At 57.9% G+C, this 227,914-nt stretch carries 223 protein-coding genes, 15 tRNA genes, 7 pseudogenes and 1 riboswitch (2 of these 246 only partly in view); of the genes and pseudogenes, 98 read left to right on the forward strand and 147 right to left on the reverse strand.

The window, feature by feature from the left end; translation table 11 throughout:
- From fdhF to NMD14_10200, 48 genes are all read right to left on the reverse strand, one after another.
- A protein-coding gene (gene fdhF, locus NMD14_09965) for a formate dehydrogenase subunit alpha (GenBank protein ID XEI34673.1) crosses the window boundary here: on the reverse strand, window positions 1-645 show its beginning. It extends 1,500 nt beyond the left edge of the window; 645 of the gene's 2,145 nt are visible here — the first part of the coding sequence; the start codon lies at window positions 643-645; its stop codon lies beyond the left edge, outside the window.
- 133 nt (window positions 646-778) lie between these two features.
- The gene (locus NMD14_09970; GenBank protein XEI34674.1) at window positions 779-1,393 is read right to left on the reverse strand and encodes a 4Fe-4S dicluster domain-containing protein; all 615 of its coding nucleotides are present in this window, start codon (window positions 1,391-1,393) and stop codon (window positions 779-781) included.
- A 583-nt stretch (window positions 1,394-1,976) separates the two neighbouring features.
- Window positions 1,977-3,254 carry a tyrosine-type recombinase/integrase gene (locus NMD14_09975; protein XEI34675.1) on the reverse strand — a complete coding sequence of 426 codons (1,278 nt, stop codon included), beginning with the start codon at window positions 3,252-3,254 and terminating at the stop codon, window positions 1,977-1,979.
- A gap of 173 nt (window positions 3,255-3,427) precedes the next feature.
- A complete protein-coding gene (gene rplT / locus NMD14_09980; GenBank protein XEI34676.1) occupies window positions 3,428-3,784 on the reverse strand; it encodes a 50S ribosomal protein L20 in 357 nt (118 codons plus the stop codon).
- Window positions 3,785-3,799: 15 nt separating this feature from the next.
- On the reverse strand, window positions 3,800-3,997 hold the full coding sequence (gene rpmI, locus NMD14_09985; GenBank protein ID XEI34677.1) for a 50S ribosomal protein L35: 198 nt from the start codon (window positions 3,995-3,997) through the stop codon (window positions 3,800-3,802).
- 86 nt (window positions 3,998-4,083) lie between these two features.
- The gene (gene infC, locus NMD14_09990; protein ID XEI34746.1) at window positions 4,084-4,581 is read right to left on the reverse strand and encodes a translation initiation factor IF-3; all 498 of its coding nucleotides are present in this window, start codon (window positions 4,579-4,581) and stop codon (window positions 4,084-4,086) included.
- Window positions 4,582-4,635: 54 nt separating this feature from the next.
- Entirely contained in the window at window positions 4,636-6,564 is a 1,929-nt protein-coding gene (gene thrS, locus NMD14_09995) for a threonine--tRNA ligase (protein ID XEI34678.1), read from the reverse strand.
- A 217-nt stretch (window positions 6,565-6,781) separates the two neighbouring features.
- Window positions 6,782-7,825 (reverse strand): contractile injection system protein, VgrG/Pvc8 family, encoded by a 1,044-nt coding sequence (locus tag NMD14_10000; GenBank protein XEI31152.1) that lies wholly within the window; start codon window positions 7,823-7,825, stop codon window positions 6,782-6,784.
- Window positions 7,816-8,028: a tail protein X gene (locus NMD14_10005; GenBank protein XEI31153.1), complete on the reverse strand. Its 213-nt coding sequence runs from the start codon at window positions 8,026-8,028 to the stop codon at window positions 7,816-7,818. The genes NMD14_10000 and NMD14_10005 overlap by 10 nt, the downstream gene beginning before the upstream one ends.
- Window positions 8,025-8,933 carry a phage tail protein gene (locus tag NMD14_10010; protein ID XEI31154.1) on the reverse strand — a complete coding sequence of 303 codons (909 nt, stop codon included), beginning with the start codon at window positions 8,931-8,933 and terminating at the stop codon, window positions 8,025-8,027. Before NMD14_10010 ends, NMD14_10005 begins: the two co-directional genes overlap by 4 nt.
- The gene (locus NMD14_10015; GenBank protein XEI31155.1) at window positions 8,930-10,828 is read right to left on the reverse strand and encodes a phage tail tape measure protein; all 1,899 of its coding nucleotides are present in this window, start codon (window positions 10,826-10,828) and stop codon (window positions 8,930-8,932) included. Before NMD14_10015 ends, NMD14_10010 begins: the two co-directional genes overlap by 4 nt.
- A 315-nt stretch (window positions 10,829-11,143) precedes the next feature.
- The gene (locus NMD14_10020) at window positions 11,144-11,428 is read right to left on the reverse strand and encodes a phage tail assembly protein (protein ID XEI31156.1); all 285 of its coding nucleotides are present in this window, start codon (window positions 11,426-11,428) and stop codon (window positions 11,144-11,146) included.
- 48 nt (window positions 11,429-11,476) lie between these two features.
- Complete coding sequence (locus NMD14_10025) at window positions 11,477-11,983, reverse strand: phage major tail tube protein (protein ID XEI31157.1); 507 nt, start codon at window positions 11,981-11,983, stop codon at window positions 11,477-11,479.
- The gene (locus NMD14_10030) at window positions 11,984-13,417 is read right to left on the reverse strand and encodes a phage tail sheath subtilisin-like domain-containing protein (GenBank protein XEI31158.1); all 1,434 of its coding nucleotides are present in this window, start codon (window positions 13,415-13,417) and stop codon (window positions 11,984-11,986) included.
- Window positions 13,418-13,553: 136 nt separating this feature from the next.
- Window positions 13,554-13,961 (reverse strand): tail fiber assembly protein, encoded by a 408-nt coding sequence (locus tag NMD14_10035; GenBank protein ID XEI31159.1) that lies wholly within the window; start codon window positions 13,959-13,961, stop codon window positions 13,554-13,556.
- A 9-nt stretch (window positions 13,962-13,970) separates the two neighbouring features.
- Window positions 13,971-15,041, reverse strand: coding sequence for a hypothetical protein (locus tag NMD14_10040; protein XEI31160.1), 1,071 nt, complete (start codon window positions 15,039-15,041; stop codon window positions 13,971-13,973).
- A complete protein-coding gene (locus NMD14_10045; GenBank protein ID XEI31161.1) occupies window positions 15,041-15,607 on the reverse strand; it encodes a phage tail protein I in 567 nt (188 codons plus the stop codon). Before NMD14_10045 ends, NMD14_10040 begins: the two co-directional genes overlap by 1 nt.
- Window positions 15,600-16,499 (reverse strand): baseplate J/gp47 family protein, encoded by a 900-nt coding sequence (locus NMD14_10050; GenBank protein ID XEI31162.1) that lies wholly within the window; start codon window positions 16,497-16,499, stop codon window positions 15,600-15,602. The genes NMD14_10045 and NMD14_10050 overlap by 8 nt, the downstream gene beginning before the upstream one ends.
- Window positions 16,496-16,834 carry a GPW/gp25 family protein gene (locus NMD14_10055; protein ID XEI31163.1) on the reverse strand — a complete coding sequence of 113 codons (339 nt, stop codon included), beginning with the start codon at window positions 16,832-16,834 and terminating at the stop codon, window positions 16,496-16,498. The genes NMD14_10050 and NMD14_10055 overlap by 4 nt, the downstream gene beginning before the upstream one ends.
- Window positions 16,835-16,884: 50 nt before the next feature.
- Window positions 16,885-17,448, reverse strand: coding sequence for a phage baseplate assembly protein V (locus NMD14_10060; GenBank protein XEI31164.1), 564 nt, complete (start codon window positions 17,446-17,448; stop codon window positions 16,885-16,887).
- Window positions 17,445-18,038, reverse strand: coding sequence for a hypothetical protein (locus NMD14_10065; protein ID XEI31165.1), 594 nt, complete (start codon window positions 18,036-18,038; stop codon window positions 17,445-17,447). The genes NMD14_10060 and NMD14_10065 overlap by 4 nt, the downstream gene beginning before the upstream one ends.
- Window positions 18,035-18,586 (reverse strand): hypothetical protein, encoded by a 552-nt coding sequence (locus NMD14_10070; GenBank protein ID XEI31166.1) that lies wholly within the window; start codon window positions 18,584-18,586, stop codon window positions 18,035-18,037. Before NMD14_10070 ends, NMD14_10065 begins: the two co-directional genes overlap by 4 nt.
- Entirely contained in the window at window positions 18,573-18,914 is a 342-nt protein-coding gene (locus NMD14_10075) for a hypothetical protein (GenBank protein ID XEI31167.1), read from the reverse strand. The genes NMD14_10070 and NMD14_10075 overlap by 14 nt, the downstream gene beginning before the upstream one ends.
- Window positions 18,914-19,270 (reverse strand): hypothetical protein, encoded by a 357-nt coding sequence (locus NMD14_10080; GenBank protein XEI31168.1) that lies wholly within the window; start codon window positions 19,268-19,270, stop codon window positions 18,914-18,916. The genes NMD14_10075 and NMD14_10080 overlap by 1 nt, the downstream gene beginning before the upstream one ends.
- On the reverse strand, window positions 19,271-19,600 hold the full coding sequence (locus tag NMD14_10085) for a bL9 family ribosomal protein (GenBank protein XEI31169.1): 330 nt from the start codon (window positions 19,598-19,600) through the stop codon (window positions 19,271-19,273).
- A gap of 61 nt (window positions 19,601-19,661) precedes the next feature.
- The gene (locus NMD14_10090) at window positions 19,662-21,740 is read right to left on the reverse strand and encodes a phage major capsid protein (GenBank protein XEI31170.1); all 2,079 of its coding nucleotides are present in this window, start codon (window positions 21,738-21,740) and stop codon (window positions 19,662-19,664) included.
- Window positions 21,727-23,295, reverse strand: coding sequence for a phage portal protein (locus NMD14_10095; protein ID XEI31171.1), 1,569 nt, complete (start codon window positions 23,293-23,295; stop codon window positions 21,727-21,729). The genes NMD14_10090 and NMD14_10095 overlap by 14 nt, the downstream gene beginning before the upstream one ends.
- Window positions 23,295-23,711 carry a hypothetical protein gene (locus NMD14_10100; protein ID XEI31172.1) on the reverse strand — a complete coding sequence of 139 codons (417 nt, stop codon included), beginning with the start codon at window positions 23,709-23,711 and terminating at the stop codon, window positions 23,295-23,297. The genes NMD14_10095 and NMD14_10100 overlap by 1 nt, the downstream gene beginning before the upstream one ends.
- Before the next feature lie 122 nt (window positions 23,712-23,833).
- Window positions 23,834-25,888 (reverse strand): phage terminase large subunit family protein, encoded by a 2,055-nt coding sequence (locus NMD14_10105; GenBank protein ID XEI31173.1) that lies wholly within the window; start codon window positions 25,886-25,888, stop codon window positions 23,834-23,836.
- Entirely contained in the window at window positions 25,881-26,402 is a 522-nt protein-coding gene (locus NMD14_10110; GenBank protein ID XEI31174.1) for a terminase small subunit, read from the reverse strand. The genes NMD14_10105 and NMD14_10110 overlap by 8 nt, the downstream gene beginning before the upstream one ends.
- Window positions 26,403-26,540: 138 nt before the next feature.
- The gene (locus tag NMD14_10115; protein XEI31175.1) at window positions 26,541-27,089 is read right to left on the reverse strand and encodes a DUF2514 domain-containing protein; all 549 of its coding nucleotides are present in this window, start codon (window positions 27,087-27,089) and stop codon (window positions 26,541-26,543) included.
- Entirely contained in the window at window positions 27,080-27,310 is a 231-nt protein-coding gene (locus NMD14_10120; GenBank protein ID XEI31176.1) for a hypothetical protein, read from the reverse strand. Before NMD14_10120 ends, NMD14_10115 begins: the two co-directional genes overlap by 10 nt.
- The gene (locus NMD14_10125) at window positions 27,310-27,771 is read right to left on the reverse strand and encodes an N-acetylmuramoyl-L-alanine amidase (GenBank protein XEI31177.1); all 462 of its coding nucleotides are present in this window, start codon (window positions 27,769-27,771) and stop codon (window positions 27,310-27,312) included. The genes NMD14_10120 and NMD14_10125 overlap by 1 nt, the downstream gene beginning before the upstream one ends.
- Window positions 27,772-27,839: 68 nt before the next feature.
- On the reverse strand, window positions 27,840-28,130 hold the full coding sequence (locus NMD14_10130) for a hypothetical protein (protein XEI31178.1): 291 nt from the start codon (window positions 28,128-28,130) through the stop codon (window positions 27,840-27,842).
- A complete protein-coding gene (locus NMD14_10135) occupies window positions 28,127-28,453 on the reverse strand; it encodes a hypothetical protein (protein XEI31179.1) in 327 nt (108 codons plus the stop codon). Before NMD14_10135 ends, NMD14_10130 begins: the two co-directional genes overlap by 4 nt.
- A complete protein-coding gene (locus NMD14_10140) occupies window positions 28,444-28,947 on the reverse strand; it encodes a hypothetical protein (GenBank protein XEI31180.1) in 504 nt (167 codons plus the stop codon). Before NMD14_10140 ends, NMD14_10135 begins: the two co-directional genes overlap by 10 nt.
- Window positions 28,944-29,330 (reverse strand): RusA family crossover junction endodeoxyribonuclease, encoded by a 387-nt coding sequence (locus NMD14_10145; protein ID XEI31181.1) that lies wholly within the window; start codon window positions 29,328-29,330, stop codon window positions 28,944-28,946. Before NMD14_10145 ends, NMD14_10140 begins: the two co-directional genes overlap by 4 nt.
- Complete coding sequence (locus NMD14_10150; GenBank protein XEI31182.1) at window positions 29,317-30,309, reverse strand: DUF968 domain-containing protein; 993 nt, start codon at window positions 30,307-30,309, stop codon at window positions 29,317-29,319. The genes NMD14_10145 and NMD14_10150 overlap by 14 nt, the downstream gene beginning before the upstream one ends.
- Window positions 30,306-30,506 carry a DUF3283 family protein gene (locus tag NMD14_10155; GenBank protein ID XEI31183.1) on the reverse strand — a complete coding sequence of 67 codons (201 nt, stop codon included), beginning with the start codon at window positions 30,504-30,506 and terminating at the stop codon, window positions 30,306-30,308. The genes NMD14_10150 and NMD14_10155 overlap by 4 nt, the downstream gene beginning before the upstream one ends.
- A 247-nt stretch (window positions 30,507-30,753) precedes the next feature.
- Window positions 30,754-31,458, reverse strand: a complete 705-nt coding sequence (locus tag NMD14_10160) for a phage regulatory protein/antirepressor Ant (GenBank protein ID XEI31184.1) — start codon at window positions 31,456-31,458, stop codon at window positions 30,754-30,756.
- Entirely contained in the window at window positions 31,455-31,832 is a 378-nt protein-coding gene (locus tag NMD14_10165) for a DUF2591 domain-containing protein (GenBank protein XEI31185.1), read from the reverse strand. Before NMD14_10165 ends, NMD14_10160 begins: the two co-directional genes overlap by 4 nt.
- Window positions 31,832-31,924, reverse strand: coding sequence for a twin-arginine translocation signal domain-containing protein (locus NMD14_10170; GenBank protein XEI31186.1), 93 nt, complete (start codon window positions 31,922-31,924; stop codon window positions 31,832-31,834). Before NMD14_10170 ends, NMD14_10165 begins: the two co-directional genes overlap by 1 nt.
- A complete protein-coding gene (locus NMD14_10175) occupies window positions 31,909-32,190 on the reverse strand; it encodes a hypothetical protein (GenBank protein XEI31187.1) in 282 nt (93 codons plus the stop codon). The genes NMD14_10170 and NMD14_10175 overlap by 16 nt, the downstream gene beginning before the upstream one ends.
- Window positions 32,171-32,848, reverse strand: coding sequence for a replication protein P (locus NMD14_10180; GenBank protein XEI31188.1), 678 nt, complete (start codon window positions 32,846-32,848; stop codon window positions 32,171-32,173). The genes NMD14_10175 and NMD14_10180 overlap by 20 nt, the downstream gene beginning before the upstream one ends.
- Window positions 32,848-33,837: a hypothetical protein gene (locus NMD14_10185; GenBank protein XEI31189.1), complete on the reverse strand. Its 990-nt coding sequence runs from the start codon at window positions 33,835-33,837 to the stop codon at window positions 32,848-32,850. The genes NMD14_10180 and NMD14_10185 overlap by 1 nt, the downstream gene beginning before the upstream one ends.
- Complete coding sequence (locus tag NMD14_10190) at window positions 33,830-34,120, reverse strand: hypothetical protein (protein ID XEI31190.1); 291 nt, start codon at window positions 34,118-34,120, stop codon at window positions 33,830-33,832. Before NMD14_10190 ends, NMD14_10185 begins: the two co-directional genes overlap by 8 nt.
- A complete protein-coding gene (locus NMD14_10195) occupies window positions 34,120-34,638 on the reverse strand; it encodes a phage regulatory CII family protein (protein XEI31191.1) in 519 nt (172 codons plus the stop codon). The genes NMD14_10190 and NMD14_10195 overlap by 1 nt, the downstream gene beginning before the upstream one ends.
- A gap of 8 nt (window positions 34,639-34,646) precedes the next feature.
- Window positions 34,647-34,856 carry a helix-turn-helix domain-containing protein gene (locus NMD14_10200; GenBank protein XEI31192.1) on the reverse strand — a complete coding sequence of 70 codons (210 nt, stop codon included), beginning with the start codon at window positions 34,854-34,856 and terminating at the stop codon, window positions 34,647-34,649.
- 113 nt (window positions 34,857-34,969) lie between these two features.
- Here NMD14_10200 and NMD14_10205 point away from each other — a divergent pair, with 113 nt between their 5' ends.
- Complete coding sequence (locus NMD14_10205) at window positions 34,970-35,632, forward strand: helix-turn-helix domain-containing protein (GenBank protein ID XEI31193.1); 663 nt, start codon at window positions 34,970-34,972, stop codon at window positions 35,630-35,632.
- 17 nt (window positions 35,633-35,649) lie between these two features.
- Here NMD14_10205 and NMD14_10210 read toward each other — a convergent pair whose 3' ends face one another.
- Complete coding sequence (locus tag NMD14_10210) at window positions 35,650-35,925, reverse strand: hypothetical protein (GenBank protein ID XEI31194.1); 276 nt, start codon at window positions 35,923-35,925, stop codon at window positions 35,650-35,652.
- On the opposite strand from NMD14_10210, the gene NMD14_10215 reads away from it, so the two are divergent.
- The 13 genes from NMD14_10215 to NMD14_10275 all read left to right on the forward strand — a co-directional run bounded on the left by NMD14_10215 (window position 35,924) and on the right by NMD14_10275 (window position 42,262).
- Window positions 35,924-36,346 (forward strand): hypothetical protein, encoded by a 423-nt coding sequence (locus NMD14_10215; protein ID XEI31195.1) that lies wholly within the window; start codon window positions 35,924-35,926, stop codon window positions 36,344-36,346. The genes NMD14_10210 and NMD14_10215 overlap by 2 nt on opposite strands.
- Before the next feature lie 72 nt (window positions 36,347-36,418).
- Complete coding sequence (locus tag NMD14_10220) at window positions 36,419-36,736, forward strand: hypothetical protein (protein XEI31196.1); 318 nt, start codon at window positions 36,419-36,421, stop codon at window positions 36,734-36,736.
- Window positions 36,737-36,812: 76 nt separating this feature from the next.
- Entirely contained in the window at window positions 36,813-37,139 is a 327-nt protein-coding gene (locus NMD14_10225; GenBank protein ID XEI31197.1) for a zinc ribbon domain-containing protein, read from the forward strand.
- A 141-nt stretch (window positions 37,140-37,280) separates the two neighbouring features.
- On the forward strand, window positions 37,281-37,622 hold the full coding sequence (locus NMD14_10230; protein ID XEI31198.1) for a DUF4406 domain-containing protein: 342 nt from the start codon (window positions 37,281-37,283) through the stop codon (window positions 37,620-37,622).
- Window positions 37,619-38,236 (forward strand): Nmad5 family putative nucleotide modification protein, encoded by a 618-nt coding sequence (locus NMD14_10235; GenBank protein ID XEI31199.1) that lies wholly within the window; start codon window positions 37,619-37,621, stop codon window positions 38,234-38,236. Before NMD14_10230 ends, NMD14_10235 begins: the two co-directional genes overlap by 4 nt.
- A complete protein-coding gene (locus NMD14_10240) occupies window positions 38,233-39,549 on the forward strand; it encodes a phage N-6-adenine-methyltransferase (GenBank protein XEI31200.1) in 1,317 nt (438 codons plus the stop codon). The genes NMD14_10235 and NMD14_10240 overlap by 4 nt, the downstream gene beginning before the upstream one ends.
- An 86-nt stretch (window positions 39,550-39,635) precedes the next feature.
- Entirely contained in the window at window positions 39,636-39,863 is a 228-nt protein-coding gene (locus NMD14_10245; GenBank protein XEI31201.1) for a hypothetical protein, read from the forward strand.
- Window positions 39,863-40,090, forward strand: coding sequence for a hypothetical protein (locus NMD14_10250; protein XEI31202.1), 228 nt, complete (start codon window positions 39,863-39,865; stop codon window positions 40,088-40,090). Before NMD14_10245 ends, NMD14_10250 begins: the two co-directional genes overlap by 1 nt.
- Entirely contained in the window at window positions 40,087-40,563 is a 477-nt protein-coding gene (locus NMD14_10255; protein XEI31203.1) for a hypothetical protein, read from the forward strand. Before NMD14_10250 ends, NMD14_10255 begins: the two co-directional genes overlap by 4 nt.
- On the forward strand, window positions 40,517-40,795 hold the full coding sequence (locus NMD14_10260; protein ID XEI31204.1) for a hypothetical protein: 279 nt from the start codon (window positions 40,517-40,519) through the stop codon (window positions 40,793-40,795). The genes NMD14_10255 and NMD14_10260 overlap by 47 nt, the downstream gene beginning before the upstream one ends.
- Before the next feature lie 482 nt (window positions 40,796-41,277).
- Window positions 41,278-41,532 carry a hypothetical protein gene (locus NMD14_10265; GenBank protein ID XEI31205.1) on the forward strand — a complete coding sequence of 85 codons (255 nt, stop codon included), beginning with the start codon at window positions 41,278-41,280 and terminating at the stop codon, window positions 41,530-41,532.
- Window positions 41,529-42,008, forward strand: a complete 480-nt coding sequence (ssb, locus tag NMD14_10270) for a single-stranded DNA-binding protein (GenBank protein XEI31206.1) — start codon at window positions 41,529-41,531, stop codon at window positions 42,006-42,008. Before NMD14_10265 ends, ssb begins: the two co-directional genes overlap by 4 nt.
- A gap of 8 nt (window positions 42,009-42,016) precedes the next feature.
- Window positions 42,017-42,262, forward strand: a complete 246-nt coding sequence (locus tag NMD14_10275) for a hypothetical protein (protein XEI31207.1) — start codon at window positions 42,017-42,019, stop codon at window positions 42,260-42,262.
- Here the strand turns inward: NMD14_10275 and NMD14_10280 are convergent.
- Window positions 42,190-43,428, reverse strand: a complete 1,239-nt coding sequence (locus tag NMD14_10280) for an integrase arm-type DNA-binding domain-containing protein (protein ID XEI31208.1) — start codon at window positions 43,426-43,428, stop codon at window positions 42,190-42,192. The two genes, NMD14_10275 and NMD14_10280, sit on opposite strands and share 73 nt — an antisense overlap.
- A 386-nt stretch (window positions 43,429-43,814) precedes the next feature.
- A complete protein-coding gene (locus tag NMD14_10285) occupies window positions 43,815-44,402 on the reverse strand; it encodes a sel1 repeat family protein (protein ID XEI31209.1) in 588 nt (195 codons plus the stop codon).
- A 173-nt stretch (window positions 44,403-44,575) separates the two neighbouring features.
- Between NMD14_10285 and NMD14_10290 the strand changes: the two genes are divergently transcribed.
- Window positions 44,576-45,631: a PA0069 family radical SAM protein gene (locus NMD14_10290; protein XEI31210.1), complete on the forward strand. Its 1,056-nt coding sequence runs from the start codon at window positions 44,576-44,578 to the stop codon at window positions 45,629-45,631.
- Between the two features lie 31 nt (window positions 45,632-45,662).
- Here the strand turns inward: NMD14_10290 and NMD14_10295 are convergent, their stop codons facing one another.
- Both NMD14_10295 and gyrA read right to left on the reverse strand, forming a co-directional pair.
- Entirely contained in the window at window positions 45,663-45,833 is a 171-nt protein-coding gene (locus NMD14_10295) for a hypothetical protein (protein ID XEI31211.1), read from the reverse strand.
- 288 nt (window positions 45,834-46,121) lie between these two features.
- The gene (gene gyrA / locus NMD14_10300; GenBank protein XEI31212.1) at window positions 46,122-48,890 is read right to left on the reverse strand and encodes a DNA topoisomerase (ATP-hydrolyzing) subunit A; all 2,769 of its coding nucleotides are present in this window, start codon (window positions 48,888-48,890) and stop codon (window positions 46,122-46,124) included.
- A gap of 198 nt (window positions 48,891-49,088) precedes the next feature.
- Between gyrA and ubiG the strand changes: the two genes are divergently transcribed.
- The 5 genes from ubiG to yfaE all read left to right on the forward strand — a co-directional run bounded on the left by ubiG (window position 49,089) and on the right by yfaE (window position 54,981).
- The gene (gene ubiG, locus NMD14_10305) at window positions 49,089-49,805 is read left to right on the forward strand and encodes a bifunctional 2-polyprenyl-6-hydroxyphenol methylase/3-demethylubiquinol 3-O-methyltransferase UbiG (protein XEI31213.1); all 717 of its coding nucleotides are present in this window, start codon (window positions 49,089-49,091) and stop codon (window positions 49,803-49,805) included.
- Window positions 49,805-50,500 carry an HAD-IA family hydrolase gene (locus NMD14_10310; protein XEI31214.1) on the forward strand — a complete coding sequence of 232 codons (696 nt, stop codon included), beginning with the start codon at window positions 49,805-49,807 and terminating at the stop codon, window positions 50,498-50,500. Before ubiG ends, NMD14_10310 begins: the two co-directional genes overlap by 1 nt.
- 605 nt (window positions 50,501-51,105) lie before the next feature.
- Complete coding sequence (gene nrdA, locus NMD14_10315; protein ID XEI31215.1) at window positions 51,106-53,373, forward strand: ribonucleoside-diphosphate reductase subunit alpha; 2,268 nt, start codon at window positions 51,106-51,108, stop codon at window positions 53,371-53,373.
- Window positions 53,374-53,453: 80 nt separating this feature from the next.
- A complete protein-coding gene (gene nrdB, locus NMD14_10320) occupies window positions 53,454-54,587 on the forward strand; it encodes a ribonucleotide-diphosphate reductase subunit beta (GenBank protein XEI31216.1) in 1,134 nt (377 codons plus the stop codon).
- Window positions 54,588-54,660: 73 nt separating this feature from the next.
- Window positions 54,661-54,981 (forward strand): class I ribonucleotide reductase maintenance protein YfaE, encoded by a 321-nt coding sequence (yfaE, locus tag NMD14_10325; protein XEI31217.1) that lies wholly within the window; start codon window positions 54,661-54,663, stop codon window positions 54,979-54,981.
- A 24-nt stretch (window positions 54,982-55,005) separates the two neighbouring features.
- On the opposite strand, the gene NMD14_10330 is transcribed toward yfaE, so the two are convergent.
- From NMD14_10330 to NMD14_10360, 7 genes are all read right to left on the reverse strand, one after another.
- Entirely contained in the window at window positions 55,006-55,464 is a 459-nt protein-coding gene (locus NMD14_10330; protein XEI31218.1) for a cupin domain-containing protein, read from the reverse strand.
- Window positions 55,465-55,594: 130 nt separating this feature from the next.
- Window positions 55,595-55,813 carry a hypothetical protein gene (locus NMD14_10335; protein ID XEI31219.1) on the reverse strand — a complete coding sequence of 73 codons (219 nt, stop codon included), beginning with the start codon at window positions 55,811-55,813 and terminating at the stop codon, window positions 55,595-55,597.
- Window positions 55,814-55,915: 102 nt separating this feature from the next.
- On the reverse strand, window positions 55,916-56,899 hold the full coding sequence (locus NMD14_10340) for an aldo/keto reductase (GenBank protein ID XEI31220.1): 984 nt from the start codon (window positions 56,897-56,899) through the stop codon (window positions 55,916-55,918).
- Between the two features lie 287 nt (window positions 56,900-57,186).
- Window positions 57,187-58,461 carry an MFS transporter gene (locus tag NMD14_10345; GenBank protein ID XEI31221.1) on the reverse strand — a complete coding sequence of 425 codons (1,275 nt, stop codon included), beginning with the start codon at window positions 58,459-58,461 and terminating at the stop codon, window positions 57,187-57,189.
- Window positions 58,458-59,042: an NAD(P)H-binding protein gene (locus NMD14_10350; protein XEI31222.1), complete on the reverse strand. Its 585-nt coding sequence runs from the start codon at window positions 59,040-59,042 to the stop codon at window positions 58,458-58,460. The genes NMD14_10345 and NMD14_10350 overlap by 4 nt, the downstream gene beginning before the upstream one ends.
- Window positions 59,043-59,412: 370 nt before the next feature.
- The gene (locus tag NMD14_10355; protein ID XEI31223.1) at window positions 59,413-59,778 is read right to left on the reverse strand and encodes an alpha/beta hydrolase domain-containing protein; all 366 of its coding nucleotides are present in this window, start codon (window positions 59,776-59,778) and stop codon (window positions 59,413-59,415) included.
- Between the two features lie 302 nt (window positions 59,779-60,080).
- Window positions 60,081-61,229, reverse strand: a complete 1,149-nt coding sequence (locus NMD14_10360) for an iron-containing alcohol dehydrogenase (protein XEI31224.1) — start codon at window positions 61,227-61,229, stop codon at window positions 60,081-60,083.
- Window positions 61,230-61,366: 137 nt separating this feature from the next.
- On the opposite strand from NMD14_10360, the gene NMD14_10365 reads away from it, so the two are divergent.
- On the forward strand, window positions 61,367-62,359 hold the full coding sequence (locus NMD14_10365; protein XEI31225.1) for a LysR family transcriptional regulator: 993 nt from the start codon (window positions 61,367-61,369) through the stop codon (window positions 62,357-62,359).
- A 158-nt stretch (window positions 62,360-62,517) separates the two neighbouring features.
- On the opposite strand, the pseudogene mukB (NMD14_10370) reads toward NMD14_10365, so the two are convergent.
- Window positions 62,518-63,465: pseudogene (mukB, locus tag NMD14_10370) on the reverse strand (chromosome partition protein MukB).
- Between the two features lie 67 nt (window positions 63,466-63,532).
- On the opposite strand from mukB (NMD14_10370), the gene NMD14_10375 reads away from it, so the two are divergent.
- From NMD14_10375 to NMD14_10385, 3 genes and pseudogenes are all read left to right on the forward strand, one after another.
- Window positions 63,533-64,219, forward strand: coding sequence for a hypothetical protein (locus tag NMD14_10375; protein ID XEI31226.1), 687 nt, complete (start codon window positions 63,533-63,535; stop codon window positions 64,217-64,219).
- A gap of 123 nt (window positions 64,220-64,342) precedes the next feature.
- Window positions 64,343-65,089: a hypothetical protein gene (locus NMD14_10380; protein XEI31227.1), complete on the forward strand. Its 747-nt coding sequence runs from the start codon at window positions 64,343-64,345 to the stop codon at window positions 65,087-65,089.
- Between the two features lie 120 nt (window positions 65,090-65,209).
- Window positions 65,210-65,888, forward strand: a pseudogene (locus NMD14_10385) (IS5 family transposase).
- A gap of 209 nt (window positions 65,889-66,097) precedes the next feature.
- Here NMD14_10385 and NMD14_10390 read toward each other — a convergent pair.
- The 6 genes from NMD14_10390 to cmoM all read right to left on the reverse strand — a co-directional run bounded on the left by NMD14_10390 (window position 66,098) and on the right by cmoM (window position 74,672).
- On the reverse strand, window positions 66,098-66,595 hold the full coding sequence (locus tag NMD14_10390; protein XEI31228.1) for a GNAT family N-acetyltransferase: 498 nt from the start codon (window positions 66,593-66,595) through the stop codon (window positions 66,098-66,100).
- A 103-nt stretch (window positions 66,596-66,698) separates the two neighbouring features.
- Complete coding sequence (locus NMD14_10395; protein ID XEI31229.1) at window positions 66,699-67,085, reverse strand: septal ring lytic transglycosylase RlpA family protein; 387 nt, start codon at window positions 67,083-67,085, stop codon at window positions 66,699-66,701.
- Between the two features lie 256 nt (window positions 67,086-67,341).
- The gene (gene mukB / locus NMD14_10400; GenBank protein ID XEI31230.1) at window positions 67,342-71,769 is read right to left on the reverse strand and encodes a chromosome partition protein MukB; all 4,428 of its coding nucleotides are present in this window, start codon (window positions 71,767-71,769) and stop codon (window positions 67,342-67,344) included.
- 3 nt (window positions 71,770-71,772) lie between these two features.
- On the reverse strand, window positions 71,773-72,492 hold the full coding sequence (mukE, locus tag NMD14_10405) for a chromosome partition protein MukE (GenBank protein XEI31231.1): 720 nt from the start codon (window positions 72,490-72,492) through the stop codon (window positions 71,773-71,775).
- Entirely contained in the window at window positions 72,473-73,807 is a 1,335-nt protein-coding gene (gene mukF / locus NMD14_10410; GenBank protein ID XEI31232.1) for a chromosome partition protein MukF, read from the reverse strand. Before mukF ends, mukE begins: the two co-directional genes overlap by 20 nt.
- A gap of 88 nt (window positions 73,808-73,895) precedes the next feature.
- A complete protein-coding gene (cmoM, locus tag NMD14_10415) occupies window positions 73,896-74,672 on the reverse strand; it encodes a tRNA uridine 5-oxyacetic acid(34) methyltransferase CmoM (GenBank protein ID XEI31233.1) in 777 nt (258 codons plus the stop codon).
- Window positions 74,673-74,773: 101 nt separating this feature from the next.
- Between cmoM and elyC the strand changes: the two genes are divergently transcribed.
- The 3 genes from elyC to pfkA all read left to right on the forward strand — a co-directional run bounded on the left by elyC (window position 74,774) and on the right by pfkA (window position 77,552).
- Window positions 74,774-75,544 carry an envelope biogenesis factor ElyC gene (gene elyC / locus NMD14_10420; GenBank protein XEI31234.1) on the forward strand — a complete coding sequence of 257 codons (771 nt, stop codon included), beginning with the start codon at window positions 74,774-74,776 and terminating at the stop codon, window positions 75,542-75,544.
- Window positions 75,545-75,679: 135 nt separating this feature from the next.
- A complete protein-coding gene (gene tpiA / locus NMD14_10425) occupies window positions 75,680-76,435 on the forward strand; it encodes a triose-phosphate isomerase (GenBank protein ID XEI31235.1) in 756 nt (251 codons plus the stop codon).
- 145 nt (window positions 76,436-76,580) lie between these two features.
- Window positions 76,581-77,552, forward strand: coding sequence for a 6-phosphofructokinase (pfkA, locus tag NMD14_10430; GenBank protein ID XEI31236.1), 972 nt, complete (start codon window positions 76,581-76,583; stop codon window positions 77,550-77,552).
- A 1,371-nt stretch (window positions 77,553-78,923) separates the two neighbouring features.
- Here the strand turns inward: pfkA and NMD14_10435 are convergent.
- Window positions 78,924-80,165: a dicarboxylate/amino acid:cation symporter gene (locus tag NMD14_10435; GenBank protein ID XEI31237.1), complete on the reverse strand. Its 1,242-nt coding sequence runs from the start codon at window positions 80,163-80,165 to the stop codon at window positions 78,924-78,926.
- A gap of 269 nt (window positions 80,166-80,434) precedes the next feature.
- Here NMD14_10435 and NMD14_10440 point away from each other — a divergent pair, with 269 nt between their 5' ends.
- From NMD14_10440 to NMD14_10455, 4 genes and pseudogenes are all read left to right on the forward strand, one after another.
- A complete protein-coding gene (locus tag NMD14_10440) occupies window positions 80,435-80,719 on the forward strand; it encodes a pyrimidine/purine nucleoside phosphorylase (protein XEI31238.1) in 285 nt (94 codons plus the stop codon).
- Between the two features lie 154 nt (window positions 80,720-80,873).
- Window positions 80,874-82,259: an L-serine ammonia-lyase gene (locus NMD14_10445; GenBank protein XEI31239.1), complete on the forward strand. Its 1,386-nt coding sequence runs from the start codon at window positions 80,874-80,876 to the stop codon at window positions 82,257-82,259.
- Window positions 82,260-82,534: 275 nt separating this feature from the next.
- Entirely contained in the window at window positions 82,535-83,905 is a 1,371-nt protein-coding gene (locus tag NMD14_10450; GenBank protein XEI31240.1) for an L-serine ammonia-lyase, read from the forward strand.
- A 488-nt stretch (window positions 83,906-84,393) separates the two neighbouring features.
- Window positions 84,394-85,814, forward strand: a pseudogene (locus NMD14_10455) (IS66 family transposase).
- 260 nt (window positions 85,815-86,074) lie between these two features.
- On the opposite strand, the gene NMD14_10460 reads toward NMD14_10455, so the two are convergent.
- Window positions 86,075-86,353 carry a YcgL domain-containing protein gene (locus NMD14_10460; protein XEI31241.1) on the reverse strand — a complete coding sequence of 93 codons (279 nt, stop codon included), beginning with the start codon at window positions 86,351-86,353 and terminating at the stop codon, window positions 86,075-86,077.
- Window positions 86,354-86,459: 106 nt separating this feature from the next.
- Here NMD14_10460 and minC point away from each other — a divergent pair, with 106 nt between their 5' ends.
- The 6 genes from minC (at window position 86,460) to NMD14_10490 (ending at window position 90,145) form a co-directional block, all read left to right on the forward strand.
- Window positions 86,460-87,167, forward strand: coding sequence for a septum site-determining protein MinC (minC, locus tag NMD14_10465; protein XEI31242.1), 708 nt, complete (start codon window positions 86,460-86,462; stop codon window positions 87,165-87,167).
- A gap of 18 nt (window positions 87,168-87,185) precedes the next feature.
- Window positions 87,186-87,998, forward strand: coding sequence for a septum site-determining protein MinD (gene minD, locus NMD14_10470; GenBank protein ID XEI31243.1), 813 nt, complete (start codon window positions 87,186-87,188; stop codon window positions 87,996-87,998).
- A gap of 2 nt (window positions 87,999-88,000) precedes the next feature.
- Entirely contained in the window at window positions 88,001-88,267 is a 267-nt protein-coding gene (gene minE, locus NMD14_10475; protein XEI31244.1) for a cell division topological specificity factor MinE, read from the forward strand.
- Window positions 88,268-88,439: 172 nt separating this feature from the next.
- On the forward strand, window positions 88,440-88,766 hold the full coding sequence (locus NMD14_10480; GenBank protein XEI31245.1) for an HI1450 family dsDNA-mimic protein: 327 nt from the start codon (window positions 88,440-88,442) through the stop codon (window positions 88,764-88,766).
- On the forward strand, window positions 88,751-89,542 hold the full coding sequence (mtgA, locus tag NMD14_10485) for a monofunctional biosynthetic peptidoglycan transglycosylase (protein ID XEI31246.1): 792 nt from the start codon (window positions 88,751-88,753) through the stop codon (window positions 89,540-89,542). The genes NMD14_10480 and mtgA overlap by 16 nt, the downstream gene beginning before the upstream one ends.
- A 279-nt stretch (window positions 89,543-89,821) precedes the next feature.
- Complete coding sequence (locus tag NMD14_10490) at window positions 89,822-90,145, forward strand: HI1450 family dsDNA-mimic protein (protein ID XEI31247.1); 324 nt, start codon at window positions 89,822-89,824, stop codon at window positions 90,143-90,145.
- Between the two features lie 55 nt (window positions 90,146-90,200).
- On the opposite strand, the gene NMD14_10495 is transcribed toward NMD14_10490, so the two are convergent.
- Window positions 90,201-90,512: a DUF1289 domain-containing protein gene (locus tag NMD14_10495; protein XEI31248.1), complete on the reverse strand. Its 312-nt coding sequence runs from the start codon at window positions 90,510-90,512 to the stop codon at window positions 90,201-90,203.
- Between the two features lies 1 nt (window position 90,513).
- On the reverse strand, window positions 90,514-91,374 hold the full coding sequence (locus NMD14_10500; GenBank protein XEI31249.1) for a S1-like domain-containing RNA-binding protein: 861 nt from the start codon (window positions 91,372-91,374) through the stop codon (window positions 90,514-90,516).
- Between the two features lie 531 nt (window positions 91,375-91,905).
- Here NMD14_10500 and NMD14_10505 point away from each other — a divergent pair.
- From NMD14_10505 to NMD14_10515, 3 genes are all read left to right on the forward strand, one after another.
- Entirely contained in the window at window positions 91,906-92,370 is a 465-nt protein-coding gene (locus NMD14_10505; GenBank protein XEI31250.1) for a MarR family transcriptional regulator, read from the forward strand.
- Window positions 92,371-92,372: 2 nt separating this feature from the next.
- Window positions 92,373-92,561 carry a DUF4250 domain-containing protein gene (locus NMD14_10510; GenBank protein ID XEI31251.1) on the forward strand — a complete coding sequence of 63 codons (189 nt, stop codon included), beginning with the start codon at window positions 92,373-92,375 and terminating at the stop codon, window positions 92,559-92,561.
- Between the two features lie 162 nt (window positions 92,562-92,723).
- Window positions 92,724-92,903: a hypothetical protein gene (locus tag NMD14_10515; protein XEI31252.1), complete on the forward strand. Its 180-nt coding sequence runs from the start codon at window positions 92,724-92,726 to the stop codon at window positions 92,901-92,903.
- Between the two features lie 168 nt (window positions 92,904-93,071).
- On the opposite strand, the gene NMD14_10520 is transcribed toward NMD14_10515, so the two are convergent.
- Entirely contained in the window at window positions 93,072-93,659 is a 588-nt protein-coding gene (locus NMD14_10520; protein ID XEI31253.1) for an FMN-dependent NADH-azoreductase, read from the reverse strand.
- A gap of 225 nt (window positions 93,660-93,884) precedes the next feature.
- Here NMD14_10520 and NMD14_10525 point away from each other — a divergent pair, with 225 nt between their 5' ends.
- The 4 genes from NMD14_10525 to NMD14_10540 all read left to right on the forward strand — a co-directional run bounded on the left by NMD14_10525 (window position 93,885) and on the right by NMD14_10540 (window position 97,155).
- On the forward strand, window positions 93,885-94,775 hold the full coding sequence (locus tag NMD14_10525; GenBank protein XEI34747.1) for a DMT family transporter: 891 nt from the start codon (window positions 93,885-93,887) through the stop codon (window positions 94,773-94,775).
- An 85-nt stretch (window positions 94,776-94,860) separates the two neighbouring features.
- Entirely contained in the window at window positions 94,861-96,039 is a 1,179-nt protein-coding gene (gene purT, locus NMD14_10530; GenBank protein XEI31254.1) for a formate-dependent phosphoribosylglycinamide formyltransferase, read from the forward strand.
- Between the two features lie 125 nt (window positions 96,040-96,164).
- Window positions 96,165-96,839, forward strand: coding sequence for a hexitol phosphatase HxpB (hxpB, locus tag NMD14_10535; protein ID XEI31255.1), 675 nt, complete (start codon window positions 96,165-96,167; stop codon window positions 96,837-96,839).
- Window positions 96,840-96,951: 112 nt separating this feature from the next.
- A complete protein-coding gene (locus NMD14_10540; GenBank protein ID XEI31256.1) occupies window positions 96,952-97,155 on the forward strand; it encodes a CPXCG motif-containing cysteine-rich protein in 204 nt (67 codons plus the stop codon).
- 95 nt (window positions 97,156-97,250) lie between these two features.
- Here the strand turns inward: NMD14_10540 and NMD14_10545 are convergent, their stop codons facing one another.
- Complete coding sequence (locus NMD14_10545; protein XEI31257.1) at window positions 97,251-97,868, reverse strand: riboflavin synthase subunit alpha; 618 nt, start codon at window positions 97,866-97,868, stop codon at window positions 97,251-97,253.
- Window positions 97,869-98,001: 133 nt separating this feature from the next.
- Between NMD14_10545 and NMD14_10550 the strand changes: the two genes are divergently transcribed.
- The 8 genes and pseudogenes from NMD14_10550 (at window position 98,002) to NMD14_10585 (ending at window position 100,866) form a co-directional block, all read left to right on the forward strand.
- Window positions 98,002-98,208, forward strand: coding sequence for a YaeP family protein (locus tag NMD14_10550; protein XEI31258.1), 207 nt, complete (start codon window positions 98,002-98,004; stop codon window positions 98,206-98,208).
- A 153-nt stretch (window positions 98,209-98,361) separates the two neighbouring features.
- The gene (locus tag NMD14_10555) at window positions 98,362-99,741 is read left to right on the forward strand and encodes an MATE family efflux transporter (GenBank protein ID XEI31259.1); all 1,380 of its coding nucleotides are present in this window, start codon (window positions 98,362-98,364) and stop codon (window positions 99,739-99,741) included.
- A 160-nt stretch (window positions 99,742-99,901) separates the two neighbouring features.
- A tRNA-Val gene (locus NMD14_10560) sits at window positions 99,902-99,978 on the forward strand.
- A 12-nt stretch (window positions 99,979-99,990) separates the two neighbouring features.
- Window positions 99,991-100,067: transfer RNA gene (locus tag NMD14_10565), tRNA-Val, on the forward strand.
- A 17-nt stretch (window positions 100,068-100,084) separates the two neighbouring features.
- A tRNA-Val gene (locus NMD14_10570) sits at window positions 100,085-100,161 on the forward strand.
- Between the two features lie 110 nt (window positions 100,162-100,271).
- Window positions 100,272-100,348: transfer RNA gene (locus tag NMD14_10575), tRNA-Val, on the forward strand.
- 37 nt (window positions 100,349-100,385) lie between these two features.
- Window positions 100,386-100,462: transfer RNA gene (locus NMD14_10580), tRNA-Val, on the forward strand.
- Between the two features lie 281 nt (window positions 100,463-100,743).
- A pseudogene (locus NMD14_10585) lies at window positions 100,744-100,866 on the forward strand (transposase).
- Between the two features lie 209 nt (window positions 100,867-101,075).
- Here the strand turns inward: NMD14_10585 and NMD14_10590 are convergent.
- The 11 genes from NMD14_10590 to NMD14_10640 all read right to left on the reverse strand — a co-directional run bounded on the left by NMD14_10590 (window position 101,076) and on the right by NMD14_10640 (window position 114,840).
- Window positions 101,076-102,287 (reverse strand): DUF4236 domain-containing protein, encoded by a 1,212-nt coding sequence (locus NMD14_10590; GenBank protein ID XEI31260.1) that lies wholly within the window; start codon window positions 102,285-102,287, stop codon window positions 101,076-101,078.
- Window positions 102,288-102,472: 185 nt separating this feature from the next.
- On the reverse strand, window positions 102,473-102,901 hold the full coding sequence (locus tag NMD14_10595) for a DUF413 domain-containing protein (protein ID XEI31261.1): 429 nt from the start codon (window positions 102,899-102,901) through the stop codon (window positions 102,473-102,475).
- A 6-nt stretch (window positions 102,902-102,907) separates the two neighbouring features.
- Window positions 102,908-103,615: an OmpA family protein gene (locus tag NMD14_10600; GenBank protein XEI31262.1), complete on the reverse strand. Its 708-nt coding sequence runs from the start codon at window positions 103,613-103,615 to the stop codon at window positions 102,908-102,910.
- A complete protein-coding gene (locus NMD14_10605) occupies window positions 103,612-105,165 on the reverse strand; it encodes a MotA/TolQ/ExbB proton channel family protein (protein ID XEI31263.1) in 1,554 nt (517 codons plus the stop codon). The genes NMD14_10600 and NMD14_10605 overlap by 4 nt, the downstream gene beginning before the upstream one ends.
- A 54-nt stretch (window positions 105,166-105,219) precedes the next feature.
- Window positions 105,220-106,287, reverse strand: a complete 1,068-nt coding sequence (locus NMD14_10610; protein ID XEI31264.1) for a sel1 repeat family protein — start codon at window positions 106,285-106,287, stop codon at window positions 105,220-105,222.
- 47 nt (window positions 106,288-106,334) lie between these two features.
- Window positions 106,335-107,852 carry a kinase gene (locus tag NMD14_10615; protein ID XEI31265.1) on the reverse strand — a complete coding sequence of 506 codons (1,518 nt, stop codon included), beginning with the start codon at window positions 107,850-107,852 and terminating at the stop codon, window positions 106,335-106,337.
- 2 nt (window positions 107,853-107,854) lie between these two features.
- Window positions 107,855-109,633: a protein phosphatase 2C domain-containing protein gene (locus NMD14_10620; GenBank protein XEI31266.1), complete on the reverse strand. Its 1,779-nt coding sequence runs from the start codon at window positions 109,631-109,633 to the stop codon at window positions 107,855-107,857.
- 107 nt (window positions 109,634-109,740) lie between these two features.
- Window positions 109,741-110,376 carry a VWA domain-containing protein gene (locus tag NMD14_10625; protein ID XEI31267.1) on the reverse strand — a complete coding sequence of 212 codons (636 nt, stop codon included), beginning with the start codon at window positions 110,374-110,376 and terminating at the stop codon, window positions 109,741-109,743.
- Window positions 110,377-110,939: 563 nt separating this feature from the next.
- Window positions 110,940-111,260, reverse strand: a complete 321-nt coding sequence (locus tag NMD14_10630; protein ID XEI31268.1) for a hypothetical protein — start codon at window positions 111,258-111,260, stop codon at window positions 110,940-110,942.
- Window positions 111,261-111,266: 6 nt separating this feature from the next.
- The gene (locus NMD14_10635; protein ID XEI31269.1) at window positions 111,267-111,545 is read right to left on the reverse strand and encodes a hypothetical protein; all 279 of its coding nucleotides are present in this window, start codon (window positions 111,543-111,545) and stop codon (window positions 111,267-111,269) included.
- A 166-nt stretch (window positions 111,546-111,711) separates the two neighbouring features.
- Window positions 111,712-114,840 (reverse strand): hypothetical protein, encoded by a 3,129-nt coding sequence (locus NMD14_10640; GenBank protein ID XEI31270.1) that lies wholly within the window; start codon window positions 114,838-114,840, stop codon window positions 111,712-111,714.
- Between the two features lie 445 nt (window positions 114,841-115,285).
- On the opposite strand from NMD14_10640, the gene NMD14_10645 reads away from it, so the two are divergent.
- Both NMD14_10645 and NMD14_10650 read left to right on the forward strand, forming a co-directional pair.
- Window positions 115,286-115,362: transfer RNA gene (locus tag NMD14_10645), tRNA-Val, on the forward strand.
- 109 nt (window positions 115,363-115,471) lie between these two features.
- Complete coding sequence (locus tag NMD14_10650) at window positions 115,472-116,809, forward strand: IS4 family transposase (protein ID XEI31271.1); 1,338 nt, start codon at window positions 115,472-115,474, stop codon at window positions 116,807-116,809.
- 135 nt (window positions 116,810-116,944) lie between these two features.
- Here NMD14_10650 and NMD14_10655 read toward each other — a convergent pair whose 3' ends face one another.
- From NMD14_10655 to fadR, 4 genes are all read right to left on the reverse strand, one after another.
- Window positions 116,945-117,829, reverse strand: coding sequence for an AEC family transporter (locus NMD14_10655; GenBank protein ID XEI31272.1), 885 nt, complete (start codon window positions 117,827-117,829; stop codon window positions 116,945-116,947).
- A 12-nt stretch (window positions 117,830-117,841) separates the two neighbouring features.
- On the reverse strand, window positions 117,842-118,399 hold the full coding sequence (locus NMD14_10660; GenBank protein ID XEI31273.1) for a YaeQ family protein: 558 nt from the start codon (window positions 118,397-118,399) through the stop codon (window positions 117,842-117,844).
- A 189-nt stretch (window positions 118,400-118,588) separates the two neighbouring features.
- A complete protein-coding gene (locus tag NMD14_10665) occupies window positions 118,589-118,729 on the reverse strand; it encodes a TIGR02808 family protein (GenBank protein ID XEI31274.1) in 141 nt (46 codons plus the stop codon).
- 265 nt (window positions 118,730-118,994) lie between these two features.
- A complete protein-coding gene (gene fadR, locus NMD14_10670; protein XEI31275.1) occupies window positions 118,995-119,708 on the reverse strand; it encodes a fatty acid metabolism transcriptional regulator FadR in 714 nt (237 codons plus the stop codon).
- Between the two features lie 333 nt (window positions 119,709-120,041).
- Between fadR and nhaB the strand changes: the two genes are divergently transcribed.
- The 3 genes from nhaB (at window position 120,042) to dsbB (ending at window position 123,750) form a co-directional block, all read left to right on the forward strand.
- Window positions 120,042-121,622: a Na(+)/H(+) antiporter NhaB gene (gene nhaB, locus NMD14_10675; GenBank protein ID XEI31276.1), complete on the forward strand. Its 1,581-nt coding sequence runs from the start codon at window positions 120,042-120,044 to the stop codon at window positions 121,620-121,622.
- 136 nt (window positions 121,623-121,758) lie between these two features.
- Window positions 121,759-123,138 (forward strand): IS4 family transposase, encoded by a 1,380-nt coding sequence (locus tag NMD14_10680; GenBank protein ID XEI31277.1) that lies wholly within the window; start codon window positions 121,759-121,761, stop codon window positions 123,136-123,138.
- 90 nt (window positions 123,139-123,228) lie between these two features.
- Entirely contained in the window at window positions 123,229-123,750 is a 522-nt protein-coding gene (gene dsbB / locus NMD14_10685; protein ID XEI31278.1) for a disulfide bond formation protein DsbB, read from the forward strand.
- A gap of 78 nt (window positions 123,751-123,828) precedes the next feature.
- Here dsbB and NMD14_10690 read toward each other — a convergent pair whose 3' ends face one another.
- The 3 genes from NMD14_10690 to uvrB all read right to left on the reverse strand — a co-directional run bounded on the left by NMD14_10690 (window position 123,829) and on the right by uvrB (window position 126,925).
- Window positions 123,829-124,476, reverse strand: a complete 648-nt coding sequence (locus NMD14_10690) for a DedA family protein (GenBank protein XEI31279.1) — start codon at window positions 124,474-124,476, stop codon at window positions 123,829-123,831.
- 182 nt (window positions 124,477-124,658) lie between these two features.
- Complete coding sequence (locus tag NMD14_10695; protein XEI31280.1) at window positions 124,659-124,916, reverse strand: DUF1232 domain-containing protein; 258 nt, start codon at window positions 124,914-124,916, stop codon at window positions 124,659-124,661.
- Window positions 124,913-126,925: an excinuclease ABC subunit UvrB gene (gene uvrB / locus NMD14_10700; protein ID XEI31281.1), complete on the reverse strand. Its 2,013-nt coding sequence runs from the start codon at window positions 126,923-126,925 to the stop codon at window positions 124,913-124,915. The genes NMD14_10695 and uvrB overlap by 4 nt, the downstream gene beginning before the upstream one ends.
- Before the next feature lie 133 nt (window positions 126,926-127,058).
- Here uvrB and NMD14_10705 point away from each other — a divergent pair.
- Window positions 127,059-127,134 (forward strand) — tRNA-Asn (locus NMD14_10705).
- A gap of 138 nt (window positions 127,135-127,272) precedes the next feature.
- Here the strand turns inward: NMD14_10705 and NMD14_10710 are convergent.
- Window positions 127,273-127,548 carry a hypothetical protein gene (locus tag NMD14_10710; GenBank protein XEI31282.1) on the reverse strand — a complete coding sequence of 92 codons (276 nt, stop codon included), beginning with the start codon at window positions 127,546-127,548 and terminating at the stop codon, window positions 127,273-127,275.
- A 349-nt stretch (window positions 127,549-127,897) separates the two neighbouring features.
- Between NMD14_10710 and NMD14_10715 the strand changes: the two genes are divergently transcribed.
- The gene (locus tag NMD14_10715; GenBank protein XEI31283.1) at window positions 127,898-129,583 is read left to right on the forward strand and encodes an aspartate:alanine antiporter; all 1,686 of its coding nucleotides are present in this window, start codon (window positions 127,898-127,900) and stop codon (window positions 129,581-129,583) included.
- 278 nt (window positions 129,584-129,861) lie between these two features.
- Here NMD14_10715 and fabB read toward each other — a convergent pair whose 3' ends face one another.
- Window positions 129,862-131,073: a beta-ketoacyl-ACP synthase I gene (gene fabB, locus NMD14_10720; GenBank protein ID XEI31284.1), complete on the reverse strand. Its 1,212-nt coding sequence runs from the start codon at window positions 131,071-131,073 to the stop codon at window positions 129,862-129,864.
- 90 nt (window positions 131,074-131,163) lie between these two features.
- Between fabB and mnmC the strand changes: the two genes are divergently transcribed.
- The gene (gene mnmC / locus NMD14_10725; protein XEI31285.1) at window positions 131,164-133,182 is read left to right on the forward strand and encodes a bifunctional tRNA (5-methylaminomethyl-2-thiouridine)(34)-methyltransferase MnmD/FAD-dependent 5-carboxymethylaminomethyl-2-thiouridine(34) oxidoreductase MnmC; all 2,019 of its coding nucleotides are present in this window, start codon (window positions 131,164-131,166) and stop codon (window positions 133,180-133,182) included.
- 211 nt (window positions 133,183-133,393) lie between these two features.
- On the opposite strand, the gene NMD14_10730 is transcribed toward mnmC, so the two are convergent.
- Window positions 133,394-134,920: a fumarate hydratase gene (locus tag NMD14_10730; GenBank protein XEI31286.1), complete on the reverse strand. Its 1,527-nt coding sequence runs from the start codon at window positions 134,918-134,920 to the stop codon at window positions 133,394-133,396.
- Between the two features lie 294 nt (window positions 134,921-135,214).
- On the opposite strand from NMD14_10730, the gene pabB reads away from it, so the two are divergent.
- The 19 genes from pabB (at window position 135,215) to hypA (ending at window position 155,852) form a co-directional block, all read left to right on the forward strand.
- A complete protein-coding gene (gene pabB, locus NMD14_10735) occupies window positions 135,215-136,498 on the forward strand; it encodes an aminodeoxychorismate synthase component I (protein ID XEI34748.1) in 1,284 nt (427 codons plus the stop codon).
- A 41-nt stretch (window positions 136,499-136,539) separates the two neighbouring features.
- Window positions 136,540-137,106, forward strand: coding sequence for a CoA pyrophosphatase (locus tag NMD14_10740; GenBank protein ID XEI31287.1), 567 nt, complete (start codon window positions 136,540-136,542; stop codon window positions 137,104-137,106).
- Between the two features lie 216 nt (window positions 137,107-137,322).
- Window positions 137,323-138,621 carry a serine/threonine transporter gene (locus NMD14_10745; GenBank protein ID XEI31288.1) on the forward strand — a complete coding sequence of 433 codons (1,299 nt, stop codon included), beginning with the start codon at window positions 137,323-137,325 and terminating at the stop codon, window positions 138,619-138,621.
- Between the two features lie 464 nt (window positions 138,622-139,085).
- On the forward strand, window positions 139,086-139,751 hold the full coding sequence (locus tag NMD14_10750) for a 4Fe-4S dicluster domain-containing protein (GenBank protein XEI31289.1): 666 nt from the start codon (window positions 139,086-139,088) through the stop codon (window positions 139,749-139,751).
- On the forward strand, window positions 139,751-141,622 hold the full coding sequence (gene hyfB, locus NMD14_10755) for a hydrogenase 4 subunit B (GenBank protein XEI31290.1): 1,872 nt from the start codon (window positions 139,751-139,753) through the stop codon (window positions 141,620-141,622). The genes NMD14_10750 and hyfB overlap by 1 nt, the downstream gene beginning before the upstream one ends.
- Before the next feature lies 1 nt (window position 141,623).
- Window positions 141,624-142,577: an NADH-quinone oxidoreductase subunit H gene (locus NMD14_10760; GenBank protein ID XEI31291.1), complete on the forward strand. Its 954-nt coding sequence runs from the start codon at window positions 141,624-141,626 to the stop codon at window positions 142,575-142,577.
- A gap of 80 nt (window positions 142,578-142,657) precedes the next feature.
- A complete protein-coding gene (locus NMD14_10765) occupies window positions 142,658-144,376 on the forward strand; it encodes a hydrogenase large subunit (GenBank protein ID XEI31292.1) in 1,719 nt (572 codons plus the stop codon).
- A 9-nt stretch (window positions 144,377-144,385) separates the two neighbouring features.
- A complete protein-coding gene (locus tag NMD14_10770) occupies window positions 144,386-144,943 on the forward strand; it encodes a formate hydrogenlyase complex iron-sulfur subunit (GenBank protein ID XEI31293.1) in 558 nt (185 codons plus the stop codon).
- Window positions 144,943-145,758, forward strand: a complete 816-nt coding sequence (locus tag NMD14_10775) for an NADH-quinone oxidoreductase subunit B family protein (GenBank protein ID XEI31294.1) — start codon at window positions 144,943-144,945, stop codon at window positions 145,756-145,758. Before NMD14_10770 ends, NMD14_10775 begins: the two co-directional genes overlap by 1 nt.
- Entirely contained in the window at window positions 145,751-146,164 is a 414-nt protein-coding gene (locus tag NMD14_10780; protein XEI31295.1) for a formate hydrogenlyase maturation HycH family protein, read from the forward strand. The genes NMD14_10775 and NMD14_10780 overlap by 8 nt, the downstream gene beginning before the upstream one ends.
- Before the next feature lie 136 nt (window positions 146,165-146,300).
- Window positions 146,301-146,654: a hydrogenase maturation protease gene (locus NMD14_10785; GenBank protein ID XEI31296.1), complete on the forward strand. Its 354-nt coding sequence runs from the start codon at window positions 146,301-146,303 to the stop codon at window positions 146,652-146,654.
- A gap of 212 nt (window positions 146,655-146,866) precedes the next feature.
- Window positions 146,867-146,958, forward strand: a tRNA-Sec gene (locus tag NMD14_10790).
- 317 nt (window positions 146,959-147,275) lie between these two features.
- Entirely contained in the window at window positions 147,276-148,745 is a 1,470-nt protein-coding gene (gene selA / locus NMD14_10795; GenBank protein ID XEI31297.1) for an L-seryl-tRNA(Sec) selenium transferase, read from the forward strand.
- Window positions 148,746-148,749: 4 nt separating this feature from the next.
- On the forward strand, window positions 148,750-150,633 hold the full coding sequence (locus NMD14_10800) for a SelB C-terminal domain-containing protein (protein XEI31298.1): 1,884 nt from the start codon (window positions 148,750-148,752) through the stop codon (window positions 150,631-150,633).
- Window positions 150,630-153,056: a carbamoyltransferase HypF gene (gene hypF / locus NMD14_10805; GenBank protein XEI31299.1), complete on the forward strand. Its 2,427-nt coding sequence runs from the start codon at window positions 150,630-150,632 to the stop codon at window positions 153,054-153,056. Before NMD14_10800 ends, hypF begins: the two co-directional genes overlap by 4 nt.
- Before the next feature lie 5 nt (window positions 153,057-153,061).
- On the forward strand, window positions 153,062-153,313 hold the full coding sequence (locus NMD14_10810) for a HypC/HybG/HupF family hydrogenase formation chaperone (GenBank protein ID XEI31300.1): 252 nt from the start codon (window positions 153,062-153,064) through the stop codon (window positions 153,311-153,313).
- On the forward strand, window positions 153,307-154,425 hold the full coding sequence (gene hypD, locus NMD14_10815; GenBank protein ID XEI31301.1) for a hydrogenase formation protein HypD: 1,119 nt from the start codon (window positions 153,307-153,309) through the stop codon (window positions 154,423-154,425). The genes NMD14_10810 and hypD overlap by 7 nt, the downstream gene beginning before the upstream one ends.
- Entirely contained in the window at window positions 154,422-155,426 is a 1,005-nt protein-coding gene (gene hypE, locus NMD14_10820) for a hydrogenase expression/formation protein HypE (protein ID XEI31302.1), read from the forward strand. Before hypD ends, hypE begins: the two co-directional genes overlap by 4 nt.
- 84 nt (window positions 155,427-155,510) lie before the next feature.
- The gene (gene hypA / locus NMD14_10825; GenBank protein ID XEI31303.1) at window positions 155,511-155,852 is read left to right on the forward strand and encodes a hydrogenase maturation nickel metallochaperone HypA; all 342 of its coding nucleotides are present in this window, start codon (window positions 155,511-155,513) and stop codon (window positions 155,850-155,852) included.
- On the opposite strand, the gene NMD14_10830 is transcribed toward hypA, so the two are convergent.
- Complete coding sequence (locus tag NMD14_10830; protein XEI31304.1) at window positions 155,830-156,216, reverse strand: hypothetical protein; 387 nt, start codon at window positions 156,214-156,216, stop codon at window positions 155,830-155,832. The two genes, hypA and NMD14_10830, sit on opposite strands and share 23 nt — an antisense overlap.
- Here NMD14_10830 and hypB point away from each other — a divergent pair.
- Window positions 156,103-156,963 (forward strand): hydrogenase nickel incorporation protein HypB, encoded by an 861-nt coding sequence (hypB, locus tag NMD14_10835; GenBank protein XEI31305.1) that lies wholly within the window; start codon window positions 156,103-156,105, stop codon window positions 156,961-156,963. The genes NMD14_10830 and hypB overlap by 114 nt on opposite strands.
- A gap of 223 nt (window positions 156,964-157,186) precedes the next feature.
- On the opposite strand, the gene NMD14_10840 is transcribed toward hypB, so the two are convergent.
- From NMD14_10840 to hybO, 11 genes are all read right to left on the reverse strand, one after another.
- Window positions 157,187-157,828, reverse strand: a complete 642-nt coding sequence (locus NMD14_10840; GenBank protein XEI31306.1) for an ATP-binding cassette domain-containing protein — start codon at window positions 157,826-157,828, stop codon at window positions 157,187-157,189.
- Window positions 157,829-157,928: 100 nt separating this feature from the next.
- Window positions 157,929-158,720: an ATP-binding cassette domain-containing protein gene (locus tag NMD14_10845; protein XEI31307.1), complete on the reverse strand. Its 792-nt coding sequence runs from the start codon at window positions 158,718-158,720 to the stop codon at window positions 157,929-157,931.
- Window positions 158,714-159,529 carry an ABC transporter permease gene (locus NMD14_10850; protein XEI31308.1) on the reverse strand — a complete coding sequence of 272 codons (816 nt, stop codon included), beginning with the start codon at window positions 159,527-159,529 and terminating at the stop codon, window positions 158,714-158,716. Before NMD14_10850 ends, NMD14_10845 begins: the two co-directional genes overlap by 7 nt.
- Window positions 159,519-160,529, reverse strand: coding sequence for an ABC transporter permease (locus NMD14_10855; GenBank protein XEI31309.1), 1,011 nt, complete (start codon window positions 160,527-160,529; stop codon window positions 159,519-159,521). Before NMD14_10855 ends, NMD14_10850 begins: the two co-directional genes overlap by 11 nt.
- Window positions 160,514-162,124, reverse strand: coding sequence for an ABC transporter substrate-binding protein (locus NMD14_10860; protein ID XEI31310.1), 1,611 nt, complete (start codon window positions 162,122-162,124; stop codon window positions 160,514-160,516). Before NMD14_10860 ends, NMD14_10855 begins: the two co-directional genes overlap by 16 nt.
- Before the next feature lie 132 nt (window positions 162,125-162,256).
- Window positions 162,257-162,772, reverse strand: coding sequence for a hydrogenase-2 assembly chaperone (hybE, locus tag NMD14_10865; protein XEI31311.1), 516 nt, complete (start codon window positions 162,770-162,772; stop codon window positions 162,257-162,259).
- Window positions 162,754-163,284: a HyaD/HybD family hydrogenase maturation endopeptidase gene (locus NMD14_10870; GenBank protein XEI31312.1), complete on the reverse strand. Its 531-nt coding sequence runs from the start codon at window positions 163,282-163,284 to the stop codon at window positions 162,754-162,756. Before NMD14_10870 ends, hybE begins: the two co-directional genes overlap by 19 nt.
- Complete coding sequence (gene hybC, locus NMD14_10875) at window positions 163,284-164,987, reverse strand: hydrogenase 2 large subunit (GenBank protein XEI31313.1); 1,704 nt, start codon at window positions 164,985-164,987, stop codon at window positions 163,284-163,286. The genes NMD14_10870 and hybC overlap by 1 nt, the downstream gene beginning before the upstream one ends.
- Complete coding sequence (gene hybB / locus NMD14_10880; GenBank protein XEI31314.1) at window positions 164,984-166,171, reverse strand: Ni/Fe-hydrogenase cytochrome b subunit; 1,188 nt, start codon at window positions 166,169-166,171, stop codon at window positions 164,984-164,986. Before hybB ends, hybC begins: the two co-directional genes overlap by 4 nt.
- Window positions 166,164-167,210 carry a hydrogenase 2 operon protein HybA gene (gene hybA / locus NMD14_10885; protein ID XEI31315.1) on the reverse strand — a complete coding sequence of 349 codons (1,047 nt, stop codon included), beginning with the start codon at window positions 167,208-167,210 and terminating at the stop codon, window positions 166,164-166,166. Before hybA ends, hybB begins: the two co-directional genes overlap by 8 nt.
- Window positions 167,211-167,212: 2 nt before the next feature.
- A complete protein-coding gene (gene hybO, locus NMD14_10890) occupies window positions 167,213-168,346 on the reverse strand; it encodes a hydrogenase 2 small subunit (GenBank protein ID XEI31316.1) in 1,134 nt (377 codons plus the stop codon).
- A 1,170-nt stretch (window positions 168,347-169,516) separates the two neighbouring features.
- Between hybO and NMD14_10895 the strand changes: the two genes are divergently transcribed.
- On the forward strand, window positions 169,517-169,840 hold the full coding sequence (locus NMD14_10895) for a GGDEF domain-containing protein (GenBank protein XEI31317.1): 324 nt from the start codon (window positions 169,517-169,519) through the stop codon (window positions 169,838-169,840).
- Between the two features lie 194 nt (window positions 169,841-170,034).
- Here NMD14_10895 and NMD14_10900 read toward each other — a convergent pair whose 3' ends face one another.
- The gene (locus NMD14_10900) at window positions 170,035-171,405 is read right to left on the reverse strand and encodes a leucine-rich repeat-containing serine/threonine-protein kinase (protein XEI31318.1); all 1,371 of its coding nucleotides are present in this window, start codon (window positions 171,403-171,405) and stop codon (window positions 170,035-170,037) included.
- A 229-nt stretch (window positions 171,406-171,634) separates the two neighbouring features.
- Complete coding sequence (locus tag NMD14_10905; protein ID XEI31319.1) at window positions 171,635-172,654, reverse strand: hypothetical protein; 1,020 nt, start codon at window positions 172,652-172,654, stop codon at window positions 171,635-171,637.
- A gap of 71 nt (window positions 172,655-172,725) precedes the next feature.
- On the opposite strand from NMD14_10905, the pseudogene NMD14_10910 reads away from it, so the two are divergent.
- Window positions 172,726-173,675, forward strand: a pseudogene (locus tag NMD14_10910) (IS1595 family transposase).
- Here the strand turns inward: NMD14_10910 and NMD14_10915 are convergent.
- The 4 genes from NMD14_10915 to NMD14_10930 form a co-directional block, all read right to left on the reverse strand.
- Window positions 173,584-175,620, reverse strand: coding sequence for a KAP family NTPase (locus NMD14_10915; GenBank protein ID XEI31320.1), 2,037 nt, complete (start codon window positions 175,618-175,620; stop codon window positions 173,584-173,586). The pseudogene NMD14_10910 and the gene NMD14_10915 sit on opposite strands and share 92 nt — an antisense overlap.
- Window positions 175,621-176,415: 795 nt before the next feature.
- Window positions 176,416-178,005, reverse strand: a complete 1,590-nt coding sequence (guaA, locus tag NMD14_10920; protein XEI31321.1) for a glutamine-hydrolyzing GMP synthase — start codon at window positions 178,003-178,005, stop codon at window positions 176,416-176,418.
- A gap of 84 nt (window positions 178,006-178,089) precedes the next feature.
- Entirely contained in the window at window positions 178,090-179,553 is a 1,464-nt protein-coding gene (gene guaB, locus NMD14_10925; protein ID XEI31322.1) for an IMP dehydrogenase, read from the reverse strand.
- A gap of 257 nt (window positions 179,554-179,810) precedes the next feature.
- Complete coding sequence (locus tag NMD14_10930; GenBank protein XEI31323.1) at window positions 179,811-180,602, reverse strand: alpha/beta hydrolase; 792 nt, start codon at window positions 180,600-180,602, stop codon at window positions 179,811-179,813.
- A 118-nt stretch (window positions 180,603-180,720) separates the two neighbouring features.
- Here NMD14_10930 and NMD14_10935 point away from each other — a divergent pair, with 118 nt between their 5' ends.
- The 3 genes from NMD14_10935 to NMD14_10945 are packed head-to-tail and all read left to right on the forward strand — an operon-like array spanning window position 180,721 to window position 181,973.
- Window positions 180,721-181,104, forward strand: coding sequence for an MmcQ/YjbR family DNA-binding protein (locus tag NMD14_10935; protein ID XEI31324.1), 384 nt, complete (start codon window positions 180,721-180,723; stop codon window positions 181,102-181,104).
- Entirely contained in the window at window positions 181,101-181,577 is a 477-nt protein-coding gene (locus NMD14_10940) for a GNAT family N-acetyltransferase (GenBank protein XEI31325.1), read from the forward strand. Before NMD14_10935 ends, NMD14_10940 begins: the two co-directional genes overlap by 4 nt.
- 60 nt (window positions 181,578-181,637) lie before the next feature.
- A complete protein-coding gene (locus NMD14_10945) occupies window positions 181,638-181,973 on the forward strand; it encodes a DUF3802 family protein (GenBank protein ID XEI31326.1) in 336 nt (111 codons plus the stop codon).
- A gap of 260 nt (window positions 181,974-182,233) precedes the next feature.
- On the opposite strand, the gene msrA is transcribed toward NMD14_10945, so the two are convergent.
- Window positions 182,234-182,866 (reverse strand): peptide-methionine (S)-S-oxide reductase MsrA, encoded by a 633-nt coding sequence (gene msrA, locus NMD14_10950; protein ID XEI31327.1) that lies wholly within the window; start codon window positions 182,864-182,866, stop codon window positions 182,234-182,236.
- Window positions 182,867-183,134: 268 nt separating this feature from the next.
- On the opposite strand from msrA, the gene argA reads away from it, so the two are divergent.
- Complete coding sequence (gene argA, locus NMD14_10955) at window positions 183,135-184,463, forward strand: amino-acid N-acetyltransferase (protein ID XEI31328.1); 1,329 nt, start codon at window positions 183,135-183,137, stop codon at window positions 184,461-184,463.
- Between the two features lie 36 nt (window positions 184,464-184,499).
- Here argA and NMD14_10960 read toward each other — a convergent pair whose 3' ends face one another.
- Complete coding sequence (locus tag NMD14_10960; GenBank protein ID XEI31329.1) at window positions 184,500-185,666, reverse strand: transposase; 1,167 nt, start codon at window positions 185,664-185,666, stop codon at window positions 184,500-184,502.
- Between the two features lie 293 nt (window positions 185,667-185,959).
- A riboswitch (Lysine riboswitch) is annotated at window positions 185,960-186,183 on the forward strand.
- A 90-nt stretch (window positions 186,184-186,273) separates the two neighbouring features.
- Here NMD14_10960 and lysC point away from each other — a divergent pair.
- On the forward strand, window positions 186,274-187,626 hold the full coding sequence (gene lysC / locus NMD14_10965) for a lysine-sensitive aspartokinase 3 (GenBank protein ID XEI31330.1): 1,353 nt from the start codon (window positions 186,274-186,276) through the stop codon (window positions 187,624-187,626).
- A gap of 82 nt (window positions 187,627-187,708) precedes the next feature.
- Here lysC and NMD14_10970 read toward each other — a convergent pair whose 3' ends face one another.
- Window positions 187,709-188,794 (reverse strand): hypothetical protein, encoded by a 1,086-nt coding sequence (locus tag NMD14_10970; GenBank protein ID XEI31331.1) that lies wholly within the window; start codon window positions 188,792-188,794, stop codon window positions 187,709-187,711.
- Between the two features lie 255 nt (window positions 188,795-189,049).
- On the opposite strand from NMD14_10970, the gene NMD14_10975 reads away from it, so the two are divergent.
- Window positions 189,050-191,305: a sulfatase-like hydrolase/transferase gene (locus tag NMD14_10975; protein ID XEI31332.1), complete on the forward strand. Its 2,256-nt coding sequence runs from the start codon at window positions 189,050-189,052 to the stop codon at window positions 191,303-191,305.
- Window positions 191,306-191,368: 63 nt separating this feature from the next.
- On the opposite strand, the pseudogene NMD14_10980 reads toward NMD14_10975, so the two are convergent.
- Window positions 191,369-192,384, reverse strand: a pseudogene (locus NMD14_10980) (LD-carboxypeptidase).
- Window positions 192,385-192,655: 271 nt separating this feature from the next.
- On the opposite strand from NMD14_10980, the gene NMD14_10985 reads away from it, so the two are divergent.
- From NMD14_10985 to cysG, 5 genes are all read left to right on the forward strand, one after another.
- Window positions 192,656-193,498 carry a patatin family protein gene (locus NMD14_10985; GenBank protein XEI31333.1) on the forward strand — a complete coding sequence of 281 codons (843 nt, stop codon included), beginning with the start codon at window positions 192,656-192,658 and terminating at the stop codon, window positions 193,496-193,498.
- 194 nt (window positions 193,499-193,692) lie between these two features.
- Window positions 193,693-194,751 (forward strand): anaerobic sulfite reductase subunit AsrA, encoded by a 1,059-nt coding sequence (asrA, locus tag NMD14_10990; protein XEI31334.1) that lies wholly within the window; start codon window positions 193,693-193,695, stop codon window positions 194,749-194,751.
- A gap of 46 nt (window positions 194,752-194,797) precedes the next feature.
- Complete coding sequence (gene asrB / locus NMD14_10995; GenBank protein ID XEI31335.1) at window positions 194,798-195,592, forward strand: anaerobic sulfite reductase subunit AsrB; 795 nt, start codon at window positions 194,798-194,800, stop codon at window positions 195,590-195,592.
- Between the two features lie 11 nt (window positions 195,593-195,603).
- On the forward strand, window positions 195,604-196,614 hold the full coding sequence (gene asrC, locus NMD14_11000) for a sulfite reductase subunit C (GenBank protein ID XEI31336.1): 1,011 nt from the start codon (window positions 195,604-195,606) through the stop codon (window positions 196,612-196,614).
- 197 nt (window positions 196,615-196,811) lie between these two features.
- Window positions 196,812-198,203, forward strand: a complete 1,392-nt coding sequence (gene cysG / locus NMD14_11005; GenBank protein ID XEI31337.1) for a siroheme synthase CysG — start codon at window positions 196,812-196,814, stop codon at window positions 198,201-198,203.
- Window positions 198,204-198,291: 88 nt separating this feature from the next.
- On the opposite strand, the gene NMD14_11010 is transcribed toward cysG, so the two are convergent.
- The 6 genes and pseudogenes from NMD14_11010 to NMD14_11035 all read right to left on the reverse strand — a co-directional run bounded on the left by NMD14_11010 (window position 198,292) and on the right by NMD14_11035 (window position 203,555).
- A complete protein-coding gene (locus NMD14_11010; GenBank protein ID XEI31338.1) occupies window positions 198,292-198,873 on the reverse strand; it encodes a hypothetical protein in 582 nt (193 codons plus the stop codon).
- A 154-nt stretch (window positions 198,874-199,027) separates the two neighbouring features.
- Window positions 199,028-199,120 (reverse strand): annotated as a pseudogene (locus NMD14_11015) (IS5/IS1182 family transposase).
- A 20-nt stretch (window positions 199,121-199,140) separates the two neighbouring features.
- Window positions 199,141-200,001, reverse strand: coding sequence for a serine protein kinase RIO (locus tag NMD14_11020; protein XEI31339.1), 861 nt, complete (start codon window positions 199,999-200,001; stop codon window positions 199,141-199,143).
- 195 nt (window positions 200,002-200,196) lie between these two features.
- Window positions 200,197-201,192, reverse strand: coding sequence for a lauroyl-Kdo(2)-lipid IV(A) myristoyltransferase (locus NMD14_11025; GenBank protein ID XEI31340.1), 996 nt, complete (start codon window positions 201,190-201,192; stop codon window positions 200,197-200,199).
- A gap of 150 nt (window positions 201,193-201,342) precedes the next feature.
- Window positions 201,343-202,332, reverse strand: coding sequence for a lauroyl-Kdo(2)-lipid IV(A) myristoyltransferase (gene lpxM, locus NMD14_11030; protein XEI31341.1), 990 nt, complete (start codon window positions 202,330-202,332; stop codon window positions 201,343-201,345).
- Between the two features lie 269 nt (window positions 202,333-202,601).
- The gene (locus NMD14_11035) at window positions 202,602-203,555 is read right to left on the reverse strand and encodes a TDT family transporter (protein ID XEI31342.1); all 954 of its coding nucleotides are present in this window, start codon (window positions 203,553-203,555) and stop codon (window positions 202,602-202,604) included.
- 101 nt (window positions 203,556-203,656) lie between these two features.
- Between NMD14_11035 and NMD14_11040 the strand changes: the two genes are divergently transcribed.
- Entirely contained in the window at window positions 203,657-204,562 is a 906-nt protein-coding gene (locus tag NMD14_11040) for a LysR substrate-binding domain-containing protein (protein ID XEI31343.1), read from the forward strand.
- 96 nt (window positions 204,563-204,658) lie between these two features.
- Here NMD14_11040 and nfo read toward each other — a convergent pair whose 3' ends face one another.
- From nfo to NMD14_11070, 6 genes are all read right to left on the reverse strand, one after another.
- A complete protein-coding gene (gene nfo / locus NMD14_11045) occupies window positions 204,659-205,501 on the reverse strand; it encodes a deoxyribonuclease IV (protein XEI31344.1) in 843 nt (280 codons plus the stop codon).
- Between the two features lie 123 nt (window positions 205,502-205,624).
- The gene (locus NMD14_11050) at window positions 205,625-205,852 is read right to left on the reverse strand and encodes a DUF3955 domain-containing protein (GenBank protein ID XEI31345.1); all 228 of its coding nucleotides are present in this window, start codon (window positions 205,850-205,852) and stop codon (window positions 205,625-205,627) included.
- Between the two features lie 265 nt (window positions 205,853-206,117).
- Window positions 206,118-206,447, reverse strand: coding sequence for a YbaB/EbfC family nucleoid-associated protein (locus NMD14_11055; GenBank protein XEI31346.1), 330 nt, complete (start codon window positions 206,445-206,447; stop codon window positions 206,118-206,120).
- Between the two features lie 114 nt (window positions 206,448-206,561).
- Window positions 206,562-209,102 (reverse strand): DNA polymerase III subunit gamma/tau, encoded by a 2,541-nt coding sequence (gene dnaX, locus NMD14_11060; protein XEI31347.1) that lies wholly within the window; start codon window positions 209,100-209,102, stop codon window positions 206,562-206,564.
- A 172-nt stretch (window positions 209,103-209,274) separates the two neighbouring features.
- On the reverse strand, window positions 209,275-209,820 hold the full coding sequence (apt, locus tag NMD14_11065; GenBank protein ID XEI31348.1) for an adenine phosphoribosyltransferase: 546 nt from the start codon (window positions 209,818-209,820) through the stop codon (window positions 209,275-209,277).
- Window positions 209,821-209,954: 134 nt separating this feature from the next.
- Window positions 209,955-210,332 (reverse strand): YbaN family protein, encoded by a 378-nt coding sequence (locus tag NMD14_11070; protein ID XEI31349.1) that lies wholly within the window; start codon window positions 210,330-210,332, stop codon window positions 209,955-209,957.
- Window positions 210,333-210,455: 123 nt separating this feature from the next.
- On the opposite strand from NMD14_11070, the gene dusC reads away from it, so the two are divergent.
- Window positions 210,456-211,400: a tRNA dihydrouridine(16) synthase DusC gene (gene dusC, locus NMD14_11075; protein XEI31350.1), complete on the forward strand. Its 945-nt coding sequence runs from the start codon at window positions 210,456-210,458 to the stop codon at window positions 211,398-211,400.
- A 94-nt stretch (window positions 211,401-211,494) separates the two neighbouring features.
- Window positions 211,495-211,863 (forward strand): conjugal transfer protein TraR, encoded by a 369-nt coding sequence (locus tag NMD14_11080; GenBank protein ID XEI31351.1) that lies wholly within the window; start codon window positions 211,495-211,497, stop codon window positions 211,861-211,863.
- Between the two features lie 126 nt (window positions 211,864-211,989).
- Here NMD14_11080 and maiA read toward each other — a convergent pair whose 3' ends face one another.
- The 10 genes from maiA to NMD14_11130 form a co-directional block, all read right to left on the reverse strand.
- Window positions 211,990-212,625, reverse strand: a complete 636-nt coding sequence (gene maiA / locus NMD14_11085; protein ID XEI31352.1) for a maleylacetoacetate isomerase — start codon at window positions 212,623-212,625, stop codon at window positions 211,990-211,992.
- A 139-nt stretch (window positions 212,626-212,764) separates the two neighbouring features.
- Window positions 212,765-213,760 carry a fumarylacetoacetate hydrolase family protein gene (locus NMD14_11090; protein XEI31353.1) on the reverse strand — a complete coding sequence of 332 codons (996 nt, stop codon included), beginning with the start codon at window positions 213,758-213,760 and terminating at the stop codon, window positions 212,765-212,767.
- Between the two features lie 10 nt (window positions 213,761-213,770).
- A complete protein-coding gene (locus tag NMD14_11095; protein XEI31354.1) occupies window positions 213,771-214,922 on the reverse strand; it encodes a homogentisate 1,2-dioxygenase in 1,152 nt (383 codons plus the stop codon).
- Window positions 214,915-216,066 (reverse strand): 4-hydroxyphenylpyruvate dioxygenase, encoded by a 1,152-nt coding sequence (gene hppD / locus NMD14_11100; GenBank protein ID XEI31355.1) that lies wholly within the window; start codon window positions 216,064-216,066, stop codon window positions 214,915-214,917. Before hppD ends, NMD14_11095 begins: the two co-directional genes overlap by 8 nt.
- A 225-nt stretch (window positions 216,067-216,291) precedes the next feature.
- Window positions 216,292-216,987, reverse strand: coding sequence for a haloacid dehalogenase-like hydrolase (locus NMD14_11105; protein XEI31356.1), 696 nt, complete (start codon window positions 216,985-216,987; stop codon window positions 216,292-216,294).
- Window positions 216,987-217,646 (reverse strand): TIGR01621 family pseudouridine synthase, encoded by a 660-nt coding sequence (locus NMD14_11110; protein ID XEI31357.1) that lies wholly within the window; start codon window positions 217,644-217,646, stop codon window positions 216,987-216,989. The genes NMD14_11105 and NMD14_11110 overlap by 1 nt, the downstream gene beginning before the upstream one ends.
- Before the next feature lie 176 nt (window positions 217,647-217,822).
- Window positions 217,823-218,515: an ABC transporter permease gene (locus NMD14_11115; GenBank protein XEI31358.1), complete on the reverse strand. Its 693-nt coding sequence runs from the start codon at window positions 218,513-218,515 to the stop codon at window positions 217,823-217,825.
- Between the two features lie 3 nt (window positions 218,516-218,518).
- On the reverse strand, window positions 218,519-219,259 hold the full coding sequence (locus NMD14_11120; protein ID XEI31359.1) for an ABC transporter permease: 741 nt from the start codon (window positions 219,257-219,259) through the stop codon (window positions 218,519-218,521).
- Window positions 219,260-219,419: 160 nt separating this feature from the next.
- Entirely contained in the window at window positions 219,420-220,193 is a 774-nt protein-coding gene (locus tag NMD14_11125; GenBank protein ID XEI31360.1) for an ABC transporter substrate-binding protein, read from the reverse strand.
- Window positions 220,194-220,242: 49 nt separating this feature from the next.
- The gene (locus NMD14_11130; GenBank protein ID XEI31361.1) at window positions 220,243-221,013 is read right to left on the reverse strand and encodes an ABC transporter ATP-binding protein; all 771 of its coding nucleotides are present in this window, start codon (window positions 221,011-221,013) and stop codon (window positions 220,243-220,245) included.
- Between the two features lie 534 nt (window positions 221,014-221,547).
- Between NMD14_11130 and NMD14_11135 the strand changes: the two genes are divergently transcribed.
- Entirely contained in the window at window positions 221,548-222,450 is a 903-nt protein-coding gene (locus NMD14_11135) for a lysine exporter LysO family protein (protein ID XEI31362.1), read from the forward strand.
- Between the two features lie 158 nt (window positions 222,451-222,608).
- On the opposite strand, the gene yjjG is transcribed toward NMD14_11135, so the two are convergent.
- The 9 genes from yjjG to NMD14_11180 form a co-directional block, all read right to left on the reverse strand.
- Window positions 222,609-223,289, reverse strand: a complete 681-nt coding sequence (gene yjjG / locus NMD14_11140; GenBank protein XEI31363.1) for a pyrimidine 5'-nucleotidase — start codon at window positions 223,287-223,289, stop codon at window positions 222,609-222,611.
- A gap of 23 nt (window positions 223,290-223,312) precedes the next feature.
- The gene (locus tag NMD14_11145) at window positions 223,313-224,803 is read right to left on the reverse strand and encodes a leucyl aminopeptidase family protein (GenBank protein XEI31364.1); all 1,491 of its coding nucleotides are present in this window, start codon (window positions 224,801-224,803) and stop codon (window positions 223,313-223,315) included.
- Between the two features lie 179 nt (window positions 224,804-224,982).
- Window positions 224,983-225,059, reverse strand: a tRNA-Met gene (locus NMD14_11150).
- Between the two features lie 88 nt (window positions 225,060-225,147).
- Window positions 225,148-225,224: transfer RNA gene (locus tag NMD14_11155), tRNA-Met, on the reverse strand.
- 88 nt (window positions 225,225-225,312) lie between these two features.
- A tRNA-Met gene (locus NMD14_11160) sits at window positions 225,313-225,389 on the reverse strand.
- An 88-nt stretch (window positions 225,390-225,477) separates the two neighbouring features.
- Window positions 225,478-225,554, reverse strand: a tRNA-Met gene (locus NMD14_11165).
- Window positions 225,555-225,642: 88 nt separating this feature from the next.
- Window positions 225,643-225,719 (reverse strand) — tRNA-Met (locus NMD14_11170).
- An 88-nt stretch (window positions 225,720-225,807) separates the two neighbouring features.
- Window positions 225,808-225,884 (reverse strand) — tRNA-Met (locus NMD14_11175).
- 94 nt (window positions 225,885-225,978) lie between these two features.
- A tRNA-Met gene (locus tag NMD14_11180) sits at window positions 225,979-226,055 on the reverse strand.
- 196 nt (window positions 226,056-226,251) lie between these two features.
- Here NMD14_11180 and glgX point away from each other — a divergent pair.
- Window positions 226,252-227,914, forward strand: partial view of a glycogen debranching protein GlgX gene (glgX, locus tag NMD14_11185; GenBank protein XEI31365.1) — the 5' portion only. The gene runs 401 nt beyond the window's last position; the window shows 1,663 of its 2,064 coding nt (coding positions 1-1,663); it begins with the start codon at window positions 226,252-226,254; its stop codon lies off the right edge, out of view.

The raw sequence follows: 227,914 nt of genomic DNA on the forward strand, positions 1-227,914 counted from the left end.
CCACTGATCGGCGATACGGGCGGTCTCCACCATTCGGGGATCACACACAATCACCTTGGCCCCGTTTGCCTTCGCCTTGAGGATATGGCGGGCGACGATGGGGTGAGAGTCAGCAGCGTTGTAACCAAACACCAGCAGGCACTTGGTCTCTTGAATTTCGGGAATGGCGTTGCTCATGGCGCCGTTGCCTACCGTTGTCTCCAGACCGGAGACTGAGGGTGCGTGTCACACCCTCGCGCAGTGGTCGACGTTGTTCGTCCCCAGCACTGCGCGGGCAAATTTCTGCATCACATAGTTGGCTTCGTTACCCGGGCCACGGGCAGAGCCGGTGGTCATGATGGCGTCCGGGCCATATTTCGCCTTGATGGCAGAGAGGCGGCTGCTGGTGAACTCGATGGCTTCGTCCCAGGAGACGGCTTCGAGCTTGCCACCGCGCTCACGGCGGATCATCGGGCTCTTGAGACGGGGGGTCAGCAGGTTGGTGTCATTCAAAAAATCCCAACCGTAATAGCCCTTGAGGCAGAGCTGCCCCTCATTGGTCCGGCCGTTGGCGCCTTCGGCTCCCACCACCTTGTCGTTTTCAACCAGCAGGTTGATTTTGCAACCGGTGCCACAATAGGGGCAGACGGTAATGACTTTTTTCATGACTCACACTCTTGTTTGTTAACGGTAAAAGGCAGTTAACGATAAAAAGACCTTTAACGAAGATGGCTTTCAGGGTGACAGCACCAGGGCACAAGCGGCGGCCAGCAAGGGCCTGCACCTGCCATCCGATGCGTTACCCTTGCGCCAACACCGGCTGGCGCTGGCAAGCCGCCATCGCCTCGGCACTGGCCAGCTGCTTCTGGCGGTTCAGATCGCTGAGGGACGCAGGGGTCACCAAGCGCAACGCCTGGGTCGGGCATACCTCGACACAGGCCGGGCCCGCCTCACGGTGACGACAGAGATCGCACTTCAAGGCTTGCGCCTTGAGCTGCGGGCGCTTAAACAGCGCATCGGCAGCGGGCGCCACCTCTTTCACCACCACCGCCATAGCACCGTAAGGACAGGCCACCACACAGGATTTGCAGCCGATACAGCGCTCCTGCAACACCTTGACGCAACCATCCTCACTGACGATGGCATTATTGGGACACGCCACGCCGCACGGCTTGTCTTCACACTGGCGGCAGAGCACCGGTGTGGTTACCTTGCTGCCGACAATCACCTTCAGGCGCGGCTGGAAATAGCTGTCCTTGGAGACCAGATGTCCATCCTCGATGGCAAGACGCAGGCCGCCCTCCCGCTCAACGGTACCCGTGCAGGACGTTGACTGGTGTGAAACGGCGCAGGCCACCTCACAGGTACGACACCCAATACAAAGACTGGGATCTGCAATCACGAAGCTGTTCATAGAGAGGGATCCTAAATGTTTCATTACTGCCGCACTGGCATCGCCCAACGTGCCCAAGTGTCATCCCCGAGGGGCCCACACTCACACCTCGACGACGCAGCCGACTAACCCACAAAGCATTTATCAGACCAAAAACGAAATTGAGTGAAATAAAATTTGCAAGCAACTGAAAATGAAAGGGTAATAAGAATGAGGAAGCGGGGTTTTCAGGTCAATGACGATAACCACCACGTCCAGTAAAAATGTGATCGACACGACAAAAGTGACGAGCTCGACACCGGCTGACAGCCCTACCTGATGCCGCCTCATCAGAGATGGATTACGGGGCCGCTGATTGTTTGGTTGGTGATGCCATCGATCGGTTGATACGGCTTAACGACCTCCCTTGAATCCCTCATGCTTCTGGTATGCATCACTGTTCGCACTCCTCGTTGCAACGCCAACAGCATATATTGCCGCGGCAAGACTTCTGCCGGTCATGTCGCTATCGTTGTCCAACCTGCCCCATCCCACTTATATGAGACCTTAATGAAGCACCCTTTATGTTGATCATAGCCAACAGAGATCAGGATTATGTCGGTCGCTATTTTTTAGCTGAGTTATCTCTCACTTGTTGGTTCAGTCGGTCCAGCGGCTTTTGCTGGGCGCTCTCATGTCGTTCGCTGTTGCTGGTGTGCAGGTATTTCGAAGTGGTGTCGATGCTGTCATGTCCTGCATCCGCCTGTACGTGGGAAAGCGGCCGACCATTTAGGTTGATGTCATGGGTGATCCCGCTATGGCGAATGGCATGGGGAGAGAGTTGCCGCATTTCAGCCCCATCCTGGGTAAATCCATCCTGCTCGGCCAACTCGGCCCCCTTGCCGATGATCACCATGATCAAATCCCGTAACTGGCGAATACCGAGATTGGCGTTTAGCTCGCCCTGCTCGCGGCCGTGGGCTGCCGCTTTATGGCGAACGAACAGCGGTGTCTGTTCATCCGGTGTTGGCAAGGGAGAGAGACCGAGGAAACGGCGGTAGCGTTCGAGTGCCGCCAACAGCGCTTGGGATACCGCTACGGTACGCCGTTTGCCCCCTTTGCTTTGCGGAATAAAGTAGCCCCAGACGCCGGTTTTGCGATCCCGTCTGAACTGCCCCATCACAGGGGTAAAGCCCGGCCGGGCCGCCACCTCAGAGATCCGCAGATAGCAGGCATACATCAGAATGATGAGAAAACGGCTGCGCTCGTGCTGCTCCGGATGGTCGTTGGCAAAGGTATCGGCGGCCTGCATCACGTATGACCACTGCAGCTCGCTGAAGGCCTGCACCTGATCATCGGCCTCCAGCTGTTGCGGCCGTTTGACCCGCTGCAGTAGCAGAGCGGGATTCCTGTCCATGTACTCCTCCTGGATCAGGAACTGGAAGAAGGCGGACAAGATGGCGAGCTTGGTCTTCATCGCCGGCTCGCTCAGGCGATAGGGCAAGGTGCGGCCCAGCTCCCGCTTGCCGAGAAACGGTCGCCATTGCGGGTTGGGCAACCGCTCTCCCCACTCCTTGTCGAGGACAAACTGCGCCACGTTGCGATAGGCGATCAACTCTTCAGGGGGCGACTGACAGTAGTCGAGATAGCGGATCATGATGCGGCGAGTGAGGTCTTTCGGGCTGATGGCCGCCTCGCGAAAGCACCAGTGCAAAAAAGTGGTCAGTTCGCTGCGATAGGTTTTGTAGTTGTTTTCGCTGTTGCGCTGCTCCAGCAGCCAATCGACCACCAGTTCGTAAACCAGCCCGGCATCGGGCACATCGTTGAGGCTGAGGTTGGCAAGGTACTGATTGACCTGCGGGTTGCCGGCTTCCAGATAGATCAGGCTGTCAAACAGTGGCATAGCCGGCGGCAAGGATAATAGGTGTTGAGTCATAAGATGGACTGGATGTAGACAAGATAGAGGACAACCAAAAGGACGGGGCTTCCCGCAAGGATCTGGTGATGTAAAACTGTAAATTACAGATACAAAAAAGGAGGCCTGAGCCTCCTTTTAGCGTTTATAACAGGACTGGATTAAACCAGAGCTGCTTTAGCTTTTTCAACCAGGGCGGTGAAAGCCAGCTTGTCGTGAACGGCGATATCGGACAGGATCTTGCGATCGATCTCGATAGAAGCCTTCTTCAGACCGTTGATCAGACGGCTGTAGGACAGACCGTTCTGACGGGCTGCAGCGTTGATACGCGCAATCCACAGCTGACGGAACTGACGCTTTTTCTGGCGACGGTCACGGTAGGCATACTGACCAGCTTTGGTTACCGCTTGTACCGCTACGCGGTAAACACGGGAACGGGCGCCGTAGTAACCTTTGGCGGCTTTCATTACTTTCTTGTGACGAGCGCGAGCAGTCACACCACGTTTAACTCTTGGCATTTTTCACATCCCCCCTTATGCGTACGGCAGACAAGCGACAACACGTTTGTGGTCGGCAGCAGAAACCATGAATTTCGGTCCCAGCTGACGCTTACGCTTGCTGCTCTTCTTGGTCAGGATGTGACGCAGGTGGTTGTGCTTGCACTTGAAGCGACCCGAGCCAGTCTTTTTGAAGCGCTTTGCAGCACCCCGGTTGGTTTTCATCTTCGGCATTTCATACTCCGCATTGTGAGTGACAACAAAATCGCAAGGCGAACCAACTCATGGGGCAAGCCCCATGAGTCAATTTCTTGTGGGCCTTAAGATTTCTTCTTAGGTGCGAGAACCATCACAGCTTGACGGCCTTCGACTTTCGGGAACGATTCGACTACGGCCAACTCTTCCAGATCGTTCTTGACGCGCTCCAGAACCTTGATACCAAGATCCTGGTGGGCCATTTCACGACCACGGAAGCGCAGGGTGACCTTAGCCTTGTCCCCGTCTTCCAGAAAGCGAACCAGGTTGCGTAGTTTTACCTGATAGTCGCCTTCGTCAGTACCAGGACGGAATTTGATTTCCTTGACCTGGACGACTTTCTGCTTTTTCTTCTGTTCTTTGGTTGTTTTGCTCTTTTCGTAGAGGAATTTGCCGTAATCCATGATCCGGCAAACGGGCGGCTCAGCATTTGGACTGATCTCGACCAGATCAACTCCGGCCTCTGCGGCCAAGTTCAGCGCATCCTGAATGGAGGTGATACCAATGGCTTCACCATCCAGACCAGTCAGACGAACTTCTTTCAGACGGATCTCTTCATTGATCCGGTGAGCGCGGGCTTGCGGTTGCTTGCCCAGTTTTTTTCCGCCTTTTATAGCTTATTCCTCCACTTTCTTTTGTCCGCGGGTCTGAACTTCCTGGGTCAACAGAGCGATGAACTCTTCAACAGGATAAGTGCCCAGGTCAGCCCCTTTACGAGTCCGTACTGCAATCTTACCGGCTTCAACTTCTTTATCACCGCAGACCAGCATGAAAGGTACTCGCTTCAAAGTATGCTCGCGGATTTTAAAGCCAATCTTCTCATTTCTCAAGTCTGCTTTTGCGCGAAGGCCCGCATCATTCAATGCTTTGGCTACTTTCACCGCATAATCGGCCTGATTATCCGTGATATTCATGACCACAGCCTGAGTCGGTGCCAACCAGGTCGGGAACAGACCGGCGTACTCTTCAGTCAGAATACCGATGAAACGCTCGATAGAACCCAGAATGGCCCGGTGGATCATCACAGGTACGTGGCGATCGTTGTTTTCACCCACGTAAGTGGCACCCAGACGACCAGGCAGGGCAAAGTCGAGCTGCACGGTACCACATTGCCACGCACGATCAAGGCAATCGTGCAGGGTAAATTCAATCTTGGGACCGTAGAATGCCCCTTCACCCGGCTGCAGATCGTACTTCAGACCGTTGAGCTCCAGCGCTTCGGCCAGTGCTTGCTCGGCGCGATCCCACATCTCGTCGGAGCCGATACGCTGCTCGGGACGAGTGGAGAGCTTGACCACGATGTTCTCGAAGCCAAAGGTACCGTAGACGTCATAGACCATACGAATACAGCCAGAGACCTCTTCCATGATCTGCTCTTCGGTACAGAAGATATGCGCGTCATCCTGGGTAAAACCACGCACCCGCATCAGGCCGTGCAGGGAACCTGACGGCTCGTTGCGGTGGCAGGAGCCAAACTCGGCCATACGCAAAGGCAGATCGCGGTAGGACTTCAGGCCCTGGTTGAAGATCTGGACGTGACCCGGGCAGTTCATCGGCTTGATGGCGTACTCGCGGTTCTCGGACTGGGTGGTGAACATGGCCTGGGCATATTTTTCCCAGTGACCTGAACGCTCCCACAGGACGCGGTCCATCATGAACGGACCTTTCACTTCCTGATAGTCGTACTCTTTGAGCTTGCCGCGGATAAAGGTTTCCAGCTCACGGAAGATGGTCCAGCCATCGTTGTGCCAGAACACCATACCGGGCGCTTCTTCCTGCATGTGATACAGGTCGAGCTGCTTGCCGATCTTGCGGTGGTCGCGCTTTGCGGCCTCTTCCAGGCGCTGCAGATAGGCCTTGAGCTGCTTCTTGTCAGCCCAGGCGGTACCGTAGATACGCTGCAGCATCTTGTTGTTGGAGTCGCCACGCCAGTAGGCGCCGGACATCTTCAGCAACTTGAAGTGGTGGCAGTGACGCATGTTGGGCACGTGCGGGCCGCGACACATGTCGATGTACTCTTCGTGATGATAGAGACCTGGCTGGTCATCACGGGCAATGTTCTGATCCAGGATTTCGACTTTGTAAGACTCGCCGCGCGCCTCGAATACATCGCGCGCTTCTTGCCAGGAGACTTTCTTCTTGATGACGTCGTAATCCTTGGCTACCAGCGCCAGCATGCGCTCTTCCAGGGCAGCCAGATCTTCATCGGTCAGGGTGCGGTCAAGATCAACGTCATAGTAGAAGCCGTTGTCGATGACAGGACCGATGGCCATCTTGGTCTGGGGCCAGAGTTGCTTGATAGCATGACCCAGCAAGTGGGCGCAGGAGTGGCGCAGGATGTCCAGACCTTCTTCGTCTTTGGCGGTGATAATGGCCAGCGCAGCATCGGATTCGATCAGCTCGCACGCATCCACCAGTTCACCGTTTACCCGACCGGCAATGCACGCCTTGGCGAGACCGGGACCGATGTCCGCAGCCACATCCATGACGGAAACAGAGTGGGCAAATTGACGTTGGCTGCCGTCAGGCAGAGTAATGATTGGCATTATGTGTTTCCTTATACAGTGGTGACCCGTACCAAAGGCCACATGTAAGAGCGATAATTCCTTTAATATCAAGCTATTCACTCTAGTGTTTCACCATAAACCAAACGGTTAGTACACTGCGTGATACACACTTTGTTTTGTGTGCCGCGCTGTCAATCTCAGGATCCGGCGGGGATTGTATCAAATGTCACCTATCGGGCAAGCGGCATAGTTCGCATTATCCCACCTCTACCTCCGGCGACTCACTGCTGTTCGGCTTCTCTGCCTCGATGTCACAGGTGTAGCCGCCGGTGCAGTCGATCGAGTGGGTGACGCGGGAGATCAGCCATTGGCTGTCGATGTCTGGCCGAAATCCTGTGGTGGTCAGCGGTGCTTCTGCCAGATAGCCTGGGTCGCCGACTGCTGACAGTGCCAGTGTCTCCTGTGCCCGTTCCCTGCGCGACAGCTCGGCGCGGGCGGCGGCCAATGCCATCTCTTCGGTCGGGTAGTATTGGCGCAGGCGGCGCACTGGTTCCCCCTGCCCCATCTTGACCTCGTTGCGCTTGGAGTTCTTCACCGCATGCCAGTAGGCGACCACCATCCCGGCGGTTTCCCGCTTCGACTTCACCAAGCGGTAACTCGAGCAGTCTCCGGCGGAGATGGTCACAGGTGGCAGCGGCTTACCACTGACAGAACGGGACTCCCCGCGCTTGGAGAGGATCAGCTTGCCAGCGGCAGGCTTGATGATGGCGTCATAGCGCTTGGCCATGCGCACCAGCAGGTTGATATCTGACTCGTCTGATTGATCGGTGTGGGGTAGCGCGATGGCGGCCAGTGACGGCGCCACGGCAGCCTCCATACCGTGCTCGGTGGCGATGGTCTTGACCATATCACCCAGAGTGGTGCCCTTCTTCCAGCTGCGGTTTTTCTGGGTCTGCAGGTTAGTCTTGCCGCCCTTGCTCTTGTCGTAGGTGGCGGCGCGGGCCCTGATGATCAGCTGAGACGGCCAGCCGGCCAGCTCGGCCTCATCGAACACGAACAGCCCCATGTACTGGTTCACCCCGTCATAGCCGAGGTAGAGCTCAAGCTCAGCCCCTTCCGGCGGGATCAGCAACGGCTTGTCAGGATCGGAGTCGTCCAGGGTGATATCCAGCATGTCCGATTCCAGCCCGACCGCATCGGTCAGGGTCAGGCTTACGAAGTGCTCGCTGATCTGGCTGGTGATGTCGGCCTTGTTGGCGATGATCTGCCATGTCGGCGCGATGCGGTCTGTCAGCTCCACAACCTGACCCCCTGCTCCTGCTGCTGCGGGGCGATATCAGGCATCTTTACCAGCACCCCGGCTGGCAGCACTGGGCCGAGATCGGCAATGCCTGGGTTGGCATCGAGCAGCTGCTCAACCAAGCGCCCCTCGAGCGTCTGGTAATACTTCCACGCGATGTAGTCCAGGGTGTCGCCGTCACTGGTGCGATAGGTCTGCATCATGCCCCCAGCGTCTGGTTGAAGTTGGATGTTTCGGCATGCACTCGGGTGGATTCAACGGCAGATCGGCTGCAAGAGCTGGTACAGCTGCGAACGGCGGTGATCGCCTCCGGATCTGTGGTGGTCATGGTGCTGGATAGCAAGGTGGCCGCTCCTGATGCCACCGCCCCGGCATTGGATGCCGCAGAGGCCGCCGACATCACGCCATAGATGGCTGATTGCACGTTCTCCAGCGAGTTCAGGTTTTTGCTGGCCTCCTTGAGGTTGCTCACCTGACTTTGCAGATCCCGGGCGGTGCGGATGCTGTTTTGCACCGTGGCAATCACCGGCCCCACCGCATTGCCGATCTCGGCAGCTTTGCTCTGCACCGCATCGAGGGCGCTGGTCATCGAGCTGATCGCAGATCCGACTGTGGCAATGGCCCCATCAGCGAAGCTGCCAAGGCCTGAGCTGGCGGTGGCACCGCTTGCCAGCTTGCCGATCGCGTCGATCTGGTTGGTTGCGGAGTCGGGGAACCGCTTGAGCGCAATGGTGAACTCCTGCTTGCGCGGGGCCCCTGCGGCGGCAAAGGTACCCTGCTTCTCTTCAAGGCTCTCGATCACCCAGCGCCCCATCATCTGCCCTGCCCCACCCACCAGATTGAGCGGCTGGCCGCCTCCGGCGAGCTGGCGCATCTTGTCGAGCTGGCCGCCGCCGCCCTTGTAATCCGGATAGATGACGCCCACCAGCGAGATCGCCTCACTGGCAGGGCCGGTGTATTGCAGGTTTGGCTGCTTTCCGAAGCGATCCTGTGATGCCCAGCGGTATTCGCTGCGGCGGGTCAACTCCTGATAGGCGGCGGTGCTGATGCTGAACGGGAATGCCCCGAGCTGCATCATCACGCTGGGGCCAAGGGAAAGGCCGATCATTGGGCGATCACTCCGTCTGTCATCATGCTGCGCTGGCGAACGCCGCGCATACGCTCCTGCTCAGCCACAATGCGTTTGGCCAGCGCCTGCTGACTTTCGCCTGGTAACTGGGTTACCTGCACTGTGGTATGGCTGTTGTCCTGATAGGTATTGCCACGGCTGCGACTTGAGGCAATGGCGGGCAGCGGAAGGTTGCTCGGCAGGCTGGCAGGTTTGCCCTGAGATTTATCATCACCAAATCCGAAGAATGACTTGGTAGATGCCCATGCGCTGCCCACGCCACCGGTGACCGCGTCCTTGGTGTCGTTCCACTTCTGCTTCACGCTGTCGATCATGCCGCCGATTTTGACCACGGCGGTCTCGAACTTGGCAACAATGTCATCCCACAGCGCCGTGAACCATGGCTTCAGCTTGTCCCAGTTGTCGTAAATCAGGTATGCCGCCCCGGCGATAGCGGTGATCGCCAGACCGATCGGGTTCATCAGCAGGGCGCGGCCCATCCAGATGATCCCGCGACCGGCAAACATGAATGCTTTGCCAAGCAGGGTTGGACCAGAGGCTGCAGCAGTCGTTGATGCGCCAGCAACGGCGGCACCAGCAGAGACGCGATAGAACAGGCCTACCGTTGACAGGGCCGCCCCTTTGACAAAGGTGAAGGCATAGCCAAGCGCAAGACCGCCAACTTTCACGCTGGTAAGCGCGACCGCTGTGCCAACGATCGCCTTGGTCACCTTGGGGTTCTCTCTGGCGAAGTCAGCCACCACATTCACCAGTGGTGAGAGCACTTTGAAGGTGTCGTTGATGGCAGGCAGCAGCACTGATCCGAGATTGACAGCAACCTCTGAGGTGCGGTTCTTCATCAGCGTCCACTGGGCGTTTGTGGTTTGCAGGCGGGCGGCGAATTCGCGCGACATACTGCCTTTGGATGCTTCGCTATTGGCCAGTGCAAGCTGGCGGCGCCACTCTTCGGTGTTGTTGGCGAGCTTAGCCAGGGTATCGGAGTGCTCAAGGCCCACCAGCTCGACCATGACGCCAAGCTGTTTCTCTTTCGGCAGCTTACCGATCGCGGAAAGCACCTTCATCATGGTGCCGGTAGCGTCTTTCTGCATGCCCTTCTGAACGGCAGAGGACGAGATCCCCAGCTCTTTCAGGGCTGACTTGAAATTCTTGGTTCCCTTATCGGCGGCAGCAAACTTCTGGAACATCGCATTGGTTGCTGTGCCAGCTGTTTCAGTGCGCTCGCCAAGGGTAAGCAGAGTCGAGCCAAGGGCGGCCATCTCCTGCCCTGTCACCTTGACGGCCGATGCCACGCCACCGGTTCTGGTCAGGAACTCGATGATATCGCCGCCTTTACTGATGGCGTTATCGTCCAGGTAGTTGATGGAGTCGGCCAACTCTCCGATTGCCGGGATCGGGATCTTGAACAGTCCGGCAATCTTGCCCATGTTGTCGGCCAGCTCACCGGCTGGCAGCTCGAAGGCGTCAGCCATCATGGCCGAGGTGCGGGTAAAGTCGATCAGCTGGTCACGCGCAACCCCCATACGGGAACCAGCGGTGACCATATCGGCAATATCATTGGTGGCAAGCGGGATCTCGCGACCGAGTTGCTGGATCTGCTTGCCCATCTCGTAATAGACAGCGGTGAGCTTGCCGCTCGAGTCGCGGGCGCCATCAACCTGCTTGGCAACCCCCAGCATGGCCGTTTCAAAGCTGGCAGCCATAACGACCGGGGATGCCACTGTGGCGCCAAGTGCGACGGTATCAAGGATTTGGCCGCGGTAGTCTGCCCGCTTGTCGAGGTTGGCTTTCTGGGCTTGCTGCACCTGATTCAGGCGCTGCTGGGCTGCCCGCATCTTGTCGATCTGCTGGGTAAGCTGAGCATAACGCTCACGCATGCCATCAACATTGCGGCCTTGCTTGCCGAATGTCTGGATTGACTGAGACAGGAGCTTTTGCTGACGCTCGGCATTGCGAATAGCGGAGCCAACCTCGGCGACTCCACCTTTTACCGAACCAAATGCAGATTTGAGACTGGATGCAACCGCCCCGCCGATGGTGATGGTTGCCGAGAGTTTTTTATTGGCCATCGTCTTTGGGCAGCCCCTTTATCCACCAGATAAACCGTGACGTGCGCAGGGCGCTGATCTCCGCCAGTGACCAGCCAGTGTGCGAGGCCAGTGCTAACACCCCTTGGCGGATGTAGTAAGGTGCTAGTCGAGAAAAGCGGTATACGCACTCTGCAGGCGGCCATAGTCGCGGATCGGCAGTTTGCGAATGTCATCCGGGGCCAGACCGCACAGGTTGGCAAAGGCGGTGATCTCGCGGGTGGCATCGCTGCCGGTCATCTGGGTGGTGATCTCTTGATCGCCAACGGTCGGCTCGCGCATGCGCAGCACGGCCACTTTGACACCGCCAATATCTGCAGGACGTGACAGGGTGATATCGGCGCTGCCGTCATCGTTGAATTTCAGGTATTCAGGGAGTTCTTTTTCCATGGTGTCACCAGTAAGAAATGAGCCGGCAGGGCTGGCCTGCCAGCGGGATTAGATGCCCAGTGCGTTGCGGGCAGCGGCCAGAATGTCTACGCCATTGATGATGCGCACCATGTTCTCGGCGTCGATCTCGTGGATTACGCGATCGCCGTGCTGCATCTTGTAATAGGTCAGGCTCATGGCAACCTTGATCGGCGGCAGGCTGCCAGGCTTGCTGGTGCCGGGGTCGAGTTCGGTGATCTTGCCGCGCATGGTGTGTACCACCGCAGTGGTGGTGCCATCGAACGACTCGAGCTGCTCACGCAGCACCAGCGGAACCCGGGCGCCTTCGGTCACGCCGAACAGAGCCAGCACGTTGCGGTCATAGGCCATCAGGCTGAAATCGGTCACCATCTTTTCCATACCCATGGTCACATCAATGGGCACATCCATCCCACCAGCCCGAAACTCTTCGGTCTGCAGGGTCAGCTTGGGGGCGTTAAACTCATCGACCTGCCCGGCAAAGCCGCGGCCATCGACGAAGGCGTTAAAATTCTTGCGAATGTCGCGGGCTGCCATTTAGAAGATCTCCGTGATGTAGTCGTTCACCAGATGGCTTCGGAACGTGATGTGCTCAGCCGGGTACACCGGAGTAAACTCAAAGTCGAAATAGATTTTACCCTGTGCAATCTGATCTGCAGTGTTCAGGTCTGGGTCAATCCAGCACTCACCACCAAGAATCGCGCCTTTGTTGACCAGACTGCGCAGGTAGGCGTTAACCCCCTCGGTCACGTCAGTGACGTAGTTCTTGGTGATGCCGCGATCCACGGCCCACAGGTGATTCACCAGAATGGACTCGTTGATCATGTCTGCGGTACGCACCACGCAGAGGAAGGCCCACTTCTGATCGCTCGACAGAGTACGGTTACCCCACAGACGATACCCATCCTCGCGGATGATGGTGGCGACCTTCTTCTCGTTGAGCAGGTTGGCCCGGCTACTGGTGTCGCCCAGGGTGAAATCAATGGGACGCGCCGTGCCGATGATGCCGTTGATGTTCTGGTTCGACGGTGACCACCAGAATCCTCGCTCGTTATCGCTCTTTGCGATAAGCCCCGCAACGCAGGGGGATGCCCATTCGGTGACGTTGTTGCCGTCTTCGTCGGTCTTGATGACCTTGGGATCAACGAGGAACACCCGCTTGCTACCAAAGTCGCCTGCGTAGGCGATGGCATCGGCGTCTGTGGTGTTGGGGCCATCAGCAATGATGACCGCGCGCATCTTCTCGGCGATACCGATCAGCTCGGCCACTACGGCGTTGCCAACGGTACCATAAGAAGCAGTTGCTGCTGCGCCGGTGCCACCGCCGCCAGTGAAAGCAACGGTCGGTGCCGCGGTGTAGCCGCTGCCGGCATCTTCCACGATGACAGAGACTACCTTGCCAGCATCGGTACCGGTACCGAGCACTGCCTTGGCTTTGGCACCAGTGCCGCCACCGCCGCCAGATAGCTCAACGGTCGGGGCGCTGGTGTAGTTGGTGCCTTGGGTGGTCATAGTGATGGCTGTCACGCCGCCGCTAACCCGTTTGTCAGTGAAGCCAGGGGCGATCAGTACCTTGGGTGAGAAGCCCAGTGCAGACTTGGCGCCCAGGAAGGCGTGAACTCCTTCATAGTTGCCGGTCGTCGCGTTGACGCCACCAAGGATATTGGCCAGATTCAGGGTATCGGTGGTGCCCTTCTCGACCCGCACCACCACAATTACGGCGCCGCACTGGTCAAAGATGGAGTCGATCGCCGCAGGCAGTGTGCCTTCGCCAGTGCCCAGCGTATCCAGACCCGCCGCCTCGCGACGACTGCCCGCGATTAACACCGGGGTATTAAGCGGGAACTTGGTGGCATCAGCATTGGGGGCGGTACCGATCAGGCCGATGACGCTGGAGCGAACGGTGGTGATAGGACGGGGACCGGAGTCAATATCGATGACCTCGATACCATGAAGGAACAGTTCAGACATGTGCTTGGCCTCGATGGACACGGTTTAAGATCGTGCAGTCATCATGGCGTTGCGGTGTGCTCCCATCCTCTTGGGGGATTTCCAGTGGACGGAGCAATAGAAAACCCCGCCGGAGCGGGGTTTGCATGTTGTTCCATTAGATGACTTTGTCAGGTTCGGTAGGCCACTGAGGAGACTCAGGCCATCCAGGCTTGCTGCGAACATCCGGCAGCTCGTAGCGATAGCGCTGCCATTGCGCCAACAGCTCGACATCGGCCTCCTTGGCATATCCGCCATCCACGGCAGGGCGTAGGCGTTCAATCTCGCCTGCGGCGGCGTGATCGAGCTGGGTCAGCATCAGCTCTGCCATCTGTTGCGCTGACGGTTCCGGGCGGCCCTGCAAAACAGGATATCCATCGACTATGGCGATCTCTTGCTGGTCACTCTGGCCGTTGACCAGCCGTTCATAGTCCCCCGGCCTGAGCTCGACCGCGGTGTGTGGAATATTGTCGCCATGAATCGCCGTCAGGTAGAACCCTTTGGACTCAGGATCGTATTTGTACATGATGGTCTCCTAATATCCGATGGCGATGTATCGCATGATGTAGTTGCTTCCTGATGCTGCCTTGACCCCGATTTGATAGGTCGATAACGACGGGAAACCCATGGCGGCAGTGGGATAAATGGCGCCTGCAGGGTTGTCAAAGGTACATACCCCTTGAAATGCCGCAGTTGGGAATGCGATGGGCAATGAACCGGTGGCAGTTGAGTTTGTAGTCACAGAAATACTGCCCCACTGAATGATCAGCCCCCCCATCCATGTAGGAAACGCAAGATACCCAGAGTAAGAGAAGGATGCAGCAAAGCCTGCGCGCAACTTCTTTGGGGTTATTGCAACATCATCTGCTGCACCCGCATTCGTCTGCGCCTGAGTTGCTACTTTCATCAATCCAAGCACGTCTTCACTGGCTTGCTTTACCCACCCCCATAGGCTTTTAACAGTGACCGCCGCATCAGCTTTCTGATTGGCAGCGGTGGTTTCATTCACTTCGGTTTGGGTCGCGTAGCGGGTAAATCCCTTGGCTGTTTCTGTAGCATTGGGATGTTCATCAGAAAACAACAACACTGTTGTGCCAACAGATATCGCACCTGCGGTAGCCAGGTACCATACTTTGCCAGCGTTGATAGTCCCCTCCTCTACCGAGACACGGGCCCCGCTGCTCAGCTTGGTGCCATCATCCGCATCGGTAGCGCGGGTCCAGCTTTGAGCGGCCACCAGGTAGATGCCGTTCTGGGCGGCGGCAGTCTGATCTTTTACCAGCACACGATCGCCAACCGTCAGCGCCACGCCGTCGATGGTCTGGGCGCCAGATAGGGTGATATTTGCCACGGTGGCAGCGCGCACGCTCTGTTTGGCGTCCAGCTTCTGCAGCTCGCCCTGCACATAGGACTGTGATGCGATCCATGCTGGGGCAAGCTGGCCTGAATTGAGTTGGTCGATCTGTTGTTTCAGAAATGCAGTTCGGTTGGCCAGCCCTTTCGCCTGGGCGTTGGCAATGCCATTGGGGCCGCCAAGCACCGGATCCGTGGTTTCTATTTGATAGATGCCAGCATCATAGCTGGGGGTCTCTGTTACGTTTGCCATTATGCAGTCCCGTAGTTATAGGTGCCGTCATAACGAAGTGCCCCGTCATACAGGTTGGCAACCTCGGTGTAAATCAATGCGACCAGGTGGCAGCGGGCCGGCGCGGTATATTTCAGGATGCGGCGCACCTGCCCTGCCTGTTTGTTGGTGATCGGTCGGTCGAGAATGACCCGGTACTTTGCCCACTCATCAGGCGAGCCAAAGGTTGATAGACCGTCATACTTGAGAATTCCGTTATAGGTTGCCCCGTAAATTCCCTCGATGATCTGCGCCGTGCCGTAACCAGCGTTGGCCAGCGCGCGGCGCACCGACCACACAGAACCCTTGCGACGTTGCACCAGCACTGCCTCGCGGATGGTCTGGCGCTTGGCCTCATCAGACCAATCCGGTGACCACTCATCACAGCCGAACGCCCACGCCAGCCACGGCAGCAGATCTGACGGGCAGTTATCAGCGCTCCATATTTCGCGGGTGCGGATCGGCACATCAGACAGGCGGGCAACGGTCATCGCCAGCGCAACCTCTTGGGCGCTGGCGCTGGATGGCAGCAGGTGGCCGCTACTCACGGATCACCCCGGCAGTGATATTGATGGCGGTGCAGTGCGGCGCCTGATTCCACTGGATAGGGATATCAGCCGCCGGTGAAGAGAGGTTGACCTTCTGCACCCCTGGCCGGCGCAGCGCGGCATAGACCCCATCGAGGGTGATATCCATCCCTAGCTTGTGCATCTCGGCGGCATAGGCTTGGGCGCTGGCAGTAGCGGCATCCAGCACCTGCTGTTGTCCAACCCCGGGGAACATATCGAGCACGGCGGTGATCTGGAAATTCACCACGTCAGCGGCAGACACTGCCACCGTGTCGCACAGCGGCCGCACGATCTCTGCGTTGGTGGCAGCAATCACGGCATCCAGTGTGGCCTGTGGCGGCACCCCAGAACCGGTGCGAGACAGCACGGCAATATTGACGCGGCCAGGCACCAGGCTATCAACCCCCACATCCAGCACATCGCCTGATGCGCTGAGTGCGTGATAGGTGTAACTACCGATCGATCCAGCGGTGGTGTACCCCTCGAACGACAGCAGGATGCGCAGGCGGTAATCATCGTTCTCCTCCATCACATCCTCAGTCGGTGGGGTGGCGGTTGGATCACCCGGGGTAATAATCAGGCGCGGCACATTGTTGTTGGCACCGATCTGATCCAGATCGGCATCATTGGCGAACGCCAGCATCACCGCCTTGGCAGACTCGTTGGCCCGCTGGCGGATAAGCAGCTCACGATACGCTGCTACCTCGAGGATCTTGAATGCCGGGTCACTCTCCACCAGCGCAGAAAAAGAGGGGTCACGACTGATCAGGTCAGCCACCATCTCGGAAAGAATGGTTTCGTAGTCGAGCTGTTCTACCACCACCGGCGGAGGAAGTTGAGACAGATTGACGGCAGTAAAGGCGCTGGTCATTTGATAACAATTCCATCAATCAGAACTTGCTGGCCGTCTGGCAGATACTCGCCATACAGATCCAGCTCGATATAACCGGGGGATGCGACAACAGCCTGTACCTGCTCCAGGCTGAAACGGGGTTCCCATTGCTGTAGCGCCTCCGCCGTGGCGGCGTAGATGTCGATCAGCGTGGCGCGATTCATGGGGGCATCAATCAGACTGGGGATCCGGCTGCCGTAGGTGCGGCGCATCACCCGGGTGCCGATACGGGTACCCAATATGTCGGTGATGCTTTGGCGCAGGTGCTGGATCCCGCTCAGGCGCTGGCCTGTGAGTGAATTGGTGCCGTTCATGGTTGCATTGTTGCCAGCTCCCCCGCTCAGCACCTCTTGGGGGATTTCCGTCAGACTGGGCCGTCTGAGTTCGCGCTGCCGCGCTGGATGCCGCTGTGGGCGTGATCTGACCCGATATTCTTGCCGTTGTGGGTCACCTGCCCGCCCTGCATATCAATACCGCCAGCGGTGATGACAAATTTCACGCCGCCAACGCCAAGGGCAATCTGGCCGCGATCGGCGGTGATAGTGGTTCCGCCGATGGTGGCGTTCAGGGTGTGACTGGCGCTGTCATAGCTGATGGTGGTGCCGTCAGGGTAGGTCTCTTTATCAAGACTGCCGCTGCTGGCCGGTGCCGGATTGGCCGATGAGTAGAGACTGCAAACAATGATCGCCTGCCCAAGATCGCCGTATGGCGACAGGATCACCACCTGCTCACCGATGCTGAGCGGGCTCCATGTCTTGGTGCTACCTGCCCGCCGGGCACCGAACGGCAGCCAGTCAGACTCGAAACCGGAGACGGCGATTTTGACCCTGGGCGCATCGGGATCGGTGAAGTCGGTCTCTGTCACCTCCCCCACTCTGATCAGGTTGGCAATCTGGCGCGACAACTCGCCAAGGCTGTAATCGCTCATGGTGCCACCTGAGTGTATTTATCCTCATTACCAAGGCCAATATCAGGCGCAACACCGCTGAAAATAGTGGTCGGTGTGATGCCTTCATCGGTCCAGACGGTTTCTCCGAGGTGCAACCGCTGCTGCCATTCCACCCGCCACACTTCGAACTGGGAGAGATCCTGATCCTGCCGGCGGCCCATCACCGAGAAGTCGTCCTGATAGGCGCCGATCACCATCGCCTCACCGGTGGGCAACTTCTTGGCAGGGTCGGCAGGGTTGGTCCATCGGCGCATTCGCAGCCACGCCTCGAGCGCGGCGGCCAGCATTCTGATGGATAGCTTGGCCTTGGCCATGCTGCCAGGCTGCGGCCTGAACCCGATCACCAGCTCTGCCTCGAACTTTGCCAGCACCGCCAGCTGCTCGGTGCCCGGGTCGTTATCGGGATCCGCTTCCAGCTCGGTGAGCTCCAGCAGACATGCCGGGGTAACCAGTGATTTGCGATCTTCGCGGTAGAATTCGACCGTTTGCAGGTTCGGGAAGGCGGACTTGATATCGGCCACGATGGCATCATGCACCACGGAGAGATCGATATTGGTATTGGCGTTCATCGCTCACCTATCTGGAAATTGACGCGGGCCTTGAGGTCGCGCTGAAAGTGGCGCCAAAAAATATCGAGGGTCTGCTCGAAAACCTCATCCTCGATATAGACAAATGCGGCATCTTCAATGGTTATCGACTGCTCAACGATAGGTAGCCGATCCTTGCCTTTGCGCTTGAAGATGGTGTTCTGGCCTTTCTTGCTGCTCTTGGCAACAAAGGCATCGTCAAAGTAATAATCCTTCTTCCATGCCCCGCCGTCGTCCTGCTGAAGGCGGCCCTTGAAACTGCTGACAGGGAGTGGATTAAGCCCATACCAGAGCGCCACGCCATCAGATCCCGGTGTTGCTCTCAGCTTGATGGAGCGTAACCGCTTGCGCAGTGCCGTTGCCACTCGCAAGCCAAGCACTTTCGGCAAGCCTTTTGATGAGAGTTTGCGCAAGCTGGCCTCGGTGCGCCGAAGCGCTCTGGATAGCGCGAACTTGATCTGCTTGTCGCTGGCCTGCAACTCTTCGCCAATGCGAAGCAGGTCTTGCCAATCAATATCAAAGTGCAGCATGCTGCGGCCCCTGCCGTGCCATGGTCACCAGCGCCCAGCCGGTGCCATCGGCCTGCGGGCTGGTCATCACGTCAAACCGCTCTCCAGCCACCACCACCTCATCACCCCGCGTAATGCCGACCATGTCCACCTCTTTGCCACTGATGCGCGGCTCGCTGGTGTCGGCCTCATACTCGCCAAGCTGGGCGTTGAGATAGGGATCATCGAAGATCACCGATATGGTTCTGGTACTGCCATCCCCAAAATGAACAACGGCGGGTGTTGCAAACCCGCCGCTACTATCCAATTGCAGGAAGGCGTCCAGGTTCTCCCAGGACGGCCCGCGCATCAGGTGTACTGCTTACGGCCGACCAGCGACACCCCGCGCACCACGGCATTCGCTCCGCCAGCCAGGGTATCCACCACCCGCACGAACTTTTTCAGTGCGTCCGAGTTCATGGTGATCGACGGGGCAGCGGCAGTGGTGCCAACAGCAGGGAATGCGCCGTTGGGCACATTAGTCCAGTTGGTCGAGCCATCATCGCTGTGCTCCAGCTTGACGGTGTTGGTGCCAGCGTTGGTGGGGCCAGAGTTCATGATGATCTGGCATATGCCCTGAAAATCACTGACGTTGACCGCCGCGCCGTTACCGGTGGCAGTGATGGAGGCCGATACGGCCAGTACGATTCGGGTTACACCGCGCATTTACTCGTCCCCTTTCTGGTCGGTGTCATCGTCAGCAGCAGGCGCCGCTTCGATAACATCGATGATCTGATCCTTGGTCATGCCGCTGGCCACTTCCAGACCGCGCTGCTTGGCGTACTCGAGCAGGGCAGGCTTGGTCCAGCTGGAATAATCCGTGCCGGGCTGCTCTTCTTGCAGCTCAACGCCATCTTCTTCGGTGGCCAATACCGCCTTGCCGCGATGGAGGAAGTTCTTGGCTTCCGCCTCGCTCACCTCCACCAGTGAACCAGCCTTGTGGATCTGGCCATCGATGGCGATCGCACAGGTCAGTTTCAATACATAACTTTTCATCCGGTCACCCTCTTGGATGGAAGATGGCCGCCCTATCGAATGGAAGGCGGCCACACCTTAATTACGCGACGTTCTGGCTGCCCCAGCAGAACGACTCCACACGGCGCAGGACAAAATCAACGTCCTGGAACACCACAATGCGCAGGCCGCCGGATTTGCTCAGGCTGTACGGGTCAACGGTCAGATCCAGCCCGCCCCACATACCGATCAGCATGTCGGCGAAGTTGCCGAAGAACACATCGCCAGCGGCGATCTGGTTGCTGATCTCGGTGTTGTAGCCGTTGACGGTGTTGCCCGGCTCCCAGATGGTGGATTCGGTACCGGTGCCGAACTTCGGTTTGGTCTTACAGTGGCCACGGAAAGCCGCGTTACCGATGTAACCCATCTGGCCAATATCCGCATTATCTGCAGCAATGGCCGATTCCATGGCAACCAACTCTTCAAAGGTCGGAAGGGCGGCAGCGAAATCAACGGCGTTGATCCCGGTGTAGTTCTTGATGCCGCGCGGCTGGTTGCCAGCCCCGCTGCCGTAGTAACCAGCAAAGTCGATGGCCTGAGCCATAGCATTGACCAGATCGCGGCGCACAATGCCTTCCGCATCCATGCTGGATTGCATCAGCAGGCGGCGGGTGATGTCGGTGAATGCACCTAGAGTCTTGGGGGTCAGCTCGAGCTGACCAATGGTCGGGGTGCCTTCTTGCGCATCTTCACCTTCACCCAGCCAGTAGGCGGTGGCGCCACCAGTTTGACGGGGAACGTCCACGTTACCGACCAGTCCACCCATGGTGGTGGCCAGGCGCATGATGGTGGTGCGGTTGCGCAGCATCTCGATAAAGCTGCCACCCATAAAGGTGGTATCAACCAGATTCTGGCCGGACTGCGCACCGTTCGGGGTGTTTGCTGCGCCGCCAGCATTGAACGCGCGGGAGTTCAGTACGTCCTGCGGGATCAGGATGCCTTGGGCGGTCTTGCCGAGTTGACGCTGGGCAGTCTCGGAGCACTCGAGTTCGAATGCAGCCGCTTCGCGGTCAGCCCGGGTTGCGTTGGGTTGCAGGGCGCGCACCGCACGGAAGATGCTGTAATTGCGCACCTCCTGATCGGTCAGGCCGATATCGGCGCTCTGCATCTCGGAAAGAGGCACACCGGAGCGCTGGGAAGGCTGGGCGGGTTCGCGTTTACTGAGCACACCAACAATGGCCCGAGCGTCGCGGGTGTTGATGTAATCGAGCACCTCGGCACGGAACTGATCAACGGTCTTGCCTTCCGCAACAGCCTTATCAGCCAGGGATCGGCAGCCGTACTGCTCACCCATTTGCAGAATGGATGCGGTGCGCTCGCGTTCAGCTTTGGCTGCGCCGTCGCGGGCGCTGCGAACATCGGCACCCGCCTCTTCGAGCACTTCGAGCACTTCGAGGATCTTGCCCTCGGCATCAACCATGGCACGGACCAGGTTGCCCTTGCCGTCACGCAGGATTTTTTCGTTCATCGTTCTGACTTCCTCAGTAGTTGAGTTTTTAGCGGTCGTGCCACGCTCAATGGTGCCAGCATCGCCTTTCGGCCGTTTCCCATCCTCTTGGGGGATTTCCAGTGAGCGGCCCACGCCAACAGAGGGATCTGCCGGAACGCTGACGATGGAAATTTCATAGGGCTCCCAGTCGGTGATCCGGTAGGTATCTTCATCACCTTCGGTCGATTCCAGCTTGGCGGCGTGGATGCGGTACCCTACCGAGACATGACGGCGGATCCCGTCCATCACATCCTGAAAAACGTCATCCGCATCTTTGCTGCGGCTGAAACGGACAACTGCCCGCCCCTTGCGGTCGCTGTCGATACTGACGCTCTCAACCACGCCGATCTGGTCATCCCAGTCATGGTTCAGCAGCAAGGCCGCCCCATCGCGCATGCGGTCAAGGCGGATGCTTTCTGGCGAATGATCGAGCACCTCAAAGCCAAACCAGCGTTGAACCGGCGCTTCGGATGAAAAGGCGAGTTCGACCGTGCGCTTTTCAGCATCGAAACTGCGCACTTCCATGGTGCGATGCAGATCGCCTTTGGCGTTGAAGTCAGGCAGCGCCTTGCCTTGGCCGCCATCGCGGGTCATGTATGCGCCGATCAGGCTACTCAGGCTACGCGGCTTCATTGGTGTTCCCTCCGGTGGGTGCAACTTTCGGTTGTGGCCTGCCCATGGAGAGCAATACCAGTTCTTTGGCGGTGGCTTCGTCGATCCCTTCCGATTTGTAGGCCTCGATCATCGCGGCGACATCTCGGGCCGACTCTTGCCAGACGGTTTGCGGGTCTTGACCCTGCTCGCGGATAATCTTGCCCGGGCTGGTCAACATGTTGTTCTTGGCCTCGACGGCGGAGTTCACATCGGCGCGCGGGTCGATCCACTGCCAGCGGCGGGCTTGCCACTCCACCACCCGATACTGATCGATGCGCTCGGCTGGCAGCGGCTTGCCTTTGACCTTGATCAAGCCAGCCAGCAGCACCCGGGGCAGCCATGCCTCGAACACCGGTTCGATCAGGCTTTCGATCAGCCACTCCTGCAGATCCTTCCAGTGCTCCCGCTCATCGAGGGTGCCCTGCCGGATGCTGGAGAAGTTGACCCCTTCCAGATCGCTGGCGAGGTTGTTGTAAAGCACCCCGAAACCAGCGGCCATGCCGCGCAGGGCTTGCTTATAGAAGGGAGCATATTCACCGGCCGGGTATTGCGGGTTGCTCTCTTTGACGCGGGCACCGGACGGCAGCACTCGCCATTCGCCAGGTTCGCTGTCGATGGTCAGTTCGCCATCATCTTTGCCTTCTGATTCGGGGCCGTATCCCTCATCCCACTCGACAAACCCCATCTGGTTCGCGCCGGTGCGCGCCTTGACGATGGCCGCTTCTTCCATGGCGCCGAGCTGGCGCATGCGGAACAGGGCGGTCGCCATCCACGGCAGGCCGCGCTTCTGGCCCACCATGTCCTCGAGAAAGCCGTGAATAATCTCTTCCGCCGGGATCCGCACGTAGTGCTTGCCTCCCCAGTGATAGCCTGCCTCGCTCTCGTCGGTGGTGGTGAAGTAATAGGCCAGCGGGCGGCCGTAGCGATTGAACTCGATCCCTTGCCGGATAAAGGCACCCGTGCGCGGGCGCTGGTCGTTCAGGTCGATCGGGCAACGCTGCGGATCCAGCACCTGCAGGGCAAAGCCCCACGGCCCGCCATCGGAGCCAAACACCATCCGCACCATGAACTCGCCATCTTTGGCGGCGCTGGTGATGCAGTTGTTCTGAATGGCGCGCCATGAGCGGCGACCGGTCACATCGCAGTGCTTGCGTTTTCCCCACTCCAGCCAGCTATCTTCGATCGCCTGGTTGGCGGCGTTGTCGAGCTTGCCGCGAGCGGTCATGCTCTGGGCCTGCAGCATTACCCCTTTCGGGCCGACGATGTTTTGCCGACACATCCGCAGGAACGAGCGGCCGTAATCGTTGTTGGCTGACTGCTCGCGGGAGCGGGCCACCAGCACAACCTGATTGCGATCAACAATTTCATCGGCGGTTAGCGGGGTGCCACCCCATGCGGTACCGAGCCGGTCTTGCCGGGCGGCGGCAAACATGCGGGCGCCGGTGCGGTTGCGCATAAAGTGGCGCTTTGGCGGTGATTCAGCGGCTTGTTGCTCCATCAGCCGCTGCTGCCATTTGAAAACCATGGTGGTCATCAGCGAAGCCTCACTCTGACGGTGTTGCCGAACGGATTGCGGCCGCAGGCGATGTCCTGCTCACGCTTGACCAGTCGAACGTAGTGGTCGCGCAGCTTGAGCAGGTCAGGAATGGAGGTGCGATAGAGTTCGCGGTTGTTGATGCGGTACCGCTCCTGATCCAGGGTGGCCCGCTGGGCGATCACTGCCTCGATGGCATCGAGGGCGATCTGGTTTGGTGTCCGTCCATCAAATCCGTCGGCAGCGTTGACCAGATCTGGCGTGATGGTGACTTGTCCACACTCCACCTCGACCATGTCGCCGGTGGCGGTGTCGACCGCCCTCAGGGTGTACCAGTAATCACCGGCGGCCCAGTTGGCGGTTTCGCTTAATGTTTTGCGAAAGCGGTGTTGAGAGCCCTCTGTGGCAGCCGTCATGCTGATCGATGCTGGCCCGCGCAGATAAACAGAGATAGCCCATGCCGGGGCAGGATATGCGGTTAATGTCAGCAGCAGGTCAAACGTTAACCCGGCTCCGATTTTTGCAGGAAAATTGCAGCTCACCAGCCCCTCACCCATCCGCCTTTATTGCGCCCCGCGACGGATTTGGAGCGCTTGATCGTGGGTTTAGTCTGGGTTTGTGGGGGTTTTGCTTCCTCTTGGGGGATTTCCTTCCCCCCTTCAGGCTTGATGTGCCCGCCCTGTGGCGGCCGCTTGGCTGCGGGTTTATGGGTGGCCACCGTGTCATCATCCGGATTGGCCATCCGCTCGGCCAGCCGCTTGAACGAGGGGTTCATGATCTTGAGCGCGGCATAGGCATACACCCGGCAGTCAAGCGCCTCGTTGCGAGCCCGATCCGGTTTACTCCACGTTCTGACCGGCTGCCCCTTCACGTAGTGGGTGAGCAGCTTCTCGGCAGTGATCTGGCGGTACCACTCTGCATCCCGATCGCTGGGGGTGTGGCAGTAGCCAGGGCCGCTGGTGCGGGTATCGGCGCCCACGGTGGCCGCCAGACGGCGCATGACCACCAGCTTTGCCTCATCCACCCCGACCAGAAACAGATCGACCTTGCGCGCCTTCTTGCCTGATTGCTTGCGCTGGGGCTTCTCAACGATCGGGCGACCCCAACCGCCGACCCCTTTACCGGCGAACAGGCGGCGGCCGGTCTTGCCCTTGGCATAGTCATAGGCAGCCTGGGTGTAGCTTTGGCCCTGCTTCTTGGTGCCGCCGGTATCGAGCACCGCCGAGCTGATCGACAGCACCGCCCCGCTTTCATGCTGATAGGTGCCGGCCAGCACATCATCCAGATCGTCCCAGACGTCCTGCTCCAGCGGATCCCCCCACAGCACGTAGTAGGCGACCGACCAGCTCTCCTCTGCCACACCCCACGCCACCACCTCGCACTCGAGGCGGTCCATCTGCATATCGATCCCGGCGGTGAGGTAGAGGCCGCCCATCGGCACATCGGCTCGGTACTCTTCGGCGCGTAGTTGCAGGCTGGAAGGGTCTGCCTTCTCGCCCTTCTCGGCATAGACCTCGGCCAGCGAGACGTTGACGAAGGATTGCATATCCCCCACCGCCAGCTTGTCGAGGTAGGACTGGACGATATCGCGCAGCCGCCGGAAGGTGGAGAGCATCTCGGGAGCATGAAAGGAGGCGTGACCACGGAACGGTTTGGCCGCCCGCCAGCCGCCGCCGTGCTTCTCTGCATCCCTGATCGCGGCGATGCGCTCGCCGTCAGTCCAGATCACCCCGCACCCTTCACAGGCATAGCCTGCTGTTTCCGGCAGGTGCTCTTTGCCGAGATCTTCCTCTGCATCATCGATATCGACCGATGCGCGGCCCTGCCAGGTGACGTTTTCCCACTTCAACACCTGGGCATGTCCACAGTGCGGGCACGGCACGTAGTAGCGGCGCTGATCCCCCTCTTCGTAGGCGATGGCGATCCGGCTTGAGCCTTCAATGGTCGGGGTGCTGGACTCGGTGCGCAGGGCTTCATCACCGAAGGAGGCCGCCCGCTGGGCCAGCAGTTCGCCGAAGTCGCCCTCTGGCAACGGGTCGTAGCCGTCGATCTCGTCCTGATGGATCACCGGTGCCGAGCGGCCGCGAGCGGTTTTCGGGGAGCCTGACCAGCAGAACATCAGCCAGCCGCCGATGTAGGAGATCATTCGGCTGTTGTTGACCCCTTCCCGCCCACGCTGTTTCGCCATCTTGTTGGAGATCTGCGGGTTGGCTTCCAGCATCGGGCGCAGCTTTGTCTCCTGAAATGTCTGGATATCGCCCTGCGACGGCTGGGCGAAGATCTGCGACTTCGGCTCATGCTCGATATGAAATCCGGTGATGCACTGCTGAATGGTGGTCTTGCCAAGCTGGGCGGCCAGCTTGTAGGAGACGCGGCGGATCCCGGGCTCCTTGATGACGTCGATCATCCCGCGCTGCGGCGGGGCGTTATCAAACCGGATCGGGCCAGGCTTGGCGTTACCGACCGGGATGCGCACGTTGCGCTCTGCCCAGACACTCGGGAGGATGTCGGCGGGAGGGATGAGGTTGATCGTGGCTCGTCTGACAGCTTCAGCAACCGCGACCAGGTTGCTGAACTGATGTTGCTTAGTCATCCGATCCAGGCTGGTCCTCATCGTCATCGAGGGCCAGCCCCTCTTCTGCAGCAGACTCAAGCGCCAGCACCAGCTCGGCCCGCAGCTTGGACTTGAACTCAGTTTCATCGGTGCAGCCGATCAGCTGCATCACGGCGCGCCCTGGTACCTGCATCACGTTCTGGCGGATCACCGCCATCAGCGCCGAAGTGGCCCGCTCGAACTCACGGACGGGGGCGACCTCCCCCTTTGCCTTCGCCAGCTCCAGCTCGGCCTTCTCAGCCTCTGCCGCCAGCTTGCGCAGTTTGAGCTCTTCTTCTGATGCTTGTGCCGTGCCGCGACCTTCGTCCCGAGCTTTGTCGCGCAGCCACTTCATCACGTCAGCCGTATTGAAGGTGGCCGCCACCCCGCGGGATCCGCGCTGAGTGATCGGGCAGCCGTTGCGAGTCCAGCCGTCAACGGTCGGCGGGCTCACACCCATGATCACACAGAGCTCTGACTTATTGACGTTCTGACCGGCATGCTTGACTGCCATAACACACCCTTATCAAGACAGGAGATATAATTAAAAATTCTTATCTGGCGGCCCACGCAGATATCAAATACCGCGGAGTCTATGCCCCCGCAGGGGATCCCCCCGGAGGAAGGACCCAGCCGAAAATCATGGGCGATGTCATGGATTCACACGCCCCGCGAGCAGCGCGTCGTAGGCGCGTTCACAGGCTAATCCTGCGGCTCTTGAGCGGTCATAAGCTGCTGCCAGCTCCCCCGCTCTCGCGTCAGCCCTGCCGAGCACGTCGGCGAGCACCACGCCGGGCTCGGTTGCTGTCGTGCCTGACTGGGTAGCTGAGGGATTGCTGGGGCACTTACCTGCTCTGGCTGCCAATCGCTTGGCTTGCTCGAGCACGCCGTCAGCAGCATCACGGGCAGCAAGAGCATCACTCTCAGCCCGGGCAATCTGTTTTTCTGCATCGTCTCTCACCTTATCGATTGAGGCTTGGCGGCGCTGTTCCTCTTCCCTCGCCTTCAGCTCTGCCTTGGCCTTGGCTTTAGCCAGCTGCTCCGCCTGCTTATCCCACTTGGCTGACCATTCCAGCTCTTTGGCATCAGCGCCTGACTGATACCCTGAGTGATGCAGCCACCACCCGCAAAGGCCGATGGCGAGCATCAGGGCGATACCGAACAGGATGGGGATAAGGCGGCGCAAAGCATCTATTCCCATGGTCTTACCTCTCCCACTAGCTTCGAAGGCCAGGCAACGCCAAACCATGTAAATGAGCGCATAGCAACAACACCATCGAAGCGCTCTCCTTCCTCGATGTCATCCATGCTGCATACCGGGTAATACCCGTCATCACGAAGCTCAAGGGCGACATCTTCCGTGATGTATCTCGGAGTCAGTAAATCGATGATGAAAATGGCTAGTGCTTTGATTTTCAGCATCACGCCCCCTTCACCAGTTCGTCAGCGATCGCGCTGGCAACCAACCACTTGGTGGCGTTGTATTGCTCGAGCGCCTGCTTGTTGGTCAGGAAGAACAGCTCAATGATTATCCCGCCAGCGTTTACGAAGGCCAGGCGGCCGCGGGCAGACTTCGACTGATCAATCCAACCGCCATCACCGCGCACCTTGTCCTTGGTAACGGCCGCAATGGCCTTGCTGATCCGCTGAGATAGCCCCTTGAGCTTTGGCAGGGAAATTGACTCAACCCCGGTAGCGGTTGGCGCACTAGCGGCGTTGCAATGGATCTCGATGGCCAGCTCACCGCGATTGATGAGCTTTACCGCCTCAGATAGCGGCTGGTTAACCTCACCATCGCCATCAGTGATCACGGTGTGGCCAGCTTCCCGCAACTTGCTGGCAACGATGTTGCGCAAATCCTCGGCGATATCAGCCTCTTTCACCCCGTTCGCCACAGCGCCAGGGTCAACATCAGAGTGCCCGGCACTCACAACAAAAATTCGCATATCCTTCACTCCGGCTTAATGGGTAGGTTCTTACACCTGAGATGGCTCAGCACAAAATCACGCGCGCGCTGGAAATAGGTTTTCATCCACCAGTGGCGGATAGCGAGGGCGGCCACCGACAGGTTCAGCAGCACTTCTGCATCCTGGCCGGGATTACTCAGCACCCCCAGCGCAGCCAGCATCAGCAACAAAAACAAAAATTTGCCGATGATCCCATCGTGGACATCTGGAGACAGCCAGCACCAGAACGCCCATATCACAATGACCGCCACGGCGATGGAGTTGACGAACATCATTGACCGCCCCCTGTTCGACTAAGCCGCGCTTTCACCATCTCAATAAGATCCAGCCCCCGGATGGTGCGCAGGCCAGCGGCCAGCAGCGAGCCCCCAAAGGCGCCCAGCAAAAAACCGACCCCGCCTGATAAGCCGGGGTCGATGTTGTACATGCTGATGGCAAGAGGAGTGGTGAAATACGCGCAAGCCGCGCCAGATCCGATAAAAACCAAGCGCCCTTTCCAGGTGCTCAACTCTTCCTGAAATGGCACAGCCACCAAGGCGCCGATCAGGCCAGCAAGAGCCCATTCGGCATTTGTGAGGATTCGTTCTATCAGGCCCATGCCGTGCGGGCCTCCATGTTATTTTTCATTGGTATAGCTCCGGTGCTCGTACCTCTCGGAGTGTTGCCAATCGCGGCTTTTCGTTCCTCTTGGGGGATTTCTGCTCGCGCCAGATTGCGGATTTGGCGCTCAGATAACCCCATGATTTCAGCGATATAGGCCGATGGAGTGCCATCCTTGAGCATCTTTACGATGGCCTGATCCCGAAACCGGCGATAGATGTCCATGCAGTTGCCAGGCTGCAAGATCTCCCCGCCGAACTCCTTCACCAGCTTGTCAGCATCCGGCCAGCCTAGAATGGTCACCAACGGGTGATCGGGGCGCAGGGTCTTGGGAACGTAGAGGATCACGCAAGAGCGGCGGGCGCCCGGGTAGCGGTGATCACGCTCATAGCAGCGCGGCAACTGGCCAACCAGATAAAGCGCCCGCTCCACCCCGATCACCTCGGCAATCTCCCGCACACTGCGGGGCAACTCGGCCAGCGCGCTCCTCATGCCGCCCCCTTCACTGAAATGGTCACCCGCAGTTCGCCGCCCTTCACCACCTGTGCGCGCTCCACGCTCAACAGGTCGATCTGGCTGTCATCCAGCCACACCCCGGCATGGGTCAGGGCGTCCAGCGTGGCCTTGAGCACATTATCGAGATCCCGCGCACGGCGATCCGGCGGGCAGGCAACCAGCGAAACCGCAAGACGCCCAGCCAGCTGGCGGTTATTGACCCCGCCCAGCATGCACATCTGGGCCGCATTGGTGCGGTAGCGCCTCCCCTCCTCACTGAGCAGGGTTCTTGGCTTTCCATGCACCGCCACATTGCGCCAGATCCGGTTGGTTGAAGGGGGCCACGGCAGGGTGACGGTGATTGACTCAGGCTTTTTCATTGAACACTCCCAAGGAGCAGGCCAGCTCCAGTGTGTTGATGACGTGCTGCAGCTGCGATCCGTGCTCGGCCTCCCACTCCTTCCACCCGATCTGGTGCAACTCCATGTGCGGCTGGTGGGCGAGCGGGAAAACCATCAGGTCGTGGGCCTTACTGCCCATCACGCTCATGCCGTGGCCCACTACGTGATGGGCCTCCACCCCTTCGCGGCTGCCGGTCAGCACACAAGGCAACTGGCGCACAAAGGCCAGATAGGGCTCGCACTCCCAGCGTTTGCGCTTCGGCTTGCCCATAAACAGGGCGGCGGGTTCAGGGTCGATATGGCGAACGGCGGGTTTGGCCTTGATGCGGGGCCGAAGATCGGCCAGTGGGTCATCTGCCAGCAGATCGGAGCAGTTGACGCGGTAGCGGGTGTCTGTCTCCTTGTAGCCACGCCCAGGCACCAACAACCGCTCAGGCTCCAGCGGTGGCAATCGGCAGGCATCGCGCAACACGGCGGTCGGCAGGCAGTGCTGCACCTTGTAGACGGTTGCCCACCAACAGAGATCCCGCACACCCAGATCGACCAGCGACACCCCGCACCAGCCAGCCACCTTCTGCAGCACCACCCTGGCAACCCACTCAGACACAGCAGACGGGGAGATCGGCAACTGCCCATCGTGGCGTTCGTTGTCGTGGTGCCAGCACAGCGGCAGATGAATACCCTCCACCTCGGCAGTGACAGACTCACCGGCGCAGTCATGGCCGATCACGCAGTGCCCGGCATTGGCAGTCAGCAACTCGCCACCGGCAGCGTTCACCACCTCGGCACAGGCCAGCGCGGCCACCAGCTCGGGGAACTGACGCAGCAGATCGGCGCTATGGTCGCGCACCAGCCGCACCGGATGGCCTGCCAGATGGCGCCTGGTGGCAGCCAGGTTTTCACCCAGCTGCACCAGTGCCAGCCCCATAGCCTCAACAAAAACAGCGTTGGTGGTCACGCGGCGGCACTCCGGATCTGATTCATCAACTGGCGGAACCACTCGCGGTGCTCTTCATCCACCGCATCGATGGCGGCGATCACATCCTGCCGGCTGATATCGTTGCGACGGCGGCGCCAGAACAGCAGATGCGCCCGCTTCTCCAGCTCGATGCGCTGACGGTCGTGCTCGGGGAGTTTGGCGAGGTTGGAGGTCATGCCGAACCCCCGGAAACTGGCAGAGAATAATTTCCGTCAACTCTTGGCCCTAGTTGCTTTTTACCTTTGCACCTCTTGGCGGCCATTCTGAAATCTGAATTTGTCCACCGTGGGGATGGTTCATATATCTCGCACTCTTCCGGCTTGACTCCATACAGCTGCATCAGCTTTTCAGCGCCTATGTAGTGACGCTGCCCATCAAACTTGCTGATCACGAACCCTGGAACCACAACATATTTTTTTAATGTCATGCCGCAACCCCGCGCAGTACGCCTTCACGGATCAACCGATCCACCAGCCACTGCTGGCCCTTGCCGGTGATCAGCGGGGTAAAGCTGATCCGCTTCTCCCCGTTCGAGTCATAGGTGCTCTCCCGGGTGGCGAAGTAACCACGGTCTACGAACTCCTGCATCGGCAGGTTCCAACGCTCACCGCGGCAACTCATCAGGATCTTGCGATCGCGCAGCATGGCGAACAGCTTGGTGGGGCCAAGGCCCACGGTCTTGGCGAATGCTGACAGGGTGATCCCCTTCTCGATGCTGGCGATCTGCTTGGCAAACTCCACCGCAGGGGCATCAAGCGCCACCTTGCGTTCCAGCTCCATATTCTGCTCGGCCAACTCTGCAGCCAGCCGCAGCGCCTCCGGCAGCGTCTGGGGGATCATCATCGCGGGCTGGTGGACCTGCTGCTCCAGCTCCTGCCAGCGGCGAATGATGCGGATCCGCAACTGGGCGCTGTAGCCGGAGATCAGGCAAATGGTCTCCTCCTTGTCCAGCAACAGGCACGGCTGGGTGCGTCCACGGCCATCCTGATAATCTCCTGACTTCTCAGGAGATTGAATTTCCACCAGCATCCGGCGGATATCGGCCAACACGTTGTCGTGGCGCTTTCCGGTCAGCTCGGCGATCTCGATACTGCTCATCACCGGATTGGTCAGTGCGGTCATGTTCATGCGGCACCTCCAACCAGCAATGCTGGCACTATGACTTCATCACCAAGCTTTTCGGCCACCAGAGCTCTGCATATTGCTACCATTGGGTTTTGACCGAACATTTCGTCAGTTCTGCGCCCAACAGATGCTGACCATTCAGTTGGATCGCCTTGCGCTGAGACCCAGATGTTGTACTTCTGGATCAGTGGGCCGCACTGAGCCCAATTTTTTGACGGCTGGTAATAAACAGCGAAGTCGCCTGCCACTGTTGGGCGACCGCGCAGGTCATAGCGCAATCCGTTTTCTTCTGCGGTAAGACCGTTCGCAACTGCTACAGCCCAATCAAGAGCGTGACCATCAAGCTCTTCGGTTTTTACCAAGATCCCACTAGCCATCACTTCACCCCCATCGACACATTCGCGGCCAGATACACAGCCAGACCCACCAGCACCACCACCATCAGGGTGCCCTTCATGAAATCGCGCATTCGATCATCTCCAACGTGGCGGGCCGCTGTTGCTGGCCGCGCAGGGCGTTTACCGCCGCCAATAGCTCGCCGAGATCGGCATCCTGCACCAGGTAGTGACCGGATCTGTGCGCGGCATAGGTGTTCCCCAACTGCTGCAGACAATCCGACACCTCAAGGCGCACCTGCACCGGCAGCCAATCCTTCACCTCGGGGTACACCGCCACCCGCACATACTTGGCGGTCTTGATATCCCGCTCACACGCATCACTGAACGTCACTGGCATCACACTGCCCTCCCTTGCGAAATAGCGCTCTCAGCGTGGCCACGGCCCGCTGGCCTGCCTGCTGGTAAAACTCCGGGCTGTGCTGGATCTGCGCCCGGGTCGGCAGCCCCTTCATCACCTCCGCGTTCAGGTCTTCACCGGCCATCATCCTGCGCACCAGCTGGGCATAGGCCTGATCGAACACGGCGCGGTAAGCGTCTGCGCTCAATGTCTGGCGCTCCCAGCTTGTGGCTTTGGCGGCCAGTTCAACGGCGGGATGGCTGTAACGGCGAGTACGCACCTCAACCAGCGCCGCATCCAGCGTGGGCAGGCCGAGTGCCTCAGGAGTGATCTGGCACCACTTGATGAACATGCCGGTGCTGGGGAAGAACGGGATCTCCTGCTCACGGGCCACGCGCATCCCCAGCTGCAACTGATCGCGGCTGGTGCAACCGGCGTCGACCAGGGCGCGGGTCCACTCGGCGAGCGCTCGTTTTTGGGAGTCCTCAGAGGGGAATGCGTGCTTCCAGGCGGGGAAGACAATCTTCAGCTGCTCGAACAGCATCGATACCATCTGCGAGTCGCGATCAGACAGCGGGCGCTGCTGCGGGGTGATGGTCTCCACGGTCGGCGCAGTGGCGATCTCGCGCAGCACGGCACTGAGGGGCTTCATAGTCATCAGAAACCCTCCTGCATCAAGCGGTTCAGCTCACCGGCGGTCATTGATTTGGTCAGATCGGTGTGATCATTGCGGCGCGGCGTGAAGGCCTGCAGGCCATTGCTGCCGCCACGGTCTTGGCACTTCGACAGCCAGGCATTGATAAACCGGTTGATGCCAGTCTTGGTCTTGCGCTTGGTGGGGTTAGCAATCAGCCAGCCAGTCATGGTGCGCAGCTCTTGGGCCACATCCACCGCCGGATACAGGGCTTGCATCTGGGCGGCGAACGACTCGGTGACCGCATGCTCCCCGCTGTTGAGCGGCATGGTGATCACTGCTGGCTCCTGCGGTGCTGGCTGTTTGGCGGGCAGTAAAACCGGCTCAGCAGAAACAGGGTCAATCACCACCGGCGCAGAGCCGATTTTTTCCGGCTCAGCGCTAGTGTTTAGATCTTTGGTTTTTGTTTTATTGTTTATATTGTTTAGAGCTTCGGCGTGAAACTCCGCGCCTAACTCCGCGCAATCAGATTGCGATACCACCTGCAACCCCATATCTGATGCGGCTTCCAACTCCGCGCCTAACTCCGCGCAATCGTGTTCTGAAACTCCGCGCTGGTAAGGGTCGTAATTGAGAACAGTTATCAGCGTGTAGCCCTTGGTGCCCTGCTTGGCTGTGCGGGTGATCATCCCGTCACGCTCGAAGGCATCCAAAGACCGGCGTGCACTATCCTCAGACACGCCACACGCTTCACCCAGCGAACGAGCAGAGCCAACTAGCTGGCCACGGCTCAGGGTGATGCGGTTGCCGTTGAAGGTATCCTCGGTGCGCTCGTGGGTGACCTCGAGCAGCAGGTGCAGCCACAGGGACTTGCGAGAAGGATCACGGTAAAACGTGGCATCCTTGATGCTCTTGTACAGCAGCACAAACCCGCTGCGGCGGTTCTCGTTCACGTTGCAGTCTCGCTGTGTGGTGGGTGCGCTGGCGGTGGCCAGGCGAACAACGTTACCCATGAGCCACCCCCTGCAGGTGCTGCATCAGGCAGGCCAGGTGGCGCTTGGCCTGCTCCGCTGTCGCCGGGATCTTGATACCGCGCAGCAGACCGCCATAGACCAGATAGGACTGGCCCTGACTCTCCACCAGACGCGGGATAGCAGTGGGGATGGCAGCGCGGCGCTTGCCTTGCGCTTTGTCGAAAGTGTGGTTACGCTTATCCATGTTGCTTTCTCCTTCGAAATCGACCTCGGGTCGGGCTGTTACCGCAGCGCCGGCCCACTCTTTTTGTGCTCCATTCATCACTTTGCTCCTTGCACAGCCACTGGCAATGTACGAACCTGACTTGCCACTGACTCTTCCAAACTCAACAACTCCCTGATGGCGCGATGCACCGCCGCCGTAATCGCCTGACGCTCGATCGGGTCAATCACCCCGTCCTGACGCGCCAGATGCAGCTCACCAAACACTGCCCCCACCACCGAGGTGACCGTCATCACCTGGTCAGCCAGCTCTTCCTCGCTCACCGTTGTGTCCGGTATGGCCACCAGCACATGGCCACGAGACAGCGCCCAGGCTTGCAGAATGGCGTTATCACCGGTCAGCTCGGTCACAGCCATCGCCTCAGACAGGGTCAGGTGATGGTCTTCGCACTGCGGGTTGAACTTGTTGTTCAGCGTGGTCGGGCGCTTGTTGCCCATCAGCTTGGCCAGCTCGGTGATGTTGTAGCGGCGGCTCAACTGATAAGCGGCGTCAATAGGGTCAGATGCGTGGGAGTGATCCCGCTTGACTCTCGTGGTTGTTTTTTTGGCGTTTGTCATGATGGTTCTCAGCAGTCTTCAGGGGGGAATACATCGTTGATTGAGCACTTCACCCCCCAGCGATTGATGACAGACGCAATCTTTCTGCAGGTGTCTAACCCTGGCTTGCGACGGCTCTTCTCGTAGTGAGCAACCGCCCCCTGAGTGATTCCGAGCTCAGCAGCCAAATCGGACTGCGTCTTGCCCGCCTTGTCGCGCAGTTCCTTGATGTTGTTCATCGACAACTCCGTTCTCTTTTGGGGTGACTTAATACGATATGTACTATACCACGATTTGCAGCCATGACAATTTGTGCGTTGAGAAAAACAATACACAACGTAATATTTTCGGTATGGGAAAAGAGACATGGCACAGCCTGGCCAAGAGCCGGATGAAGATGCTCGGCATCACTCAGGAGCAACTAGCTGAAAAGCTGGGGGTAACTCAGGGGGCGATCGGGCATTGGTTGAATAAACGCCGCGAACCAGCGATGGACGTGATCCTCAATATCATGAGCGTCCTTGACCTCAAGAGCATCAATATCGGGGTTGATGGCAATATCGTCGGCGACGAACCTAACATGGAGATAGCCCAGCCAGATATTCACCGGATACCGGTGATCAGCTATGTGCAGGCCGGAGGATGGACCGCCCCCAACGAGATCCGCGAGTGCGACGGCAATATGGCCTATATCACCACCGATCTCGATCTGGGTGACCGCGCCTTTGCCATCGTGATCCGGGGTAACTCCATGGAGCCGGAATTCACCGAGGGCGATCTGGTACTGATCGACCCGGACGAACCGCTCCACCCGGGTGACTTCGTAGTGGCCAAGAACGGCGAAGAAGAGGCCACCTTCAAGAAGTACCGCCCCCGCGGGGTCAGCGAAGACGGCAAAGAGATCTTCGAGCTGGCCCCGCTCAATGACGACTACGCCACCATGCGATCAGACCGCCAGCCCATTCAAATCATCGGCACCATGGTGGAACACCGCCGCCGCAGACGCCGCCGCTAGGGATGACCATGGATGGTTTATTTAAACACCTTACGCATCATCGACAGCGCCTCGTTCTTCCCGTTCTCGAACGCTATTTCCGGCGCAATCGTCAATACCTCCACCATCAGCTTGATCAGCAAATCATGATCAATCTCAGGCAACCTTTGCGCCAAATGATGGCGAAGGCGCGCCCGATCCCATCGCCCGGACACCCTGCGGTCCACCATATCCAGCAGCTCTCGCGTCAAAGCAAGCTCGTTGTCTTCCGCAGCCTTGGCATTGCCTTTCTCAATTATTTTAGGATCAGACATGTCTACCTCCAATATTGAACAGTTCGATGAAGTCGCTGGTAAAACGTTCGCCACGCTCTACGAATCGTTCCCGATACCAATCGACTTACCACTGAGGGAATATACAGGTGTTGAGGGTGTTTACGCCAATCAAGAAGAAGGTGAACTGACGCATCAGGCGAGACTGGTGATGTCTACGCTTGAGTGGTTGCAAGAATCAGGTTACGTCATGGCCGAGGTGCGACCTGATATCGGACTTGATCGCTGCGTCCTCACCGCCAAGGGCCTTGAAACCCTCAAGGTGATACCGGATAGCCTAACCACACCCATCGGCGAAAGACTCAAGGATGCAGTAAAACAGGATGGCCGAGAGATTACGCGATCTCTGGTATCGCAAGCGCTTAGTATTGGGTTAAGTCTTGGTATCAACGCCTTAAAATAAAAAAGGAATAGAGCAATGGGATATAAAAATAAATCGGTAATTCTCGGGATGATGTTATTCCCGTTATCTGCAATGGCTGGATTTATCCACCCGATGGATTTTGATGGCTCAGAGGCCCAGAAGCAGGAAGTGATCAAATACATCAAGGATCGCGTCCATCGCGATTACTGCGAGGGCGGGCTGGATATGTGCCAGCCAACCACCCTGCGGATGATGGAAGATCAGAACCTCAGCTCATTCAAGAAGGCCACCCAGGCAACCGATCGCAAGATCATGGACCGCGTCATTAAAGACTATTGCCAGGGTGATATCGACATGTGCAACTACGGCACCATCTTGATGATGTATCAGCAAAACCTGAAGGCCAGCAAAAAGGAGCTCAGCTGGTGACCATAACAACGCATTCAGCGCTTTCAAGTTGATTGGCAGAAATGAATTACGACAAACCATAAATGGAGGCTATTAGATGAGTCTGATTAAATGTCCTGAGTGTTCAGCAGAAGTGAGTGACGCGGCACTTAAGTGCCCGAAGTGTGGGGCCCAGATCCGCAAACCAAAACGCGGCTTCTTCGGCAAGTTGTTCAAGTGGGGATTTATCCTCTTTAACCTGCTGATGGTATTCTGGCTGGTCTCCTACTGGGGATCGGTTGGCGACATGATGCAGGGTGCCAACGATGCCGAGAAGGCTGGCGGGGTGATCGGCACCACCATCGGTACCGGCATGATCTTTGGTATCTGGGGGTTCGGTGACCTCATTCTCGGTCTGTTCGTGCTGCTCACCAGACCGAAGTAACATCGAGCGTCAAACCGGCAAAGCATAGCCCACCAGCACGGTGGGCTTTTTCATCCCTGAACACCAAAAATACAAATCGTATTGACCAATCCAAATACATATCGTATTTTATCCCAATTACACCAGTAAACGGGATGAACCATGTCGAACCAGCAACGCAAAATCGTCTACATCGCAGGGCCAATGTCTGATCTGCCGGATGACAACCGCCCTGCCTTCAACACCGAAGCGCTCCACCAGCAGCAAAAAGGCCACGTCGTACTCAACCCGGCAACCCTGCCGGACGGCCTCACACAGCCGCAGTACATGGGCATCTGCCTCGAGATGGTCAAGATCGCCGATGAGCTGGTCATCCTCCCCGGCTGGCGCGATAGCACCGGTGCCACCGCCGAATTTCACCTCGCCATCAAGCTGGGCAAGATCATCCGCCAAGCCGAAGACGGCTTTGCCTGGTATCCGGAAAACACAGGGGATGCAGCATGAGACTCACCAACGAAATCAAGCTCCAGATCATCAAGGCCGCAGCCGTCAAGGCTGGCATTCCAGCAGAAGAGGAGGCACTGCGCCTGCGCCGAGTTGATTGGGCCGAGGCTGTTCGTGTCGACTCCCTTGGTGGCAAGGAGGGCGCTGAGGCTGTCGATAAGGCCATCGAGCAAATCAAGGCCATCACGAAGCCTCTGCCGGAAGGTGTCACCACCGGATATCAACCAATCAACGTTGACAGTGACTTTTACCTGAACTGCGGCGGGATCAGCATTCGCCCGCGATTCAACGGCACCTTTGGCTTTGACTCTTGCCGTGAGGCGGTAAGAAAGCCATGCCGTTCATGCAAGTTGGCGGCAGATCATCCGCTTGCCATCGAGTTCCACCAGCTGGAGCAGGATGCCAAATCGCTCAAGGAGAAGCGCGAGCACATCGAAAACAGCGTGGCTGCAGCGATGAGCGGTATCAACACCGATAACCAGCTGCTGAAAGTGTGGCCGGAAGCCGCAGAACTGATGCCGAAAGAGATTCAGAAGGTGCAACTGCCGGCAGTGCAAACCGCAGACCTGAACGCGCTTATCGGCCTGCCGAGCGAGAAGGAGGCTGCAGCATGAACCACTACGCACAAGCGCTGGCCGAACTGCAGGTACAGCCTGACCACGAACTCAAGCAAGTAGGCGACCAGTGGCAGACCCCCAAGCCGCTGGCATTGGGCCTGTTCCACTACTTCGCCCCCACGTTGGGCCCGGTAGTGCTCGATATGTTTGCCGACGACTGCAACCACCTGGTGCCGCACTACTACGATGCGGCCGACAACGCACTCACTCAGGATCTGGCCGCCGACCTGCGCCGCCTCGGTGGCGCGGCCTACGGCAACCCGCCCTACTCCCGCCCCTGCGTCGATGGTGAGGGCAACCCCATCACCGGGATGGAGCCCATCCTCAACTTCTGCCGCGAGCAGCGGGCGCAGGGCGCCAAGATCATGCTGCTGATCAAGGCCGCTACCAGCGAAACATGGTGGCCTGAGGATGCCGACTTTATCCAGTTCATCAGCGGCCGCATCGGATTTGAGGTGCCGAGCTGGTACAACCCGCGGGATCCGAAGAAGGACAAGCCCAGCTCCAGTGGTTTCGCCTCCGCCGTGGTGATCTTCGATGCCAGCTGGCAGGGCGAACGCCGCCCGGAAGCCCGCCTGCGCCGTGACGACCTGATCACCACCGGCCAGATCATCCTCGACATGATCCACCGCCAGGCTGTCGCGCTTAACGAAGAGGCCAGCCGCACGATCGAGGCAGCCCGTCATGCCGACAATCAGGCTGAGGCTCGCGGCCATGTCGACGACATTCATGTCGTCGAGTTGACCGAGCAGCCTGCCATTGCCAATCCCGCCGCGTGGGACCAGACCGCGCTAACCGATAACGAGACCAACGCCCAACGGGATGTTCAGTTGTCATCCGAAAGTTTACAACTGGTTGCCGCGGCGACAGGCCAGCACCCTGACTATGCCGAGCCTGGTCTCTATCTGGTTCGATATGTCGATGAAGTCGCCGAGCTCTCTGATGCAGACCAGAACACCCTGCGCAGCTATCTGAAAGGGTGGTTTGATGAAGGCGAGTCACCGTCCGAGATCTGCTATCGCCTTACGCTGGCGGCAGCCAACCTCAAAGCAGGCAAGCAAGTCCATGACGGCTTTGTGTTGAGCGGCCGCACACCTACCATGCCCCACTGGCAGCGCCACCCAGCGGTCAAAGCGGTGATCTATCAGATTGACGATGCCGACATCCTCACCCCGGCCAAGACCGCCGAACTGGCAGGCTGGATCATCGATCAGCTGGCCGACTACCTGGATGCCCCTGATCAACTGCTGGAACTGGCCACCGCCAAAGCGGCCGATCTGCTGGCGCAACCAGCAGAGGTGGCCGCATGAACAAGCAGCAAGCAGCAGGGATCGCCATCCTGGCAATCGGCACCCTGACCGCGGTGATCGTGATAGCACTGATTTAAGGAGGGAGTATGGCAGTGGACGCTCGGCTCGTTAACAGCAGCGGGATGAAAAAGGATTGTGCGGCCAGGGCGGCACTCAAGCGCCGCCAACTGGCTCGGGATGACATAGAGATGCGCGAGCTGGCCAAGAAGCTCGGCATCGATCAGCGGGATGTTTTAGGTGAATCGTTGTCTGGCACCGCGCAGGCATCCAGAGCGAGCCAGGGGTCCCAGAACGCAACACGGGGGATTAAATAATGAAAAACCAGTTAGTGCTTGAGCACGCCCTGCGCCGGCAGATTGAGATCTACCAGGTGCCTGATGAATTGCCGCTGGATATACGGAGGCAGATGGCAGATAGCATCGTGGCCCGCGTCATTGCCGAAAGCGCAGGCGTGCTGGGACTGCCTGCCCATGTGCCAGGGCAGGCCCCCGCCGCCGAGGTTAACGCAGTGCTTGACGCGCGGCCGGGGGTTAACCAATGAGCATGATCCAGCAGATTGCAGAATGGGCCTACCGCCAGCCTGCGGGCGTCACTTGCCACGACGTGGCCGCCGAGTTTGGCGTCACCGCCATCCACGCAAGCATGCAAATTGGCCAAATCTTGCGCGAGCCGCGCTTTACCGCCCGCGCCAGCTATGAATACAGCCGCCGCACCGGCCAGCGGCTGTGCCGACTGCACGTCGATCAGGTGCGCCCACCAGCATGGCAAAAGACCAGGGTGGTCGGTATCAACAGCCACGGCCAGACCGTCAGCTTTGCCAGCCTCAATGAAGCTCAGGCAAAGGGCGGCTTCAGCCGTGATTGCATAAGCCGCTGCATCAAGGGAATTGCCCGCCACCACGGCGGGTACCGCTGGGCAGTCGCACAACCGAACAGGCTCCAGCCGCCTGAGTTAGAGGAAAAACGGGATGATTCAAGAGTGCCCCCATTGCGGCAAGAAAGGGATCGAATTTGACCTGGCGTGGGAGGGAAAGCAATGCCGCCGCCCAGTCATTATCGACCCTGCTGTTGGCGGCTGGTTATGCGGATATAAGCCCCTGCCGGTCGTGGGTGGTGTGACTCAGGATGTCGCCATCAAGGTCATGAAATTGAAGTGCACGCTATGCGGTGATCTGCACGACCCGGCCACGTTTGTTGGTGGCAAGAAACATTGTGCGGGTTGCGGCAATACCATCAGAAGCGAATGAGTTAGAGGAAAAATCAGATGCCAAGGCGGGACATAATCACTTTAAGCGGCAAAGACCTGATAGAGCTGCTGGACTTCATCAGCCCTGACCGAGAGCAAGACCCTGAGCAGTTGGAGACTGAGGTTTGCGTTATCCAGATTGACGAGACCTTTGCTTCTGGTGAGGGGGATATTCGGCCACCAGGTGTGTACGCCTACCTGACAGAGTACCCAGACGAGGGGCTTTATGGGCCGCTCGGTTCGGATGAATAGTTAGAGGAAAAAACGGGATGGAATCAGTAACTGCTGAATGGGTCGCCCGCTGGACGTGTCCAAAGTGTGGCGAGCAGGTTGATGGTAGCGATGAGGCTGATGACTGGGTGCATCACGGCGACCATATCTCAGTTGTTTGCCATAACCCTGAGCCATGGAGCATGGAGTCTGACAGCGAATGTGGCCATCGGTACAAGGTAGATCTCAAAGGTTAGAGTTAGAGGAAAAACAATGCGACTCGGAAAATTTGCAATACAGGGTGACCGCTTCAGACGCCACGACTATGAGCTGATGCGGGCCATCCAGAAAGATATGGTCGTGCTTGATATCGAGCACAACCTATACCGCGACACCGCCACCTACACCGCCGAGCACCCGGCATTTGATGAGGTTGGACTTGGCGAGAAGCTGCCAACCTACGAAGTGCTGGTTGACGTGGATGACAACGACAACATGGTGGTTGAATTCAAAAGGATCGCAGAATGAAACGAGGCATCAACAAGGTCATCCTGATCGGTAATCTGGGGCAGGATCCGGAAGTGCGCTACATGCAAAGCGGCAATGCAGTAGCCAGCATCACCCTGGCTACCTCCGAATCATGGCGCGACAAGCAGACAGGCGAGCAGAAAGAGCGCACCGAGTGGCACCGCGTGGTGTTCATGGGCAAGCTGGCCGAAGTGGCAGGCCAGCACCTCAAGAAGGGATCGCAGGTCTACGTTGAAGGCAGGCTGCAGACCCGCAAATGGCAGGCGCAGGACGGCAGCGATCGTTACACCACCGAGGTGCTGGTCGATAGCTTCACCGGCGTGATGCAGATGCTTGGCGGAAGACCTCAGCAGGGCCAGCCGCAACAACCACCAGCATCACAGCAACAGGGCGGATATGGCCGCCCAGCACAGCAACCGGCCCAGCAAAGTGACAACGAGCCGCCGATTGATTTTGACGACGACCTGCCGTTCTAGGAGGACTCATGGCACAACACACTCAAACCCCGGCACTGATCCGCCGTTGTGACATCGAGCAGCTGCTCGGCGGGATCGGCAGAACCACCTTCTACCGCCGCCGCCAGGAGTGGGCCGCCGCAGGCACCCCGTTCCCGGAGCCGCTGAACTGGATGGCCAAGGGCGGTACCCTGTGGCGCCGTCACGAAGTGATCGCATTCCTGGTTGCCCGCGGGCTGATGCCTGCGGAGTCAGCCTCCAGCACCACGCACTGAGCGATATGTGCGGCCCATTGCTCAAGGGCCGCCCGCTGCTCGTCAACGTAGTCATGCTGGTCATAGACGGCGAGAATGCCCGCCAGTCTGTGGCCGAGCACCTTCTCAGACACATGGGGGTGAACCCCGATCCGGCTCATCACCGTTTTCATGGTGCGGCGCAGATCGTGGTTGCCCCAGTCATCCACACCCATCACCTTGCCGACCTGCTTTGCCAGGCTCAGCAGCACACTGGCCGCCATTGGCCTGTCATCAAGGCTGCGCGCTGGCGGGAACACATAGACATGGTCAGGGAAGAAAACAAAGGCCTCGGCCAGCAGATCACAAGCCTGCTGCGACAGGCCACGCACAAACCCGATCCCCGTCTTTGAATCGTCATCACTGATGCGCCACAGCCCCTTCGCCAGATCGAAATCTGCCTTCTTGGCAATCCGGATCTCCACCCCACGGCAACCGGTGAGCAGGATCAGCTTCATCATGATCTTGTGGGCGTCGGTCATATCGGTGAGGTCTACCGCCTGCCAGAACTGGCCGATCTCCTCATCACTCAGGTAGCGAGAGCGCGACTTGATGGGGGTGCCAACGTCCTTCACCTTCCAGCTGGCGAGGATGTTGCTCTTGATCATGCTGCGGCGCTGGGCGTAGTCCAGCACCTCCTTGAGCTTGCCGAGCAAGATCCCGGCTTGGGTGCTGGCATCATCCTGCATCGGGGCAAAGACCTTGTCCCAGTGCTGGGTGGTCATCTCGTCCACCACGAACTGGCCAACAACCGGCACAATGTGCAGATCGAACAGGCGGCGCCACTGGTTAAGCCTGACCAGCCGGATAGCTTGCGGACTCTCTAGCCAGGCATTCAGGCAGTCGCTGACCGTCACGGCGGCATGGCGATCTTTGATCTCCATCATCCGCACCGTTGCCGGGTCGTGGCCGGTCTGCAATATCCTCCTGGCTTCTGCATGGCGCTCCCGCGCCTCCTTGAGGCTGACATCACCATAAGCCCCTAGCGACATCCTGCGGGCTCGCTGGCCGTGCCGGTACCGATACTGAAAGCTGATGTGCCCGGTTGGGCTGATGCGGGCAGACAGCCCCTGCCCGTCCGGCAACTCGGTCGGCCCGTCATACAGTTTGCCTGCTATCTTGCGCAGCTTCGCGTCACTCAATGCCATTGCACTGCTCTCGTCTGGTGTAATGTGTCCATGGTACACACGTTGGTGCACAATTTTAAATACACAAGCAAGAACCAACGCGAACAGCTTGGAACAGGGATGACACTTAGCCCATGATAAAACAATGAGTTAGGGTGCAAAAATGAATGGAAATAAACAGGATTGATCAGGATTGGTGACTAGTACCAAAGGTCACATGCGGGATGGAAAAGAGACTCAAAAAGGTGATGTTCTGGTTCTCCACAGCACTTTGCGAAGACGGCCTGACACGTAAACAGCATGTCTAACGTGACAAACCAAGCCAAAACGGCCCCATGCTACCAGAAGTCGGGCGTACTGTATCGGATTTGCAGAGACTTTCTACAGCCAAATGAGTCGCTTTCCGACTATTTGCCAAGCAGGGATTGCCAGTTGAAGTCAAAGCGACTGCTCCCCTCCTCGGCCAGCGCCAGCTCCTGCAGCACCTGAAGCGCCAGCTTGTTGCCCTTTTGCGCCGCCTGATAGAGCCACTGTTTCGCTTGAGGTAGATCGACCCTGCCGCTGACCCCCATCAGATGAAGTACGCCGACTTTCAGCATGGCCGGGACATCACCATTGTGTGCAGCAAGATCCATCCAGTGGAAAGCTTCTTTCAGGTCCCTCTTCACACCCGCACCACGCAGATAGGCATCCGCTAGCCGATATTGACCAAAAGCATCCCCCGCCTGTGCCGACTGCCGATAGAGGCTAATGGCACGGTTCATATCCTGTTCACTCCCCTGCCCCACCTCATGACTCCAGCCCATGAGAACCTGTGCACGGGGTTGCCCTTGCTCGGCCAGTGGCGACCAGATCCGGGTCGCCTCATCGAAGTGACCGGTACGCCAGGCACGGTTGGCAGCAGCCATCTCTTGCTCGGTGGAGAGCGGGAGCAGACGCCAGATAACCAGGGCAAGCAGACCGATAAACAGCCAGCGGGAAGTGGTGGGTCTCATGATGATTTCCGTGATCCAGTTCTCATTTTGTCTATGTAAACGAAATGTAGCACCGTAATCAAGCAAGAGATCCCTGCGACAATCCTTTTTGCCCCCGGTCGATCAGCATTAGTTGTCATTTATCCGGGGCGCCTGCAAAATAACTGTATGCATAAACAGTATTGGTGCGCACCATGGCAGGACGAGGCAGCCCCCACAATATCGATCACCGTTTTAGCGGCCCCCTTGTCGAAGCGGTCGATGATGGCTGGCAAGCATCCGATTGGGATGCCGCTTTCACCCCCTCTGTGCCTGGCACCGAGGTGCGGGAGATCGATGCCCGCAGCATCATCAGTTACAACAGCTCCCCCGACGTCCCTTTCAGCCGATCCATCAACCCCTATCAAGGGTGTGAACACGGCTGTATCTACTGCTATGCCAGACCCAGTCACGCCTATCTGGAGCTCTCCCCCGGCCTCGATTTCGAGAGCAAGCTGTTTGCCAAACGCAATGCAGCCGACCTGCTACGTCGGGAGTTTGCCAGACCCGCCTATCAGCCGCAGACCATCGTGCTGGGAGCCAATACCGACCCGTATCAGCCTATCGAGCAGCACTACCGCCTCACCCGCGAGCTGTTGACGGTGATGCTGGCCCACCGCCACCCGGTCGGCCTCATAACCAAGAGCGCCATGATCTTGCGCGACCTCGATCTATTGACCGAGCTTGCCAGAGAGGGACTGTGTCAGGTGATGGTGTCGGTGACGACCCTGAACGAAACCCTGCGGCGGCAGCTGGAACCCCGCGCCAGCACGGGCACGGGGCGCTTGAAAGTGATCGAAAAGCTGGCCAACGCTGGCGTGCAGGTAGGGGTGCTGGCTGCCCCCATGATCCCGCGGCTCAATGAGCCGGAGCTGGAGCAGATCATCAAATCGGCCGCCGAGGCAGGGGCCAGCTGCGCCGATTACATCCTACTGCGGCTACCCCACGAGCTGGCACCGTTATTTGGTGATTGGCTCGATACCCACTATCCAGGCCAGAAGGAGGCGATTTTGAATCAGCTGCGAGCTAGCCGCGGTGGCGGACTCAACAGTACCGCCTTCGGCACCCGCATGCGCGGTGAGGGGCTATTTGCCGATCTGCTGGCCCAGCGCTTTCGGTTGATTGCCAAGCGGCTCGGGCTCGGCAAGCGCCACGTTCAACTGCGCCAGGATGTCTTCATTCGTCCTGGCGAGCAGTTGCGGCTGTTTTAAGGCTCGCGTTAAGTCCGTCACTGGCAACACCTCAGCCCCTTGGTCGCGACGGGCTGGCCTTGCTATTGCGGACAATCAACTCGGCGGGCAAACGGGCTGGTTCGTGTGCCACCTCAGGTTCATGTTCACCAGAGCAGACATCCACCTGTGCCTCCCCCCATACCCGGCTCCACCAGATCTCCCACATTACCCAGCTGGTCATAACATGCTCCTGGCAGGCGTTGCCTGCATCTGTGGTGGTCTCACTCTAACGGGAGCAGCATGGCTGGCCGCCATGACAGGGCGATGACAATCACATGAAGGAGCCGTGTTAACGCAATGACCCCATCAGGGCAGCCCTGGCAGGCGGGTAGTGCCCATTCGCCCAGCCCTGGCTGGCAAGATCGGGCAAAGAAAAGGAAGGAGGATAAACGGGGTATACCTGCGACAGGCGAGCCAATGAAAAGAGCGGCCATGAGGCCGCTCTTTGGTATCGGGTAAAGGAGAACGATTACTCGTCGCCCGCTTCCCCTGCATCGACAGCATCAGTGCTAGTCGCGGTATCGGTATCGGTACCTTCAGATACCTCACCGTCAACAGCCAGAGCGTCGTTCTCGTCTTCGTCGCTCTCGGCGATGCGCTGCAGGCCAACCACGGTCTCGTCTTCACCGGTACGGATCAGACGGACACCGCCGGTGTTACGGCCAATGACGCTCACCTCGGCAACACGGGTACGCACCAGGGTGCCACCGTTGGTGATCAGCATGATCTGGTCGGTATCTTCGACCTGGATCGCATCGATCACCTTGCCATTGCGCTCATCCACCTTGATGGAGATAACGCCCTGGGTACCACGGCTCTTGGTCGGGTACTCGGCCAACGCAGTTCGCTTGCCGTAACCGTTCTCGGTGGCGGTGAGGATGGCACCTTCGCCGCGCGGAACGATGAGGGACACCACCTTGTCACCGGCGCCCAGCTTGATGCCGCGCACACCGGCCGCGGTACGACCCATCGGACGCACACCCTTGAAGGTACCCTTGCTTTCGGTGCCTTCGCCGTTGTCGCTGCCATCATCGTCATTGCCGGCATCGTCGTCGTTTTCAACGTCATCGCTGACATCGGCATCGGCGCGATCTGTTTCCGAACGACCGCTGCCTTCCGCGAAGCGAACCACTTTGCCCGCGTCGGAGAACAGCATGATCTCGTTGCTACCGTCGGTGATATCCACCCCGATCAGCTCATCACCCTCTTTGAGGTTGATGGCACGAATACCGGAGGAGAGCGGACGGCTGAAATCAGAGAGGCTGGTCTTCTTCACGGTACCGTTGGCGGTGGCGAAGAACACATACTTCTCGGCGTCATACTCCTTCACCGGCAGGATAGCGGTGATACGCTCACCCTCTTCCAGCGGCAGCAGGTTGATTATCGGACGACCACGGGCGCCACGGGACGCTTCCGGCAGCTGGTAAACCTTGAGCCAGTAGACCTTGCCACGGGTGGAGAAGCACAGAATGGTGTCGTGGGTGTTGGCCACCAGCAGACGCTCCACAAAGTCCTCTTCCTTGATCCGGGTGGCCGACTTACCACGACCACCGCGGCGCTGGGCCTCGTAGTCGGAGAGCGGCTGATACTTCACATAGCCCTGGTGAGACAGGGTAACCACCACATCTTCCGGGGTGATCAGATCTTCGATGTTGATCTCGGCACTGGACATGCTGATCTCGGTGCGACGCTCGTCGCCATACTGCTCGCGCACAGCCAGCAGTTCATCGCGGATCACTTCCATCAGACGAGCCGGGCTCGCCAGGATGTGCAGCAGCTCGGCGATCAGATCCAGCAGAGATTGGTACTCTTCCAGGATCTTCTCGTGCTCGAGGCCGGTCAGCTTGTGCAGACGCAGGTCAAGGATGGCCTGGGCTTGCTGTTCGGTCAGGAAGTATTGACCTTCACGGATACCGAACTCGGGCTCCAGCCACTCTGGCCGTGCCGCGTCGTCGCCCGCTTTTTCCAACATGGCGGCCACGTTGCCGAGTTCCCAGCCCTTGGCAACCAGGCCCGCTTTCGCGTCGGCCGGGGTCGCGCTGTGGCGGATCAGCTCGATGATGGGATCAATGTTGGCCAGCGCAACCGCCAGACCTTCCAAAATGTGCGCCCGATCCCGCGCCTTGCGCAATTCGAACACGGTCCGGCGAGTCACCACTTCACGGCGGTGCAGCAGGAACGCATCCAGGATCTCTTTAAGGTTCATCACCTTGGGCTGGTTGTTATCGAGCGCCACCATGTTGATGCCGAACGTGGTCTGCATCTGGGTGTGCTTGTAGAGATTGTTCAGCACAATCTCGCCGGACTCGCCGCGCTTGATCTCGATAACAATGCGCATGCCGTCTTTGTCAGACTCATCGCGCAGGGCACTGATGCCCTCGATCTTTTTCTCTTTGACCAGCTCGGCGATCTTCTCGATCAGTCGAGCCTTGTTCACCTGATAGGGGATCTCGTGAACGATGATGGTCTCGCGACTGGTCTTCTCGTCCACTTCCACTTCAGCTTTGGCCCGCACATAGATGGAGCCACGACCGGTACGGTACGCCTGCACGATGCCGGAACGACCGTTGATAATGCCGCCGGTGGGGAAATCCGGGCCGGTGATGTAGGTCATCAGCTCGTCAATGGTGAGGTCGCCATTTTCGATCAGCGCCAGACAGCCATTGACAATCTCGGTGAGGTTGTGAGGCGGAATGTTGGTCGCCATGCCCACCGCGATACCGGAGGAGCCGTTGACCAGCAGGTTGGGAACCTTGGTAGGCATGACAGCCGGGATCATCTCGGTGCCGTCATAGTTCGGCACCCAGTCCACGGTCTCTTTGTCCAGATCAGCCAGCAGCTCGTGGGAGATGCGGGCCATCCGCACTTCGGTATAACGCATCGCCGCGGCGCTGTCGCCGTCGACTGAACCGAAGTTGCCCTGACCATCGACCAGCATGTAACGCATGGAGAAATCCTGCGCCATCCGGACAATGGTGTCATACACAGCGATATCGCCGTGCGGGTGATATTTACCGATTACGTCACCGACCACACGGGCCGATTTTTTATAGGGCTTGTTCCAGTCGTTCCCCAACTCGTTCATAGCAAACAGAACGCGGCGGTGAACCGGTTTCAAGCCATCACGCACATCCGGCAGAGCTCGTCCTACGATCACGCTCATGGCGTAATCAAGATAGGAACTCTTGAGCTCTTCTTCGATGTTGACCGGCGTGATCTCTCTGGCCAGATCGCTCATAGAAAGCCTTATCCCTAATTAGTTGTTCTTTGGCTTAAACAGCGCGACATGGTAACACACTGAGCCAAATACCTTAAGCCACAAATCGGGTATCAGATCGGGCTGGTGTGACAAAGTCCGTCCGTTATAATGCCCGCCAGGACAATAGATTGCGCCCATGACTCAGAAGCGGGCGCCCTGCCACAGGATCTTCGAAAAATGAACAGTGATGCCAATGTCGATCTGACAGAAATCGCCAAGTTTGAAGCCATCGCCTCCCGCTGGTGGGACATGGAAGGTGAATTCAAACCCCTGCATCAAATCAATCCGGTACGCCTTGACTGGATCACCGACAAAAGTGGCGGTCTGTTTGGCAAGCGCATTCTCGATATCGGATGTGGTGGCGGCATTCTCTCCGAGAGCATGGCCCGCCGTGGCGCCAAGGTCACCGGCATCGACATGGGCAAGGAGCCCCTCGGCGTCGCCCGCTTGCACGCCCTGGAGCAGGGTGTCGAGCTCGAGTACCGCCAGATCACCGCCGAAGCCCATGCTGCCGAAGTGCCGGGCCAGTATGACGTGGTCACCTGCATGGAGATGCTGGAGCATGTGCCGGACCCCGCCTCGGTGCTACGCGCCATCGCGACCCTGGTGCGCCCGGGTGGCCGGGTGTTCGTCTCCACCATCAACCGCAATCCCAAATCCTATCTGATGATGATCATCGGGGCCGAATACCTGATGAAGATGGTGCCCAAGGGTACCCACGATCACAAAAAATTCATCACCCCGGCCGAACTGTGCCGCATGGGTGAAGCAGCAGGTCTGTTGGTGCGGGACATGAGCGGCGTCCACTACGCCCCCCTCACCAACCAGTTCAAGCTCGGCAAGAATGTCGACGTCAACTATATGGTGGAGTTTGTCCGCCCGGAGCACAGTTGATGAGCGCCTCTCACCCTGTGCCCCTGCGCTGCGTGCTGTTCGATCTGGACGGCACCCTGCTCGACACAGCCCCGGATCTGGGGGCTGCAGTCAACCACGTGCTGATAAGTGAAGGCTTTGCGCCACTCTCTGATGACATCATTCGCCAGACCACCTCCCACGGAGCGCTCGGGCTGCTCAAGGCAGGCCTCGGCGATGAGCTGCTTGAGGAGCTGGGGGCAGCGCGTCTGCGCAATGCCCTGCTCGACTACTACGCGGCCAATCTTTGCGTCGGTACCCGCCCCTATGAGGGAATGGTGGATCTCATCGAGTGGCTGGATGAAAAATCACTGCCCTGGGGCATCGTCACCAACAAGCCGGGCTTTCTCACCGAGCCACTGCTGGCTGCCCTACCGGCGCTCGCCAACTGCGGCGTGACGGTTAGCGCCGACACCCTGCCGGTACGCAAGCCCGACCCCGCCCCCATGTTCTTTGCCTGCGACCAGCTTGGCGTCGAGGCAGCTCACTGCCTCTATGTGGGGGATCATGTGCGGGACATCGAGGCGGGCCGCAATGCCGGCATGCGCACCGCGGTCGCAGGCTGGGGCTATCTGAGCGATAACGAGGATCCCGCCGAGTGGGGCGCCGATCTGCACTTCGATACCGTGCAGGCGCTGCACCACTGGCTGCGCTACGAGCTGACGGCCAACGACTGAGCGCCAAACAGGGCGGAGACACACTCACCGCCCCCCCTGAACCTCTTCCTTTACGCCCTTACGACCCGCGCCGCGGTTACATGTCAATTCATGGATAATAAAGGCAGCTTACCGCCTGTTGGATACCCATTTGACAAATGCGCAGCCGTCACAGACAGGCTACAAACCACAATCACTGGGGACGCGCCCTTAAGCCCACTGACCTTGCGACAACGACCACTGGACAACGTTTGCCCCTTGTTGCATAAGGGATAATCAGCCAGCGTTTGATAGTAAAAAGCCCCCCATTTCGCAAGCAAAAAAAGTTATTTAAATTTTCCATCTTCGATCGGAATACTTGCATTTAGCTGAGCTGACGCATGAAAACCCGCTCACTGTGAGCGGTCACTAACTGACGGGATAAGACTCACAATTTATCCACAGCTGGTCAGTTATCCACACATTGCAATGGCGGGCTGACCTCACTATCTTGTATCTCGAACTTAAAATAACACTACATCTTGTGATTCATCGCACAATTCCTACCCAATTCCCGCATACCGACGGGGCCCGGGTAGTGCCATTGTGCGATGGTTTTTCGGGAATCAACTGAAGGTCATCAGCCAATGAACTTGTTTGTGACGAAGCGTAACGGACACAAAGAACCCATCGATCTGGATAAAATTCACCGCGTGCTGGACTGGGCCGCCGAAGGGCTCGACAACGTGTCGGTCTCCCAGGTAGAGCTCAAATCCCACATCCAGTTCTATGACGGTATCCGTACCGCCGACATTCACGAAACCATCATCAAGGCGACGGCAGACCTCATCTCCGAACAGACCCCTGACTACCAGTACATGGCAGCCCGTCTGGCCATCTTCCACCTGCGCAAGAAGGCCTACGGTCAGTTCGAACCACCCCACCTCTACCAGCACGTGGCTCGTCTGGTGGACATGGGCAAATACGACAAGCATCTGCTGGAAGACTACACCCAGGCCGAGTTCGAAGAGCTGAACGCCCATATGGATCACTGGCGTGATATGGACTTCTCCTACGCGGCGGTCAAGCAGCTGGAAGGCAAATATCTGGTCCAGAACCGCGTCACCGGCGAGATCTACGAGAGCCCGCAGTTCCTCTACATCCTGGTAGCGGCCTGCCTCTTCTCCAAATACCCGAAAGATACCCGTCTGGACTACATCAAGCGCTTCTATGATGCGGTCTCGACCTTCAAGATCTCGCTGCCGACCCCGATCATGAGCGGCGTGCGCACCCCGACCCGCCAATTCAGCTCCTGCGTGCTGATCGAGTGCGACGACAGTCTGGATTCCATCAACGCCACCGCCAGCTCCATCGTGCGCTATGTTTCCCAGCGCGCCGGTATCGGCATCAACGCCGGGCGCATCCGCGGTCTGGGCAGCCCCATCCGTGGTGGCGAAGCGTTCCACACCGGTTGCATCCCCTTCTACAAATACTTCCAGACTGCCGTGAAGTGCTGCTCCCAGGGCGGCGTGCGCGGCGGTGCTGCGACCCTGTTCTACCCGCTGTGGCACACCGAAGTGGAAAGCCTGCTGGTGCTGAAGAACAACCGCGGCGTGGAAGAGAACCGGGTCCGTCACATGGACTACGGCGTGCAGATCAACAAGCTGATGTACCAGCGCCTCATCAAGGGCGGTGACATCACCCTGTTCTCCCCGTCCGATGCGCCGGGTCTGTACGATGCCTTCTTCGCGGATCAAGACAAGTTCGAAGCGCTCTACGTCAAATACGAGCAGGATCCGGCCATTCGCAAGAAGACCCTCAAGGCTGTCGATCTCTTCTCCCTGATGATGCAGGAGCGTGCCGGTACCGGTCGCATCTACATTCAGAACGTGGATCACTGCAACACCCACAGCCCGTTCGACCCGAGCGTGGCGCCGGTACGCCAGTCCAACCTCTGCCTCGAAATTGCACTGCCGACCAAGCCGCTCAACAACATCGACGACGAGAGCGGCGAAATCGCCCTGTGCACCCTCTCCGCCTTCAACCTCGGTGCCATCGAGAAGCTGGAAGATCTGGAAGAGATGGCCGATCTGGCCGTGCGTGCCCTCGATGCCCTGCTCGACTATCAGGACTACCCGATTGCCGCCGCCAAGAAGGGCAGCATGGGTCGTCGCACCCTGGGTATCGGCGTCATCAACTACGCCTACTACCTGGCCAAAAACGGTGCCCGTTACTCCGACGGTTCCGGTCTGGCCCTGACTCACCGCACCTTCGAGGCCATTCAGTACTACCTGCTGAAAGCCTCCGTGCAGCTGGCCCGCGAGTTCGGCCCCTGCCCGCTGTTTGGCGAGACCACCTACGCCCAGGGTATTTTGCCCATCGACACCTATAAGAAGGATCTGGATGCGCTGTGCAACGAGCCGCTGCATCTGGATTGGGAAAGTCTGCGTTCCGATATCAAGTCCGTGGGCTTGCGCAACTCCACCCTGACCGCCCTGATGCCGAGCGAGACCTCCAGCCAGATCTCCAACGCCACCAACGGTATCGAGCCGCCGCGCGGCCTGGTCTCGGTCAAGGCCTCCAAAGACGGCATTCTCAAGCAGGTGGTGCCCGAGTATGATCGCCTGAAAGATCAATACGAATTGCTCTGGAAGCAACCGAGCGTTGACGGCTACCTGCAGTTGGTCGGTATCATGCAGAAGTTTGTGGATCAGGCGATCTCCGCCAACACCAACTACGATCCGGCCCGTTTCGAAGGCAACAAGGTGCCGATGAAGCAGCTGCTGAAGGACTTGCTGACCGCCTATAAATACGGCCTCAAGACTCTGTACTATCACAACACCCGTGATGGTGCAGACGACACCCAGACCGATCTGCAAGATGACGGTTGTGCTGGCGGGGCTTGCAAAATCTAAGTCACGGCAAGAACTGATAACCGGGCGGGAGCGACAAGCTCCCGCTCTCCTGTTTTCTCTATTCACATATTCTGGTAACCATGGCCTATTCAACTTTCTGCCAAACCCAAAACGACCAGCTCAAAGAGCCGATGTTTTTTGGCCAATCGGTCAACGTAGCCCGTTATGATCAACAAAAGCACGAAGTGTTCGAGCGCTTGATCGAGAAACAGCTCTCCTTCTTCTGGCGCCCGGAAGAGGTGGATGTCTCCCACGATCGCATCGACTATCAGGCCCTGCCGCCCCACGAGCAGCACATCTTCATCTCCAACCTGAAGTACCAGACCCTGCTGGACTCCATCCAGGGCCGCAGCCCCAACGTCGCCCTGCTGCCGCTGGTCTCCATTCCGGAGCTGGAGACCTGGATCGAGACTTGGGCTTTTTCCGAGACCATTCACTCTCGCTCCTACACCCACATCATCCGCAATATCGTCAACTCACCGGCCCAGGTGTTCGACGATATCGTGACCAACGAGCAGATCTTGAAGCGCGCTGGCTCCATCAGCCACTACTACGACGATCTGATCGAATCGACCGCGCTCTACAACCTGCACGGTGAAGGCACCCACCGGGTGGCCGGTCGTGAAGTGACCATCACCTTGCACGAGCTGAAGAAAAAGCTCTACCTGTGCCTGATGAGCGTCAACGCACTGGAGGCGATCCGCTTCTACGTCAGCTTCGCCTGCTCCTTTGCCTTCGCCGAGCGCGAACTGATGGAGGGCAACGCCAAGATCATCAAGATGATCGCCCGCGATGAAGCGCTGCACCTGACCGGCACCCAGCACATGCTGAACCTGATGCGTACCGGCCAGGATGACCCCGAGATGGCCGAGATCGCCGCCGAGTGCGAACAGGCCTGCTTCGAGATCTTCAAGGAAGCGGCCATTCAGGAGAAAGAGTGGGCCGAGTACCTGTTCCGGGACGGCTCCATGATCGGCCTGAACAAGGACATCCTCTGCCAGTACGTGGAGTACATCACCAACCTGCGCATGAGCGCGGTCGGCCTGCAACCAGCCTTTGCTGGCACCAAGCAGAACCCGATCCCCTGGATCAACACCTGGCTGTCGTCCGACAACGTACAGGTCGCCCCGCAAGAGGTAGAGGTAAGCTCCTACCTGGTCGGTCAGATCGACAGCGAAGTGAATGCCGATGACTTGGGTGATTTCGAGCTGTGAGTCAGCTACCTGATATGCTGGTCGGCCAGATCGACAGTGAAGTGAATACCAATGTGTTGGGTGATTTTAAGCTGTGAGTGACGCCATCCGCACGCTGACCCCTGCCCCGCACGCAGTTGCCGAACAGCAGGCGGTCGTGGCACCACGGGTACATACCCGGGATGGGGTGCTGCACGCCCATCCCGGCGAAAGCGTGTTGGAGACCCTGGAGCGCCACGGTCATCATGTGGAGTTTCAGTGTCGCAGCGGCTATTGCGGCGCCTGCCGCACGCCGCTGATGGCAGGCAAGGTGCACTACCCTGCGGTGCCGCTGGCATTTGTCGCCCTAGGGGAGTGCCTGCCCTGCTGCTGCAAACCGGTAGGTGTCATCCGACTGGATATCCAGAAGGGCTGACCCCCATACCCCCGGTCAGAGCCTTCATGGTACTGACCGATAATCACTCTCGCTCACCTGCGCGAGCCAGGTCACCACCTTGCCATCCTGCTGTTCTGCCAGCGCCAGGTGGGTCATGGGGGTATCTGGCGCAGCACCATGCCAGTGCGTCACCCCGGCCGGGATCCACACCAGATCCCCTGGCCGGATCACCTGGACAGGCGCTCCCGCCATCTGTACCCGCCCCACCCCACTGACCACGTAGAGGGTCTGACCCAAAGGATGGGTATGCCAGGCGGTGCGCGCCCCTGGCATGAAGCTGACCAGGCCGCCAGAGATAGCGGCGGGTGCCGTTCCCTGATATAGCTGATCCACATAGACATCCCCGACGAAGAACTCACTGTTGCCGCGGGTTGCAGGCACCTGCTCCGGGGAAAATACCTGTATCGTCTGATCTTTTACTTCGGCCTGAGGGAGCGCCCTTGCTGCGGATATTGGGTTCATTGTTGACTCCTGTGTGTTAAATATGTGTCACTCACGCCACCAGGCGCTGCCCTCATGGGGGTCAGCACGCCCAGAGGCTCACCCATCATTGGGGTGGTCAAGGGGATCTGCTGCTCGCCAGCCAGGCGGGCTATCTGATCGAGCGGGTCCTGGCCTGCACCGGGATAGCGCTATCTGGCACTGTGCCGTCAGGCTTGGCGAACAGAAAATCCCACCAGAGTCGGGCGCCTTCCCTGATGCTGCGCGGCAGTAGTGCCACCCCATTGCTGAACTGACCCGCCTGATACTGAGAAGATTCAGGGTGAGCGGGCAAGCCCGACTTCAATACATACGAAATAATGCCTGTCATCACGGCTCCTGTTAGCCACCAGACAACGCGCCGCCCCTTGGGACGTCGCGAGAGAGTACAGCGGGGGTCTGCATTCATGAGGCTCCTGTTGACGATCCGCCCTTAGCGACCCACATTCCGCTGCAGATGTGACGGATAGCGATCCCCCTCCACCTTGAGCCCGGCCAGCGCAACCTGGATGTCATGCAAATCAACGGGGCTGAGCCGCACATTGGCAGCGCCCAGATTCTCCTCGAGCCGATGCAGCTTGGTGGTGCCAGGAATGGGGGCGATCCAGGGCTTTTGTGCCAGCAACCAGGCAAGTGCGATCTGGGCCGACGTCACCCCCTTGCCGGTGGCTAGGTCGCTCAATACCTCGACCAGATGCAGGTTGGCCTGGCGCGCCGCCTCGGCAAAACGTGGGACTATATTGCGAAAATCCGCGTCATCGAAGCGGGTATCAGCCTTGATGGCCCCGGTCAGAAAGCCCTTGCCGAGCGGGCTGAAGGGGACGAAGCCGATGCCCAGCTCCTCCAGCAACGGCAAAATCGCCTGTTCCGGCTCCCGCCACCAGAGGGAGTATTCGCTCTGCAGCGCCGCCACCGGCTGCACGGCGTGGGCACGGTGAATGGAGTCGACACCGGCCTCGGACAGGCCGAAGTGGCGTACCTTGCCCTCCTGAATAAGATCTCGCACCGTCCCTGCGACCTCCTCCATCGGCACATCGGGATCGACGCGATGCTGGTAGAAGAGGTCGATCACATCAGTGTTGAGGCGGCGTAGCGATGCCTCTGCCACGGCGCGGATAGTGGCCGGGCGACTATCCAGCCCCTCCGAGACCTTGCCGTGCTTGAAGCCGAATTTGGTGGCGATCACCACCTGGTCGCGAAAGGGGGCAAGCGCCTCCCCCAGCAACAGCTCGTTATCGCCGGGGCCATAGGCCTCTGCGGTATCGAAGAAGGTCACTCCCAGGTCATGGGCGCGCTGGATCAGGGCGATGGCCTGTGCCTTGTCGGTGGCAGGACCATAGCCAAAGCTAAGCCCCATGCAGCCCAGACCGATGGCGGATACTGTGAGTCCGCTCTTGCCTAGTTGACGTGTTTGCATGACAACTCCTTATTGAAACAATTCAGGGAACTACGCACCTATTCATGAAAAGGCACAGGCAAAAACCGCACCTCGATGGGCGTTACAACCATGTTGAAAAACAGACTCACTGGACAGAAGGGGATCAGGTTGATTCCGTTTTTGGGGCTATTTTCTTTGGGACAGCCTGAGGGCCGAAGTGGATGTAGCGAACCGATACTACCAATGAGAAGAACAGGAATAGCGCTGCGGCTTTCAGGGCTAGGCCCGTGTGCAGTGCTATCCCGGCAGGATCGTGCACGGGGGCATTACCGCCAGCATAGACCACAACCAGAATGGCAAGCCCCAAAGAAGCGCCAAGCTGATGTGCCACATTGAGCAAACCGGAGGCCGCGCCGGCATTGCGATGTTCGACGCCAGCTACACCCGCAACAGTCAACGGTCCCAACACCCAGCCTTGTCCCAAACCGATAAGGATCATCGGTAACACCACCCCCCAGATACGAGACCTCAGTGGCAGCCAGCCCCAACCACAGCACACCGATCAGGCACAGCGTGAGCCCAGCAAGCAAGATCGGACGCTGGCCGAGGCGGCGCGCGGCGGCAGGTACAGTCACAGAGGTGGCAAACTGGGGGAGCGTCACTGGCAAGAAAGCCATCCCTGCCAACATGGGAGAGAAACCCAAGCCCCCCTGCAAATATTGAGCGGTGAAGAACCAGAACCCAGCCATAGCACACAGAAACAGCAGGCGAGCAACATAAGCGCCGTTACGCCGCGCATCTCTTAGTAGAGTCAGTGGCACCAGGGGTTGCTCGGCGTGCATCTCTATCCGCATGAAGTAGGCCAGAAGCAGTAGACCGGCTGTAATGCAGCCGTAAGTCAACGGTGATGACCATCCCGCTTCTGCAGCTTCGACAATACCGAATACCAGTGAACACATACCAAGGGTTGAGCTAAAAGCCCCTGCAAGATCGAAGCGGCCACGGTGAGGTTCGGTTTCACGGATATAGCGCAGGCTACCAACCATCAAGAGGATGCCAATGGGTAAGTTGATCAAAAAACCTGCGCGCCAGGAAATCAGATCAGCCAAAATCCCGCCGAGCACCAACCCCACTGTCGCACCGATACCGGCCGCCGCTGCGTACCAAGCCAGGGCCTGAGTACGCTCGTGCCCTTCCTCGAAATGGGTCGAGATCAGCGCGAGAGTGGAGGGTGCCAGTACTGCAGCAGCAACCCCCTGTACCGCACGAAAGCCTATCATCCATTCTGATGACTGTGCCGTACCGATGGCTAATGAAGCCAGGGTAAACATCGCTAGACCAAGGATAAACATCCGTCTCCGGCCAAGGATATCCCCTGCCCTCGCCCCCAGTAGCAGAAAGCCACCGAAGGCGAGCGTATAAGCATTCTGGATCCACGATAACCCAGCGGGCGTAAAGCCAAGCGCAGCCTGGATCCGCGGCAGGCCTGTCAGCACAATGGAGACATCAATGACGAGCATCAGGTAACTGGCCATGATGATGACCAACACCACTCCTTTGCGTACAGGACCATATTGATCGGGGAGGGTTGTACGAGTCATGAGTTACTCACTCCCAGGCTCTGCCGCAGTTCCAACTTCGGATCTATTACCAACTTGGAGATCAAGTCAGACAGACTATTCAGGGAGACATCATGGCCTCGAAACGGCTCGCCCTTTCGAGTCAATTGGTAATTAATCGCAGTATCACGAGTGAACCAACCGGGACGCAAAATGGTGTAGTCCAGATCGGAAGCTTCAATCAAAGCAGCACTGTCACGGTAAGGATCCAGAATACTGCGATAGGGTTCACCCGGTACTTCACCATATATCCCCATCGAACTGATAAAAATAAGGCGTTTGAGCCCGACCGCATTCATCGCGGCGATGATAGAACCAGCCTGCAGTGCCATCTCGCCAGCTAGGTTGGCATAGGCCACATCTTGGCCCTGCATGGCAGCTTCAAGAGCTGCTCTGTCCAGCACATCCCCCTCGATGACCTTTACCCGAGCGGGATCCGGGTTAGTGATGCGCTGGGCGCGGCGCAGATAAAGGGTGAGTTCAATCCCCTTGTGTTGGAGAAGTACAGGGATGGTATTGCGCGCCAACTGACCATTGGCGCCGAGGATAATAATACGAATCATGGGTATACCTTGAGTTTTCTAGATGAATACAGAGCATTAAACGGGCAGCCTTGCGATGGAGCCGACACTGACCTTGGTGCAACAACTTATCTGGCGAACAGAGAGGTCAGCTTCCAGCCGCAGTCGCAGCACTTCACGAATTTTACGCATTGCAATCCTCTTGGCAGACATAGGCTCTTCCCTGGCAAAAGGGAGAGCGTATCAAAGGTTGTTAAATCAATGTGTTAAGGATTATTCTGGTGAATGTGAACAGTGATTCCGGGATGTTGAACACTGTTTCCGGAAAGGAGGGGCAAAGTGTTCAGGTTGAACCGGAATGAGCGTTCACATTGGTCCGGAAATGGTGTTCACGTTGAATCGGAATTGGTGTTCATGATCGGCCGGAATATGCAACTGGACGTCTGACCAGCGCACGAGTGACATACGGGTGGCCCGCATCAATCAGTTGTGCATCTTCCAGAGAGTTCGCAATCCGATAACGATTGGCTTTACCGTGAATAAAGAACTCTTCCTCCACATAACCACTTGCTTTCAAAGGCATTGGCGTCGCACTCATCGCCGTACCGATCGCGGGTGCCAACTCGGCAGCAGGAGATTCCAGCATGGAACCTGGGGCGGCGTTGATTGTTGCAGCCATGGTCGTGCAGGCCAGAGCAAACAGCGTGTGACGTAAGAAACGTGTGGGGAAAGCGGATCTCGGCACACTGGCTGAATTTAACTGATCGCTGTTTTTCATTTGAAAACACTCAAGTTGGTTAATCCTGGACGTCATTACGGCTGTTTTCACATCACCACAGGGGCCCTAGTCATTCAGGTGTTGCCAGCGCACCGGTTTTCATCGCCGCGATGGCAACACCATCAATCAACAAGTCACTACCCGTGATAAATGCCGCATCCGGGCCGAGTAGGAAGGAAACTGCAACTGCGATTTCATCAGGCGGCGCACAATTGCAATGCAACACCACCCGCACCGATTATCACGATAACTTCTTTACGCATCTCTTCTCTTCCCATTGGATATGCAATCAATTCATGGCATTACAGAGCCTTGTGGAGGATGCTTGCCAGTACGTCCTGAGTGTAGATCTCGGCCAAGCCAAACCAGCGGGCGTTGCCCTTGAGATTCTCCAGGATGGCTGGCAAGTCCGTTTCCGTGATGCCGAGTTGGGAGAGGCGGGTCGGCGTGCCAATCTTGTCGAACCATTTCTCAAGGGCCGCAATGCCTTCCTCGGCGGTATTCAGGCCGAACAACTGTTGAGCAAAGCGTTCGAACTGAGCCGGATTCTGACCGTGGAACCACTTCATCCAGGCAGGCATGACTACCGACAAGCCTGCGCCATGAGGCACGTTAAACAACGCGGAGAGGGAGTGCTCGATCATGTGGTTGGGATAGCCAAAGCCCGAGGTGCCTGCATAGGTCAGGCCGTTCAATGCCAGTGTCGCCGCCCAGGCAAACTCGGCGCGAGCGTTATAATCGGCCGGGTCTGTCAGTAACCGTTCGGTCGTCTCCAGCACGGTAGCGATGACGGACTCCACCAGGCGGGACTGAATTTTCGGCTGCACCTTGGCGGTGAAGTAGCCCTCGATGGAGTGGGCGATGATGTCTGCCGCCGAATAGACCAGATAGTCGCGAGAGACCGTCTGCATCAGGGCCGGGTTGACGATGGATACCTTGGGGAAGGTGTGCACAGAGTTGATCGCAAACTTCTCCTTGGTATCGTCGTTGGTGACCACGGCCCCGCTGTTCATCTCACTGCCAGTAGCGGCCAGGGTCAGGATGGCAAACACCGGCAACGCCGCCTCGATCTTCCCCTTGCCGACGAACAGATCCCAGACATCCCCCTGATAGAGGCTGCCTGCGGCAATCGCCTTGGCGCTGTCGAGCACGGAGCCACCGCCAACGCTGAGAATGGCATCGACCTCCTGCTCCCGCGCCAGGGCAATGGCATCACGCACCTTGGAGATGAGCGGGTTGCTGACGATGCCACCGCACGCCACGAACGGGATCCCCTGCTCGCTCAGGCTGGCGCTCACGGTAGCAAAGAGGCCATCCCCCTTGATACGATCGCTGCCATAGGCCAGCAGCACCTTCTTGATGCCGTGCTGAGCCAGGATCTCGCCGATGAGGCGCTCCTTGCCGGTACCGAACTCGATCCGGGTCGGGTTGTAAAAGCTGAAATTGTCCATCTTGCTCGTCTCTCTGTCTGGGTTCATGCCGGGTGGCATGTCGATGGGCTGAACTATAAATGGGCAGCAAACATCGAACTAGACGGCAAATGGATGAATCAGTTACAACTAAATGATGTAAATAGGTGAGAAAAACCATGATCAGCGAATTGAGATCCATCACCACCTTCGTGCGCACGGTGGAACTGGGCAGCCTTAGCAAGGCCGCCGAGGCCCAGCAGATCTCCCCTCAGGCTGCCAGCAAGGCACTGAGGCAACTGGAGACATATCTCGGGGTGCGTCTGTTTCATCGCACCACCCGCAGCATGTCGTTGACCGAAGAGGGCATGCGTTTTCTGGAGGCCGCCCAACCCGCCCTGCTCGGGCTGCAACAGGCGCTGTCGACCGCGAGGCAGACCCGGGAGGCATTCGCAGGCCCTCTGCGGATCGTGGGGCCGCGCTCGGTCACGCAGATGATCATCGGCCCAGTGCTGGACGAGTACTGCCGACTCTACCCAGAGGTTCAGCCCGATGTGCAACTCGATGACCGCATCGGCAACTGGGTAGAGGAGCGCGTCGATGTAGGCTTTAGGATCGGTCTGTCGCCACAGGATGGACTGATCGCACGCCGCCTGTTTCCCTTGCAGCTCATCATCTGCGCCTCCCCCACTTATCTGCGCAAACATGGGGTGCCGCACACGCTACACGATCTCGGCGTGCACCGCTGCAGCGTGTTTCGTCATGCCGGCACCGGCCACCTTATTCCTTGGCATGTCAAGGTTGGGGAAAGCATGCAGGATCAACCCGTTCGTCCGGCGATCTCCACCAATGACGAGACGGTGGAGCTGGGCGCCGTGCTGGCGGGGGAAGTGATAGGCCAGATCGCCGGGCCGACGGCAGCTACGCACATTCGGGCCGGTCGCTTGGTGCCCCTGCTGCTCGACCACATGACCGACATATACAGCCTGTTTCTCTACTACGGCAGCCGCGCGGCCCAACCGGCTCGGGTACGCCGCTTCATCGATCTGGCCGTCGAGCGCCTCACCGACAACCCGGCGTTTGTGCTCGGTGCCGAGGAGCTGCGCCTTGCTCATATCAACGGAAAATCTTCGCTAGGGCTGTCGTCCTACGTCCCCGTGCTGAGTAGGTAGGACTTGCAGCTCCGTGTCACCGGTTTGACCACCACAGCTCCCCCCGGTTGCGCTGACGCGCAACGCACAGTGCCCGGCACACTATGCAAAAAGGGAGGCAAATGCCTCCCTTTCACCTATTTACCGGTCATCCCGTGTCGGGATGGGCCAGAGACTGATCAGGCAATCAGCTTGTCATCGCTAAAGCCGAAGCCACGCAGACCCACCACATGCACATGCTCGTGCTTGCCCTGCACTTTACGGATGAGCTTGTAGGTGGTGCCCTTCTCGGGGCTGATGTTCTCCGGCGCGGCGATAAGCAGCTGCATATCCTGCCGCTCGAACAGGGTGGCGATGGATTTGCCATCCAGACGAGCCGCTTCGTCGAGGAACAACAGACGGCACGGGGCGATATCCTTGCCGCGCAGACGGCGGGACTCCTCCTCCCAGCTGATCAGCACCATCAGCAGGATAGCCTGACCGGTACCGATCGCCTCGCCGGTGGAGAGCGCACCGCTCTCGGCCCGCAGCCAGCCATCGGCCCCGCGCTGCACCTCGATCTCCAGCTCCAGATAGTTGCGATAGTCGAGCAGCACACCGCCCATCACCTGATAGCTGCGATCCCCCTGCTCTACTTGCGGGTTCAGGCGCTGGAACAGCTTGGCCATCGCCTCGGAGAAGCTGAGCTCCTTGTCGGCGAACAGATCGTTGTGCATGGCGGTTTGATCGGCCAGCGCCGTCAGCAGACGGGGGTGGGCCTCGCGGATATTGACGTTGAGGCGCACCCCGCGCACCAGACCGAAGGCTATGTTCTGCAAGCCCTGGTTGAGCACCCGGATGCGGTTCTGCTCGCGGTGGATGATGTTGGTGATCTTGGCCGCCACCTCGTGGGAGGAGAGCGACAGATGGGTTTCCCGCTGCTTAAGTTTGTCTGCCAGACGGGCCAGCTCGATCTCCATCTCCTCGATCGCCTCGACCGGATCATCGGAGCGGATGATGTCGTTGCGGATGCGATCCTTGAGGTAACGGTAAACCTGCACGTAGAAGGCGACCTTCTGCTCGGTGCTGCGGTTGCCCTCGGAGAGACGCAGCGCATCGCGCAAGGCCTCGTCGTGCGCCACCGCCACCACGACATCGGATGCCAGCGGCCACTATAGCATCGATACCCCGACGCTCGGCGACGGCGCCCATACCTTGACCGCCCAGGCCACCGGCCCCGCCGAGACCTCCCCCACGGCATCCTCGGCGCTCGATCTGACCATCGACACCGCAGCCACGGGGGCCGACGCGCGCCATCACGATGTCGCTGCGCCGGTCAGAACAGACGACTGCGCACACATCGCAGCTACGACGGACTCTGGCTCAACCCCGCCGGGCGAATCGCCGATCTCCGCCCATCTGGCTGCTACAGACGCGAACCACGATGCTGCAGCGGTGCCCCTCGTGGGCGAAGAGATTCATACAGCAACGACCGACACACTGATCTCGCACGATGCCAGCGGCGCGCTTGCGCCGGATGCACCACACTTGCCTGAGACTGTACATGAGCTCGTCGCGAGCGCGACGGAACTTGCCCCGCTGGCTTCGCCGCTGGATGATTACCTGCAGTATGCCGACACCTCGCATGATGCTGGTGTTGCGGGGGGGCACGACGAGACAGCCTCTTCCCCGCTTGGTGATTATCTGGCCGCCGCCGGCGTTGATGCCACTACGGCAACGACGATGGATGCCGCCGACCTGCCGCCGCTCGAGGTGCTGCTGACTGCAGGACAAGAGTTGCTCGAATCTCACGGTGTACCGGGCAGCGAGCATGACCCGGCAAGCCAGCCGGTCGATCTGCCGGCCGAGGTGGCGCCCGAACAGCACCACCAGCACCACTGATAGGCAAGGAATACTGGGGTAGGGCTGGGCAGTACACTCCAGCAGAGGTGATCGGTTCGGCATGTGTTTTTGACACAAGAAGTGCCGGTCAACAAACTGGGCAACAACCATAAAGGTGATGACATGAAGAAAAGACGTTTAATTGTAACGGTACTGACCGCCAGCCTGCTCTGTGCATTGCCGCCAGCCTTCGCAGCCGAAGGCATTCAGACCAAGGCGGTACAGTTCGTCAAGGGCAGTTCTTCGGCCAGCATCCAGGGCCGCATCAAGGGCGACCAAACCATCGATTACAGCCTGCGCGCCAAGGCCGGCCAGAGCATGAGTGTCTCGCTGAAGACCAGCAATGGCGCCAACTATTTCAATGTGCTGCCGCCTGGCAGCAACGACGAGGCCCTGTTTGTTGGCTCCAGCGACGGCAATGAATGGACCGGCGCCCTGCCAGCTGACGGCGAATACAAGGTACGCGTCTATCTGATGCGCAGCGCCGCGCGGCGCAATGAAACGGCAAACTACACCCTCACGGTAGGCATTACCGGCAAGCCAAAGGCAGTTGCTTTGGGCCAGGCACCAGCCAGCGATGCAATGGTTAAGGGGACTGGTTACCACGCCACCGGCCCGCTGCCGTGCCAGATGGGCAACGACAAGCCGATCCAGTGCGAATTCGGCGTCATCCGTGGCACGCCAGGCAACGCCGAGGTGCACATCACCCCACCGGGCGGCCTCAAGCGGGTGTTGACCTTCATGGGCGACAAGGTGACCACCAACCCCGGCGAGAAGGTCAAAGCCGTGAAGCAGGGCTACGACTGGTCAGTTGAAGTCAACGACTACGAGCACTACACCATCCCGGAAGCCGTCATCTCCGGCGGTTGATTTCCCGCACGGCTGCCGTCATCATTCCTGCTAAGGCGGCCGTAACTGGCTAGGGAAGGTGCGAACAAGTCCCTGATGTGAGATCATTAGCCCCACTTGGCACCAGGGATGAGGTTCAGCATGAGTCACCAGCTCACCTTCGCGGATAGCGAGTTCAATGGTAAACGCCGCAAAACCCGCAAAGAGATATTCTTGGCTCGAATGGACGCTTTGCTCCCATGGACAAGGATGCTGGAGGTCATCGAACCCGTCTATCCCAAAGCTGGTAACGGACGTCGTCCCTACCCACTCGATACTATGCTCCGCATTCACTGCATGCAGCAGTGGTATTTCGGCATGAAGGCTCATATCGGCGTTGATGCCAAGAGTGGCCTCACCCACAGCCTGGAGACCACGTCAGCCAACGAGCACGACCTCAATCAGGTGGGTAATCTGCTCCATGGTGAGGAAGAGTTTGTGTTCGCTGATGCCGGATATCAGGGGGCTGAAAATCGTGAAGAGCTGACCGATGTGAGGGCTCAATGGGCTATTGCCATGCGCCCTGGCAAACTTAAGGAACTCAAAAAGCATGCTCGTAAAAACAAGGGTGTAATTGATTTTGAGAGGCTCAAATCCAGCATCCGTGCAAAGGTGGAACATCCGTTCCGGCTCATCAAACGTCAGTTTGGCTTTGTGAAAGCGGTACAAGGGGCTTTGGAAGAACGACAACCAACTGGCGATGTTGTTTACGCTGGCGAACCTGTTTCGAGTGGACCAGATGATACGGGGATGGGATAGCGGCGTCCAAAACGAGAGCTGAACGTGTCAACGTCACTTGAACCAGTTGTTTAAAAATTAAGTTATTTTTGCAATCGGACTCGCCGCTTAAGGTCCTGTACATGAGTAAAAACTACAGGAACATGTCTCATATCTGCATCACTACCACGAATGAATTGATGCTTCCCAGCATATTACCCCACACATTCAGCGCAAAAAAACAATAGAAACATTGTCATATCATGCTCTTCATTAAATAATTTTGGCCATTATGTATTCATCAACATACTCACCATCGACCTTCATTGAATTTCGCTTTATTCCCTCTATCTCAAAGCCGCAAGCATGATAAAGAGCGCAAGCGCGAGCATTGTGACACATGACACTCAACTCCATGCGGGTAAAAGCATGGACTGTGGCCCACTCTTCCAGCGCAGAAAACAACTTTTTACCAAATCCCTGTCCGGTTGTGGATTGTTGAATACCGATAACACAATACAAGACATGTTTGTTGCGATTTGCTGGTTGACCAATGCCGACAATAAAGCCTGCAATCTCATCGTACTCTGCCAGTACCAGCATGACTTTGTTATTTGCATCGACAAACGAAGCCAATATTTGAGCTTGCTCAACCTCTGTCGTAGTGCGCTCTCCCGGCTCATAGAGCATAAAGGTTGTTTCACTGTCGAGTCTGTTCATTAACACCAAGACATTATGTGCATCAGATACACATGCTTTTCTCACTTCCATATGATGGCCTCAGATTTAATAATTAATGTCAAGTTACGCACATATTTATGAAGGTTTATCGCTTTTATATCATCTGAAGTTCTCCACCTCCAGTTGTTCGATATTAAAGAACCTCAACCTTTACCTTGATAATCCCGTCGCGAATATTGCCGATGGCGCTAAAGGCCGATTTGGAGAGATCGATAATACGCCCGCGTTTAAAGGCAACGCGGTCATTAACCTTGACCACTACGCTCTTGCCATTGGCGAGGTTGGTGACCCGTACCATAGAGCCAAAGGGCAACTCCATATGGGCGGCGCTATTGAGGTTGTTGCGATAGGGCTCGCCGCTGGCGGTCTTTTTGCCGTGATAACGGTCGGCATAATAGCTGGCATAACCGGTCTCGCTATAGCCGCGCCAGCTGCCGCCGTGACTCTCGTCATAACGGCTGCTACAGGCCGCCAGCAGCAGGCAAAGAGATAACAGCAGCCCTTTCTTGATATATTGCACCTTTCCCCTCTCCTCTCTTCTTTTCGCTATGCGCAATTTTTCTTCTTCGATACGGCCGGTGACGCTGGCGACACGCTTGCAGGCGGGAGACCTCACCTTGCCATAGCTCCAAGGCACTCGCCTTGTTACTCGCCATGTTGCCATGCAGCAGCGACGGTTCGGCTACTTTGCCATATCTTCCATGTAAAAAGGGAGGCAAATGCCTCCCTTTCAACTAGTTACCGGTCATCCCGTGTCGGGATGGGCCAGAGACTGATCAGGCAATCAGCTTGTCATCGCTAAATCCAAAGCCGCGCAGACCCACCACATGCACATGCTCGTGCTTGCCCTGCACCTTGCGGATGAGCTTGTAGGTGGTGCCCTTCTCGGGGCTGATGTTCTCGGGCGCGGCGATAAGCAGCTGCATATCCTGCCGCTCGCACAGCTCGAACAGGGTGGCGATGGATTTGCCATCCAGACGGGCCGCTTCATCGAGGAACAGCAAGCGGCAGGGGGCGATATCCTTGCCGCGCAGACGACGGGACTCCTCCTCCCAGCTGATCAGCACCATCAGCAAGATGGCCTGACCGGTACCGATTGCCTCGCCGGTGGAGAGCGCACCGCTCTCGGCACGCAGCCAGCCATCGGCCCCGCGCTGCACCTCGATCTCCAGCTCCAGATAGTTGCGATAGTCGAGCAGCACGTCGCCCATCACCTGATAGCTGCGATCTCCCTGCTCGATCTGCGGGTTCAGGCGCTGGAACAGCTTGGCCATCGCCTCGGAGAAGCTGAGCTCCTTGTCGGCGAACAGATCGTTGTGCATGGCAGTTTGATCGGCCAGCGCCGTCAGCAGACGGGTATGGGCCTCGCGGATATTGACGTTGAGGCGCACCCCGCGCACCAGACCGAAGGCGATGTTCTGCAAGCCCTGGTTGAGCACCCTGATGCGGTTCTGCTCGCGGCGGATGATGTTGGTGATCTTGGCCGCCACCTCATGGGAGGAGAGCGACAGATGGGTTTCCCGCTGCTTGAGTTCGTCTGCCAGACGGGCCAGCTCGATCTCCATCTCCTCGATCGCTTCGACCGGATCATCGGAGCGGATGATGTCGTTACGGATGCGATCTTTGAGGTAACGGTAGACCTGCACGTAGAAAGCGACCTTCTGCTCGGTGCTGCGGTTGCCCTCGGAGAGACGCAGCGCATCGCGCAAGGCCTCGTCGTGCGCCACCGCCACCCGCAGGGCGCCGAGGGCCTTGTCCGACATGGAGCGCAGCTCGTCGCTGTCAAGGTACGCCAGCTCGCGCTTGTTGAGGCGCTTCTCGACGTCGGTCTCCCGCGCCAGCCGCACCACCCGCGACCAGCTCGCCTTGTGAGCCACCAGAGATTTACGGGCGCTGTAGTAATCCTTGCCTTCCAGCTTGAGACGACCGCCAAGGGATTCGATCTCGCGCTTGGTGACCTGCAACTGGGCCTCGGCGCTGGTGCGACGAGAACGGGTGCGGATCAGCAGCTCTTCAATCTCTTTCTTGTGGGCGCGCGCCTTCTCTTCCATATCGTCAGAGAGGGTCAGGCCCATGGCCGCCAGCTCCTGCTCGAACTCGGTCAGGGTCTGGCGCTTGGCCGACGCGCTGGAATCGAGCGCGGTGCGCAGCTGCAACGCCTCGGTGTGGCGCTGGGCAATCTGCTTGTGCTGTTCAGCGGCGGTGCGGGCCGCCAGCTCGGCCGCTTTCAGCTTCTCTTTGAGTCGTTCGCTCATCTCGGACGCCTTGCCCAGCAGGTCTTGCGCATCCTGATAGGCAAAGTGCGGCAGACGGGCCACCAGCTGATCGAGGGCGTAGCAACGGCGCTTCTGCTCAGCCAGCAGATCGCTCACCTCGTCATAAGCGGCCTGCAGCGCGGCCAGATCCTGCGGATCCTGACGCAGCACCTGCACCATGGTTTCCAGTTTTTCCAGCGCCTTGCCGTGTTTGGCGATAAAGGCTTCGGCCTGTTTCAGTGCTTCCACATCGGCGTGAGCCGCCTCGAGGCGGGCGGCCAGGTCTGCCTCGGCAAAGAGGTGGGCAAAGGGCAGCATCCCCTGCACCAGCTGGATATGGCGGGTCAGCTGGGCGGCGGCCGCTTTGGCATCACTCAGCTGTTTGTCGCACTCGCCGATGGCACCTTGCAGCGCGCGCAGTTCGGCCTGTTTGGCCTGCACTTCGGCTTCAGGGTCGGGGCGGAAGGCGATATCCAGATGCTGGCCGATAAAGTCGCGGAAGTGACCGTAGAGACGGTGGTACTTCTGCTGCTCGAAGGCGGCCTTGGCGTAACCCTCGATGAGACCTTCGCGTTCAAGGTCGAGCTGCTCGATCCGCTTTTCCCGGGCGGCGCGACCAAACAGCGGCAGCTCGGGGTAGCGGGAGAAGCGTACCTGACGCTTGCTGGTGCGCACCAACACGGCGTCTCCCAGCTCGTCGGCTTCCACCAGGTCCTCGTCAAAGGAGTCGGGGTTGCCCTGAATCAGGTAAATATCTTCCGGGCAATCTTCCAGCTTTTTCAGCCGCTCGATGGCGCCTTCAAGGTCGAGCACCACCAGGGCGCTGCGAGCCGGGCCGTAGAGCGCGGAGTAGTAAGGGGCATCGTCGATGGAGATGTCGTCATAAACATCGGAGAGCAGCACGCCCCCCACCTGCTCGGCGATGCGGGCAAGACGCGGATCCGCCTCGCCAGCCCCCAACTGCAGGTTGCGAATTTGCAGCTCCAGCGCCTGTTTCTGCGCCGCGATGCGGTTGCTCTCCTGCTCGAGCTCGCGCTCCTTGTCGAGCACTGTCTGCATACCGGCCGAAAGCTCTTCGGCGGTGGCGAGCGGCAAACCGCTCTGCTCGCGCAGCTGCTCGAGCTTTTCAAAGGATTTCAGCCAGCGCGGAGCCAGCTTGGTGAGCTCCGCAATATCGCGACCCAGCTGGGCACCCTGATGCTCGAGGCTGGCGCGGCGCTGGTTCACCTCGGCCTGCTGCTCGGAGAGCTCCTCCTGACGGGTGCGCTGGGCTTCGAGGAAGATCTCCAGCTCATCCTGGCTGGCAATCAGCTGGCCAGAGGCCTGCTGCAGCTCGTCACGCAGCTTGAAGAGACTCTTCTGGCTTTCACTCTCTTTCTCGAGGCGAGCCAGCGCGGCACGCAGCCCCTGCCCCTGGGCAATGCGGGCCTTGTCTTCGATGTGACGCTTGAGCAGCGCCTGCGCGGTAGGCCAGGCGGCCTCGCGCACTGTTTCGGGGGCGATACTGAGTAGCAGCGCCAGCGCCGCTTCGTGCTCGGCCACCGCTGCCTTGGCCAGCGCCAGTTGCTGCTCGGCCCCCAGCACCCGGCTGGTGAGGCTCTGCTCGGCGCTGCGGAACTGGTGCAGGGTGTCGCTCGCCTGTTCGGCGGTCAGCCCCGGCAGCTCGCACTGCTCGCGGGCATTTTCCAGCGCCTGCACCGCCTGACGGTACTGGATGGCGCGGGTCTGCTGAATATCCAGCGCCTGCTGGTAGTCGGCCAGCTGGGTCTTGAGGCTGTCGACTTCTGCCTGTGCCAACTCCTTGCGCTCCTCCACCTCCAGCAGCTGGCCGTGGATCTCCTCCACGATCGCCTGCTGTTGCTCCAGCTTGTCGACCAGCTCCGCCAGATCGGCGCGATACATCTCGATCTTCTTCTGCAAGCTGACGGCAGCCATCACCTTGGCCAGGTGCTCGGCGGCAGACTCCAGCTCGTCGGTCAGCAACTTCTCACGGTTGGTGAGCTGCTCCACCTCGTCGGCCAGATAGATGGCGCGCTGCTTCTCTTCGGCCAGCAGGCGACGCTTGCCAGCCAGCTCCTGGCGGGCCTTGAGGGCCAGCTCGGAGAGACGGTTCTTCTCGGCGGCGTTGCGCACATAGTCGGCCGCCACATAGTGGGTGGTCTCGGTAATGAGGTTCTTGAACAGATCCCGCTGACCCTGGGTCTCTTTTATGGCCTCCAGCGTGCGGCGGTTTTCATAGATGGCCGCCTCCATATCTGCAAACGCCTTGCGCACCCCGGAGTTCTCCGGCAGCAGGTATTCACGTAAGGAGCGGCTGATGGACGAGGAGATACCGCCGTAGAGGGAGGCTTCAATCAGACGATAGAACTTGCCGCGATCCTTCTGGTCGCGCAACTTCTTCGGGGTAATACCGAACTCGAACATGAAGTTGTGATAGTCGGTCACCGTATTGAATTTGGCGACCTTCATGGCCCCCAGCTCGGCGGCCGCCCCTTTCAGATCGGCAAAGGCGCGCACCCGCCCCTTGCCGTCATCGAGTTTTTCCAGCAGCAGATCGGTGGGTTGCAGCTGCTCTGGCACATCCACCAGCGCGAACGGGGTGATGTTGACCTTGTTGTCACGGTTGGCCACCTGCTCCAAGTGGACGCCGACCCAGATCCGCTGTTCGCGGCTGTTCATCACTTCCAGCAGGGAATAGCAGTGGCCGCGCTGCAGCTTGCCGTAGAGCCCCTTGTCACGGGAGGCACTGCTGGAGCCCGCTTCCGTGGTATTGCGGAAATGGAGTAGCGACTGGTCGGGAATGAGCGCCGCAATAAAGGCCGCCATGGTGGTGGACTTGCCCGCACCGTTGCCGCCAGAGAGAGTGGTGACCAGCTGGTCGAGATCGAAGGTTCGGGCGAAGAAGCCGTTCCAGTTGACCATGGTCAGGGATTTGAACTTGCCTCGCACTGTTTATACCTCCAGATCCAGTTGTTCTTCATCGAGGTCCGCCTCGATATCGTCAAACAGCGAATCGCTGCTCGGCATCTCGTCGTCGTGGAAGATAGCTTCACCTTCCTGGATCATCCGCAGCTGGACGGCGCGCGGATCTTCATCGGAGCGCACGTCGGCGGCGAAACGGAACACCGATTCGTTGACCCGGAATTTGTCGCTGTTGCCAAGGGCGGTGATCATGCCGAGGCGACGCAGGCGACGCATGGAGGTGCGGATCTTCTCCAAGAGCTTCTTCTTGTCGAGATCGGTACCGCCGGAGCGGCTGTTGACCATCCGCAGCAGTTGCTTCTCGTCAGCCAGGCTCAGTACCTCTTCTTGCAGCTCGCCCATGGCGAACACCCCTTCCGAGGCGAGGAGATCCGGGCTCAGGTAGAGGTAGCAGAGCACCTTGCCCACCAGCATATCGAGCTCGGAGAGCACAGTGGTGCCGATGTCGGCACTGGGACGAGGACGCAGGTAGAAAAAGCCTTCAGGCGCCTTGATCAGCTCCACCTGATAACGGCCATAGAAGATATCCAGCTCGTTGTGGTACTCCACCAGCGCCGAGTGCTGTTCGAAATCGTCGGCACTGATGTGACGGCCAGAGCGCAAGGCGGTGTCGATGCGCGGAAACAAGGGGTTGGCAATCGCCTCTGCGAGCCGCAGCGGCAAGGGAAACTCAGTATTGATCAATGACATAGGCCTGAACCTTGGATCCAGCTTGGTTAATGGGTTTCCATGCGGGTTGGCGGTGCAGCTCGCGCTCGCCGCTGGCATGGCCCAGGCGCACGGCCTGGTCGATCAGAAGACGCGCCACATCGAAATGGGCGTGAGCCGGGTAATCCAGCAGGTATTCCCGCAGCACATCGGCCAAGTCCAGCTGCTGGCCCTGCTCGGGATAGCGGGCCAGATAGCGCTCGATGCGCTCCGCCAGCTCCTGGTTGATGTCCACCATCTCCATGTACTCCATCTCGAGTGGCACCTCGCCGGTTACCTCCTCATCGTGGATGGCGATGGTCTCGTCGCGCAGCTCCAGCAGACGAGGCTCCTCGGCAATGCGCAGCAGCCAGTTGTGCTGTTCGAAGTTGCGGATGGAATCGCGCAGCCGCTGGCTGAAGGCGCGGTTCTTGTCCATGTCGATGGCGTTGCGAATGAACTTGTGGACGTGTCTGTCGTAGCGGGACCAGAGCTCGATGCACTGCTGGCCCCAGCTGGTGATAACGTCAAGACGACCTTGCAAGGCGTGAGTCAGCTCCTCAACGTGGAACAGATCGTCGCGCCCTTGCGCTGCTTCCTGAATGTTGAGTAGCCCCGCCTGCAAGCGGTGGCCGGCGGCGTCCAGGGTATCCTGCAGCTCGCGCAGGGTCTGGCCGGTTTCGTGCAGCAGTTTTTCGCAGCTGTGGATGGCATCGACCCAGTTCTGGGTCAGCAGGGCCGCGATCTCGCTCTTGACCTGATTCTGCTGCTCATCCATGGCGCGCTGGGTGAGATCGATGCGCCCCAGGGTCTCTTCCAGCGAGAAGGTGAGCCGTGGCAGCACCTCGGCGTCCCACTGCTCGCGGGTGTTGGTCTCGAGCGCCGCCTTGCGGGCGGTGTCGAGTTCGGCCGCCAAATGCTCAAGCAAGATGGAGAGCTTGATGGAGTCGACCTGACGCTGATCGAGAAAGAAGTCGACGATGCCGATCCCAAGACGCGACAGGCGATAGAGACTCTCCCCCGCCACCATGTCGGTGTTGAAGCGCGACAGCAACTGCTGGCGAATAAGGTCGTTGATGGCGTTGTTGGCGCGACCGGTGAGGGTCTCGTCCATCTGGCCAAAAGCATTGCTAACGTAGCCAAAGGCATCGTGCAGCGCCGCTTCTGACAAGTCCGACTCATCTTCGGACAGGGTCTTGATTGCAATCAGAAAGGCCAGCCGGTCGGTCGGCAGGCTTAGCGCCAACCCCTCCTGCCTGACCCACCCTACTATCTCCGGCAAAGAACGCTCGGGCAGGGTACGGGATGTACTCATCATGACGTTGTCATCTCGTTGTTGTAATTGAGCGCACAAACTTGCGCGCGGCTACATCCGGTAGCATCAAAAAATCACGTTATCCCGGGCATCAGCTGGCGGGTTTCTGCGCCATCACATGGATATAGCGGCCAAGGGCGACAAAAGGCTCCTGACGGCAATATTGCTGCTCCATGGCCAGCAGATCGTCGAACTTTTCGACCTGATCCTGCTTGTGACGCATATAGTCGTGGATCACCCGCACCCCGGTCTTGCCGATGATCTTGAGTCCGCCTCGCCCAATCCAGTCATAAACCTGCTCCGGCAACTGCGGATTGGTGGGCGTGAGCGCGGTCTGGCGCTTCTTGCGCAGGCCCAGTCGCACATAGTCGAAATTGCCCACCACCAGACTCTGGAACAGCAGGCCATGACGGTTGTAGAAAAGCAGCGACAGTATGCCCCCGGCATTGACGAAAGGGAACAGACCCAGCAAGGTCTGGCGCGGCTCGGCGAGCCACTCCAGTACCGCGTGGCAGAGCACCAGATCAAAGGTGCCGGTCACATGCTGCTTCAGCTCCTGAATGGGACAATGGATAAGACGAATACTGTCTTCCAGCCCCTTCTTGGCGATCTGGCTGCGGGCCAGATCCAACATCTCGGCGGAGAGATCACACAACTCCACCTGATGGCCCATGGCCGCCAGCTTCTGGGCGAAATAGCCAAAACCGCCCCCCGCATCGAGGATGCGCAACGGCCGATTGCCAAGGCGAGCCAGGCAGGCTTCGATGTCGCTCCAGACCACGGTGGTGCGAATGCGCCCCTTGGTGGAGTCGTAAATGTTGCGGGCGAACTTGTCGGCGCGCCCATCAAAACTCTGATCGTGCTTCAAGAAGAAACTCAACGTTAGCGCCACAGGGTGGTGGCCATCCCCAAAAAGAGGGTTATTCTGTCACATCCCGAATTTGCTGAAAACTCAAGGAAGTGTCTGCCGTGTTTGTGCTCAAAAAGTGGCTGGGTCAGCTGCTGATGCCGCTCCCCCTCTCCCTCTCCCTGCTGCTGGTCGCCTTGCTGCTGCTCTGGTTTACCCGTTTTCAGAAAACCGGAAAGCTGCTGGCCACCCTCTCGCTGCTGATTGTGGCGCTGATGGGGATGCGGCCGGTGAGCTATGAACTGGCCCGCGGGCTGGAGCAGACCTACCCGCCGTTCAAAGTGAGTCAGCACCCCAACATCGACGCCATCGTGGTGCTCGGCAACGGCCATGTCAGCGATCCGGCAGTGCCCGAGCGTTCCTGGCAGAACAATATCGCCCTGGCCCGCACTCTCGAAGGGGTGCGTCTCGCCCAGGCCTATCCCGAAGCCGAGCTGATCTTTTCGGGTTATGTGTCGGGTGATCCCCTCTCCAACGCCGAGGTCAACGCCAGGATGGCGATAAGTCTCGGCATTCCCCGCGCGCGGATGACGTTGTTTGAAAACAACAAAGACACTCATGACGAAGCGGTCAGTATCAGTCGCCATCTCAAGGGAAAAGAGGTGGCATTGGTCAGTTCTGCCACCCATTTGCCCCGGGCCATGGCCCTCTATCAGGGTCAGGGACTCAACGCCGTGCCGGCCCCCACCGACTACACTGCCAAGCAGAGCCAGGTACCTCAGCCGCTCTACAGTTATTTACCCAAAGGGCGTTATTTGATGTATTCCGAAGCTGCCATCCACGAATGGATTGGCGTATGGTGGGCTCGCTTGCGGGGGCAGGTTAACGAATGAGCGATCAAGCGTTTCATTCCTGATTTGGATCAGGAAAGCGAAAAAAAATTACGTCATTTGCCGCCGGGTCAGCTATCTTGGGCTCGGTTCAATTCATATAATATCGCGCAATCAAATGCCTAGGAGAGATACAAGATGAGACAGCACCTGGTAATGGGTAACTGGAAACTGAACGGCACCAAAGCTTCTGTTGAAGCTCTGATCAAAGGACTGACCCCGGCTGCTGCCGCTCATCCTTCTGTGCAAGTCGCCGTCTGCCCGCCGGTTATCTTTTTGGGTCTGGTTGAGCAACTGACCACTGGCAGCAAGATTGCCTACGGTGCCCAGAATGCTGACGTTCACGAGTCTGGCGCCTTCACCGGCGAAAACGCCCCCTCCATGCTGAAAGCCTTCGGTTGCACCTACTCCCTGGTCGGCCACAGCGAGCGTCGCACCCTGCACGCAGAGACTGACGACGTGGTTGCAGCCAAGTACGAAGCGATCCAGAAAGGCGGCCTGATCCCGGTTCTGTGCATCGGTGAAACTCTGGAGCAGTTCGAAGCCGGCGTGACCAAGAACGTGGTTGAGACCCAGCTGAAAGCCGTTATCGACCGTTGCGGCATCGCCTCCTTCAACAACGCTGTTGTTGCTTATGAGCCGGTATGGGCCATCGGTACTGGCAAGACTGCCACTCCGGAGATCGCTCAGTCCGTTCACGCTCACATCCGTCAGTACCTGGCCGGTTTCGATGGCGCCGTTGCTGCTAAAGTACAGATCCTGTACGGCGGTTCCGTCACTGGTGCCACTGCAGCCGATTTGTTCGGTCAGCCGGACATCGACGGTGGCTTGGTCGGTGGTGCTTCCCTGAAAGTGGACGACTTCTCCCAGATCATCGCTGGCGCGGCCAAGTAATCGGCGGCCATGGAGGGGGCGCTTGTCCCCTCCTGCATATCGCTTTTCCTATGGCAGCCCCCGCATCCCATATGAAAGCCGATATAGTAAAAGTGGCTTGTCTATTTAAACATTCGTATTTGACAACTCAGATCCAGAGGCACTCATGACCAAACAAATCAAACGTATTGGTGTTTTGACCAGTGGTGGCGACGCACCCGGTATGAACGCAGCCATTCGCGCCGTGGTTCGCGCCGGTTTGCATCATGGCCTGGAAGTTTACGGTATTTATGATGGCTACCTCGGCCTGCACCAGGATCGCATCGTCAAGCTGGAGCGTCACAGCGTCTCCGATGTGGTGAACCGTGGTGGTACGTTCCTGGGTTCTGCCCGTTTCCCCGCTTTCAAAGATCCGGCCGTGCGTGCCGAAGCGATCGAAAACCTGAAAAAGCACGGTATCGATGCGCTGGTGGTGATCGGGGGTGACGGCTCCTACATGGGTGCCAAGAAGCTGACCGAAGAGGGTTTCCCCTGCATCGGCCTGCCGGGCACCATTGACAACGACATCGCTGGTACCGACTTCACCATCGGTTTTGATACCGCGCTGAACGTGGTCGTTGACGCCATCGACCGTCTGCGCGACACCTGCAGCTCCCACCACCGTATCTCCGTGGTCGAGATCATGGGCCGCCACTGTGGCGATCTGGCCATGTCTGCCGCCGTCGCTGGCGGTGCCGAGTACGTGATCGTGCCGGAAGTGGCTTTTGACAAAGATAAGCTGCTGCAACAGATCAAAGAAGGTGAAGTAAAGGGCAAGAAACACGCCATCATCACCATCTGCGAGCACGTTACCGACGTGAACGCCCTGGCGAAAGACATCGAAGCCCTGACCGGTCGTGAAACCCGCGCCACCATCCTGGGTCACATCCAGCGTGGCGGTGCCCCGACTGCCCGTGACCGCATCATGTCCAGCCGTATGGGTGCCTTTGCTGTCGAGCAGCTGCTGGCTGGCCAGGGTGGTCGCTGTGTCGGCATTCAGGGTAACGACATGGTGCATCACGACATCATCGACTGTATCGAGAACCTGAAACGTCCGTTCAATCAGGAACTGTACGATCTCTCCACCACCCTGTTCTAAGCCACGCGGCTTGTTACCGGTTGTTGATAAAAAAACCCTCCATCGGAGGGTTTTTTATCTCTCACGCAAGCGGGTGCATCGGCACTGTGTACAACTCTCACCATGCTGGCGGCCCTCAATCCCAGCCCTTGCGCCGTCGCACTGATCGCTAGCATCAACCGACACCTGCCTAGCAGCACTGTTTCTGCAATGTCCTGGCTGCTTTATCTCCGTTGGATCCGGCTTGCAATGGCCTCCGTGGACCCTGAGGCGAGCTTGTTTGACATCCCTGTCCCTGCGTGTGTATCTCCACCTTGTAGACGATATTCAGAATTGCATCTCTCGTTGATGCCTTGTCGTTTATCGACCGACCGGGGCAATCGGTGGTGATAAAACAGCCAACAGCCAATCCTTATCCCCCCAATGCGTGGCTCCCCCGCCTGTCAATCGGTGTATTACTGTAAAAATTCAGAGACTTCGTCCTGATAAAGTCACGGTGTAACGAGGGTTGGTGACTAGATTTACTCCGCCGACTTTTTTTGGATGAGCTATCTGCATCAGGTATCGTCAAATCATGTCCTGATACACTTTTTATGGCCACCAAGACACCTTTATGAAGGAGATAATTTATAAAGCACTAACGAGGCCCCATATAAACCCCACCAAAAAACCACCAAACAAAACGTAAGACACTGAATTTAAATAAAATAAATTAAAATACTGGATATAATATGCGTAGCCTGCCTCAACGGACGATAAAAACCGCACAATGTGACAGAAATAGCCATTTCAACCATTTGAACGAGAAATGACACCATTTTATCAACTCTAACCTTGTTTTAGTCCCTTATTATGGTATTTTGACAACATCAACCAACAACTTAGGGAGAGAAAAATGAAAGAGTTTGTCGTCACTGCCGTTTTCACGGTGTTTTTCACCCTGGTTGCTGTCTCTCTGCCCTCACTGTCACAGTTCTGAGCCGGATAGAGAGGCATCAATCCGGACCGCCCCTCTTTGACATGTCTGTTTAATCGCCACTGAGTGGCGTTTATCAATAACAATGTCGAGATGGACAACATAGATATGATTTCATCACGTTGACGCTGTTTCTTTCGCACAAGGGTGTAACCAGGATGGTTTAACCACACTCTGTTTGGCCTGATGGAGTAAAACCAGTAGCAGATCATATCCAGGGGGAGCCAGGTTCCCCTTTTTGTTACCCGCCATTTTGCAACCACCTCACCCGGCAGCCACTACAACAACCACCGTCAGCAGCCTGTTAAAACCCCTTTCCCCTGCCTGTTCAACAGATACAAAAAAGCCCCCACCATCATGGCAGGGGCTCGCGTTACGCCGTTTCAGCTCAAGGTTGTCTTGCTCAGCTCAAGCGGTTATGCCTTGTTCCAACGCTGTGGGTCATATTCCGGGCTAAAGCGGTCAACAATGACGGCGCAGGCTGCATCGCCGGTGATATTGAGGGAGGTGCGGATCATGTCGAACAGACGATCCAGCGCAAACAGCAGCGGCAGTCCTTCGATGGGGATCCCGGCCGCAAGCAGCACGGCAACCACCAGGAAGCTTGGGCCCGGCACACCGGCCTGACCAATCGCGCCCAGAGTGGAGGTCACAATGATGGCCGCCCAGGCACCGAGGCTCAAATCGATGTTGTAAACCTGTGCGAAGAAGATGGCGACCAGACCGTAATAGATGGCGTTGCCGCTCATATTGATGGTGGCCCCCAGCGGCAGCACGAAGGAAGCAGTCGCGTTGGTCACTTTCAGATCATGCTCACAGGTCTCCATATTGACCGGCAGGGTCGCCATGGAAGAGGCGGTGGAGAAGGCTACGATCTGCGGTTTCTTCATGGCCGAGAAGTACTTGCGTACCGGCGTATTGGAGAAGAGTGCCACCAGCAGCGGATAGACCACAAAACCGAAGAGCAGGATGGCAGCCACATAGACCACGAACAGCTTGAGCACCAGGGTCAGCACATCGAAGCCATAGGTACCGATGGCTTCAGCCATCAGACCGAACACCCCGAGTGGCGCGATGATCATCACCTTGTTGATCATCCATACGAAGGCATCTACCAGAGTATTTAGCCCATCGACCAGCGGCTTGGCCCGCTCGCGCGGCTGTTTGGCCAGCGCAATGCCGAGGAACATGCAGAACACCAGGATCTGCAGGATGTTGGCTTCGTTGAGGGAGTTGAAGACGTTGGTGGGGATCATGCCAAGCAGGGTGGCAACTGCATCCGGCAACGCCCCTTTATCGGCGTAGTCACCGCCAAACATGGAGGCGACGGAAGCGAAATCGACCCCGACGCCTGGCTTGAAAACTTGTCCCATCACCAGTGCCAGTAGCACCGCCAGGGCTGATGTACCAAGAAAGAAAGCCAGCGTCGCTGCGCCGATCTTGCCCGCGGCGGGGCTAGCGCCCAGATTGGCAGCGCCCGAGAGGATGGCAACCGCCACCAGGGGGATCACCAGCATCTTGATCAGCTGGATAAACAGGGTACCGAGCGGTGCAAACACGGTGGCTTGTTCACCCATGAACGCCCCGACCACTGCGCCCAGTACCATGGCGACCACAACCTGGAAGCCGATGTTTTTAATGAGACCTTTAGTTAACACAATATGTTCCTTTGTATCGAAAAATTCACACTTTCCCAGTGCGGTTAACCGAACAGTAGAATAAGCAGCTGCCTACCCCCCTATTTATGGGTGTTATCTCACATTTAATCGCTGTTTTAAATCAGCAAATCGTCAACCACGACTATTAACAAATTTGCGAAAAACTGCAGATTCAATGCGGCCTCGGCAATTTTTACCTCATGTTCCATGACAACTGACAAAAAATTGTGCTAGTTTGGTTGCGCTAACGTACACACAGGGATGTAAAGATGCTGAAAGTTAACGAGTATTTCGACGGAAATGTAAAATCCATCGGTTTTGAGCAAAAAGGTGAGAAATCCACCGTTGGAGTGATGAACGCCGGTGACTATCTGTTCAACACCGCCGCCCCCGAGCGGATGACGGTGATCAAGGGCGCTCTTACTATCCAGTTGGCTGATGAAGATGAATGGCACACCTACAGCCAAGGTGAATTCTTCCTGGTGGCGGGTCACTCCTCCTTCAAGCTGGAAGTGAAAACCCCCACTGCCTATCTGTGTGAGTTTCTCGACTGATCCAGCCGGTTGAAGGGGATCAGCCCCTTCAACCTTCCCGGGCAACCGCCTGCCACTTTATCTGTGTCCATGTCACAGCACGGCACATCCCCGCTTTCCATCCACGGCAAAAAACCTAGAATAAACAGACATAAACCATCACCGGATTGATGTCATGATCAGCGTGTTTGACCTGTTTTCCATCGGAATTGGCCCCTCTTCCTCCCATACTGTCGGCCCCATGCGTGCCTCCTACGCCTTCGCCCAGCAGCTCAAGCAGCAAGGCCATCTGCCGCAGGTCACCCGGGTCGAAGTGGAGTGTTACGGCTCGCTGGGCCAGACCGGCAAAGGGCACGGCACCGGCAAGGCGATCATCCTTGGACTGGCCGGTTTTGAACCCGAATCGGTCGATATCGATGCCATTCCGGATCTGCTGGCCCAGGTAGACAAAGCGCAGAGCCTGCTGCTGGCCGGCCAGCAACCAAGCCACTTCCCCCGCAGCGGCGCCATCATCTTCAACCGTCGCAAGACCCTGCCAGCCCACACCAACGGCATGACCCTGCGCGCCTTTAGCGCCGGCAACGTCCTGCTGTTTAGCCAGACTTATTACTCCATCGGCGGCGGCTTCATCATCGAAGAGAGCCACTTCGCCACCGCCAAGGAGGACGCAGCCAAATCGGATGCCGAACACCCGGTCCCCTACCCGTTCGACAGCGGCGCCCAACTGCTGGCCCACTGTCAGGAGAGCGGCCTCTCTATTTCGGGGCTGATCCTTGCCAACGAACGGGTCTTTCGCAGTGATGAGCAGATAAAAGCGGGACTGCGCAAGATCTGGCAAGCGATGCAGGGCTGCGTCGAGCGGGGCTGCAAGAGTGAAGGCGTCTTGCCGGGCGGCCTCAAGGTACAGCGCCGTGCCCCGGGGCTGTTCCGCCAGCTCAGTTGCGAGACCAACTTCAACAAGGATCCGTTGATGGTGATGGAATGGGTCGACCTGTTTGCGCTTGCCGTCAATGAAGAGAACGCCGCCGGTGGGCGGGTGGTGACCGCCCCCACCAACGGCGCTGCGGGCATCATCCCGGCCGTACTGCACTACTACGATCGCTTCGTCCACAAGGTGGATGACGAGACGCTGGTGCGCTACTTCCTAACCGCCGCCGCCATCGGCATCTTATATAAGAAGAACGCCTCCCTCTCCGGCGCCGAAGTGGGCTGTCAGGGGGAAGTAGGGGTCGCCTGCTCCATGGCTGCCGGGGCGCTGACCGAACTGCTGGGCGGCAGCCCGGCCATGGTGGAAAATGCCGCCGAGATCGGCATGGAGCACAATCTCGGGCTAACCTGCGATCCCATCGGCGGGCTGGTGCAGGTGCCCTGCATCGAACGCAACGCCATGGGGGCGGTCAAGGCGATCAATGCCGCCCGCCTCGCCCTGCGCGGCACCGGCGAGCACAAGGTGTCGCTGGACAAGGTGATCAAGACCATGTGGGAGACCGGTAACGACATGAAAACCAAATACAAGGAGACGGCCCGGGGCGGCCTCGCCGTTAACATTACTGAATGTTAAAAAACCGCGATTGACTCCATTTAGTTACGAAATGCCCGGCATCGCCGGGTATTTTTATGGGCAAACGCTTAACAAAATGGATAAACACAAAAATAAATTTTATACTCGCGCCTCAAATTCAACAAAAATAGATCCATTTCAACTTTTTTTAGGCTCAGAGCCGTTACACTACGGTTATCTGCTTCTGTGACCAGCGCTGACAAGCGCGTTCCATGGATCTCCCGAATTTTTGTGAGTGGGCATGCCGCCCCCTTCTACCCTGAGGTAATAGTGACATGATCAGCGTTTTTGATATCTTCAAAATCGGTGTAGGCCCCTCCTCTTCCCACACTGTAGGCCCGATGAAAGCGGCCAAACAGTTTGTTGACGAGCTGCGTGCGGGCGGCAAGATCCGCGATATCACCCGGATCAATGTCGATGTCTACGGCTCCCTCTCCTGGACCGGCAAAGGCCACCATACCGACACCGCCATCATCATGGGCCTGGCTGGCAACCTGCCAGAAAACGTCGATATCGATGCGATCCCCGAGTTTATCTCCCGTGTTGAACAGACCGAACGCCTGCCGATCGGCCTGCACTGCCACACCGTCAGCTTCCCGCGCGATGCCATGGTATTCCATGACGAAGCCCTGCTGCTGCACGAAAACGGCATGAAGCTGAGCGCCCTGATCGAAGACGAAGTGGTTTACAGCAAGACCTACTACTCCATCGGTGGTGGTTTCATCGTTGACGAAGAGAACTTTGGCAAAGCTGACAACGGCGACATGTCCGTGCGCTATCCGTTCAAGAGCGCCGCTGAACTGGTTGCCCACTGCAGCCAGACCGGTCTCTCCATCTCCGCCCTGATGCTGGAGAACGAGAAGTGCTTCAACACCCCGGAAGAGATCTACAAGAAGTTCGGCAAGATCTGGAATACCATGCGCGAAGGTATCGAGCGCGGCTGCCGCACTGAAGGTGTCTTGGCCGGCCCGCTGCGCGTCCCCCGTCGTGCGGCTCCGCTCTACCGCCAGCTCAACACCAACGAGAACCTCTCCAACGATCCGATGAACATCGTTGACTGGGTCAACATGTTCGCCCTGGCAGTCAGTGAAGAGAATGCGGCCGGTGGCCGCGTGGTCACTGCTCCGACCAACGGTGCTGCCGGTATCATCCCGGCCGTTCTGGCCTACTACGACAAGTTCATCCAGCCGGTTGGCCGCGACGAGTATACCCGTTTTTATCTGGCTGCCGGTGCCGTCGGTATCCTCTACAAGATGAACGCCTCCATCTCCGGTGCCGAAGTGGGCTGCCAAGGTGAAGTGGGTGTCTCCTGCTCCATGGCCGCTGCCGGTCTGACCGAATTGATGGGCGGCAGCCCCGAGCATGTTTGTGAGGCCGCCGAAATCGGCATGGAGCACAACCTGGGTCTGACCTGTGATCCGGTTGCCGGTCAGGTACAGGTGCCTTGCATCGAGCGTAACGCCATCGCGGCCATGAAGGCGGTCAACGCCTCCCGCATGGCGCTGCGTCGCACCTCCCAGCCACGCGTCTCCCTGGATAAGGTGATCGAGACCATGTACATCACCGGCAAGGACATGGACTCCAAGTACCGTGAAACCTCCCGTGGTGGTCTGGCCATCAAGGTGATGCAGGTTGCTTGCGAATAAATAAGGGTTGCGACCCTCATCTGAAAAAGGCGGGATATCCCGCCTTTTTTATTGTCCAAATAGGATGCCGAACGCCTTATACCGGTCATTATCACGGCACTGCATCGCTGATACGCCACTGCGCTGCTGGTTGCCTTATCTGAATGCCTGCAGTGTGGCGGATGCAGATCTGCCTTCATAATGACAAAAAATTAATAGTAAAAACAGTCTGTTATGACATTTTTCCAGCCACAACACATCGTGCAGATTTTGTTCAGTGCAGGTTATCACCGCCCTCTTTGTCCCCTATTATCATACGCAACTCATCACACCGTGGAAACAAACAAGAGAGCCCAAGGAGTGAGTCGAAAATAATCGATGAATGAGCCAATAGCCGTTGAAATGTAACTGTTCACCCGCAGGGTATTGACAGGCAAATAATGATACGATCGTCTCTTGATCCACATTTGCTTCTTGTTTGATCCTGCCCATCAGGCAACCTTGTCTTCATGAACAGGAACAACACGCCTCCACCAGGATTGCCGCTCACGCTGGAGCAGGCCAATGAGCTGATTTACAAGCTACTCGACCGTATTGCCGAGCTGGAGGATCGCCTTAATCAACACAGCGGCAATTCATCCAAGCCGCCATCCAGCGATGGCGCAGCGGCCCCACGCTCTGAGCGCAAACGGCCTGCTTCTGGCAAGAAGCGGGGGCACAGCCCGGCCACAAGGGGAGCCGGCGCGAACTGCATCCCCATGATGCCCGGCTGACGACAACGGCTCACTATCCGGCGTCGGAGTGCCTCTGTTGCGGTGGCAACGTCTTGCCTCATGCCAAACCCTACCGCGTGCATCAGGTGTTTGAACTGCCCGAGGTAAGCTACTTCGTCACTGAGCATCGGCTGTTTCGGGGCACCTGCACTCACTGCGTGACCAGTGCCCAGGCTGAGCTGCCCGAGACGATCAGCAGCTGCCAGATGGGCACCCATTTACTCAGTTACATTGCCCTGCAAAGTGGCCAGTTCCATCAGAGCATCAGCCAGATACAGCAGCAGCTTAAACAGCACTTCGGCCTGACCTTCAGTCGCGGTGCCATCAGCGAGGCGCAGGGCCGGGTGAGCGCCATGCTCACCCCCACGCACCAGGCCATCAAGCGGCAGGTGCAGTCGGCAAGCCATATCCATGCCGATGAGACCCGGCACCAGCGCGGTGGCGAGCGGCGCTGGATGTGGTTGGCGCTGAGCAAGATTGCGGTCTGCTTCATGACCGCCTACGGGCGTGGTCAGGATGCCGCCAAGCGGTTGCTGGGTTCTGAACTCGATGGCGTGTTGGTGACAGATCAGTACGCCGGTTACCGCTTCATCGATGCCAGTCAGCGTCAGCTGTGCTGGGCCCATGTGGCGCGCAATGTGGCCGCAATAGCCGATAGCAGTGATGACGTTAATCAGCTAATCGGAGCCCGCCTGGTCCTGCTGGCAGACAGCGTGTTCAGGGCCAGGCACCGATGGGAAAACGGTCTGCTGAGCAAAGAGCGTTATCTGCGAAGGCTCAGGCGATACAGGCAAAACTGGCGCAAGCGGTTGGAATTGGGAGCGTTATGGTGCACCAAGCGTTACCGTGGGCGCTGTGAACTCTTGCTCCGGGATGACGAGATGCTGTGGCGGTTCATGAACGATGATGAGCTCGCCTTGACTAACAACGAGGCGGAGCGAGCCCTGCGCGGTTATGTGCTGTGGCGTAAGGGAAGCTTTGGCGTTTGGTCTCATCGAGGGGAACAATTTCGCCAGCGCATCCTGTCATTGGTGGAGACCGCCAAAAAACTGGGTCGTTGTCCTCAGGAGTGGTTGCGAGCAGTTGTTCGTGCTTGCATCGAGAAAACAGATTACCCCATTCCTGTCGAATTGTGTGTGTCAAGCCCCTGTCGGTGAACGCTTACGTTGAAATGGAGGATATGAGGGCACGCCACTCGCTATTTTTGTGAGCGCCAGCAAAGGTTGAGGATATGGTGTTGGGAGCAGATTGACTTTCTATTTAAACAGCGAAAAGTGAATATCCCCAAAGGTAGGGTTTAATTTGGCCAGATCCTGTCACGGGATTATCGCAAACCACCTCACCGGGGCCGGAATGCGTCATGCAGAGGCACCAAAAAATAGCCCCGCTCGGCAGAACGCACCACGGGGCTGGATATTCAGGATGGTTTTTTCAGGCTGGCCTTGTGCTGCTCCAGCAAATTCTCGGGCGGCGGCGGCACCTGCAGATAGAATCCCTGACTGGTCAGTGCGGCCATCACCTTGCCGACATCAGCCAGCCCCAAGGGCTTGGCCGGGTCCAGCTTGGTCATCAGCACCAGGTCGGGGCGCCCGAATGCGCTCAACAATGGCTCGGGAACGCGGGAGAAATCCTCTCTTTTTTCAACAAAAAGGTAGGTCTCGGCTTTTTTGCGACTTTTATAGACTGCACACAACATGGAAATTGATATAATCCGATGAGTTTATTGCCTCTGATGGGGGCAAACTATAACATCAGGAATTGAATAACAATAACGGATTACCGTCTCGGTTCGGGGAAGATTCATGGTTGAGCGCGATAACGAATTGAAAGGAACCACCTTCACTATTTCTGTGTTGCATCTCAGCGATGGCGAGCCTGAGCGGATACGTCAGTTGTTGGCCGAAAAAGTGGCCCGCGCCCCCTACTTTTTTAATTGTGCGCCGCTGGTGATCAATGTTTCCCGACTGGAACATATTCCCGATTTCGAACAGCTTAAGGAGCTGGTAGAGTCCGAAGAGTTTGTGCTGGTCGGCATCACGGGGGCACGCAGTGAAGAGATGAAGACAGCTGCCAAGGCGGTGGGACTGGCCGTGATGGCGTCAGGCAAGAGTCGCAAGAGCGAACCGCCCCCCGAGCCTGCGCCCCCTGTGGTGATCCCCGACCCCGAACCTGCCCCTTTGATCCCAAGCAAGATACATGTGGGACCAATTCGTTCCGGCCAGCAGATTTACGCCGCCGGCACCTCGCTGGTGGTGCTGGGTTCCGTCAGTGCGGGAGCCGAAGTCCTCGCCGACGACAGCATTCATATTTATGGCGCCCTGCGTGGCAGAGCCATTGCCGGCGCCCGGGGCAACACCCAGGCCCGGATCTATTGCCAGCAATTACAGGCCGAGCTGCTCTCCATTGCGGGCACATTCCAACTGAGCGATGCATTGCCGGCAGGCCTGATCCAGCAACCGGTACACATCCGGCTGGACAACGAACAACTCCGAATAGACCGTATCAAATAGAGTTACAAGGAAGCGAGAATGGCGCGAATCATAGTCGTTACATCGGGTAAAGGTGGCGTTGGCAAGACCACAACCAGTGCGGCCCTGAGCACTGGCTTAGCCCAGCGTGGTCACAAGACAGTGGTCATTGACTTTGACATCGGTCTGAGAAACCTGGATCTCATCATGGGCTGCGAGCGCCGCGTGGTGTATGACTTCGTCAACGTCATCAACGGGGAAGCAAACCTTAATCAGGCGCTGATCAAGGACAAACGCTCGGAAAACCTGTTTATCCTGCCCGCCTCCCAAACCCGGGACAAAGATGCCCTCACCCGTGAGGGGGTCGAGAAGATCCTGGATCAGCTGGCGGAGATGAAGTTCGACTACATCGTCTGCGACTCCCCGGCGGGGATCGAGGCAGGCGCGCTGATGGCGCTCTATTTTGCCGACGAGGCCATCGTCACCACCAACCCGGAAGTCTCTTCCGTGCGTGACTCCGACCGCATCCTTGGCATCCTGGCCTCCAAGTCCCGTCGTGCCGAGCGGGGTGAAGACCCCATCAAGGAGCACCTGCTACTGACCCGCTACTGCCCGACCCGCGTCAACCGCGGCGACATGCTGAGCGTGCAGGATGTGCAGGAGATCTTGGCCATCCCGCTGCTCGGGGTGATCCCGGAGTCCCAGGCGGTGCTGCGCGCCTCCAACTCCGGCGAACCAGTCATTCTGGACAAGGAGTCCGATGCCGGTCAGGCCTATGAAGATGCGGTGTCCCGCCTGTTGGGCGATGCCAAGGAATTTCGTTTTCTGGAAGAAGAGAAGAAGGGCTTCTTTAGCCGACTGTTCGGGAGTTAAACATGTCATTATTGGATTATTTTCGTTCCAACAAGAAACAGAACACCGCACAACTGGCCAAAGAGCGGTTGCAAATCATTGTTGCTCACGAGCGTTCATCCAGAGGGGGGCCGGATTACCTGCCCCAGCTCAAGCAGGATATCCTCGATGTGATCCGCAAATACGTCAACATTGATCCGGAGAAGATAACCGTCCAACTGGATCAGAAGAGTGATGAGCTGTCGGTACTGGAGCTCAACATCACCTTCGCCGATGACAAGAAGGGATGAGCTGACGCCCTATGCGTGACCCCTTGCCCCAATGAAGACCGGATCCTGTCACTGGATCTGGTTTTTTATTGGCACAAAAACAGCTCACGGCGGCACGACTCATCTCACCAAGGGGTCTGCCGACCGCTAGATTTTACGCCGCACCTTTTCTCTTTTCTGGAACAGACCGCTTATGTCTATGAATGACGAAATACACAGCGTCGAGGAACTGCTCGATACCGCCCTAGAACTCTTTATGGAGCTGGCCTCTGACAACCTGCCTGAGCATGAGATCGCCCGCTTCAATCAGGAGTTCAACGACCGCGGCCTGCTGGCCGAAACCGACCCTGCCGATGACTGGGAAGCGGACGTGGGTTTTGCGGTGAGCGACACCGACTATGCCGAAATCTGGGTTGGTCTTGGCAACGAAGAACAAGAGTATGAGCACCTGTTTGCCCGTATGCTGCTCTCCCGCCGTGTTGACGAGAAGTTCTGCCACATCGAATGGCTGCCCCAATAATTCCGGATCCCGATGATCCCAGCCACTATCAGTGGGCGTCAGCCTCTGACACCGCGGCTCCCGTGCGCGCTTCAGCACCGCTCGGCCGCCGGGTGCTGAGGTGGGCAGGCAAGATCGCGCTGGCAGGGCTGATCTGCTCGGTCGGCTCGGTCGCCTTGCTGCGTTTTATTGATCCGCCGATGTGGAGCTGGCGTATCGAGCGGGCCCTGTTTCCGCCCGCCAAGATCACCGAGGTGCGCCATGAGTGGGTGGATCTGGAGTCCATCTCCAAGGAGCTGCAACTGGCGGTCATCGCGGCCGAGGATCAGCGCTTTGCCGAGCACAACGGCTTTGACATGGATGCCATCAACGCCGCGCTCAAGCATAATCAGCACAGCGAACGGGTACGCGGCGCCAGCACCCTCAGCCAGCAGACCGCCAAGAACCTCTTTATGTGGAGTGACCGCAGCTTCCTGCGCAAGGGGCTGGAGGCCTGGTTTACCCTGCTGATGGAGCTGGGTTGGGACAAGGCCCGCATTCTCGAGGTCTATCTCAATATCGTGGAGTTCGGCCCTGGCATCTATGGTGCCGAGGCTGCCGCCCGCACCTACTTTGGCAAACCGGCCAGCCGCTTGACTCGCTACGAGTCATCCCTGCTGGCCGCCGCCCTGCCCAATCCGTGGCGCTATCGGGTCAAGCCCCCTTCGCCCTATGTGCAGAAGCGCTCGGTCTGGATCCGCCGTCAGATGGGGCAACTGGGCCAAATCACCCTCAATCGGGTGCATCAGGCCGACTGATCCTCAAGGCTCATCGGATTTCTCCGGTGGGCCCAGATGGCCGCCCACTGTCTCGCGGTGGAGCGGCAGATAGTGCCACCACCAGGCCTCGCGCCGTCGCTTGATCTGTTGCCGCCGTCCGCGCTGTTTCATCCCCTCGCTCCCTGCCAGATGATCCGCGCCTTAACCATACTCCCCCAATGGCAACTTGGACAGGTCAGGCACGCCCGGCGCACTGGTCTGGCCGCCACTGCCAATAATTGTTACAGTAGCGAACCTCGATGTATCTGGAGTGATTTCATGGAACAGCGTACCCCGGATCAGCTGGTCGAATGGGCCTATGATCAGTTTCTTGAGCAGGCCGCCGATATGCTGGCCCCCGAACAAATAGTCGACATCACCCTGGAGTTTGAGCAGCGTGGCGCCGTGGAGGCAACCCTGCCCAATGCCGACTGGTCAACCGAGCTGGGTGAGCCGGTCGATATGGAGCGCTGGGTCGAAGTGTGGGTCGGTTTGCTGGATCATCAGGATGAATTTGAGGTGATCTTCGCCACCTTCCTGCTGCCCCGTCTGCTGACTGAAGATCAAGTGCATGTGCGCTGGCATCGCCAGCAGCAGGCATAAAAAAGGCGCCATCGGCGCCTTTCTTATTTCTGTGCTCTCTTATTGCTGTTCGCTGCTAACCCTGAGCCGCGATGGCCTTGGCCAGACAGCGGCGGCACCAGCAGGCGCTGGCCTCCTGCATCGGCAATACCGGCAACTGGCTGCACCAGCACTGCGCAATGGTCTGACCGGCAGAGACGGCGCAATAGGCCGGTTCGCCACAACCCGGGCAGCGGTGGGTGCTTTTCGAGCCATTCAGCTCGGCCATCACCGCCAGCTGGGCCTTGCTATCCATCGCCGACCAGTGGCCGATCTCGGTCAGGGTGCGGCCACAACCAAGGCAAAGCCCATCTTTCGCCTTGCAGAGGCCAACACAGGGACTCGGCATCTTATTCGCTATCCACTGCCGAGTCGGTCTCTGTGGCCACCAGAGTGATGGCATTGTCTTCAATGACAATCTTGCCCTGCTTGTAGAGGCCGCCGATCGCCTTCTTGAAGGTGCCCTTACTCATGCTGAACAGCTTGTAGATGAGCTCGGGTTCGCTCTTGTCACCCACCGCCAGGCTGCCGCCCTGCTTTTTCATCCGGCTCAGAATGCGTTCACCGGCGTCATCAACCCGCGCCAGACCCGGCTTTTGCAGGGTCAGATCCAGCTTGCCATCCTCGCGCACCTGCTTGACCCAGGCAGTTTGCGGCCGACCGGTCATCACCCGGCCAAACACTTCGTTCTTGAACAGCATGCCGGGATACTGACCGTTGACGATCACCTTGATGCCAAGAGGCGAGTGCTCGCCCGGCAGCGCGGTCACTTCGTCACCGACCTTGAAGTTGCTGCCGGCTGGGGTCAGGAAACGCTCGATGCGGCTGGTGCCGACCATTCGCCCTTCGTTATCCAGTTGCAGACGCACCAGATAGACGTGGCCCACCTGCATCGGCTTGTTCTGCTCGCGGCTGGGCACGAACAGATCCTTTTTCATGCCCCAGTCGAGGAAGGCGCCAATCTTGTTGGCATTGACCACTTTCAGACCGGCAAATTCGTCCACCATGGCAAATGGCTTGTCGGTGGTGATCACCGGCTCGCAATCGGCATCCAGATAGAGGAAGACCTGCACGCTATCCCCCTCTTTCACCCCTTCCGGCAGTTGACGCTTGGGCAGCAGCAGTTCGCCGTACTCATCGGCCGCAAGCCAGGCACCACGGTCTTCGAGTTCAACAACGGTGAGGGTGTTCATCTTGCCAATCTGTATCATGGTGCTCTCTTTTTTCATTACCTGGATGGGCCAACTGATCCATGGCCCCTATGGGCGCGCATGTTACCTCAAGAGCGGTGATCTGGCCTAGTCCCCAAGCCACCAAGGGCCGCCTTTTCGCCGCTATCTTACCCGCCAATGGTGATTAAATCGCCAAACAGGCGGCCATTTACTGCAAATAACCCCACCATTAGATAGACTTCGCGGCTGTTAAAATCCAGAAGAACTGTCGATGACCCCATCCACCCGTCCCCGTCATCTTATGGATCCAAAACCACAGCAATCTGGACATGACCTAGCCTACCCTGCCCAGCTAGTGCTGCCGCCAGCGAACGCCCCCATCCTGGATGCGTAAAGGCTGAACAGTGAGGGATTAAAAGCCCGATGGTCAGACCCGATTTTCCTTGAGGGCGTGCGCCACCGCACATTTCATCGCAACCGGGTCAGACAAATCTGCTTGAGTTTCGTATCATCAATGTCAAAGTATCAAAAGAAACTGCATCTGATGCAGCCGCCACAGCAGGGTGTTATATGTCAAAAATCATAGCGTTACTCGCTCACTACCCACCTTATCAGTTGGTACATGCCGCCGAGATGCTACGGGATACCTTCGAACAGTTTTATGAACAGCGTTACCAGCTGACCGTGCCGCAATGGCGCCTGATGATGGTGCTCGGCCCCAACTACCCCATCAGCCAGAAAGAACTGGTCGAGGCGAGCGGCATGGACAAGGTACGCATCTCCCGCGAGATCCGCCGTCTGGTCGAAAAAGGGATCATCTTTACCGAAAGCAGCGAGCAGGACAAACGCATCAGCCTGGTCTCTCTCACCAACGCCGGTCTAGCCCTCTTCCAACAGCTCAAGAGCGAAGCTGGCAGCTGGCAACATACCCTGACCGACTATCTGCCAAGCGAATCCCGCGAGGCGATCCGCCAGCATCTGCACAGCGTCAGTGCTGCCATCGAGCAGCTGCAGTCGCTGGATCGGGAGAAGTAATCATGGATTTGAAAAAATTCGCCACCATGGACGTCAACATGCTGCTGAGCGTTGTCAATATGCAGCTGCGTGATCGCTATGACGATCTGGATGATCTCTGCAAGGCGCAGGAGATCGATCAGGAAGCACTGAAGGCGCGGCTCGCCAGCCGCGATTTTCACTACCAGCCAGCGCAGAAACAGTTCAGATAAGGACAGGTAGCGGGATCGGGATCACAGCGCCAGTGATGGCGCTGGCTCTGCGGTAAAAACCTGATATGGTCTGAAGAGCCTCACAGGGTGATACACGGATACATCACCCTGTCACAAGAGGGCATTAACATCGTTTCAGGTGAGCAAACCAAGGATGACCCCATGATATTGATGACCCGACAGAGCCTGTTGATCACGCTCAGCACCCTGTTAATGATCAGCCTCTTCACGCCCCAATTGCCGCAAAGTACCGAACAGTGGCTCACTACCCTGTTGCTTGGCCTGCTGGTCGCGGTGACGCTGCTGCTGGTGCGCGGTTGTCGCCGTTTTATGATGGAGTAGTGACTCCGCCAAAACCTCTATATGGCCCGCTTGCCGCGATACCCTCTGTAGCAATAACGTCTGGCGCAATCACATCTAGCCAAAAAACAAACGCAGCCTGAAGGCTGCGTTGTGGTATCTGGCGGGGCAACCTCTTGAAGAGAAAGCCCCTGACTGGGTAGAGAGCCCTTAGATAGCCAGGCTTTCCAGCTGCGCCTTGGCGGCTTCCATCCCCTTGCTCTGGGCATCCGGGCCCATCCCCATCCCTTCGGCGTAGATGAAATCCACCTCTTTGATACCGATGAAACCGAGCACGGTACGCATGTAGGGGGTCACCAGATCGGTGGCGCTGCCGACGTGCATACCGCCGCGGGGGCTGATCACCAGCGCACGAGTATTCTCAACCATGCCGACCGGGCCGGTCTCAGTGTAGCGGAAAGTGACACCGGCGCGCGCCACCAGATCGATCCAGTTTTTCAGCTGGGTCGGGATGTTGAAGTTGTACATGGGGGCCGCAATCACCACCAGATCGCTCGCTTTGAGTTCGGCAATCAGCTCGTCAGACTGGGCGATCACCGCCAGCTGACGCTCACTCAAGTTGTCTCCACCGCGCAGGCCGGAGGCCAGTTCGCCATCCAGCACCGGCAGGTTGAGGGCCGCCAGATCCCGCACGGTCACGGTATCGCTCTGATGCTGGGCAAGAAAGCCGTCGATCAGGGCGTTGGATTGGGAATATTGACCCAGGATGCTGGATTTGAGTACGAGGATATTGGCCATGGTGAAACTCCATTTGGTTGTCGGTTGAACAGCGTTGCTGTCGATGGAGGTCACTCTAAACATTGTGCTTATTTGCTGATAGCGAAAATAGATGCTCAACTTGTTCAAAATTTTTGATGCAAGGTCACTTCCTCGCCAGCCAGCCCCACGGCCGCGCTTCAACCCTTGGCAGAACAAACGATTGCCGTTATGATCCGCCGCACTTTTTCCAGCGACCCGGATCCCATGATACCCTCGCGCAGGCACTCTCCTTTGGCCGGTGCAGTCTGGATGATGGTGGCAGGACTCTGTTTCGCCGCCGTCAACAGCCTGAGCCAGTATGTCAGCTTCAAACTTGGCCTTGCCTCTACCCAAGTCGCCTTCCATCAATACCTGATCGCCCTGCTCTGCCTGCTGCCCTGGCTGGTTCGTCACGGCCTGCGTCAATCCCTGATGACCAATCAGTTCCGGTTGCACCTGTTGCGGGTATTGCTGGCAGTAATCGGTATCCAACTCTGGCTCTGGGCACTTGCCTTTCCCGTCCCCATCTGGCAGGGGATCGCCCTGCTGATGACCTCACCGCTGTTTGCCACCCTGGGCTCTGCCCTACTGCTTAAGGAGCAGGTGAGCCGTGCCCGCATTCTGGCCACCCTGGCGGGCTTTGCCGGTGCCATGCTGATCCTGGCCCCCTGGACCGACGAGTTCAATTGGGCCTCCCTGCTGCCGGTGGCGGCGGCACTGTTCTGGGCCGGTTACTCCCTGATGGTGCGCTATCAGGCGGCCAACGAATCATCCCACACCATAGTGGTGTATCTGCTTATTTTTAGTACCCCGTTCAACGTCATGCTGGCACTGCCACAGTGGCAGTGGCCAAGCGAGAGCCAATGGCTGCTGGTGGCCGCCTCCGGTGTGCTGACGGCACTGGCCCAGATGTCCATCGCTCGCGCCTACAGCGTGGCGGAGGCCTCCTTCGTGCAACCTTTCGATTTTGCCAAGCTGCCGATGAACGTGCTGGCGGGCTGGCTGGTATTTGGCTGGGCGCCTCCCGGCCGTCTGTGGCTTGGCGCCGCCATCATCATTGGCGCCATTACCTTGCTGACCCATCTGGAGCAGCGCGCTCACAAACCCGTTTCCTGAGGTACGCCATGCGTGCCTCTTTTTTTGTCCGCTATTCGTGCGATAGCGATCATCAACAATGACCATCGACATCAGGAGAGATCGTATGTTTGGAACCGCAACCCGCCCCGGCGCCACCCGTGCCCTGCTGCTGGGCTCCGGCGAACTTGGCAAGGAGGTCGCCATCGAGTTGCAACGGTTCGGGATCGAAGTGATCGCCGCCGACCGCTACCCCAATGCCCCCGCCATGCAGGTGGCGCACAAAGCCCATGTGCTGGATATGCTCGATGGCAACGCCCTGCGCGAGCTGGTCGCCGAGGTTAAACCCGACCTCATCATCCCCGAGATTGAAGCGATTGCCACCGATACCCTGGCCGCCCTTGAGCAAGAGGGGGTCAAGGTAGTGCCCAACGCCCGCGCCACCCAGCTCACCATGAACCGGGAAGGGATCCGCCGCCTCGCCGCCGAGACTCTGGGTCTGCCCACCTCACCCTACCGTTTTGCCCAAAGCAAAGAGGAGTTTGTCGCCGCCGTCGAGGCTATCGGCCTGCCCTGCGTGGTGAAACCGGTGATGAGCTCGTCCGGCAAGGGACAGAGCGTGCTGCGCGATCTCGCCAAGCTCGATGAGAGCTGGACCTACGCCCAAGAGGGTGGCCGCGCCGGCCGTGGCAAGGTGATCGTCGAGGGCTTCGTTCCCTTTGAGTACGAAATCACCCTGCTCACGGTACGCGCCGTCGATGGCATTCACTTCTGCGAGCCTATCGGCCACCGGCAGGAAGATGGCGACTACCGCGAATCCTGGCAGCCACAGGTGATGAGCGAGCTGGCGCTGGCCCGCTCCAAAGAAGTCGCCGCCAAGGTAGTCGAGGCCCTCGGCGGCTACGGCCTGTTCGGGGTCGAGCTCTTTATCAGGGGCGATGAGGTGTGGTTCAGCGAAGTCTCCCCCCGCCCCCACGACACCGGCATGGTGACCCTGATTTCTCAGGATCTCTCCGAGTTTGCCCTGCACGTGCGCGCCATTTTAGGGCTGCCGGTTGGCACCATCACCCAGTACGGGCCGAGCGCCTCTGCTGTGGTACTGCGCGAAGGGCACAGCCAAGATATCCGCTATCAGGGAATTGGTGAGGCATTGGCGCTGGTGCCGGGCGCCCAGCTGCGGCTGTTTGGCAAGCCGGAGATCGCCGGTCGCCGCCGTCTTGGCGTAGCACTGGCCCGCGCAGAGGATTGCCAGGATGCGGTGGAAAAAGCCAAAGCCGTGGCCGCCAAGGTCGAAGTGTTGTTCTAAGGGCTTTTTTGCCACAGCAAAACAAACGTTTGCCGGTGTGATCGGGCGCAAGGGGCATGCAATGCCCCTTTTGCATTTGCCCGTCAGGCTTATAATCCCCTCTTCAAATTTGTCAGGAGTACAAGATGTTAGCTGCCGTGATCTTCGATATGGATGGTGTTCTGATCGACTCGGAACCCTTTTGGCAACGGGCCCAGATCGCCGTGTTCTCCGAACTGGGCCACCCCCACACCGCCCTGGATTGTGAGTCGACCATCGGCGTGCGCATCGATCAGCTGGTTGCCCACTGGTATCGCCTGCGCCCGTGGAGCGGCCCGACTCAGGAAGAGGTAGTGCAGCGCATTCTGGATCGGGTCAACGCCCTGATCCTCTCCGAAGGTCAGGCCAAGACCGGCGTGCTGGAGGCGCTCGACCTTATCGAGGCCCGCGGGCTGAAAGTGGGTCTGGCCACCTCCTCCCCCTTTGCGATGGTAGAAGCGGTGCTCGGCAAACTCGGTATTCGCGATCGCTTTATGGCGGTTCACTCCGCTGAAATCGAGCGTTTCGGCAAACCGCACCCGGATGTCTATATCCACGCCGCCGAAAAGCTGGGGGTGGAGCCCGTCCATTGTCTGGCCATCGAAGACAGCTTTACCGGTCTGCTGGCGGCCAAGGCGGCCTCCATGACTGCGCTGATCGTGCCGGATCCCGCTTTAGTGGGTGACCCACGCTTGGCCATCGCCAACTACCAGCTCGGCTCGCTGGCCGAGCTGAATGCCGACCTGCTGGCCAGCTGGGTCAAATCGGCCCTGCCGGACTGACCGCCTGCCTCCCTTGATCCCGGTCATAAACGTGCGCTTGCTCGCGGTCATGACTGTGTGAACCAACTAGAATCAAGGGAAAGAAGCATCCCACGGGCCCGAGGAGGTCATCATGATCGAGTACACCAGCAAGCGCATCGTCTGCCCCCACTGTGGCCACCATACTCGGGTCGAGCTGGATGCCAGCCAGGGGGATCAGGAGTTCTACGAGGATTGCATGGCCTGCTGCAACCCCATCCACCTGCGACTGCACCGGGATGAGGAGCGCGACTGCCTGCAACTGTTTGTGGACGCAGACGACGAACAGATGTTCTGACTGCGAGTGTAAGCACTCATAAAATAAGCAAGGGCCCGCATGATGCAGGCCCTCTTTTTATGGCGAATGGCCGAGCGCGCGTTGAGTCAGCCACCTCAACCCGGTTGACGGGACGCCAGCACCCGCTCCACCGTGTCGACGATGGCCTGGGTCTGGGGATCGATCTCGATATTGGTCTGCCAGCCAGCCTTGACCCAACCCAGATTGGTGCGGGCCAGCGTTTCGGGGATCAGGTGGACGCAGAACTCGCTGCCGCGCACATCACCGATGGTCAGACTGATGCCGTCGATGCCGATGTACCCCTTGGTCAGCACATATTTCATCAACTCGGGGGCGAGCCGATACCACACCTGACGGTTGTTGGGGGTGTCGATCACCGAGGTGACCTCTGCCATGCCGATGATATGGCCAGACATGGCGTGACCGCCGATCTCGTCGCCAAAGCGGGCGGCCCGCTCCACGTTGACCTTGTCCCCCACCTGCAGCTTGCCGAGGTTGGTCAGGCGCAGGGTCTCCTGCATCAAATCGAAGCTGACCAGATCCCCTGCAATCCGGGTCACGGTCAAGCAGCAGCCGTTGTGGGCCACCGAGGCGCCGAGGGCCAGCCCTTCCCCCCACGCCGGGCTCGGCATACGGATCACGTGGGTACGGAAGTTGGGCTGCTCCTCGATGGCCACCAGTTCGGCGGTCCCCTGTACTATGCCAGTGAACATCTCTCGTCTCCTGCTCCGGCAAAAATGGCAGGTTAACCTCGGTCAGAGGGCGAGACAAGGGGACATGCTGACAAGCTTGCGCTCGATCGCTATAGTGACGCCGTTCACATCCGGGTAAACAAGGAAAAAAGAAATGCAGGTATATCAATGTTGTGAAGCAATCCGCATCGCCTATAACCAGATTGGCTCCGGTGAGCAGGGCTATGTGCCAAACGCCATCGCCGCTACCATCCGCGCCCTCAACGCCGTCGCCGCGGATGAACGGGTACCAAGCGAACTGCGCGAACAGGCTGCCTATGCCGCCGCCAACCTGCTGATCAGCGATCACGAAGACGCCTGATCCAGCCCCGCCCCGGGATGACAGCGATTTCATCCTGGCTGAATTTCAGGCTAGAATGCCTCCCCCACCCTTTGCACTTTCGTCCGTAAGTGCAAAGGCTCTTCCCGATTTCCGCTATTTTTTTACTCTTATCTGATCCACTCGGAGGTGTCAGTGCAACGTTATTGGTCCGAGGCGAGGCAGCTCGTTCGTTTAGCCAGCCCCATTCTGGTCGCCCAGGTGGCCCAGGTCGCCATGAACTTCGTCGATACCGTGATGGCGGGACAGGTGAGCGCGGTCGATCTGGCGGCCGTGTCGGTGGCGTCCAGCTTCTGGCTACCGGTGATCCTGCTGGTGCAGGGGATCATCATGGCGCTGACCCCCATCGTCTCCCAGCTCAACGGTGCTCGCAAACGGGAAGAGGTACGCCCGGCCGTTCATCAGGGCTTCTGGCTGGCGCTGATCGTCACCCCGCTGGCGATGGTCGCGCTCTATTACAGCCCGCTGGCCTTGCAGTTCATGGATGTGGAGCCGGTGATGGCCGCCAAGACCAGCGGCTATCTGCATGCCATTCTGTGGGGCCTGCCCGCCTTTGCGATGTTCCAGGTGCTGCGCAACTTCAGCGAAGGGCTCTCCCACACCATGCCCACCATGGTGATCGGCTTTGTCGGGCTGGCGGTCAATATTCCCGCCAACTACATCTTCATTCACGGCCACTTCGGCATGCCGAAACTGGGCGGGGTAGGCTGTGGTGTGGCCACCGCCATCGTGCTGTGGGCCATGCTGCTGGCGATGATCCTCTATGTGAAGATCTCCCGTCACTTCACCGAGATCCGTCTCTTCTCCCTACTGGCACGCCCCAACGGCAGCCAGATCTGGCGACTGTTTCGCTTGGGGTTCCCCATCGCCATGGCGATCTTCTGCGAGGTAACCCTGTTTGCCGTGGTAGCCCTGATGCTGGCACCCTTCGGCGCCGAAACGGTGGCGAGCCACCAGATTGCGCTCAACTTCTCCAGTCTGGTCTTTATGCTGCCGCTCTCCATCGGGGTGGGTGTCACCATCCGGGTGGGCCACAGCATCGGTGAAGGCCAGCCCCATCAAGCCCGGGTGGCCGCCCGCACCGGTCTGATGCTAGGCATGGCGGTGGCCGCCGCTACCGCCGCCCTTACCGTGCTGCTGCGCGAGCAGATCGCCTCCATCTATACCGATGATCAGCAGGTGATCGTACTGGCGGCCATTTTGCTGTTCTTCGCCGCCATTTATCAGATCTCCGACTCGGTACAGGTGGTCGCGGCCGCCGCGCTGCGTGGTTATAAGGATACCCAGGCAATCTTCTACGTCACCATCATCGCCTACTGGGGACTGGGACTGCCCACCGGCATGATCCTGGGTCTCACTGACTGGCTGGTGCCACGGATGGGGCCGCAGGGCTTCTGGATCGGCTTTATCGTCGGCCTCACCAGTGCAGCCCTGATGCTGGGGGCGAGATTGCGCTACATCTACGGCCGTTTTGCCAGCCCGGAGGCCTGCAGTGCCCTCTCCAAGGTGCAATAGGGTAAACTCGCCTGCAAAATCAACAGGCTGCGCAAGAACTGGGCAAACAGTCTGCTTTGTGTGTGCGGCCTGTTGACAGCCTTGGGGGGCATGGGTAGTATGCCGACCACACCAGCCGCGCTGGTGTGGTGAAACGGGTTTCTGACTCGGTTTACAAAGTGGGTTTATAGCTCAGTTGGTTAGAGCACTACCTTGACATGGTAGGGGTCGTTGGTTCGAATCCAATTAAACCCACCACTTTTCCGTGATGCGTCCTTAGCTCAGCTGGTTAGAGCACCACCTTGACATGGTGGGGGTCGGTGGTTCGAATCCACTAGGACGCACCATCATGGAAACCTGTTATGCGTCCTTAGCTCAGCTGGTTAGAGCATCACCTTGACATGGTGGGGGTCGGTGGTTCGAATCCACTAGGACGCACCATAACAGTTTGAATAAATTGCAGATGTGGATTTATTGCTCAATTGGTCAGATCATTACTTTGACATGGCATATGCGGTGTCGTTGGTTCGAATCCAGTTGAACACTGATGTGGGTTTATAGCTCAGTTGGTTAGAGCACTACCTTGACATGGTAGGGGTCGTTGGTTCGAATCCAATTAAACCCACCACTCCCCTGCAGTCACACAAAGTCGCCTTGCGCACCCTGCGTCCTTAGCTCAGCTGGTTAGAGCATCACCTTGACATGGTGGGGGTCGGTGGTTCGAATCCACTAGGACGCACCAAATTATAAAAAGCCTGCATTTTTATGCAGGCTTTTTGCTTTCTGATGTTTCAGTTTCATTAGTTTTATTTAAGCCAGAAACGGTCAACATTGAGTCTCATTTTTTCTTCCGTGCCTAAACAGCACTTTTTTGTGCCCGAAACTAATGCGCACTCTCCGTGCCCGGGAGCCCACCTATGACCCCTACCCTGTCAAATGTGAACCAAGATTATGATTGGCTGATCACCTATTGAGGAGTGGCTGTCAGTCGCTCACTGGCGATGCTGTGGGATATTTGGAAGATGGTTGGGGCTAGTCCCTTGGCAGCATCTCAACGGTGGCAAACAAACGTTGCTGTGGATCAGCAAGCGCGGTGACAGTTATCTGCGTACATTAGTAATTCATGGCGCTCGGGCCGTGTTGCGGGTCGCATAACGCAAGGAATCGTTTGCAGGGAGTTGGCTGGCCGGGTTGATGGGGTGGTGCAAGAAAATCGCTTTACGAGTCTGACGGCGTTTACTGCTGAATTCACTGCCAGCGAAGACAAGTTAATTGCTCGAGATGTCCCTATGGGATGCGCTCCGGATGTACATAATGATCTCATAGCAGAAACTGCTTCGCACCTTCCCTAGTATTCACGTTAGTGTGAATGGTTTAATTTTTTGAAAAATATGTGTAGCACTCATATCTCGCATGATGGGAAATTCACCTAATGCTAAAATAGGATCTAATTTATCAAGATGTTCATAATTTATCGATGTCATTTCATCCCGGCTGCACTTGAAGGAAACAATATACTCATCTTCAAGATGGCCATTCTTTTTATTTATTCTTTGAGTGAACCCAGATATAATAACATTATTAAACGGTAAGGTGTGAAAAACTATGCCGGCTAAGCGAAATAAACTTCCATGCACGTAACGTGCATAATTTTTCCTAACGACCGTCTGTGTCATAACTTTTTCTGTAAGGGTCGTTTCACGAGCATTAACAGTGTAAATTTTATCAGGCATATCCTCTATTTCGGCCAAATCAACATCCACCAAAACTGTGGATTGCTCTGCATTAACTTCAAACGCAACCAAAGTCTCACGGGGCCACTCAGTTTCAGCCAACACGCTGGCCAATTGTGATTCAAAAAATGCAGCATCACTGAGAAACTGCCGACGGATATCTGACGAGGTCGAAGTAAGCCTAACTTCATACTCTTTTGCATCACGTTTCCAGTTAGTGTATTGCTCATTCCATACGGTCTTTTGATGTTGATACAGACGATAGATATCGTTGTTTTTTTGTTCTATATCAATTACTTGGAGTTGCCAATTCTTTATGTTTTCAGCCTGACGCTTAGCTCTATTAAAATCTGACTCAAACCACCTTCCTAAAAAGCTTATACCATCATTTTCACCTGGTTGTTCCGAATATGAAAGGTACTCAGGTTTATCTGGACACTGAGGTGCTGGGATTGAAAATGGTGCCAACCTACTTTTAAAATAAGTCGATTCAAGAATTGCCCAAGTCATTCCGACTTTTGGATCTGGTGTGAATTCATGAATATTACAAATAGCAGCGACAACAGACATGTAATCTGAGGCCGTCTGTTCTAATTCGTCTTTAAGTAGATGTTCTTTTGCAGTTCGATTACCATAACCAGAATGTGGCGGTCGATCCAACCGAGTACGATAACTCAGACCTGTTCCTGGTAATCCTAAATTTGCATATGTTCCACGAGAACCAAATGTGATCGACGCCCCCCTTCGCCCGACACTCAGACTCGGTGACCCGTTACTCAAGTTAAGACGAACACCCGGTAAAATCTTGATCGACTTACGAAATCTAAATCCCACGATGCTCTCCTGACATGTTACAGATTACAAAATATAACTTCATTCTGACTTTTACGGTACAAAATATCATATTATTTTACGTCATTTTATGGGTAAAAATGCTCACTACAATGAAGCACTCATTAATATCAGATATTGACATCACTTATGTGACACAAAAAACTGATTTAATTGCATGAACGTTATCACGTTGCCTTGCCTACACTGAGATCACGCCGAACATTCATTACACTCTGCCATAAACGTTCGATTTCATTTTTTGGCTCTAATATCTTCTCTGCTGTCAGAATAAAACGTTTTTGTCCCAGGGTGCAAGGCGATATATGACCATAAATAAGTGCTTCCATCCATGCACCATACTTTCCAAGAATCTTACGGTCTTCCATTGTCAGCATAAAACCTATTCGCGCCAGATCTGATAGATGCTTTCCAATAAGGGTGGTATGCTCATCGTTATTTCTTAATTCATCAAGAAGATCATCATTAACAATACCAGACTCTATCTCTCTCAACCATAGACGTCGTGAATACGGAGTAAGTGAAAAATCGACCCGAATTAGCATAATGCGATCTGCTAATTCGATCAAACTGCTGAAGTCAAGATGCAGTTTCATGATTTCTTATTCCTGAATGATTTTGCGAATCTGTGACTCAGCATTAGTGATCACTTTAAATGTAACCCTACGTGATCTTTCAGGCACTTCAACACCATGCTGATTATATACAGGATGTGCAGAGGAGAATCCCACTGCAGAGAATACCTTTTTTATCCAAGAGCGATGTGTAGCTGCACTAGGCATTTCATATATATACTGCAAAACAGATCTGGTTCTTCCTTGGGATAATACCATATTTTTAAAATAGGCATCATCATCAGATATTGCACCACTCCAATCACTACTCGTATGACCTTCAATGCGAATATCTGATATTTGCTCTTTGAATTTATCCAAAACAGTTAGATAACGCGGAAAAAAATCATTCAAAATAGCTCTAAATTGAGGTTTTAGACCGTCACTGCCGAGTCCAAATAGTACATCCGGTGACTTGAATCGAAACTCAAGAGTTTGCCGATCAATCTCTGCATCCCATTTAGCTAGATCAACAGAAAATTCATCATGCAGGGCCTGGTATAACGCTACCTGAGCGGTTTGATATGCAACTGCTACTTGCTTTATTTTATCTCGTTCAATGCGAACATAATGCATAAATGCAATTGAAATGAACAAAAAAACCATCATTAAACCGGCCATTAGATCGGACATAGACACCCAGTGCTCACTACTTTGGCGACGTGCATTTTGGTGTGCTGTAGTAACACGACTCACGACTGCTTCTCCATGAGATCAAGTATTTTTTGTTGACGAGCCATAGCGGTTTCATAACTCGAAACTAACTTTTCATAATTACTTACAAAACCCTGACTAATCTGAATTAATGCCGCACCTAACTGTTCCAATTCCCTGTTGATTTCGCGTTCAGCACCTTGTTCAAAGTTATTGAATTGTTTGTTAATGGCTTCATTAAAAACATTAACAGAATCGTGGGCCGTACGTTGAAATTCTTGATATCCATTCTCCAAGGAATTACGGAACTTATCATTGCTTAATATCAGTTCTTGATTAATACATTCTGCACCTTGTGCTAAAGCATCACGCATCTTATTATTAGCCGAAATCAACTCAGTACCAATATCTTGAGCTCCTTTCTCTAGCACCTCGCATATCTCACCATTACCTTTAACGAGGTCTTTACCAATTTGACGCAATGCATCCATGCCTTTATGAATTTCAGTCCCAAACTGATTAATGCCATCATCCATAATCTTATTTACGCGTTCAGCATTATTAATAAGGCGATGATCTGATTCCTCAAGAATCTCCTGTAATTTGTCTGCAGAAGTAGTAAACATGCTTCCCATTGCTGCAATATGTTCATGTATCTGCGGAGCTGCGGCCATGGCTTGGTCACGAATCAAAACAAATGACTCAAGATTGAATACAAGATCACCGAGTTGATTTTGTGTAGTTATAATAATGGATTTAAGCTCATCCATAGTTTCAGGGATATTTTTGCAACTACTCTCTATAGCAGTAATCGTCACTGCCACATCAGTCATATCTTTAGCAATGCGAGACATTGACTCTGTATTTATATTGAATTGTTCCTGCATCAGACTTAAATTTTCTTTATAGGAGTCCTGCCACTCTAACAATTTAATGACTGAAGAATCAAGAGCTTTAAAATTATCACCGAATTGTCCAAAAAGAGCATTATTGAAATCATTTACGATACCTCTAAGTGACTCACCAATCAACTCAGATGACACGGTTGCAACGTTATTTGAAAATGTATCGAATTTACTTGATAAAGCTTCATCAAATTCTTCATTATGCTTTGATATATATAGCCGCAATTCTTTAAGTTGACTATTCAATGAAGATTGCTCTGTCCCACAAAGCCCCTGCTGAATATCTAACAAAATATCAGTTTGTTTTAGAATTGAAGCATCTATACTTCTTTGAAACGCATCTGCCTCGTCGCGCATGTCCGCAAAACGCCATGCGTCTATGGTATTAAATATAATGGCTGCTAACATACCGATAATACTACTTACAAACGCAGTCTTAAGCCCACTAAGTAAATTCGGTATACTACTATCGATATTTATAGTATCGAAATCTAACAAACCAAGTACCACCCCCCAGAATGTACCGAGTATACCCAAAGAGGTCATCAAGGTCGGCGCATACTCAATAAAACGTTTACGTTTCCCATCTTTATCCAGAAATAGTGAAACCATTAAAATCAATGTGATTAATACCGAAAATACGATAGTCGTTGTATTTTCAAATAAATCGTAAAACATAGTTAACATATCCTATATCGTGTTACTAATCGACCTTGTATTTTTATTTTAATTATCAACATGTCAGTCACATTTTGAATTGACGGACTGATTACCAAGCTGATTAAAATGAAGCTGCGCCACTTGATTGCCGTCTTTTGCAGCCTGTTGAAAATAACCTTCTGCCTTATGGAGATCTCGCTCGACACAACGACCAAGTTGATACATTTTTCCAAGTTCGATTTGAGCATTGGTATGACCTTGATCGGCGGCAAGCTTCCACCATTTTAGAACTTCGTTATTATTGGTTGGCAAATTTTTTACATATTTATACAAGGTTCCAAGACGATACTGAGCATCTGCATGACCGGCTTCAGCTGCAAGGAAATACCATTTTTCAGCTTCCCTTTTATCCAGTTTACCTGTCAATCCCATTAAATAAAATTCACCTAACTGATACTGCGCATCTACATGATTCTGCTGAGCCGCAGACTGATACCATTCAATTGCCGCACTTATATTTCGACTAACGCCTAGCCCTGCCCGATACATTGCTGCTAATTGCACCTGCGCATTCACATCACCTTGCTCTGCAGCAGATAGCATTCGTTTGAACATCAAATGACTTTTTTCTACTCGAATAATAACAGGTTCTTGCTTAATGCAACCCCATGCTATATGCGTATTCAATTCATCACCATTCAATAGCTGAATAGCGACTGGGAGATTCTTTGTATTCTGATAATCTGCATCAATAAATAAACAATCAGTTATCACTGAATTTTCATACGCTTTCACTAATGAAACTTCATCGACAATGAAAACATCACTCAAAATCATCAGTTGAGGACGATAAAAATGAGCACCATTGAGTGGTTTAGTTTTAAGCAAATGACAAAGAATGTCCCCTAGCTGATGCCTTGGTTGGTCGCGGTTATGTGGAATTGCGTTTTCGAAGAAATCTTGTTGCAAATCCAGGTAATGAAGGTGCTTTTGACCACTGACCAGCCACACCTCCGCTTCTAGATTTTCCTTCCAATAGGGGTCGTTACTCCAAGCATTAAGCAGCAGATTAAGTGCCGCATTAGCTGACTGGAGTGATTCACCGTCCATGGTATCATCGAAAAGTATGTAAATTTTTTGCTTTTTCATTTACCTAACTTTTGATTGAACATTTACTGTATTCATCTCAATAAACATCATCTTCTACTTATTAATGAGACTCTGGCCTTGCGTGCACCATGTTCTTTGCCAAAACTCAGCACAAGATTATTTCTAAGCGTGATATAGCTACCAATTCCTATAGGGACCGGGTTCTTCTCATTACTCACGTCAGTAAGATCAGCAATAGCTTCATTGACCAATAGCCACTTGTGATTGTAGTACTGGATGTATGCTACACGTTTAGAGTCCTCCTCAGATGTATTTTCGTCGTAACCGAAAAGACCATTGATATGCCAGCGATAGAGAGATAAGCCATCCCAACCAACAATCTCTTTTTGTTCTCTGTGGTATTGCCCGCCACGCCAAAACATCAAATCACCAAATAGCGGGATCTCATTATCATAGCAAGTTTCACAAAATGGACAGACAGCATGATTAGCTTGAGTAGAATCAAAAACAAACCATTTTTCTTCACATTGGCTATTTGAACATGGTAGCAGCAGGTTCATCGTTTCCACCAGAGCATGTTCCCAGTCTGTCGCTGCTGGTCTCTGATTCGGTTTATGTAAAGAATCGATAAATGCACGGTCAAATAATTTTGATAAATAGGGGCCTGTCAAACGATATGGCCGTTTTTGAGTATTGTGCCACGGTAATCGACCTGGTTCTAATTTATGACAATCAATGCTGTTACTGTGATCGGTGGGATGCTCGATAAACAATGCAGATTGCCCCATGCGCAGATCATCATCCTTCTTATCATCATCCATATCGAAAATCTTTTTTCCATCTTTTAGTGGATGGCGATGTAATAGATACATGTAAATAAGCACAGAGAGCGCATAGAGATCTGTCAGACGACTCGGCAGCACACGATCAGGATCTGATTTGGCAAGATGATTTGTGGCAATCACCTCTGGGGCAATAAAATCGGGAGTACCGACGACATCTGGTGGGAACAGATTAGGTACAACGAGTCCGTCAATATCTATGACGCACACATTGGTGCCAACAGGATCGATGAGTACATTTTTATAGGAAAGATCTGAGTGTGCCAACCCTGTTAAGTGCAGACGTCGGATGGCCCTTGCCAGCTTGAGACAGATCCTTAAATAACTCAGCCAATCCCCCAGTTCCCGGGAATCCAACATCTTGCGTGGTTTGTTGGCGGCAAACCACTTGCCCTCTTTATCCTTACCCTGCAACTTCAGCCTGTCTTGGTCGAATGAACCATGTTTGAAGAAAAAATGATCTGGGTAGACCGGCATCCTAATGCCGGTGCGCCCCTCGTGCTGAACGATTGCATCGGGCCAACAAAACAGGTTTTGCCAATAGTGACCGCTGGATGAATTATAAAGTCGGTCACGATATTCCCCCACCAGTTTCGTCAAGCGCATCATACCAATGGCATCGAGTTCTTTCTTGTAAAAGGCCACCACATAGCTGCGATCCGGGGAAAAATAAACTTCCTTCATAAGACCAGAAAGCGGATCGTTCGTATGCACGAACTCGACAGGTTGCCCATCCAGTGTTTGACACTTTACGATATTCATTTTTACTTTTGTTCCTTATCTGCCTGCACCAGCGATATCAAAAGCGTGCGATCATCGTGATAGCCACGCTCAAAGAAATGCAACCATTCCAGCAGGGCTTGCTCAGGATTATCTTTCGCCAATTCAGGCTCAAGCTCCTGCCACAGCTGATCCCAGCAGCTTGGATTGCCCAAATCAGCGTCAGATTTAAACTTGGGATCGCTCACTCCGTCGGTCATGAGTATCAGGGCCTCCGCCTGCTCGATGGCCGCGATGGATACACTGGACGGATAGTGTTGTTGCAGGTAGCTGGCATCCAGAAAACGAGTCTGACCGACAAAAGCGCCAGAGTCCGCAGAACCCAACAGGCGAGATGCCCCTCGGCGGTATGCAACCATGGCGCCATCGCCAATCCAGAGACTGGCCAAGTAAGTTTTTCCCGCAACCGATTTGCTGACGCTCACCAGCAAAGTGGTAGCAAATTGGCGTTCCTTGAGATTGTTCTGCTCGGCCAATATCTTGATCTTGGCGATAGCTTTTTTGCAGATCTCGAAGAACTGGCGATAAAAGAGTTGATGAAAGGCGCCATGACTTATTTCCCAGTCGTTGAGACAGGCGTCACATTCAGCCACTTGCTCTTCTGTAAACCAGCGTTCGAACTCTTCCAGCACAGTTGTAACTGCGATGCGGGAGCCTTCTCTGGAATATTCCGCGCTACCGGCACCATCTGCCACGGCTAGTACCGTCCAGCCGGAATCGTGGCGCCAAAAATCACCATCATCGTCACAGAATTTGGCATCATGCTCATGAGAGCGCCCTCTGCGGCGGGTAAGATAAAGGCCTGCGTCTCGGTCCGCCTTGTGGTCCTGGTGTTCTTTGGGCCACTTAGCGCCCTCTGGTGGTTCGCGGTATGCCCATTGAGAGCTCAAAACAGGCTCTTCAGGCGTCTTGACCGGCTCTTCCCTGTCCACATTGATGGCCGAAGTGTCAGGCAACGACGTATCCAGGTTTGGCTCCTGTGGTAATGGATTGCTATCACCTGGGTTCTCAAGGGGCGATGTCGTTTCCTGATCGTGACACACAACAGCATCGTGGGCAGGCTTTTGGTCACTTAGAGTCTGCCGTGATTCAGGCTTGGGTGGCAGCGGCAGCGCTTGTGCTGTCGTGTTGGCATCAGATTGTTGTAAGGGTTGGGATTGTATATGCCCGCTCGTTGGGAGTTCAGATTCCGAGATCACGGGAGCAGCGGTCACAGTTGGATTTACAGGCTCGACAGCAACCGCGGTGGGTTGGCTCTCAATTGGCGAAGAAGATAGTCTTTTCAGTGCCTCTTCAGCGTCTGGTACCTTTGAGCTTGCCTTACTATACATCTCCAGCGCTTCAGCCTTGTTCTGCTCTAGCCCCCGTCCTTCCTCGTACATCAACCCCAATCTGTATTGGGCTTCAGAGTGTTTCGATTCAATTTGACGATAGCGACTAACCGCCTCACAGTAGTTTTGTTCAACCCCCCGTCCTTCCTCGTACATCAATCCCAATCTGTATTGGGCTTGAGGGTGTTTCGATTCCAGCCGACGATAGCGCTCAATTGCATTGCGTTCGTGCTCTACTCCCCAGCCATTTTCGTACAATTGAGCCAATGAAAACGAAGCATTGGGATGATTTTGTTTCTCTGCCTTAAGGAACCACTTCTCTGCTTTCTCGGACTCGCCTGCATCATAGTACTTACGACCGAGATTATATTGAGCCTCCGCATCTCCTTGTCTCGCTTTTATTCTCAACTTATCGATATCATCTTGGCTCATACCAGTCCCGTATTTTTTAACACATCACTGACTCAACCTGCTTCGAATGGGCATCGGTATAGTCAAATTGAAGGCCATGTCTGTACAGACACGGCCCAGCTCATCGCTTAGCTGATGACGTTGATCGCCGGAGGAGGTGGTGGCAGATCACCCATGCTGCCCACTTCATGATTGGCATCCACATGCTGGGAGCTTACCGCGATGGACTGAGTAACCCACTTGAAGAATGCTCTGATGGTATCTGCGTTAGCAGCATCAATTTGTACCACACTCTCGGTGATCTGCTGCAAAATACCCGTGTTCGCGTACATACCAGCAGCACAGGCAACGATCGTACCGGTCTTAACCTGCTTAAGGCGCTGTAACCCAGCATACCAGTCATCGGTGGGTTCGCCATCGGTCATCAAGAAGACCATGGGTTTCCAGTCTCCTTTTTCGGTAGGGGTATTTTTTTTAACCTCTGCGTCGATGCGTTCTGCCAGCAGCGATAAGGCACCGCCAAGTGATGTTTGGCCACCGGCCTGGATGACAGGAGCCTGGAAGTGCAGAATCTCTGTGAGAGGCGTCACTTGCTTAGCGGTTGCATCGAAAGTGATGACGGAAATATAGGCCGTCTCCAGCGCATAAGGATCCTGTTTAAGGGTCGTTTCCAGCAACTGAACCCCATTTTTAACAGCCTCAATAGGCTCACCAGACATGGATCCGGAAGTGTCTAACAAAAGATAAATGGGTAGACGACGCATGTGATTTTGCTCCTCATGACCTGAAAATAATAATGTATCTCTGCAACCTATAAATTAACAGGTTGCTACCTTATGGAACTATTATACAGATAATCAATTTGAATTTTAGTGCTGTATGAATACACATGTCACATATTCAAACATATATTCGATGGACAACTACCTCCACCACAGTTATCACGAGCGACGGGCACGGCGGGAGCACACTCTGTGAAAAATGTCGAAAGCATAAAAATTGAACAACTCAGATAACTTCGATGCTCAGATATTAGCCGACGTGTTGATGCCGTTAATACAACAGAGAATCAGGAGTGGTCGATATCTGCTGGATTTGCGCGCTTGTTAATAAATTTAACATGGTGTGCACCCGCCCTGGGTCAATACCGACGCTCATATACTGAAAGCCGCACCAAGCCTCGTTTATATGAGGGGATGGCTAAGGGTAAAGTGAATTGTTCTACAAGGATCCAACATCACGCAAACAAGTGCGTAAATTCACTAACTTTCTCAACTAGATCGATATCATGTGAGCAATGTCACCATTTAAAATACAAAAATCAGATTCAGAATGACGGTTCCATATCGCCTATCTCATTATTTTCGTCTACATGCAATGATGAAACTGCGACAGTCTGCGTTATCCATTTAAAGAAAGCTCTAATTGAGTCAGCATTAGCGGCGTCAAGTTGCACCACGTTTTCACTGATGTGCTGCAAAACATTGATATTTATATCTATGCCGGCGGCGCAGATCACAACGGTGCCAAATTTTACCTTTTTCAGGTTATTCAACCCTTTTTGCCAGTCGTCGGTTGGCTCAGTACCGCACATTAAAAACACCATGGGTTTCCAATCACCTTTTTCTGTGCTGGTGTTCTTTTTCACTTCTGATTAAATGCAATCGGCCAATAGCGTTAAAGCACCACCTAAGGAGGTTAGACCGCCCGCTTGAATATTGGGCGCTTTAAAATAACCCACTTCGGTTAAGGGAATAATTTGATTGGCCGATGACCCAAAGGTGATCACTGAAATATATGCTGTTTCTAATGCATAAGGATCTTGCTTTAGTGTGGTTTCAAGAAGCAAAAGACCGTTATTTGTCGCCTCGATTGGCTCGCCGCGCATGGCGTCTGATATATCCAATACGATGTAAATGGGTAACCGCCGCATTAAAATGAACTCCTGCCAATGTGAATGCTAATAACCATCCAAATCCAGTCTGCTTTATGCTCGCACTAATTACTCTTGCAAAAAAAACACATTTAAATCTGCGTCACCCTGCGATTCACGTTGCTCACGCAGGATGACAATTGTTGAAATCTGTTTTCTGAAACTCTTATTTCAACTTGACTTTATTTAAAATAAGACTTTTTATTGATGTAAACACACTATCAACCTTAACGGATAGTTTGCTATTGTGCTTATCCACTGCTGCTTGTGCAACTACATTGCCGTTGTTTGCTGCTTTCGTATACCAAGCGATAGCCGCATTATAATCTTTTTCCAGGCCATCTCCGTTTTCGTATGCTTTGGCCAGCCGGCACTGCGCATCCGGGTTGTTATTTTCAGCCGCGAGTGCTAGCCAAAGCATAAAATCTGACTGACCTTCTGTTAACAAGTAATCGGCAGAACACATTCTTGTGACGGCCACTTTACTTTCAGCATGGCCTTGCTCTGCCGCTTTTTTATACCAGAATAGTGACTTTTTATTTTCTTGCTCTTCTAAAATGCCGCTCTCATATATTTGAGCTAGTTGATATTGAGCATCAACGTTGTTATTCTCTGCTTCATTTTTGCAAAAAGCAATCGTCAACTTAGCATTATTTTCTGCATCCAAACTACCTTGTTTTTCTGCACGTTCAAATAGTTCAATCGCTTTTTTATAATCTGCTTTAACACCTTGGCCATGACGATGCATTAAACCAAGATAATTCAGCGCCTGAGCGTTTTTTTGAGCTGCTGATTTTTCAAACCAAATGGCGGCGGATGCATAATCTTGCTCTACATCCTGACCATTTTTATACATAAGGCCCAATCTACATTGGGCATCATCAATACCATTTTCTGCGGCCTTTGCTAACCAATTACAAAAATCTGGCTCATTTTCTGCTAGACAATAATTTTTACTATATATTTTCCTTAGGGCTTCTTTGCTTTCCGCGCTTGCTGAATTATTATTCGCTGCAGATTTTTTGTGCCAAAAAACAGCTTTTTCAAAGTTTTCTTTATACTCATAGAGAGCACCAAGTAAAGATTGTGCACTTGCATTATCTTGTTCGGCGGCTGATTCATACCAATACACCGCTTGTTCATCATCTTGCTCAACCCCTCGGCCATTTCGGTACATCCAGCCAAGGTTAACTTGTGCATTAGCATTGCCTTGCTCGGCTGCTAATTTATACCAATGCGCCGCCAATTTATCATCTTGCTTAACTCCTCGACCATATTCATACATCCAGCCAAAGTTAAATTGCGCATTAACATTACCTTGATCGGCGGATAATTGATACCAATACACCGCTTGCGCATCATCTTGCTTAATCCCTCGGCCATATTCGTACATTTCGCCAAGATTAAATTGCGCATCAGCATTACCTTGCTTGGCGGTTAGTTGATACCAATGCACCGCTTGTGCATAATCTTGTGCAACCCCCTGGCCACTTCCGTACATAACACCAAGTTTAAATTGCGCATCAGCATTACCTTGTTCAGCGGCTAATTGATACCAATGCACCGCTTGCGCATCATCTTGCTTAATCCCTCGACCATATTCGTACATTTCGCCAAGATTAAATTGCGCATCAGCATTACCTTGTTCAGCGGCTAATTGATACCAATGCACCACGAATACACCATTTTGCTTAACCCCTATGCCATGTTCGTACATCCAGCCAAGCTTAAATTGTGCATTAACATTGCTTTGCCTTGCGGCCAAATGATACCAATGCACCGCTAATACATCATCCTTCGCAACCCCTCGGCCCTCTTCGCACATTCGTCCAAGGTTAAATTGCGCATTAGCATTGCCTTGTTCAGCGGCTAACTCATACCAATAAGCAGCCTGTTTATCATCTTGCGCAACCCCTTGGCCATTTTCGTACATCACACCAAGTTTAAATTGTGCACTAGCATTCTTTTGCTTGGCGACTAATTGATACCAATGCACCGCTTGCGCATCATCTTGCTCACCCCCTCGTCCATCTAGGTACAACCCGACAAGGTTCAATTGTGCATTTGAATTGCCTTGCTTGGCAGCTAATTGATACCAATGCACCGCTTGCGCATCATCTTGCCTAACCCCTCGGCCATTTGCGTACATCGAGCCAAGGTTATTTTGTGCATTAGCATTGCCTTGCTCGGCAGCTAATTGATACCAATGCACTGCTTGCGCATCATCTTGCTTAACCTCTCGGCCATTTGCGTACATTGAGCCAAGGTTATTTTGTGCATCAGCATGACCTTGTTCAGCGGCTAATTGAAACCAATGCGTCGCCCAGACATCATCTGGCCTAACCCCTCTGCCATTTAGATACATGCAGCCAAGGTTAAATTGCGCATTCGCATTACCTTGTTCGGCGGCTAATTGATACCAATGTGCCGCCAATTTATCATCCTGTACAACACCTCTGCCATCTTCGCACATACAGCCAAAACTACGTTGCGCAACAGCATTGCCTTGCTCTGCCGATAATTTAAACCAATACGCAGACTGTGTAAAATCTTCTTTAACACCCAGCCCATGCAAATAGATCAACCCAAGAGCACATTGTGCATTGGCATCATTTTTCTTGGCAGACAAATCAAACCAATAAAAAGCTTGCGCATCATCTTGCGCAACACCGTGACCATCCTGATACATCATCCCTAATTCATATTGGGCTTGTGCATCCCCCTTGCCAGCTAAAGTGATGATTTTATATTTGTTATTTTGAACGGCTTTATTTTCCGATACATCATCAAAAGACAATAAATCACGCAGCTGGCTGATAGATAATTCATCAATTATCCAAGAGCTATCGACAAAGGGTAAATGCAAGGTGGAATTTCGGTTGGATACAAATAACAGCAATTGCGATAAACATGAGTCGGATAAATAAGCACCTATTGTTTCTAAATCCTTAAAATGATACTCGCCGCTAACAATTAATAAACTCGCTGAAAAATAGTGTTCAACATCTTGCGCCGGCATGCGCAATAAACGCAGCAACATGCTTTCAAGACCATTATTTTTGGCTTGCGGCATAACCGAGAATTCAGGCATGGAAGGCTTTTCCAGTAAGTCAACACACGACCAGCCTCGGCGGCCACTTGCTAGCCAGATCTCAACTTCCAGCTTACTGGCTAAATAATGGTCATTTTCCCACGCACTGATCAACTGACTGATCGCCGCATTTGCCGCTTGAATCGACTCGCCCGCCATACTTGGCAAATCGTTAAGAAGAATATAAACCTGCTTACGCTTCATCAATTGACTCTGTTATCAAATAAAAATTACTTTACCAAAAATTACCTATTGAGTGATATATGAAAATGAACAGCGGGGTCAAAGCAGAGCAAGATCATGAACGTTTTTCGTTCAAACAGCTCTAGTTGTTGACCCCGAAGATCGGTAACTGTCCACCAACAGGGTCTCACAGTGTATTGACACGCAAATAATTAGACGATCGTCTCTTGATCCACATTTGCCTCTTGTTTGATCCTACCCATCTGGCAACCTTGCCTTTTGTATAAGCGTAGGCCATCCACTTACACACTCGGAAACACCCCCACGGGCGTGGGGAAGACCACCAGGACGCACCATAACAGTTTGAATAAATTGCAGATGTGGATTTATTGCTCAATTGGTCAGATCACTACTTTGACATGGCATATGCGGTGTCGTTGGTTCGAATCCAGTTGAACACTGATGTGGGTTTATAGCTCAGTTGGTTAGAGCATCACCTTGACATGGTGGGGGTCGGTGGTTCGAATCCACTAGGACGCACCAGATTGAAGAAGCCCGCTCCCCGAGCGCAATGCTGATCAGTTAAGGATCCATTGACCGATCCTTCTGCTGTAGGACAATCCGGAACCAATCACTGGTTCCGGATTTTTTTATGTCTATTGCAAACGACCTGAGCGATGTTGTTGAGACATCTGGCGACATGCTGGCTCGGCTGGCAATTTTTGCCGACCATATTCCCGACGAATGGATTACTGCCGCTGCCGCCTTGTCTGAAAAGGCCACTATCCGCCGACGCCGCTTACCTTCTGATATGGTCTTGTGGCTCGTCGTGGGGATGGCCTTTTTCCGTAATGAGCCCATCTCCGAGGTCGCTCGGCGCCTCAATATCTGTGCAGAAGGGTTGGCCAATGACGCCTTGCTCGCGGACAGTGCCCTGTCTCAAGCCCGTCAGCGACTCGGCAAACAGCCGCTCGAGTGGCTGTTCAAGCAGTGTGCCGATGTGTGGGGACGGGAACGTTATCCTGAAGACCAGTGGCACGGTTTACAGGTCTTTGCCATCGATGGAGCCCTGTTTCGTACCCAGGATATGCCTGAACTCAGGGCGCATTTCGGTTCGGGTAACACGTCAACCAACCGGCAGACACCCTATCCAATGCTGCGGCTGGTCACGCTGATGAATGTCCGCTCGCATGTCATTGCCAACGCGGCCATCAGCCCGTATCGCAAAGGGGAAATCCCCCTGGCCAGTGAGTTCATTCACTCATTGCCGGACAAGTCGGTGACCCTGCTGGATAAAGGTTTCTTCGGTGCCGACCTGTTGCTACGAATTCAGGCCGAAGACACCGACCGTCACTGGCTCATCCCGGAACGCAAGGGGCTGGTATACACGGAACTGGAGCGCTATGGCGACGGTGACCGTCTGTTGCAAATGACGGTCTCGCCTCAGGCACGCAAGAAAAACCCGGCGTTGCCGACGCACTGGCAAGTTCGCGCAGTGACCTACGAGGTGGCAGGCAAGGAGAAAACGGTCTTTACCTCCCTGCCCGTAACCCGATTCAGCGCAGCGCAGGTGGCGACCCTGTACCACGAGCGCTGGGAAATCGAGTTGGGATACCGGGATATCAAAAGTGCGATGCAGCACAACGCCATCACACTGAGAAGCAAGAAAGTGGACTTGGTTTATCAGGAACTGTGGGGTTTGCTGCTTGGATACAATCTGGTCAGGCGGGAGGCGAGCCAGGCCGCCGTAGCTCATCAGCGAGCGCCCAATGAGGTGAGCTTCAAGTTTGCCTGTCAGTTCATCGCGAACCAGATGGCAGTGATGGCGGGCGCGATATCGCCAGCCCATACCCCACGGAGGTTGGCGGAGTTGCGGGGGAGCATAGGCGTCATGTTCATAGAAAAACGCCCCAGGCCATCGAGACCCAGGGCGGTGAAGATATCAAAGACCCGCTTTCCGGTAGATCGCAATGCGGCTCCGCTTAGGTGAACAGCATTGCGCTCCCCGAGCGGGCTTTTTGCATTGTGCCGGTTAGCAAGTCAACGGCGAAACGCAATCTCTGCGCAATTAATGTATTGATAGCATTGCCAAAACCTGGGAGAAGACTCCCCGAGCCAGGGGGGCTCAGCTCGACATGTGCAGCGCCAACCAGACCGCTAGCGGGATCACCAGCACAGAGAGGGCATTGCCACCGAGCACGATACTGGCCACCTTGTCCGGCTGACAGTGATACTGCTCACAGAGCATGTAATTCAACACCGCAGGAGGCAAGGAAACCGACAACATCAACAGCGGGATCCACTCCGTCTTGAGCGGCAACAGCCAGATCGCCAGCAGCAGCGACAATCCCCCCGCCAGCAGATAGAGCAGATTACACTTGAGCGCGAGGCCAAGGTGATCGAGCTCCCCCTCCATCAGGCGAATGCCCAGCGCAAAGAGCATCAGGGGCACCGAGATCTGACCGAGCAGCGAGGCCGTGGTGACCACATATTCCGGCAGCGTGATGTGCAGGTTGGCCACCAGCAAACCGGCCAGCGCGGCCCACAGCACCGGGCTACGCAGCCACAGCCAGCGAGAGGTGTTGGCCGAGAGAATAAACATGCCGACCGAAAAGTGCAGCAGGTTGGAGAGGACAAAGAGGATCACAATGGCCCCCAGTTGCTGCTCGCCAAACGCCAGCACCATCAAGGGGATACCGAGATTGCCGGTATTTCGGAACATGGCGGGCAAGATCAGGGCTGCCCGCTCAATCCCTTTGAGTTTGAGCAGTGCGAGCAGCAGACCGGGTAACAGGATAACCAGCGCCCCCGCCGCAATCAGCGGCAGATGTTCCGCCAGCGCCAGCGGATATTTCACCAGCGCGGAGAAGACCAGCGTAGGGGTAAATAGCTCGATATTGGCCCGATTGACGTAACCGAGGGCGGCCCCCGGTCGCAATCGTCCATAGAGTGCACCAAGCCCGACCACACCGAACACCGGAATAACAATATTGAGCAGGGCGCTGAACATGGGCGGCGTCCGTTACAGTTCGCGGGCCGGCTTGCCCATCAGCACCAGCGGATCCAGCGTCACTTCCAGTGCGCCATTGCTGACCCAGAGCTGACCATCGGAGATAGTGCAGGTGAGCTGCATGGTGCGCTCGACCATGGCGGTGAGCGGCAAGGTCTGGCTGTCGGAGAGTTCGATGATGCTGAGATTGTCATGCTGGCTCAGCTTGCCCTGGTTCTGCTTCCACCAAACGCTGGTGCCACGACCACCGTAGAGATAGAGCACCACCTGACGGGCGCGGTTGCAGGCTTTTTTCAGTCGTTTTTCATCGGGTTGGCCCAGCTCGATCCAGAGCTCTATTTCGTCCGAGTAGTTCTTGCACCAGAGCTCGGGTTCGTCATCGGCGCTCAATCCCTTGGTGAACTCCAGTCGCTCGGCAGCGTGCCAGGCAAAGGCCGCCAGCCGGATCATCATCCGTTCATCGGTTTCGGAGGGGTGGCGCGCCAGCGTGAGGGAGAAGTCCTGATACAGATTGCGATCCATATCAGACAAACTGATCTGGGCCTTGAATACGGTTGCCTTGAGAGCCATAGAAAACCTTGAACACCTGGATAAGAGAAGGGTGAGTGGGAAATACGGGCGCCAGTGTAATCAAAATCGGCAGCAGGTTCGACCATCCTGACCAAAGATTTCCCCTTCCCTGCCGGGATAAGTGCTTTAAAAGACACAAAAAACAAATGCCAGTCCGAAGACTGGCATTTGGCGGCATGGAGAAGCGACTCACTTCTCGGCGGACTGTACCCCGAACGCGTTCAGCAGCAGGCAACAGGTCACTGCCACCGCCACGAATCCGCTCAGAAAGATAAAGGGCATGGCCCCATATCCCAGTACTGTCCAGATGGTGTGTTCAAGAAGACTCATTGTTGTGTCCTTCATCCGGTGAAAGGTGTGTTCCTTCTGGCGGATATTGGCTCCGCTCTTGATGCCTCCATTTGACCTCAATCAGCGGTTGGGTCCTATGCCACCAAAGTGATAAATGCAGGGTTCATTTGCGCTGGATCAAGCTTTTTTGGCCAAATATTCATGCAGTTCAAGCAATTACCACCGCCAATTAAGGATAGACACAAACGCGGCAGAATAAAAAAACGCGCCGGATGGCGCGTTTTTTGAAAGAACAGGCAAGGGATCAGTTGTCGCACAGATCGCTTGGCATGTCCTGACGCAGGCGGGTCCACAGCTTGCCGGACTCGATACCGTACTGGCGGACGGTCATGAACACGGCTTCGTGGTTCTTGGTCTCGGCCAGATTGAGCAGGGTCTTGTAGTAGGCATCTGCGGTCTCGCGGGCCTGCTTGTCGGAGAAGTAGTAGCTGCCGACCCGGCTGTACAACCCTTTGAAACCGTTCAGGATCAGGGCGTAGATCGGATTGCCGGAGGCGAATGCCAGCTGGTGGTGCAGGCGATAATCGAACTCGGCATAAGCCTGTGCATTGTTCTCGACCCCATCGGCGCCACGCAGGATCTCGGCAGCCTGTTCCGGATTGTGACGGATCGCCCCGCGGATAAAGATGGTGCAGATGTGGGTACGGGCGGAGAGCAGTTGGGCTACCAGATCCGGCACCTTGTCCTGATCCAGACGGGCCAACGTTTCCAGAATATTGAGGCCGGAGGTTTCCCAGAAATTGTTTACCTTGGTCGGCTTGCCATGCTGGATGGTCAACCAACCATCTCGGGCCAGTCGTTGCAGCACTTCGCGCAAGGTGGTCCGCGTCACCCCGATCAACTCGGATAATTCACGCTCGGCGGGCAGAATAGATCCGGGAGGAAAGCGATTGTTCCAGATGGACTCGATGATGTATTCCTCGGCAAACCCAGCTGGGCTCTGCGCTTTTATAACCATGAATTGACTCTGTTGTAATGCGTAAAAAGGCTGACGAATGATATCAAAGCGATGATGGCTGGCAAGCATAAGGTCAGGCCTCTGCTCACATATGGCAAATATAGTGTTGGGAATATGTATTTAATCGCCACGGGGGAGCCAGCCAACCCCGACAAGGTGGTTATAAAACAGACACATGGGCAGAGATCCAGCGGCAATCATTTATAATCGTCACGCTTTTTGATTAAAATCACGAGGAATCAGAGAGATAAAGGCCAACATCCGGAGGCACAGGTCGAATCATCCTTGACTGCATAGAAGCAGATCCTAACAACAAAGTTGAGACCCATTATCATGCCAATAAGCCTAGGGCAGGCATTCGCCAAGAACTTCTTGGGCAATGCACCACAGTGGTATAAAAGCGCCATCTTGCTATTTCTGGTGATCAATCCGATCGCCTTTCATCTTGATCCTTTCATTGCGGGCTGGTTACTGGTCGTTGAGTTTATCTTCACGCTGGCCATGGCACTCAAGTGCTACCCCCTGCAACCGGGCGGTCTGCTCGCGATCGAAGCCGTGTTGATCGGCATGACCTCTGCCGATCAGGTCAAACACGAGCTGGTCGCCAATATCGAAGTGCTGCTACTGCTGGTGTTCATGGTGGCAGGCATCTATTTCATGAAACAGTTGCTGCTCTATGTTTTCACCAAGCTGCTGATCGGCGTGCGCTCCAAGGTACTGCTCTCCCTCTCCTTCTGTCTGGTGTCGGCCTTCCTGTCAGCGTTCCTCGATGCCCTGACCGTGATTGCCGTGGTGATCAGCGTCGCCACCGGCTTTTATGCCATTTATCACAAGGTCTCCTCCGGCAAGGAGTTCGGCAATCCCCACGACCATAGCCATGACGAGGAAGTCGCCGAACGCAATCGCCAGGATCTCGACGATTTTCGTGCCTTCCTGCGCAGTCTGATGATGCATGCCGCCATCGGTACCGCACTGGGCGGTGTCTGCACCCTGGTGGGTGAGCCACAAAACCTCATCATCGGCGAGCAGGCTGGCTGGCACTTCGGCGAATTTGCCATTCGCATGTCCCCCGTGACCGTCCCTGTCTTTATCTGCGGTCTGCTGACCTGCGTGCTGGTGGAGCAGTTTCGCTGGTTTGGCTATGGCGCTCGCCTGCCGGACACGGTGCGCGCCATCATGGTGGAGTACAACCGCTACGAAGAGGCAAAACGCAGCCCGCAGGACAAGGCCAAGCTGATCGTTCAGGCATTGATTGCGGTCTGGCTGATCGTCGGTCTAGCCATGCACCTGGCGGCCGTTGGCCTGATTGGCCTCTCGGTCATCGTGCTGGCCACCTCCCTGACCGGGATCACCGAGGAGCACTCGCTGGGTAAAGCTTTCCAGGAAGCGCTCCCCTTCACCGCCCTGCTGGCGGTCTTCTTCAGCGTGGTCGCAGTCATCATCGATCAGCAGTTGTTCAAGCCGGTGATCCAGCTGGTACTGGCAGCCAAACCGGAGAACCAGCTGGCCCTCTTCTATCTGGCGAACGGGGTGCTCTCCATGGTCAGTGACAACGTCTTCGTCGGCACCGTCTATATCAATGAGGTGAAGACAGCGCTGATCAATGGCGCCATCGACCGCGCCCAGTTCGATCTGCTGGCGGTGGCCATCAACACCGGTACCAACCTGCCGTCGGTCGCCACCCCCAATGGTCAGGCCGCCTTCCTGTTCATGCTAACCTCGGCTTTGGCGCCCTTGCTGCGCCTCTCCTATGGCCGCATGGTCTGGATGGCGCTGCCCTACACCCTGGTGCTGGGACTGATCGGCTTCTTCGCCGTAGAGTTGCTGCTCGCCCCGACCACCGAGTGGTTCTATCAGCACGGGTGGCTGGTGATGGAGAGTGCGCTCCCCGCGGTACAGCCGGCGCTGCATTAATCCGTTATTACGGATCCCGAGGGCCCTTCAGGCTGTCTCTTATACACAAATCCCCAAGCATCGCTTGGGGATTTTTTTGAACCTTTTCCCTTCTCCGTGATCTGACTCTTTTGCCATCCCTTATCACGGCTCTAATATGCATCTCACCCAACTCGAACAATGGGCATTCGACCAGTTTGGCCATGCCAATCTCAAGGACCCCAGACGCACTGAACGTCTCGTCAAACTCGCCACCGCCCTTGCTCAACAACCCGGAGATTGCGTGTCACAACTTCCCCTCTCACCCGCCGACATGGAAGGCTCATATCGCTTTATTCGCAACCACCATGTCAATGCCGATGCCATTGCTGATGCAGGCTTTGCCACCACCGCAGCCCTAGCCAGGGACTACGACCTGTTGCTGGCACTGGAAGATACCACGGCCCTGACCTTCAACCATGCCAGCGTCCATGATGAGCTGGGGCACACCAATCAAGGCAGTAGTCGCGCTCTGCTGGCTCACTCCGTCTTGTTGTTTGCTCCGCATAAATCGCAGGTGGTCGGCATGATTGCACAGCGTATCTGGACCCGTGATGTCAGCAAGCGGGGAGAGAGCCACCGGCATGCCACCCGGCCTTACAAGGAGAAAGAGAGTCGCAAGTGGGAGGAGGCATCCGTGGCCTTTGCCGCCCGTCTCGGCACTCAGATGGCCAACGTTATCTCGGTCTGTGACCGGGAAGCGGATATCTACGAATATCTGCATTACAAGCAGAGCAACCAACAACGCTTTGTGGTGCGCTCGATGCAAAGTCGCTGTATCGAAGAGCATGACCACAAGCTCTACGACTATGCCCGGCAGTGCCACTCTGCCGGCACCAAGGTCGTCAAAATACCGCAGCGGGGCGGCAGAAAAGCCAGAGAGGCCGTGCTCGACATCAAGTTTACCAAAGTCACCCTAAAGGCTCCGGCCAACAAGCGTAACGAGCCGGATATCCCGCTCTACTACGTGGGATGCATTGAGCAGGGCGATGCCTCTGACCGGCTGGAGTGGCACCTGCTGACTAGTGAAGCCGTGACCGACGATGCACAGGCCCGCAAGGTTATCGGCTATTACGAGCGGCGCTGGCTTATCGAGGATTATCACAAGGTCTGGAAGAGTGCCGGCACTCGGGTAGAAACCTTAAGGATGCAGAGCATGGATAACCTGAAGCGGATGTGCGTCATCTTGTCGTTTATCGCGGTGCGTCTGTTGCAATTGAGGTTTATCAACGAGGAGTCATCGGCACAGAATCAAAGCTGCGAAACGGTGATAGGCCCGACGGGGTGGAAGCTGCTTTGGCGAAAGGTAGAGAAAACGCCGTTGCCAACCAAGGTGCCGGATATGAGATGGGCGTACCGGAGCCTGGCCAAGCTGGGGGGCTGGAAGGACACTAAACGAACGGGGCGGGCTTCAATAGCGGCATTATGGGAGGGCTGGTTTCGACTCCAGACCCTCCTGGAAGGCTACGAACTGGCGCAGTCTCTTGAGCACCAATAGTTGTGATCAAGAGACAGCCTTCAGGGCCCTTTTCTTTTTTGCCCCGCTCTGCTCTAATTCAGCCATTATTTTTTCTGAGAGATCAATAAGATGATCGAATTTATCCGCCGTATCGCCGCCCATCGGCTGGCCTGGGGCCTGTTGGCAGCATCAGCCCTGTTCCTCGAGTTGTGCGCCCTCTTCTTCCAGCATGTGCTGGGCCTCTCCCCGTGCGTGATGTGCGTTTACGAACGGTTGGCGACCCTGGGGGTGCTGGCCGCCGGTCTGCTCGGCATGGCGGCACCGGATAAGTGGTATATTCGCTGGAGCGCCATGTTGCTGTGGGGCTACAGTGCCTTCCGCGGCTTTCAGCTGGCTCTCAAGCATGTGGATTATCAGGTTAACCCCTCCCCGTTCAACGTCTGCAGCCCGTTTGCCGACTTCCCGAGCTGGGCTCCGCTCGATCAGTGGCTTCCCTGGCTCTTTATGCCGGAAGGGGATTGTGCCCAAATCACCTGGCAGTTCTTCGGTTACTCCATGCCCCAGTGGCTGGTCGTCATCTTCGCCGCTTACCTGTTGGTCTTCACCGTGGTGGCCATCGGCAATCTGGTGAAAGGTCGTTGCTGCAACTGATCGTCATGCTCGCGTGGAAATAAAGAGGGGGAGCCAGTATGGCTCCCCCTTTCTCGTTCTGGCTGACCGTATTTCTGGTTACGCCTTGGCTGTGCCCATCTTGGCCTTGACCGCACCAATCACCATGGGCAACAGCGAGATGCCGATGATGCCGAAGATCAGCAGGGTAAAGTTGTGACGCACCACCGGCAGATTGCCAAAGAAGTGACCGGCATAGACGAAAGAGAGCACCCACAACAGACCGCCAACCAGGTTGAACGCCAGGAAGCGCGGATAGGTCATGGCCCCCATCCCTGCCACGAACGGCGCAAAGGTACGCACGATGGGCAGGAAGCGCGTGACGATGATGGTCTTGCCGCCATGCTTGGCATAGAAGGCGTGGGTCTTTTCCAGATAGTCTCGGCGGAAGATTTTTGAATCCGGCTTACGGAACAGCTGCTCACCGAAGAAGTGACCGATGGTGTAGTTGACCACGTTGCCCAGCACGGCCGCGATGATCAGGACGCCTGCCAGGGTGTGGACGTCCAGCACGCTGCCCACGGTAAGCGCTCCGGCGGCAAACAGCAGGGAGTCACCAGGCAGGAACGGCGTCACTACCAGCCCGGTTTCACAGAAGATGATCAAAAACAGGATGGCGTAAACCCAGACGCCATAGTTCTCGAACAGCTCTTTCAAATGCACGTCAACGTGCAGGATAAAATCGATTGCAAAGAGGATCAGATCCATTTTTTCCATACCCATAAAGTGAACGGCGTGGAGTCTACGCCAATGCCATCCGGGCGACAATCACCGGGCCAGCCTCTTTTTCATCCCGCAGTCACCACCTTCAAATGAAACCGTTTTTCTACGTTCATCGAGGTGTGGGCAGGCACAAAGAGAGATGCCAAGCGTGGTGTCGAGAAGGCGAGCTAGGGGGCCTGTTCCAGATCGCGGCGCACTGCGGGAGGTAGGCAACGCTCCCAACCCCACAGCAACCCCAGCAGCAGAGTCACGTCATCGAACCAACCCAGCAAAGGCACCACGTCGGGGATAAGATCCACCGGACTGATGCCATAGAGCAGGATAAGGATCACCAGGCCCTTCGCCCACCAGGGGGTACCGGGGTGGCGAAAGCCCTGATAGAGACGACGCAGTCGTTGCCAAATAAGCCAGTGTTTGCGGCTCATGACGCGATCAACTCGCCGCGCAGCCGCTGGATCTGATCCCGCAGCGCCGCAGCCTGTTCGAACTCCAGATCCCGGGCATGCTGGAACATCTGCTCCTCCATTCGTTTGATCTCTTTGGCAATCTCGCTGGCAGAGCGGACATGGTACTCCCCTTGCGGCTCGGCGGCCTTGCGCATCCCCTTGCCTGGTTTGCCTGCCGTGCGGCTGCCTCCCATGTCCATCACATCGCCAATGGATTTGTTGAGCCCTTTGGGGGTGATGCCGTGCTTGAGGTTATGGGCATGCTGCAAGGCACGGCGCCGCTCGGTCTCCTCGATCGCCACCTTCATCGAATTGGTGATGGTATCGCCGTAGAGGATTACCTTGCCGTTGAGGTTGCGCGCCGCGCGGCCGATGGTCTGGATCAGCGAGCGGGTCGAGCGCAGGAAACCCTCTTTATCCGCATCCAGAATCGCCACCAGCGACACCTCCGGCATGTCGAGACCTTCCCGCAGCAGGTTGATCCCCACCAGCACATCGAACTTGCCAAGGCGAAGATCGCGAATGATCTCCACCCGCTCGACCGTATCGATATCAGAGTGGAGGTAGCGCACCTTGACGTCGTGCTCCGCCAGATATTCGGTCAGATCCTCCGCCATCCGTTTGGTCAGGGTCGTGACCAGCACCCGCTCCTCCACCGCCACCCGCTTGCGGATCTCGGAGAGCAGATCGTCCACCTGGGTGGTCACCGGACGCACCTCGATCTCAGGATCGAGCAGGCCAGTAGGGCGCACCACCTGTTGCACCACATCGCCGCCGGACTTCTCCAGCTCGTAAGGGCCCGGGGTGGCCGAGACAAACACCGTCTGTGGCATCAGCGCTTCAAATTCGTCGAACTTGAGCGGCCGGTTGTCCAGCGCCGATGGGAGCCGGAAGCCGTACTCCACCAGCGTCTCCTTGCGGGAGCGGTCCCCTTTGAACATGGCGCCGATCTGCGGCACCGTGACGTGGGACTCGTCGATGATGAGCAGGCCATCCCCAGGCAGGTAGTCAAACAGGGTGGGCGGCGGTTCCCCCGGCGCCCGGCCGGAAAGGTAGCGGCTGTAGTTCTCGATGCCGGAACAGTAACCCAGCTCCTGCATCATCTCCATATCGAACTGGGTACGCTGCCTGATGCGTTGCTCTTCCACCAACTTGTTAAGGGACAACAGCTGCTCGCGGCGGCTGCGCAGCTCCTCCTTGATATGTTCGATAGCCCCCAGGATGGTCTCGCGCGGGGTGGCGTAGTGGGTCTTGGGGTAGATGGTGTAGCGCACCACCGTCTGCTCGATGGCACCGGTCAGGGGATCGAACTGGGAGAGGCGCTCCACCTCTTCATCGAACAACTCCACCCGCAGGGCCAACTTGTCAGATTCGGCAGGGTAAATGTCGATCACTTCACCGCGCACCCGGAAGGTGCCGCGCTGGAAGGCCATGTCGTTGCGGGTGTACTGCAGCTCGGCGAGGCGACGCAGGATATCCCGCTGGTTGATCACATCCCCCACTTTGAGGTGCAACATCATGCTGAGGTAGGCCTGGGGATCCCCCAGACCATAGATGGCCGACACCGAAGCAACGATCACCACATCGCGCTGCTCCAGCAGCGCCTTGGTGGCCGACAATCGCATCTGCTCGATGTGATCGTTGATCGAGGCATCCTTCTCTATAAAGGTGTCGGTGGTCGGCACATAGGCTTCGGGCTGGTAATAGTCGTAATAGGAGACGAAATACTCCACCGCGCTGTCGGGGAAGAACTCCTTCATCTCGCCATAGAGCTGTGCGGCCAAGGTCTTGTTGGGTGCCAGGATCATGGTCGGGCGGTTCAGAGTGGCGATGACATTGGCCATGGTGAAGGTCTTGCCCGAACCGGTCACCCCGAGCAGGGTCTGATGGGCCAGCCCCGACTCGATGCCGTCCAGCAGTTGGGCAATCGCCGTGGGCTGATCCCCAGCGGGTTGAAACTGGCTGGCTAACTTGAACAATTTGCTCATGAACACTCCCGACACAAAACAGCAGATGAGCAGTGTAACCGAGGGGCTGGCAACGGTACACCCGTGCCATCATCCCGCGAATAGCTTGACCACCTAGGGCACCTTCTGTATGATGTTCCTCCTTGCCTGATGTTCCCCCGTAGTTCAGTCGGTAGAACGGCGGACTGTTAATCCGTATGTCACTGGTTCAAGTCCAGTCGGGGGAGCCAATTCCTCACCATCTCGGTGCAAGTTATCCACTTTAGTGCCCTCTCCTGCCAATTTTAATGCACAAGATCCTTCTTGCTGCTGACGATCCTTTTTGTTACCCAATCCGGCCCGACAGAGTTTTCTCCTGCCGCATCTAACTATTTGATTTTTATGAAAACATTTTTCTTCCGGTATTTTTTGAACAGCACTTGCATCCCAGTACTGGCGCGGCTTTCAAGGCGATGAACAAGTTTCATGAACAGGGTTATCCACAGATTCTGTGGGTAAGTGCTGCAAGCCCTGTCAGGACGCGGGATTGCCCGTGATGGCTCCCGGCGATAAGTCATTTTGCTGGCCAACCTGATTTTATGCTGTTTTTTTGCCCCCTCCGGAACCGCCGGGTGACAGGCTCTATTGGCACTTTTCAGAGACATCTTTATGCCAACCCTTTTCCCGTGGGCTAGCGGGCAAATAGCAAGCTGATTTGCCCCTCTGCCAACCATGGCAGCCATCCGTTGAATCTGCTGAAACTGATCCCCGCCGACCCCCTAAACAGCAGAATCTAAATTATCGACCTGCACCCGATCGCTTCGGTAGCGAGCAGCATATTTCACTAATTGACATCGGCGACGGCAGCAAAAATCCACTGATTTCATCCGCTTGTCTCCCTATCCCGCCGCTTGATCCACAAATAGCGTCCGATTAATCACCCCCTTGCACTTCTTTATTGGAGATAGATCCGGCACAATATCGACCCCACTTTTTTCCTCGGTTTTTCCGGGCATGACCATAGATTTCGTGACACTGCTACATCAAAGCGACTCGCTGCTGCTGTTTGTGGTACTGGCCTTCGGCCTGCTGCTGGGCAAAGTTCGTCTTGGCAACTTCCAGATTGGCAACACCATTGGGGTACTCTTTACCGCCCTGCTGTTCGGCCAGATGGGCTTTCAGTTCTCCACCTCCACCGAAAATGTCGGCTTTATGCTGTTCATCTTTTGTGTCGGCATCGAGGCGGGCCCTCACTTCTTCAGCGTGTTCCTACGCGATGGCATTCACTATATCACTCTCACCCTAGTGATCTTGCTGACCGCCTTGCTGCTGACCGTGGGGCTGGCCAAGTTCTTCAACCTGGGGCCGGGCATGGCGGCGGGGATCCTGGCGGGTTCCCTCACCTCAACTCCGGCGCTGGTGGGTGCCCAGGATGCCTTACGCAGCGGTCTGCTGAACCTGCCCCATCAAACCGATATGCAGGCGGTGATCGACAACATGGGCATCGGCTACGCCCTGACCTATCTGGTGGGTCTGGTGGGTCTGATGCTGGTGGTGCGCTACCTGCCCTCGCTGGCTCGCCTCGACCTCAATACCGAGGCGCAGAAGATTGCCCGCGAGCGGGGTCTCTCCGACAGCGAGAGTCGCAAGACCTATCTGCCCATCATCCGTGCCTATCGGGTCGGCCCCGAGCTGGCGGCCTGGATCGGTGGCCGTACCCTGCGGGAGACTGGCATCTATCCCCATACCGGCTGCTATGTGGAGCGGATCCGCCGCAACGGCATTCTGGCCAGCCCCGATGGTGACGCCGTCATTCAGGAAGGGGACGAGATCGCCCTGGTAGGCTATCCCGAGAGCCACGAGAAGCTGGACGTCAACTACCGTAACGGTAAAGAGGTGTTTGATCGCAACCTGCTCGACCTGCAGATCGTCACCGAAGAGATCGTGGTAAAAAACGACTCCGTGGTGGGCCGCCATCTGGTGGAGCTCAACCTCACCGAGAAAGGGTGCTTCCTCAACCGGGTGGTGCGCTCCCAGATCGAGATGCCGTTCGATCGCAACATCATGCTGCAAAAAGGCGACGTGTTGCAGATCAGTGGCGAGAAGCAGCGGGTCAAACTGCTGGCCAACAAGATCGGCTTTATCAGCATTCACAGCCAGACCACGGATCTGGTGGCTTTCACCACCTTCTTCGTGCTCGGCCTGTTGATCGGCTCCGTCTCGCTGGTGTTCGGTCAGATCGAATTTGGCCTCGGCAACGCCGTCGGCCTGCTGCTGGCGGGTATTCTGATGGGTTACCTGCGGGCCAACCACCCGACGGTCGGCTATGTACCGCCCGGCGCGCTCAGATTGGCCAAGGATCTCGGTCTCGCGGTCTTTATGGTGAGTACGGGCCTGAAAGCCGGTGGCGGTATCCTCGACCACCTCAGCGAGGTGGGTACGGTAGTGCTCTTCTCCGGCATGCTGGTGACCACCTTGCCGGTGCTGGTGGGCTATCTGTTCGGGGTCTGGGTGCTCAAGATGAACCCGGCGCTGCTGCTGGGTGCCATCACCGGTGCCCGTACCTGTGCCCCGGCCATGGATGTGGTCAACGAGGCCGCCAACAGCTCCATTCCGGCGCTCGGTTATGCCGGTACCTATGCGGTGGCCAACGTGATGCTAACCCTGGCGGGCTCCTTTATCATCGGCTTCTGGTTCTAGCCAGCGGCCATCAAATTACCGCTAACAAAGAAGGGAGCCTCAGGCTCCCTTCTTTGTTAGCTGGGTGCCAAGCTGGCTCATCGATGTGACGTCACCTGACACCAACCATCTGCGCTGAACTCGTCACAAACCCCCTATCCCACGATGGCTAATGCTCTGCTCTGCTCTGCTCTGCTCTGCTCTGCTCTGCTCTGCTCTGCTCTGCTCTGCAATGACTGATGGCAGATCACGGAGACAAAAAAAGCGCCCTTAGGCGCTTTTTTCATATCAACCGGATATCAGCCTTTGAACTTGCTGAACACCAGAGAGGCGTTGGTACCGCCAAAGCCGAAGCTGTTGGACATAACGGTGTTGAGTTCGGCCGCTTCGTACTCGCGCACGATGGGCAGACCTTCAGCCTTTTCGTCCAGGGTCTCGATGTTGATGCTGGGGGCGATAAAGCCGTGTTCCATCATCAGCAGGGAGTAGACAGCCTCGTGCACGCCCGCAGCGCCCAGCGCATGGCCGGTCATCGCCTTGGTGGCAGAGATCTTGGGACCGTTGGTGCCAAACAGAGTCTGGATAGCTTCCAGCTCTTTGGTATCACCGACCGGAGTGGAGGTGCCGTGGGTGTTGATGTAATCAACCTTGCCCACACCCTGCATCGCCATCTTCATGCAACGCACCGCGCCTTCACCGCTCGGCGCGACCATGTCGTAGCCATCGGAGGTGGCACCGTAACCGGTCAGCTCGGCATAGATGTGAGCACCTCGAGCCAGCGCATGTTCCAGCTCTTCGATCACCAGGATGCCGCCGCCACCGGAAATAACGAAACCGTCGCGGTTCGCATCATAGGTACGGGACGCTTTTTCCGGTGTGTCGTTGTACTTGGTGGAGAGGGCGCCCATAGCGTCAAACTGGATGGTAGAGGACCAGTCCAGCTCTTCACCGCCACCCGCGAAGACCACATCCTGTTTGCCAAGCTGGATCAGCTCAAGCGCGTGACCGATGCAATGAGCAGAGGTGGCGCAAGCTGAGCTTATGGAGTAGTTGACCCCCTTGATCTGGAACGGGGTCGCCAGGCAGGCAGAGGTGGTGGAAGACATGGTGCGCGGCACCATGTAAGGGCCCACACGCTTGACTCCTTTCTCGCGGGCGATGTCTACAGATTCCGAGGTGTTCTTGCCGGAGGCACCACCTGAACCGACCACCAAGCCGGTACGCTCATTGGAGACCTGATCTTCCGCCAGTCCGGCATCTTCAATGGCTTGCTGCATGGAGAGGTAGGCGTAGGCCGCAGCGTCACCCATGAAACGCATGACTTTACGGTCGATCAGTTCAGACGGATCGAGTTTGATGTTACCCCAGACACGGCTGCGCAGGTTGTGCTGCTCGAACTGCTCGGAATAGGTGATGCCGGATTTACCTGCTTTCAGGGAGGCCAGCACTTCTTCCTTGTTGTTGCCGATACTGGAGATGACGCCGATACCGGTGATCACTGCTCTTCTCATTAATTCATCTCGTCTGGAAAAACTGGCGCCAAGTCTACCCGCTTTCGGCTGCCAAACTGGTCTGCTTTCACGTAGAATGCCCGCGATTTTGTGACGCGAGCCGAGGAAAACGTGAGTCAAACATCCTTACATCATGCCCGATTGGATTGGAATGAGGCGGGAAATCCAATCTCCTGTGACTTCGGGGATGTGTACTTTTCCAATAATAACGGTCTAAGTGAAACCCGCTACGTCTTTTTGCAGCAAAACCGGCTACCTGCGCGATTTTCGCACCACGATAGTGACAGTTTCGTGATAGGTGAAACAGGTTTCGGCACCGGTCTTAACTTTCTGGCGACAATGCAAGCGTTCCTGGAACAGGCGCCCCAATCCGGTAACGGCTCCCGTCTGCACTTCATCAGTTTCGAGAAGTACCCCCTGACCCAGTGCGATCTGCGCAAGGCGCTGGCCGCTTGGCCCGAACTTGGCCACTTGAGCCAGGATCTTATCTCTCAGTGGCCGCTGCCGGTATCCGGCTGCCACCGCCTGCACTTTGCGGGCGGTCGCGTTCGCCTCGATCTCTGGTTCGGCGACATCAAGGATATGCTGCCGCTGGTACCGCACCGGACAGAGGGTCTGATCGATGCCTGGTATCTGGATGGTTTTGCCCCGGCCAAGAACCCCGAGATGTGGACCCAAGCGCTGTTTGATAGCTTGGCCCGTCTCGCTCGCAACAATGCGACCATCTCCACCTTTACCTGCGCCGGTTTTGTGCGCCGCGGTCTGATTGCCGCCGGTTTTGCCATGAAAAAAACCAAGGGCCACGGCACCAAGTGGGCCATGTTGATCGGTGAGCGCTGTGACAAGGTTCCCGCGCAGACGATCGCCAACCATTATGCGCGTCCGGCAGGCAGGGATGGCGAAGTGGTGATCATCGGCGGCGGCATCGCCTCGGCCATGACGGCGCTCTCTCTGGTGGAGCGGGGTCGCAAGGTGACGTTGCTGTGTGCAGATGACGAACCGGCCACCGGCGCCTCCGGCAACCGCCAAGGGGCGCTCTATCCACTGCTCAATGGTGAGCACGATGCGCTGTCACGCTTCTATTCGCTCGCCTTTGGCTATGCCCGCCAACGGCTGCTGGCGTTGGCCGAACGCCATCCTATCGCTTTCGAATTATGCGGAGTGACCCAGCTCGGTTATGACGAAAAATCGGCAGCCAAGTTGGCGAAAATGAGCCAGGGCCCCTTCCCGTCCGAACTGATGCATCCCCTCTCTACAGCAGAGGTAGAGCAGGTGGTTGACCTGCCCTGCGGCCACAGCGGCGTCAGTTACCCGCTGGGTGGCTGGCTCTGTCCGGCCGATCTCACCCGCGCAGCCATCAAGGAAGCGCAAGCCAGTGGGCTGCTGGAGGTCGTGTTCAACACCGAGGTGGTTGCCATTGCCGAACAGGTGGATGGCTGGCAGGTCGAGAGCCGTGACGGACGCCGCTGGCAGGCCCCCAATCTGGTGGTCGCTGCCGGTCACCAGTTGCCAGCATTGCTCCCCTTTGCCGAGCTGCCGCTCTATCCGGTGCGCGGTCAGGTGAGCCATGTGCCGACCACTGCCAGCTTGCGTCAGCTCAAGACCGTGCTCTGCTACGATGGCTACCTCACGCCGATGCACAACGATCAGCACTGCATCGGTGCCAGTTATGGCCGTAACCAGAGCAGCCTTGAGTTTCGTGCCGAGGAACAGATCCAGAATCAGGTGCGGCTGCAAGCCTGCCTGCCGGAGCAAACCTGGCCCGCCGAAGTGGATGTGAGCGGCAACGAGGCACGCGTAGGGGTGCGTTGTGCCAGCCGGGATCACCTGCCGGTGGTGGGACCAGTGGCCAGATTGGCAGGGCTGGCGGATCACTATGCGGATCTGCAGCATGATCAGCACAACGCCCAGCCACTGCCCCTTCACCCCGGCCTCTATGTGCTGGGTGCGCTCGGCTCGCGGGGTCTCTGCTCGGCGCCGCTGTGTGGCGAGCTGCTCGCCAGCGAAATCTGCGGCGATCCCCTGCCGCTGGCCGCCGATCTGCTGGAGGCGATCCACCCTGCCCGCTACTGGGTACGCAGACTGCGCAAGGGCAAGGCGCTGGGGTAGATAGGACGCATCACTCGCGAGATCCACAGCGATAGGTATCCCTTGAATCGCGCTGTTTGGCGATAAAACAAGCCGCTCGAACGAAGCGCAGCCATGTCTATTTCAGTTGGTTGCCGCTATATAGCCAACCGCTGTCAGCAAAAAGGCGCATCCGAAAGGATGCGCCTTGGTCAGATAACAGCGGCCGCTAGACGATCGCGCTGACAGTCACTCAGGAGGAGAGTTTGCCGTCCAGCTCGGCAATCTTGGCAGACCAGTAGGCCGGGCCAGTTTCGTGGATATTGTTGCCTTCGGAGTCGACCGCCACGGTCACCGGCATATCTTCCACATCAAACTCGTAGATCGCTTCCATACCGAGATCGGCAAAGGCCACTACGCGGGCCTTCTTGATGGCTTTTGCCACCAGATAGGCGGCGCCGCCCACCGCCATCAGATAGACGGCCTTGTGCTGCTTGATGCTCTCGACGGTTTTCGGGCCACGTTCGGATTTGCCGATCATGCCGATAAGGCCGGTGTCACCCAGCATCATATCGGTGAACTTGTCCATCCGGGTGGAGGTGGTGGGGCCTGCCGGGCCAACCACTTCGTCACGCACCGCATCGACCGGGCCAACGTAATAAATAAAGCGGTTGGTGAAATCGACCCCTTCCGGCAACCCTTCGCCATTTTTCAGCATGTCGGCAATGCGCTTGTGAGCGGCATCGCGACCGGTAAGGATCTTGCCGGAGAGCAGCACGGTATCGCCGCTCTTCCAGCTGGCCAGCTCGGCCTTGGTGATGCCATCAACGTTGACGCGGCGCACGTTGCCACCCGCTTCACGGGTGATTTCCGGCCAGTCGCTCAGTTTCGGCGGAGTCAGTTCGGCGGGGCCTGAGCCATCCAGTTCGAAGTGAACGTGACGAGTCGCGGCGCAGTTGGGGATCATCACCACCGGCTTGGAGGCCGCGTGAGTCGGCGCAGATTTCACCTTCACATCCAGCACGGTAGTCAGGCCGCCCAGGCCCTGGGCACCGATCCCCAGCTTGTTGACCTTGTCGTAGAGCTCGACCCGCAGCTTCTCTTCGGTGGTCTTTGGACCACGGGCGATCAGCTCCTGAATGTCGATGTGCTCCATCAGGGCCTCTTTGGCCAGTACCGCCGCTTTCTCGGCGGTACCGCCGATGCCGATGCCCAGCATGCCGGGCGGGCACCAGCCTGCGCCCATGGTCGGCACGGTTTTCAGCACCCACTCGACGATATCGTCAGAGGGGTTGAGCATCACCATCTTGGATTTGTTCTCGGAGCCGCCGCCTTTGGCCGCGATGCTCACTTCCACCTTGTTGCCGGGGATCATGTCGATATGGACCACGGCAGGGGCGTTGTCTTTGGTGTTTTTGCGACTGCCGGCCGGATCGGCCAGCACGGAGGCGCGCAGCGGGTTGTCAGGATTGGTGTAGGCACGACGGGTCCCTTCATCCACCATCTCCTGCACTGTCATGTCGCTGTCCCACTGGACTTGCATGCCGATCTTGACGAAACAGGTCACGATGCCGGTGTCCTGACAGAGCGGACGATGACCTTCGGCGGACATGCGGGAGTTGATCAGGATCTGGGCCAGCGCATCTTTGGCGGCCGGGTTAGCCTCGCGGTCATACGCCGCTTTGGCAGCCTGAACAAAATCCAACGGGTGGTAATAGGAGATGTACTGGAGGGCATCTGCGATAGAATCGATGAAATCCTGTTTTTTTATAATGCTCATATCATCCTCACTGGTCCTTATCTCTGCCACGAAGCAGAGCAAGGGCTTCCATATGATGGGCCGTGCTGACGTGATGGCTAGCAACGATCAACCAGCAAAAAACAAACGACACGGCAGTTTTTTCTTAAGTCACCGATACCTATGATACGCTTGCCCACCAGCACCGACTAGGGTTCGGAAACTAAACTGTTGCCTGTGTAACATAAAATGACGCCAACACTGCATATCCATCATCTCGGCCATCGTGCTGAACTCCATCAGCTTTTTGCCCGCCTGCAACATCAGCCGTGGGCCATGTTGCTGGAATCAGCGGGACCACTCGGCGCCGACAACGGCTTTGATATCATCAGCGCCGATCCGCTGGCCACCCTCGAAACCCGTGGCCAGGTCACCACTCTGCGTGTCGGGGTGAATATCAGCGAACACAGCGAAGATCCCCTCACCCTGCTGGCTCGCACCCAGCAACAACTGCTGGGGGAATTGGATCTGTGCGCAACTCACCTCCCCTTTATTGCCGGCGCCCTCGGTCTGTTTGGCTATGATCTGGGCCGCCGCTTCGAGCGACTGCCGGTGCAGGCCGCCGCCGATATCGGGGTGCCGGACATGGCGGTGGGCATCTACGACTGGGCGCTGCTGCGCAATGTAGCGAGCGGTGACTGGCAGCTGGTGCACTGGGGGGATGAAGCGGGCCTTGCCAAGCGGCTGGCCTGGCTCGACCAGCAACAGGCCAACCCGCGCGCCCCCTTCGCCTTGCAGGGGCCGTGGCAGAGCAATATGAGCCGCGCCGAATATGGCGAGAAGTTTGCCCGCATTCAGGCCTACCTCGCGGCAGGGGATTGCTATCAGATCAACCTGACCCAGCGTTTCAGCGCCCCCTATCAGGGGGATGAGTGGCAGGCCTATTGCCTGCTAGCCAGCGCCAACAAGGCCCCCTTCTCGGCCTTTATCCGCTTGCCGGACAGTGCGCTACTGAGCCTCTCTCCCGAGCGGTTCCTGCTGCTCGATGGCCGCCATATCGAAACCAAGCCCATCAAGGGCACTCGCCCTCGCCATCCTGATCCGGCTACCGATCGGCAAGTCGCACTGGAGCTGGCCCGGGCCGACAAGGACAGATCAGAAAATCTGATGATCGTGGATCTGCTGCGCAACGACATCGGTCGGGTCAGCCGGCCCGGCTCGGTCAGCGTGCCTCATCTCTTTGCGGTGGAGTCGTTTCCAGCGGTACATCATCTGGTCTCCACTATCCATGGTGAGCTGGATGCACGCTGGCAAGGGGTCGATCTGCTGCGTGCCTGTTTCCCGGGAGGCTCTATCACCGGCGCCCCCAAGATCCGCGCCATGGCGATCATCGAAGAGCTGGAGCCCCAACGCCGCAATGCCTATTGCGGCAGCATCGGCTATCTCAGCCAGCACGGCCGGATGGATACCAGTATCTGTATTCGCACCCTGATCGCCGAAGCAGGTCGCCTGCACTGCTGGGCCGGTGGCGGCATCATCGCCGACTCAGATGCCGACAGCGAATATCAGGAGACCTATGACAAGATCGCCCGTATCCTGCCCCCCCTCTCGGCACTGTAGCCGTCCCCACTATCAGGCAACGCACAGGAGAGCTCCCTGCCATGGATCGCCACGAACTGCTGACCCGCTTCCTGTTGCAGCAACCCGCCCCGGCCCATCGCCTCGCCATTGGCGGGCTCAGCCCGGCGGCGGTGTTGATCCCGGTGGTGATGCGCGATGAGGGGCTCAGCGTGTTACTGACTCGGCGTAGCCCCCGGCTGCGCCATCATGGGGGACAGATCAGCTTCCCCGGCGGGCGACAGGATCCCGGCGACGAAAACCTGATTGCCACGGCGCTGCGGGAGACCGAAGAGGAGCTCGGCATTCCGGCCCGCCTGATTGAAGTGATCGGCACCCTCAACCCGCTCAATACGGTGTCACGATTCGAGGTACTGCCGGTACTGGGGCTACTCGATGGCAACTATCCCCTCATTTTGAGCCCGGATGAGGTGGATCACGCCTTCGAAGTGCCGCTGACCCATCTGCTGGATCGGCGCAACCACATCCCCCTGACCCTTGCCAGAGGGGGAAAACAGCACACCATCTACTGGATCCCCTGGCAACAACACTTTATCTGGGGGGCCACCGCCAGCATGATCAACCAACTAGCCCAGCATCTTGCGAGATAACAATTTAGCCACAGTTGGTCGTGCGATATTTAATCATTAACACTAAAATAACGTGCCAATCGCTAAACAAAAATTGAAATTTTCTTGTTTTGATCACATTTTCATAAGGAAGTGTGGTTTTTCGTGCCATAAATATGAATCTGGTCAACATTCTTGATTAAAAAAACCGTATCCTTGCCTCGACTTAACAAGAACCACACATTCGGGGTGAGATACATGTCAAACACAATCACTGGCACACAAGGAGTTGCGCCGTCAACAGAGCAAGGAACCCGCTCTACTAACGCTTCCCGTTGGGAAAAACGCGACTCTACTTGGGTCATCAGTCTGTTCGGCACCGCCGTGGGCGCAGGCATCCTGTTCCTGCCGATCAACGCGGGCATGGGCGGCTTCTGGCCGCTGGTGGTCATGGCACTGCTGGTTGGCCCCATGACCTATCTGGCCCACCGTGGTCTGGCCCGCTTCGTGCTTTCTTCCAAGAAGCCCAATGCGGACATCACCGAAGTCGTAGAAGAGCACTTTGGTGTGGGCGCCGGTAAACTCATCACCCTGCTCTACTTCTTCGCCATCTACCCCATCGTGCTAATCTACGGCGTTGGCATCACCAACACCGTCGAGAGCTTCATGGTCAACCAGTTGCAGATGACGGCCCCGCCGCGCTGGATCCTTTCCATCGTGCTGATCATGGGCATGATGTCGGTGATGCTCGCTGGTGAAAAGCTGATGCTGAAAGTGACCGAGTTCCTGGTTTACCCGCTCATCGTCATTCTGGCCGGTATCTCTTTGTACCTGATCCCTGACTGGACCGGTGCCGCGCTGGAGCAAGTACCCTCTGCCAAGGATTTCGCCACTACCCTGTGGCTGACCATCCCGGTACTGGTGTTTTCCTTCAACCACAGCCCGGCCATCTCCAGCTTCTCCCTGGCCCAACGCCGCGAGCACGGTGAGCGTGCTGTCGAGAAAACCGATGCCATCCTCAAGCGCACCGCCATGGTACTGCTGGGCTTCGTGATGTTCTTCGTCTTCTCCTGCGTGATGAGCCTGACACCGGCCCAGCTGGCTGAAGCCAAGGCCCAGAACATCGCAGTGCTCTCCTACCTGGCGAACCAGCATGCCAGCCCGCTCATCTCCTACTTTGGTCCGCTGGTTGCATTCGTGGCCATCGTCTCCTCCTTCTTCGGTCACTATCTGGGTGCCCGTGAAGGTCTGAAAGGGATGATCCAGCAGAACATGCGCAACTCCGGCAAAGAGCCGAATGCCAAGAAGATCGAGATGTTCATCATCGCCTTCTTTATCCTGACCCTGTGGGGCACCGCCGTGGCCAACCCCTCCATCCTGGGCATGATTGAATCCTTGGGCGGCCCAGTCATTGCGACCATCCTGTTCATCATGCCGATGTACGCCATCAAGCGCGTACCGGCTATGGCGAAATATCAGGGTCAGATCAGCAACGTCTTTGTGGCCGTAATGGGGATGATCGCTATCTCCGCCATCCTGTTCCAGCTGATTGGTTAATCCCTGCCGCTGAACACAGCCAGCCGATGATTCGGCTGGCTTTTTTATTTCCGCTACATCCCCATCCGCCATGTTAACCCAGCGTCCTCTTTGGACCTCCCCGCCCGACGATCACAACCACCGGTCTCATATCAAGAGGACATGGTCAAACAGGATTGGCTGCGCGCAGTGATTCATGCCGGCATCTGACCGCGGATTATCCCCTCTCTGCCACGTGATATACGTGAAGCCCCTGTCGATGAAAGGCGCCCTTTTTCGGGGGTGACGAAGCCTCTCCCGTCCCTCGTCATAAGTGACGAATATCACACTTCGACACAGTTAGACCCGCTCACCACGGTGCAGCATGAGACTTAAATCTCTTTTAAAACATAATCTTGACGGCCATTTCAGGTCGATAATCATTATGGCCCGTATTTTGCCAACCTGCTCCTATTCTCTCCGTTCGCGACACGACAAGGTAGGCTATGAACCGCTTCGTTATCGCTGACCCCAAGCTTTGTATCGGCTGTGGCACCTGTATGGCGGCCTGCAGTGAAGTACACAAGGCGCAAGGTTTGCAGCAAGCCCCCCGTTTAACCGTTATGCGACACGAGCAGGCGACCATGCCAGTTCAGTGCCGTCACTGTGACGATGCCCCCTGCATCAAGGTGTGCCCGGTCGAGGCAATTCGCCAGACCGGCGATTGCGTGCAGCTCAACGAGTCCCTCTGCATCGGTTGCAATCTCTGTGCCGTGGCCTGCCCCTTTGGCGCCATCCAGAGCGGCGGCAGCCGTCCGGTGGCCGTGGCCACCAGTTACGACACCTATATCCCCTGCTCCATTCGCTCCAGCAACCCCTCCACCTCCGCAGGCCTGCGCTGCTTTGGCGAGGATCTGCTGAGTTGGGAGCCGGGCGTGCGCAGCATCGCGGTCAAGTGCGACCTGTGCGAATTTCGCACCGACGGGCCAGCCTGCGTCGATGCCTGCCCCTCCCAGGCGCTGAAGCTGGTCAATGACGGCGACACCGAGCGCGCCGTGCGCATCCGTCGCCAACAAGCGGCCAACACCAACCCGCAAGGGGCATCCGCCTTCTCGGCGCCTGCCACGGCAACCCCTGCATCCGATTTATCCACCACAGAGGGAGCCCGCTGATGTTGTCCCCCCTTGTTATGGCCACGCTCCTGCTCTTTTTGCTGGGCGCTGCCGCCGGTTTGCTGCTGCAAAAGCAGCCCGCGCTGGCCAACCGCCTCAACAGTGGCTTTGCCCTGCTGGGCTCACTGGCGGGCCTTATCGCCGCCTTCCAGACCTTTGCTCAAGGCGCACCCGTCGACGGCCAACTCTGGCTGCTGGGCTCGGTGCATCTGGATATGCTCTCTGCGCTGATGCTGCTGGTGATTAGCACCGTTGGCGTCGCCGTCGCCCTCTACTCCTTTGCCTATATCCGCGAGTATCAGGGCAAGGGGGATGTGGCCATCGGCGCGCTGATGAACCTCTTCCTCTTTGCCATGGTGGGCATGGTGCTGGCCGACAACGCGCTCGGTTTCTTGCTCTGCTACGAGCTGGTGACCCTCACTACCTACTGGCTGGTCAAGACCAACCCGGAGGCCGCCAAACAGAGCCGCCTCTATCTGGTAATGAACCATATCGGCATGGCGCTGGTGCTGGTGGCCTTCTGGCTGCTCTGCCGCGAGTCCGGCTCGCTGGAGTTCGCCGCGCTGCGTGAGCACCATCTGGCGGGCGCCCTGGCATCCCTGGTGTTCCTGCTCAGCTTCTGCGGCTTTGGCCTGCGCGCCGGTTTCGTGCCGCTGCACGGCTGGCTGCCGGTGGCCGAGCCCGTCGCCCCCTCCCATATCTCGGCGCTGATGTCGGGCGTGATGGTGAAGCTGGGTCTGTTTGGTATCTTGCGAGTCAGCATCGATTTTCTCGGGGCCAGCCAGCTCTGGTGGGGCTACATGGTGCTGATCTTCGGTGCCTGCTCAGCGGTGCTCGGGGTGCTGTTTGCACTGGCCGAGCACGATCTCAAGCGGCTGCTCGCCTACCACACGGTAGAGAACATCGGCATCATCCTGATGGGGATGGGCATCGGCATGATCGGCATTGCCAACCAGCAACCGGCACTGGTGGTGCTGGGGCTGCTCGGTGCGCTTTATCACCTGCTCAACCACGCCATCTTCAAGAGCCTGCTCTTTATGGGCACCGGCTCTGTGATGTTCCGCCTTCACACCCGTGACATGGACAAGATGGGGGGCCTTGCCAAACTGATGCCCTGGACCGCGCTGGCGTTCCTGATCGGCGCCATGGCCATCTCGGCGCTGCCGCCGCTGAACGGCTTTGTCAGCGAGTGGTTTATCTATCAGTCCCTGCTCTCCATGACCAAACTCGGCACCTCCGTCGTCGCGCCGCTCGCGGTCGTGATGCTGGCGGTGACCGGCGCCATGGCGGTGATGTGTTTCGTCAAGGTGTACGGCATCTGCTTCTGCGGTGCGCCGCGCAGCGAGAAGGCGAGCCACGCCCGCGAAGTGCCGGGCGCCATGGTGGCAGGCACCCTGCTGCTGGCCGCCGTCTGTCTGGTGCTGGGTCTGGGCGCCCCCTGGATTGCCCCCCATATCGCCAGCTATGGCCAAGCCTTGGTAAGCAGTCAAATGAACGTGGCTACCGGCGCGACCCTGCTGGCGCAGGGCAGCTCACAAGCGATCCTCTCCCCGCCCGTTATTGCCATCACCTTGCTGGGTCTGTTCCTCATTCCGCTGCTGGTACTGGCCATCTTCAAGGGGCCCAAGCTGGGTCGTCGTCACGCCGGCACCCCGTGGGCCTGTGGTTACGCCTATGAGGAGCGCATGAGCCTCACCTCTGGTGGTGTCACCCACACCTTGCGCCAGCTCTGCGCACCGCTCTATCGCAAGCAGCCGCAGCTCGATCTGGCCACCGCTCTGCACGGGGTGAGCGATACCAGCGGGACGACCAGCTGGCTGCTGCACGGTGTGGTGCTGGCGCTCTTTATCCTGATGGCTGTAGGAGTCTGATATGCCTGTTCTTGAAATGCCGAGCTGGGGCATGGTTGCCCTCGCCCTGACCCAGGCCATCGCCATGCTGGCGCTGGCGCCGCTCGCCACCGGTTTCAACCGGGTGCTGCGGGCCAAGATGCACTCCCGTCAGGGGCCGGGCCTGCTGCAGGATTACCGGGATATCGCCAAGCTCCTGCGCCGTCAGGAGGTGACCCCCGAGCCTGCCGGCATCATCTTCAACCTGATGCCTGCGCTGCTCATCGCCGCCCTCTTGCTGGTAGGGATGGCGCTGCCGACCCTGACTCACGAGTCCCCCTTCCCCATCGCCGGGGATCTCATCACCGACATCTATCTGTTCGCCATCTTCCGCTTCTTCTTCTCCCTCTCGGGGCTCGACAGCGGCAGCATGTTTGCAGGGATCGGTGCCCGCCGCGAACTGACCCTCGGCATTCTGGTGGAGCCCATTCTGGTGCTCGCCTGCTTCATCATGGCGATGATGGTGGGCAGCTCGGATCTGGGCAATATCAGCAGCTATGTGGCGACCCAGCCACTGGCCGCGCCGATCGCCACCCTGCTGGCCGGCGCCGCCTGCGCCTTCGCGGTGTTTGTCGAGATGGGCAAGCTGCCCTTTGACTGCGCCGAAGCCGAGCAGGAGCTGCAAGAAGGACCGATCACCGAGTATTCCGGTGCGGGTCTCGCCCTGCTCAAGCTCTCCATCGGCCTCAAGCAGCTGGTGGTGGTGCAGCTCTTTCTGGTGATTTTCCTGCCCTTCGGCAAGGCGGCCAACTGGAGTCTGCCTGCGCTCATCGGCGCAGCGCTGATCCTCGCCTGCAAGCTGCTGGTGGCCTTTTTGCTGGCCGGCATCATCGAAAACGCCATGGCCCGTACCCAGTTCGTGCGCACCCACAAGCTCACCCGCTACGGGTTGGGGCTGGCCCTGCTGGCGCTGCTCGCCTATCTGGTTGGGATCTGAATCATGCCCGCCAGCACAGCAACTTTTTCCGATTTCATCATTTGTGAATGCTCATTCCCGAACATTAAAGTGAGAACTGCATGACCATCGCCATTTCGGATCGCATCGGCTGCGACTACATCCAGCAGGTGCGAGCACAACTGCCCCACGCCATCGTCGACGAGGAGTGGCAAACCGCCGATCAGGCCACCATTACCGTCAAACCCACCAGTCTGGTCGAGACGGCCAGTTTGCTCTTCCACCAGCTGGGGGGCTGGCTTCCGCTCTCCTTTGCCAATGACGAGCGCAGCCTCAACGGCCACTTCGCGGTCTACCACGTCTTCTCCATGGAGGGCGACACCAAGTGCTGGATCACCGTCAAAGTGCTGGTAGATGCCGATACCCAGGAGTACCCCTCCATCACCCCGACCATTCCGGCGGCGGTGTGGGGCGAGCGGGAGATCCGCGACATGTACGGCCTGCGCGCCATCGGTTTGCCGGACGAACGTCGTCTGGTACTGCCGGATGACTGGCCGGAGGATATCCACCCGCTGCGCAAGGACGCCATGGATTACCGCCAGCGCCCGATGCCCACCACCGACACCGAGACCTACCCCTTCGTCAACGAGTTGGGCAGTGATGCCAACCGCATCGTGCCGGTCGGCCCGTTGCACATCACCTCGGACGAGCCGGGGCACTTTCGTCTGTTCGTCGATGGGGAAGACATCATCGATGCCGACTACCGCCTCTTCTATGTCCATCGCGGCATGGAGAAGCTGGCGGAAACCCGGATGGGCTACAACGAAGTGGCCTTCCTGACCGACCGGGTCTGCGGCATCTGCGGTTTTACCCACAGCGTCGCCTACACCACCTCGGTGGAGAACGCCATGGGTATTCCGGTGCCGGAGCGGGCCAAGATGATCCGCGCCGTGCTGCTGGAAGTGGAACGCCTGCACAGCCATATCCTCAACATCGGCCTGTCGAGCCACTTCACCGGTTTCGACACCGGCTTCATGCAGTTCTTCCGGGTACGGGAGAAATCCATGGCCCTGGCCGAGCTGCTCACCGGTGCCCGCAAGACCTACGGCCTCAACCTGATTGGCGGGGTACGCCGCGACATCTTCAAGGAAGATCGCATCAAGGGTGCCCAGCTGGTGCGCGAATTGCGTGATGAGCTCAAACCCCTGGTGGCCATGCTGCTGGATACCGCCAACATCTCCTCCCGCCTCATCGGTATCGGCAAGCTCGACCCGCAAATTGCCCGCGATTTCAGCTGCGTCGGCCCCATGGTGCGGGCGAGTGGCTTCAAGCGCGACGTGCGCCGGGTCCACGACTTTGCCGGCTACCGCGAGCTGCCGATGGAGATCCAGACCAAGGCGGGTTGCGACGTGCAATCCCGGGTGCTGGTGCGCATCCACGAGCTCTACGACTCCCTCGACATGATTGAATTTGGTCTTGAGCACCTGCCGGAAGGGCCACTGCTCACCGAAGGCTTCACCTACCAGCCGGGCAAGTTTGCGCTGGGCTTTACCGAAGCGCCCCGCGGCGAGAACGTCCACTGGAGCATGACCGGGGACAACCAGAAGCTGTTCCGCTGGCGCTGCCGCGCCGCCACCTACGCCAACTGGCCTGCTCTGCGCTACATGCTGCGCGGCAATACCGTGGCCGATGCGCCGCTGATTATCGGCAGTCTGGATCCCTGCTACTCCTGCACCGACCGGGTCACCCTGGTCGACCCCAAGAAGGGCAAATCCACCGTGGTCTCCTACAAGGAGATCGAGCGCTACGGCATCGACCGCAAAAACTCTCCGCTGAAATAAGGGGTCATCATGATCAAGCTGTTCAAGACCATCCTCAGGGCTGGCACCCCGACCGCCAAATACCCCTTCGCCCCTTACGAGGTGAACCGGGATTTTCGCGGCAAACCGAAATATCAGGCGGATCAGTGCATCGCCTGCGCGGCCTGCACCAAGGCGTGCCCGGCCAACGCGCTGGTGATGGAAGTGGACATGGAGACCGGCGAACGACGCTGGGAGATCTCCATGGCGCGCTGCATCTTCTGCGGCCGCTGCGAGGAGGTCTGCCCGACCCGCGCCATCGCGCTCTCCCCCGAGTTCGAGCTGGCGGTAACCAACAAGGCGGATCTCTATGAGGAGGCCCGCTTCGCGCTGGCCCCCTGCACCCTGTGCGGCACCTACTTTGCCCCGAGCAAGCTGGTGGCACTGGTGGAGGACACCCTGGTACAAGCGGCCACCCCGCTGGCGCATCCCGAGCGCCTGCACCACTGCCCCGATTGCAAACGAAAACAGAGCATGCTGAGCCAGCCTGACTCGGCCCTGATCACACCGATAGCCACACCGATGGCCGCACAAAAGGAGTGGATGTGATGAGCAAGATCAAAGGCATAGAACCGGTTGTCGGCCATGCCCATACCCGCGCCGTGCCGCTGGCACAGGATCCCGAGATCACCAAACTCAAGAAAACCCTGCTCAAAGACATTCGCCGCTCGGCCTATGTCTACCGGGTCGATTGCGGCGGCTGCAACGCCTGCGAGATCGAGATCTTCGCCACCATCACCCCGCTGTTTGATGCCGAGCGTTTCGGCATCAAGGTGGTCGCCTCCCCCCGCCACGCCGACATCCTGCTCTTTACCGGCGCGGTGACCCGGGCGATGCGGGTGCCGGCCCTGCGCGCCTACGAGGCGGCGCCCGATCCCAAGATCTGCATCGCCTACGGCGCCTGTGGCTGTGACGGCGGCATCTTCCACGACCTCTATTGCGTCTGGGGCGGCACCGACAAGATCGTGCCGGTGGATGTCTATATCCCCGGCTGCCCTCCGACACCGGCGGCAACCATCTATGGCTTTGCCGTGGCGCTCGGTCTGCTTGAGCAAAAACTCAAAGCCACCAGCCACGAGGTGCAACCGGGTGAGCGGGTCGAGTTGCGCCACACCGGCATCCCCAATGAAATCCGGGTGATGATCGAACGCGAAGCGCGCCGCATGGCCGGTTACCGGCAAGGGCGGATCATCGCCGACGAGTTCATGGCACTGCTCGAAGGAGCCACCCAGCAGGATGTGGATCTGCGCATCAAGAGCTACCTCGATCAGCACGATGACCCGCGCCTGGCAGAGATCGTCAACAACCTGGCTAACGCCTGCCTTAACCGGGCAGCTGGCAAGGGAGAGGCGGTGCATGGCTGACGAGGTTTTCTTCTATCGCCTCTCGCGCAAGTTTGTTGACGAGCAGTTCGACGTGCCGGAAGAGGCCAAAGAGGTGATGTACTACAGCCTCGCCATCGGCCACCACCTCGGCATCGTCGATTGCCTGCGAGCAGACCTGGTCTGCTCGCTGACCGGTTATCGCGACTGGGTGGCCAAGCTGCCCGCTGGCAGCGAAGCGCGCCGCAAGATGGAGGGGTTTCTCACCTTTGGCGAGATCACCATCTATCGCGAGCACTGCCATATGCTGGCCTGCGCCTTCGACCGGCTGCGCAAAGCCGAAGGGGGGCTCGATGAACAGGAGCTGGGCTGGACCAACATCTTTATGGATCAGCTCACCGCCCTCTATAACGACCCCCATATGTACCTGATGGTAAGGAGCCGCTGATGGGCTGCAATCTCGTGTTGACCGTAGGCAATGCCATGATGGGGGACGACGGTGCCGGCCCCTATCTGGCAGACAAGCTGCAAGCCGCCCCCTGCCCAGCTGGATCCATATCGACGGCGGCATCGCGCCGGAAAATATGGTCTACAAGGTGCGGGAGCTGCAACCGGCGCGGGTAGTGCTGGTGGATGCCGCCGAGATCGGCGAAAAGGCGGGTACCCTGCAGGTGATCCCCCCCGAAACCATCGCCGAGATGTTTATCTTCTCGACCCACAATATGCCGCTCAACTTCCTGATCGACGATCTCAAGACCTTTGTGCCCGAGGTGATCTTTGTCGGGGTGCAACCGGCCATCGTTGCGTTCTCCTTCCCGATGACCGAGATGGTGAGCGGGGCGATGGATTATCTTTATCAGCATCTTGATGCCGCCAAGGATACCGGCTTGTTAATAGAGAAACTTGATCAGTGGAATATTGCCAACGCCAACCGGTGATTATTTATCGAGTTGTTAACAACTGTTAAAATCAACGATGTAGGCAAGCTGTTCGAGGCCCGATGTTAAATTAACAACATCGGGCTAATCGTTCGGGATTTGATATAAAACAAGGTTCTGCCGTTTTTTCAAAAAATCACTAACCCTCGCTTTTTTATCACAAAAAAAGCGTTGCCAGTCACAGAAATTTGCCACAAAATGGCGGCCGTTACGGAAGTTGATGGGGTCTGGTGGCCTCCTCGGTCTTCAAAACCGATGTGAGCCGAGAAGGCTTTGGCAGGTTCGATTCCTGCCTCTTCCGCCAATTTTATCTATTGAATACATACCATCTCGCTGATGTTTATCTGCTTGATTGTTATTTTTTATCGCTGATTCAATATGTTTGAAAGAATACCTTAGTAAAAGGTGCCTGCCGCTTGCCAATATAATCCGAACACAGGTTATCTCGCTGGCCAAAAATTAATTTACAAGCATTAATGAAGCATTAATTTATACCCGCTCATTGATGCACCCAATTTGCAGTCATCCGCAAATCGCCAGCAGTGCCATAACCCGTCAGCTCGGCCTCTCTATCGGCAAATCGGTGCGCATCTCAAACCCACGCACTGCACTGGTAATCCCATGCCAAACTCGTCTCACGCGCCAGCCATCCCCCACAGCCAGCCCGCATCCGGTACGGCTGCCGACGACTCACAACCAGATTCACAGCAACAGCCCGGCCAGCAACACACGCGCCGCTTGCCGCAAGTAGAACAGCTGCTGCAACAACCCTTTCTCGCCGGGTTTATCGAGGCGCTGAGCCGCCCGCTGGTGACTCAGGCGGTGCGCGAGACCCTCAGCGAGCTGCGCCAGAGCGAAGCGTTTCGCCAGCATGGCGTCGTCCCCGAGCAGCTCGAGGCGCTGATTGCCAAGCGCTGCCAGCAGCAGTTGCGCCAGCGTCAGACCCGGGTGATCAACGCCACCGGCACTCTGGTGCACACCAATCTGGGGCGTTCGCCGCTCTGTAGCGAGCTGTGGGACGAGGTGCGTGACCTTAACACCGGCTACAACAATCTGGAGCTGGATCTCGCCACCGGCAAACGCGGCGGGCGCAAGGGGCTGATCGCTCCCCTGCTCCGTTGCCTCACCCAGGCCGAGGATTCGCTGGTGGTCAACAACAACGCCGCCTCGCTCTTTTTGCTGCTGCAGGAGGTGGCCAAGGGGCGCGAGGTGATCGTCTCGCGCGGTGAGCAGATCCAGATTGGCGGCGGCTTTCGCATTCCCGACATTCTGGCGCTCTCCGGCGCCAAACTGGTGGAGGTGGGCACCACCAATATCACCACAGCCCAAGATTACCTTGATGCCATCACCGATCAGACCGCGCTGGTGCTGATGGTACACAGATCCAATTTCGCCATTCGCGGCTTTACCGAATCCCCCGATATCGGCGAGGTGGCCCGCGCCCTGCCCGAGCAGGTGGTGCTGGCAGTGGATCAGGGCTCTGGCTTGACCACTGAGGAGTTTGCACCGGACGAAACCTCGGTGCGCCAGTACCTCAAGGCGGGGGCGGATCTGGTCTGCTACTCCGGCGACAAGCTGCTGGGGGGGCCGCAATCGGGCATCATCAGTGGCCGCAGCGATCTCATCAAGCGGCTGGAAAAACACCCCATGATGCGCACCTTCCGCCCAAGCCGCATCGTCTACTCCCTGCTCGAACGGCTGCTCATCCACAAGCTCAACAAGTCCCCCGTCGGCGAAGGAATTGCCCAGCGCACCCTGAGCAACCCGGCAGCCATGCAGGCGAGAGCCTCCCAGCTGATGGCCGCCCTGCCCGGCTGCTTTGTGCCGGTCCCCGCCCAGCTGGTGGTGGGCGGTGGCACCTTGCCGGACGAGTTCTACCCGGCGCCCGCGCTGGAGTGCACCGACCCGCGCCCCGCCCAGTCGTTGCTCGATGCGCTGCGGGAACTGCCGGTGCCGGTGATTGCCACCGTGCGCCAGCAGAAGGTGCTGCTCAATATGGCGACCCTGCTGCCAGCGGAAATGGATCTGCTGATCGCCCAACTCAAAGCGTTGCTGCTGCCCACACCGATCACTGCGACCGAGGAGCCCTGATCCCATGACCCCCTATCGCGCCGTTATCGGTCTTGCCGGCCACGTGGATCACGGCAAGACTCTGCTAGTCAAGGCCCTCACCGGCATCATCACCGCCCGCGCCCATGAACAGGCCATCGGCATGACTCAGGATCTCGGCTTTGCCCACTTCGATGACGGTCAGGGCAACACCATTGGCGTCATCGACGTGCCCGGCCACGAGCGCTATATCCGCAATATGGTGGCGGGGCTCTGGAGTCTGGATCTGGTGCTGCTGGTGATTGCCGCCGACGAGGGATGGATGCCGATGACCGGCGATCACCTGCGCCTGCTCAAGGCGATGGGGGTGCCGCGCCTGCTGATCTGCATCAACAAGTGCGATCTGGTAGCGCCCGACGAGCTGGCACTCCTTGAGGAGAGTCTGCTGGAGCGGGTGATGGACGAGAGCGGCATAGTGCCCGACATCGTCAGCGTCAGCGCAAAAACCGGCGCCAATATGGCTGCCCTGCACGCCGCCATAGTGGGCCAGCTTGCCGTTCTACCAACATTGCACGCAGCCCGCGAGCTGAGCGCCCCGCGACTGTATGTGGACAGAGTCTTTACCGCCAACGGCACCGGTACCGTGCTCACCGGCACCCTGCAGCAGGGCAGCCTCAAGGTGGGGGACAAGCTGCGCCTCTACCCCGCCGATCGGGAGGTGCAAGTGCGCTCCCTGCAGGCCTATCACCGGAGCGTTGATGAGATCGGCGCCGTCTGCCGGGTGGCGGTGGGCCTGAAAAAAGTGCCCCACAAGGAGGTGGCCCGCGGTCACTGCCTGACCAGCGCTGCTGGCCAGTGCGAGGCGGCCACCCACCTTATCGTGCGGCTCAACGCCGAGAGCCTGAGCGCCAAGGCGCTACGCACGCAGGAGGTCGAGGTGGCCCTCGGCAGCTGGCACGGCCGGGCACGCTTTGTACCAATTAAAGAGACCCGGCTGGCACGACTGATCTTTACCAGCCCCATCCCCTGCTTTTTCGGCCAGCCGCTCGCCATCATTCGTCACGGCAGCAGTGAACTGCTGCACGGTGCCCGCATCGCCTGGTGTGGCGACATCCACCCCGCCAGACGCAAGGCGCTGCACGCCCTGCTGGGCGAGCTGCCTGAAGAGCTCGAGCGCTACAACCCGGCCACCTTGCAACTGGGGCTCAACGGCTATGTACTGGCCAGCCGCTTTGAGCAGCAACCCGAACAAGTCACCCCCCTCGGTGACTGGCTGCTGGATAACAGCTGGCTGGCCCAGAGCCGCGATCAGCTGCTCGCCACGCTGAAAAGCGAACCGCTCAGTACAGCGGAACTGGCGACCCGCTTTGGCATCGCCCTGCCGGTCACGCATGCCCTGCTCCAGCAGCTCAAAAGCGAGCAGTTGATCCGCCTGCACCATGACAAGTGGCAACCGGGCAGCGGCGAATCGGAAGATGATCTGGGGGAAGAGGCGCAGCTGGTGCTCAAGGTGGTGCGAGATCAAGGCAAGGAGGGGTACGAGCCCGGTAAACTGGGCCCCGGCGGCGTGGCGCTGGATCCCTTTATCACCCGCAAGCTGCCCGCCGCCCTGCAGCAGGGCTTGCAACAAAAAGGCGCGTTGCAAAAGCAGTTGCGCAATCTGGCACGGCTCAAGTATCTGGTGCAACTCGAGGGCCCCATCTACTACGATGCCGCCCTTTACAACCAGATGGTCGCCGCCGTGCTGGCGGGCCAGCAGGTGGGAGATCTGATCGACATGGCATCCTTCAAGGAGATCACCGGTTTGTCGCGTAAATACGCCATTCCGTTCTGCCTGCGGATGGAGATGGATGGCTGGGTGCGACGCGAGGAGAACGAGCGTCGGGTACTGCGTTTGCCACAGACTCAAGATGAAATGGAGCTGGCATGAGCGCCGCTACCGCCCCCTCTATCTCTCCCAATCGTGCTGCTACCCGATTGCGCCGCGCATTTCATATCGACGGTATCGTGCAGGGGGTCGGCTTTCGCCCCTTCGTCTATGGGCTGGCGCTACGCCACGGCCTTGCCGGTTATGTCTTGAACGATGCCAATGGCGTCACCATAGGTGCCGAAGGCTCCCCCGAGCAGTTGGCCAGCTTTGCCCGCGAGCTGCGGGAATTGGCGCCGCCACTTAGCCGCATCGATCACTTCAGCGAGCGAGAACTGCCCCTCGCTCATGATCCCGACTACGATGGCCAGTTTCGAATTAAAGCCAGCCAGCAGCAGAGCGCCGCCACGGTCGCCATCTCGCCGGATCAGGGGATGTGCGAGGCGTGCGCCACGGACGTGGCCAACCCCGCGGATCGCCACCATCGCTACCCCTTTACCAACTGCACCCACTGCGGCCCGCGCTACACTCTCATCCGCCGCCTCCCCTACGATCGCCCCCATACCGCCATGGCGAGTTTTGCCATGTGCCCGCGCTGCGCTTCGGCCTATGAAAACCCGCTGGACAGACGCTACCACGCCCAGCCGGTGAGCTGCCCCGAGTGCGGGCCCCATCTCAGCTGGCGCTCAGGCCACGGCGATGCGCTGGCCGAGCGCGAGGATGCCCTGCAAATGGCTGCCCACGCCCTGCAAACGGGCAAGCTTATCGCGGTCAAGGGGATGGGGGGTTATCACCTGATCTGTGATGCCCGTAATGAACGGAGTGTGGCCAGGTTGCGAACCCTCAAGCGGCGCGCGCGCAAGCCGCTGGCGGTGATGATGGGCTCCCTTTCCGAAGCCAAATTGCATGTCACCGGCAGCGAAGAAGAGTGGAACCTGCTCGCCTCTCAGGCCAGACCCATTACCCTGCTGCGCAAGCGCACCAACGATGATCGGCACTCAGAAACTGGGCAACCAGCCGCGCCGCTGGCCGAGGGGATCGCCCCCGGCATCCCCTACCTTGGCGTCATGCTCCCCTATACCCCGCTGCACCAATTGCTGCTGGATGCCTGCGCCATGCCGCTGGTAGCCACCAGCGCCAATGGTCGCGGCAGCCCGATCCTCATCGAATGCGAGGCGGTGGTCAGGGAACTCGGGGGCGAGATTGACGGCATCCTGGATCACAACCGCCCCATCCTGCACCCCTGCGACGACAGTCTGGTGCAGTGGGCGGGCGGGCGACGCCAGACTTTGCGGCTGGCCCGGGGCTATGCCCCCTGCACTCCCAGCCTGCAAGAGGCTGTCAAGGTGCCGCTGCTGGCGGTCGGGGCGCAGCAGAAGAACCAGCTGGCGCTGGCCTTCGGTCGTCAGCGCATCTACAGCCCCTATATCGGCGATCTGCACAGCCTGCCGATGCAGGGCCACTTCGAGCAGACCCTGGCGACCTTTCGCGATCTCTACGATCTCAAGCCCGAACTGCTGGTATCGGACTGCCACCCCGGCTATCTCAGCCATCAGTGGGCCAAGAATTACTGCCGCGATCAGGGTGCGACCCATCTTGAGGTACAGCACCATCACGCCCACCTGCTGGCTGTGATGGCCGAGCACGGCATCACGGGCCCGGTGCTGGGGGTTGCCTTCGATGGCACCGGCCTTGGCGATGACGGCACCCTCTGGGGCGGCGAGCTGCTGATCGCAGATGTTCAGGGCTTTACGCGTGTTGCCCACCTTGCCCCCTTCAAGCTCATCGGCGGCGAGGCAGCCATCCGCGAACCGGTGCGCCAGCTGCTGGGGCTGCTGTTTGAATCGCACTGTCCTGAGCAGATCAGCGCCCTCGATATGCCGTTGATCAACAAGTTGTCACCCGAGCGGATCAGCAACCTGCACCAGCTCTGGCATCTCGGCCGCAACGCCCCCCATACCAGCTCCATCGGCCGTCTGTTCGATGCGGTGGCGGCGCTGTTGGGGGTGATCGATACCCCCGATTACGAGGGAGAAGCGGGACTCTTGCTGGAGGCAGCCGCCTTGCAGCTGGCCCCCGATGAATTGCCCTTCCCCCTCGCCTTTGATCTGAGCCAATCAGCAGAGGGGCCACTGCACATCGAGTGGGCCGAGCTGATCCATACCCTTGTCAGCGAGCGGCGCAAAGGCACCGCCACCGCTAGCCTGGCCGCCGGCTTTATCCGCGCCATCAGCAATCTGGTGGTTGCCCTGGCCGAGCGCTTCCCCGGCTATCCGGTGGCGCTCGGGGGCGGCGTGTTTCAAAACCGGGTGCTGATGGATCAGCTGGTACCCTCCCTGACATTCGCGGGGCATCAGGTATTGACCAGCGAAACCCTGCCGCTCAATGACGGCGGCATCGCCGCCGGTCAGCTCTGGTTTGCCATCCACCATCTTGCCACGCATCAGCCTGTCACAACCGGTTGTGCCACCGTGTCGGAGTCCTGAAATCCATGTGTCTATCCATCCCCTCTCAGGTAGTGCAGCTGCACCCCGAAGATAACTGCGTCACTGTCGATACCCTGGGGGTGCAGCGACGCGTCAGCTGCATGCTGCTCGAAGAGCCCCTCCAGGTGGGCGACTATGTGCTGCTCCACATCGGCTTTGTGATGAGCAAGATTGACGAAGAGGAGGCGCAGGCCAGCTTGGAGAGCTTCCGCCAGATGGTGGCCCTGATGCCCAACCAGGATATCTTGCCATGCTGACCTTGAATGACCTGTTTCAGGGCTTTCGTCAGCCCGAGGTGATCCGCGCCCTCGCCGCCCAAATTAATGAACTGGCCAAAGATCTGCCCGAGCCGCTGCGGGTCATGGAGGTGTGTGGCGGCCATACCCACACCATCATGAAGTACGGCCTGCAACAGCTGCTGCCGGCCAGCATCGAGTTTGTCCACGGCCCCGGCTGCCCGGTCTGCATCATGCCCAAAGAGCGCATCGATCAAGCCATCGAGCTGGCTAGCCAGCCCAGCGTCATTCTGGTTACCCTGGGGGACATGATCCGGGTGCCGGGCTCCAAGGGCACGCTGGCCCAGCAGCGGGCCAAGGGGAGCGATATCCGCCCGGTCTATGATCCCCTCGATGCCCTGCGCATCGCCCGTGAGAACCCGGAGAAAACCGTGGTCTTCTTTGCCATCGGTTTCGAGACCTCCACCCCCATGACCGCCGCCTTGCTGGCTGCCGCTGAAGAGCAAAGGGCCCTGAACCTGCTGTTTCATATCAACCATGTGCTGGTGCCCCCCGCCATTCATGCGGTGATGGCCGACGGGGTGGCCAAGGTGAACGCTTTTATCGGCCCCTCCCACGTCAGCGTCATCACCGGCGCCGATATCTACCTGCCCATCGTCGAGCGCTATCAGGTGCCGGTGGTGGTGAGCGGCTTCGAGCCGGTGGATGTGATGGAGGCGCTGCTAATGATGGTGCGCCAGAAGGTGGAGGGTCGCTACGCCCTGGAGGTGCAGTACAGCCGCGCCGTCACCGCCAGTGGCAATAAAGCCGCCCAGCGGCTGGTCGAGCGCTTTTTCGAGACCCGCGAGCACTTTCGCTGGCGAGGTCTGGGGGATATCAACGCCTCCGCCCTGCGCCTGCGCGATGCGTTTGCCAAGCGCGATGCGGAGCACCACTTTCAACTTAGTGAGACCCCCATCGATGATCACAAGGCGTGCCAGTGTGCCGATATCCTGCGCGGGCTGGCCAAACCGAACCAGTGCAAAGTCTTTGGCCGGGGCTGCACCCCGACCCAGCCCATGGGCAGTTGCATGGTCAGCTCCGAGGGGGCCTGCAATGCCTACTACCGCTATATGGGGATCCAGGAACGATGAGAGAAATCCAGTTAAGCCACGGTGGCGGTGGCGTCGAGATGAACCAGCTGATCAACCAGCTCTTCTTTCGCCAATTTGGCAACGAGATCCTGCTGCGCGGTGAAGATGCCGCTCTGTTGCCGGTAGAGGGCCCCGTTGCCTTCACCACCGACAGCTTTACCGTCTCGCCACTCTTCTTCGAGGGGGGCGATATCGGCAAGCTGGCCATCGCCGGTACGGTCAATGATCTCGCCATGATGGGGGCCAAGCCCGAGTATCTGAGCTGCAGCTTTATCATCGAGGAGGGCTTCCCCTACGCCGATCTCGCCCGTATCGTCGAATCGATGGCGACAGAGTTGACCAAGAGCGGTGCCCGCATCGTCTGCGGCGACACCAAGGTGGTGCCCAAGGGGGCCGCCGACAAGATCTTTATCAACACCAGCGGGGTCGGCACCTTCCCCCTGCCCGAACAGAGCCGGGGCATCTCGGTGCGCAACCTCAAGGCCGGTGACGCCATTCTGGTGTCGCGGGATATCGGCAGCCACGGCGCCTGCATCCTGATGGCCCGCGACGCCCTGCAGCTGGGATCTGATCTCAAAAGCGACTGCACCACCCTCTGGCCGCAGGTCGAAGCGCTGCTGCAGGCAGGCATTACCCCTCACGCCCTGCGCGATGCCACCCGCGGTGGCCTTGCCGCCGTGCTCAACGAGTGGAGCTCCGCCTCCCAGGTGGCTATCGAGCTGGAGGAGTCCGCCATTCCGGTGTGCGATCCGGTGCGCGGCCTGTGCGAACTCTACGGTTTCGAGCCCCATGATCTCGCCAACGAGGGGACCATGGTACTGGCCCTGCCTGCCGAACAGGCACAGGACGCGCTGAGTATCTTGCGGCAATTCAACCCCGACGCCAGCCAGATCGGCGTGGTGCAGGCGAGCGATCGCCACAAGGTGATCCTCAATAATCCCTGGGGCAGCCGCCGTTATCTGGAGCTGCCGCAAGGAGAACTGCTGCCGCGGATCTGTTGAGCGGCCATGCCGTTCAACCATATGCCGTTTTCCCAATTAGGGGGAGGAGTCACTGCTCCTCCCCATATCGGTTAAGGAGCCACCATGCACGAAATGTCTCTGGCCATGGCCGCCATCGATCTGGCGGCCGAACAGGCCACCCAGCGGGGCTTTACCAAGGTGACCGCCCTCTGGCTCGAGGTCGGCAGCTTCTCCTGCGTCGACCCGGACACCATTGCCTTCTGTTTCGAGGCGGCCGCCAAGGGCACTGCCGTCGAAGGGGCCCAACTGCACTTTCAGCACCAGGCGGCAGAGGCCTGGTGTTACGACTGCAACCAGACTGTCACCCTCACCGAGCGCGGGCAGGCCTGCCCCGAGTGTGGCGGATACAAATTACGAGTCGCGCAGGGGAACAGCCTGCGCATCACCGACATCGAGGTAAGTTGATATGTGTAGCGTATGCGGATGTGGCCAGGCGCGGATCGCCGGCCATCAAGATGATCACGACCATGCTCACCCACACGATCACGACAATGAACACGCTCATGAGCACCACCATGAACATGGCCATCATCATGCTCATGACGCCCATCACCATCATGACCACGAGCAGAGCGCGCCGCGCACCCTGATCATTCATCACCACTATCACCATCAGGGGGATGTCCACCACCACTACCACGGGGTGCGGGCTCCGATGAACCATGATAGTCATGATCACCCCCACAACCATCATCATGATCATGCCCACTCTCATGACCACGGCCATTCCCACGCGCATCCCCATGATCACAGCCATGACCACAGCCATGACCACAGCCATGACCATGACCATGACCATGACCATGACCATCAGCAGGGTGATCTGCACTACGGCAAAGGGGAAGCGGGTTTGTCGGTGCCCGGCATGGGGCAGCGCCAGCTGATCGCCATCGAGATGGATGTGCTGGCCAAGAACAACGCCCTGGCCGCCCACAACCGCGAACACTTCACAGCTGCCGACCAACTGGTGCTGAATCTGGTGTCGAGCCCGGGTTCAGGCAAAACCACTTTGCTGTGTGAAACCCTGCGCCAACTGGCCGACAAGCGCCCCTGCGCGGTGATCGAAGGGGATCAGCAGACCAGCGCCGATGCGGATCGCATCCGCGCCACCGGCGTCCCTGCCGTGCAGATCAACACCGGCAAAGGCTGTCATCTGGACGCCAAGATGGTCCACGACGCCTGCCACCAGCTGCCCACCAATCAAGGGGGCATCCTCTTTATCGAGAACGTAGGCAATCTGGTCTGCCCCGCCAGCTTCGATCTCGGCGAGAAGTACAAGGTAGCGATCCTCTCCGTCACCGAGGGGGAAGAGAAGCCCCTCAAGTACCCGGACATGTTTGCCGCCGCCCAGCTGATGGTGATCAACAAGATTGATCTGCTGCCCTACGTCAGCTTTGACGTGGCCCGCTGCATCGAGAACGCCAAACGGGTCAACCCCTATATCCAGGTGATCCAGGTCAGCGCCACCACGGGTGAAGGGATGGATGCCTGGCTCAACTGGCTGGCCAGTGCCTGAACCAGAACCGGTTAAATGCCGTTACCAACGGCGGATAGCAAAAGAGGGAGGCTGATGCCTCCCTCTCTTTTATCTGCGAATCTTGCCCGCCGTGCTATCTGTCCAAAATGGCCAGCGTTTCATACTCGCCCCCCTCACCCTGGCCCTCTCCCCTGGGAGAGGGAACCATCTGCTCCCTTCTCCCCTCGCGGGAGAAGGGCTGGGGATGAGGGGGAACCAACTCTCAAGCCGCGCTTTCGGCCAGATCCCCAGATTCGGGCAGCATCTCCCCAAAGCGCAGCACCCGGTGGCAGACCTGGCGCAATAATGCCTGCTGGTGACTGAAGACAAGCATGCCGAGCCCGCGCTGCTCGCACTCGTGCATCAGCTCCTGCCAGAGCTGACGCTGAATTTGCGGATCCAGCTGTGCAGTCACCTCGTCGGCAATCAGCAGACGGGTGCGGGGATCGAGCGCCCTCAGCAGGGCGATACGGGCCAGCTCGCCACCGGAGAGCTGACCGGGTTTACGACTGAGCCATTCGGGCTTGACCATAACGCGGGCCAGCATGGCGTCATCGGGGCGCCACACATCCCAGAGCGCCTGGCCGGTGGTGCGATAGGGATTGAAGGTGAGTTCCGGATGCTGGGGCACCAGCTGGATGGGGTTGTAGCCTTTTATCTGCTCAGGCACCGGCTGCCCATCAAGCAGGATCTGCCCACCAGCCCGAACCGGTTGCCAACCGGCCAATACCCGCCCCAGCGTGGTCTTGCCATAACCGCTTGGGGCAGAGAGGCCGAGCCGTTCGCCCGCGTTCACCGTCAGCGACAACCCCTGCCAGAGTGGGCGTTCCCCTTGGGCGATGGTGAGATCCCGTACTTCAAACATCAGGAAACCTCCGGCACAGAGAACAGCGAATTGCACCCCGGCAGCACCTGCCACTGGATATCTGCCGCGCCACACACAGCCTGTCTCAGAGAAGCAATCATCAGGAGATCTCCGACGTAGCAGGAAAGAGCGCATTGAACTCCGGCAATGCCTGCCAATGGGCGCGCAGCATCTCGCTCCCCTGCCCCTGGCGCAGATGGTGGCAGCTCAAGGTATCGCTCACCTGCCCCTGATGGAGCGCCACAATGCGATCGGCAAAGCGGGCAGCCAGCGCCAAATCGTGGGTGACCCAGAGGATACCGCTGCCCTGATTGGCCAGTTCACGCAACTGGTTGAGCAGCAGACAGGCCAGCCCTTCGTCGAGCCAGGCGGTGATCTCGTCCGCCAGAATGTAGCGGGCACCGCCGAGTGCCGCGGTGCAGGCCAAAATGCGCTTGGCCATGCCGCCTGAGAGCTGGCGCGGGTATTTGTCCAGCGTGGTGGCGGGCAGCTGGTAGCGCAGCAGTTGTTCGCCAAGCCGCTCACGGGAACCGTTCTGGCCGCAGAGACGCGCCGCACGGCCCAGCTGGCGCTCCACCGTCAGCAGCGGGTTGAGAGCGCTCACCCCCTGCGGCACATAGCAGAGGGTGTGACCGCGCAGCCCGGCACGACTGGCGTCGCACAGGGGCATGCCATCGAGGGAGATGGCGCCGCGCATCCGCAGATTGTCCGGCAGCAGGGTCAGGGCGCTTTGCAGCAGCAGGCTCTTGCCCTCGCCGCTCCCCCCCACCAGCGCCACGATTTCCCCCGGCGCCAGTTGCAGGCTGATATCGGTCAGCAATGGCTGCCAGCTACGCCGCCCCAGCCAGGAGTAGTGGGCCGCCTCTATGGTCACCTGGTCAAAACTCAGCATGGTTCACTCCGGTGCCACAGCAGCTGCTGCAGGGCGCGGGTAGCCTGATCAAACAGCAATACCAGCAGCAGCAGCATCAGACCGGGGAAGAGGGCCAACCACCAGCCGCCACCAGCCAGATAACGCAAGGCATCGGCCAGCAGCAGGCCAAGGGAGGCCTCGTGGGCCGCCAACCCAAAGCCGAGAAAGCTCAAGGCCGCACTGTGCAGCACCGCATGGGGAAACATCAGCAGGGTGCCGATAAACCACTGGGGCAACAGCCCCGGCAGCAGGTGGGTGCGCCAGCGGCGCAGCGCCCCCATCCCCTGACAGCGGGCCAGCACCACATAGTCGCTGCAAGCTATCCGTCGCGCTTCTGCGCAGAGAATGAGCGCCAGCTTGGGCCAGTGGGTGAGCGCTACCGCCAGGATCACCCCGTGCATGCCGCCCCCTACGGTAAAGCAGATCAGGATCAACAGCAGCATATGGGGTAGCGCCAACATGGCATCGATCACCAGCCGCACCGCCATGTCACATCTGGGATGAACCAACGAGAGACTGGCTGCCACCATGGCCAGCAGCCCGCTGCACAGCGCCGTGCCTAACCCTAACTCCAGACTGGTAAGCGTGCCCTGAAAGGCCCGCAACCAGAGATCCCGTCCCATCTGGTCGGTACCGAACCAGTGCACCAGCGAGGGAGGCAACTGGCGCGCCAGCAGATCCATCGGCACATCCTGAGCCGACAAGCTCCAGCCATAGGCGGCCAGCAGTGCCAGCCCGATCAGGGCCACCCCAAGGCGCACTATGGAGGGCAGCGGATTAAACAGCATGCTCACCCACCCAGCCCCGATTGATGCGCGCCAGCAGCAAACTGGCCACCGTGTTGCCAATAAATACCAGCAAGGTGCAGAACAGCACGATTCCCATCAGCAAGGGGATATCCCCCCGCAACCCCGCATCCACAGTGGCCTGGCCGAGCCCCGGATAGGAGAAGACCTTCTCGGCCAGCAGGGATCCGCCAATCAGCTCCCCGAGTGAGGCAAACTGCAGACAGAGCGCCGGGGTCAGGGCGTGGCGCAGCACATGAAAGCGCAGCATGGGCCAGCCGCCATCCCCCTGGGCGCGGGCGTAGCGGATAAAGTCGCTCTCCAGCACCTCGGCCACCCGCTCCCGGGTATGCAGCGCAATGTTGCCCACCCCGAGCAGGGCAAGCGTGGTCACCGGTAGCAGCAGATGACGCAACCGCATCAGCCAGTCCGCCTCATCGGCAGAGAGACCCGGCGTCCAGGCACAGCAGACCGGCAATAGCGGCCAGTGCACCGCAAACAGAGCGAGCAGCAACAGGCCCACCCAGAAGGTGGGCAGGGAGGCGAGCAGGTAGGCAAAGCGGCAGATAAGGCGATCCGGCCAGCGGTTGAGATAGCGGCCAGCGCAGAGCCCTAGCAAAATCCCAAAAAAGCCGGAGAGTAGCCATGCCCCCGCCAGCAGTAGGAAGGAGGCAGCAAAGCGCTGGCCTATCACCTCACCCACCGGCGCGTTGTAGAGCATGGAGTAACCGAGATCCCCCTGCAGCACCTGGCTAAACCAGTGCCAGTAGCGCAGCCACAGCGGCTGATCCAGCCCCCAGCGGGCGGCAATGCGGGCGTATTGCTCGGGAGGCACATGGAGCAGATCGTTGCCGATATAGGCTTTGATGGGGTCGATGGGGGAGTAACTCAGCAGCACAAAGGTGGCAACAGAGACCAGACATAACAGCCCTGCCAGACGCAGCAGGGCTTTTAGCAACAGATAACCTGAATGACTCAAGGGTGAACTTAACGGCACGTCCACCGCCAATCTTGCAGGTTGTTGAGCAAAGACCAGCTACCGTGGATCTCCGGCGCCCCCTTGCCAAGGTCGATGCAGCGGTTGGCCAGATAGGTGTGCTGCACATTGATCAGCCAGGCCCAGGCGGCATCCCCCTGCACCCCGGCGCCTGTCTTGCCATCCCACTCCACCTGCTGCCAGAAGGGCACGGCCGCCTGCCAGTTCGGGGCATCCAGCGCCTGCTTGAGGTGGCTATCCACTACCGGGTTGCTGTAGTAGCCCGGGTTGTAGAACTCCACTCCACCGGAGCCACTCTGGTAGTGGTGATAGAGCTCCATGGGATCCAGACTCCCCCACCCCATCAGCACCGGATTGGCGTGCATCTCCCGCTCCACCTGCTCCCAGCTGCCGGACTTGAGGCTCACCTCAAGGCCGATAGGTTTGAGCATGGCCCGCACCGCTTCCGCCAGATCCCGACGGGTACTGTCGCTACTGGTGTACCAGAGGGTAAAGGCGGCGCGCAGGTCGCCCTTGTGACGAATGCCGTCACTGCCCCTCTTCCAGCCCGCCTCGTCGAGCAGGGCGTTGGCATGGGCGGCATCACCATCCTTGAAGGCGGTGACTTTGTTTAGCCAAGGCAGGCCTTCTACCGCGCTGTAGGCAGGGATGGCGTGACCTTCCAGCAGCTGATCCGCCAGCAGCTTGCGGTCGATGGCGTAGTTGATGGCGCGGCGCACCGCCACGTCCGAGGTCACGTCGTTGCCGATGGGATAACCCTTGGCATCTTTTTTACCAGCAGGCGGAATGGGGAAGACGATGCCGCGGTTCTCTACACTCGGCCGCACCCACAGCTTGAGGGAAGCAGGCACGGTGGGCGCCAGCGACGGGGCGATACGCACCACATCGAGCTGGCTACTCTGGGCGGCAGCGTAGGCACTCTCTTCATCGATAAAGACAAACACCAGCCGTTTGAAGTCGTTGTTGCCACCGGCGTAATAGGGGTTCGCCTCCACCACCAGCTGCTGACCGGGCAAGAAGCTCACCAGCCGGTAAGGGCCGGCACCGACCGGCTTTTGAGCGTACGCTTTTGCGTCGTAATCCTGCTTCGACACAATCCCCAAGGAGCCCAGCACATTGACAAAGGTGCTCTGGGGGGAGCTTAAGACGATGGCCACCTCGGTGGGCGACACTGCCTCGGCCTTCACGAAGTTGCCCATGTCGATCTTGCCGCCGCCCTGGGCTGCGCTGTTGTAGGTAAAGGCCACATCCTCGGCGGTGAGCGGCGCACCATTGGAGAACTTCAAATCCGGCTTGAGGGTAATGAGCCACCCCTTGCCATCCTTGTTCGGGGTCACCGATTGGGTGAGCACGTTCTGCCAGCTGAGATCGGCGTTTTGTTTAAGCAGCGGGCTGTGCAGCAGCAGGTAGCTACCGTGGCTCCAGCCAAGCAGCGGGTCGAACCCTTCGGTGGGTTCGGCACCGATGGCAAGCTTGAGTTCAACAGGCACCGGTTGGGCGGCGACCAACGCGGCATGGGACGCGGAGCTCAGCAGCAGGGTCAACAGGGCGGCAGCACTGGTGCCACAGTAAAGGCGAAGGGAATTGCGAGAAACAGTCATGGGGATCCTTCTTGCTTGGTAGCACTCACGGGTTCTGACTCAAAAAAACAGGCGGAATGCGTGTTTAGACATGCGAGTGAGGGGCCAAAGTGCCCCCCTATTCTAAACTTAATTTCGCATGAAACCTAGCGACTATGCCGGTTGACCACCCCGGGCACCGAATAGCCGTCTGCGGCCCAGATCCACGCTGCTTGCCCCTTGCTGCACCGGCAAGGAGAGCAGCATCTTGAGGGTGCTGCTCACCAGTGAGCGCCCCTGCTCGGCACCGAGATGGGGATCGAGCGGCGACATCAGGGAGCAGGCCAGCAGCTGTCCCGTCTCGGGCAATTCACCCACCATAAAGGTCATGTTGCCGCAGGGGAGCTGCAGGGCGAGCCGATCGCTGCTGCTGCGCACCGGCCAAAGCTGATCCGGCCCCGGCAGCAGCACCACGCTCAGCATCCAGGGGGTGAGCACGCAGCCGAGCCACTGACCTTCAAACAACGTGCACTCCGCCACGATGGGCATGGTGGCGTGATAAAAGGGCAGCGCCTGCATCTCTTCACGAGCGATCCGCTCATACTGGGCCACCAGCAGCGGCGCGGGATTGCTGGCAAAACCGATGAACTCCTGCACTGCATCAAGCTCGCTTAAATGGGACTGCGCCATAGGCCCTCCTGCTCTTGTTCAGCTTTCTCCTGTTCAGAGAGCGCAATGGCGGGCGCACCAACGGCAGCCAGCAGGGTCAAAATCCGATCCGTCGCCTCCCCCATGGCGGCCGCCACCACAGGGGTGAGGCCGATGCGCGGTTCGAGAGATTCAGGCTCTATGCCGATCAGGGTGAGCCGCTTGGGGGATTCCCCCGTCATGTGCAGCGCCGAGAGCACGTCCGCCAGCCCCAGCTGGTGCGGGGAGATCTTGCGGCCAAACAGGGTCGGGATCTCCTCATCCTTCAGGGTCACCACAGTGCCCGGCGGGTTACCGCTGCGCACTGCATCCGCCAGAATGATGTGGTCGCGACTGGCCATGGCTTCGAGCAGCTCCATGCCAGCGGTACCGCCATCGAGCAGCTCGATGCCGGGGGCGAAACGGTATTCGCGCCCCAGCGCCTCGACGATGCGCACGCCGACGGCCTCGTCACTCAACAGCAGGTTGCCAACGCCCAGGATCAGGGTGTTCATCACAGCACCTTCACCTGAGTCGTTTCGCCATTTTGGGTATCCACCACATGCACCGCGCAGGACATGCAGGGGTCGAATGAGTGGATGGTGCGCACCACCTCCAGCGGTTTGGCGGGGTCGGCCACCGGGGTACCCACCAGCGCCTGCTCGTAGGGGCCGGGCTCGTCATTGAAGTTGCGCGGGCCCGAGTTCCAGGTCGATGGCACCACCGCTTGATAGTTCTCGATCTTGCCGCCCTTGATGACAATCCAGTGGGAGAGCATGCCGCGCGGCGCCTCTTCAAAGCCCACCCCGCGAAACTCCTTGTCCGCCGGGATCTCCGCCTTGATATAGGCGGTGGTATCACCCTTGCCGATGTTGTCTACCAGCGCCTTCCACTGGTGCGCCAGGGTGTCTTTGAGCACGCAGCAGCGCACCGCGCGGCCGATGATGCGGCCCATGGTGGAGTGCAACTGCTCGGTCTTGATGGCCGAACCGGTGAGCGCGTTATAAATGCCGTTCAACTGGTCGAAGTGCGCCACCGTCTCCGGGTGTTTGGCGGCCAGTTTCACCAGCAAGTCTGCGAGCGGCCCCACCTCCACCACCTTGCCGTAGAAGGTGGGGGATTTGACCCAGGAGTATTTGCCGTCATCCTGCCAGCCGGTGTAGTTGGGCTCGGTCTTGCCCTCCCAGGGTTTGAGGGGCTCGTCATCCTTGTACCAGGCGTGCTTGTTGCTCTCGGCGATGCCGTCCATCAACCAGCCATCCTGATGGCTCTCGATGGGGCGATAACCCGCCAGATTGCCATTCTCGATATAGCCGCCCGGCATCAGGAAGCTGCCACCGTTGGCGTCGGTAGGCAGCTCCGGCACGCTCAGGTAGTGCTTGGCCCCCTGCCCCAGATTCAGCCACTCGGGGTAGTGCGCGGCGATGATGGCGGCGTCGACCTTGTAGACCTGCTCGATAAACTCGCCGAGCCGGTCGATAAAGCTCTTCACATAGAGCAGCCGCTCCAGGTTGAGTACGCTCGGTGCATCCAGATTGATGGGGTTAGCCACCCCGCCCACCGCCAGATTCTGAATGTGCGGGGTCTTGCCGCCCAGAATGGCGACGATGCGGTTGGCATCGCGCTGGCACTCCAGCGCTTGCAGGTAATGGGCCACGGCGATCAGGTTCACCTCCGGGCTCAGCTTCATCTCCTTGTGACCCCAGTAGCCGTTGGCGAAGATGCCGAGCTGGCCGCTCGCCACCAGCGCGCGGATCTTGTCCTGCACCTTGGTCAGTTCATCGGCACTGTTGAGGGACCAGGTCGATACCCCCTTGAGCATGTCCGCTGCTTTTTGCGGATTGGCCTCAAGGGCCGCGGTGATGTCCACCCAGTCCAGCGCGGAGAGCTGGTAGAAGTGAACGATGTGATCGTGGATGTTGTGGGCCGCGATGATGAGGTTGCGGATAAACTGGGCGTTGACCGGCACCTTGGCGCCGATGGCGTTCTCCACCGCCCGCACCGAGGCGATGGCGTGAATGGAGGTACATACCCCGCAGATGCGCTGCACTATCATCCAGGCATCGCGCGGGTCGTTGCCCTTGACGATCTCCTCCATCCCGCGCCACATGGTGCCGGACGACCAGGCTTTGGTCACTTTTCCGCCTTCGATTTCGCAGTCGATACGCAGGTGCCCCTCGATACGGGTGATGGGGTCTATGGTGATACGTTGGCTCATACGTTGGCTTTCCCTCGGGCCTGATAATCTTGGTGAACACGTTCAAGTGATGGCAGTACCGGCAACAGCCGGATCAACAGCAAATAGGCACACACCTCGATGGCGACGAAGCCCAGAGAGATCAGCACCTCCTCCGCGGAGGGGAAGTAGTGGTAGCCATTGCCGGGGTTGAAGGCGAGCAGGGAGTAATCCAGTCGCCAGAGGGCGGCACCCAGCAGCATGCTGAGGGCCCCCAGGAACAGCATGCGGGAATCGCGGCGGCTCTTGTCCCAGTGGAACACCAGCAGCGGGAAGATCATCAGCGCAATCTCGCTCCAGAACATGATGGAGTAGCGGTTGAACTCGGAGAGATACTCCGACTTGTCGTGGATGACGATCTCGGCAAAGCGCAGCGCCACAAACAGGATCAGGAAGATGTCGATCACCTGGGTCAGTTTGTAGAACAGCGGCTTCTCGTTGGGGCCACGCCCCGCCAATCCAGCCTGCACCAGCGAACCTTCAAACACCACGATGGAAAAACCCATGATGAAAGCGGTCAGTAAAGAGAAGACCGGCAGCAGCTCATAGCTCTGCCAGAGCGGATGGATCTTCTCCCCCGCCACTATCATCAAAGAGCCCATCGAGGATTGGTGCATGGTGGGCAGCAGGGCTCCCAGCGCCAGAATGAAGAACATGATCTTGTTGAGCCGCGCCATGGAGGTTTTCCAGCCGAACTTCTCCAGCAGCACGGGCGCAAACTCCAGCGCCATCACCCCGATATAGATGGTCATGCAGACCGCCGTCTCGAACAGCACCGAGGAGGTGTTGAAGTGACCGGGCAGGTAGAAGTACGGCAGGTTCCAGTAACGCCCCACGTCGATGGTGATGGAGAGGCCACCGAGCGAATAGCCGAACAGGCTCGCCAGCAGGGCCGGTCGCACTAGCGGGTGATACTCGCCCCGGTTGAACACATAGACCGCCCAGGCCAGCGCCCAGCCGCCACAGGCAAAACCGGTTCCGATCAAGAGATCGAACGAGATCCACAACCCCCAGGGGTAACCCCCGTTCAAGTCGGTGACCGACCCCAACCCGAATACGAGGCGTTTTAAAATCAACATGCCGCACAGCACGGCAAAGGGGGCCAGCACCAGCACCGGCCAGCTGACCAGCTTGCCGCCGAGCGGATACGCCTTGTGATTACTCATGATCCTTGCCTCCCTTTGTGGTGCCCTGATCCTTGATCTGCGCACTCCCCTGATCATGGCCATCATCATGATGGTGATCGTGACCATTCTTGGTGTTGCGGCGGATCAACACCGAGAGGCCGGTCAGCACCACCAGCGGCAGCACCATCCCCTTGTAGAGGGTGTGCTGGATATGCTCGGAGCGCGCACCGGAGGAGAGCTCCGGCAGATCGGGCATATCGAGCTTGGTATAGGGCACCCCGGCCAGCACCAGCACCTGGGTGCCGCCCCCCTCCTTCTCGCCATAGACGTAAGGCTGGTAGTTGGGCACCTCGTGCAGATAGGGGTCGTTGGCGCTGAAGGTCTGGCGCGGATAGGCATATTCACTGCCCGGGCTCGCCAGCAGGCGACGCTTGGCCTCGGCCATCAGCTCCTCGCGGGTGCCGAAGATCACGGCACCGGTGGGACACACCTCGACACAGCCGGGCAATTTGCCCTGATCGATCCGCTCAAGCCCCTTCTGGTTGCAGAGCTCACACTTGTGGATCGCCCCCAAAGGGTTGTCGTAGTCATATTTGGGCACATCGAATGGGCAACCCACCATGCAGTAGCGACAACCGGTGCAGACGCTCGGGTCGTAGTGAACGATGCCGGTCTTGGGATCTTTGGTAAGGGCCTGCACCGGACAGACCGAGACGCAGTTGGGATCGACGCAGTGCATGCACTGCTTCTTGATGTAGGCATAGCCATCCACCAGCTGATCCTTGTGCTCGCCAGTGCCGCTCTTCCACACCTGAATGATGTTGTTGGTGTAGGGGGTCAACTTGTCGTTGGTGGACCAGGTCTGTGCGCCCTCCGGATTGGCCGGGTTGCCATTCAAACGCTGACACTCCGCCACGCAGGCCTGACAGCCGACGCAGAGGGTAGAGTCGTAGAGCATGCCGAGCGCCCCGGGAATGGGCGGCTTGTTCTTGGCCGCCGCCTGTGCGGTGCCGGGTACGGCTGTGCCCGCCGCCAGCGCACCGACGGAGGCGAATTTGAGGAAGTTTCGTCTGTTCACGGTTACTCCTCCCGTGATGGGTGCTGCCCGGCTTCGTGACGCTTCTGCTGGCGACCGAGTTCACGCACCGTCATCAGACTCACCCCCACCAGCACCCCGAGGGCGCCACCGATAAGGCCGGTCGCGGTGGGCGAGGTATAGCCCCCCTCCTGGATCTTCACATCGGGTTTATCCACCCGCGGAGTCGGGTTCTCTACCTTGGCAAGCTGGAAGATCCCCTTGCTGAAGCCAACACCCTGCTCGTTGCAGCCATAGCAAGGGTGGCCAATGCCGACCGGCCAGATGCCGCCGCCCACATCGCAGAACTCCAGGGTCGAGCAGTTGCCATAGGTTTCCGGCCCCTTGCAGCCCAGATGGTAGAGGCACCAGCCCTGACGGTGCCCCTCGTCGCCAAACTCCTTGGCAAAACGGCCAGCATCGAAATGCGGACGACGCTCGCAGTTCTCATGGATCAGCCGCTCATAGGCAAACAGCGGGCGCTTCTTGCTATCCAGCGCTGGCAGCTTGCCGTAGGTGATGTAGTAGGCAACCGTGGTGAGGAAGTTGTGGGGGTTGGGCGGGCAACCCGGGATATTGATGATCGGGGTGCCGATATTGCCCAGCGCTTCTTCCAGACTGACAGCGCCGGTCGGGTTACCACCGCTGGCGGGCACACCGCCCCAGGCGGAGCAGGAGCCGATGGCGATGACCGCAGCCGCATCGGCGGCGGCACGGCGAATGTGGTCAACGATGGGCTCACCGGCCACCATGCAGTAGACGCCACCATCTTTGAGCGGAATGGAGCCATCCACCACCAGCACGTACTTGCCTTTATAACGCTTGATGGCGTTGTGCTTGTTCTCTTCCGCCTGATGACCAAACGCCGCCGAGAGCACCTCGTGGTACTCCAGCGAGATGGTATTGAGGATCAGATTTTCGATGGTGGGGTGCGTGGCCCGCAGCAGCGATTCGGTACAACCAGTGCACTCCTGTGCCCCAATCCAGATCACCGGCGGCCGTTCTGGGCTAGTGAGCGCAGTGGCCATCTTGGCGACGGCATGCTGACTTAATCCCAAGGTTGCGGCCATCCCGGCACACAATTTCATAAAATCACGGCGATTAATCCCATGAGCCGATAAAAAATTATCCTCGACCATTCTACTTATTCCCGTAGTGAGCACTTGTTTGATAAATGCTTAATAGCGGAAATGCTAAGGACTCACCCACCCTGCAGTATTGATCTCTATCAATTCCGACCGGCTTATCCCTATTTTCATCGCGAGCCACATCAAAAATGAAATTAATTACCCCCAAGGGGATATTTAGCAGCCCCATAAATTTTATGAACTTAATTGGACATTAAATAATTAATCACCGCATATCCTCTCTTTCACTGTGAGCCAAATTAACATGAATGAAATCTTGGCTATACCGCTCATTTCACAATACTGATGCCCACCAATAAATGATCCATTGAATATATCTTTACTCATTCCATTGCATATTCCATACAGTCATCCACGGGACAACCTCCTGACTTGTCTCCCCACACCAGCACGGCCTGCACGGCCTGCACGGCACGATTTACCTGCATGTCGCTTGATGTCTGCTTGCATCTTGCCTGCGCTGCAGGACGATGATTGCTCCTGCCAGCCCACACAGTACAACCCCGCTTGGCCTCCCTGACGTTTAACACAGCTTAATAAAAAGATGCCGCCGAGGTATGCATATCAGTATGACCTCCCCCACTCTTTATTGTCTTGGATGCTGGTAAGTAAAATATCGCATTCACGGATATGTTTACGCATCATCGTGAATCTGCATTCAAATTAATGGTGAGAAGGTTGAAGGCTGCCTGCAACATAATGATCATATTTAACTCGCGGTGCAGTCGCTCACCCCGTTACAAATGTTACCACCCGCCTTCACTCTATTTACCTTAACGTCACCCTACGTAATTAACCAGAGCGAAAATATCCATCTATCGAAATCAGAACCTATCCTGTCTCGGCAAACTGCCAGACTGGTGCTGATGTTTCGACACGAAGCCATAGAGTGGAAAATTGCTCACGGCAGCATCTCCATCCCTTACGGTCTGGCTCGCGAGAACGAAATCTATCCGATGACCAATCTGGAGGGGCACCAGCATGAGCTGGCGCTGATTATCGAGCTCAGAACCAAGGAGCTGGCGGAAGCGAACCGGAAACTGGAAGCGCTCAGCAATACCGACGGGCTCACCAACATCGGCAACCGCCGTCTGTTCGACAACTCATTGCACCAGGCCTGGGAGCGCTGTATTCAGACAGAGATGCCGATTTGCGCTCATCATGCTCGACATCGATCATTTCAAGCAGTTCAACGACCTCTATGGCCACGTTGCCGGTGACGAGTGCCTTCGATTGCTGGCCCATACCCTGGCGCAATCAGGGCGCCGCTCGGGGGAGTGGGTAGCCCGCTACGGGGGAGAGGAATTTGTCATCCTGCTGCCACATGTCGAGCGTCAATCCGCCTATGAGATTGCCCAACATATCCAGCGGCTGATTTTTGCACTCGCGCAGCCACACGCACAAAATGCCACCGGTCTGGTGACCGTTAGCATGGGGGTTGCCTGCCTCAGACCATCGAGTCACCGGCAGGCATTACCACGCTAACGATTGGAAAAAGAAAAGACGCCCTCGGGCGTCTTTCTTATTAGTGGGTTTGGAGCCAACCGGTTGGACGCTCTACCCCCCTCCTAAATAACTGATCCCAATAGTGCTACATCTTCGCAGTGCCATAGCCATTCCCGGGGAAAGGAGACACTGTATTCATGAAGTGTTTCACTCGAGCCAGCAGGTTTGAAAGATCACGACAGCGTGGCACGAGCGGCCGCCAGCTGACGCTCGATATAAGCAAAATCGGGACGATCGGCAGGGAGTTCCGAGAGGCAGGCCGCTTTGAGCTGATGCAATCCATCAAGCGGTGAGCCTTGCGTATCGCAATGGGCCAACAGCTCCTCCAGCAAGCAACCAAAGGCGCGCACTTCCAGTCGCTCAAGGCCCACGGCCCGCTCGCGGTCGCTGCGGTTATACAAGGAAGCTGCACCAAAATCCCCCAGCAAGGCGCGAGCCGGCACGTCAGACCCCCGGACAAACAGAATATTGTGGCCGTAGAGATCCCCGTGCATGATGCCCGCACGGTGCAGATGGCCCGCCACCGAGGTGATGCCATGGGCCATCGCCAGCGCATCCGGCACACTCAGATGCAGCCCCTCGGGATAGATATCCCGGGTGCAGGAGTCCAGGCTCGGCGGCCCGGCCAGATTGGCAAAGGCCGGGTCGATCAGCTCCATCACCAGCGCCGGAATGCCGGAGGGGTGATCCGCCACCTTGCCCATCACCTTGATAAGGTTGGGATGGATGCCCGCCGCCAGCGATGCCGCCATCTCGCAGCGGGGCAGCCCGTCGCTGGTCACCGCCCCCTTGAACAGCTTGACCGCCACCTGACTGGCATCGGCTCTGCCGTTCGCCTGAGTCACTTCATCAGCAGGATTACCCACAAGGGTGGCGCGATGGATAACGCCAGATGCCCCCTGCCCCAGCAGCTCGCCCAGCGCCAGCGTCTCCCAGGCAAGGGGCGCGACATGGGCATCATCGATGGCCCGCACCTCCTCCCCTTCACTAAAGGGGTTGCCGGAGTAGGCAAGCCATGAAAGGCGCGGCAGCGAGAGCAGCCACTCGGGGAAGCGTTCCATGCGGTTGGCGGCGATGCGAAGCAGCTCAAGACGGCGGCAGTTGGTAAGGCTCGTCGGCAGCTCGCGCAGGCGGTTACCCGCCAGCATCAGCTTTTGCAGAGCGTCGCACTGGCCCAGCTGATCGGGCAACTGTTCCACCGCGTTGTCGGTCAGGATCAGCCAGCGCAATCCCGCAGGCAGCGCCTTGGCCGAGACGGTAGCAATCCGGTTGGCCTTAAAGCCCACCATGGTGAGTGCCGGACAGCGCCCCAACACCTCGGGCAGCTCGGTAAAGCGGTTCTCGGAGCAGAAGATAATGCGCAATTTGCCAAAACCGGCCAGCTCGTCGGGGAGCGCGCTCAGCTGGTTGCCGGTGAGATCCAGCACCTCCAGCGTCTCTTTCAGGCTCAAAATCTCGTGGGGGAAAACCGCGAGGTTTTCACAGAGCTTCAGATGGCGGGCACCGCACAGTTCACCCGCGCGCAGCTGTTCCAGAGTATGCATAACCGTTTCTCAATCCTGATGATCTGCCTGATGGCGTAGCCAGCCATCAGCGCGCGCCGAACCTGCATCCGGCTGTTTTAAAGGGGGGCATTATAAAGAATTCGGGGCGCAGATCGCCCCTTTTGTTGCTTTGCCGAGGCATGACACTCAGCAAAGCCACCCCAGCGGATTGACGAAACAGGTAGGGTGTAATTTCATTGCCCCCTACGGTACTGTAACGAGTAATCAATCATGACGTAGAACATTCAGCCGCCAGTTCATCAAGCACTGCGAATACTCCATCAAGATCATCACGATAGAAGGCTGTATAATTTGATGTAAAAACACATCTCTCGCTAGTATTTAACTTAAGTCCTCGGATCAGCTCGCGATTTTTAACCCAATAATTCCCCATCGCTATTGGATCTAAACCACCTGAAATTGTTTCTCTGGTTGCAATATAGCCATCGTCATCCCTACCCAAGAAAAAAGTACTGCTTAGGTGTGACAAACAGTGATCAAGGAATAATAATATATTTCTTTCATCGTTATCAGGATTGAAGCATATATCAAATACGTAGTTGTTCACTAACCGAGCTATTCCACCATTATCCCCACTCCCGCTCTCATCATAATACCCACAACCTACGCCTGAACCATCAGGAGGATTTGAGTTACTAAGTTGATATATAACGAATATTTTTACGACATTACGTGTAATAGCAACTCTTCGGGCGAGTGAGTTCTCTTCTGCTAATGTTGGGTCTTGTAATGCCTCTTCTATAAATTTATAGTAAGCCGAACCAAGATAAACATCCACTGGCACATCATTGACTTCTGAAAAGAAGTTTTTCTGTTGATCGATATAAGTCTGCTTGAAGAGAAAGAAGACCTCCTGTGATAATTTTCTCATTTCCATCAAAGCAAGATCTCTTACAAGCCCTGATGTAGGTGCATTATTATCTTGATGAACAATAAGTGCTTTTTGCAAATTATATAATTGGCCACCACGATCAGATGAGCACTCTAGCCTAAATATCATAAGGTCATACCAACCAAGAGCACCACGTTCAGAACTTATAAGCTTCCGCAGTATGCCATTACCTTGATAGCTATTTTCTCCAAATAATCGCCACGCAATCTCTATGACATTTTCAGAAGTATTTGATAGCCGCCGTCCAGACCCACTGCCCCAACCGACACTATCTAGCAATCGCAATAAAGAGTAAATTGAACGCTGACGCAAGCCCTGATCATTATTATTGAACATCCTGATTACCCATGATCAGCAGTCACCACGAACTATACTGATCTTACGTACAGTTACTGAGGTGCGAGATCATGGCCAAAAGCAAAGTCCAATTCCAGAAAGGCTACAGCCTGTTTGAGTTTTTCAAGGATTATGGCACTGAAACGCAGTGCGAAAACGCGCTGCTCGCTTGGCGTTTTCCACACGGTTTCGTCTGTCCTGAGTGCGCCAACAAGACCTGTTGTCGCCTGAAAAGTCGGCCACGCGTGCTGCAATGCAATCACTGCCGTCACCAGATGTCATTGACTGGTAACACTATTTTCGCAAACACCAGCTCCCTCTGACCAAGTGGTTTCTGGCAATGCACCTGTTATTGCAGACCAAAACAGGCTTGTCAGCGATGGAGCTAAAGCGCCAGTTGGGCGTCAAATATGACACCGCCTGGATGCTCAAGCACAAGCTGCTGCAAGCCATGAAAGAGTCCGATGACAAGCAGCCCATCAGCGGCATCATTCAGCTCGATGATGTCTACTGGGGTGGCGAGCGCCGTGGTGGCAAACGGGGTCGGGGCGCGGCAGGCAAGACGCCATTTGTGGCAGCAGTGGCCCTGAATAAGGAAGGGCATCCAATCAAGATGCGGATGACGGTGGTCGATGGTTTCAAAACCAAGTCCATTGCGGATTGGGCAAAACGGCATGTTGCCAGTGGTAGCGCGGTGATATCCGATGGATTGGCCTGTTTCAAAGCGGTCAAAGAGGCCAATTGTGAGCACCTGGGTGTTGTCACCGGGGGCAACCTTGATTTGCTGGATCATCCGGCATTCAACTGGGTAAACACGATGATAGGGAATGTGAAGAACTCGCTGCGGGGCAGTTGCCATACGCTCGGAGCGAAGCATTTACCGAGACATCTTGCTGAATACTGCTTCCGGTTTAATCATCGTTTTGACCTCAAGAGCATGTTGGTTGAATTGGGGCATGCAGTCGTGGCCAGCCCTCCGATGCCATATCGACTCTTGAAGCTGGCTGAGGATCATGGGTAATCAGGTTGAACATTGAGTAATGTGGTATGTACGCAATAAGCGTACTTATCGCATCTGCTGCCTGCGTGTTTGTGAGTTCATGAGATTGGTTGACTAAAACACGCCAAAATTGATCATGAGAATATTCTCCATTGGTCAACTCAAAATCCGGTAGTGTTAGTATTGACGTAATCAACGAACCATTTTTAACCCGTGCAACTGCTTTTTGGTAAAGAATAAATGTCTGTTGTGGTTCGGGTGTTGCAAACCGAACAATGAGTTTTAGATATGCCTCTAAATTTCTAAAGCCACTACTATTAAAACATGCTCTGGTTCGGCGTTCAGCTTCATCGATATCACTGCTAAAACCAATGTCCACATTACTCACATCAAATAACTGCGATAATAAAAATCGAGCAGACCTTGGCAAGGTCTCTTTCAATTCTGAAAAAGCACTTGAATTTATAAAGCCTTTGTTTTTGGGATCTTGCTGAACTGAAAATGAGCCACTTCTACCTTCAGTCTCTTCTACATAAATACGTCTAAACAAACCAGGATAATTAAGGTGTAACAATATAAGATTGATAAGATCCTTGTTATTGAAATCTGTTCTCCCCAAGTCTGTTTTCTCAATTTGAATTAAGATCATTGCATTAACGAATCGTTTTAACTTTCGTAAATTGCCAACCAAAGGCATATAGTCAGAAGCGAGAACACCATCAAAAATATCTGCAAGCTCATTAAGAATGGTGCCGAGCTTGAACATGGTATCAGAAGGAACGAGGCTAAGCTGTTCATTACTATCTTGCCAATTTCGCCGCAAAAAATTACTGAGACTAGAGCTATCTACGAACAGGCTTAACTTTACCGTTACAAACTTTTCTAAAAACTCGCGAGCTCTTTCACCTTCTTCATTATTCCCAGTAAGCACTTCGGTGTCATAGCAAAGAACATATGTTGCCTGAGACAGCTTGAAAGTTCTCCTCGTTGCAAATAAAACACTGTTTATTGTTTTCGCGTCCAGACGGTCTAGATCATCAATTACAATAATTACACGCCGATGGATACGGCGCAAAACCTCATCAATACCATCGAGAAGTTCATCGATCGTTTCCTGAGAAGGCTCTAGCGAAAGCTTGAACCCCAAGAATGAAACGTCTGCTTTTCCTTTGATGAGACGGGAATATCTCGAAGCGGCGGGCCTAAATTCTGGCGCAAATACCTTGTCTTGAATCACCGCAGATAAATCGCGAATTAGGCGATCAGCAAGGTCAGGTTCGGATGCATAACGTATCGGTTCGAATCGACAAACAAGAACTTTGTCAGCAGCATCTTCCCAATAACGCTCAACCAGATTAATAAAACTTGTTTTACCTACACCCCATGGACCATCAACCCCAAAGATCAACCCAGGATGAGAGTCAGATGCAAGCACAGTCTCAGCAAACGACTTAGCCTGAAGTTCGTTTGTCAGAAGATCGTCCATTTTATCATCAATTTCTTCATCTGCTATGAAATAGAGCTGTGAAGTCTGTTTTTTAGAACGTGTTCTACTTTGCAAAATTGGTGATAGAAACATAACACAGAAAAAAATGAGAATAGCAGGAGCCCAATGTGGATCAGCAGATTTAAACGCTGCATGTAGCTTTTCAAGCCAAGGTGAGGCTAATATGCTTGACCAAGCGCCAATAACTACACCTGCAAGTAAATCAATACGATAACTACGAACTATACGCATAACTGCCAAGTGAGCATTTCGCTTGACAGCGTAAAGCAGACAAATACCTAAACCAGTTATTATTCCAATTGCCTTTAGGTATAGAGAAACGTCAACAATTTGCAGTGCAAAGCTAGTTCCCAAGAGGAAAAAGAGACGTGCGAATTCAGCTCCAACAAAGCCAATAAAGAGCATCCTCGCGAAAACTAATAACTCGGGCATCTTCATCGCTGAAGGTTTACTCGCCATCGACTTCTCCTTTCTATATGACTTGCAGTTTTAGGAAAGACACTTTAACACACGAACAATTGGAAAAAGAAAAGACACCCTAAGGCGTCTTTCTTTTATCTGGAGTCTGGAGCCAACCGGTTAGGAGATCTCCCCCTCCCCGCCTGCCCCACCACCCAATCAGATCGGGGTAATGGAGGTGATATGGGCATCCCCGTCCAGTGATTTGAAGATCTGCACCACGGCTTCGCCATGGATCGGTTTGGCAAGCGGCACAGTGCTCTTGCACTTGAAGCGGTAGTGGGTGCCAGCCACCACCTGGGTGGAGACTTCAAAGGGTATGTATTGCCCCCCGACAAATCCTTTCAGCGCCTGATCCTCGACGGTCAGCTTGTGATATGGGTCTATCCACCCACCAACACGGCTTGTTCTGACATAGCAAACTCTCCGTGCTCTATGGTCCCGACTCGTTTGGCCGATCGGGCTGCGCCCCGTTGATTCAAGTGGTTTCCGGTCTCCACCGGGGTGTCGTCACTGCCGGTTGGCGCGATAACGATGGGCAAATTTGCGCAGCTATCTGCAACTGGACCAGCCCTCCCCCCAGCCACAAGCCGCTGTTGACTGCGGGCTCAATTGGCATGAGGGAGCCTAGTGCGGGATGGCAAAAATGCCCCTGTCACATATAACAGGGGCAAGGTGGCAAAAAAGCGGATCGAAAAAAGAAGATGTGTGGCGCAAACGATTGAAAAAAGAAAAGACGCCTCAAGGGCGTCTTTTTGCATTTTTATGCTCGAAAGGCAGAAGGGCGCGAGCCGCTTATTCCCATTCGATGGTTGCAGGCGGCTTGCCGGAGACGTCGTACACCACGCGGGAGATACCGTTGATCTCGTTGATGATGCGGTTCGACACGTGACCGAGGAAGTCGTACGGCAGGTGAGCCCAGTGGGCGGTCATAAAGTCGATGGTTTCGACGGCGCGCAGGGCAATGACCCAGTCGTACTTGCGACCATCGCCCATGACGCCAACGGAGCGCACCGGCAGGAACACGGCGAACGCCTGGCTGACCTGATTGTAGAGGTCGGCTTTGCGCAGCTCTTCGATAAAGACCGCATCGGCTTTACGCAGCAGATCGCAGTACTCTTTCTTCACTTCGCCAAGGACGCGCACGCCCAGACCCGGGCCCGGGAACGGGTGACGGTAGAGCATGTCGTAGGGCAGACCCAGCTCGAGGCCAACGCGGCGCACTTCGTCTTTGAACAGCTCGCGCAGCGGCTCGACCAGACCCATCTTCATCTCGTCCGGCAGGCCGCCGACGTTGTGGTGAGACTTGATGACGTGGGCCTTGCCGGTCTTGCTGGCAGCCGATTCGATCACATCCGGATAGATGGTGCCCTGCGCCAGCCAGCGGGCGTTTTTCAGCTTCTTGGCTTCGTCGTCGAACACTTCGACGAAGACGCGGCCGATGATCTTGCGCTTGGCTTCCGGCTCGTCTTCACCCGCCAGGGCAGAGAGGAAGCGCTCTTCGGCTTCAACCTTGATGATGTTGAGACCAAAGTGGTCACCAAACATCTCCATCACCTGCTCGCCTTCGTTCAGACGCAGCAGACCGTTGTCAACGAAGACGCAGGTCAGGCGATCGCCGATGGCGCGGTGCACCAGCATGGCAACCACGGAGGAGTCGACACCACCGGAGAGGCCGAGGATCACTTCGTCGTCACCCACTTGCTCGCGGATGCGGGCAACGGCGTCGTCGATGATGGTGGCCGGCGTCCACAGGCATTCGCAACCACAGATGTCTTTAACGAAGTGCTCCAGCATGCGGGCACCCTGACGGGTGTGGGTCACTTCCGGGTGGAACTGCACGCCGTAGAAGCGCTTGGCTTCATTGGCCATGGCCGCGTGGGGGCAGGTCGGGGTGCTGGCGATGGTGGTGAAGTCAGCCGGGATAGCAGTGACCTTGTCACCGTGGCTCATCCAGACATCCAGCAGGGCATTGCCGTTGTCAGCGATGGCATCTTCGATGTTGCGCAAGAGGGCGCTGGTCTTGCCACAGTCGCCCAGCACTTCGACCTTGGCGTAACCGAATTCACGCTCGGTGGAGGATTGCACCTTGCCACCCAGCTGCTCGGCCATGGTCTGCATGCCGTAGCAGATACCGAACACCGGCACACCGGCGTTGAACACGTACTCGGGAGCACGCGGGCTGCCCGCTTCGGTGACGGACTCCGGACCGCCGGAGAGGATGATGCCGTTGGGATTGAATTCGCGGATCTGCTCTTCGGTCACATCCCAGGCCCACAGTTCGCAGTAAACACCGATCTCGCGCACACGGCGGGCAATCAGCTGGGTGTACTGGGAACCGAAGTCGAGGATAAGGATACGGTGCTGGTGAATGTCTTTAGTCATTTTATTCCTGCATCAGGCTGATGTTTTAACAAAAAGCATGGGGATAAAAACGGTGTCAAAACGGGGCCGCAGCCCCGTCTTGTATCAGCCCATCCGATAGTTGGGGGCTTCTTTGGTAATGGTCACATCGTGGACGTGGGACTCTTTCATCCCGGCGCCGGAGATGCGCACGAACTCGGCCTTGGTGCGCATGTCGTCGATGGTGGCGCTGCCGGTCAACCCCATGGAGGAGCGCAGGCCGCCCATCTGCTGGTGGATGATCTCTTTGAGGCGGCCCTTGTACGGCACGCGACCTTCGATGCCTTCCGGCACCAGCTTGTCAGCGGCGTTGTCGGTCTGGAAGTAGCGGTCGCTGGAGCCTTTGGACATAGCGCCCAGGGAACCCATGCCGCGGTAGGATTTGAAGGAGCGACCCTGATAGAGCTCGATCTCGCCCGGCGCTTCTTCAGTACCGGCGAACATGGAGCCGACCATGACGCAGCTGGCGCCCGCAGCGATGGCTTTGGCGATGTCGCCGGAGAAGCGGATACCGCCGTCGGCAATTACCGGAATACCGGTGCCTTCCAGCGCGTCAACGGCGTCGGAGATGGCAGTGATCTGGGGAACACCGACACCGGTCACGATACGGGTAGTACAGATGGAGCCCGGGCCGATACCGACCTTGACGGCATTGACACCGGCAGCAGCCAGCGCCTTGGCACCGGCACCGGTCGCCACGTTGCCACCGATGATCTGCAGATCCGGATAGGCGTCGCGAGTGGCCTTGATGCGATCCAGCACGCCCTGGGAGTGGCCGTGGGAGGAGTCGATCAGCAGCACGTCAACACCGGCTTCCACCAGCGCGGCGACGCGCTCTTCGTTACCGGCACCGGCACCGACCGCGGCACCAACCCGCAGACGACCCTTGTCATCTTTACAGGCGTGCGGCTTGCGCTCGGCTTTCTGGAAATCTTTAACGGTGATCATGCCCTTGAGTTTGAAGTCGGCGTTCACCACCAGCACTTTTTCGATACGGTGCTTTTGCATCAGGGCAACCACCTCTTCGCGAGGGGCCCCTTCACGCACGGTGACCAGACGATCTTTCTGGGTCATGATCTGTTCAACGGTCTGGGAGAGGTCAATCACGAAGCGCACGTCACGGCCGGTGATGATACCGACCAGCTTGTTGCCGTCAGTCACCACGGGGTAACCGGCGAAGCCATTCTTGTGGCTCAGCTCCTTGATTTGGGCAATGGTCATGTCAGGGCGTACGGTGACGGGGTCAGTGACCACGCCGCTTTCGTACTTCTTGACCTTGCGCACTTCGGCAGCCTGCTGCTCGATGGACATGTTCTTGTGGATAAAGCCGATACCGCCTTCCTGGGCAAGTGCGATAGCCAGACGGGCATCGGTCACTGTGTCCATGGCAGCGGAGATCATCGGGATGTTCAGGCTGATGGTGGAGGTCAGCTTGGTACGCAGATCGGCAGTATTGGGAAGAACGTCGGAGTGGGCGGGAACCAACAGTACATCGTCGAAGGTTAACGCTTCTTTGGCAATCCTGAGCATGGCAATATCTCACCGTTGAGGAAGTGGGGGTGTAAAATATTGCCGACAAAGTTTACTCACCGATTGGTCACTGGTAAAGAAGTTTTTTGAATTTTTTATGGCGTAGCCCTCTTTTAGGCAGCCAAAACGTCAAAAAACCAAGATTATCAGTACGAAAACCGCCATGTCGGGGCAAAATAGTTGGCTAACCGATGATTTATGCAAACTGCAGGTTACTGCTCACGCCTCTCCTTTCCTTGCAGCCAAAATGCTTATTTTTAGCGATCATCAATTGAAATGGGGTAAATGAACGCCAGCGTACAGCGATTAAACTGCTCCGGCTGCTCCACATTACACACATGACCGCACTGCTCGATCACCGCCAGTGAGGCGCTGGCATCGCGAGCCACCTGCTCGCGCACCGTTGACAGAAACATATGATCCTCCTCCCCCATCACATAGAGAGTGGGAATTGGCAGAGAGCGTTCGCGGAAGTAGCGCATCAGCGGGTTGACCTCAGTGGCGAGGCGGAACCAGCGTTTGAACTCTTTCTGGCACAGCTTGCGGGCCTCGCGTACAAAGAGGTTGCGCGACTCCTGGTGGTGCTGGCGCGGCATGATGATGAAGGCAAACAGCCGGTAGAGCCACATATAGGGCAGGATATGCTGGCCGAGTCGGCCCAGTTGCACCAGCACCCGTGAGCGGATATCGAGCCGCAGGATGGCGCCCCCAAGTACCATGCTCTTGACCCGCTCCGGGCAGAGCTCGGCCAGATGGCGAATCAGGATGGTGCCAAGGGAGATCCCGACAAAGTGGGCGCGGCGGATATTGAGATGATCGAGCAGCCGAACGATATCTTCGGTCACGGCCCGAAAGCTGTAGTGGCCCTTGACCACCTGTTGCAGTTGGTGGGACTGGCCGTGGCCGCGCAAGTCCAGCAGCAGCACATTGAAGTGTTCGCGATAGGCGCGCAGCTGCTTGAACCAGATGGAGGAGCTGCCACCGGCCCCGTGGACAAACACCACCCAATCCCGCTCGGGACCCAGCTCAAAGGTCTTGTGATACAACATCCAATAGGCTCCCTTGGTGATGGGGGGTATACTCGGCTGCGCGCATATTAACAGAACAGACCCACCGATAGATATGCGCCTGACATGACCCGGATCACCCCTTGCGCGAGAAATTTCCATGGATTTGACCCGTTTGCGCCACTTTCTACTGACCCTGCCGGGCACCACCGAAGATACTCCGTTTGGCCCGGAATTCCTGGTCTACCGCATCGCGGGCAAGATGTTCGCGCTGGTGAATTGGCAGGCCGACCCGCTCACCATCAACCTCAAATGCGAGCCCGAACTGGCGTTGCTACTGCGCGAGATCCACTCCGAGGTCAAACCGGGATGGCATATGAACAAGCAACACTGGAACACGGTGACATTAAGCGATGCGCTGCCGGACGATCTGTGGCAAGGCTGGGTGCACCACTCCTATGAACAGGTTGTCGCGGGCCTGCCCAAAGCCAAACGGCCACAGGCACCGCGTCCCCTCCCCCCCACAGACGACCAGACCTTATGACGCCGGCACTGCGTATTGTCCCCCTTGGCGAGGCACATATCTCCACCCTCGTGACCCTGTTTGAGCAGGCGGTACGACGCAGCGGCCCCGAGCACTACAGCGCCGAGCAGGTGGAGCAGTGGGCCCTCGGTTCACAACATCCCGGCTTTGTCAGCCAGTTGCGCGAGCACCACGGCTGGGTGGCGGAACTTGGCAATGTTCCCCTCGGTTTTGTCACCCTGAGCCCGGATGGCCACCTCAGTCTGCTCTATGTGAGCGCCGACCATCAGCGCCAGGGACTGGGCAATCTGCTGCTCACCACGGCGCTGGCGGGGGCCCGAGGGCTCGGTCTGACCCTCATCACCACCGAGGCCAGCGCCTTCAGTTATGAGCTATTTTTACGACATGGCTTTACGTTGACCGGGCTGGAGTGCGTGGATCGGGGCGGAGTCAGTTTTACTCGCCATCGCCTGCACTGCAGCTTGCCAAGCTAGGGCAGCCATCTGCTAAAATACGCTTAATTTTCGTATTGTTACTGTATTGAGGCAGCAACCATGGTGGTAGCAAGTGAAGGCTATATCTCGCTGATCGACTATCTGGTGGAGAGTTTGGGATTGTTTGAATCCCAACAGCAGAGCAACGGTGAAGAGACCATCGAGGATCTGGTCAGTGGCCGTGTTGCCAGCAACCTGATGGCCATTTGCGAGCAGCACCCCGAGTTGGATCCCAAGGTGCGTTTCGCCCTCATGCAGGAGGCCGACGCCGTGGTCGCCGATCTGGAAGAGGTGCTCTCCGCCGTCTGGCTGCGCGCCCCGACCCCGGAACAGAAAGCCTTCCTCATCGAGCTTATTGACCTGATCAAGAACCTGTTCGACAGCGCGTTCGGCTGATCTGCCGTCTGGTTCTCCCGCCCAACGCAAGATTTCAAAACACGCAGACAGGAAAAGGGCCGCCTTGGTGGGCAGCCCTGCTTGCTATCATTTTCAATCCACCCATGCGTTCATTCATTGGGGGTTTTCAAGGCAAGAAATGTGTCTGGACTTTGCATCCGATCCCTAGACGCTACCTTGTTAGTCCCATAAGGTCGCAATAAGTTCCCTCCTCCGACCATTTATTTTTACTTTTATTAAGAAATCGACTACAAACCTGTTTAGCGGTTCAGGCTCGGTGGCAAACAGACTCCAATGCCTCCCAACCCGCAGTACCCATCCGGATTTTTCTCCAGATATTGCTGATGATAATCCTCGGCGTAATAGAAGGGCACCAGCGGCAGAATGCGGGTGGTGATGGCACGGCTGTCGCCGCTTGCCGCCATCGCCTGCTGATAGGCCGCCATGCTCTGCTGGGCAATGATCTGCTGACTCTCGTCGCCATAGAAGATCACCGAACGGTACTGGGTGCCCACATCGCCCCCCTGCCGCATCCCCTGCGCCGGATCGTGCTGCTCCCAGAACAGTCTGAGCAGATCGCCGTAGCTGATCACCGCCGGATCAAACACCACCTGCACCGTCTCGGCATGGCCGGTCAGCCCGCTGCACACCTCTTTGTAGGTGGGATTCTGGGTAACGCCGCCCTGATAACCGGCCGCAGTGGAATAAACACCCGGCTGCTGCCAGAACAGGCGCTCCACCCCCCAGAAACAGCCCATGCCAAACCAGGCCACCGCCACCCCTTCTGGCCAGGGGCCCTGGGTCGGGTTGCCATTTACCGCATGCTGCTGACCAATCACCATCGCTTCGCGTCGTCCCGGCAGGGCATCTGCCGGTGAAATAATCTGTTCCATGAATTCTGTCCTTGTATAAAACCCTGTGAAATCACACAGCTGACGAAAAGGAGCATCGAAGATAGCAGTTTATCACGCCGGATCAACCGGCGGGCCCCCTCCCCGCTCGCGCCGTCGGCCATCTGCGCCTTCCACGACCCTTTCCTGATCCGCACAACCAAGCCGCCGCTGGTAGACCAGAAACGGCAAAATCAATATTTAGTCTTGATTTGTGAATTAATTTTCATATATTGAGCCAATCGCTGTTTTTTTATGGAAGAAATATCAAGTGCGTGAACGCGAACCCAGTCTGGTCAATGCTTTCCGGCAATCCACCCCCTATGTCAATGTGCATCGGGGTGCCACCTTTGTGCTGATGATGGGGGGAGAAGCCCTCTGCCACCCCAATTTTGCCAATATCGTCAGCGATATCGCTCTGCTGCAGACACTGGGCATACGCCTGGTGCTGGTGTTTGGTTCACGTCAGCAAAATGATGAGGCGCTGGCCCGTGCCGGTATCGAGGCCCAGTACCACAAGCGGATCCGGGTCACCGATGACGAGAGTTTCGCCATCATCAAGCAGGTGTGTGGCGGCCTGCAATATGACATTACCGCCCAGCTCTCCATGGGGCTCGCCAACACCCCGATGCAGGGTGCGCGGATCAGTGTGGTGAGCGGCAACTTCGTCACCGCCCAGCCGCTGGGAGTGGATGATGGCATCGACTTTTGCCATAGCGGCCGGGTGCGCCGCATCGACGTGGAGGGGATCACCCGCCAGCTCGATCAGAAGAGCCTGGTGCTCGTCTCCCCCATCGGCTGCTCGGTCACCGGCGAGAGCTTTAACCTCAGCTCGGAAGAGGTGGCACGCCGGGTGGCGGTCGACCTCAAGGCGGACAAGCTTATCTGCTTCAGCAGCACGCAGGGGGTAATGGACAGACGCGGCGAAGCCATCTCCGAACTCTTCCCCGAGCAGGCCGAAGAGCTGCTGGTGGAGCTGGAGCAAGCGGGCGAAGAGATGTCCGGCACCGCTCGCTATCTGCGCGCGGCGATTGCCTCCTGTCGCGGCGGGGTTCCCCGCTCCCATCTGGTGAGCTATCAGGATGATGGCGCCATGCTGCAGGAGCTGTTCAGCCGCGATGGCCTCGGCACCCAGATCGTGCGGGAAAGTGCCGAGCAGGCCCGTGCCGCCACCATCGAGGATATCGGCGGCATTCTGGATCTCATTCGCCCACTGGAGGAGGAAGGGATCCTGGTGCGCCGCTCCCGCGAGCAGCTGGAGATGGAGATCGACAAGTTCACCATCATCGAACGCGATGGCCTTATCATCGGCTGCGCGGCGCTCTACTGCTTTATGGAAGAGGCGATGGCGGAGATGGCCTGCGTCGCCATCCACCCCGACTATCGCAACTCCAACCGGGGGGATCAGCTGGTGGCCAAGGTGGCCGAGCGGGCCAAGCGGCTGGGCATCCGTCGCCTGTTCGTGCTCACCACCCGTTCAATCCACTGGTTCCGGGAGCGGGGCTTCGATCCGCTGGAAGTGGAAGATCTGCCGGTGGCGCGCCAGCGTCTCTACAACTGGCAGCGTCGCTCCAAGGTTTTGTCAAAGACCATTGCGTGACTGCTCCCCGCCGCAAGCGGCGAGGCTTCCCACTTCTTAGGCCGCTACCGTCAGATTGACGGATTTACGCTGGCCTCCATGGGCAGAAACGGCGAGCCCCGCCGCTTTTAATTCCAATATTCCTTGCTGTCGAATGTTCATGGCCGCGTTGATGTCGCGGTCATGCTCTGCCCCACACGCTGGACATACCCACTGTCGTTGGTGAAGTGGCATCTCCGGCATCTTGTGGCCGCACTCGCTACATGGTTTAGAGCTGGCAAACCACTGATCGAGTTTGATTAGGTGGCAGCCCACCGCTTGGGCTTTGTACTCCAGCCTCATGATAAAACCATGCCAGCCAGCATCGCCAATGGCGCGGGCCAGCTTGTGGTTTTTCATCATATTGGTTGTTTTAAGCGTCTCCACGATGATCGCTTGGTTATCGTCAACTATCGTGCGAGAGAGTTTGTGCTGAAAATCAGCGCGAGCATGGGCTACCCGCTCGTGCAGGGCGGCCAGCTGTAATTTGGCCTTACTACGATTGGCACTGCCTTTTGTCTTGCGAGACAGTGCTTTTTGCTTTCGCCGCAGATTGCGACTTGCGTTGATAAGATGGCGCGGGTTGGCCATCTTTTTGCCACTCGACGCAATGAGGTAGTGGGACAGCCCCATATCATAGCCTGTCACCTCTGTGATGAGGGAGGGCTTGGCGGGAGCCTCACGGCCATCATCGCAAAGGATGGAGGCATAGTATTTCCCTGTCGGGCCACGGCTGACCGTGATACTGGATACCACGCCGATAATATCTCGGTGAATGACAGCTCGGATGGGCGTCATCTTCGGTAACAGGATGGCATCGGTCAGCACTTTGCCATTGGGGTGGTAGCTCGATTGCCTGCCTCGCTTGCTCTTGAAGGTGGGCATCCTGGCCTTGAGCTTGGGGTTGAAAAAATTGGCGAATGCCTTATCCAGGTTGATCACCGCCTGCTGTAAGGCTTGTGAATCGTACTCTTTCAGCCAGCTGTATTTGCGCGATTTTTTTGCCACAGCGAGCAGGGGTTTCAAGTCGCGTTTGGGTTTCAGTGAAACCCCGTGGCGCTGGAACATGTGCCGCTGAATATGAAGGGCTTTGTTGTACGCGAACCGCACCGCGCCGAACTGGGCATTGAGGAATGCCGCTTGTTCGTCGGTGGGGTAAATGCGTACTTTTGTGGCTCTTTTCATGATTAAAAACACAGGCTGTATATAAGCACAGTTATAGCGCGTGCCAGTGAAATCAACAACCGCTGCGGACGTGCGGCAGGCGCGACTATCGAGACACTGAAGACATAGGCGGGCTCGCAAACGCATCAGATTAGCTCCCCTTATATCCCCGCCCGATTGGGCTAGGGTTTACGGGGCATCTGCTAAGCCATTGATTCCGCATTGAGCTAGCCGACAATTTGAACTTTTTCACAAACTCGATTGACAGTGCAATCCAACGCAGGGTATTTCTAAATGCACTCCACCGCCCTGGTGGAGCCAGAAGAGGAGCGCTGCCCAGGCAGCCCAAGGGAGGACACCAGCGTCCGGTGAACTTGGGTCAGGGGGAGCAGCGCCGAGACATCTGAGGCAACTGGATACCTCAGTGTCGGCTGCGGGGGCTGAATCCCCCGGGTTGTCATCGGTAGTGATCATCCCCCACCGCGCCCTGTCAGGGGCGGTACGGGATGGGCTCTGCAGGTGGAGTGCTTCTGGCCGGGATCGCTTCGTTCATTCCTGCCATTCTCAGCCTCCTCCTCTCTTTTTTGCCCGATGGAACTGGAATTTTAAATTAAGACAGGAGTAAGTAATGAGTCCGATCAATGTCGCCAAGTTTGGCGGAACCAGTGTCGCCAACTTCCCGGCCATGAACCACTGTGCCGATATCGTGCTGGCCAATCCCGCCACCCAGGTGGTGGTACTGAGCGCCAGCGCCGGTGTCACCAACCTGCTGGTCGCCCTGGCACAAGGGGAGCTGGACGAAGCGGGCCGCGATGAGCATCTGGCTAAACTGGCCGGGATCCAGCAGGCCATTCTGGCCGATCTCGGCAACCCCGTTGATGTGAGCGCCCTCATTCATAGCCAGCTCGACGAGATCCGCCTCATGGCCCAGCAAGCCCACCAGCATACCGATGCGGAGCTGGCCGATCGCCTCATCGCCTGCGGCGAGCTGATGTCTACCCGCCTCTTTACCGAGCTGCTGCGCCAGCGCGGCGTCAAGGCTCACTGGCAGGATGTGCGCCTGCTGATGCGCACCGACAGCCGCTTTGGCAAGGCCACCGTCGATCTGGCCACCACCCGAACCCTCTGCCAGCAGATGCTGGGCCCGCAGCTGGGCGACAGCCTGATCATCACCCAGGGCTTTATCGGCTCCGATGGCGATGGCCGCACCACCACGCTGGGTCGCGGCGGCTCTGACTACAGCGCAGCCCTGCTCGCCGAAGCGCTTGATGCCACCAGCATCGAGATCTGGACCGATGTGCCCGGCATCTACACCACGGATCCGCGCCTCGTTACCCGCGCCCGCCCCATTCCCGAAATCAGCTTTGTCGAAGCGGCCGAGATGGCCACCTTCGGCGCCAAGGTGCTGCACCCCGCAACCCTGCAACCGGCGGTGCGTCAGAATATTCCGGTGTTTGTCGGCTCAGCCAAGGACCCGGCCGCCGGTGGTACTTGGATCCGCGCCAGCACAGATTCAAGCCCGCTGTTTCGCGCCGTCGCCCTGCGCCGCCAGCAGGTGCTGGTGACCCTGCACAGCCTCAACATGTTCCACGCCTACGGCTTTCTGGCCGAAGTGTTCGGCATTCTGGCCCGTCACCGCATCTCGGTAGACCTCATCACCACGTCGGAGGTGAGCGTGTCACTGACACTGGATCACACCGGCAGCCAGAGCAACGGCGAGCCGATCCTGAGCGACAAGGTACTGGCCGAGCTGGGGCAACTCTGCAAGGTAGAGGTGGAAACCGGTCTGGCACTGGTGGCGCTCATCGGTAACCGGATGAGCGAAGTGAACGGGGTGGGCAGTCAGGTCTTTGACGCCCTGCGCGAACACAACATCCGGATGATCTGCTACGGCGCCAGCGCCCACAATCTCTGCTTCCTGGTCAAGGAGAGCGAGGCGGGCAATATCGTCAACCGCCTCCATCAGGAGTTGCTGGACTGACCCTCACCGCGAGGCAAACCAGACCATGCAACAGGGCGCCTACACGGCGCCCTGTTCATTTGTATTCCGCGGATGTGTTGGCTCAGGCAAGGCTGGTGGCAGGCAACTGGCAGGCCAAGGCTTCGCGGCGCAGTTGCTGCAAACGGGCCAGCAGCCCGGTCTGGCCCAGCTCCGTCTCCTGAGGCGAGAGATTGTCCACCAGCAGCGGATAGTGATCCGTTACCGTCTGCATCAGCCAGTCGAGGCGACGCAGGGTCTGCGGGCCGCAGCTCTGGCCGCTCAGATCATCGGCCACATCGAGCCGGTGGCTGCGATACATATCGCGCCACCAGTTGGCGACCAGCGCCTCGTCGCTCGCTAGCGCGGCGCTCCACTCACCTTGCAGGGCGTGCAGGCGGGCCAGCACTGGGGCACTGGCCCCTTCACGGATCAGGTGATGGATCTCCCGTTTGACCCACTTGAGGCAGAGTTCGCGCCAGTAGCGAAATTGCGGCAAGGGATCGGCCTCATCAAGCCAGAGCCCTGAGAGAGTGCGGGTCTCCAGTCGTTCCGGCACATGGAACTGCGGGTCGACCAGACCGTTGGAGTTGTATTCAAAGCGGGGATCGAAGGTCCACATATAACCAAAATCGAACACGCTGATCTGCTCACCGTCGTCGAGCAGGTTGCCCGGGCTCGGGTCCCAGTCAAACCAGCCCCAGCGGGCCAGCTCCCCCTGCACCTCCAGCATCTGGGCCAGATTACGTTCGTTGAGCTGATGCACCGGCACACCCCGCAGCCAGGGGGAAACCAGCACTCCGGCCCGCGCCGAGCCAAAGCTGGTGCAGACCACGTGGGAGAGGATGGTAGGGTGCAGCTCGCGCAGCGCCTCGATTTCGCGCCGTCGCTCCAGCTCGGTCAGAAAGGCGGTCTTGCCATCAAGGTTGGCCACCAGCGAATCCTGACGCCGCCGCTTGAGACACCAGTGATGCCCCTCCACCTTGAGGTGAAACACCTCAGCAGTGAGGCCGTGGCGATAGACCTTGACCACAGCCGGGTGGCTATCCTTAAGCTTGACCAGCTGGGCCAGCGGCAGCGGGCAATCGCGCTCGCGTCCGATCCGGATCTCTTCCTTGCTCTCCAGCATGCGCAGCAATCTGGCCTGACGCGCCATCACCTTGGGATTCATACATGTACCTCCAGTCGCTATTGAGAGACTAAACAGCGCCCCCCTCCCAGGCCAGCGGCAAAACCCCATGATGACGCTTTCATCACATATTCCGAACAACCCCTCGATCGGGATCACAATTTGCAAGGTTTAGCCGTAACCAAATATTCATTAAGCGGTCATTAAATTGACAAGCTGGAACAAGGCCAGCACCATCGGGTCAAACTCTATGCGGATGAACGATCTCTCCCTCACTCGCTCAAAGGATGAGCTTATATGAATCGCCCCTCCTCAGGCCGCCCCCGTGTCCTGAGTCTGCCCTCTGGGCTACTGGCCCTGCTGGGCGGATTGCTGCTGCTGACCCTGTTATTGCCGCTGATCAATCCCGGCAGCTGGCTGGGCCGTGCCCAGCCGCTGGTGCTGGGTCCCGCCGACAATCCGCTGGCCACCCTAACCCGCCACGCCCTGCTCTATAAAAGCGACAGCCGTGGCCTCTATCTGGTGGTGCGCAGCCAGTGGCAGTTGCGGGGGCCGTTGCAAGCGGGGGACAAGGTACGGGTGGAGCTGCTCAACGACAAGGGGGAGCGGATCGACCAGCTAAGTCAAGCGGTGGATAAACGTCAGGTGTGCCGCAATAACCGCTGCACCCTGGATCTCAACAGCACCCTGCGCGCCCCGGACGATGCGCTGGCCAGCCGCTATCAGCTGCGCATCGGTCTGCTGCTCAAAGATCGCCCCGAGAGCGGCGATTTCAGCCAGATCCTGCAAACCCTGCCCGAGCAGGGCTTCAACCTCACTTATCTGGTGGTAAGCCTGACGCTGGTACTGGCCCTGAGCGCCGCCGTGCTCAAAACGGTGCTGCCCAAGCTGCGCCGCAGCCTGCGCTGGCGGATCATCGGCAGCCTGCTGCTCGGCAACCTCACCTTCGTGCTGCTGCACGGCTTCGTGGTGTTCAAGCTGGGGGAGTTTCTGCTCTGGTCAGGCTTTCGGCCGGAGCACTACTATCTGGCCTGGGGCAGCATGGTGCTGGGCTGGAGTCTCTGTGCGCTGGCGGGTTTCAACCTCTATATGGGGCTGGTCTTTACGGCTCTTTCGGGAATAGGTCTGCTCGCCAACTTTATGAAGATCGCCATCTACGGCGTGCCACTCGGCGGAGATGATTTTGGCAACCTGCTGGCGCTGCTGCGGATCCTGCTCGATCAACATCCCATCCTGCCCATTTTCACCGTGTTACTGGCACTGTTTCTCTGCTGGCGCTTTGCCCTGTCACGCTGGGTGTTGCGCACTGCCGCCGCCACCGTTGCCTTCTTTGCGCTGTGCGTGTTTGCCACCCAGACCGGCAACAAGCTGCTGGGAGCCAACATTCGCTATGTGGACCGCGCGGTCAACTACCACAGGGACATCATCCGCTCCGGCCCCGGCCTCTATCTGTTCAATCTGGTGGACGAGATGCTGCAAAGCGGCAGCGTGTTTCGCTACCCCTTGCAGATCAACGAGCTGACCCCGCAGTTGAGCCACCCACCCCAAGGCATTGCGCCGCGCTGGGATCTGGTGATCGTGCTGCAATATGAGTCGCTCTGGCTCGACTGGAAGGGGCGGATCTGCGCACCGGCCCCCACCCTCTCCCTGCCCGCCAGCGTGCAGCAGTGGCAAAAGACCATCCACTCCCCCACCACCGGCGGCATGACGGTGCTGGCGGAGTTCGAGATGAACAGCGGCCTGCCGGTGGGCTTGCTCAAGCAGGGAGTGGTGCCCTACTACTACCTCTCGCAGCAGGTGCCGGGATTGGCCCAGAGCGCCAGACAGAGTGGCTACCAGACCCTGTTCGCCCACCCCTATGTGGAAAAATTCTGGGGCCGCGCCAAAGCGATCCCGGCGCTCGGCTATGAGGAGCGCTGGTTCGACACCCGCTTCACCACCCTTGAGCACAAGGGGCTCTATATCTCCGATGATGCGCTGATCGACCACCTGCTCAAGCGCAGCGAGCAGGATAGCCAGCCGCTGTTTGCCTACGCGGTCACCATGCAGGGGCACGGCCCCTTCGATGGCCCACGTTATCAGGGGCAGGAGCACAGCGGCGCCTGCCCGAACCAGAGCGAGAGCGACACCCAACTGCTCAACACCTACTACACCGGGGTGGTGGATGCCATGGCCTCGCTGGAGCGGCTGCTCAAGACCCTCGACCAGTCGGGCAAGCGCTATCTGGTGGTGGCCTTTGGCGATCACCAGCCGTTTTTGATGTCCGCCGGCAAGGGCATTCACGGTGACAAGCCGGCGCGCGATGCCACCTACCAGATCCCCATGATGGCTTTTGCCCGCACCGATGATCCCCTCAATCTGGCGACCCAGTTTGCCCCAGTGCGCCAGCTCTACCAGATGGGTCAAGCTACCCGCCAGCTGCTGGCCGGGGATATCACCCCCATCGAAGAGAAGCCCCTGCTCCATCCGGTACTGGGGGAAGAGAAGGGGTTCGATCCCTCCCCCCTGGTGCCGCAGATCCGTGCCAGCTTCCGGCCCGATGCCCTGCCCTGACAATCCCATCCCCCAACAACAGACAAGGCCGCATCAGCGGCCTTGTCTGTTTCCTTCGCTCCGTCAGGCGCTCTGCCACCAGGGCTCAAGCAGCGTTAGCTGCTGGCGGTCAAGATCCAGCTCCGCCTCGATGCCCAGCGGCAACGTCAGCATGGGGTGGGTATGGGCGCAGTCAAACTCCGCCAGAATGGGGAAGTTCGGCTCCCCCACCACCTCCAGCAGGATATCGAGGGGGCGCTTGCCGCTGCCCTGATCGTTGAACAGCTCGTGCTTGCCGAGGATAAGGGCGCCGATCCGATCAAACACCCCGCACAGCTTGAGATGGGCGAAGGAGCGCTCCACCGTATCGGCAGATTTCAGGCTGTCCTCCAGCAACAGAATGTCGCCGCGCTCGATGGGCGGCATATAGGGGGAACCCCAGATCCCCGCCATGGTATTGAGGTTGCCGCCTATCAGCCGCCCCGCTACCCGCCCTGAGCCCACCGAGATCAGCCGGTTGGGCTGGCACTGCTTGGCCCGGGTCTGATTTTCCCAATCGAGCCGTTCATCGCTCCACTTTGCCGGGGTGGGCAGCATGCAGGGGACGCCAGCCTCGTCGGCCAGCACAATCTGTAAAAAACTGGCGAGCGTCTCGTCCACCAGCGGCGGCAACTCGCCAAAGGAGGCCAACAGCGCTGGGCCATAAAAGGTGACCAAACCAGTATGGGCATGAATGCCGAGCAGCAGGGCCGTCACATCGGAGTAGCCGACGATGATCTTGGGATCGTGCTTGAGCGCAGCAAAATCGAGGTAAGGGAGCAGGGAGTTGGAGTTGCTGCCGCCAATCACCGACATGATGCTGCGCACCTCGGGTCGCGAATAAGGGCGTTGAGCTCCTCGGCCCGCGCGGCGATGGTGCCGGAGCGCCAGTGATCCTGCTGGCCGGTGAGGCTACCCGCCTTGAGCCGGAAGCCCTGCCCTTCAAGGAAGGCCTTTGCACGGGCAAAACGGGTGGGTGCCCAGGCGGTTGCCGCGCTGGAGGGGGAGAAAAAAGCGATGGTGTCGCCGCGCTTGAGTGGCGGGGCAAGGAGTCTCGTCATCAGGCACACCTCCTGGGGCTCATCAAACCGTGAAAGCAGAGCCCTGCCTATCTCTTATCGCCCCTGTTGGCACAACGGCTGGCTCACCAGCGTTTAGAAATACAAAACGCTTGATTCATTATTAACAGATATTCTAAACAAAACCGCGCTCCTAGAATGACCTCATTGCGATAGCCAGCCCCGGCAGGCAGCCAGAATGGTCGCCCGGGCAAGCCTGAAGCTTGCCGCCGACCGACACTCTTGCGACGCCGATTTCAATGAGGACCCCGTCATGAATAGAACCGCATCCCCCACAGCTCTGGTTGTTGAAGGTGGCGCCATGCGCGGCATATTTGCCAGCGGCGTGCTGGATGCGTTTATCGAACGTGACTATCGCCCCTTCGACTTCGCCATCGGCGTCTCGGCCGGCGCGACCAACCTGTTGGCTTATCTCGCCAGCCAGCATGGCCGCAGCCACGACATCCTGACCGAGCTGGCCTGCACCCCGGAGTTTCTCGACCCGCTGCGCTTTGCCAAGGGGGGCAATCTGGTGGATATCCACTGGCTCTGGCACACCAGCTGCCGCAAATACCCCCTCGATATCCATAGCTATCGGGAGAGCGGCATCCCCTTCTATGCGGTGGTGACCAATGCCCTGACCGGCAAGGCGGAGTACATCCGGGTCAAACCGGAGAACATGGATGAGGTGCTGCCCGCCAGCTGCGCCATTCCCCTCGCCTCCCGCGAATATCCCGAGGTACACGGGGTGCCGATGACAGATGGCGGCGTCGCCGACTCCATCCCGGTAATCGAGGCTTACCGCCGCGGCGCCCGCCAGATGACGGTGATCCTCTCCGAGCCGCTGGGCTACCGGCTCAAGCCGATGCCCTTCCCCTGGATGCTCCGTACCCTGCTCAAAACTCACCCAGCGCTGGCACAGGCGCTGGAGCAGCGGGATCGCAGCTACAACGAGGCGCTCGATTTCATCGCCAATCCGCCTGCTGATTGCCAGATGGAGGTGATCGCCCCGGCCGACTACTTCCCGGTGTCCCGTTTTACCCGCGATATCAACAAGCTGGAGATGGGATACGTGATGGGCAAGTGCGCCGGCTATCAGGCCGCCCTGCTCAATTGATAACAGCTTTACAGGCATGACCCGACCTGCCGCGACGCACGCGCCGCCAACACAATAACAATCGGGTCAGTTGAACAAGATGAGTCGTAAACCGGACCGCGGGAAAGCTGTCCAGCTCTCCCGGCTAGTCAATACCGGGACAGACAGCCCCTTGCAATGCCAAGGCATGTCACCCCAAGACAAGGTGTTTATTTATGTCGTTTCTTCTCACCCAGCCCGCGCTGGCGCAGCTATTCGAGCGGCTGCTACCCGATTACCGGATCATGGCCCCTGCGGCCGAATATCGGGGCGGTCGCTTCTCCGACACCGACAACGTCACCTACCACAGCATCCGCCATCCGGCCGATCTGGTGTGGCAGGAGAAGTCCCACTTCTCCCCGAAAGAGGTGGTGCTCCCCATCACCCAGACCCTGTTCCACTTCGACAATCTGGAGCTGCGCGAATCGAAGGTGGAGGCCAAACCCACCCTGCTGTTCTTGCGCAGCTGCGATATCCACGCCCTGCGCCGGCTGGATCAGGTCTATCTCAAAAACGGCCAGAACAGCGACGTCTACTACGCCCGGCTGTGCAGCAAGCTCAAGCTGGTGCTGCTGGAGTGCCGCGAGAGCTTCGAGAACTGCTTCTGCGTCTCCATGGGCAGCAATGAAACCCGGGACTACGCCGCCGCCATTCGTCTGAGCGATGAGGGTGCCCGCATCGAGGTGAAGGATCCCGAACTGCTCGGCTACTTTGCCGAACTGGGTGAATCCGACGACTTCACCCCGGAGTTTGTCCAGAGCAACCCGGTCAAGGTGCGCACCCCGGACAGCGTCTGTGACGCCCCCCAGCGGATCCGCCAGATCCTCACAGCCCATCCGGTCTGGGCCGAGTATGACAGCCGCTGCATCGGCTGCGGCCGCTGCACCACCTCCTGCCCGACCTGCAGCTGCTACAGCGTGCACGACCTCACCTATGCGGAGAACCCCAAGCAGGGTGAACGCCGTCGCCAGTGGGCCAGCTGCATGGTGGATGGCTTCAGCGACATGGCCGGTGGCCACGGTTTTCGCGCCAAACATGGCGAACGCCTGCGTTATCGCGCCCTGCACAAGGTCAACGACTACAAGGCCCGTCAGGGGGAGGAGCACATGTGCGTCGGCTGCGGCCGCTGCGACGATCGCTGCCCTCACTACATCTCCTTTAGCAACATCATCAACAAGATGACCGATGTGGTCGAACAGACCATCGCAGCCGACAACGCGCAGGGGGCGAACTGATATGTGCCAGTGCCAGCAAACCGCAACAGCAGAACCGCAGCAGGACGTGGTCGAAAACCGCCTGCTGCCCAAGGCCTACACCATTCTGGCCATCGAGCGCCACACCGAGCTGGAGTGGAACTTTCGGGTCTCCCGCGACTTTGATGTCCACTACGGCCAGTTTGTGGAGATCTCCCTGCCCACCATCGGCGAAGCGCCCATCTCGGTCTCCGACTATGGCGATGGCTATGTGGATCTGTTGATCCGCAAGGTCGGCAAGGTGACCGATGCGCTGTTTGCCCTCGATGTGGGCGACAAGGTGTGGATGCGCGGCGTCCACGGCAACGGCTATCCGCTGGAGACCTACCGCAACCAGCACCTCATCGTGGTGGCGGGCGGTACCGGCGTCGCGCCGGTCAAGGGGCTGCTGCGCCGCTTCAGCAAACATCCGGAAGAGGTGAAATCCCTCGACATGATCCTCGGCTTCAAGAACGAGCAGGCGGTGCTCTATCGCCACGAGATGCCGCTCTGGGCCGAGCAGCAGAACCTCATCGTCACCCTGGACGAGGGCAAGGAGAGCGAGCAGTTTCGCATCGGCCGGGTCACCGACTACATCGACCAGCTGGATCTCGCTGACAAGGAGGATATCCAGGTGATCGTGGTCGGCCCCCACATCATGATCCGCTTCGTGGTGCTCGCCTTCCTCGAGCGGGGCATCCCCAAGGATCGCATCTGGGTCGACTACGAACGCCGCATGGCCTGCGCCGTGGGCAAATGCGGCCACTGCCGGATGGGTGACACCTATATCTGCGCGGATGGACCGGTCTTTCGTTTTGACCAGGCCCAGCATCTGATCGACTAAGGGAGAACACCATGAGTCTCGATATCGACATCATCAAGGCCCGCGCCAAGAACGAATACCGCCTCTCCAAGGTGCGCGGCGAAGCGATGATCAGCGTACGCATTCCCGGCGGGATCATGCCCGCCCACCTGCTGGCGGTGGCCCAGCAGATCGCCGAACAGTATGGCAACGGCCTGATCCACCTCACCACCCGCCAGAAGCTGGCGATGCCCGGCATCAAGTATCAGGACATGGACAAGGTCAACGCCGCCCTCGAACCCTTTATCAAGGAGATCGAGGTGGAGACCTGCGGCATCGAGATAGAGGACACCACAGCCGGTTACCAGACCATCGGCGGGCGCAATATCGTCGCCTGTCAGGGCAACACCATCTGCCAGAAGGGCAATATCGACTGCACCGGGCTGGCCCAGCGGATGGAGAAACACCTCTACCCCAACCCCTATCACCTCAAGATGGTGATCGCCGGCTGTCCCAACGACTGCGCCAAGGCCAACATGGCCGACTTCGGCATCCTCGGCATCGCCAAAATCCACTTCAATGCCGAGCGTTGCATCGGCTGCGGCGCATGCGTCAAGGCATGTAGCCACCACGCAGTGGATTGCCTCACCATCAAGCATGGCAAGGCAGTCAAGGAGGAGAGCAAGTGCATCGGCTGTGGCGAGTGTGTGCTGGCCTGCCCGACCCTCGCCTGGCAGCGGGATCCCAAGCAGCTCTACATGGTCAAGCTGGGGGGCCGCACCAGCAAGAAGACTCCCCGTACTGGCAAGCTGTTTCTCAACTGGGTGACCGAAGAGGTGCTGCATGCGGTGATCAAGAACCTGTTCGAGTTCGAGGCCGAGATGCTGGATGGCAAGCCCATCTACCTGCACATGGGTCACCTTATCGACCGGGCCGGTTATCACAAGTTCAAGGAGCGGGTGCTGCGCGGCGTCACCCTCAACCCGGAAGCCATGGTCGCTGACCGCATCTTCTGGGCCGAAGATCAGTACGTCGCCAACATGCACGTCAAAGCGGTGCAATAGGAAAAACCTCGTTTGGGGAAGCGTGATCAAGTGGCCGACACCGGTGGGGATCTGTCGTTGGCCCGGGCGTAGATCACCCTTCCCCTTTTTTATTCCCGTCGGGGGATCTTTCCCCCGACCATCCGGGGTGCGTCACGGCGCGCCCTGCTATCTCGCCCGGCGCGGCATTGCGAGCGGGCCAGCATCCGGAGCCTGTTATGGACTTTCTCCCTCTCTTCTGTCAGCTGCAAAACAAGCCTGTGCTTATCGTCGGCGGCGGTGAGGTGGCGGTGCGCAAGGCGCGCCTGCTGCTCGATGCCAAGGCGAAGATCACCATCAATGCCCCGCATCTGGAACCCCAACTGATGAGCTGGGCCGAGCAGGGTCGCCTGACCGTCTGCGCCGCCGACTTTCACCCCGAACTGCTCGATGGCAAGTGGCTGGTGATCGCCGCCACCAACCAACAAGAGGTCAACCTGCAGGTCTTTCATGAGGCGAACCTGCGCCAAATCTTCTGCAACGTGGTGGACTCTCCGGCCTACTGCTGCGCCATCATGCCCGCCATCATCGACCGCTCGCCGCTGATGGTGGCCATCTCCAGCGCAGGCGCGGCGCCGGTACTGAGCCGCCAGCTGCGGGAAAAACTTGAAGCGTTGCTGCCGCAACACCTCGGCCAACTCGCTACCCTGGCGGGCAAGCTGCGTGAGCGGGTCAAGGCCATTCCTGACAAACTGGCCCGCCGCCGTTTCTGGGAGCGGCTCTTTAGCCATGAGCGACTGGCATGCCAACTGGCCCGCGGCCAGCAGCAGGCCGCCGAGCAGAGTGTCAACAAGCTGCTGGACGAACCACAGCAAAGTCATGGCAGCGTCATCCTGGTCGGTGCGGGCCCAGGCGATGCGGGGCTGCTCACCCTGAGCGGTCTGCAGCAGTTGCAGCAGGCGGATGTGGTGGTCTATGACCGGCTGGTCTCGCAGGAGGTGTTGGCGCTTGTTCGCCGGGATGCCGAGCGGATCTTTGTTGGCAAGGAGGCGGGCCGCCACTGTGTGCCCCAGCAGGCGATCAACCAGCTGCTGCTGGAACAAGCGCAGCTGGGCAAACAGGTGGTGCGGCTCAAGGGGGGCGATCCCTTTATCTTTGGCAGGGGCGGCGAGGAGCTGGAAACCCTGGCCGAGGCGGGCATCCCCTTCTCGGTAGTGCCAGGCATTACGGCAGCCTCAGGCTGCGCTGCCTACAGCGGCATTCCCCTCACCCACCGTGATCACGCCCAGCGGGTGCAGTTCATCACCGGCCACGACAAGGAGGGCAATATCGCGCAGGAGTGGTCGGCGCTGGCCGCCCCCCGCCAGACCCTGGTCTTCTACATGGGGCTGGCCCATGCCGGCCGCATTCAAGACGAGCTGCAGACTCACGGCCTGTCCGGCCACACCCCGGTGGCGCTGGTGGAACAGGGTACCCGCCTGCAACAGCGGGTGGTGCGCGGCGAGCTGCAGCAGCTGGCGCAGCTGGCCACTCAGGTGGAGAGCCCGAGCCTGATCATCATCGGCTCGGTCGTGACCCTGGCTGACAAACTGGACTGGTACGGCGAAGCCAATACCCTGGCCGGGGTGTAACCGCTCATAGCGCGCCCCTTCAGCAGACCAGTAAAAAAGCGACGCAGGCCATGGCCTGCGTCGCTTTTATCGCAATTGGCAAACGGATTTATTCGAAGGAGATAGGACCGGTCGAGCCTGCGTCACTGTCCTGCCACTCGCTTTCACCGCGCACCCGCGGATCGCCCTGCAGGGTATAGAGGATCATCCCCTGACGGAACTGCAGCGCCCCATCGGTCCGCTTGGCTTTCACCTTCACGTCGTTGACCCACACCTGCTCCTTGCCATCCACTTGGATCACGGCAACGGTGGCACCAGACTCGCTATTCTTGGCAACCCACTTGCCCTGATAGGGAGAGTCGCCCTGTGCCATCGGCAGAGAGGTTGCCTTGCCTGCCGACCAGGATTGCACGGTGCAGATGCCATTGGCACGCTTGTCGTTCTTGATGGAATAATCGATGCTCGGCTCGCTGGTCGCGGAGTCGGAGGTAATACCAACGATGATCTTACCACTTTGTGCGGAGTAGGCATTCGGCGCGTCGGTCTTCAACGTAGCCTTCTTGCCATTGATGTAAACGCTCCCTCCCTGCGACTTGACCTGAATGTTCATCGGGCAACTGGCGGTAAAGTTAGGTACCGCTGCCGCCGCGCTACCCGCATAAACCGCGATGGCCAGAGTGATAATCGTCAATCGAGCTGATTTTTTGTTCATCTTGATACGCCTTCAAGAAATTGTGGTTTACGCAAAATGGGTTCATCCGTGAAAAGCCATCGTCCTGATGACACCTAATCTAATCCGGCGACTCAGGGGGATCCAGTTAAAAAATAAAACCCGCGCCAACGGAAAACCGACAATGGGAATTATTCCTATCCCCGTAATCAGCAGATAAGTCTCGCCAAGGTGCACCACCAATACGCAAGATCCTAAACACAGTGTTAAACCTCAAGACCACAGCCCCTAGTAACTGTCTTCCTGCTCGGCCTTCATCCGAGCCTGGCGGGCATAGGCCTCCTCTTCGGCGCTCTCGATCTCGTGCAGCACCGAATCGAGATCGATGGCGGCACGGCTCTCTTCAAAGTGACCGGTCAGCTCGCTCTCGGGGGTGAGCTTGCCATCTTCAAACAGCGCCCACATCTCCTGGGCATAACGGGTCTTGAGCAGCTCGGGGGCATACATGCCGTAGTAGTTGCGCATGTTGTTGACGTCCCGCTCCAGCATCGCCTTGGCCTGGTTGTTGGCGGCGGCATCCACCACCTGGGGCAGGTCGATGATGACAGGGCCCTGGCTGTCCACCAGCACGTTGAACTCCGAAAGATCGCCGTGGATCAGACCGGCGCAGAGCATGCGTACCACATAGCGGATCACCTTATGGTGATCGATGACCGCCTGCTCGGGGGTCAGGGCCACATCGTTGAGGCGTGGAGCGACATTGCCATCCTCATCGGTGATAAGCTCCATCAAAAGCACACCATCGAGGCAGACATAGGGCTGCGGCACCCGCACCCCGGCCGCCGCCAGCTTGAACAGAGCGTCGACCTCGGTGTTCTGCCACACCTCTTCATGCTGCTTGCGACCGTATTTGGAGCCCTTCTCCATGGCGCGGGCGCTGCGGCTGTTGCGCACCTTGCGCCCCTCCTGATAGACCACTGCCTGCTTGAAGCTGCGCTTGGACGCCTCTTTATAGACTTTGGCGCAGCGGATCTCATCGCCGCAGCGCACTACATAAACGTCGGCCTCTTTGCCGCTCATCAACCGGCTGACGACCTCATCGACCAGGCCGTCATCAACCAGAGGTTGGATTCGATTTGGAATTTTCATGGCCGCCCTTTTACCCTATTTCCGCTCTCGAAGATAGCTCCGCGCACGCTCACCTGCCTCTCCCTTTCATAAGACACCCTGTTATCCCCTGTTTGCGCTGTTTTTGTCCACCCGTTCGCCTTAAAAACCACCAGCAGCAGGCCACATGCGCGAGACCCCTGTACCAACAAAAATGGCCCGCAAGCGGGCCAATTTTCAAGGTTCGGGCGGCAAACCCTGACGAATGCGCTGGATCCCCGCTTCATAGAGGCCGTCATCCCCCTCCTGATGCTCCAGGGTTTCGAAGATCTTGAGAAACCACATGTACTGCTCGGGATGGCGCGCCACCTGCATCTCTACCACACGGTTCATGGCGTTGACGTCTGCCAGCAGATCGGCGGTGGGATAAGGGTCAAACGGCGGCTCAATCTCCAGCAGATAGCGTCCCTCATCCTCGTCATAGCTGGCGAAGATGGGCACGGCTCTGGCACCAGTCAGCTTCACCAGCTTGGGCAAGGCTGGCAGGGTTGCCTTGGGGCGGCCAAAGAAGGGAACAAACACGCTCGCCTCGCGGCCGTGATCCTGATCTGGCAGGTAGAAGAAACTGGCACCAGCGCGGATCGACTTGATCGCAGGCTTGATCCCGGCGCTGCGCTCATAGACCTTGCCCCCTTTGGCCCGCTCGCGGTTGATGTACCAGTCGAACACCTGATCTTTCGGGCTCTTCATCATGGTGCACATCTCGATGCCCATCATGGAGAAGTAGCGGCCAATCATGTCGACCGCCCAGGTATGAGGCACCACCAGGATCACCGGGCGGCCCGCAGCCTGCTCCGCTTGCACATGCTCCCAGCCGGTGACCTTGATGCGGCGGGTCAGCCGCGCCTTGCTGCGCCAGCTGAGTTCGCCAAAGCCCATAAAGGTCTTGAGCCCGACCCGGATCGATTTGAGCAGCAGCGCCTGTCGTGCGGCGGCATCGAGCTCGGGAAAGCAGATCTTGAGGTTGGTATCGGCGATATAGGCCTGCTTTTTCGAAAAACGCAGCAGGGTCGGTGAGACCAGATCGGCAAAGCGATCCCTCAATCTCGCGGGGGTAAATGCCAGCAGGGAAAGCAGGCCCAGCGCACACCAGCTACCCCACCATTTGGGATGCAGCAAGCGAGTATGAAATGAGGTATCAAATACCGGATCTAACGAGGACATGGCGGCCATCAAGTCATCAAAAACAAGCAGTTATTGTAGTTATCCTAACATTTTTTTCTACCCTGAGAAGGCTGGTCGCCGACCGGCCAGGCACTGATCAGACGAGTTACCATATAAAATGGCCCACCAGGGGCCATTCCAATCAATGCAAATTCAGAATCAACCGTGGGGCAACAATCCCTTGCGGATCCGCTGGATCCCTGCCTCGTAGAGGCCATCCAGCCCCACTTGTTCTTGACGGGTATCGAAGATCTTGAGGAACCACATGTACTGGCCCGGATGGCGCGTCAGCTGCTGTTGCACCATGTCGTTCATGCGACAGGTATCGGCCATCACATCCTCGGTGGGATAGTTGTCGAACGGTGCCTCAATCTCCAGCCGGTAGCAGTGGTTCTCTTCGTCATAGCAGGCGAGTAGCGGCACCGCCTTGACGCCGCTGACCTGCACCAGACGGGGTAAGGCAGGCAGGGTTGCCTTGGGATAGCCAAAGAAGGGGGCGAAGATGCTCTTCTCGCGGCCATGATCCTGATCCGGCAGATAGAAGAAGCTGCGGCCGCTCTTGATGGTTCTGATCACCGCCTTGATCCCGGCGCTGCGCTCATAGACACGGCAGCCGTTGTTGGCCCGTGCGCGGTTGAGGTGCCAGTCAAACACCGGATTGCGTGCCCGTTTCATCATGGTGCACATGGGCACCCCACGCTGGGTAAAGCAATAGCCTGCGGCATCTACCGGCCAGGTGTGGGGTACCACCAGGATCACCGGACGACCGGCAGCACGTTCAGCCTCGATATGTTCCCAACCGATCACCTGCATCCGGCTCATCAGATAACGCTGGCTGCGCATGGTGAACTCGCCGAATCCCAGCAGACTCTTGAGACCGACCCGGATCGAGGTCAACGCAATGGCATCGCGCTCTTCCGGGCTCTTGTCCGGGAAGCAAATCTCCAGATTGGTTCTGGCGATATAGATCTGCTTTTTAGAGACGCGAAACACCAGCGGCGCCAGGGCATCGGCCAAACGATCGCGCAATCTTACCGGCACAAAGGCCAGCAGCATCAGCACGCCGAGGGCCAGCCAACTGAACCAGTAACGGGGATGCAGAAAACGGGTTTCAAACGAGGTGTAAAATACGGGGTCTTGGGGCGGCATGTATCGGGGTCGAGCGAAAAATGGTGCTATATTGTAGTCGCCCTGACAGGTAATACCAGTTAATTCCATTGCCAACTGCCCGACACGAGCGCGGGGTCAAAAAAACACAAAAAAATGCCCCGCACTGCGGGGCATCTTGCTCATGACACAACCAGAGTGGTGGCTCTTTGTCCATCCATCGTATGACTGGTCGTTTATCCTGTCGCTCTCTGAGCACACGGCTTGATGAATTAGCGATGGGCGCCTTGACGGGCCATACCCTTGTTCATTTAGGTATCACGCTGCGGCAGAAAAAACATCAGGTAACGCAGTGCCACATAGCCGACGATCACGGTAGCAACCCCCAGTTCAAAGTGGGCCAGCAGCCTGATCTGCTCGACGTAGTGACTCCCTTGCGCAAACCCTTCCACCAGATGGGCCACTTTGAACAGGGCGGTGGCACCGATCACCAGCGGGAAGGTGAAGGCGGCATAACCCGGTGAGAAGGGCAGACGCAGCAGTTTGATGAAGGCCAGATAGATGATGCCGGTCATCAGGATGGCGATCCCCAGCAGCACGGCCACCAGCAGCAGCGACGGCTCATGACTGACGGTCAGGTAACCAGCCAGAGAGAGGCTGGCAGGGGCCGCCAGAATGGCGATGGTCGGTTTGGCGGCATCCGGCACTTCATGGCTGAAGATCAGGCGATAGAGCATCAGCGGCAGCATCAGGCCGTAGCAGATGATCCCGAACCAGAGCAGGCCGTTGGCCAGCGGGGCAAACTGACCGCCCGGGAAGGCCACGTCAGCCACGATGATCCCCACCGGTGGCACAAACCAGCTCGGCACCATGTGGTGAATTTCAAACTCTTTGGCGCGATGCCAGATAAAGGTGGCCAGGAACAACAGGTGAACCGCCACGGCTAACAGCCAGAGGGCCTCGCCCGCTTGCGGCGCAATCATACCCAGCGCTTTAGATACCACCATGGTGCCCATGGCATAGGTCGGTACCACACTGCCCACCACGGGGTGAGCGAGATCCTGCAACAGCAGGCGGGGGTGAAGCAGAAACTTGAAGGTCAGGATCACCAGCAGCACGGCCGCAATGGCGGCGCCCAGCAGTTGCATCCGGCCATCGAAGTGACCGGCATTCTCCCAACACCAACCAAGGCTGGCGATGCCCAGCGCCAAACCCGCCATGGGGGTTGGGGCGGTGGCCAGTGATTTACGGGTTCTTGCGATCATGATGACACCTTTCTATTGATGACGATGGCGATAGGATAATGCCCCCTATCGTTTACGATATCTAAATGAATTGAATCAATCATTAAGGAAAATCAAACACAATGAAACTGACTCTGCAGCAGCTGAAAGTATTCGCCAGCATTGCCCGCTACGGCAACCTTGGCCTTGCCGCCAACGAGCTCTGCCTGAGCAAGGGGGCCGTTTCCCAGTCGCTGCAGGAGCTGGAGCGCCAACTCTCCACCCCGCTATTTGACCGCATTCACCCCAGATTGCAGCTCAACAACGAAGGGCGCCTGCTGCAACCGGCCGCCGAAGAGCTGCTGACCCGGATGCAGGATATCGAGAACCTGTTCAGCCCAGATGCCGAACCGAGCGGCCAGCTGCGCCTTGGTGCCAGCCAGACCATTGGCAACTACCTGCTCCCCACCCTGCTTGCCAGCAGCAAACAGGAGCTGGGGATCCCCCCCAAGGTGACCATCAACAACACTCACCTGCTCTGCCATGCGCTGGCCAACTTTGAGCTGGATATGGCGCTGATCGAAGGGGAGAACCACCACCCCGACCTGCTCGCCGAACCCTGGCTGCAGGACGAGATGCTGGTGGTAGCCCCACCCGGTCACCCGCTTGCCAGCCAGAAGGATCTCTCCCTCTCTCGACTGGGGGGCGAGACCTGGGTATTGCGTGAAGCGCAATCGGGCAGCCGCGAGCAGTTTATCCAGCAGATCCAGCCCGAGCTGCCACGCTGGCAACCTGGGCTTGAACTCAACACCCTGGAGGCGGTGATGCTGGCGGTGGAGAAAGGGTTAGGGATCTCCTTTATCTCCCGGCTGGCGGTCTCCGATCGGCTCAAGGATGGCCGACTGGTCGCCCTTCCCCTCTCCCGCCGGTTCCCGCGCCAGCTCTCCCTTATCTGGCACAAGCAGAAGTACCACTCAGCTTCCCTGCGCCACTTTATCCGCTTCTGCCGGGCGCAGGTGAACAATGCCGCGGTGAGCCACGCGGAGTAACACCAGGCCCGAGCGCCACTGGCAGACCCGCACGCCAACGGCGGAAAAAGCAGAGAGGGAGCCACGGCTCCCTCTCTTTGATTCGATTGTTCGGTATTACTTCGCCAGACTGCGCAACCAGCTGATCTCCTCGCCCCAGATGGACTCGTCTATGGTCTCGAGGATCAGCGGAATACGATCGAAACGATCATCGTTCATGATGTGGTGGAATACCGCCTCCCCCAGATTCCCTTCCCGCAGGCTGTGGTGGCGATCGACCCGGCTGCCGAAGGTGCACTTGGCGCCATTGATATGCATCCCCTTGAGATAGTGAAAACCCACGGTGCGGTCGAACTCGGCAAAGACAGTGGTGCAGCTCTCGGCGGTGCGCAGATCGTAACCCGCGGCAAAGGCGTGGCAGGTATCGAAGCAGATACCGACCCGGCTCTTGTCCTCCACTCCCTCGATGATGGTGGCGAGCTGCTCGAACGACCAACCTAGGTTGGTCCCCTGTCCGGCGGTATTCTCGATCACCGCCGTCACCCCTTCACTGCGCTCCAGCGCCCAGTTGATGGACTCGCTCACCAGCTTGAGGCTGGCCGCTTCGGGAATTTGCTTGAGATGGCTGCCGGGATGAAAGTTCAGATAACAGAGCCCCAACTGCTCGCAGCGCTTCATCTCGTCAAGAAACGCATCGCGGGATTTGGCCAAACCATCGGGATCGGGGTGGCCCAGATTGATGAGATAGCTGTCGTGGGGCAGGATCTGCTCCGGCAGAAAACCAGCCTTGTCACAAGCCGACTTGAAGGCGCGGATGGTGGCATCCGACAAGGGGGCCGCCTGCCACTGACGCTGATTCTTGGTAAAGAGGGCAAACGCGTTGGCCCCGATGGCCTGAGCGCGGGCGATGGTATTCTCCACCCCGCCGGCCGCACTGACGTGGGCTCCGATATATTTCATACAATCTCCTCAATACGGCAAGCCGCCATTATGCCGATCCCGCCCGGCCTCGCCAAACCGGGATATCCGATAGCGGGTATCGACAAATAGCGCAGCCTTAGCGAGGTGCTGCGTTTCATGGCGCTATTTGCCCACCCGGTGGCAACAGCGACCCACAAGAGTGCGGATCAATCCCGGCAACGTCAGCAAGACCCCCACGGCCACAAACAGAAAACCGATGGGGATCAATCCGAAAGGTTCATGCAAAGTGCCATTCTCATCGACCGTCGAGCCAATCAGCTCGAAGGCCACAGAACAGGCCAATCCCATGGCAGCCAGCACGGCCCCGATACGCATCATCATGGTTATCATTATCGCGCACACCTTTGTTTCACCTTGAACGAGTCACCCATCCTCCACCCCGATGTGAAGAGAACATGAAGTGGATAGGTTTTTCCGACAAGGTCGCCGGTATGTGATGACCAGCAGGCTGATCAGACAGATAACGATCAACAAATAAAAACGCAGCTGCATCGCCTGGGCGATAGCAACTGCGCTTTTTGTCTCTCTGCCATCCCTCTCTAGTTGGCCCGAACGGCCTGCACAAAGGGATCAAGAATGCGCGAAGAGAGTCGCCTTAGAAGGGCATCTTGAATCCTGGCGGCAGTTGCATGCCACCGGTCAATTCACCCATCTTGGCCTTGTTCTGCTCTTCCACACGACGTACGGCATCGTTGCAAGCGGCGGCAACCAGATCTTCCAGCAGCTCCTTGTCATCTTCCATCAGCGAAGGATCGATCTCGATGCGACGTACGCTATGGCTACCCGTCATGGTGACCTTGACCATACCTGCGCCGGCTTCACCGGTCACTTCCATCTGAGCCAGTTGCTCTTGCGCCTTCTGCATGCGCTCTTGCATCTGTTGGGCCTGTTTCATCAGGTTCCCCATTCCACCTTTACCAAACATATGTCGTCTCTCGTCTTGAAATCCGGCATCCAGCGCCGGGCTGTGGGCTTGTCTGTCCTAGATGGGGACAGCCAAACTGCTTTTCAACCGGGAGCGAGCTCCCGGCCACGGAATTTAGCGGTTGAGGGGCTCGATGCTCTCGTGATGAAGCACGGCACCAAACCGCTGAACTAAAAACTGCACGTTGGGATCCTGCTCCAGATCCCGGGTCACCTGCTCGCGCACCCCGAGATAAAGGCGATGTTCGATCTCGAGGGGGGTCTCTTGGTCAGGCACCACACCAAGCGTCACCTCGACCTGCACCGGTTGCCCCAGCGCTGGCCCGATGATCTCGGTCAGATCGGCGCGCGCCTTGTCGCTCACCAGATGGCGCTGCTCGGGCTTGAGGGTTAGCAGTACCTTGTCCCCTTCCCGCGTCATCACCGAGTTGATGGCGAGCTGGCGCAGCCGCCCTCCCACCTGAGTGTGAGCGATCAACTCGGCCCAAGGGTCGCCGCAACCATTGAGCAGCGAGGAGGGGATAAGGCGAGTCGCCTCTCCCTCTTGCGGCTCGCTGTCGCTTTCGAGCTCATCCCAGTCGATGGTCTCCATCACCGGCTGAGGGGATTCGCTCTGCGTCACAGGGGCAGCAGCCACTGCCGTGGTGGCAACGGGCGGCTGGGTCGCTGGGGCGGGCGTCACCGCAGGCGCCCCAGCACTGCGCTCACCGGGTCGATAGCTCGGCTGCCCGTCGAGATCCCAGGGGGGCAGATCGGTTGGCTGGGCCGGAGCCGTGACGGGGGCGTGGCTCATCACCGGAGTCTGCTCGGCAAAGCCCTGATTGAGGTACTCTTCGTATTCCCCGTTGTCACCCTGCGGCTCGTAACCGTCGCCATAGAGATCCACCGGCGGCAGATCATCATAGTGACCCATCGCCGCCATCCCCTGCTCGGCCGGTTGGCTGACCGGTACTGGCTGTTGCGCGATGGCCGGTGCAGCAGCGGGCGCAACAGGACGAGCTGGCGCAACCGGCACTGCGCGCGGCGCGGGCGCCGCCGGGGCATCCTGACCACGCTGGCGGCTGCGCAGCATATTTCGCTTGCCAAGCAGGCTCTGCATGCTCGATACCGCAGACACAGCTTCAGGTGCGGCAACCGGCTCGGTTGTCGGTTCGAGCGCGGGTTCGAAAGGGGCGGTCAGCGGCTCGCTACGGGAATAGTCCATATCGACTGCGGAAGGCACTCGATCATCAGCATCAACGGGCTGTGCGGCTGAGTGCGCTGGCACATCGGACTGCGCATGGGGCAACGCGGGCTCGGGTTGATACCCCATGCCCGCAGCCTCGCGCAGCAACTCATCCTGCTGGCTGAACAGCTCGGCGGCTTGCGCCTCCTCCTCGCTGTCGGCGGGGTTGCCGATATCATCCGCCATCGCAGGCATGGAGATATCAACCGCGGGCACGGCGCCGCTGATCGGTGCCAGTGCGGCCGATTCAGCGGCCGGGCGCTTTCCCGGCAAGGAGGCTACCGGAGTGGCATTGCTCGTCATTGACGGGGGCAACGCGGTGAGGCTGGCCGGATGCAGGGCATCGCGCCTTGGCGAGAAGGCGAGCATCCGCAGGCAGGTCATCTCCAGCGCGGTGCGGCCATCGGGGGCCCAGGGCAGATCTTTACGGCCACCCAGCACGATCTGGTAGCAGAGCTGCACCTCTTCCGGGCTCATCGCCTTGGCCAGTTGCAGCAGGGAATCAGCATCCGCCCCCTGCTCCTGCACGCTGGCAGGCAGCAGCTGCGCCATGGCGATGCGATGGAGCAAGCCTTCTAGCTCGGCGTGGAGCTGATCAAAATCGGGGCCCAGGGTAGCGATCTCGGTGATCTTGGCCATGGTAGCGGGGGCATCTTGCCGCAAAATGGCTTCCAGCAGTTGGTGCAGATGGCGGTGATCGAGCGTCCCCAGCATCGCCAGCACGCTCTCGAGGCGCACGCTGCCGTTGCCGTGGGCCAGCGCCTGATCGGTGAGGCTCAGGGCATCGCGCATACTGCCGTCGGCGGCTTTGGCCAGTGCCAGCAGGGCGCGCGGCTCAAACGGCTGCCCCTCCTGATCCAGCACCCATTCGAGCTGCTTGGCAATCTGGGTCTGATCCAGACTCTTCAGATGAAACTGCAGACAGCGCGAGAGGATGGTAATGGGGAGCTTCTGCGGATCCGTGGTGGCCAGCAGAAACTTCACATAGGGAGGCGGCTCTTCCAGGGTTTTCAGCAACGCGTTGAAGCTGTGGCGCGACAACATGTGCACTTCATCGATGAGGTAGACCTTGAAGCGGCCACGGGCCGGGCGGTACTGCACGTTGTCGAGCAGCTCGCGGGTATCTTCCACCTTGGTGCGGGACGCCGCGTCAATCTCCAGCAGGTCGACAAAGTTGCCCTGATCGATCTCGCGGCAGGTATCGCATACACCACACGGGTGGCTGCTGATCCCCTGCTCGCAGTTGAGGCTCTTGGCCAGAATACGGGCGATGGTGGTCTTGCCGACCCCGCGGGTACCGCTCAGCAGATAAGCGTGATGCAGCCGTCCCTGATCCAGGGCGTTGGTCAAGGCGGTCAGCACATGTTGCTGGCCTACCACTTGTTCAAACGTATGGGGGCGCCATTTGCGCGCCAGAACCTGATAGCTCATAAATCCATCATGCAGGGAAGACAGGGCATTGAGGCCGGATGCTAACACAAATGGCGGGCGGGCTGTATCGGCTATCGGTCAGAGCAGGAGGGATCGCTTGATTTTCAAACCGATGCCCGCACGGGCACCGGTTCAACGCAGGCCCGATGCAGAGGATCGGGCCGAAGAGGCATTACTCGCCGGCCAATTCGACCAGTGAGAGCACCTTGATGCCAGCGGCAGTCAGGCGGGCATCGCCACCCAGAGACGGCAGGGAGATGATGAAGGCCGCATCGGCAACGATGCCACCGGCGCGGCGGATCAGTTTGACGGTCGCATCGACGGTACCGCCGGTCGCCAGCAGATCGTCCACGACCAGCACCTTGTCACCGGGCACGATGGCATCGGTGTGCAGTTGCAGAGTATCGGTGCCGTACTCGAGGGCATAGGACTCCTCGATCACTTCGCGCGGCAGCTTGCCCGGCTTGCGTACCGGCACGAAGCCCAGCCCCATGGCAAAGGCGACCGGTGCACCGAAAATGAAGCCACGGGCTTCGGTACCAACAATCTTGGTGATCCCTTGATCACGATAATGATTGGCCAGCAAATCGATGGTGGCCTTGAAGGCCTCGGCGTTCTCGATCAGGCTGGTGATGTCACGAAACAGAATGCCCGGCTTCGGATAGTCGGGAATGGTCTTGATGCTTGCTTCGATAAATTTCAGGGTTTCCGGATTCATGTGTTAACCGCTTATTTTTTTGACCCAGGGGTGGCCATTTTTTCTCAATTCCCTTCTGCGGGAAATAAAAAAGCCTGTCACGCAAAAATGACAGGCCGACTCCATAGCATTATTGCTGCAATAGCTTAGGGACTTCACTTCACCATTGCAACTGGCTCCAGCACCGGCAGGCGCATTAACCAGGTGAGCAGGATCACCATTATGACAACCAGCAGCCCCTTGACCCACAGCAGTGGCACCACCGCAAGCGACACCGAGAAAGTGAGCAAAATGAAGAGAATGGCGCGCCGTCTGGCCTGACGACGAATGCCACGATACTGCTGCCAATCGACGATGGGTGGACCGAACCAGGGATGGGTCAGCAACCAGCGATGAAAACGCGGCGACGAGCGGGCAAACAGGGCGGCGGCCAGCAACATGAAGGGGGTAGTTGGCAGCAACGGCAACACAATGCCCACGATACCGGTGGCAAATGCCAGCCACCCGAGCGCCATCAGACACCAACGCTTCATTCCTTCTCCTTGTGTGATTTATCTCCCTCTAGCCTAACAGAGTTTGAGCGGGTGCTGACAGCGGGGCGCAACCCCACTACAATCTGCGCTCTTTTTTCTCCCCACTCTCGTCGGAAAGCCGTTATGCGCGTTATGTTGGCCCCCATGCAGGGGGTACTGGATCACCTGATGCGGGAGGTTCTCACCTCCGTCAATGATTACGATCTCTGCGTGAGCGAGTTTATCCGGGTCGTCGATCAGCTGCTGCCCGCCAAGGTGTTCTACCGCCTCTGCCCTGAACTGCTGCAAGATGGCAAGACCCGTGCCGGCACTCCGGTGCGGGTGCAACTGCTGGGGCAACACCCCGAGTGGCTGGCCGAGAACGCCATGCGCGCCATTGAACTGGGCTCCCCCGGGGTCGATCTCAACTTCGGCTGCCCCGCCCCCACGGTCAACAAGAGCAAGGGCGGCGCAGTGCTGCTCAAAGAGCCCGAGACCATCTACCGCATCGTCAAGGCGGTGCGCGAGGCTGTGCCCGCCCATCTGCCGGTGAGCGCCAAAATTCGCCTCGGTTACGATGACAAGGATCTCTATCTGGAGAACGCTCAGGCGGTCTTTCAGGGGGGCGCCAACGAGCTGGCCGTTCATGCCCGCACCAAACGAGAAGGGTACAAGGCCCCCGCCCACTGGGAGTACGTGGACGCCATTCGCCGCGCCCTGCCTATCCCGGTCACCGCCAACGGCGAGATCTGGGATCATCAGGATGCACTGACCTGTGCCAGCGTCTCCGGCTGCGACTCCCTGATGGTGGGGCGCGGCGCCATTTCCCTGCCCAATCTGGCCAACGTGATGAAAACCGGCTGTGCCCATATGAGCTGGGCCGAGGTGCTGCAGTTGATGGTGAGCTACACCGAGCAGGACTTGGCCAGCGAAAAGGCCGACTACTACCCCAGCCGCATCAAGCAGTGGTTCAGCTATCTCAAGCGGGAATATTCGGAAGCAGACCTGCTGTTTCAGGAGATCCGGGTACTCAAAGAGACAGATCCCATACGCGATGCCCTGCTGCAAGCGGCCAAAAACCACAGCTAACCACCTTTAACTTGACGCATATCATCTTGATAAACTTATCGGTTGCTTATACTGCCCGCCTGTCGTCTGTCCTGTGGGGGATAATGTGTGTGAAATGACGCAAGCACAGTTGACTGTCTGGCGTAATCGCCTGCTGTCCGACTGGGCTCAAGTACAAGAAACGCTGATCGAACAGCTCAAAGCCTGTCGCCGTGACGAGTGGGCCGAGCAGGCTGGCCACTGCGAGCAGGATCAACTGGTGGAACTGATCAGCCGGCTGGATCTGCCAAAGGTAGCGCCGAGTGTGGCCCGCCTCAAGCGGATCGACGCGGCACTTTGCCAGATGGATCTTGGCCTCTACGGACTCTGCTCCGATTGTGAAGAGCCGCTCTCCATTGCGCAGCTGGAACAGGATCCGACCCTGCAACGCTGCCCGCGCTGCGAAACCCGCTATCGCAAGGGATTCCACGCCCACGAACTGTGAGGGATGCGCCTCTGTGCATCCGCTCAACCCTCAGCACTGGTTACGCCATAGTGATCGCTATTAACAGCAGCAGATCCGCGGACTGGATGCAGATCTGATCAACGCCATCTTCCTGCCGGCCGATGATCACTGCGCGTCTGGCTGACTGGCAGGGGCGGCCTTGATAAAGGCTTGCAACTGTTCGCAGTTGGCGACGATGCGGCGGATAGTGGGGTAATCGTCCAGCGTCATGTCGTAGCGGCGGGCGTTGTAGACCTGGGGCACCAGCATGCAGTCGGCCAGGGTCACTTCGTTGCCAACACAGTAGACACCGGCGGTAGTCATCAACAGCTGTTCGAGGGCGGTGAAGGTCTCGTCAATCCAGTGGCGATACCAGCGGGCCTCCTGCTCCTCGTTGGCCCTGAAGTGCTCTTCCAGATAGCCCAGCACCCGCAGATTGTTGAGCGGGTGAATGTCGCAGGCGATCATGTTGACGATCTGGCGCACCCGGGCCCGCGCGTCGGGGGAAGAGGGCATCAGGGAGTAGGCGGGATAGGTTTCGTCAAGGTACTCCATGATGGCAACGGACTGACCGATCTGCAGATCGCCATCCACCAGAAACGGCACCAGCCCTTGCGGGTTGATCCGGCGATAGGCCTTCTCGCTCTGCTCGCCTTGCCGCAAATTGATGGGATGCTGCTCATAGGCGAGCCCCTTGAGCTGCAACACGATCCGCACCCGAAAACTTGCCGACGAACGCCAATAGCCAAACAACTGCAACATAATCTGTCCCTGCATCTTATCTGAGCCCGAAGCCCGGCAGGTGCTCGCCACCTGCCTCCTTGTGTATCCGGCACCGGTTGAGGGCTCGTCGTGATCCGGACATATCCCGAATAGGTTTGCCGCCAACCGGCGCTGGCCATCAACCTCCCTGACCGCTCGCTGATACCACCTGTTGAGAGATGGTGCCAAACAGGTTTTGGCCAGAGCGATCCTCCATCGCGATCGACACTCTATCACCAAACTGCAAATAGGGGGTTGTAGCTTGATCACAATCAAGAATCTCCAGCATGCGGCGCTCGGCGATGCAGGATGAACCGGCGCTGCGATCGTAGTTGGAGACGGTGCCCGAGCCGATGATGCAACCGGCACCAAGGGGACGGGTCTTGGCGGCGTGGGCAATCAGTTCGAAGAAGCTGAAGGTCATATCCACCCCGGCATCCGGTGCACCAAACAGGGCGCCGTTCAGATGGGTGCGCAGGGGCAGCAGCACCTTGCCATCGCGCCAGTCATCGCCGAGCTCTTCCGGGGTGATGGCCACCGGCGAGAAGCCGCTGGACGGTTTGGACTGGAAGAAGCCAAAGCCCTTGGCAAGCTCCCCCGGGATCAGGTTGCGCAGGCTCACATCGTTGACCAGCATCAGCAATTTGACGTGGCTGGCGGCCCCCTGCGGGCTCACCCCCATCGGCACATCGTCGGTGATGATGGCTACCTCCGACTCGAAATCAATCCCCCACTCTTCCGAACCCATGACAATCGGCCCGCGGGGAGCCAAAAAGCTGTCGGAGCCCCCCTGATACATCAGCGGATCGTGCCAGAAGCTCTCCGGCATCTCGGCGCCGCGCGCCTTGCGCACCAGCTCCACATGGTTGACGTAGGCGCTGCCATCGGCCCACTGATAGGCGCGCGGCAGCGGAGAGAGGCAAGACGCTTCGTCAAAGGGGAATACCTCGGCCGCGTGGCCCTCGTTAAGCTGCTGATAGACAGCCTCAAGCCTGGGGGCAACCTCGGCCCACTCGTCGAGGGCGGCCTGCAGGGTCGGGGCAATCTCGCTCACCCGCACCGCCCGGGTCAGATCCCGGCTCACTACCACCAAAGCGCCATCGCGCTTGCCATTGTTCAATGTTGCCAATTTCATAAGCGATTCCTTATTTGCCGGCAGCCGCGTCCGGGCGCTGCCAGCTGAAGACATACCGGGTGTTCTCGATCCCTTCGCACAGGCTGCTGACGTTCAGCGCATCGCGGGTATCGAGCATCACCGCCACCTCGTCGGTGAACTTCTTGGCATAGGCCTGCCCTGCCGCAAACGCCTTGGGATGGGGGCCGTGGGTGAATCCGGCGGGATGGAAGGTGACCATGCCCCGCTCGATATTGTCCCGGCTAAAGAAATCCCCGGCGTGGTAAAAGAGCACCTCATCGTAATCGTCATTGCTGTGATAGAAGGGCACCTTGAGGGCGCCGGGATCGCTCTCGATGGGGCGCGGCACGAAGGTACAAATCACGAAGCGGCTCGCCACAAAGGTCGAATGAGCCGACGGCGGCAGATGGTAGCGGTGGCTCATCAGCGGGCGGATATCCCGCCAGTTGAGGCGCACCACGCACAAGTCGCCGTGCCACCCTTGCGCATCCAGCGGGTTGAACGGCCAGGTGATGACCGACACCTGATCGTGGCGTTTCACCTGCAGCGACCAGGGATTCTCATCCTGCTGGGCCAAAAAGCGCTCGTTGATGGCGGGCACATCCAGCGCCGCCGGGTCGAAGATGGCGTGATTGCCCACCAGCCCCTTGTCCGGCAACTGGTAGCTGTCGTTGGTCGCCTCGATCATCAGGATGAACAGGGGCGCCGTCGGCTCGATACGCCACATGGTGCCACGGGGGATCACCACATAGTCGCCATCGCGCAGGGTCAGGTGGCCGTAGTCGCAGAAGAACTCGCCGCTCCCCTCGTGGATAAAGAGCAGCTCGTCGCCATCGGCATTGCGCACCAGAAACGGCATCGCCTCGGAGAGCCGCCAGATGCGATAGCGGCAGTGGGGGTTGCTGAGAATATCGGGAGCCACCCAGGGAGAGAGGGAACTCACCTCCTCCTGCAGGGCATTGAGGTCAAACAGCCGTGGCCGCAGCGGCCCTTCCCAACTGCGCCAGTCAGTGGGGGCATGCTTGTGGTGCATGTGGGTGGCGGGGCCGAAAAAGCCGCTGCGACCCAACTCGCGCTCATAGATGGCCTGTTCGGGCAGATCGGCATGGGCCTGCCGGGAGTGGGTCCCCTCCCTATGGGGGAAGTTAATCCAGTTACGCATCGCTCTCTCCCTCTTTGCGGGCACCCTTCTCATCCTCGCCGCCATCCAGCACGCCGCGGCGGATCTGGTCCAGCTCGATCGATTCAAACAGTGCCTTGAAATTGCCCTCACCAAACCCTTCGTTGCCCTTGCGCTGGATGATCTCGAAGAAGACCGGGCCAATCACGGTATCGGTGAAGATCTGCAACAGGATGCCATCCTTGGTGGGGGAGCCGTCGATGAGGATGCGCAGATCTTTGAGGGCAGCCAGATCCTCCTGATGCCCCTCGACCCGGCTGTTCACCTTCTCATAGTAGGTATCCGGGGTCGGCATAAAGCCGGTACCGCGGCTGCGCAGGGTGCGGATGGTCTGGTAGATATCGCTGGAGGCCATGGCGATGTGCTGGATCCCCTCCCCCTTGTACTGGCGCAGATACTCCTCGATCTGGGACTTGTCATCCGCCGACTCGTTGATGGGGATGCGGATCTTGCCGCAGGGGGCGGTCATGGCGCGCGAATGCAGCCCGGTCAGCTTGCCCTCGATATCGAAGTAGCGAATTTCACGGAAGTTGCCGATCCGCTCGTAGAAGTTGGACCAGACATCCATATTGCCGCGATGGACGTTGTGGGTCAGGTGATCGATCTCCATAAGACCGGCATCTACCTCCGCCATCCGGGCCTGCCAGTCGGGGTAGAAGACAAAATCCACGTCATAGATGGAGCCCTTGTCGCCATAGCGGTCGACAAAGGAGAGGGTGCTCTCGCCAATACCGTAGATGGCGGGAATATTGAGCTCCATCGGGCCAATCTTGCCGACAAAGGGCTTGGCCCCTTTGGCGATGGCGAACTGCTGGGCCTTGCCCGCATCGCTCACCCGAAATGCCATGCCGCAAACGCTCGGCCCGTGCAGGCTGGCAAACTGCTCCGCCTGGGAGTGAGGCTCGGCATTGACCACAAAGTTGATATCCCCCTGCCGGTAGAGCCAGCACTGCTTGTGTTTGTGCTTGGCAACCTCGGCAAACCCCAGCGAGACAAATAGGCTCTTGAGAGCGGCAATCCCATTGGCATCGGGGGCCGTGTACTCGACAAACTCGAAACCGTCCGTTCCTAACGGATTAATGCCTAACGGATTGATGGTGTGGGTGGCGGAAGAGGTGGCATTCATCGGGCGCTCCTTGCTCTTGATTCGGTTAAAACGGATTGCAGCACCCAGTGGCGCAGCAAGTGTTAACAACTTGTTTCATTAGAGGCAGGGCGTAGCAGGAAGAAAAGAGGCGGAATGCAGATAGTTTTTCGCAGCTGGCAGCAAAAGGATGTAAATGAATTGTGACAACAAAGCCGCAGCCTTGCGGATCAAACTATGACGACCCGTGCAGCTGTCAGCTTTGGCTTACAGCTGCCAGTTCTTAACCATCAGATGGGGCAAGCGGGCCCGGGCTTTTTGCAGTCGTGTTGTCGTCGGATTGATCAACCACGCCTCTTTCCCCAACCCCAGCAGCGGCAGATCGTGCAGGCTGTCGCTCAGAGCCAGCTCGGTATCGAGGGCGCAGATCTCCGGCAGCAGCTTGTGCTGACCGTGACAATAAAAGTGCGGCATCAGGCCACCAAGGCGGTAGTGCATCTGCGAGCCAATGATCCGGTGGGGCAACTGGCCGGGCAGTTGCTGATAGAGCTGGGCTCGCACCAGCGCGCAGGGACTGGCAGAGATCACCCAGCAGCGCGCCCCCTCACGTTGCAGCAGATCGCGCGCCTGACGATACAGCCCCGGCCTGGTGCGGCAATAGGCACGCACCAGCTTGCGCCAACCGAGAGGAGAGAGCCCGAGGGTGATGGCCCACCAGATAAGGGAGATACCGCGCCGCCGCTGGCTGGGAACAAGATAGACCACTCCACCTAGCGCAATCACCGGCAACAGCAGCAGCGGCCAGATCCGGCGGCGCAGGATATAGCGCAGCAGACCGGCGTGGCTGTCGCCGGGGGCCAGGGTGTCGTCAAAGTCGGCCAGGATCCACCGCGGTGCACGTCCGTCAGGATCACGCTCTTTCGCTGAATGGATAATGGTGTCAGACGCTGGGCGCATAAGCATCAGGGCGCAAGGGCTGCGATGGCTGCCGTGAGCTCGGGAGTGACAAATTCACTCCCCACATCGGGCGGGCAGACAAAGTCGAATGGCTCGCCCGCCAGGGTAAAGCTGAGCCGCCAGGCGTGCAGATAGCCTCGCTCGGCTGGCGTGCCGCCATAGCGCTCATCCCCGAGAATGGGGGCGCCGATGCTTTTGAGGGCAACCCGGATCTGGTGGGTCTTGCCGGTCTGGGGCTTGATGCGATAGAGCCGCAGCCCCTCGCGCACCGAGACCGAATCGAACCAGCTGATGGCGGGGTTTTCCAGCGTGCGCGCCAGCAGCCAGCTGCCGCCGCGCCCCTTTTGCATATCCCCCTTCACCCAACCCTGCTTCTTCTTGGGTTTGCGATCGGAGAGCGCCAGATACTGCTTGCTCACCTCACGGGCCGCAAAGGCCATGCTCAGTTCGCGGTTCGCCTCCGTGGTGCGGGCCAGCAGCACCAGACCGGAGGTCATCTTGTCGAGCCGGTGTACCGGATAGAGGGTAAGACCCGTATCGGCCTTCACGCAATTGACCAGCCCGGGATTGACCGACTCACCGTCGCCCTTCTCGTCATGCATGCCGATGCCGGGCTGCTTGTCGATAACCAGGAAAGCGGGATGCTCAAACAATATCCGGTACATAAAACCTCGGGAACTGGGGGATAAGGCACGCAACCAACGGCTGGCGGCGCTCGGGAGTGCTGCATTCTCCCTGCTCGTCCGCCATTTGGCAAACCGGGCGGACAGAGGATGAAAATAAAAAATGGCCCCGCCTGCAACAGGCGGGGCCATTTTCGCTCATCTTGGCAGATCACACCTTACACATTGCGCGGGCGCAGGTGAGCGTGCCAGCGCGCTTCCCACTTCTTGAACAGCCAGACGATGACAAAGGTGAGCAGCATATAGAGCAGCCCCGCGGTCAAAAAGGCCTCGAACGGACTGTAGTAGCGGGAGTTGATGATCCGCGCCGCGCCGGTCAGATCGACGATGGTGATGATGCCCGCCACCGCCGAGCCTTGCAGCATGAAGATCACCTCGTTGCTGTAGGCAGGCAGCGCCCGGCGAAACGAGTTGGGCAGAATGATCCGGGTCAGGGTCTGCCAGCGGGTCATGCCAAAGGCGTTGGCCGCCTCAATCTGGCCACGCGGCATGTTGTGCACCGCTCCGCGCACGATCTCAGCGGTATAGGCGCCGGTGTTGAGGGTGAAAGCCAGCAGCGCGCAGAACCAGGCCTCGGAGAAGAGCGACCAGGCAGCACTGTTCTTCAGCCACTCCCATTGGGCAGCGCCGTAGTAGATGATAAAGAGCTGCACCAGCAGCGGAGTGCCGCGAAAGAAGTAGATGTAGGCCCAGATCGGCCCCTTGATCAGCCAGTTGCGGCTATTGCGCAAAATGCCCAGGGGAATCGCGATCATCAGGCCAAGCAGCAGGGAGAGAGCCACCAGCCAGACCGTGGTGTAGAGACCCTCCCAGTAGGTGGGCCACTCTTTGAGAATGATTGAGAAATCCATGGCTTACCTCGTTTTGATGGCGTAGTGACGCTCGGCCCACTTGAGCGCCGAGGTGGAGACTGCGGTGAAGATCAGGAAGATCAGCGCCACCGCCATGTAGAAGGTGAAGGGTTGCTGGGTCGAGCCCGCCGCCAACGAGGCTTTGCGCACCATGTCATCAAGGCCGATGATGGAGACCAGCGCGGTGGTTTTCAGCAGCACCAGCCAGTTGTTGCCAAACCCCGGCAAAGCGTGGCGCATCATCTGGGGGAAGAGGATCCGCACAAACACCTGGGTTGCCCGCATGCCAAAAGCCCGTGCGGCCTCCAGCTCACCTTTGTCCACCGCCAGAATGGCGCCGCGAAAGGTCTCGGTCATGTAGGCGCCGAAGATAAAACCGATGGTCGCGACACCGGCCACAAAGGGGCTGATGTCGATATAGTCCGGAAGCAGGGAGACCCACTCCTGATTGGGATTACTCTCCAGTAACCAGCTGTTGTAAGTCTCGTTGACCCAGGTGCAGATGCCGTTGATCAGCACCTGGCCGCCAAAGAAGAGCAGCATCATCAGCACCAGATCGGGGATGCCGCGAATGATGGTGGTATAGCCGGTGGCGATGGCGCGGGCCCACTTGTAGGGAGAGAGTTTAGCCAACGCCCCCAGCATCCCCAGCAGCAACGCCAGCAGCAGGGAGGCCAGCGCCACTTCCAGGGTGACCCAGGCGCCCTCCAGTAGCGAGGCTTCGTATCCTTTCAAATCAAACATGGGCAGCTCCATTACAATTAATAGGGCCCATTGCTCCACACAGAGAACACGGGCCCCGGGACTACTGGCGAGGTGAGCCGATCGGCTTGTTACTTGTCGTTAAGAAAAACGTCACAAGCCCCCTCACCCTGCCCTCTCCCAAAGGGAGAGGGAACTGCCTTTACTCGCCGTAAACGTCGAACTCAAAGTACTTGTCGTTGATTTCCTTGTACTTGCCGTTAGCGCGCAGCGCCAGAATGGCAGCATTGAATTTCTCTTTCAGATCCTTGTCAGCCTTGCGCACCGCAATACCGGCACCCTCGCCAAACCACTTGGGATCGGTCAGTTTCGGGCCAACGAACTCGTAGGCATCGCCCCCTTCCTTCTTCAGCAGACCATCGGTGATGGCGGCAGAGTCGGCCAGCACATAGTCCACCCGCCCGGATTTCAGATCGAGATAGGCTTCATCGGCCGTACCGTAACGCTTGATGGTGGCGTTCGGGAAGTTGTCGGTAATAAAGGTATCCATGGAGGTCGCACGCTGCACCGCGACAGACTTGCCTTCCATAAAGGCTTTGTCGAGCTGCACGTCAGTGCCCTTCTTGGCGGCGAAGCGGGCCGGAATGTGCTGGTACTTCTGAGTGAAGTCCACCTTCTTCTTGCGCTCTTCTGTGATGTCCATGGTGGCGATGATGGCGTCAAACTTGCGCGACAGCAGCGCCGGGATGATGCCGTCCCAGTCCTGCTTGACCAGTGTGCACTTCACTTTCATCTCTTCGCACAGGGCCTTGGCGATGTCGATATCAAAGCCTTTCACCTCGCCACTGGGCTCGGTCCAGGAGAAGGGGGGATAGGCACCCTCAACCCCGATCCGTACCTCTTTCCACTCCTTGGCCATCAGGCTACCAGACGCGAGGGCAGTGACTACGGCAGTCGCCAGCATCAGCTTGTTCATGTATCTCTCCTTGATAAAACAGTTGATTGGGTAACCAGGCATCCCGCCATCAGTAGATGGAAGAGATGAATTGCTTGAACCGCTCGGATTTGGGATGGGCGAAAATCTCCTTGGGGTTGCCCTCCTCTTCCACCCGCCCCTGATGCAGAAACATCACCTTGTTCGATACATCCCGGGCAAACGACATCTCGTGGGTCACCACCAGCATGGTGCGCCCCTCTTCAGCCAGCTCGCGCATCAGGCCGAGCACCTCCCCCACCAGCTCGGGATCCAGCGCCGAGGTAGGTTCGTCAAACAGCATCACCTCGGGCTCCACCGCCAGCGCTCGGGCAATGGCGGCCCGCTGCTGCTGACCACCTGAAAGATGGCCGGGATAGTAGTCGCGCCGCTCCCACAACCCGACCCGGTTGAGCAGATGCTCGGCTCTGGCAATCGCCTCGGCACGGGGCACCTTGAGCACCTGGATCGGCACTTCGATGATGTTCTGCATGATGGTCATGTGTGACCAGAGGTTGAAACTTTGAAATACCATGGCCAGCCGACTGCGGATCCGCTCCACCTGACGCATATCTTGTGGCTGCCGTTCACCGGCCCGGTTGGTTTTCATGGCAATCAGCTCGCCATGGAGCGAGACGGTGCCAGATGAGGGGGTTTCGAGCAGATTGATACAGCGAAGAAAGGTCGACTTCCCCGAGCCGGAGGAGCCGATAAGGGAGATCACATCGCCCTTGTGGGCGGTCATATCGATGCCCTTGAGCACTTCGTGGGTGCCAAAATATTTGTGCAGATCACGTACTTCCAGTGCGGCAACGTCGCTCATCCATTACAACCTTGTCTGTCCCTAGACGCCGCAGTGGGCGTGACTCAACCATCGTCCATTTAACAAAAAGTTAACCGATGGCAACCTTCAGCGAAAATATCACTCGGTTAATGAAAAAACAATACAGAACGAGGGTCTTCAGGGGATTCGCTCTATTTTCATTCGCCCTTTGCGTAATTTTCAGCACTTTATTTGCATAAACAGCCGCTTTAATGGCTGTTCCGATACCGCCTTTTTATACCCCAATCATATTAGTGGCAAGAGAAAAGCGTGATACATGCCAAACTGGCAGAAAAACAGCTTTATTCACATCGCTTGCAGAGCGAAAGGTCGGCTACTCGAGCGGATCAACTTGATTTCATTGGTTCACTCTGGCTCGCACAGAACCTTAACAGACAGACAGCTTGTGGCAAAAAAGTAACAACCGCCTCAAAAAAGGGCTGTTTTCGGCCATGCAAGCGCGAGATATATGACACAGAGCCAAGAAGTAATGATAATGTGGTATTTTTATCAGTTTTTGTGATCGAGGCCTCGATGTTGCTCAATGTGTTGCTGATCCTGTTGCCACTGGCAATCGGCTATCTGGTTCCCCTCACCTCTGCCCGACTGCTCACGCTGGTCAACCAGAGTCTGGGCAAAATGGTCTACCTCATTCTGTTTCTGATGGGGCTCGGACTAGCCTATGTGGAAAACCTGGGCAGCAATCTGGCGGTGATCTTCAAGGTCGCCGGGGTGATGCTGGCGGCGATCACCATCTGCAACCTGCTGGCTCTCTGGTGGCTCGACCAGCGCACACCGCCGACCCACGAGGCGAGCGATGCCAAGATGCCGAGCAAACTGCACCTGTTGTGGGAATCCCTGCAGCTCTGCTTTGTGGTGCTCGGCGGTGTGCTGCTCGGGCTGCTGATGGATCTGCGCGCCCTACCCATCGACAAATGGAGCGAGTGGGCGCTGATGCTGCTGCTGTTTCTTATCGGGGTGCAGATGCGCAACTCCGGCATGCGGCTGCGCCAGATCCTGCTCAATCCCTGGGGGATGAAGATCGCCTTCACCGTCATCATCAGCAGCTGGCTTGGCAGCCTGCTGGCCGCCCAGCTGCTCGGCATGCCCCTGAGCCACGGGTTGGCCCTGAGCTCCAGCTTCGGCTGGTATTCCCTGTCGGGCATTCTGGTGGCCGACAAACTGGGGCCGGTGCTGGGTTCTGCCGCCTTTATCAACGATCTGGGCCGCGAGCTTATCGCCATCCTGATCATCCCGGTCTTGATGCGTCGCCACCCCTCGGCCGCCATCGGTTACGGCGGCGCCACAGCCCTCGACTTCACCCTGCCGGTCATCCAGAAATCCGGCGGCATTCAGGTGGTACCGGTGGCCATCGTCTCCGGCTTTATCCTGAGCCTGCTCGGCCCTATCCTGATCCTCGGGTTTCTGGCGATATAGACCTTGCCGCCTCGGTCGCGCTGACGCGCAACGCGCCGTGCCCTGCGCACCATAAGAAAGGGGAGCATCTGCTCCCCTTGCTGTCTCAGGCAAAACCCTTGTTTTGTCCCAAACACTCTTATTGCGATTTGCCGAGACGATCCGGCCATCTGTGCCTATCAGCGCCCCAGCACAATGTCGGCAAGGTGGGCGAAGTGGTGGATCTCGTGGGTGGCATCGCACTCGCCCGCTTGCCGCGCCGGGTTGTACCAGCAGGTTGCCAGCCCCTGCGCCGCCGCCCCGGCAATATCGGTTTTCGGATTATCCCCCACCATCAGCACCCGCGCAGGATCTGGCTGTCCCATCAGAGATAAGGTGTGCTGGAAAATAGCAGGCGCCGGCTTGGTCACCCGGATCTCGTCGGAGATCACCAGGGGCTCGAACCACTCGTTCCAGCCCAGTTTGCCGAGCCGCCCCCGCTGGGGCACGCTAAAACCATTGGTGATGATCCCCATCCGCACCTTGCTGCGCAGCTGCTGCAGGGTCTCGACCACCCCTTCGAGGGGCATGCTCAGGGCAATAATCTGCTCCAGAAAGGTGTTGTTCATCGCCATGGGATCGGCGGCAACCTGCCGGGCAAAGAGGGAGAAGCGGGTCTGCTGCAACGCTGTTGCATCGATCTCGCCGTCGTTGTACTGCTGCCACAGGCCGTGGTTGAGGGCGTGATACTGCGCCATGCTGGCGTCATCAGCCTGAACGCCATAGATCTGCAGGGTGTGCATCAGCGCTGAGGCGACCGGAAAATCGAGCAGGGTTTCATCCAAATCGAACAGCACCCAGTCATAGCTTGGTTGTTTCACAGAACTCCTTGTTATCATTCAGATTATTCAGATACTTGGCGACCAACTCTACCAAGCGGGCTGGCCAGCAGATCCAGCGTGAGACGCACGCCAAAGCCGGTTACTTCGCTGGAGACCACCCCATTGCCCCCCTTGTTGCGAAAACCGCTCAGATCGAAGTGCAGCCAGGGGGTCTGCTCAGGCACGAAGTGGGCGAGGAAACGGGCCGCATCGATATGATCCGGCGAACTGCCCGGCGCACACTGCAACAGATCGGCCCACTCGCTCTCGATGTTGTCGTCGTAATCGTCATCAAGCGGGAAGGGCCAGATCCGCTCACCGCTGCGCTGACCCAGATTGACCAGTGATGTCATCCATTCGCTGCGGTTGGTAAAGACGCCGCTGTAGCGGCTACCCAGCGCCCGTTTGCAGGCTCCGGTCAGGGTGGCGTAATCGAGCAGCAGATCCGGGGTATCCTGCACCGCCATCGCCAAGGTGTCGGCCAGTACCATGCGTCCCTCCGCATCGGTATCGACCACCTCGATGGAGGTGCCATTGATGGCAGTCACCACCTCGCCGGGACGATAGGCGTGAGGACCGATATGGTTCTCGGCAATGGCCAACCAGCAATGAACCTCGTAGGGCAGCTGGGCTCGGCTGATGGCGTAGAGGGTGCCCAGCGCCACCGCGCTGCCCCCCATGTCGAGATGCATGCCATACATGCTGCCGGAGACCTTGAGGTTGTAACCGCCAGAGTCGTGGCAGATCCCCTTGCCCACCAGCGCAATGCGGCGCACCGGCTTGGGCGGATAATAGCTGAGCTTGACCATGGCCCCCTGATTGTCTTCCGAGCCACGGGCGACCGCCAAAAACGCCCCCGCCCCCAACTCGGCCAGCTGAGCCTGATCATAGTGATGGCACTGCCACCCCTCATCTTGCGCCAGTTGGCTGACAAACTCGCGATAGCTGGCGGCCGTCAGCTCGGAGGCAGGCAACACCGCCAGATGGCGAGCCAGCCCGTTGCCCCCCGCCTCGCTATAGAGGCGCGCCAAGTCCAGTACCACCGCGGGTGAGACCTTGATCTGCTGATAGCTCCAGCTGCTTTCGCTGCGGCGCTTGCTGGTGGGCAACGAAATATTGGCGGCAAGCAAAGCCGACAACAGCAGTTCGGCCAGCATCACCCGCTCGGAGGGGGAAAAACCTTCCAGATGCAGCCCGAACCGCTCCACATTGAGCCCCGAGAGAGGATCGATCCAGCCTCGAACCTGTTTATAGAGACGGTGATCCCGCGTCACACTGCCAGCCACAAACACCACCTGCAACAGGGTATTGCCATGCATCAGGGTAAAGGGTGCTTTTTTCCCCAGCGCAAGCTGGGTCTTGACACCCGCAAGGGCGGGCAGCGAAAGCAAGGACTCCTTCTGCTCTTCGGCGATCAGCAGCAGTTGCAACGGCAGCCCTTGGGCAAGGGCTTCAGCCAGCGTGGCATCCCGGCTTTCAATAGCAGGAGGAAGATAGGTGAAGGGAGTGATCACAGGCGCGCGCCTCATCCATAAAGAGATACCTGATGATACCCAACAAATGGTTGATGCGACCAGTTTTGGTCTTGAAAAAGCGTCAGAAATAGCAGCAATCACCAGATAGTGACGAGCATCAAGAAGGATTGTTCAACGAACAAGAGATTGGCAATGCAAGAAGGGGATGTTCAAAATGTTGGTTGCGGGGGCCGGATTTGAACCGACGACCTTCGGGTTATGAGCCCGACGAGCTACCGAGCTGCTCCACCCCGCGTCCGAATTGTCACCCTCAAGCCGAGCAGTAGCTTGGTGGCGTTTGTCTGCTTTCGATTGTTTACACCATCGCAGGCCGACGAAAAAGTTGGTTGCGGGGGCCGGATTTGAACCGACGACCTTCGGGTTATGAGCCCGACGAGCTACCGAGCTGCTCCACCCCGCGTCCGAATTGTCACCACCAAGCCGAGCAGTAGATTGATGGCATTTGTCTGCTTTCGACTGTTTACACAATCCCATGCTGACGAAAATGTTGGTTGCGGGGGCCGGATTTGAACCGACGACCTTCGGGTTATGAGCCCGACGAGCTACCGAGCTGCTCCACCCCGCGTCCGAATTGTCACCCTCAAGCCGAGCAGTTGCTTGATGGCATTTGTCTGCTTTCGACTGTTTACACAATCGCAGGCCGACGAAAAAGTTGGTTGCGGGGGCCGGATTTGAACCGACGACCTTCGGGTTATGAGCCCGACGAGCTACCGAGCTGCTCCACCCCGCGTCCGAATTGTCACCCTCAAGCCGAGCAGTAGCTTGGTGGCGTTTGTCTGCTTTCGATTGTTTACGCCATCGCAGGCCGACGAAAAAGTTGGTTGCGGGGGCCGGATTTGAACCGACGACCTTCGGGTTATGAGCCCGACGAGCTACCGAGCTGCTCCACCCCGCGTCCGAATTGTCACCCTCAAGCCGAGCAGTAGCTTGGTGGCGTTTGTCTGCCTTCGACTGTTTACACAATCGCAGGCCGACGAAAAAGTTGGTTGCGGGGGCCGGATTTGAACCGACGACCTTCGGGTTATGAGCCCGACGAGCTACCGAGCTGCTCCACCCCGCGTCCGAATTTTTATCGAAATGGCCGAGCAGTAGCCAATTCGATTTCTCCTTTTCCACAAACCGGTTACACCGGTTTGACTGGTCAGGATCTCAGATGGTTGCGGGGGCCAGATTTGAACTGACGACCTTCGGGTTATGAGCCCGACGAGCTACCGGGCTGCTCCACCCCGCGTCTGAGGTGGCCAATAATAGGCGCCAGCGCACAGATTGCAAGTAAATATCTCAAAAAAAGTTTATTCGTAGATTAATCGGACAAAGAGTGCGGCCATTAGCAGCATCATGCTGTTTTTTCAGGCAATCGAGTCCTTGCAGAGCCTCCGACACTACACTCAATAAGGTGAACACGCCTCATGTTGGGTAGGTAAAATATGCGCATCTCCTCCGGTCACTGCCGTCAGTTGGGGGCCACACCCGACAGTAACGGCGTCAACTTCGCGATCTGGGCACACCTCGCCAGCCGGGTCGAACTGCTGCTCTTCGCTAGCGCAGAAGATGCGACCCCCGAGGTGATCCTCCTCTCCCCGCGCCTCAACCGCACCGCCTACTACTGGCATATCTATATTGAGGGGCTGCCTGTCGGTCAGCGTTACGCCTATCGCATTCAGGGCCCGTGGCGCCCATACGGCGGCACCCGCTTCGATGCCGAGAAGGTGTTGCTCGACCCTTACGGCCGCAGCATCGAGCTTGGCGCCAATTACGATCGATGGGCGGCGGCTCGGCCAGGCAGCAACCTGGCCTGCTGCGCCAAGAGCAAGGTGGTCGATACTCGCCACTACGATTGGGAAGGAGACAAACTGCCCGCACACTCCCTCTCCCGATCGGTGATCTACGAGCTGCATCTGGGGGGCTTCACCAAGTCCCCCAGCTCCGGGGTCGATCCGGCGCTGCGCGGCACCTATCTCGGGCTGATTGAGAAGATCCCCTATCTGCAATCCCTCGGTGTCACCGCCGTCGAGCTGCTGCCGGTGTTCCAGTTCGATCCCCAGGATGCGCCAAAGGGGCTCTCCAACTACTGGGGTTACAGCCCCATGTCCTTTTTCGCCCCCCACGCCCAATACGCCTGCGGCGATGATCCGCTGACCGAATTCCGCGACATGGTCAAAGCGCTGCACAAGGCCAATATCGAGGTGATCCTGGACGTGGTTTACAACCACACCGCCGAAGGGGGCGATGATGGCCCCACCTTCTCGTTTCGCAGCATCGACAACGAGGCCTACTACATCCTCGACAACAACCAGAAGGACACCAACTATTCGGGCTGCGGCAACACCTTCAATGGCGCCCATCCGGTGGTGCTGCGGATGATCATGGACAGCCTCCACTTCTGGCGTCAGGAGATGCACGTCGATGGCTTTCGGTTTGATCTGGCGGCCATTCTGTCGCGGGATGAATCGGGCCAGCCGCAGGCCAATGCCCCCACTCTACGCACCATAGATACCGACCCCAACATCGCCGACATCAAGCTGATTGCCGAAGCCTGGGATGCGGGGGGGCTCTATCAGGTCGGGTCGCTCGCCGGCGCCCGCTGGCGTGAGTGGAACGGCCAGTTCCGGGATGATGTGCGCCGCTTCCTGCGCGGGGATGACAACAGCGTCACCGCCTTTGTCGAGCGGCTGTGCGGTAGTCCCGACATCTACCACTATCACCACGCCGATCCCGAGAAGAGCATCAACTTCGTTACCTGCCACGACGGTTTTACCCTGTGGGACTGGGCCAGTTACAACAGCAAGCACAACGAGGCCAACGGGGAGGAGAACCGTGACGGCTGCGATCACAACTTCAGCTGGAACCACGGCCACGAAGGGGTAACGGAAGTTCCCCAGATCAACGCCCTGCGCATTCGCCAGGCCAAAAACATGATGGTGGCGACCCTGCTCTCGGTGGGCTCCCCCATGCTGCTGATGGGCGATGAGCTGCTGCGCACCCAGCGGGGCAACAACAACGGCTACTGTCAGGACAACGCCACCTGCTGGATGAACTGGCTGCCCAATGCCCGCAGTCAGGAGATGTTCCGCTTCATGAAGGCGCTGA

It is taken from the genome of Aeromonas veronii, assembly GCA_041319085.1.
GTDB classification, from domain to species: domain Bacteria; phylum Pseudomonadota; class Gammaproteobacteria; order Enterobacterales; family Aeromonadaceae; genus Aeromonas; species Aeromonas veronii_F.

Bases quoted from the DNA above. Each gene is read 5' to 3' on its own strand.
- NMD14_10605 (XEI31263.1), bottom strand. From the start codon at position 105,165: ATGTTAACTATGTTTTACGATTTATTTGAAAATACAACGACTATCGTA.
- minD (XEI31243.1), top strand. From the start codon at position 87,186: ATGGCGCGAATCATAGTCGTTACATCGGGTAAAGGTGGCGTTGGCAAG.
- NMD14_11070 (XEI31349.1), bottom strand. From the start codon at position 210,332: ATGAAGCGTTGGTGTCTGATGGCGCTCGGGTGGCTGGCATTTGCCACC.
- NMD14_10945 (XEI31326.1), top strand. From the start codon at position 181,638: ATGGTGGTAGCAAGTGAAGGCTATATCTCGCTGATCGACTATCTGGTG.
- NMD14_10225 (XEI31197.1), top strand. From the start codon at position 36,813: ATGAGTCTGATTAAATGTCCTGAGTGTTCAGCAGAAGTGAGTGACGCG.
- NMD14_10055 (XEI31163.1), bottom strand. From the start codon at position 16,834: ATGAACGGCACCAATTCACTCACAGGCCAGCGCCTGAGCGGGATCCAG.
- NMD14_10830 (XEI31304.1), bottom strand. From the start codon at position 156,216: ATGGCTGTGGTCATGGCTGTGATCATGGGGATGCGCGTGGGAATGGCC.
- NMD14_10085 (XEI31169.1), bottom strand. From the start codon at position 19,600: ATGAAAAGTTATGTATTGAAACTGACCTGTGCGATCGCCATCGATGGC.
- NMD14_10935 (XEI31324.1), top strand. From the start codon at position 180,721: ATGGATTTGACCCGTTTGCGCCACTTTCTACTGACCCTGCCGGGCACC.
- NMD14_10175 (XEI31187.1), bottom strand. From the start codon at position 32,190: ATGCCAGTGACGTTCAGTGATGCGTGTGAGCGGGATATCAAGACCGCC.
- NMD14_10505 (XEI31250.1), top strand. From the start codon at position 91,906: ATGTCAAAAATCATAGCGTTACTCGCTCACTACCCACCTTATCAGTTG.
- NMD14_10340 (XEI31220.1), bottom strand. From the start codon at position 56,899: ATGCAAACACGTCAACTAGGCAAGAGCGGACTCACAGTATCCGCCATC.
- NMD14_10740 (XEI31287.1), top strand. From the start codon at position 136,540: ATGGATCGCCACGAACTGCTGACCCGCTTCCTGTTGCAGCAACCCGCC.
- NMD14_10500 (XEI31249.1), bottom strand. From the start codon at position 91,374: ATGATACAGATTGGCAAGATGAACACCCTCACCGTTGTTGAACTCGAA.
- NMD14_10130 (XEI31178.1), bottom strand. From the start codon at position 28,130: ATGATGTTCGTCAACTCCATCGCCGTGGCGGTCATTGTGATATGGGCG.
- NMD14_10050 (XEI31162.1), bottom strand. From the start codon at position 16,499: ATGACCAGCGCCTTTACTGCCGTCAATCTGTCTCAACTTCCTCCGCCG.
- NMD14_11135 (XEI31362.1), top strand. From the start codon at position 221,548: ATGTTGCTCAATGTGTTGCTGATCCTGTTGCCACTGGCAATCGGCTAT.
- NMD14_10905 (XEI31319.1), bottom strand. From the start codon at position 172,654: ATGTTCAATAATAATGATCAGGGCTTGCGTCAGCGTTCAATTTACTCT.
- uvrB (XEI31281.1), bottom strand. From the start codon at position 126,925: ATGAGCAAATTGTTCAAGTTAGCCAGCCAGTTTCAACCCGCTGGGGAT.
- apt (XEI31348.1), bottom strand. From the start codon at position 209,820: ATGAATCCGGAAACCCTGAAATTTATCGAAGCAAGCATCAAGACCATT.
- NMD14_10715 (XEI31283.1), top strand. From the start codon at position 127,898: ATGACCATAGATTTCGTGACACTGCTACATCAAAGCGACTCGCTGCTG.
- NMD14_10290 (XEI31210.1), top strand. From the start codon at position 44,576: ATGGCAGGACGAGGCAGCCCCCACAATATCGATCACCGTTTTAGCGGC.
- NMD14_10985 (XEI31333.1), top strand. From the start codon at position 192,656: ATGAATAGAACCGCATCCCCCACAGCTCTGGTTGTTGAAGGTGGCGCC.
- NMD14_10170 (XEI31186.1), bottom strand. From the start codon at position 31,924: ATGCGCGATTTCATGAAGGGCACCCTGATGGTGGTGGTGCTGGTGGGT.
- NMD14_10020 (XEI31156.1), bottom strand. From the start codon at position 11,428: ATGGAAAAAGAACTCCCTGAATACCTGAAATTCAACGATGACGGCAGC.
- mtgA (XEI31246.1), top strand. From the start codon at position 88,751: ATGGCTGCCCCAATAATTCCGGATCCCGATGATCCCAGCCACTATCAG.
- NMD14_10280 (XEI31208.1), bottom strand. From the start codon at position 43,428: ATGGCATTGAGTGACGCGAAGCTGCGCAAGATAGCAGGCAAACTGTAT.
- NMD14_10745 (XEI31288.1), top strand. From the start codon at position 137,323: ATGTCAAACACAATCACTGGCACACAAGGAGTTGCGCCGTCAACAGAG.
- NMD14_10800 (XEI31298.1), top strand. From the start codon at position 148,750: ATGACCCCCTATCGCGCCGTTATCGGTCTTGCCGGCCACGTGGATCAC.
- NMD14_10730 (XEI31286.1), bottom strand. From the start codon at position 134,920: ATGAGCATTATAAAAAAACAGGATTTCATCGATTCTATCGCAGATGCC.
- NMD14_10665 (XEI31274.1), bottom strand. From the start codon at position 118,729: ATGAGTCTTCTTGAACACACCATCTGGACAGTACTGGGATATGGGGCC.
- NMD14_10295 (XEI31211.1), bottom strand. From the start codon at position 45,833: ATGACCAGCTGGGTAATGTGGGAGATCTGGTGGAGCCGGGTATGGGGG.
- NMD14_10975 (XEI31332.1), top strand. From the start codon at position 189,050: ATGAATCGCCCCTCCTCAGGCCGCCCCCGTGTCCTGAGTCTGCCCTCT.
- NMD14_10610 (XEI31264.1), bottom strand. From the start codon at position 106,287: ATGAAAAAGCAAAAAATTTACATACTTTTCGATGATACCATGGACGGT.
- NMD14_10145 (XEI31181.1), bottom strand. From the start codon at position 29,330: ATGAAAAAGCCTGAGTCAATCACCGTCACCCTGCCGTGGCCCCCTTCA.
- NMD14_10680 (XEI31277.1), top strand. From the start codon at position 121,759: ATGCATCTCACCCAACTCGAACAATGGGCATTCGACCAGTTTGGCCAT.
- NMD14_10650 (XEI31271.1), top strand. From the start codon at position 115,472: ATGTCTATTGCAAACGACCTGAGCGATGTTGTTGAGACATCTGGCGAC.
- NMD14_10440 (XEI31238.1), top strand. From the start codon at position 80,435: ATGCTGAAAGTTAACGAGTATTTCGACGGAAATGTAAAATCCATCGGT.
- NMD14_10090 (XEI31170.1), bottom strand. From the start codon at position 21,740: ATGAAGCCGCGTAGCCTGAGTAGCCTGATCGGCGCATACATGACCCGC.
- NMD14_10265 (XEI31205.1), top strand. From the start codon at position 41,278: ATGCGACTCGGAAAATTTGCAATACAGGGTGACCGCTTCAGACGCCAC.
- NMD14_10005 (XEI31153.1), bottom strand. From the start codon at position 8,028: ATGATGCAGACCTATCGCACCAGTGACGGCGACACCCTGGACTACATC.
- fabB (XEI31284.1), bottom strand. From the start codon at position 131,073: ATGAGAAGAGCAGTGATCACCGGTATCGGCGTCATCTCCAGTATCGGC.
- NMD14_10690 (XEI31279.1), bottom strand. From the start codon at position 124,476: ATGGATCTGATCCTCTTTGCAATCGATTTTATCCTGCACGTTGACGTG.
- NMD14_10780 (XEI31295.1), top strand. From the start codon at position 145,751: ATGGCTGACGAGGTTTTCTTCTATCGCCTCTCGCGCAAGTTTGTTGAC.
- NMD14_10185 (XEI31189.1), bottom strand. From the start codon at position 33,837: ATGGGTAACGTTGTTCGCCTGGCCACCGCCAGCGCACCCACCACACAG.
- NMD14_10310 (XEI31214.1), top strand. From the start codon at position 49,805: ATGAGCGCCTCTCACCCTGTGCCCCTGCGCTGCGTGCTGTTCGATCTG.
- NMD14_10065 (XEI31165.1), bottom strand. From the start codon at position 18,038: ATGAACGCCAATACCAATATCGATCTCTCCGTGGTGCATGATGCCATC.
- NMD14_10540 (XEI31256.1), top strand. From the start codon at position 96,952: ATGATCGAGTACACCAGCAAGCGCATCGTCTGCCCCCACTGTGGCCAC.
- dsbB (XEI31278.1), top strand. From the start codon at position 123,229: ATGATCGAATTTATCCGCCGTATCGCCGCCCATCGGCTGGCCTGGGGC.
- nhaB (XEI31276.1), top strand. From the start codon at position 120,042: ATGCCAATAAGCCTAGGGCAGGCATTCGCCAAGAACTTCTTGGGCAAT.
- NMD14_10960 (XEI31329.1), bottom strand. From the start codon at position 185,666: ATGAAAAGAGCCACAAAAGTACGCATTTACCCCACCGACGAACAAGCG.
- NMD14_10210 (XEI31194.1), bottom strand. From the start codon at position 35,925: ATGTCTGATCCTAAAATAATTGAGAAAGGCAATGCCAAGGCTGCGGAA.
- thrS (XEI34678.1), bottom strand. From the start codon at position 6,564: ATGCCAATCATTACTCTGCCTGACGGCAGCCAACGTCAATTTGCCCAC.
- hppD (XEI31355.1), bottom strand. From the start codon at position 216,066: ATGAATGCCACCTCTTCCGCCACCCACACCATCAATCCGTTAGGCATT.
- NMD14_10240 (XEI31200.1), top strand. From the start codon at position 38,233: ATGAACCACTACGCACAAGCGCTGGCCGAACTGCAGGTACAGCCTGAC.
- NMD14_10695 (XEI31280.1), bottom strand. From the start codon at position 124,916: ATGAGCCGCAAACACTGGCTTATTTGGCAACGACTGCGTCGTCTCTAT.
- NMD14_10035 (XEI31159.1), bottom strand. From the start codon at position 13,961: ATGTACAAATACGATCCTGAGTCCAAAGGGTTCTACCTGACGGCGATT.
- rplT (XEI34676.1), bottom strand. From the start codon at position 3,784: ATGCCAAGAGTTAAACGTGGTGTGACTGCTCGCGCTCGTCACAAGAAA.
- NMD14_10230 (XEI31198.1), top strand. From the start codon at position 37,281: ATGTCGAACCAGCAACGCAAAATCGTCTACATCGCAGGGCCAATGTCT.
- NMD14_10180 (XEI31188.1), bottom strand. From the start codon at position 32,848: ATGACTATGAAGCCCCTCAGTGCCGTGCTGCGCGAGATCGCCACTGCG.
- NMD14_10070 (XEI31166.1), bottom strand. From the start codon at position 18,586: ATGCTGCACTTTGATATTGATTGGCAAGACCTGCTTCGCATTGGCGAA.
- NMD14_10195 (XEI31191.1), bottom strand. From the start codon at position 34,638: ATGACAAACGCCAAAAAAACAACCACGAGAGTCAAGCGGGATCACTCC.
- hyfB (XEI31290.1), top strand. From the start codon at position 139,751: ATGTTGTCCCCCCTTGTTATGGCCACGCTCCTGCTCTTTTTGCTGGGC.
- NMD14_10765 (XEI31292.1), top strand. From the start codon at position 142,658: ATGACCATCGCCATTTCGGATCGCATCGGCTGCGACTACATCCAGCAG.
- NMD14_10380 (XEI31227.1), top strand. From the start codon at position 64,343: ATGAAGAAAAGACGTTTAATTGTAACGGTACTGACCGCCAGCCTGCTC.
- NMD14_10220 (XEI31196.1), top strand. From the start codon at position 36,419: ATGGCTGGATTTATCCACCCGATGGATTTTGATGGCTCAGAGGCCCAG.
- lysC (XEI31330.1), top strand. From the start codon at position 186,274: ATGAGTCCGATCAATGTCGCCAAGTTTGGCGGAACCAGTGTCGCCAAC.
- NMD14_10915 (XEI31320.1), bottom strand. From the start codon at position 175,620: ATGGCGAGTAAACCTTCAGCGATGAAGATGCCCGAGTTATTAGTTTTC.
- pabB (XEI34748.1), top strand. From the start codon at position 135,215: ATGTTGCTGGAATCAGCGGGACCACTCGGCGCCGACAACGGCTTTGAT.
- cysG (XEI31337.1), top strand. From the start codon at position 196,812: ATGGACTTTCTCCCTCTCTTCTGTCAGCTGCAAAACAAGCCTGTGCTT.
- NMD14_11095 (XEI31354.1), bottom strand. From the start codon at position 214,922: ATGCGTAACTGGATTAACTTCCCCCATAGGGAGGGGACCCACTCCCGG.
- NMD14_10345 (XEI31221.1), bottom strand. From the start codon at position 58,461: ATGACTCGTACAACCCTCCCCGATCAATATGGTCCTGTACGCAAAGGA.
- NMD14_11035 (XEI31342.1), bottom strand. From the start codon at position 203,555: ATGATCGCAAGAACCCGTAAATCACTGGCCACCGCCCCAACCCCCATG.
- ssb (XEI31206.1), top strand. From the start codon at position 41,529: ATGAAACGAGGCATCAACAAGGTCATCCTGATCGGTAATCTGGGGCAG.
- ubiG (XEI31213.1), top strand. From the start codon at position 49,089: ATGAACAGTGATGCCAATGTCGATCTGACAGAAATCGCCAAGTTTGAA.
- NMD14_11090 (XEI31353.1), bottom strand. From the start codon at position 213,760: ATGAAATTGGCAACATTGAACAATGGCAAGCGCGATGGCGCTTTGGTG.
- NMD14_11110 (XEI31357.1), bottom strand. From the start codon at position 217,646: ATGTACCGGATATTGTTTGAGCATCCCGCTTTCCTGGTTATCGACAAG.
- NMD14_10335 (XEI31219.1), bottom strand. From the start codon at position 55,813: ATGACAGGCATTATTTCGTATGTATTGAAGTCGGGCTTGCCCGCTCAC.
- NMD14_11125 (XEI31360.1), bottom strand. From the start codon at position 220,193: ATGAACAAGCTGATGCTGGCGACTGCCGTAGTCACTGCCCTCGCGTCT.
- minC (XEI31242.1), top strand. From the start codon at position 86,460: ATGGTTGAGCGCGATAACGAATTGAAAGGAACCACCTTCACTATTTCT.
- maiA (XEI31352.1), bottom strand. From the start codon at position 212,625: ATGTTGCAGTTGTTTGGCTATTGGCGTTCGTCGGCAAGTTTTCGGGTG.
- pfkA (XEI31236.1), top strand. From the start codon at position 76,581: ATGACCAAACAAATCAAACGTATTGGTGTTTTGACCAGTGGTGGCGAC.
- NMD14_10940 (XEI31325.1), top strand. From the start codon at position 181,101: ATGACGCCGGCACTGCGTATTGTCCCCCTTGGCGAGGCACATATCTCC.
- dnaX (XEI31347.1), bottom strand. From the start codon at position 209,102: ATGAGCTATCAGGTTCTGGCGCGCAAATGGCGCCCCCATACGTTTGAA.
- hypA (XEI31303.1), top strand. From the start codon at position 155,511: ATGCACGAAATGTCTCTGGCCATGGCCGCCATCGATCTGGCGGCCGAA.
- NMD14_10760 (XEI31291.1), top strand. From the start codon at position 141,624: ATGCCTGTTCTTGAAATGCCGAGCTGGGGCATGGTTGCCCTCGCCCTG.
- NMD14_10015 (XEI31155.1), bottom strand. From the start codon at position 10,828: ATGCGTGAGCGTTATGCTCAGCTTACCCAGCAGATCGACAAGATGCGG.
- nrdB (XEI31216.1), top strand. From the start codon at position 53,454: ATGGCCTATTCAACTTTCTGCCAAACCCAAAACGACCAGCTCAAAGAG.
- nrdA (XEI31215.1), top strand. From the start codon at position 51,106: ATGAACTTGTTTGTGACGAAGCGTAACGGACACAAAGAACCCATCGAT.
- NMD14_10205 (XEI31193.1), top strand. From the start codon at position 34,970: ATGGGAAAAGAGACATGGCACAGCCTGGCCAAGAGCCGGATGAAGATG.
- NMD14_10285 (XEI31209.1), bottom strand. From the start codon at position 44,402: ATGAGACCCACCACTTCCCGCTGGCTGTTTATCGGTCTGCTTGCCCTG.
- NMD14_10840 (XEI31306.1), bottom strand. From the start codon at position 157,828: ATGTTTGAAGTACGGGATCTCACCATCGCCCAAGGGGAACGCCCACTC.
- NMD14_11050 (XEI31345.1), bottom strand. From the start codon at position 205,852: ATGATAACCATGATGATGCGTATCGGGGCCGTGCTGGCTGCCATGGGA.
- fadR (XEI31275.1), bottom strand. From the start codon at position 119,708: ATGGTTATAAAAGCGCAGAGCCCAGCTGGGTTTGCCGAGGAATACATC.
- guaB (XEI31322.1), bottom strand. From the start codon at position 179,553: ATGCTCAGGATTGCCAAAGAAGCGTTAACCTTCGACGATGTACTGTTG.
- NMD14_10255 (XEI31203.1), top strand. From the start codon at position 40,087: ATGAGCATGATCCAGCAGATTGCAGAATGGGCCTACCGCCAGCCTGCG.
- NMD14_10200 (XEI31192.1), bottom strand. From the start codon at position 34,856: ATGAACAACATCAAGGAACTGCGCGACAAGGCGGGCAAGACGCAGTCC.
- NMD14_10930 (XEI31323.1), bottom strand. From the start codon at position 180,602: ATGTTGTATCACAAGACCTTTGAGCTGGGTCCCGAGCGGGATTGGGTG.
- NMD14_10900 (XEI31318.1), bottom strand. From the start codon at position 171,405: ATGCATACTCTGGAACAGCTGCGCGCGGGTGAACTGTGCGGTGCCCGC.
- NMD14_10770 (XEI31293.1), top strand. From the start codon at position 144,386: ATGATCAAGCTGTTCAAGACCATCCTCAGGGCTGGCACCCCGACCGCC.
- NMD14_10140 (XEI31180.1), bottom strand. From the start codon at position 28,947: ATGAGGAGCGCGCTGGCCGAGTTGCCCCGCAGTGTGCGGGAGATTGCC.
- hypE (XEI31302.1), top strand. From the start codon at position 154,422: ATGAGAGAAATCCAGTTAAGCCACGGTGGCGGTGGCGTCGAGATGAAC.
- NMD14_10075 (XEI31167.1), bottom strand. From the start codon at position 18,914: ATGCGCGGGCCGTCCTGGGAGAACCTGGACGCCTTCCTGCAATTGGAT.
- NMD14_10355 (XEI31223.1), bottom strand. From the start codon at position 59,778: ATGAAAAACAGCGATCAGTTAAATTCAGCCAGTGTGCCGAGATCCGCT.
- NMD14_10515 (XEI31252.1), top strand. From the start codon at position 92,724: ATGATATTGATGACCCGACAGAGCCTGTTGATCACGCTCAGCACCCTG.
- NMD14_11080 (XEI31351.1), top strand. From the start codon at position 211,495: ATGACGCAAGCACAGTTGACTGTCTGGCGTAATCGCCTGCTGTCCGAC.
- purT (XEI31254.1), top strand. From the start codon at position 94,861: ATGTTTGGAACCGCAACCCGCCCCGGCGCCACCCGTGCCCTGCTGCTG.
- NMD14_10660 (XEI31273.1), bottom strand. From the start codon at position 118,399: ATGGCTCTCAAGGCAACCGTATTCAAGGCCCAGATCAGTTTGTCTGAT.
- NMD14_10625 (XEI31267.1), bottom strand. From the start codon at position 110,376: ATGCGTCGTCTACCCATTTATCTTTTGTTAGACACTTCCGGATCCATG.
- NMD14_10595 (XEI31261.1), bottom strand. From the start codon at position 102,901: ATGAAACTGCATCTTGACTTCAGCAGTTTGATCGAATTAGCAGATCGC.
- NMD14_10970 (XEI31331.1), bottom strand. From the start codon at position 188,794: ATGAATCCCAAGGTGATGGCGCGTCAGGCCAGATTGCTGCGCATGCTG.
- NMD14_11130 (XEI31361.1), bottom strand. From the start codon at position 221,013: ATGAGCGACGTTGCCGCACTGGAAGTACGTGATCTGCACAAATATTTT.
- NMD14_10620 (XEI31266.1), bottom strand. From the start codon at position 109,633: ATGAGCCAAGATGATATCGATAAGTTGAGAATAAAAGCGAGACAAGGA.
- NMD14_10215 (XEI31195.1), top strand. From the start codon at position 35,924: ATGTCTACCTCCAATATTGAACAGTTCGATGAAGTCGCTGGTAAAACG.
- NMD14_10495 (XEI31248.1), bottom strand. From the start codon at position 90,512: ATGCCGAGTCCCTGTGTTGGCCTCTGCAAGGCGAAAGATGGGCTTTGC.
- NMD14_10710 (XEI31282.1), bottom strand. From the start codon at position 127,548: ATGTCTCTGAAAAGTGCCAATAGAGCCTGTCACCCGGCGGTTCCGGAG.
- NMD14_11120 (XEI31359.1), bottom strand. From the start codon at position 219,259: ATGTTTGATTTGAAAGGATACGAAGCCTCGCTACTGGAGGGCGCCTGG.
- NMD14_10360 (XEI31224.1), bottom strand. From the start codon at position 61,229: ATGGACAATTTCAGCTTTTACAACCCGACCCGGATCGAGTTCGGTACC.
- NMD14_10190 (XEI31190.1), bottom strand. From the start codon at position 34,120: ATGAATGGAGCACAAAAAGAGTGGGCCGGCGCTGCGGTAACAGCCCGA.
- asrC (XEI31336.1), top strand. From the start codon at position 195,604: ATGAGTCTCGATATCGACATCATCAAGGCCCGCGCCAAGAACGAATAC.
- rpmI (XEI34677.1), bottom strand. From the start codon at position 3,997: ATGCCGAAGATGAAAACCAACCGGGGTGCTGCAAAGCGCTTCAAAAAG.
- hxpB (XEI31255.1), top strand. From the start codon at position 96,165: ATGTTAGCTGCCGTGATCTTCGATATGGATGGTGTTCTGATCGACTCG.
- NMD14_10110 (XEI31174.1), bottom strand. From the start codon at position 26,402: ATGGCAGTCAAGCATGCCGGTCAGAACGTCAATAAGTCAGAGCTCTGT.
- hypB (XEI31305.1), top strand. From the start codon at position 156,103: ATGAACCATGATAGTCATGATCACCCCCACAACCATCATCATGATCAT.
- msrA (XEI31327.1), bottom strand. From the start codon at position 182,866: ATGGAACAGATTATTTCACCGGCAGATGCCCTGCCGGGACGACGCGAA.
- NMD14_10460 (XEI31241.1), bottom strand. From the start codon at position 86,353: ATGTTGTGTGCAGTCTATAAAAGTCGCAAAAAAGCCGAGACCTACCTT.
- hybC (XEI31313.1), bottom strand. From the start codon at position 164,987: ATGAGCCAACGTATCACCATAGACCCCATCACCCGTATCGAGGGGCAC.
- NMD14_10040 (XEI31160.1), bottom strand. From the start codon at position 15,041: ATGGCAAACGTAACAGAGACCCCCAGCTATGATGCTGGCATCTATCAA.
- NMD14_10025 (XEI31157.1), bottom strand. From the start codon at position 11,983: ATGGCAGCCCGCGACATTCGCAAGAATTTTAACGCCTTCGTCGATGGC.
- NMD14_10615 (XEI31265.1), bottom strand. From the start codon at position 107,852: ATGAATATCGTAAAGTGTCAAACACTGGATGGGCAACCTGTCGAGTTC.
- hypD (XEI31301.1), top strand. From the start codon at position 153,307: ATGCTGACCTTGAATGACCTGTTTCAGGGCTTTCGTCAGCCCGAGGTG.
- NMD14_10445 (XEI31239.1), top strand. From the start codon at position 80,874: ATGATCAGCGTGTTTGACCTGTTTTCCATCGGAATTGGCCCCTCTTCC.
- NMD14_10135 (XEI31179.1), bottom strand. From the start codon at position 28,453: ATGGGCCTGATAGAACGAATCCTCACAAATGCCGAATGGGCTCTTGCT.
- NMD14_10750 (XEI31289.1), top strand. From the start codon at position 139,086: ATGAACCGCTTCGTTATCGCTGACCCCAAGCTTTGTATCGGCTGTGGC.
- mukE (XEI31231.1), bottom strand. From the start codon at position 72,492: ATGTCATTGATCAATACTGAGTTTCCCTTGCCGCTGCGGCTCGCAGAG.
- hybO (XEI31316.1), bottom strand. From the start codon at position 168,346: ATGGTCGAGGATAATTTTTTATCGGCTCATGGGATTAATCGCCGTGAT.
- NMD14_10860 (XEI31310.1), bottom strand. From the start codon at position 162,124: ATGACTGTTTCTCGCAATTCCCTTCGCCTTTACTGTGGCACCAGTGCT.
- NMD14_10155 (XEI31183.1), bottom strand. From the start codon at position 30,506: ATGACCTCCAACCTCGCCAAACTCCCCGAGCACGACCGTCAGCGCATC.
- NMD14_10510 (XEI31251.1), top strand. From the start codon at position 92,373: ATGGATTTGAAAAAATTCGCCACCATGGACGTCAACATGCTGCTGAGC.
- NMD14_10235 (XEI31199.1), top strand. From the start codon at position 37,619: ATGAGACTCACCAACGAAATCAAGCTCCAGATCATCAAGGCCGCAGCC.
- NMD14_10100 (XEI31172.1), bottom strand. From the start codon at position 23,711: ATGACGGCTGCCACAGAGGGCTCTCAACACCGCTTTCGCAAAACATTA.
- NMD14_10655 (XEI31272.1), bottom strand. From the start codon at position 117,829: ATGTTCAGCGCCCTGCTCAATATTGTTATTCCGGTGTTCGGTGTGGTC.
- minE (XEI31244.1), top strand. From the start codon at position 88,001: ATGTCATTATTGGATTATTTTCGTTCCAACAAGAAACAGAACACCGCA.
- NMD14_11115 (XEI31358.1), bottom strand. From the start codon at position 218,515: ATGGATTTCTCAATCATTCTCAAAGAGTGGCCCACCTACTGGGAGGGT.
- NMD14_10275 (XEI31207.1), top strand. From the start codon at position 42,017: ATGGCACAACACACTCAAACCCCGGCACTGATCCGCCGTTGTGACATC.
- NMD14_10640 (XEI31270.1), bottom strand. From the start codon at position 114,840: ATGAAGCGTAAGCAGGTTTATATTCTTCTTAACGATTTGCCAAGTATG.
- hybE (XEI31311.1), bottom strand. From the start codon at position 162,772: ATGGCGCAGTCCCATTTAAGCGAGCTTGATGCAGTGCAGGAGTTCATC.
- NMD14_11105 (XEI31356.1), bottom strand. From the start codon at position 216,987: ATGCTTATGCGCCCAGCGTCTGACACCATTATCCATTCAGCGAAAGAG.
- mukF (XEI31232.1), bottom strand. From the start codon at position 73,807: ATGATGAGTACATCCCGTACCCTGCCCGAGCGTTCTTTGCCGGAGATA.
- hypF (XEI31299.1), top strand. From the start codon at position 150,630: ATGAGCGCCGCTACCGCCCCCTCTATCTCTCCCAATCGTGCTGCTACC.
- NMD14_10080 (XEI31168.1), bottom strand. From the start codon at position 19,270: ATGCGCGGTGTAACCCGAATCGTACTGGCCGTATCGGCCTCCATCACT.
- guaA (XEI31321.1), bottom strand. From the start codon at position 178,005: ATGACTAAAGACATTCACCAGCACCGTATCCTTATCCTCGACTTCGGT.
- NMD14_10060 (XEI31164.1), bottom strand. From the start codon at position 17,448: ATGAGCGATTACAGCCTTGGCGAGTTGTCGCGCCAGATTGCCAACCTG.
- NMD14_10250 (XEI31202.1), top strand. From the start codon at position 39,863: ATGAAAAACCAGTTAGTGCTTGAGCACGCCCTGCGCCGGCAGATTGAG.
- NMD14_10260 (XEI31204.1), top strand. From the start codon at position 40,517: ATGATTCAAGAGTGCCCCCATTGCGGCAAGAAAGGGATCGAATTTGAC.
- NMD14_10390 (XEI31228.1), bottom strand. From the start codon at position 66,595: ATGGAAGTGAGAAAAGCATGTGTATCTGATGCACATAATGTCTTGGTG.
- NMD14_10785 (XEI31296.1), top strand. From the start codon at position 146,301: ATGGTCTACAAGGTGCGGGAGCTGCAACCGGCGCGGGTAGTGCTGGTG.
- asrA (XEI31334.1), top strand. From the start codon at position 193,693: ATGTCGTTTCTTCTCACCCAGCCCGCGCTGGCGCAGCTATTCGAGCGG.
- hybB (XEI31314.1), bottom strand. From the start codon at position 166,171: ATGAGTAATCACAAGGCGTATCCGCTCGGCGGCAAGCTGGTCAGCTGG.
- selA (XEI31297.1), top strand. From the start codon at position 147,276: ATGCCAAACTCGTCTCACGCGCCAGCCATCCCCCACAGCCAGCCCGCA.
- NMD14_10525 (XEI34747.1), top strand. From the start codon at position 93,885: ATGATACCCTCGCGCAGGCACTCTCCTTTGGCCGGTGCAGTCTGGATG.
- lpxM (XEI31341.1), bottom strand. From the start codon at position 202,332: ATGCCGCCCCAAGACCCCGTATTTTACACCTCGTTTGAAACCCGTTTT.
- NMD14_10160 (XEI31184.1), bottom strand. From the start codon at position 31,458: ATGAACATGACCGCACTGACCAATCCGGTGATGAGCAGTATCGAGATC.
- dusC (XEI31350.1), top strand. From the start codon at position 210,456: ATGCGCGTTATGTTGGCCCCCATGCAGGGGGTACTGGATCACCTGATG.
- NMD14_11040 (XEI31343.1), top strand. From the start codon at position 203,657: ATGAAACTGACTCTGCAGCAGCTGAAAGTATTCGCCAGCATTGCCCGC.
- NMD14_10115 (XEI31175.1), bottom strand. From the start codon at position 27,089: ATGGGAATAGATGCTTTGCGCCGCCTTATCCCCATCCTGTTCGGTATC.
- NMD14_09970 (XEI34674.1), bottom strand. From the start codon at position 1,393: ATGAACAGCTTCGTGATTGCAGATCCCAGTCTTTGTATTGGGTGTCGT.
- NMD14_10550 (XEI31258.1), top strand. From the start codon at position 98,002: ATGCAGGTATATCAATGTTGTGAAGCAATCCGCATCGCCTATAACCAG.
- NMD14_10810 (XEI31300.1), top strand. From the start codon at position 153,062: ATGTGTCTATCCATCCCCTCTCAGGTAGTGCAGCTGCACCCCGAAGAT.
- NMD14_10010 (XEI31154.1), bottom strand. From the start codon at position 8,933: ATGATCGGCCTTTCCCTTGGCCCCAGCGTGATGATGCAGCTCGGGGCA.
- NMD14_10870 (XEI31312.1), bottom strand. From the start codon at position 163,284: ATGAACACCCTGATCCTGGGCGTTGGCAACCTGCTGTTGAGTGACGAG.
- NMD14_10030 (XEI31158.1), bottom strand. From the start codon at position 13,417: ATGTCTGAACTGTTCCTTCATGGTATCGAGGTCATCGATATTGACTCC.
- NMD14_10120 (XEI31176.1), bottom strand. From the start codon at position 27,310: ATGCTGAAAATCAAAGCACTAGCCATTTTCATCATCGATTTACTGACT.
- NMD14_11055 (XEI31346.1), bottom strand. From the start codon at position 206,447: ATGTTTGGTAAAGGTGGAATGGGGAACCTGATGAAACAGGCCCAACAG.
- NMD14_10545 (XEI31257.1), bottom strand. From the start codon at position 97,868: ATGTTCACTGGCATAGTACAGGGGACCGCCGAACTGGTGGCCATCGAG.
- NMD14_10245 (XEI31201.1), top strand. From the start codon at position 39,636: ATGGCAGTGGACGCTCGGCTCGTTAACAGCAGCGGGATGAAAAAGGAT.
- gyrA (XEI31212.1), bottom strand. From the start codon at position 48,890: ATGAGCGATCTGGCCAGAGAGATCACGCCGGTCAACATCGAAGAAGAG.
- NMD14_10490 (XEI31247.1), top strand. From the start codon at position 89,822: ATGGAACAGCGTACCCCGGATCAGCTGGTCGAATGGGCCTATGATCAG.
- NMD14_10095 (XEI31171.1), bottom strand. From the start codon at position 23,295: ATGACCACCATGGTTTTCAAATGGCAGCAGCGGCTGATGGAGCAACAA.
- NMD14_10520 (XEI31253.1), bottom strand. From the start codon at position 93,659: ATGGCCAATATCCTCGTACTCAAATCCAGCATCCTGGGTCAATATTCC.
- NMD14_11025 (XEI31340.1), bottom strand. From the start codon at position 201,192: ATGGCCGCCATGTCCTCGTTAGATCCGGTATTTGATACCTCATTTCAT.
- NMD14_10895 (XEI31317.1), top strand. From the start codon at position 169,517: ATGCTCGACATCGATCATTTCAAGCAGTTCAACGACCTCTATGGCCAC.
- NMD14_10845 (XEI31307.1), bottom strand. From the start codon at position 158,720: ATGCTGAGTTTTGACCAGGTGACCATAGAGGCGGCCCACTACTCCTGG.
- NMD14_10365 (XEI31225.1), top strand. From the start codon at position 61,367: ATGATCAGCGAATTGAGATCCATCACCACCTTCGTGCGCACGGTGGAA.
- NMD14_09975 (XEI34675.1), bottom strand. From the start codon at position 3,254: ATGCCACTGTTTGACAGCCTGATCTATCTGGAAGCCGGCAACCCGCAG.
- NMD14_10635 (XEI31269.1), bottom strand. From the start codon at position 111,545: ATGCGGCGGTTACCCATTTACATCGTATTGGATATATCAGACGCCATG.
- tpiA (XEI31235.1), top strand. From the start codon at position 75,680: ATGAGACAGCACCTGGTAATGGGTAACTGGAAACTGAACGGCACCAAA.
- NMD14_10350 (XEI31222.1), bottom strand. From the start codon at position 59,042: ATGATTCGTATTATTATCCTCGGCGCCAATGGTCAGTTGGCGCGCAAT.
- NMD14_10105 (XEI31173.1), bottom strand. From the start codon at position 25,888: ATGACTAAGCAACATCAGTTCAGCAACCTGGTCGCGGTTGCTGAAGCT.
- NMD14_10165 (XEI31185.1), bottom strand. From the start codon at position 31,832: ATGGCTAGTGGGATCTTGGTAAAAACCGAAGAGCTTGATGGTCACGCT.
- NMD14_10330 (XEI31218.1), bottom strand. From the start codon at position 55,464: ATGAACCCAATATCCGCAGCAAGGGCGCTCCCTCAGGCCGAAGTAAAA.
- NMD14_10480 (XEI31245.1), top strand. From the start codon at position 88,440: ATGTCTATGAATGACGAAATACACAGCGTCGAGGAACTGCTCGATACC.
- NMD14_10775 (XEI31294.1), top strand. From the start codon at position 144,943: ATGAGCAAGATCAAAGGCATAGAACCGGTTGTCGGCCATGCCCATACC.
- nfo (XEI31344.1), bottom strand. From the start codon at position 205,501: ATGAAATATATCGGAGCCCACGTCAGTGCGGCCGGCGGGGTGGAGAAT.
- NMD14_10850 (XEI31308.1), bottom strand. From the start codon at position 159,529: ATGCTGTTTAATCCGCTGCCCTCCATAGTGCGCCTTGGGGTGGCCCTG.
- NMD14_10450 (XEI31240.1), top strand. From the start codon at position 82,535: ATGATCAGCGTTTTTGATATCTTCAAAATCGGTGTAGGCCCCTCCTCT.
- NMD14_11020 (XEI31339.1), bottom strand. From the start codon at position 200,001: ATGAAAATTCCAAATCGAATCCAACCTCTGGTTGATGACGGCCTGGTC.